At 72.0% G+C, this 221,942-nt stretch carries 206 protein-coding genes, 1 tRNA gene and 1 pseudogene (2 of these 208 cut by a window edge); 105 read left to right on the top strand and 103 right to left on the bottom strand.

The features are described from left to right. On the bottom strand, positions 1 to 630 hold the 5' portion of the coding sequence (locus tag ACX9MN_RS29440) for an HdeD family acid-resistance protein (protein ID WP_100251413.1). It extends 33 nt beyond the left edge of the window; 630 of the gene's 663 nt are visible here — the first part of the coding sequence; the start codon lies at positions 628 to 630; its stop codon lies off the left edge, out of view. A 194-nt stretch (positions 631 to 824) separates the two neighbouring features. Here ACX9MN_RS29440 and ACX9MN_RS29435 point away from each other — a divergent pair, with 194 nt between their 5' ends. Together ACX9MN_RS29435 and ACX9MN_RS29430 are read left to right on the top strand one after the other, a co-directional pair. Then, positions 825 to 2,102, top strand: coding sequence for an HlyD family secretion protein (locus ACX9MN_RS29435; protein ID WP_489726152.1), 1,278 nt, complete (start codon positions 825 to 827; stop codon positions 2,100 to 2,102). Positions 2,103 to 2,152: 50 nt separating this feature from the next. After that, complete coding sequence (locus tag ACX9MN_RS29430) at positions 2,153 to 3,778, top strand: DHA2 family efflux MFS transporter permease subunit (RefSeq protein ID WP_489726151.1); 1,626 nt, start codon at positions 2,153 to 2,155, stop codon at positions 3,776 to 3,778. Between the two features lie 68 nt (positions 3,779 to 3,846). On the opposite strand, the gene rimM is transcribed toward ACX9MN_RS29430, so the two are convergent. Genes rimM through ACX9MN_RS29405 form a run of 5 tightly spaced genes read right to left on the bottom strand, consistent with a single transcriptional unit; the run spans position 3,847 to position 7,065 of the window. Next, on the bottom strand, positions 3,847 to 4,542 hold the full coding sequence (gene rimM, locus ACX9MN_RS29425; RefSeq protein ID WP_056525985.1) for a ribosome maturation factor RimM: 696 nt from the start codon (positions 4,540 to 4,542) through the stop codon (positions 3,847 to 3,849). A 12-nt stretch (positions 4,543 to 4,554) separates the two neighbouring features. Next, on the bottom strand, positions 4,555 to 4,917 hold the full coding sequence (gene rpsP / locus ACX9MN_RS29420) for a 30S ribosomal protein S16 (protein ID WP_020092607.1): 363 nt from the start codon (positions 4,915 to 4,917) through the stop codon (positions 4,555 to 4,557). Positions 4,918 to 4,924: 7 nt separating this feature from the next. Continuing rightward, positions 4,925 to 5,257 carry a chorismate mutase gene (locus ACX9MN_RS29415; RefSeq protein WP_012320554.1) on the bottom strand — a complete coding sequence of 111 codons (333 nt, stop codon included), beginning with the start codon at positions 5,255 to 5,257 and terminating at the stop codon, positions 4,925 to 4,927. Further along, on the bottom strand, positions 5,254 to 6,828 hold the full coding sequence (ffh, locus tag ACX9MN_RS29410; protein ID WP_132367187.1) for a signal recognition particle protein: 1,575 nt from the start codon (positions 6,826 to 6,828) through the stop codon (positions 5,254 to 5,256). Before ffh ends, ACX9MN_RS29415 begins: the two co-directional genes overlap by 4 nt. Before the next feature lie 18 nt (positions 6,829 to 6,846). Next, positions 6,847 to 7,065: an eL24 family ribosomal protein gene (locus ACX9MN_RS29405; RefSeq protein WP_026604841.1), complete on the bottom strand. Its 219-nt coding sequence runs from the start codon at positions 7,063 to 7,065 to the stop codon at positions 6,847 to 6,849. A gap of 300 nt (positions 7,066 to 7,365) precedes the next feature. Here ACX9MN_RS29405 and ACX9MN_RS29400 point away from each other — a divergent pair, with 300 nt between their 5' ends. Together ACX9MN_RS29400 and ACX9MN_RS29395 are read left to right on the top strand one after the other, a co-directional pair. After that, positions 7,366 to 7,995, top strand: coding sequence for a hypothetical protein (locus ACX9MN_RS29400; RefSeq protein WP_056525979.1), 630 nt, complete (start codon positions 7,366 to 7,368; stop codon positions 7,993 to 7,995). Between the two features lie 426 nt (positions 7,996 to 8,421). Then, a complete protein-coding gene (locus ACX9MN_RS29395; protein WP_489726366.1) occupies positions 8,422 to 9,459 on the top strand; it encodes an aromatic ring-hydroxylating oxygenase subunit alpha in 1,038 nt (345 codons plus the stop codon). A 7-nt stretch (positions 9,460 to 9,466) separates the two neighbouring features. On the opposite strand, the gene ACX9MN_RS29390 is transcribed toward ACX9MN_RS29395, so the two are convergent. Then, on the bottom strand, positions 9,467 to 10,201 hold the full coding sequence (locus ACX9MN_RS29390; RefSeq protein WP_489726150.1) for a class I SAM-dependent methyltransferase: 735 nt from the start codon (positions 10,199 to 10,201) through the stop codon (positions 9,467 to 9,469). Between the two features lie 75 nt (positions 10,202 to 10,276). On the opposite strand from ACX9MN_RS29390, the gene trmD reads away from it, so the two are divergent. Continuing rightward, entirely contained in the window at positions 10,277 to 11,041 is a 765-nt protein-coding gene (gene trmD / locus ACX9MN_RS29385; RefSeq protein ID WP_020092613.1) for a tRNA (guanosine(37)-N1)-methyltransferase TrmD, read from the top strand. A 352-nt stretch (positions 11,042 to 11,393) separates the two neighbouring features. Continuing rightward, the gene (locus tag ACX9MN_RS29380; RefSeq protein WP_447694705.1) at positions 11,394 to 12,563 is read left to right on the top strand and encodes a phosphoserine transaminase; all 1,170 of its coding nucleotides are present in this window, start codon (positions 11,394 to 11,396) and stop codon (positions 12,561 to 12,563) included. A gap of 215 nt (positions 12,564 to 12,778) precedes the next feature. Here the strand turns inward: ACX9MN_RS29380 and ACX9MN_RS29375 are convergent, their stop codons facing one another. The 3 genes from ACX9MN_RS29375 to tesB form a co-directional block, all read right to left on the bottom strand. After that, the gene (locus tag ACX9MN_RS29375) at positions 12,779 to 14,278 is read right to left on the bottom strand and encodes an ammonium transporter (protein ID WP_091679542.1); all 1,500 of its coding nucleotides are present in this window, start codon (positions 14,276 to 14,278) and stop codon (positions 12,779 to 12,781) included. 81 nt (positions 14,279 to 14,359) lie between these two features. Continuing rightward, on the bottom strand, positions 14,360 to 14,698 hold the full coding sequence (locus tag ACX9MN_RS29370; protein ID WP_010683623.1) for a P-II family nitrogen regulator: 339 nt from the start codon (positions 14,696 to 14,698) through the stop codon (positions 14,360 to 14,362). A gap of 300 nt (positions 14,699 to 14,998) precedes the next feature. Then, a complete protein-coding gene (gene tesB, locus ACX9MN_RS29365; RefSeq protein WP_091976800.1) occupies positions 14,999 to 15,898 on the bottom strand; it encodes an acyl-CoA thioesterase II in 900 nt (299 codons plus the stop codon). A gap of 98 nt (positions 15,899 to 15,996) precedes the next feature. Between tesB and ACX9MN_RS29360 the strand changes: the two genes are divergently transcribed. Then, positions 15,997 to 17,262: an FAD-dependent monooxygenase gene (locus ACX9MN_RS29360; RefSeq protein WP_489726149.1), complete on the top strand. Its 1,266-nt coding sequence runs from the start codon at positions 15,997 to 15,999 to the stop codon at positions 17,260 to 17,262. A 31-nt stretch (positions 17,263 to 17,293) separates the two neighbouring features. On the opposite strand, the gene ACX9MN_RS29355 is transcribed toward ACX9MN_RS29360, so the two are convergent. From ACX9MN_RS29355 to ACX9MN_RS29335, 5 genes are all read right to left on the bottom strand, one after another. Next, entirely contained in the window at positions 17,294 to 18,247 is a 954-nt protein-coding gene (locus ACX9MN_RS29355) for a phosphatase PAP2 family protein (RefSeq protein ID WP_489726148.1), read from the bottom strand. A 74-nt stretch (positions 18,248 to 18,321) separates the two neighbouring features. Further along, entirely contained in the window at positions 18,322 to 19,368 is a 1,047-nt protein-coding gene (locus ACX9MN_RS29350; protein WP_489726147.1) for an acyltransferase family protein, read from the bottom strand. Between the two features lie 133 nt (positions 19,369 to 19,501). Continuing rightward, complete coding sequence (locus ACX9MN_RS29345) at positions 19,502 to 20,002, bottom strand: cupin domain-containing protein (protein WP_489726146.1); 501 nt, start codon at positions 20,000 to 20,002, stop codon at positions 19,502 to 19,504. A 140-nt stretch (positions 20,003 to 20,142) separates the two neighbouring features. Next, positions 20,143 to 21,675 (bottom strand): glycosyltransferase family 2 protein, encoded by a 1,533-nt coding sequence (locus tag ACX9MN_RS29340; protein ID WP_100251399.1) that lies wholly within the window; start codon positions 21,673 to 21,675, stop codon positions 20,143 to 20,145. Positions 21,676 to 21,694: 19 nt separating this feature from the next. After that, positions 21,695 to 24,841, bottom strand: a complete 3,147-nt coding sequence (locus tag ACX9MN_RS29335; protein ID WP_489726145.1) for a rhamnan synthesis F family protein — start codon at positions 24,839 to 24,841, stop codon at positions 21,695 to 21,697. A 336-nt stretch (positions 24,842 to 25,177) separates the two neighbouring features. Here ACX9MN_RS29335 and ACX9MN_RS29330 point away from each other — a divergent pair, with 336 nt between their 5' ends. From ACX9MN_RS29330 to ACX9MN_RS29300, 7 genes are all read left to right on the top strand, one after another. Beyond that, positions 25,178 to 26,182 carry an AAA family ATPase gene (locus ACX9MN_RS29330; protein WP_489726144.1) on the top strand — a complete coding sequence of 335 codons (1,005 nt, stop codon included), beginning with the start codon at positions 25,178 to 25,180 and terminating at the stop codon, positions 26,180 to 26,182. 2 nt (positions 26,183 to 26,184) lie between these two features. Next, positions 26,185 to 27,096, top strand: a complete 912-nt coding sequence (locus tag ACX9MN_RS29325; RefSeq protein ID WP_331304529.1) for a DUF58 domain-containing protein — start codon at positions 26,185 to 26,187, stop codon at positions 27,094 to 27,096. A 7-nt stretch (positions 27,097 to 27,103) separates the two neighbouring features. Then, complete coding sequence (locus ACX9MN_RS29320) at positions 27,104 to 29,923, top strand: DUF4159 domain-containing protein (RefSeq protein ID WP_489726143.1); 2,820 nt, start codon at positions 27,104 to 27,106, stop codon at positions 29,921 to 29,923. 334 nt (positions 29,924 to 30,257) lie between these two features. Further along, on the top strand, positions 30,258 to 32,339 hold the full coding sequence (locus tag ACX9MN_RS29315; protein WP_056525936.1) for a hypothetical protein: 2,082 nt from the start codon (positions 30,258 to 30,260) through the stop codon (positions 32,337 to 32,339). 151 nt (positions 32,340 to 32,490) lie between these two features. Then, positions 32,491 to 34,416 carry an extracellular solute-binding protein gene (locus tag ACX9MN_RS29310; RefSeq protein WP_489726142.1) on the top strand — a complete coding sequence of 642 codons (1,926 nt, stop codon included), beginning with the start codon at positions 32,491 to 32,493 and terminating at the stop codon, positions 34,414 to 34,416. A 14-nt stretch (positions 34,417 to 34,430) separates the two neighbouring features. Continuing rightward, complete coding sequence (locus ACX9MN_RS29305; RefSeq protein WP_489726141.1) at positions 34,431 to 36,278, top strand: extracellular solute-binding protein; 1,848 nt, start codon at positions 34,431 to 34,433, stop codon at positions 36,276 to 36,278. Between the two features lie 4 nt (positions 36,279 to 36,282). Beyond that, on the top strand, positions 36,283 to 37,389 hold the full coding sequence (locus ACX9MN_RS29300; protein ID WP_132367173.1) for a microcin C ABC transporter permease YejB: 1,107 nt from the start codon (positions 36,283 to 36,285) through the stop codon (positions 37,387 to 37,389). Between the two features lie 19 nt (positions 37,390 to 37,408). Here ACX9MN_RS29300 and ACX9MN_RS29295 read toward each other — a convergent pair whose 3' ends face one another. Continuing rightward, a complete protein-coding gene (locus tag ACX9MN_RS29295; protein WP_056525927.1) occupies positions 37,409 to 37,900 on the bottom strand; it encodes an Rrf2 family transcriptional regulator in 492 nt (163 codons plus the stop codon). Positions 37,901 to 38,092: 192 nt separating this feature from the next. Between ACX9MN_RS29295 and hmpA the strand changes: the two genes are divergently transcribed. Then, positions 38,093 to 39,334 carry an NO-inducible flavohemoprotein gene (gene hmpA / locus ACX9MN_RS29290; RefSeq protein ID WP_020092632.1) on the top strand — a complete coding sequence of 414 codons (1,242 nt, stop codon included), beginning with the start codon at positions 38,093 to 38,095 and terminating at the stop codon, positions 39,332 to 39,334. A gap of 7 nt (positions 39,335 to 39,341) precedes the next feature. On the opposite strand, the gene ACX9MN_RS29285 is transcribed toward hmpA, so the two are convergent. Further along, positions 39,342 to 40,157: an AraC family transcriptional regulator gene (locus ACX9MN_RS29285; protein ID WP_489726140.1), complete on the bottom strand. Its 816-nt coding sequence runs from the start codon at positions 40,155 to 40,157 to the stop codon at positions 39,342 to 39,344. A gap of 62 nt (positions 40,158 to 40,219) precedes the next feature. Here ACX9MN_RS29285 and ACX9MN_RS29280 point away from each other — a divergent pair, with 62 nt between their 5' ends. Both ACX9MN_RS29280 and ACX9MN_RS29275 read left to right on the top strand, forming a co-directional pair. Further along, positions 40,220 to 41,416, top strand: a complete 1,197-nt coding sequence (locus ACX9MN_RS29280) for an MFS transporter (protein WP_489726139.1) — start codon at positions 40,220 to 40,222, stop codon at positions 41,414 to 41,416. A 64-nt stretch (positions 41,417 to 41,480) separates the two neighbouring features. Further along, a complete protein-coding gene (locus tag ACX9MN_RS29275; protein WP_100251390.1) occupies positions 41,481 to 41,984 on the top strand; it encodes a GNAT family N-acetyltransferase in 504 nt (167 codons plus the stop codon). Between the two features lie 268 nt (positions 41,985 to 42,252). Here the strand turns inward: ACX9MN_RS29275 and ACX9MN_RS29270 are convergent, their stop codons facing one another. Beyond that, positions 42,253 to 43,413 carry a multidrug effflux MFS transporter gene (locus tag ACX9MN_RS29270; RefSeq protein ID WP_020092636.1) on the bottom strand — a complete coding sequence of 387 codons (1,161 nt, stop codon included), beginning with the start codon at positions 43,411 to 43,413 and terminating at the stop codon, positions 42,253 to 42,255. A 165-nt stretch (positions 43,414 to 43,578) separates the two neighbouring features. Further along, a complete protein-coding gene (locus tag ACX9MN_RS29265) occupies positions 43,579 to 44,550 on the bottom strand; it encodes a c-type cytochrome (protein WP_020092637.1) in 972 nt (323 codons plus the stop codon). A 323-nt stretch (positions 44,551 to 44,873) separates the two neighbouring features. Here ACX9MN_RS29265 and ACX9MN_RS29260 point away from each other — a divergent pair, with 323 nt between their 5' ends. Further along, on the top strand, positions 44,874 to 45,617 hold the full coding sequence (locus tag ACX9MN_RS29260) for a 3-deoxy-manno-octulosonate cytidylyltransferase (RefSeq protein WP_020092638.1): 744 nt from the start codon (positions 44,874 to 44,876) through the stop codon (positions 45,615 to 45,617). A 23-nt stretch (positions 45,618 to 45,640) separates the two neighbouring features. Continuing rightward, on the top strand, positions 45,641 to 46,498 hold the full coding sequence (locus tag ACX9MN_RS29255) for a prephenate dehydratase (protein WP_056525912.1): 858 nt from the start codon (positions 45,641 to 45,643) through the stop codon (positions 46,496 to 46,498). Positions 46,499 to 46,501: 3 nt separating this feature from the next. Here ACX9MN_RS29255 and ACX9MN_RS29250 read toward each other — a convergent pair whose 3' ends face one another. Further along, entirely contained in the window at positions 46,502 to 47,227 is a 726-nt protein-coding gene (locus tag ACX9MN_RS29250) for a tyrosine-protein phosphatase (protein ID WP_489726138.1), read from the bottom strand. A gap of 217 nt (positions 47,228 to 47,444) precedes the next feature. On the opposite strand from ACX9MN_RS29250, the gene ACX9MN_RS29245 reads away from it, so the two are divergent. Both ACX9MN_RS29245 and ppa read left to right on the top strand, forming a co-directional pair. Beyond that, positions 47,445 to 47,951, top strand: a complete 507-nt coding sequence (locus ACX9MN_RS29245; RefSeq protein WP_056525909.1) for a GNAT family N-acetyltransferase — start codon at positions 47,445 to 47,447, stop codon at positions 47,949 to 47,951. Positions 47,952 to 48,062: 111 nt separating this feature from the next. Continuing rightward, a complete protein-coding gene (gene ppa / locus ACX9MN_RS29240; protein WP_020092642.1) occupies positions 48,063 to 48,596 on the top strand; it encodes an inorganic diphosphatase in 534 nt (177 codons plus the stop codon). 40 nt (positions 48,597 to 48,636) lie between these two features. Here ppa and ACX9MN_RS29235 read toward each other — a convergent pair whose 3' ends face one another. Beyond that, positions 48,637 to 49,170: a gamma carbonic anhydrase family protein gene (locus ACX9MN_RS29235; RefSeq protein WP_132367167.1), complete on the bottom strand. Its 534-nt coding sequence runs from the start codon at positions 49,168 to 49,170 to the stop codon at positions 48,637 to 48,639. Between the two features lie 158 nt (positions 49,171 to 49,328). Here ACX9MN_RS29235 and ACX9MN_RS29230 point away from each other — a divergent pair, with 158 nt between their 5' ends. Together ACX9MN_RS29230 and ACX9MN_RS29225 are read left to right on the top strand one after the other, a co-directional pair. Beyond that, positions 49,329 to 49,607: a hypothetical protein gene (locus ACX9MN_RS29230; protein ID WP_020092644.1), complete on the top strand. Its 279-nt coding sequence runs from the start codon at positions 49,329 to 49,331 to the stop codon at positions 49,605 to 49,607. A 108-nt stretch (positions 49,608 to 49,715) separates the two neighbouring features. Next, positions 49,716 to 49,931: a hypothetical protein gene (locus tag ACX9MN_RS29225; RefSeq protein ID WP_020092645.1), complete on the top strand. Its 216-nt coding sequence runs from the start codon at positions 49,716 to 49,718 to the stop codon at positions 49,929 to 49,931. A 29-nt stretch (positions 49,932 to 49,960) separates the two neighbouring features. Here the strand turns inward: ACX9MN_RS29225 and ACX9MN_RS29220 are convergent, their stop codons facing one another. Together ACX9MN_RS29220 and ACX9MN_RS29215 are read right to left on the bottom strand one after the other, a co-directional pair. Continuing rightward, positions 49,961 to 50,125 (bottom strand): hypothetical protein, encoded by a 165-nt coding sequence (locus tag ACX9MN_RS29220; protein ID WP_020092646.1) that lies wholly within the window; start codon positions 50,123 to 50,125, stop codon positions 49,961 to 49,963. Positions 50,126 to 50,219: 94 nt separating this feature from the next. After that, positions 50,220 to 50,735 carry an META domain-containing protein gene (locus ACX9MN_RS29215; protein WP_266285160.1) on the bottom strand — a complete coding sequence of 172 codons (516 nt, stop codon included), beginning with the start codon at positions 50,733 to 50,735 and terminating at the stop codon, positions 50,220 to 50,222. A 222-nt stretch (positions 50,736 to 50,957) separates the two neighbouring features. On the opposite strand from ACX9MN_RS29215, the gene ACX9MN_RS29210 reads away from it, so the two are divergent. From ACX9MN_RS29210 to ACX9MN_RS29195, 4 genes are all read left to right on the top strand, one after another. Continuing rightward, complete coding sequence (locus ACX9MN_RS29210) at positions 50,958 to 51,281, top strand: helix-turn-helix domain-containing protein (RefSeq protein ID WP_020092648.1); 324 nt, start codon at positions 50,958 to 50,960, stop codon at positions 51,279 to 51,281. Positions 51,282 to 51,473: 192 nt separating this feature from the next. Then, on the top strand, positions 51,474 to 52,211 hold the full coding sequence (locus tag ACX9MN_RS29205) for a PIG-L deacetylase family protein (protein ID WP_091926155.1): 738 nt from the start codon (positions 51,474 to 51,476) through the stop codon (positions 52,209 to 52,211). Then, on the top strand, positions 52,208 to 52,801 hold the full coding sequence (locus ACX9MN_RS29200) for an SAM-dependent methyltransferase (protein ID WP_489726137.1): 594 nt from the start codon (positions 52,208 to 52,210) through the stop codon (positions 52,799 to 52,801). Before ACX9MN_RS29205 ends, ACX9MN_RS29200 begins: the two co-directional genes overlap by 4 nt. Beyond that, positions 52,798 to 53,649 carry a glycosyltransferase family 2 protein gene (locus tag ACX9MN_RS29195; protein ID WP_020092651.1) on the top strand — a complete coding sequence of 284 codons (852 nt, stop codon included), beginning with the start codon at positions 52,798 to 52,800 and terminating at the stop codon, positions 53,647 to 53,649. Before ACX9MN_RS29200 ends, ACX9MN_RS29195 begins: the two co-directional genes overlap by 4 nt. A 187-nt stretch (positions 53,650 to 53,836) precedes the next feature. Here ACX9MN_RS29195 and ACX9MN_RS29190 read toward each other — a convergent pair whose 3' ends face one another. From ACX9MN_RS29190 to ACX9MN_RS29155, 8 genes are all read right to left on the bottom strand, one after another. After that, a complete protein-coding gene (locus ACX9MN_RS29190) occupies positions 53,837 to 54,808 on the bottom strand; it encodes an HpcH/HpaI aldolase/citrate lyase family protein (protein ID WP_012320599.1) in 972 nt (323 codons plus the stop codon). Between the two features lie 187 nt (positions 54,809 to 54,995). After that, positions 54,996 to 57,746: a phosphoenolpyruvate carboxylase gene (locus ACX9MN_RS29185; protein WP_489726136.1), complete on the bottom strand. Its 2,751-nt coding sequence runs from the start codon at positions 57,744 to 57,746 to the stop codon at positions 54,996 to 54,998. Positions 57,747 to 57,913: 167 nt separating this feature from the next. Then, positions 57,914 to 58,804 carry a succinate--CoA ligase subunit alpha gene (sucD, locus tag ACX9MN_RS29180; protein ID WP_010687110.1) on the bottom strand — a complete coding sequence of 297 codons (891 nt, stop codon included), beginning with the start codon at positions 58,802 to 58,804 and terminating at the stop codon, positions 57,914 to 57,916. A 16-nt stretch (positions 58,805 to 58,820) separates the two neighbouring features. Next, positions 58,821 to 59,999 carry a malate--CoA ligase subunit beta gene (locus tag ACX9MN_RS29175; protein ID WP_020092653.1) on the bottom strand — a complete coding sequence of 393 codons (1,179 nt, stop codon included), beginning with the start codon at positions 59,997 to 59,999 and terminating at the stop codon, positions 58,821 to 58,823. A gap of 400 nt (positions 60,000 to 60,399) precedes the next feature. After that, positions 60,400 to 61,041 carry a methenyltetrahydrofolate cyclohydrolase gene (gene fchA, locus ACX9MN_RS29170; protein ID WP_489726135.1) on the bottom strand — a complete coding sequence of 214 codons (642 nt, stop codon included), beginning with the start codon at positions 61,039 to 61,041 and terminating at the stop codon, positions 60,400 to 60,402. 10 nt (positions 61,042 to 61,051) lie between these two features. Further along, a complete protein-coding gene (locus ACX9MN_RS29165) occupies positions 61,052 to 61,915 on the bottom strand; it encodes an NADP-dependent methylenetetrahydromethanopterin/methylenetetrahydrofolate dehydrogenase (protein ID WP_042673897.1) in 864 nt (287 codons plus the stop codon). A 207-nt stretch (positions 61,916 to 62,122) separates the two neighbouring features. Next, the gene (locus tag ACX9MN_RS29160) at positions 62,123 to 63,067 is read right to left on the bottom strand and encodes a D-2-hydroxyacid dehydrogenase (protein ID WP_489726134.1); all 945 of its coding nucleotides are present in this window, start codon (positions 63,065 to 63,067) and stop codon (positions 62,123 to 62,125) included. A 103-nt stretch (positions 63,068 to 63,170) separates the two neighbouring features. Then, complete coding sequence (locus tag ACX9MN_RS29155; RefSeq protein WP_091926147.1) at positions 63,171 to 64,379, bottom strand: aminotransferase class V-fold PLP-dependent enzyme; 1,209 nt, start codon at positions 64,377 to 64,379, stop codon at positions 63,171 to 63,173. A gap of 537 nt (positions 64,380 to 64,916) precedes the next feature. On the opposite strand from ACX9MN_RS29155, the gene ACX9MN_RS29150 reads away from it, so the two are divergent. From ACX9MN_RS29150 to rnhB, 3 genes are read left to right on the top strand one after another with little or no spacing between them, the layout of a single operon-like run. Beyond that, on the top strand, positions 64,917 to 65,714 hold the full coding sequence (locus ACX9MN_RS29150) for a UDP-2,3-diacylglucosamine diphosphatase (protein WP_376738913.1): 798 nt from the start codon (positions 64,917 to 64,919) through the stop codon (positions 65,712 to 65,714). A 10-nt stretch (positions 65,715 to 65,724) separates the two neighbouring features. Beyond that, a complete protein-coding gene (locus ACX9MN_RS29145; protein ID WP_020092659.1) occupies positions 65,725 to 66,771 on the top strand; it encodes a glycosyltransferase family 4 protein in 1,047 nt (348 codons plus the stop codon). 38 nt (positions 66,772 to 66,809) lie between these two features. Continuing rightward, positions 66,810 to 67,496 (top strand): ribonuclease HII, encoded by a 687-nt coding sequence (gene rnhB, locus ACX9MN_RS29140; RefSeq protein WP_489726133.1) that lies wholly within the window; start codon positions 66,810 to 66,812, stop codon positions 67,494 to 67,496. A gap of 13 nt (positions 67,497 to 67,509) precedes the next feature. Here rnhB and ACX9MN_RS29135 read toward each other — a convergent pair whose 3' ends face one another. Then, positions 67,510 to 69,612, bottom strand: a complete 2,103-nt coding sequence (locus ACX9MN_RS29135; protein WP_489726132.1) for a methyl-accepting chemotaxis protein — start codon at positions 69,610 to 69,612, stop codon at positions 67,510 to 67,512. 719 nt (positions 69,613 to 70,331) lie between these two features. Next, the gene (locus tag ACX9MN_RS29130; protein ID WP_489726131.1) at positions 70,332 to 71,447 is read right to left on the bottom strand and encodes a PA0069 family radical SAM protein; all 1,116 of its coding nucleotides are present in this window, start codon (positions 71,445 to 71,447) and stop codon (positions 70,332 to 70,334) included. Between the two features lie 158 nt (positions 71,448 to 71,605). Here ACX9MN_RS29130 and ACX9MN_RS29125 point away from each other — a divergent pair, with 158 nt between their 5' ends. Both ACX9MN_RS29125 and ACX9MN_RS29120 read left to right on the top strand, forming a co-directional pair. Next, positions 71,606 to 72,136, top strand: a complete 531-nt coding sequence (locus ACX9MN_RS29125) for a hypothetical protein (protein ID WP_020092663.1) — start codon at positions 71,606 to 71,608, stop codon at positions 72,134 to 72,136. Positions 72,137 to 72,300: 164 nt separating this feature from the next. Further along, complete coding sequence (locus ACX9MN_RS29120; protein ID WP_489726130.1) at positions 72,301 to 73,749, top strand: amino acid permease; 1,449 nt, start codon at positions 72,301 to 72,303, stop codon at positions 73,747 to 73,749. Between the two features lie 7 nt (positions 73,750 to 73,756). On the opposite strand, the gene moaB is transcribed toward ACX9MN_RS29120, so the two are convergent. Beyond that, on the bottom strand, positions 73,757 to 74,314 hold the full coding sequence (gene moaB, locus ACX9MN_RS29115) for a molybdenum cofactor biosynthesis protein B (protein WP_100251375.1): 558 nt from the start codon (positions 74,312 to 74,314) through the stop codon (positions 73,757 to 73,759). A gap of 142 nt (positions 74,315 to 74,456) precedes the next feature. Between moaB and maiA the strand changes: the two genes are divergently transcribed. The 4 genes from maiA (at position 74,457) to ACX9MN_RS29095 (ending at position 77,267) form a co-directional block, all read left to right on the top strand. Continuing rightward, positions 74,457 to 75,104 (top strand): maleylacetoacetate isomerase, encoded by a 648-nt coding sequence (gene maiA, locus ACX9MN_RS29110; protein ID WP_091679640.1) that lies wholly within the window; start codon positions 74,457 to 74,459, stop codon positions 75,102 to 75,104. Between the two features lie 140 nt (positions 75,105 to 75,244). Next, the gene (locus ACX9MN_RS29105; RefSeq protein ID WP_020092667.1) at positions 75,245 to 76,576 is read left to right on the top strand and encodes an NAD(P)/FAD-dependent oxidoreductase; all 1,332 of its coding nucleotides are present in this window, start codon (positions 75,245 to 75,247) and stop codon (positions 76,574 to 76,576) included. A gap of 65 nt (positions 76,577 to 76,641) precedes the next feature. Then, positions 76,642 to 76,953: an EthD family reductase gene (locus ACX9MN_RS29100; protein ID WP_020092668.1), complete on the top strand. Its 312-nt coding sequence runs from the start codon at positions 76,642 to 76,644 to the stop codon at positions 76,951 to 76,953. Continuing rightward, positions 76,950 to 77,267 carry a hypothetical protein gene (locus tag ACX9MN_RS29095; RefSeq protein WP_020092669.1) on the top strand — a complete coding sequence of 106 codons (318 nt, stop codon included), beginning with the start codon at positions 76,950 to 76,952 and terminating at the stop codon, positions 77,265 to 77,267. Before ACX9MN_RS29100 ends, ACX9MN_RS29095 begins: the two co-directional genes overlap by 4 nt. 135 nt (positions 77,268 to 77,402) lie before the next feature. Here ACX9MN_RS29095 and ACX9MN_RS29090 read toward each other — a convergent pair whose 3' ends face one another. The 3 genes from ACX9MN_RS29090 to ACX9MN_RS29080 all read right to left on the bottom strand — a co-directional run bounded on the left by ACX9MN_RS29090 (position 77,403) and on the right by ACX9MN_RS29080 (position 83,176). Continuing rightward, complete coding sequence (locus ACX9MN_RS29090; RefSeq protein WP_489726129.1) at positions 77,403 to 80,738, bottom strand: ATP-binding protein; 3,336 nt, start codon at positions 80,736 to 80,738, stop codon at positions 77,403 to 77,405. A gap of 46 nt (positions 80,739 to 80,784) precedes the next feature. Further along, complete coding sequence (locus ACX9MN_RS29085) at positions 80,785 to 82,059, bottom strand: O-antigen ligase family protein (protein WP_091926133.1); 1,275 nt, start codon at positions 82,057 to 82,059, stop codon at positions 80,785 to 80,787. 109 nt (positions 82,060 to 82,168) lie between these two features. Then, entirely contained in the window at positions 82,169 to 83,176 is a 1,008-nt protein-coding gene (locus ACX9MN_RS29080) for a CobW family GTP-binding protein (RefSeq protein ID WP_489726128.1), read from the bottom strand. Between the two features lie 293 nt (positions 83,177 to 83,469). On the opposite strand from ACX9MN_RS29080, the gene ACX9MN_RS29075 reads away from it, so the two are divergent. From ACX9MN_RS29075 to ACX9MN_RS29065, 3 genes are all read left to right on the top strand, one after another. Further along, entirely contained in the window at positions 83,470 to 84,792 is a 1,323-nt protein-coding gene (locus ACX9MN_RS29075; protein ID WP_091679652.1) for an efflux RND transporter periplasmic adaptor subunit, read from the top strand. 11 nt (positions 84,793 to 84,803) lie between these two features. Continuing rightward, positions 84,804 to 87,953, top strand: a complete 3,150-nt coding sequence (locus tag ACX9MN_RS29070) for an efflux RND transporter permease subunit (protein WP_091679655.1) — start codon at positions 84,804 to 84,806, stop codon at positions 87,951 to 87,953. A gap of 143 nt (positions 87,954 to 88,096) precedes the next feature. Next, complete coding sequence (locus tag ACX9MN_RS29065; protein WP_100251369.1) at positions 88,097 to 89,632, top strand: efflux transporter outer membrane subunit; 1,536 nt, start codon at positions 88,097 to 88,099, stop codon at positions 89,630 to 89,632. A 10-nt stretch (positions 89,633 to 89,642) separates the two neighbouring features. Here ACX9MN_RS29065 and ACX9MN_RS29060 read toward each other — a convergent pair whose 3' ends face one another. From ACX9MN_RS29060 to ACX9MN_RS29045, 4 genes are all read right to left on the bottom strand, one after another. After that, on the bottom strand, positions 89,643 to 90,434 hold the full coding sequence (locus ACX9MN_RS29060) for a flagellar hook basal-body protein (RefSeq protein WP_489726127.1): 792 nt from the start codon (positions 90,432 to 90,434) through the stop codon (positions 89,643 to 89,645). Between the two features lie 138 nt (positions 90,435 to 90,572). Continuing rightward, complete coding sequence (locus tag ACX9MN_RS29055; protein ID WP_489726126.1) at positions 90,573 to 91,055, bottom strand: secondary thiamine-phosphate synthase enzyme YjbQ; 483 nt, start codon at positions 91,053 to 91,055, stop codon at positions 90,573 to 90,575. Continuing rightward, complete coding sequence (locus ACX9MN_RS29050; protein WP_489726125.1) at positions 91,052 to 92,770, bottom strand: cisplatin damage response ATP-dependent DNA ligase; 1,719 nt, start codon at positions 92,768 to 92,770, stop codon at positions 91,052 to 91,054. The genes ACX9MN_RS29055 and ACX9MN_RS29050 overlap by 4 nt, the downstream gene beginning before the upstream one ends. Beyond that, positions 92,767 to 93,822, bottom strand: a complete 1,056-nt coding sequence (locus ACX9MN_RS29045; protein WP_091926125.1) for a ligase-associated DNA damage response exonuclease — start codon at positions 93,820 to 93,822, stop codon at positions 92,767 to 92,769. Before ACX9MN_RS29045 ends, ACX9MN_RS29050 begins: the two co-directional genes overlap by 4 nt. A gap of 68 nt (positions 93,823 to 93,890) precedes the next feature. On the opposite strand from ACX9MN_RS29045, the gene ACX9MN_RS29040 reads away from it, so the two are divergent. Together ACX9MN_RS29040 and ACX9MN_RS29035 are read left to right on the top strand one after the other, a co-directional pair. Beyond that, positions 93,891 to 94,838 carry a class I SAM-dependent DNA methyltransferase gene (locus ACX9MN_RS29040; protein WP_489726124.1) on the top strand — a complete coding sequence of 316 codons (948 nt, stop codon included), beginning with the start codon at positions 93,891 to 93,893 and terminating at the stop codon, positions 94,836 to 94,838. A gap of 69 nt (positions 94,839 to 94,907) precedes the next feature. Continuing rightward, positions 94,908 to 95,702, top strand: coding sequence for a YoaK family protein (locus tag ACX9MN_RS29035; protein ID WP_100251364.1), 795 nt, complete (start codon positions 94,908 to 94,910; stop codon positions 95,700 to 95,702). A 27-nt stretch (positions 95,703 to 95,729) separates the two neighbouring features. Here ACX9MN_RS29035 and arfB read toward each other — a convergent pair whose 3' ends face one another. Next, complete coding sequence (gene arfB / locus ACX9MN_RS29030) at positions 95,730 to 96,161, bottom strand: alternative ribosome rescue aminoacyl-tRNA hydrolase ArfB (RefSeq protein ID WP_091926121.1); 432 nt, start codon at positions 96,159 to 96,161, stop codon at positions 95,730 to 95,732. A gap of 175 nt (positions 96,162 to 96,336) precedes the next feature. Further along, on the bottom strand, positions 96,337 to 96,633 hold the full coding sequence (locus ACX9MN_RS29025; RefSeq protein ID WP_020092683.1) for a BolA family protein: 297 nt from the start codon (positions 96,631 to 96,633) through the stop codon (positions 96,337 to 96,339). Positions 96,634 to 96,741: 108 nt separating this feature from the next. Here ACX9MN_RS29025 and ACX9MN_RS29020 point away from each other — a divergent pair, with 108 nt between their 5' ends. From ACX9MN_RS29020 to cobT, 4 genes are all read left to right on the top strand, one after another. Continuing rightward, positions 96,742 to 97,368 carry a J domain-containing protein gene (locus tag ACX9MN_RS29020; RefSeq protein ID WP_020092684.1) on the top strand — a complete coding sequence of 209 codons (627 nt, stop codon included), beginning with the start codon at positions 96,742 to 96,744 and terminating at the stop codon, positions 97,366 to 97,368. 208 nt (positions 97,369 to 97,576) lie between these two features. Beyond that, positions 97,577 to 98,560, top strand: coding sequence for a cobaltochelatase subunit CobS (gene cobS / locus ACX9MN_RS29015; RefSeq protein ID WP_012320633.1), 984 nt, complete (start codon positions 97,577 to 97,579; stop codon positions 98,558 to 98,560). A gap of 5 nt (positions 98,561 to 98,565) precedes the next feature. Then, a complete protein-coding gene (locus tag ACX9MN_RS29010) occupies positions 98,566 to 99,072 on the top strand; it encodes a DUF29 domain-containing protein (protein ID WP_082557830.1) in 507 nt (168 codons plus the stop codon). Between the two features lie 5 nt (positions 99,073 to 99,077). Beyond that, positions 99,078 to 100,982 (top strand): cobaltochelatase subunit CobT, encoded by a 1,905-nt coding sequence (gene cobT / locus ACX9MN_RS29005; protein ID WP_020092686.1) that lies wholly within the window; start codon positions 99,078 to 99,080, stop codon positions 100,980 to 100,982. Positions 100,983 to 101,336: 354 nt separating this feature from the next. On the opposite strand, the gene rpmB is transcribed toward cobT, so the two are convergent. After that, the gene (gene rpmB, locus ACX9MN_RS29000; protein ID WP_012320636.1) at positions 101,337 to 101,639 is read right to left on the bottom strand and encodes a 50S ribosomal protein L28; all 303 of its coding nucleotides are present in this window, start codon (positions 101,637 to 101,639) and stop codon (positions 101,337 to 101,339) included. Positions 101,640 to 102,017: 378 nt separating this feature from the next. Between rpmB and ACX9MN_RS28995 the strand changes: the two genes are divergently transcribed. The 8 genes from ACX9MN_RS28995 (at position 102,018) to ACX9MN_RS28960 (ending at position 110,436) form a co-directional block, all read left to right on the top strand. Continuing rightward, complete coding sequence (locus tag ACX9MN_RS28995; RefSeq protein ID WP_489726365.1) at positions 102,018 to 102,935, top strand: DUF3108 domain-containing protein; 918 nt, start codon at positions 102,018 to 102,020, stop codon at positions 102,933 to 102,935. 94 nt (positions 102,936 to 103,029) lie between these two features. Further along, a complete protein-coding gene (locus ACX9MN_RS28990) occupies positions 103,030 to 103,320 on the top strand; it encodes a DUF1330 domain-containing protein (protein WP_020092689.1) in 291 nt (96 codons plus the stop codon). A gap of 200 nt (positions 103,321 to 103,520) precedes the next feature. Then, positions 103,521 to 103,829, top strand: coding sequence for a hypothetical protein (locus tag ACX9MN_RS28985; protein WP_331297813.1), 309 nt, complete (start codon positions 103,521 to 103,523; stop codon positions 103,827 to 103,829). A gap of 101 nt (positions 103,830 to 103,930) precedes the next feature. After that, positions 103,931 to 107,260, top strand: a complete 3,330-nt coding sequence (locus ACX9MN_RS28980) for a helicase-related protein (protein WP_489726364.1) — start codon at positions 103,931 to 103,933, stop codon at positions 107,258 to 107,260. A gap of 10 nt (positions 107,261 to 107,270) precedes the next feature. Then, complete coding sequence (locus tag ACX9MN_RS28975; protein ID WP_020092692.1) at positions 107,271 to 107,579, top strand: RNA-binding S4 domain-containing protein; 309 nt, start codon at positions 107,271 to 107,273, stop codon at positions 107,577 to 107,579. A gap of 217 nt (positions 107,580 to 107,796) precedes the next feature. Continuing rightward, the gene (gene fdxA / locus ACX9MN_RS28970; RefSeq protein ID WP_020092693.1) at positions 107,797 to 108,135 is read left to right on the top strand and encodes a ferredoxin FdxA; all 339 of its coding nucleotides are present in this window, start codon (positions 107,797 to 107,799) and stop codon (positions 108,133 to 108,135) included. A 503-nt stretch (positions 108,136 to 108,638) separates the two neighbouring features. After that, a complete protein-coding gene (locus ACX9MN_RS28965; RefSeq protein WP_020092694.1) occupies positions 108,639 to 109,244 on the top strand; it encodes a CarD family transcriptional regulator in 606 nt (201 codons plus the stop codon). Between the two features lie 316 nt (positions 109,245 to 109,560). After that, complete coding sequence (locus tag ACX9MN_RS28960; RefSeq protein ID WP_012320644.1) at positions 109,561 to 110,436, top strand: RNA polymerase factor sigma-32; 876 nt, start codon at positions 109,561 to 109,563, stop codon at positions 110,434 to 110,436. 151 nt (positions 110,437 to 110,587) lie between these two features. Here ACX9MN_RS28960 and ACX9MN_RS28955 read toward each other — a convergent pair whose 3' ends face one another. The 3 genes from ACX9MN_RS28955 to ACX9MN_RS28945 all read right to left on the bottom strand — a co-directional run bounded on the left by ACX9MN_RS28955 (position 110,588) and on the right by ACX9MN_RS28945 (position 112,914). Further along, a complete protein-coding gene (locus tag ACX9MN_RS28955) occupies positions 110,588 to 111,820 on the bottom strand; it encodes an MFS transporter (protein WP_331297812.1) in 1,233 nt (410 codons plus the stop codon). Positions 111,821 to 111,934: 114 nt separating this feature from the next. Continuing rightward, a complete protein-coding gene (locus ACX9MN_RS28950; protein ID WP_489726123.1) occupies positions 111,935 to 112,327 on the bottom strand; it encodes a tautomerase family protein in 393 nt (130 codons plus the stop codon). Between the two features lie 26 nt (positions 112,328 to 112,353). Beyond that, positions 112,354 to 112,914: a DUF4865 family protein gene (locus ACX9MN_RS28945; protein ID WP_489726122.1), complete on the bottom strand. Its 561-nt coding sequence runs from the start codon at positions 112,912 to 112,914 to the stop codon at positions 112,354 to 112,356. 87 nt (positions 112,915 to 113,001) lie between these two features. Between ACX9MN_RS28945 and ACX9MN_RS28940 the strand changes: the two genes are divergently transcribed. Further along, complete coding sequence (locus ACX9MN_RS28940; RefSeq protein ID WP_489726121.1) at positions 113,002 to 113,880, top strand: LysR family transcriptional regulator; 879 nt, start codon at positions 113,002 to 113,004, stop codon at positions 113,878 to 113,880. A 22-nt stretch (positions 113,881 to 113,902) separates the two neighbouring features. On the opposite strand, the gene secB is transcribed toward ACX9MN_RS28940, so the two are convergent. Then, positions 113,903 to 114,403: a protein-export chaperone SecB gene (gene secB, locus ACX9MN_RS28935; protein WP_026604852.1), complete on the bottom strand. Its 501-nt coding sequence runs from the start codon at positions 114,401 to 114,403 to the stop codon at positions 113,903 to 113,905. A 346-nt stretch (positions 114,404 to 114,749) separates the two neighbouring features. On the opposite strand from secB, the gene ACX9MN_RS28930 reads away from it, so the two are divergent. The 5 genes from ACX9MN_RS28930 (at position 114,750) to mltG (ending at position 119,889) form a co-directional block, all read left to right on the top strand. After that, positions 114,750 to 115,463 (top strand): Tim44/TimA family putative adaptor protein, encoded by a 714-nt coding sequence (locus ACX9MN_RS28930; protein ID WP_020092701.1) that lies wholly within the window; start codon positions 114,750 to 114,752, stop codon positions 115,461 to 115,463. A 38-nt stretch (positions 115,464 to 115,501) separates the two neighbouring features. After that, positions 115,502 to 116,680 (top strand): murein transglycosylase A, encoded by a 1,179-nt coding sequence (gene mltA, locus ACX9MN_RS28925; RefSeq protein WP_170862929.1) that lies wholly within the window; start codon positions 115,502 to 115,504, stop codon positions 116,678 to 116,680. Further along, on the top strand, positions 116,677 to 117,309 hold the full coding sequence (locus ACX9MN_RS28920) for a Smr/MutS family protein (RefSeq protein ID WP_100251357.1): 633 nt from the start codon (positions 116,677 to 116,679) through the stop codon (positions 117,307 to 117,309). Before mltA ends, ACX9MN_RS28920 begins: the two co-directional genes overlap by 4 nt. A gap of 124 nt (positions 117,310 to 117,433) precedes the next feature. Beyond that, on the top strand, positions 117,434 to 118,324 hold the full coding sequence (mutM, locus tag ACX9MN_RS28915; protein WP_489726120.1) for a bifunctional DNA-formamidopyrimidine glycosylase/DNA-(apurinic or apyrimidinic site) lyase: 891 nt from the start codon (positions 117,434 to 117,436) through the stop codon (positions 118,322 to 118,324). Between the two features lie 149 nt (positions 118,325 to 118,473). After that, on the top strand, positions 118,474 to 119,889 hold the full coding sequence (gene mltG, locus ACX9MN_RS28910; RefSeq protein ID WP_489726119.1) for an endolytic transglycosylase MltG: 1,416 nt from the start codon (positions 118,474 to 118,476) through the stop codon (positions 119,887 to 119,889). Positions 119,890 to 119,938: 49 nt separating this feature from the next. Here mltG and ACX9MN_RS28905 read toward each other — a convergent pair whose 3' ends face one another. Beyond that, positions 119,939 to 120,574 (bottom strand): PAS domain-containing protein, encoded by a 636-nt coding sequence (locus ACX9MN_RS28905; protein ID WP_043712453.1) that lies wholly within the window; start codon positions 120,572 to 120,574, stop codon positions 119,939 to 119,941. A gap of 353 nt (positions 120,575 to 120,927) precedes the next feature. Here ACX9MN_RS28905 and ACX9MN_RS28900 point away from each other — a divergent pair, with 353 nt between their 5' ends. Together ACX9MN_RS28900 and gmk are read left to right on the top strand one after the other, a co-directional pair. After that, entirely contained in the window at positions 120,928 to 121,785 is an 858-nt protein-coding gene (locus ACX9MN_RS28900; RefSeq protein WP_056526155.1) for a YicC/YloC family endoribonuclease, read from the top strand. A 76-nt stretch (positions 121,786 to 121,861) separates the two neighbouring features. After that, positions 121,862 to 122,524, top strand: coding sequence for a guanylate kinase (gmk, locus tag ACX9MN_RS28895; RefSeq protein WP_056525786.1), 663 nt, complete (start codon positions 121,862 to 121,864; stop codon positions 122,522 to 122,524). A gap of 109 nt (positions 122,525 to 122,633) precedes the next feature. On the opposite strand, the gene ACX9MN_RS28890 is transcribed toward gmk, so the two are convergent. Next, the gene (locus ACX9MN_RS28890; protein ID WP_132367137.1) at positions 122,634 to 123,080 is read right to left on the bottom strand and encodes a DMT family transporter; all 447 of its coding nucleotides are present in this window, start codon (positions 123,078 to 123,080) and stop codon (positions 122,634 to 122,636) included. A 100-nt stretch (positions 123,081 to 123,180) separates the two neighbouring features. On the opposite strand from ACX9MN_RS28890, the gene ACX9MN_RS28885 reads away from it, so the two are divergent. Then, positions 123,181 to 124,074, top strand: coding sequence for a LysR family transcriptional regulator (locus ACX9MN_RS28885; protein ID WP_489726118.1), 894 nt, complete (start codon positions 123,181 to 123,183; stop codon positions 124,072 to 124,074). Between the two features lie 5 nt (positions 124,075 to 124,079). On the opposite strand, the gene ACX9MN_RS28880 is transcribed toward ACX9MN_RS28885, so the two are convergent. The 10 genes from ACX9MN_RS28880 to ACX9MN_RS28835 all read right to left on the bottom strand — a co-directional run bounded on the left by ACX9MN_RS28880 (position 124,080) and on the right by ACX9MN_RS28835 (position 138,009). After that, a complete protein-coding gene (locus ACX9MN_RS28880; protein WP_489726117.1) occupies positions 124,080 to 124,673 on the bottom strand; it encodes a biliverdin-producing heme oxygenase in 594 nt (197 codons plus the stop codon). Beyond that, on the bottom strand, positions 124,670 to 127,282 hold the full coding sequence (locus tag ACX9MN_RS28875; protein ID WP_489726116.1) for a histidine kinase dimerization/phosphoacceptor domain -containing protein: 2,613 nt from the start codon (positions 127,280 to 127,282) through the stop codon (positions 124,670 to 124,672). Before ACX9MN_RS28875 ends, ACX9MN_RS28880 begins: the two co-directional genes overlap by 4 nt. An 84-nt stretch (positions 127,283 to 127,366) precedes the next feature. Beyond that, on the bottom strand, positions 127,367 to 128,752 hold the full coding sequence (locus ACX9MN_RS28870; RefSeq protein ID WP_489726115.1) for a dihydrolipoyl dehydrogenase: 1,386 nt from the start codon (positions 128,750 to 128,752) through the stop codon (positions 127,367 to 127,369). 128 nt (positions 128,753 to 128,880) lie between these two features. Next, entirely contained in the window at positions 128,881 to 129,897 is a 1,017-nt protein-coding gene (truB, locus tag ACX9MN_RS28865) for a tRNA pseudouridine(55) synthase TruB (RefSeq protein ID WP_056525771.1), read from the bottom strand. 66 nt (positions 129,898 to 129,963) lie between these two features. Beyond that, entirely contained in the window at positions 129,964 to 130,392 is a 429-nt protein-coding gene (gene rbfA, locus ACX9MN_RS28860) for a 30S ribosome-binding factor RbfA (RefSeq protein ID WP_020092715.1), read from the bottom strand. Between the two features lie 104 nt (positions 130,393 to 130,496). Continuing rightward, positions 130,497 to 133,424: a translation initiation factor IF-2 gene (gene infB, locus ACX9MN_RS28855; RefSeq protein WP_489726114.1), complete on the bottom strand. Its 2,928-nt coding sequence runs from the start codon at positions 133,422 to 133,424 to the stop codon at positions 130,497 to 130,499. A 76-nt stretch (positions 133,425 to 133,500) separates the two neighbouring features. Then, positions 133,501 to 134,223, bottom strand: coding sequence for an RNA-binding protein (locus tag ACX9MN_RS28850; protein ID WP_020092717.1), 723 nt, complete (start codon positions 134,221 to 134,223; stop codon positions 133,501 to 133,503). 25 nt (positions 134,224 to 134,248) lie between these two features. Continuing rightward, entirely contained in the window at positions 134,249 to 135,874 is a 1,626-nt protein-coding gene (gene nusA, locus ACX9MN_RS28845) for a transcription termination factor NusA (protein ID WP_091679718.1), read from the bottom strand. Positions 135,875 to 135,938: 64 nt separating this feature from the next. Further along, on the bottom strand, positions 135,939 to 136,700 hold the full coding sequence (gene rimP, locus ACX9MN_RS28840; RefSeq protein ID WP_489726113.1) for a ribosome maturation factor RimP: 762 nt from the start codon (positions 136,698 to 136,700) through the stop codon (positions 135,939 to 135,941). 298 nt (positions 136,701 to 136,998) lie between these two features. Next, the gene (locus ACX9MN_RS28835; RefSeq protein WP_020092720.1) at positions 136,999 to 138,009 is read right to left on the bottom strand and encodes an aldo/keto reductase; all 1,011 of its coding nucleotides are present in this window, start codon (positions 138,007 to 138,009) and stop codon (positions 136,999 to 137,001) included. 207 nt (positions 138,010 to 138,216) lie between these two features. On the opposite strand from ACX9MN_RS28835, the gene msrQ reads away from it, so the two are divergent. From msrQ to ACX9MN_RS28820, 3 genes are all read left to right on the top strand, one after another. Next, positions 138,217 to 139,158, top strand: coding sequence for a protein-methionine-sulfoxide reductase heme-binding subunit MsrQ (msrQ, locus tag ACX9MN_RS28830; protein WP_489726112.1), 942 nt, complete (start codon positions 138,217 to 138,219; stop codon positions 139,156 to 139,158). Between the two features lie 68 nt (positions 139,159 to 139,226). Beyond that, positions 139,227 to 139,628, top strand: coding sequence for a hypothetical protein (locus tag ACX9MN_RS28825; protein ID WP_056525759.1), 402 nt, complete (start codon positions 139,227 to 139,229; stop codon positions 139,626 to 139,628). A gap of 110 nt (positions 139,629 to 139,738) precedes the next feature. Next, positions 139,739 to 140,131, top strand: coding sequence for a hypothetical protein (locus ACX9MN_RS28820; RefSeq protein ID WP_489726111.1), 393 nt, complete (start codon positions 139,739 to 139,741; stop codon positions 140,129 to 140,131). Between the two features lie 14 nt (positions 140,132 to 140,145). On the opposite strand, the gene ACX9MN_RS28815 is transcribed toward ACX9MN_RS28820, so the two are convergent. After that, a complete protein-coding gene (locus ACX9MN_RS28815) occupies positions 140,146 to 140,322 on the bottom strand; it encodes a hypothetical protein (RefSeq protein WP_012320668.1) in 177 nt (58 codons plus the stop codon). A 137-nt stretch (positions 140,323 to 140,459) separates the two neighbouring features. Further along, on the bottom strand, positions 140,460 to 140,858 hold the full coding sequence (locus ACX9MN_RS28810; RefSeq protein ID WP_489726110.1) for a DUF4174 domain-containing protein: 399 nt from the start codon (positions 140,856 to 140,858) through the stop codon (positions 140,460 to 140,462). Positions 140,859 to 140,981: 123 nt separating this feature from the next. Here ACX9MN_RS28810 and ACX9MN_RS28805 point away from each other — a divergent pair, with 123 nt between their 5' ends. Both ACX9MN_RS28805 and ssb read left to right on the top strand, forming a co-directional pair. After that, entirely contained in the window at positions 140,982 to 142,001 is a 1,020-nt protein-coding gene (locus ACX9MN_RS28805) for an NADP-dependent oxidoreductase (RefSeq protein WP_489726109.1), read from the top strand. 168 nt (positions 142,002 to 142,169) lie between these two features. Next, on the top strand, positions 142,170 to 142,733 hold the full coding sequence (ssb, locus tag ACX9MN_RS28800) for a single-stranded DNA-binding protein (protein WP_127992566.1): 564 nt from the start codon (positions 142,170 to 142,172) through the stop codon (positions 142,731 to 142,733). Positions 142,734 to 142,926: 193 nt separating this feature from the next. Here the strand turns inward: ssb and ACX9MN_RS28795 are convergent, their stop codons facing one another. The 7 genes from ACX9MN_RS28795 to xth all read right to left on the bottom strand — a co-directional run bounded on the left by ACX9MN_RS28795 (position 142,927) and on the right by xth (position 147,886). Then, entirely contained in the window at positions 142,927 to 143,394 is a 468-nt protein-coding gene (locus tag ACX9MN_RS28795) for a hypothetical protein (RefSeq protein ID WP_091679723.1), read from the bottom strand. A 202-nt stretch (positions 143,395 to 143,596) separates the two neighbouring features. Further along, the gene (locus tag ACX9MN_RS28790) at positions 143,597 to 143,908 is read right to left on the bottom strand and encodes a GCG_CRPN prefix-to-repeats domain-containing protein (protein ID WP_091679725.1); all 312 of its coding nucleotides are present in this window, start codon (positions 143,906 to 143,908) and stop codon (positions 143,597 to 143,599) included. A 135-nt stretch (positions 143,909 to 144,043) separates the two neighbouring features. Continuing rightward, positions 144,044 to 144,358: a hypothetical protein gene (locus ACX9MN_RS28785; protein WP_100251345.1), complete on the bottom strand. Its 315-nt coding sequence runs from the start codon at positions 144,356 to 144,358 to the stop codon at positions 144,044 to 144,046. A gap of 101 nt (positions 144,359 to 144,459) precedes the next feature. Then, positions 144,460 to 144,744 (bottom strand): hypothetical protein, encoded by a 285-nt coding sequence (locus ACX9MN_RS28780; RefSeq protein WP_244539825.1) that lies wholly within the window; start codon positions 144,742 to 144,744, stop codon positions 144,460 to 144,462. An 87-nt stretch (positions 144,745 to 144,831) separates the two neighbouring features. Further along, positions 144,832 to 145,614 (bottom strand): SDR family NAD(P)-dependent oxidoreductase, encoded by a 783-nt coding sequence (locus ACX9MN_RS28775; RefSeq protein WP_489726108.1) that lies wholly within the window; start codon positions 145,612 to 145,614, stop codon positions 144,832 to 144,834. Positions 145,615 to 145,929: 315 nt separating this feature from the next. Further along, the gene (locus ACX9MN_RS28770; RefSeq protein ID WP_489726107.1) at positions 145,930 to 146,808 is read right to left on the bottom strand and encodes an SDR family oxidoreductase; all 879 of its coding nucleotides are present in this window, start codon (positions 146,806 to 146,808) and stop codon (positions 145,930 to 145,932) included. A gap of 268 nt (positions 146,809 to 147,076) precedes the next feature. Beyond that, a complete protein-coding gene (gene xth / locus ACX9MN_RS28765; RefSeq protein WP_489726106.1) occupies positions 147,077 to 147,886 on the bottom strand; it encodes an exodeoxyribonuclease III in 810 nt (269 codons plus the stop codon). Positions 147,887 to 148,045: 159 nt separating this feature from the next. Here xth and ACX9MN_RS28760 point away from each other — a divergent pair, with 159 nt between their 5' ends. After that, the gene (locus tag ACX9MN_RS28760; protein WP_331297799.1) at positions 148,046 to 148,780 is read left to right on the top strand and encodes a lysophospholipid acyltransferase family protein; all 735 of its coding nucleotides are present in this window, start codon (positions 148,046 to 148,048) and stop codon (positions 148,778 to 148,780) included. 12 nt (positions 148,781 to 148,792) lie between these two features. Here ACX9MN_RS28760 and ACX9MN_RS28755 read toward each other — a convergent pair whose 3' ends face one another. Together ACX9MN_RS28755 and ACX9MN_RS28750 are read right to left on the bottom strand one after the other, a co-directional pair. Then, positions 148,793 to 149,701: a LolA family protein gene (locus ACX9MN_RS28755; protein ID WP_489726105.1), complete on the bottom strand. Its 909-nt coding sequence runs from the start codon at positions 149,699 to 149,701 to the stop codon at positions 148,793 to 148,795. Between the two features lie 267 nt (positions 149,702 to 149,968). Continuing rightward, complete coding sequence (locus ACX9MN_RS28750) at positions 149,969 to 153,400, bottom strand: DNA translocase FtsK (protein WP_489726104.1); 3,432 nt, start codon at positions 153,398 to 153,400, stop codon at positions 149,969 to 149,971. Positions 153,401 to 153,780: 380 nt separating this feature from the next. Here ACX9MN_RS28750 and ACX9MN_RS28745 point away from each other — a divergent pair. From ACX9MN_RS28745 to ACX9MN_RS28735, 3 genes and pseudogenes are all read left to right on the top strand, one after another. Next, positions 153,781 to 155,845: pseudogene (locus tag ACX9MN_RS28745) on the top strand (NAD(+) synthase). Between the two features lie 115 nt (positions 155,846 to 155,960). Continuing rightward, positions 155,961 to 156,191 (top strand): hypothetical protein, encoded by a 231-nt coding sequence (locus ACX9MN_RS28740; RefSeq protein WP_020092738.1) that lies wholly within the window; start codon positions 155,961 to 155,963, stop codon positions 156,189 to 156,191. 272 nt (positions 156,192 to 156,463) lie between these two features. Next, positions 156,464 to 156,874 (top strand): PilZ domain-containing protein, encoded by a 411-nt coding sequence (locus ACX9MN_RS28735; RefSeq protein ID WP_020092739.1) that lies wholly within the window; start codon positions 156,464 to 156,466, stop codon positions 156,872 to 156,874. A 16-nt stretch (positions 156,875 to 156,890) separates the two neighbouring features. Here ACX9MN_RS28735 and ACX9MN_RS28730 read toward each other — a convergent pair whose 3' ends face one another. Continuing rightward, the gene (locus ACX9MN_RS28730; RefSeq protein ID WP_091679740.1) at positions 156,891 to 157,328 is read right to left on the bottom strand and encodes an HIT family protein; all 438 of its coding nucleotides are present in this window, start codon (positions 157,326 to 157,328) and stop codon (positions 156,891 to 156,893) included. 161 nt (positions 157,329 to 157,489) lie between these two features. Here ACX9MN_RS28730 and ACX9MN_RS28725 point away from each other — a divergent pair, with 161 nt between their 5' ends. Further along, positions 157,490 to 158,449 carry a cation diffusion facilitator family transporter gene (locus ACX9MN_RS28725; RefSeq protein WP_020092741.1) on the top strand — a complete coding sequence of 320 codons (960 nt, stop codon included), beginning with the start codon at positions 157,490 to 157,492 and terminating at the stop codon, positions 158,447 to 158,449. 34 nt (positions 158,450 to 158,483) lie between these two features. Here the strand turns inward: ACX9MN_RS28725 and ACX9MN_RS28720 are convergent, their stop codons facing one another. Next, positions 158,484 to 159,443 (bottom strand): LysR family transcriptional regulator, encoded by a 960-nt coding sequence (locus ACX9MN_RS28720; RefSeq protein ID WP_132367122.1) that lies wholly within the window; start codon positions 159,441 to 159,443, stop codon positions 158,484 to 158,486. A 107-nt stretch (positions 159,444 to 159,550) separates the two neighbouring features. On the opposite strand from ACX9MN_RS28720, the gene ACX9MN_RS28715 reads away from it, so the two are divergent. Both ACX9MN_RS28715 and ACX9MN_RS28710 read left to right on the top strand, forming a co-directional pair. Next, a complete protein-coding gene (locus ACX9MN_RS28715) occupies positions 159,551 to 160,273 on the top strand; it encodes an SDR family oxidoreductase (RefSeq protein WP_489726103.1) in 723 nt (240 codons plus the stop codon). A 55-nt stretch (positions 160,274 to 160,328) separates the two neighbouring features. Further along, complete coding sequence (locus tag ACX9MN_RS28710; protein WP_489726102.1) at positions 160,329 to 160,727, top strand: nuclear transport factor 2 family protein; 399 nt, start codon at positions 160,329 to 160,331, stop codon at positions 160,725 to 160,727. Positions 160,728 to 160,754: 27 nt separating this feature from the next. Here ACX9MN_RS28710 and ACX9MN_RS28705 read toward each other — a convergent pair whose 3' ends face one another. The 7 genes from ACX9MN_RS28705 to ACX9MN_RS28675 all read right to left on the bottom strand — a co-directional run bounded on the left by ACX9MN_RS28705 (position 160,755) and on the right by ACX9MN_RS28675 (position 168,673). After that, the gene (locus ACX9MN_RS28705; protein WP_489726101.1) at positions 160,755 to 161,609 is read right to left on the bottom strand and encodes an SDR family oxidoreductase; all 855 of its coding nucleotides are present in this window, start codon (positions 161,607 to 161,609) and stop codon (positions 160,755 to 160,757) included. Between the two features lie 10 nt (positions 161,610 to 161,619). Next, positions 161,620 to 161,799, bottom strand: coding sequence for a DUF1328 domain-containing protein (locus ACX9MN_RS28700; RefSeq protein WP_010685332.1), 180 nt, complete (start codon positions 161,797 to 161,799; stop codon positions 161,620 to 161,622). A gap of 136 nt (positions 161,800 to 161,935) precedes the next feature. Then, the gene (locus ACX9MN_RS28695; protein WP_020092746.1) at positions 161,936 to 163,315 is read right to left on the bottom strand and encodes a chloride channel protein; all 1,380 of its coding nucleotides are present in this window, start codon (positions 163,313 to 163,315) and stop codon (positions 161,936 to 161,938) included. A 118-nt stretch (positions 163,316 to 163,433) separates the two neighbouring features. After that, on the bottom strand, positions 163,434 to 163,739 hold the full coding sequence (locus ACX9MN_RS28690; protein ID WP_082557827.1) for a GCG_CRPN prefix-to-repeats domain-containing protein: 306 nt from the start codon (positions 163,737 to 163,739) through the stop codon (positions 163,434 to 163,436). Positions 163,740 to 164,007: 268 nt separating this feature from the next. After that, positions 164,008 to 165,396: a deoxyribodipyrimidine photo-lyase gene (locus ACX9MN_RS28685; protein ID WP_489726100.1), complete on the bottom strand. Its 1,389-nt coding sequence runs from the start codon at positions 165,394 to 165,396 to the stop codon at positions 164,008 to 164,010. Between the two features lie 595 nt (positions 165,397 to 165,991). Further along, positions 165,992 to 167,404 (bottom strand): phosphatase PAP2 family protein, encoded by a 1,413-nt coding sequence (locus ACX9MN_RS28680; RefSeq protein WP_091679756.1) that lies wholly within the window; start codon positions 167,402 to 167,404, stop codon positions 165,992 to 165,994. A 135-nt stretch (positions 167,405 to 167,539) separates the two neighbouring features. Beyond that, positions 167,540 to 168,673 (bottom strand): TRAP transporter substrate-binding protein, encoded by a 1,134-nt coding sequence (locus tag ACX9MN_RS28675; RefSeq protein ID WP_489726099.1) that lies wholly within the window; start codon positions 168,671 to 168,673, stop codon positions 167,540 to 167,542. 147 nt (positions 168,674 to 168,820) lie between these two features. Here ACX9MN_RS28675 and ACX9MN_RS28670 point away from each other — a divergent pair, with 147 nt between their 5' ends. Further along, positions 168,821 to 169,390: a tyrosine phosphatase family protein gene (locus tag ACX9MN_RS28670; RefSeq protein WP_020092750.1), complete on the top strand. Its 570-nt coding sequence runs from the start codon at positions 168,821 to 168,823 to the stop codon at positions 169,388 to 169,390. A gap of 24 nt (positions 169,391 to 169,414) precedes the next feature. On the opposite strand, the gene ACX9MN_RS28665 is transcribed toward ACX9MN_RS28670, so the two are convergent. The 4 genes from ACX9MN_RS28665 to ACX9MN_RS28650 form a co-directional block, all read right to left on the bottom strand. Next, positions 169,415 to 170,551, bottom strand: coding sequence for a branched-chain amino acid ABC transporter substrate-binding protein (locus ACX9MN_RS28665; protein WP_026604861.1), 1,137 nt, complete (start codon positions 170,549 to 170,551; stop codon positions 169,415 to 169,417). A 150-nt stretch (positions 170,552 to 170,701) separates the two neighbouring features. Further along, positions 170,702 to 171,871 carry a polysaccharide biosynthesis/export family protein gene (locus tag ACX9MN_RS28660; protein ID WP_132367117.1) on the bottom strand — a complete coding sequence of 390 codons (1,170 nt, stop codon included), beginning with the start codon at positions 171,869 to 171,871 and terminating at the stop codon, positions 170,702 to 170,704. A gap of 261 nt (positions 171,872 to 172,132) precedes the next feature. Next, on the bottom strand, positions 172,133 to 172,381 hold the full coding sequence (locus ACX9MN_RS28655; RefSeq protein WP_489726098.1) for a Flp family type IVb pilin: 249 nt from the start codon (positions 172,379 to 172,381) through the stop codon (positions 172,133 to 172,135). 181 nt (positions 172,382 to 172,562) lie between these two features. Then, positions 172,563 to 172,859: a DUF3072 domain-containing protein gene (locus tag ACX9MN_RS28650; RefSeq protein ID WP_489726097.1), complete on the bottom strand. Its 297-nt coding sequence runs from the start codon at positions 172,857 to 172,859 to the stop codon at positions 172,563 to 172,565. Positions 172,860 to 173,033: 174 nt separating this feature from the next. On the opposite strand from ACX9MN_RS28650, the gene ACX9MN_RS28645 reads away from it, so the two are divergent. The 7 genes from ACX9MN_RS28645 to ACX9MN_RS28615 all read left to right on the top strand — a co-directional run bounded on the left by ACX9MN_RS28645 (position 173,034) and on the right by ACX9MN_RS28615 (position 178,653). Further along, positions 173,034 to 173,624, top strand: coding sequence for a gluconokinase (locus tag ACX9MN_RS28645; protein WP_489726096.1), 591 nt, complete (start codon positions 173,034 to 173,036; stop codon positions 173,622 to 173,624). Beyond that, positions 173,621 to 174,442: a Cof-type HAD-IIB family hydrolase gene (locus ACX9MN_RS28640; protein WP_427510490.1), complete on the top strand. Its 822-nt coding sequence runs from the start codon at positions 173,621 to 173,623 to the stop codon at positions 174,440 to 174,442. Before ACX9MN_RS28645 ends, ACX9MN_RS28640 begins: the two co-directional genes overlap by 4 nt. A 168-nt stretch (positions 174,443 to 174,610) precedes the next feature. Beyond that, positions 174,611 to 175,567 carry a lytic transglycosylase domain-containing protein gene (locus tag ACX9MN_RS28635; protein WP_489726095.1) on the top strand — a complete coding sequence of 319 codons (957 nt, stop codon included), beginning with the start codon at positions 174,611 to 174,613 and terminating at the stop codon, positions 175,565 to 175,567. A gap of 343 nt (positions 175,568 to 175,910) precedes the next feature. Beyond that, complete coding sequence (locus ACX9MN_RS28630) at positions 175,911 to 176,792, top strand: helix-turn-helix transcriptional regulator (RefSeq protein ID WP_489726094.1); 882 nt, start codon at positions 175,911 to 175,913, stop codon at positions 176,790 to 176,792. Between the two features lie 226 nt (positions 176,793 to 177,018). Further along, positions 177,019 to 177,870, top strand: a complete 852-nt coding sequence (gene cysE, locus ACX9MN_RS28625; protein WP_091684043.1) for a serine O-acetyltransferase — start codon at positions 177,019 to 177,021, stop codon at positions 177,868 to 177,870. A gap of 91 nt (positions 177,871 to 177,961) precedes the next feature. Next, entirely contained in the window at positions 177,962 to 178,177 is a 216-nt protein-coding gene (locus tag ACX9MN_RS28620) for a DUF3126 family protein (protein WP_244018155.1), read from the top strand. 146 nt (positions 178,178 to 178,323) lie between these two features. Then, entirely contained in the window at positions 178,324 to 178,653 is a 330-nt protein-coding gene (locus tag ACX9MN_RS28615) for a DUF6949 family protein (RefSeq protein WP_489726093.1), read from the top strand. Between the two features lie 6 nt (positions 178,654 to 178,659). Here the strand turns inward: ACX9MN_RS28615 and ACX9MN_RS28610 are convergent, their stop codons facing one another. Further along, positions 178,660 to 179,367 carry a transglutaminase-like cysteine peptidase gene (locus ACX9MN_RS28610; RefSeq protein WP_026605326.1) on the bottom strand — a complete coding sequence of 236 codons (708 nt, stop codon included), beginning with the start codon at positions 179,365 to 179,367 and terminating at the stop codon, positions 178,660 to 178,662. Positions 179,368 to 179,686: 319 nt separating this feature from the next. Here ACX9MN_RS28610 and ACX9MN_RS28605 point away from each other — a divergent pair, with 319 nt between their 5' ends. Continuing rightward, positions 179,687 to 179,944, top strand: a complete 258-nt coding sequence (locus tag ACX9MN_RS28605) for a hypothetical protein (RefSeq protein ID WP_012320711.1) — start codon at positions 179,687 to 179,689, stop codon at positions 179,942 to 179,944. Positions 179,945 to 179,951: 7 nt separating this feature from the next. Here ACX9MN_RS28605 and ACX9MN_RS28600 read toward each other — a convergent pair whose 3' ends face one another. From ACX9MN_RS28600 to ACX9MN_RS28565, 8 genes are all read right to left on the bottom strand, one after another. Further along, the gene (locus ACX9MN_RS28600; RefSeq protein ID WP_020095660.1) at positions 179,952 to 180,551 is read right to left on the bottom strand and encodes a transglutaminase-like cysteine peptidase; all 600 of its coding nucleotides are present in this window, start codon (positions 180,549 to 180,551) and stop codon (positions 179,952 to 179,954) included. Between the two features lie 356 nt (positions 180,552 to 180,907). Next, positions 180,908 to 182,641, bottom strand: a complete 1,734-nt coding sequence (locus ACX9MN_RS28595) for an AMP-binding protein (RefSeq protein WP_020095659.1) — start codon at positions 182,639 to 182,641, stop codon at positions 180,908 to 180,910. A gap of 45 nt (positions 182,642 to 182,686) precedes the next feature. Beyond that, positions 182,687 to 183,121, bottom strand: coding sequence for a hypothetical protein (locus tag ACX9MN_RS28590; protein ID WP_447700607.1), 435 nt, complete (start codon positions 183,119 to 183,121; stop codon positions 182,687 to 182,689). A gap of 14 nt (positions 183,122 to 183,135) precedes the next feature. Next, on the bottom strand, positions 183,136 to 183,915 hold the full coding sequence (locus ACX9MN_RS28585) for an enoyl-CoA hydratase (RefSeq protein WP_020095657.1): 780 nt from the start codon (positions 183,913 to 183,915) through the stop codon (positions 183,136 to 183,138). After that, a complete protein-coding gene (mmsB, locus tag ACX9MN_RS28580) occupies positions 183,912 to 184,805 on the bottom strand; it encodes a 3-hydroxyisobutyrate dehydrogenase (protein ID WP_331297789.1) in 894 nt (297 codons plus the stop codon). The genes ACX9MN_RS28585 and mmsB overlap by 4 nt, the downstream gene beginning before the upstream one ends. A 185-nt stretch (positions 184,806 to 184,990) precedes the next feature. Continuing rightward, entirely contained in the window at positions 184,991 to 186,052 is a 1,062-nt protein-coding gene (locus tag ACX9MN_RS28575; protein ID WP_331297788.1) for an enoyl-CoA hydratase/isomerase family protein, read from the bottom strand. After that, complete coding sequence (locus ACX9MN_RS28570) at positions 186,049 to 187,194, bottom strand: isobutyryl-CoA dehydrogenase (protein WP_020095654.1); 1,146 nt, start codon at positions 187,192 to 187,194, stop codon at positions 186,049 to 186,051. The genes ACX9MN_RS28575 and ACX9MN_RS28570 overlap by 4 nt, the downstream gene beginning before the upstream one ends. A 121-nt stretch (positions 187,195 to 187,315) precedes the next feature. Beyond that, entirely contained in the window at positions 187,316 to 188,812 is a 1,497-nt protein-coding gene (locus ACX9MN_RS28565) for a CoA-acylating methylmalonate-semialdehyde dehydrogenase (RefSeq protein ID WP_091980827.1), read from the bottom strand. A gap of 116 nt (positions 188,813 to 188,928) precedes the next feature. On the opposite strand from ACX9MN_RS28565, the gene ACX9MN_RS28560 reads away from it, so the two are divergent. Continuing rightward, on the top strand, positions 188,929 to 189,837 hold the full coding sequence (locus tag ACX9MN_RS28560) for a LysR family transcriptional regulator (protein WP_244491912.1): 909 nt from the start codon (positions 188,929 to 188,931) through the stop codon (positions 189,835 to 189,837). Between the two features lie 87 nt (positions 189,838 to 189,924). Then, the gene (locus tag ACX9MN_RS28555; protein WP_091682990.1) at positions 189,925 to 191,088 is read left to right on the top strand and encodes an iron-containing alcohol dehydrogenase; all 1,164 of its coding nucleotides are present in this window, start codon (positions 189,925 to 189,927) and stop codon (positions 191,086 to 191,088) included. A 131-nt stretch (positions 191,089 to 191,219) separates the two neighbouring features. Here ACX9MN_RS28555 and ACX9MN_RS28550 read toward each other — a convergent pair whose 3' ends face one another. After that, positions 191,220 to 192,449, bottom strand: a complete 1,230-nt coding sequence (locus ACX9MN_RS28550) for an ABC transporter substrate-binding protein (RefSeq protein WP_020095650.1) — start codon at positions 192,447 to 192,449, stop codon at positions 191,220 to 191,222. Between the two features lie 257 nt (positions 192,450 to 192,706). On the opposite strand from ACX9MN_RS28550, the gene cpaB reads away from it, so the two are divergent. The 7 genes from cpaB (at position 192,707) to ACX9MN_RS28515 (ending at position 200,774) form a co-directional block, all read left to right on the top strand. Continuing rightward, the gene (gene cpaB, locus ACX9MN_RS28545; RefSeq protein ID WP_020095649.1) at positions 192,707 to 193,522 is read left to right on the top strand and encodes a Flp pilus assembly protein CpaB; all 816 of its coding nucleotides are present in this window, start codon (positions 192,707 to 192,709) and stop codon (positions 193,520 to 193,522) included. A gap of 5 nt (positions 193,523 to 193,527) precedes the next feature. Further along, positions 193,528 to 195,156, top strand: a complete 1,629-nt coding sequence (locus tag ACX9MN_RS28540) for a type II and III secretion system protein family protein (RefSeq protein WP_020095648.1) — start codon at positions 193,528 to 193,530, stop codon at positions 195,154 to 195,156. A gap of 30 nt (positions 195,157 to 195,186) precedes the next feature. Beyond that, the gene (locus ACX9MN_RS28535) at positions 195,187 to 195,954 is read left to right on the top strand and encodes a CpaD family pilus assembly protein (protein ID WP_175556351.1); all 768 of its coding nucleotides are present in this window, start codon (positions 195,187 to 195,189) and stop codon (positions 195,952 to 195,954) included. Between the two features lie 78 nt (positions 195,955 to 196,032). After that, a complete protein-coding gene (locus tag ACX9MN_RS28530; RefSeq protein WP_056526226.1) occupies positions 196,033 to 197,277 on the top strand; it encodes a CpaE/TadZ family protein in 1,245 nt (414 codons plus the stop codon). A 57-nt stretch (positions 197,278 to 197,334) separates the two neighbouring features. After that, a complete protein-coding gene (locus ACX9MN_RS28525; protein WP_489726092.1) occupies positions 197,335 to 198,783 on the top strand; it encodes a TadA family conjugal transfer-associated ATPase in 1,449 nt (482 codons plus the stop codon). 4 nt (positions 198,784 to 198,787) lie between these two features. Next, positions 198,788 to 199,765 carry a type II secretion system F family protein gene (locus ACX9MN_RS28520; protein WP_020095644.1) on the top strand — a complete coding sequence of 326 codons (978 nt, stop codon included), beginning with the start codon at positions 198,788 to 198,790 and terminating at the stop codon, positions 199,763 to 199,765. Between the two features lie 31 nt (positions 199,766 to 199,796). Continuing rightward, positions 199,797 to 200,774 (top strand): type II secretion system F family protein, encoded by a 978-nt coding sequence (locus ACX9MN_RS28515; RefSeq protein WP_020095643.1) that lies wholly within the window; start codon positions 199,797 to 199,799, stop codon positions 200,772 to 200,774. A gap of 25 nt (positions 200,775 to 200,799) precedes the next feature. Here the strand turns inward: ACX9MN_RS28515 and ACX9MN_RS28510 are convergent, their stop codons facing one another. Continuing rightward, on the bottom strand, positions 200,800 to 201,033 hold the full coding sequence (locus ACX9MN_RS28510; protein ID WP_337251946.1) for a GcrA family cell cycle regulator: 234 nt from the start codon (positions 201,031 to 201,033) through the stop codon (positions 200,800 to 200,802). A 402-nt stretch (positions 201,034 to 201,435) separates the two neighbouring features. Here ACX9MN_RS28510 and sseA point away from each other — a divergent pair, with 402 nt between their 5' ends. Further along, positions 201,436 to 202,284 carry a 3-mercaptopyruvate sulfurtransferase gene (sseA, locus tag ACX9MN_RS28505; RefSeq protein ID WP_489726091.1) on the top strand — a complete coding sequence of 283 codons (849 nt, stop codon included), beginning with the start codon at positions 201,436 to 201,438 and terminating at the stop codon, positions 202,282 to 202,284. 66 nt (positions 202,285 to 202,350) lie between these two features. Here sseA and ACX9MN_RS28500 read toward each other — a convergent pair whose 3' ends face one another. From ACX9MN_RS28500 to ACX9MN_RS28485, 4 genes are read right to left on the bottom strand one after another with little or no spacing between them, the layout of a single operon-like run. Then, positions 202,351 to 203,175: an FTR1 family iron permease gene (locus ACX9MN_RS28500; protein ID WP_042672594.1), complete on the bottom strand. Its 825-nt coding sequence runs from the start codon at positions 203,173 to 203,175 to the stop codon at positions 202,351 to 202,353. A 53-nt stretch (positions 203,176 to 203,228) separates the two neighbouring features. Then, positions 203,229 to 204,662 carry a 4Fe-4S binding protein gene (locus ACX9MN_RS28495; protein ID WP_091980836.1) on the bottom strand — a complete coding sequence of 478 codons (1,434 nt, stop codon included), beginning with the start codon at positions 204,660 to 204,662 and terminating at the stop codon, positions 203,229 to 203,231. Further along, positions 204,659 to 205,009, bottom strand: a complete 351-nt coding sequence (locus ACX9MN_RS28490) for a cupredoxin domain-containing protein (RefSeq protein WP_489726090.1) — start codon at positions 205,007 to 205,009, stop codon at positions 204,659 to 204,661. Before ACX9MN_RS28490 ends, ACX9MN_RS28495 begins: the two co-directional genes overlap by 4 nt. A gap of 17 nt (positions 205,010 to 205,026) precedes the next feature. Further along, a complete protein-coding gene (locus ACX9MN_RS28485; protein ID WP_020095636.1) occupies positions 205,027 to 205,590 on the bottom strand; it encodes an iron transporter in 564 nt (187 codons plus the stop codon). Positions 205,591 to 205,943: 353 nt separating this feature from the next. Between ACX9MN_RS28485 and ACX9MN_RS28480 the strand changes: the two genes are divergently transcribed. Continuing rightward, positions 205,944 to 208,067: a carbohydrate porin gene (locus tag ACX9MN_RS28480; RefSeq protein ID WP_489726089.1), complete on the top strand. Its 2,124-nt coding sequence runs from the start codon at positions 205,944 to 205,946 to the stop codon at positions 208,065 to 208,067. Positions 208,068 to 208,215: 148 nt separating this feature from the next. Here ACX9MN_RS28480 and lipB read toward each other — a convergent pair whose 3' ends face one another. Then, complete coding sequence (gene lipB, locus ACX9MN_RS28475; RefSeq protein WP_091682998.1) at positions 208,216 to 208,947, bottom strand: lipoyl(octanoyl) transferase LipB; 732 nt, start codon at positions 208,945 to 208,947, stop codon at positions 208,216 to 208,218. Positions 208,948 to 209,035: 88 nt separating this feature from the next. Between lipB and ACX9MN_RS28470 the strand changes: the two genes are divergently transcribed. After that, a complete protein-coding gene (locus tag ACX9MN_RS28470) occupies positions 209,036 to 209,341 on the top strand; it encodes a FliM/FliN family flagellar motor switch protein (RefSeq protein ID WP_020095633.1) in 306 nt (101 codons plus the stop codon). A gap of 118 nt (positions 209,342 to 209,459) precedes the next feature. Beyond that, positions 209,460 to 209,544: transfer RNA gene (locus ACX9MN_RS28465), tRNA-Leu, on the top strand. 230 nt (positions 209,545 to 209,774) lie between these two features. Here the strand turns inward: ACX9MN_RS28465 and ACX9MN_RS28460 are convergent. Next, a complete protein-coding gene (locus ACX9MN_RS28460) occupies positions 209,775 to 210,752 on the bottom strand; it encodes a helix-turn-helix domain-containing protein (RefSeq protein WP_020095632.1) in 978 nt (325 codons plus the stop codon). A gap of 576 nt (positions 210,753 to 211,328) precedes the next feature. Between ACX9MN_RS28460 and ACX9MN_RS28455 the strand changes: the two genes are divergently transcribed. Next, the gene (locus ACX9MN_RS28455) at positions 211,329 to 212,879 is read left to right on the top strand and encodes a DEAD/DEAH box helicase (protein ID WP_489726088.1); all 1,551 of its coding nucleotides are present in this window, start codon (positions 211,329 to 211,331) and stop codon (positions 212,877 to 212,879) included. A gap of 170 nt (positions 212,880 to 213,049) precedes the next feature. Here the strand turns inward: ACX9MN_RS28455 and ACX9MN_RS28450 are convergent, their stop codons facing one another. Continuing rightward, positions 213,050 to 215,188, bottom strand: a complete 2,139-nt coding sequence (locus ACX9MN_RS28450; protein WP_447715869.1) for a molybdopterin-containing oxidoreductase family protein — start codon at positions 215,186 to 215,188, stop codon at positions 213,050 to 213,052. Positions 215,189 to 215,416: 228 nt separating this feature from the next. Between ACX9MN_RS28450 and ACX9MN_RS28445 the strand changes: the two genes are divergently transcribed. The 4 genes from ACX9MN_RS28445 to ACX9MN_RS28430 all read left to right on the top strand — a co-directional run bounded on the left by ACX9MN_RS28445 (position 215,417) and on the right by ACX9MN_RS28430 (position 216,800). Beyond that, complete coding sequence (locus ACX9MN_RS28445; RefSeq protein WP_026605317.1) at positions 215,417 to 215,602, top strand: YegP family protein; 186 nt, start codon at positions 215,417 to 215,419, stop codon at positions 215,600 to 215,602. 162 nt (positions 215,603 to 215,764) lie between these two features. Next, on the top strand, positions 215,765 to 216,034 hold the full coding sequence (locus tag ACX9MN_RS28440; RefSeq protein ID WP_020095628.1) for a hypothetical protein: 270 nt from the start codon (positions 215,765 to 215,767) through the stop codon (positions 216,032 to 216,034). A gap of 149 nt (positions 216,035 to 216,183) precedes the next feature. Further along, a complete protein-coding gene (locus ACX9MN_RS28435) occupies positions 216,184 to 216,321 on the top strand; it encodes a hypothetical protein (RefSeq protein ID WP_489726087.1) in 138 nt (45 codons plus the stop codon). A gap of 26 nt (positions 216,322 to 216,347) precedes the next feature. Next, positions 216,348 to 216,800 carry an acyl-CoA thioesterase gene (locus tag ACX9MN_RS28430; protein WP_489726086.1) on the top strand — a complete coding sequence of 151 codons (453 nt, stop codon included), beginning with the start codon at positions 216,348 to 216,350 and terminating at the stop codon, positions 216,798 to 216,800. Here the strand turns inward: ACX9MN_RS28430 and ACX9MN_RS28425 are convergent. After that, entirely contained in the window at positions 216,793 to 217,332 is a 540-nt protein-coding gene (locus tag ACX9MN_RS28425; RefSeq protein WP_056526253.1) for a superoxide dismutase family protein, read from the bottom strand. The genes ACX9MN_RS28430 and ACX9MN_RS28425 overlap by 8 nt on opposite strands. Positions 217,333 to 217,441: 109 nt before the next feature. Here ACX9MN_RS28425 and ACX9MN_RS28420 point away from each other — a divergent pair, with 109 nt between their 5' ends. From ACX9MN_RS28420 to ACX9MN_RS28405, 4 genes are all read left to right on the top strand, one after another. After that, positions 217,442 to 218,233, top strand: coding sequence for a TlyA family RNA methyltransferase (locus tag ACX9MN_RS28420; RefSeq protein ID WP_489726085.1), 792 nt, complete (start codon positions 217,442 to 217,444; stop codon positions 218,231 to 218,233). Beyond that, entirely contained in the window at positions 218,230 to 219,495 is a 1,266-nt protein-coding gene (locus ACX9MN_RS28415) for a class I SAM-dependent RNA methyltransferase (protein WP_489726084.1), read from the top strand. The genes ACX9MN_RS28420 and ACX9MN_RS28415 overlap by 4 nt, the downstream gene beginning before the upstream one ends. Positions 219,496 to 219,548: 53 nt before the next feature. Further along, complete coding sequence (locus tag ACX9MN_RS28410; RefSeq protein ID WP_091683006.1) at positions 219,549 to 219,821, top strand: hypothetical protein; 273 nt, start codon at positions 219,549 to 219,551, stop codon at positions 219,819 to 219,821. 491 nt (positions 219,822 to 220,312) lie between these two features. Further along, positions 220,313 to 221,942 carry the 5' portion of a methyl-accepting chemotaxis protein gene (locus ACX9MN_RS28405; RefSeq protein ID WP_331297781.1) on the top strand. Its footprint extends 299 nt past the window's final position, so 1,630 of the gene's 1,929 nt are visible here — the first part of the coding sequence; it begins with the start codon at positions 220,313 to 220,315; the stop codon falls past the right edge of the window.

Raw genomic sequence — 221,942 nt, 5'->3', positions numbered from 1 at the left:
GCCGTGCTGGGCGCGCAGCTTGAAGGCCAGGATCAGCAGGAGGATGCCGAAGGCGAAGGTGTAGGAGCCGATCCACCACGTCAGCACCAGGGCCGACATGCCCGGGTTGATGAGCAGCGCGAGGCCGAACAGGATCGACACGACGCCACCGAGGCCCAGCCACCAGCGCCCGTAATGGAGGTGCAGGCGGAAGGCGGCGGCGATCATCAGGCCGCCGGTGACCAGCGCCCACGCGGCGAGCAGCAGCACGAAGGCCCAGACGGCCGCGGCCGGCACCAGCACCGCGGCGACGCCCACCACGATGTCGACGAGGCCCTCGACCAGCATGAAGCCCCAGCGCTCGTGGCGCTGCGCGGCCCGGACCGCGCCGACGACGGCGACGACGCCGTCGACGAGCATGTAGGCGGCGAAGAACAGGACCAGGGACAGCACGAAGGCGCCCGGCGCGATGAACGCGATCGCCCCGAACAGGACCGCGATGACGCCGCGCAGGGCGACGAGCCACCAGTTCCGCGCCAGGGCCGCACTCATGGCGTCGAGGCGCGCCGCGCCGACGAGCGGGATGCCGGAGGGGGCGGTCGCGGGGCCGGAACCGGGGCGGTTCGGCGTCGGGGATGGGCTGCTGGTCATGGCGAACTCCTGGGCCTTGAGGCCGGGAACGGCAAAGGTTCCGGGCGCAGAACGCCGCAGTGCGGCATGCGTTCCTAGGCGGGCTGATCCGCGCGTGGAACCTTGGGCCTGCGGCCGGCTTTTGCTGCCTGAGACGGGCGATGCGACAAGCCCGGTCACCCCCGGGTGGCCGGCCCATCGGGCGACGACTTTCCATGTTCGACGATCAGCGGCACCTCTCCGAGGACGAGGCGCGCCCGCGGCCGGCCGACGGCCGGGCCGTCGCGCGCGAGCGCGACGTGCTCGATCTCAACCGCGCCGCGCCGGCCGCGGACCGCGAGTCCGACCGGGACACCGCGCGCAAGCCCGGCGCGGACGAGGCCGACGGCGCGCCCGAGGCGCGGGACAGGCAGGCCGATGACGACGCGGCGGATTCCGACGACGACGGGGACGAGGCGCGGCGCCCCAACGTCCTGCGGCGCCACCCGCTCGCATTCCTGCTCGGCGGGCTTGCGGTCGTCGCGCTCTGCGTCGGCGTGTTCTTCTACTGGCTGCTCTACATGCACCCCTACGAGAGCACCGACGACGCCTTCGTCGACGCGCGCAGCATCTCGATCCAGCCGAAGGTCGGCGGCTACCTCGTGGACGTGCCGGTCACCGACAACCAGCACGTCGAGGCCGGCCAGATCCTCTTCCAGGTCTTCCAGCGCGACTACGACATCGCCCTCGACCAGGCGAAGGCGCAGGTCGCCGCCGACGAGGCCGGCATCAAGAACATCGACGCGCAGATCCAGGCGCAGTACGCCAACATCGAGGTGTCCAAGGCGCAGGTCGCCACCGCCGAGGCGGCGCTGAAGTTCGCCCAGGAGGACGCGGCCCGCTACAAGGACCTCGCCGAGCGCGGCTCCGGCTCGGTCCAGCAGTCGCAGTCGGCGACCTCGACGCTGCAGCAGCGGCAGGCGGCGGTCCAGAGCGCCAATGCCAGCGTGGTCGCCGCGCAGAAGCAGGTCGGCTCGCTCCAGGCCCAGAAGGCCTCGACCCAGGCGCAGCTCGGCCGCGACCGGGCGCAGGTCGAGCAGGCCGAGCTGAACCTCGGCTACACGACGGTCCGCGCCGTGCAGGCCGGCCGCGTCGTGCGGCTCACCGGCGGCGTCGGCCAGCTCGCCCAGGCCGGCCAGACCCTGGCGATGTTCGTGCCCGACGACATCTGGGTGACGGCGAACTTCAAGGAGACGCAGATCACCGACATGCGGCCGGGCCAGCCGGTCGACATCGAGATCGACGCGTATCCCGGCCGCAAGATCCAGGGCACGGTGGCCTCGGTGCAGCCGGGCTCGGGCACGGCCTTCAGCCTGCTGCCGGCGCAGAACGCCACCGGCAACTACGTGAAGGTGACTCAGCGCATCCCGGTCAAGATCGTGGTCAAGACCTGGCCGACGGACGTGTCGATCGGCCCGGGCATGTCGATCGTCCCGACCGTCACGGTGCGGTGAGCGCCGTGGCCGGCCGGGGGAGCGCGGCCGCGCCGGGGCGCAGGCCGGGTGTGGGCAAGGCGGCAGGCGGCAAGGCGGCGGGCGGCAGGTCCGCGTCCGGGAAGGCGCCGGGCGGCCACAATCCGTGGCTGATCGCCGGCGTGGTCGCGCTGGCGACCTTCATGGAGGTGCTCGACACCACCATCGCCAACGTGGCCCTGCGCTACATCTCGGGCGGCCTCGCGGTCGGTCCGGACGAGGCGGCCTGGGTGGTGACGAGCTACCTCGTCGCCAACGCGATCACGCTCACGGCGTCGAGCTTCCTGGCCAAGCGCTACGGCCGCAAGGCGTTCTTCATGTGGTCGGTGGCGCTGTTCACCGTCTCGTCGATCCTGTGCGGCTTCGCCTGGAGCCTGGAATCGCTGCTGCTGTTCCGGGTGATGCAGGGGCTCGGCGGCGGCGGCATGGCGCCGCTCGCGCAGTCGATCCTGGCCGATTCCTTCCCGCCGGCGAAGCGCGGCCAGGCCTTCGCGCTCTACGGGGTCGCCATCGTGGTGGCGCCGGTGATCGGCCCGACGCTCGGCGGCTGGCTCTCCGACAACGCCTCCTGGCACTGGTGCTTCCTGATCAACGGGCCGGTGGGCGTGATCGCCCTCGGGCTGATGTACTGGCTGATCGAGGACAGCGACGCGGCCAAGAAGGAGCGCCGCGCCCTGGTGCGCAAGGGCATCCGCTTCGACATCGTCGGCTTCGTGCTGGTCGCCCTGTTCCTCGGCTCGCTGGAGGTGATCCTCGACGAGGGCCAGCGGAAGGACTGGTTCGGCACCTCGACGCTGATGAACGTGTCCGGCGTGCTGATGGTCGTCTCGTTCATCGCCATGATCCCGTGGCTGCTGACCCGCGAGAACCCGGCCGTCGACCTCCGCCTCATCGGCAACCGACAGTTCGGCTCGTGCTTCCTGGTGATGATGTTCACCGGGGCGATCCTGATCGCCACCACGCAGTTCATCCCGCAGATCACGCAGGAATATTACGGCTACACCGCCACCCTGTCGGGCCTCGTCCTCGGCCCGGGCGGCATCGTCACGGTGGTGATGATGTTCCTCACCGGCCGGATCTCGTCCTACGTCCAGCCGAAATGGCTGATCGCCACCGGCATGACCATCGTGGCGCTGGGCATGTACGACCTGACGCGGATCGACGGCAGCACGACCTTCGCGTTCTTCGCGTGGTCGCGGGTCTATATCGGCATCGGCCTGCCGATGGTGTTCCTGTCGATCACCTCGGCCTCGTACGAGGGGATCCGCAAGGACCAGACCGACCAGGCCTCGGCGCTGATCAACGTCGCCCGCAACGTCGGCGGCTCGATGGGTGTCTCGCTCGCCCAGAACATCCTGGCCTACCGGAGCCAGTTCCATCAGAGCCGCCTCGTGGAGAGCGTCAACCCGGCCTCGCCGGCCTACCAGGAGACCATGCGGCAGGCGACGCAGTACTTCTCCGAGCACGGCTACGCCGGGATCGAGGCCCAGAACCAGGCGACGGCGTGGATCGGGAGCGTGCTCAGCACGCAGGTGGCCTACTGGGCCTATATCGACGTGTTCTGGGTGCTCGGCCTCGTCGCGGCCTGCGCGGTCCCGCTGGCCCTGAGCCTGAAGAGCGTCAAGCTCGGCGGCGGGGCGCCGGCCGGGGGGCACTGAGGGCGGTCGCGGCCAGGGCGCCGCCCGGACTCCGGACGCGCCGCCGGCGCGCGGACCGACCGCCGTCCCTAGCCCGGATCGTCCGCGGGCTTCTCACCCGGCGCCGCGAACAGGTCCTCCGGCGCGACGACGGTGACGCGGCGCTGCGCCACGTCGAGGACCGGCACGAAGGCCTTCGTGAAGGGCAGGAGCGCGGTGGCGCCGCCGTTCGGCGAGCGCAGTTCCAGGAGGTCGCCGCCGCCGTAATTCGGCACGGCCACGATCGTCCCGACGAGGGTCCCGGCCTCGTCCACCGCCGCGGCGCCGATCAGGTCGGCGGCGTAGACCTCGTCGTCGTCCTCGGGCGCGGCCAGACGGTCGCGGGGAACGTACAGGGCGACGCGGTTGAGCGCCTCCGCGGCGCTGCGGCCCGAGACGCCCTTGACCCGGGCGATCAGCATGTCGGGCGACGGGCCGGGGGCGGGACGCACGTCGGCGAGCGTCAGCGTCCGGCCGTCGGCCGTCTGGAGCGTTCCGTAGCCGGCGATCGCCTGCGGATCGCCGGTGTAGGATTTGAGCCGGACCTCGCCGGTGAGGCCGTGCGCCCGCCCGAACTCGCCCAGCAGGACGAGGTTCGGATCGGGCGGCGCGGGCCGGGGCGCCGGCTTGGGGGCCGGCGCCTTGGGCGAGGTCGCCGCGTCGGGCGCGATCTTGCCGATCGCCGAGCTCGTGCGGCCTCGGCGGCCGCCGTCGCGGGAGGTGGGACCTGCGGGGCGGCGCGCCATGACCGGTGCGCCTTACGCGGCGGCGTCCTCGGCGGGAGCGGCGGCCTTCTCGGCGCGCTTGGCGGCGCGCTCCTTGGCCTTCTCGCCCGGCTCGGCCTTCTGCGGGTTGTTGCGGGTCGGGCGCTTGGCGAGGCCGGCCTGGTCGAGGAAGCGCAGGACGCGGTCGGTCGGCTGCGCGCCCTTGGCGAGCCAGCTCTGGATCTTCTCGTTGTCGAGCACGATGCGGGCCGGATCGTCCTTGGCCTTCATCGGGTCGTAGGCGCCGACCTTGTCGATGAAGCGGCCGTCGCGCGGGGCGCGGGCGTCGGCGACGACGATGCGGTAGTAGGGGCGCTTCTTGGCGCCGCCGCGGGTGAGACGGATCTTGAGGGCCATGGTCTGACTACTTTCGCTGTTGCTCGATCTGGGACTCGTGGTCCGCCTTGATCGATTGGTGGTGCCGAATGACTTCCTTGACCACGAAGGCCAGAAACTTCTCGGCGAAGTCGGGGTCGAGCTTGGCCTCGACCGCGAGCTTGCGGAGCCGGGCGACCTGACGGGCCTCCCGGTCCGGATCGGAAGGGGGGATCCCCTTTCGGGCCTTGAGCTCGCCGACCCGCTGCGTGCAGCGGAAACGCTCGGCGAGGAGGTGGATCAGCGCCGCATCGAAATTGTCGATGCTGTCCCGCAGGCGCGCGAGTTCGGGATCGACGGCCTGGGCCGCGAGCACGCTCATTTCTTCTTCCCCGGCATGAACCCACCGAGACCCGGCAGCTTCGGGCCGCCGAGGCCCGGAAGTCCGGGAAGCTTGGGCATCCCGCCCCCGCCCAGTCCCGGCGGCATCGGCGGCAGCTTGCCGCCGAACTGCTTCTCGAGCTGCGCGATCTGCTCCGGCGTCGGCTCCGGCATGCCGGGCGGGAGGCCGGGCATTCCACCGCCCATGCCACCGCCCACCCCGCCGCCGCCCAGGCCGAACATCGAGCCGAGCGCCTGCCCGATCCCGCGCTTGCCCTGGCCCATCGCCTTCATCATGTCGGCCATGGTCCGGTGCATCTTCAGGAGCTTGTTGATCTCCGAGACGTCGACCCCCGAGCCCGCCGCGATGCGCTTCTTGCGGCTGTTCTTGAGGAGGTCGGGATTCTTCCGCTCCTGCGGGGTCATCGACGAGATGATCGCCCGCTGGCGCTTGAACATCTTCTCGTCGAGGTTGGCGCCCTCGACCTGCTTCTTGATCTGGCCCATCCCGGGCAGCATGCCCATCAGGCCGCCGATGCCGCCCATCTTCTCCATCTGGGCGAGCTGCATGGAGAGGTCCTCCAGGTCAAACTTGCCCTTGCGCATCTTCTCCGCGGTGCGGAGCGCCTGCTCGTGGTCGATGGTCTCGGCGGCCTTCTCGACGAGCGAGACGATGTCGCCCATGCCGAGGATGCGGTTGGCCACGCGGGCCGGGTGGAACTCCTCCAGCGCGTCGACCTTCTCGCCGACGCCGACGAGCTTGATCGGCTTGCCGGTGACGGCGCGCATCGACAGCGCCGCGCCGCCGCGGGAATCGCCGTCCATGCGGGTCAGCACGATGCCGGTGACGCCGAGCCGCTGGTCGAAGGCGCGGGCGGTATTGACCGCGTCCTGGCCGGTGAGCGCGTCGGCGACGAGCAGCACCTCGTGGGGCCTCGTCGCGGCCTTCACCTCGGCGGCCTCGGCCATCAGGCCCTCGTCCACCGTGGTGCGGCCGGCGGTGTCGAGCATCACCACGTCGAAGCCGCCGAGGCGGGCCGCGTCCATGGCGCGCTTGGCGATCTGCACCGCCGACTGGCCGGCGATGATCGGCAGGCTCTCCACGCCGACCTGCTTGGCCAGCACCGCGAGCTGCTCCATGGCGGCCGGGCGGCGGGTGTCGAGCGAGGCGAGCAGGACCTTGCGCTTCTCGCGGTCGGAGAGGCGCCGGGCGATCTTGGCGGTGGTCGTGGTCTTGCCCGAGCCCTGCAGGCCGACCATCAGGATCGGCACCGGGGCGGGGGCGTTGAGATCGACGGTCTCGGCGTCGGTGCCGAGCATCGCCACGAGCTCGTCGTTGACGATCTTCACGACCATCTGGCCGGGCGTCACCGACTTGAGCACAACGGCGCCGACGGCCTTCTCCTTCACCCGGTCGGTGAAGCCGCGGACCACCTCGAGGGCGACGTCGGCCTCCAGCAGGGCGCGGCGCACCTCGCGCATGGCGGCGGTGACGTCGGCCTCGGTCAGGGCGCCGCGACGGGTGAGCCCCGAGAGGATGCCGGAGAGGCGGTCGGACAGGCCTTCGAACATGTTCCTGACGCCCCGCCGTTACTGCTCGAGCCCGGCGCGCTCGACGCGGCGCGCCTGGAGGGCGGCCTCGAAGCCGCGCACGGCCTTGGCGAACTTGTCCCGGCAGTCCGGGTTGCAGAAGCCCACCACGGCGCCGTTGTAGAGGGTCAGCGAGTCCGCCGAGATCGGCTTGCCCGACCACGGGCAGGTCTCGTTGATCGCGTCCTCGATCTTCAACGCTTCTTGATCTCGCGTCATGCGGGTGCCTCGGCCGGCGGATCCCGTCCTCGCATATCGGCCAACGCCCATCGCGCCCGAGGGCGCGGACGCGCTGTCGGGCGTTGACCTCCGGCCTCGCGGGACCGGTCGGCTTGGCATCGGTCGATCTGCTACGGATCGGGAGGCCGGGGCGTAGCGGCAGCCGGCCGGAAAGTCAATTTTTCGGCCGGCCCGGCGCCGCGACGGTGCCGAAACGAGCCGCCGATCGGTGTTAACTTTTACCGATCGTTAAGCATCTTGGGATTGTCTTCGGGCCATATTCGATCAGGACGCCCGCCGATGTCGGAACCCGCCCGCTCTCACTCGCCGACCGAGTCCGGCAGCTTTCCCGCGACCGGTCCGCTCCGCGACTGGCTGACGGCGATGAAGGCCCAGGCGCCGGCCGAGGCCCGCGGCGATGCCCGGCCCGAGGAGACCCTGCCCGAGGCGAAGCGGCCGCGCGGCGGGGAGACGGCGTGGTCGCCCCGCGTCGTCCCGGCCCCCGAGGCGCCGCGGGCCGCCGCCGAGGATCCCGACATCGCCGAGCTGATGGCCGAGAACCTGATGCTGAAGGCCAGGCTCCGCGTCGAGGCCGAGCGCCAGGACGAGCTACAGGCCATCCTGGCCGACGAGATCCGGACGCTCCGCGAGCATATCCGCGACGAGATCGGCTCCCTTGAGGATCTCCGGGCCGAGCAGGAGGACGTCCGCGTCGAGCGCGAGGAGTTCCGCGGCGAGCGGGAGCGCTTCCGGGCCGAGCGCGAGGAGCTGCGCGCCGAGCGCGACCGGGCGATCGCCGAGCGGGACGCCCTGCGGGCCGAGCGGCTGACCCTGGCCGGCGAGCGCGACGCCCTGCGCGAGGAGCGCGACCTGTGGCGCGCCCGGACCGAGGCGCTGGCCCAGCCGCTGTTCCAGTCCCAGCGGCGCTGAGCGGCGCTGAGCGGCGCCGACCGCATGTCCGGACCCTGAAACGCCGAAGGGCCACCCGAGAGGGTGGCCCTTCCATTGCCGAACCGTGTTGTCCGGCGGAACTGTCCCGAGATCGGGTCTCTGACGCGTCTTAGAGCGACGCGCCGGAGGCGACGGTCCAGGTCCGATGAGCCGAGACACACGGCTGATGACAATGAGACACTGGATCACCTCCTTTCGTTGGTTGCGGGTGAAGCGAAGGTAGGTGGCCGCGCCCGGCTTGTGAAGCCCCGCGCCTGCGCCCGTTTGTCCTCCCCGGCCCGGCGCTTCCCCGTCCCGGCGGCCGGGCGTATGACGGGCGCCCCGAGGTCTGCCCGAACCGCCTTGAACGCGCCCTTCGCCAACCCGCCGCGCCCTGCCGACGAGGCCGCGCTCGATCCCGACGCGATGCGCCAGCCGCTCGGCAACGCGTGGTACTGCGTCGGGCAGTCCCGGAGCCTCGGCAGGGCGGGCGGCCGGTCGGCCCTGCGGGCCGTGGCGCTGAACGGCGAGCAGATCGTCCTGGGCCGCGCCCCCGACGGCGCGCCCTTCGCGCTGCGCGACCGTTGCCCCCACCGCGGCATGGCCCTGTCGAAGGGCCGCTTCGACGGCGACACCCTGATGTGCCCGTTCCACGGCTGGCGCTTTGGCACCGACGGGCGCTGCCGCGACGTCCCGACCCTGTCGGAGCACGACGCCGCCGACTTCTCTCGCATCCAGGTGCAGCGCTTCCCCGTCCGGGAGAGCGCCGGCTTCCTCTGGGTCAACCCGCATCTCGGCCCCGCCGCCGGCGCGGTGCCGGAGGTGCCGGCGCTGGATTTCGAGCCGGCCGGCTCCCTCGTGGTCGAGCTGGAGGTCGAGGCCTCCTTCGACCTGACGACGCTGAGCCTCGTCGATCCCGGGCACGTCGCCTTCGTCCACGATTCGTGGTGGTTCCGGCCCTCGAAGCAGCTCCGCGAGAAGGTGAAGACCTTCCAGCCGGTGCCCCACGGCTTCGTGATGACGAGCCACGCCACCACGACAAGTTCACCGGTCTACCGCCTGCTCGGCGGCATCCCCGAGGTCGAGATCGAGTTCCGCCTGCCCGGCGTGCGCCTGGAGCGCATCCGCGCGGGGGCGAAGCGGGTGGCGAACTACACCTTCGCGACGCCGCTGACGCCGGACCGGACGCTGCTCACCAACGCCCTCTACTGGAGCATGCCGACCCTGAACCTGCTCAAGCCGGTCGCGCGCCCGCTGATGCGACAGTTCCTGACCCAGGACCAGCAGGTGCTCCAGCACGCGCAGGACGGGCTCGACCGCAAGCCCACCATGGTGCTGTTCGGCCAGGGCGACCTGCCCTCGCAATGGTATTTCCGGCTGAAGCGCGAGGCCCTGGAATCGGCCCGCGACGGGCGCCCGTTCGTCAACCCGCTGGAGCGCCGCGAGCTGCGCTGGCGCTCCTGAGGCGCCGCTACCGCGCCGTCGCGTCGTCGCGGCAGGGCCGGACCGTCTCCGGCCGCGGGCGCGCCTCCGCCGCCGGGGCCGCGAACACCGCGAGGTAGGCCCCATCCGCGAGCGGCCGGAAGCCGGTCTCGCGGTAGCCCGCGGCGGCGAGCTCGCAGCGCAGAAGCGCCGGCGGGGTGCCGTGCCGGGAGGGAACGGCGTCGGCATCCACGATCCCGACCCGCCCACCCGGCCGCATTGCGGCGGCGAGGTTGTGGAGCAGGCCGAAGGGCTGGGTGATCTCGTGGTACATGTGGACGAGGATCGCCGCGTCCACCGAGGCCGGGTGCAGGCGCGGGTCGTGCGGCTCGCCGCGCACGACCGTGACGTTCCCGAGCGCCTTCACCCGCTTCTCTAAGGCCGCCAGGTAGGACGGCGTCACGTCCTCGGCGAGCACGCGGCCCCGCGGCCCGACCCGGGGGCTCAACCGCACCGCGTAGTAGCCGCTGCCGGCGCCGATATCCGCCACCGTCTCGCCGGGCGCGATGCCCATCCCCTCGGCCACCTGCTCGAACTCGCCCGCCCTGTCGCGCTCGGCCTCCGAGGACCAGCGCGGCGCGACGATCTCGGCCACGGGCCGGTCGGGCCTGGGGAAGGCGGCGGCGGGCGCGCCCGGGGGCGCCAGCGGCTCGGCGGCGCGGGCCGGGCCGGCCAGGGCAGCGGTGGCGGCAGCGGCCGCGAGGAGGGCGAGGGCGCGGTTCATGGCCGACAACCCGCGGGGCGCGCCCGCGGTGCCGGACCCGTTGACCGTGCCGCACCCCGCGCGCCATCAAGCGCCATGACGCGCGCGGACACGCCCTGGCGGGCCACGATCCTCACCCTCTACCCGGAGATGTTCCCGGGCCCGCTGGGCGTGTCCCTGTCGGGCGACGCTTTGGCGCGGGGCGACTGGACCCTGGAGGCCCGCAACATCCGCGCGCACGGCCTCGGCCGCCACCGCTCGGTGGACGACACGCCGGCCGGCGGCGGGGCCGGGATGGTCCTGCGCTGCGACGTGCTCGGCGCCGCCATCGACGCCGCGACTTACGACGCCGCGACCGGGGCCGACGACCCGCGCCCGCGCCTGCTGATGTCGCCCCGCGGCCGGCCGCTCACCCAGGCCCGCGTGCGCGACCTCGCGGCGGGACCGGGCGCGCTGATCGTCTGCGGCCGCTTCGAGGGCGTCGACGAGCGCGTGATCGCCGGGCGCGGCCTGGAGGAGGTCTCGATCGGCGACTACGTGCTGTCCGGCGGCGAGATCGCCGCCCTGGTGGTGCTGGACGCCTGCGTGCGCCTCCTGCCCGGCGTGATGGGCAAGGTGGAATCCGGCGTCGAGGAGAGCTTCGAGGGCGGGCTCCTCGAGTACCCGCACTACACGCGCCCCCGCGACTGGGAGGGCCGCGCGATCCCGGACGTCCTCTCCGGCGGCAACCACGCCGCCATCGCCCGCTGGCGGCGGGCGGAGGCCGAGCGGATCACCGCCGAGCGGCGCCCGGACCTGCGCCCCGGGGGCAGCCCCGGTCAGGCCGGCTCGAGGTCGATCACCGGGCCGTCGCGGTCGTAATCCGGCGGGTCGAGCCGCAGCGGCTGCGGCACCAGCCGCGGTGTCCGGCCCGCCTGCAGGAGGCGGGGAATTAAGGCCCCAATAACCAAGAGTAGAACGGACCAGACCGCCAATATCGCGGCGCTGTGGAAAGTCATCGGCGCACCTCAAACGCTACGCGGCACCTCATTAAGGCTAACGAGCCGGGATTAATCGACTGTTCCCCGCCGCCCGGGGCCGTGTCCCGACCGGGGGCAGCGCCGCGAAGACTGCCGCCGGGACGGGCGCTTGCAAGCCGGCCGGTTTCGGCGCATGCGCGAGCCGGGACGTGCCTCCCCCGGGGAGCGCGGCCCTCTGCAAGGATGGATCCGCCATGACCAGCCGCCCCACGCAGCGCCCGCGCGTGCCCCACTTCTCCTCCGGCCCCTGCGCCAAGCGCCCCGGCTGGACCCCGGCCGCGCTGGCCGACGCCGCCCTCGGCCGGTCGCACCGCTCCCCCCTCGGCAAGGCCAAGCTGGGCCGGGCGATCGACCTGACCCGCACGGTCCTGCAGGTGCCCGCCGACTACCGGATCGGCATCGTGCCGGCCTCCGACACCGGCGCCGTCGAGATGGCGATGTGGACGATGCTCGGGCCGAAGCCCGTCGAGGTCGCCGCCTGGGAGGCGTTCGGCAAGGAGTGGGTCACGGACGCGCTGAAGCAGCTCAAGATCGCGCCGCGCATTCACCAGACGCCCTATGGGATCCTGCCGGACCTCGCGGCGATCGACACGAAGAACAGCGACGTGGTCTTCACCTGGAATGGCACCGCGGCCGGCGTGAAGGTGCCGGACGGCGACTGGATCGCGGCCGACCGCGAGGGCCTGACGATCTGCGACGCGACCTCGGCGGCCTTCGCCCAACCCCTGCCCTGGGACAAGCTCGATGTCGTGACCTTCTCCTGGCAGAAGGTGATGGGCGGCGAGGCGGCGCACGGCATGCTGATCCTCTCGCCCCGCGCCGTGGCGCGGCTGGAGAGCCACACGCCGTCCTGGCCCCTGCCGAAGATCTTCCGCCTCACCAAGGACGGCAAGCTGATCGAGGGCATCTTCAAGGGCGACACGATCAACACGCCCTCGATGCTGGCCGTCGAGGACTACCTCGACACCCTGGACTGGGCCGAGCGGATCGGCGGCCTGAAGGCGCTGCACGCGCGGGCCGACGCCAACGCGAAGGTCGTCTACGACTGGGTCGCGCGCACGCCCTGGATCGCGCCGCTGGCCGCCGATCCCGCGACCTACTCGAACACGGGCGTCTGCCTCGTGATCGCCGATCCGGACGTGCTCGCCCGCGGCGACGCGGCGGTCTCGGCCTTCGCGGCGGGGATCGTCGAGCGCCTCGACCGCGAGGGTGTCGCCCTCGACATCGGCGCCTACCGCGACGCCCCGGCGGGCCTGCGGATCTGGTGCGGAGCCACCGTGGAGACCTCGGATCTGGAAGCGCTGACGCCCTGGCTCGACTGGGCCTTCGCGGAGGAGAAGGCGGCGCTGACGCGGGCGGCGTGAATGCTTCGGGGTCGATGCCCGATCGCCGCCCCACATCGTCTTTGCGAGCGGAGCGAAGCAATCCAGGGCTTCGCTCCGATTCCGACCGCAGCGCTGCCCTAGGTCGCTTCGCTGCGCTCGCGATGACGGCCTGACGCAACGGAAAACCCCGGTCCTCGCGGAGCCGGGGTTTTCTCGTTCGGGAGACGCGGCCCCGCGGGGCCGCGCCCTCCATCTCAGTAGTTGTAGGCGCGCTCGCCGTGATCGGCGATGTCGAGACCCTCGCGCTCCTCCTCCTGCGTGACGCGCAGGCCGATCGTCACGTCGACGAGCTTGTAGAGGATCGCCGAGCCGATGCCCGACCACAGGAGCGTCAGGCCGACCGCCTCCGCCTGGACGATGAGCTGGCTCATCATGTCGTAGGCACCGACGGCCAGCTCGCCCGGCTTCGAGGTGTAGTCGGGGATGCCGACGCCGCCGAGGTTCGGGTCGACCAGGATGCCGGTCGCCAGCGCGCCCAGGATGCCGCCGATGCAGTGGACGCCGAAGACGTCCAGCGAGTCGTCGTAGCCCAGCGCGTTCTTCACGGTCGAGCACATCACGAAGCAGACCACGCCGGCGACGAGGCCGAGCACGATCGAGCCCATCGGGCCGGCGAAGCCGGAGGCCGGGGTGACCGCGACGAGGCCGGCGACGGCGCCCGACAGCATGCCGAGCAGGGACGGCTTGCCCTTGAGGGCCCACTCGGCGAACAGCCACGCCACCGCGGCGCCGCAGGTCGCCACGAAGGTGTTGAGCATGGCGAGGGCGGCGGTGCCGTTGGACTCGAGGTTCGAGCCGGCGTTGAAGCCGAACCAGCCGACCCACAGCAGCGAGGCGCCGATCATCGTCATGGTCAGGGAGTGCGGGGCGAGCAGGTCGCGGCCGTAGCCGATGCGCTTGCCCATGATCAGGCAGCCGACGAAGCCGGCGATGCCCGCGTTGATGTGCACGACCGTGCCGCCCGCGAAGTCGAGGGCGCCCTTCTGGAAGAGGAAGCCGGCATCCTTGTTGACCGCGTCGAGGGCCGCCTGGGCGGTCGCCTTCGAGGCGTCGTCGGTGGCGGCGGCCAGCGCCTTCGCGGCGTTGCCGACGGCGTCCGGGCCGGCCCAGTACCAGACCATGTGGGCCATCGGGAAGTAGATGATCGTGACCCAGAGGATCGTGAACACCACCAGCGCGGAGAACTTCATCCGCTCGGCGAAGGCGCCGACGATCAGCGCGGGCGTGATCATGGCGAACGTCATCTGGAAGCACAGATAGGCGTATTCCGGGATCACGACGCCGTTCGAGAAGGTCGCGACCGTCGAGTTCGCGTCGACGCCCTTCAGGAAGGCCTTCGAGAGGCCGCCGACGAAGTCGTTGAGGCCGCCGCCGCTGGTGAAGGCGAGGCTGTAGCCGTAGAACACCCAGAGCAGGCCGACGATCGACACGATCGCGAACACCTGGGTCAGCACCGACAGCATGTTCTTGGTGCGGACGAGGCCGCCGTAGAACAGCGCGAGGCCCGGGATGCTCATCATCAGCACCAGGGCCGACGAGATCAGCATCCAGGCCGTGTCGCCCTTGTTGGGGATCGGCGAGGGCGGCGGCGAGGCGGCTTCCGGTGTCGGGGTCTGCGCGAGGGACGGCTCGATCAGGAGGGCGGCGATCGCCGCCCCTCCCAAGCCGAGCATGAGGGCATGACGAAGTTTCATGGGCACGTGGCTCCCGGTCTCAAGTCCGTAGTGTTTCAGGAGGTCTGGGGATCGGCGGGCCCGGGCGCACCGGGCCGCGGATCAGAGGGCGTCGGCGTCGGTCTCGCCGGTCCGGATGCGCACCGCCTTCTCCAGCGGCATCACGAAGATCTTGCCGTCGCCGATCTGGCCGGTCCGCGCGGCCCCCGCGATGGCGTCGATCACGCTGGACGTCAGGTCCGAGGCGACGGCGACCTCGATCTTCAGCTTCGGCAGGAAGCTGACGGCGTATTCCGCGCCGCGGTAGATCTCGGTGTGGCCCTTCTGGCGGCCATAACCCTTCACCTCCGTCACCGTCAGGCCGTGCACGCCGATTCCGGTGAGCGCGTCGCGCACCTCCTCGAGCTTGAACGGCTTGATGATGGCCATCACGATTTTCATGGGCGACGCCCCCTTCGAAGTCCTCGGGAACCGTTGCCGTCACCCGACCTGCGGGACGACCCGACCCGGACCGTCCGCAGGCTCGGGATGACCCGCGGTCGAAGGCCGCTATTCAAGGACTATGCCAGACAAGCTTGGCCGGGAACATTTTGGCCGGTCGCCATTTTGCCCATCGATTAGCCCGACGCGGCCAGATCGCGGGCAGGTCCGGTCGCGCTGCCGCACAAAGACTAGGCAATATGCCCAATTCCGTGCATCTCGCCCCGTTGCGTGCCGGCAACACACGCACGGCAACGCGTTTTAATCCCGCGTCGGGCGGATCAGACCCTCCTGGGCCACCGACGCCACGAGGTTGCCGGCCCGGTCGAAGATCTGGCCCCGGGCGAAGCCGCGGGCGCCACCCGCGACGGGGCTGTCCTGGGCGTAGAGCAGCCAGTCGTCGATCTTCACGGGCCGGTGGAACCAGAGCGCGTGGTCGAGGCTCGCGGCCTGGATCGTCGGGTCGAACACCGAGCGCGCGTGCGGGATCAGCGAGACGTCGAGCAGGGTCATGTCGGACGCGTAGGCCAGCACGGCCCGGTGCAGCGCCGGATCGTCCGGCAGCGCCGAGGCCGCGCGCAGCCAGACATTGAAGATCGGGTCCGGCGCCCGGCCGCCCGCGCCGGCGGGCAGATAGCGGTTCAGGTCGACCGGCCGCAAGGCGATCGGCCGCTCGCGGCCGAAATAGGCGGCGATCGCCTCCGGCATCCCGGTGCCGCCGGCCGCCGCCAGGGCCTTGCCGTCGAGGAGTCCCTCGGGCCCGGCCACCGCCGGCATCGCCGGCTGGTGCGTGAGCCCCTCCTCGACGACCTGATAGGAGACCGTCGTGGCGAAGATCGCGCGCCCGTGCTGGATCGCCTTGACCCGGCGGGTCGTGAAGCTCCGCCCGTCCCGGATCCGCTCGACCTCGTAGACGATGGGCGTGCGCGGGTCGCCGGGCAGCATGAAGTAGGCGTGGAGGGAGTGGGCGGGACGGTCGTCGGGCACCGTCCGGGTCGCGGCGACCAGGGCCTGCGCCACCACCTGCCCGCCGAAGACGCGCCGCCAGCCTGTCTTAGGGTTCTGGCCGCGGAACAGGTCGACCTCCAGGCGCTCCAGGTCGAGGATGGCGATCAGCTCGGCGACGGCGTCCGTCATCGCGTCGGTGTTGGCGTCGGTCATGACCCGCGGGGTTTCCGTTCGTTGCCCGCGTGCGACATAGGCTTTTCGGACGAACCAATCCACGCGTCCCGCGCGGGACCCCTAGGAGATCCGCCCCGATGACGGCCGAGACGCCTCGCCCCGGCAGCCGCAGCCTCCTGATCGCCGGCGGCGGCCTGCCCAGCCTCGCCCTGGCCCTCGCCCTGAAGCAGGCCCACGGGCCGGCGCTGGCCGTGACGGTGATCGACCCGGGCGCCGCCGACCCCGCCCGGCATCGCGGCCGCGCCTACGCCCTCGCGGCGGGCGGGCGGCGCATGCTGGAGCGCCTCGGCCTGTGGGCCCGGGTCGCCGACGCGGCCGAGCCGATCGGCGAGATGGTGATCAGCGACAGCCGCCTCGCCGACCCGGTGCGGCCGGTCTTCCTGACCTTCGGCCGCGAGGCGGACGCGGAGCGCGACGACGGCGAGCCCTTCGCCCACATGATCGAGGCCGAGCCGCTCGCCGCGGCCCTCGCGGAGGCCTGCCGGGCGGCGGGGGTCGCGATCGTCGCCGCCGGGGTCGTGCGCGCGGTGCCGGAGGGGGCCGCGATCCGCGCGGCGCTCACCACCGGCGAGACCCTGCGGGGCGACCTGCTGGTGGCCGCCGACGGCGCGCGCTCGCGGCTGCGCGAGGCGGCACGGATCGGCTGGGTCGGCTGGTCCTACCCGCAGGTCGGGATCGTGGCGACGATCGGCCACGCCCGGCCGCACGAAGGCCGCGCCTTCGAGCACTTCCTGCCCGCGGGCCCGTTCGCGATCCTGCCGCTGCGGGACGGCGGCCCCCTGGGGCACCGCTCCTCCATCGTCTGGACAGAGCGGTCGGACGACGCCCAGGCCCTGCTCTCCGGCGGCCCCGACGAGGTGCTCGCCGAGATCGAGCGCCGGTTCACCCTGGATCTCGGCGCGCTCGCGCTGGAGCACGGCCCCAGCCGTCACCCCCTCGCCTTCGGCATCGCCCGCGCCTTCCGCGCCGAGCGCCTCGCCCTGCTGGGCGACGCGGCGCACGTGATCCACCCGATCGCCGGCCAGGGCCTCAATCTCGGGCTCGCGGACGCAGCGGCGCTGGCCGAATCCGTGACCGGCGCGCTGCGCCTCGGCCTCGACCCCGGCAGCCCCGACGTGCTGCGCGCCTACGAGCGCGCCCGGCGCTTCGACAGCTTCGCCATGGCGGCGGCCACCGACGGGCTGAACCGGCTGTTCTCGAACGACGCCCTGCCGCTGCGGCTCGCCCGCGACCTCGGCCTCGGGATCGTGGACCGGCTGCCGGGGCTCAAGCGCTTCTTCATCGGCGAGGCCGCGGCCGCGCGCGACTCGCGGCCCCGGCTGATGCGGGGCGAGGGGCTCTGAGGCGCTCTGAGACGCCCGCGGGCCGCGCGCGTCAGGCCCGCCCGGGCGCGGGTCCGCCCTCGCGCGCTCCGGGGCGGAGCGCGTCCGCGGCCCGCCGCCGCCCGAGCGCCCGCGCGGCGCAGATCGCCAGGACGGCGATGACCAGCCCGGCGATCACGTCGACGAAGTAGTGGCCGCCGTCGATCGGCGTCGCGGCGATGAGGAGGACGTTGACGAGGAGGGCCGGGATCCGGGCCGCGCGCAGGTGCCAGAAGGCCCAGATGTAGAGGGCCCCCAGCGCCGCGTGGAAGCTCGGGAACGTGATGATGCCCTCGACGTGGTCGAGGGAGATCGTCCGGAGCGTGCCGTCGCGCAGGCCGGTCAGGTCCGCGACGTGGACGTACGATGCGGCCGGGTGCAGGTTGGGGAAGTCCGCCGGGGACAGGCCCAGGAACACGAAGTTCGCCAAGGCCGGCGTCAGCGCGGAGACCAGGACCGTCACCGTGCCGGCGAGGGCGAAGGCCAGGACGAAGTCCCGCAGGGCCCGAAGTCGGCCGCTGAAGCCCAGCAGGATGACCGCCAGCATGGTCTGCAGGATCAGGCTCCGGTAGGCCAGCGAGAGCGCGAGCCCGAGCCGCGGATGGCCGTCCACGAAGGCCAGGTAGGCGCGCCAGTCCAGTCCGAGCCGCCGGTCCCAGGCGTCGAAGGTCGAATCCCAGAGCGGGCCGCCGGTGCTCGCGACGGTGTACGACAGCGTGGCCGCGCAGGCGCTGAAGGCGATGACCTGCGCCAGCGCGCTCAGCGTCGCGGCGATGCGCGGCTCGGGGCGTCGCGTGCGGTAGACCCGCGCCAGGGCCTCGAGCCCGCCGCAGGCCGCGAGGGTGACGAGGGCGCTGTCCCAGGCGAAGTGCAGCCCGGCGACCGCCATCCAGACGATCGTGGCGACCAGCGTGGCGGCGATGAGGGGCCACGCGCCGACGCCGCCGCGCGGGCGCTCAGCGAACATCGGGGCCCCTGGCGTGTGGCGCTGTCATCGAAGGTCTTGCGGCCGGAATGCCGGCGGATCGTCCCGCACAAGTCTTAAGGATCCGCCCCGGACAAGCCCGGCCGCGCGCGACGCCGGCGACCGGCGAGCCCGTCGACCAAGCCGTCGACCGCGCTGTCGACAACACTGTCGGCGGCCGCGCGGACGGCCCGGATCGGCCCGCGCAGCCCGCGGGCCGCGATCAGGTGCAGGGGCAGGCCGATTGCGGCGAGCAGCATCAGGCCGTCCCACCGGTCCCAGGCGGGCCCGTGCGGCGCCAGGAGGAGGAAGACGCCGCTGACGATGTAGAGTTCGAAGCTCGCCCGCCCCAGCAGGCCGGCCGCGGCGCGCGGCGGCCCGCGCAGCCGGCCGGCGACCGCCAGCGCGAACACCGAGCCCGCCGCGGCCGTCGCGGCGAACAGCACCGGGTCGCCGTACTGCCCGGTCGCGACGTGGACGAAGTTCCGCGGCGCGCAGAGCAGGAGCACGGCGAGGCCGCAGGCGCCGAGCAGCGCCGACACGTCGAACGCCCGTGGCCCGAGCCGCAGGCCCGCAACGTAGAACGGCAGGGCGCCCACGAGCGCGTGGACCTGCCAGTACGGGAACGCCCGCGCGCTGCAGGTCCACGACAGGGCCAGGGCGCCGCCCAGGACGATCCAGTAGCCGCCCGGGAAGGTCGCCGCGCGCGCCGCGGCGTCGATCACCCGTACAAGCCCCAGGGCGACCAGGAACCAGAGCACGCCCAGACCGAAGTCGCGGCCGCACAGCACGTCGCCCAGCGCGTCCCCGGGCGACAGAGTGCCGGCGAGGGCCTGGGGCACCAGCGCGAGGGTGCCGAACGCCAGCGTCACCGCCACGAGCCGCAGCGCGGAGCGGCAGGCTTCGCCGAGTTTCGCCTCGCCCTTGATCCGGTCGACCATCCCGCAGAGCAGGAAGAAGAACGGCATGTGGAAGGCGTAGATGACCCGCCAGACCGCGAGGGCCGGCCCCGGCTCGGGCCCCGACGGGCCGTAGAAGACGGGCTGCAGCAGGTGGCCGGAGAGGACCAGCAGCACGGCGAGACCGCGCGCGGCGTCGAGCTGCAGGTCGCGGGGTGGGGGCATCGGGTCGGTTCGCGGCGTCGGAGCGCCGATGATGCCGCGCCGAGCCTTAGCAAGCCGTGTCACCGGATCGCGGGATTCAACCTAGATTACGCCTCGTCGGCGCGGCGCGGCGGACGCCGCCGGCGCCCGCGCCTCAGCCGGCGACGAGCGCCCGCGCCCGGCGCAGCCACCGCAGGGACGCCTCGACCAGGGTCGGGCTGCGGTGCTTGAGGATCGCCGATTTCAGGAGCGTCCTCGGCACCTCCCAGAGCTGGACGGACCCGACCGGGAAATGCGCCACGTCGCCCGGCGTCAGGTGGTGGCGGCTGCCGTCGGCGTCGGTGACGAAGACCTCGCCGTCGAGGATGGTGATGATCTCGTCGGCGTGGTGGGTCCAGCGGAACGTGCTGGCCGTGGTGCGCCACAGGTAGACCTGCGCGCTGCCGTCATGGGTCCGCGAGACCTCCGCGACCTCGGTGACGGGGTCGCCGGAGACGACCCAGTCCGCCGGGATCGGCGCCGGGGCGAAGGCGGCGCCGCCCGATCGGACCGCCGTGCTGGCGACGGGACGACCCCGCTCGTGCAGCCGGATCTCCGCCGCGAGGCCGACCAGGGCGAGGCCGACGAGGAGGGCGGCGGTGAGCGGCTTCTTCACGTTGGGCTCCCCACCCCGGCGCGGACGGTTCCGTCCGCGCATCCGCCAAGATGGGTAGAGGCTCGGACTGCCCCGTTCCAGGCCGCCGCGCCGAACTTCGCGCGTTTAGCTTAACCCGGGCGCGCCGGATCCGGGGCCGCTCAGGCGGCGTCCGCCCGGCGCTCCGAGATCCAGCGCGTCGCGTCGGCCCGTGGGGCGACCACGTCGGTGTCGATGCGCAGCTGCGGGCTGTAGGCCGGATCCTCCGCGATGACGTCGCCCCAGCGGCGCAGGAAGCGGGCGATCTGCGAGCCCGGCGCGAAGCTGGTCTGCCGCGAGGCGCTCTCGTGGTGCGCCATCTCGGCGAAGGGCGTGTAGACGATGCGGTAGCCGAGCTGCCGCATTTTCAGGCAGAGGTCGACGTCGTTGAAGTCGAGGGCGAAGCCCTCGTCGAAGCCGTTGACCGCCTCCAGCACCGCCTTGCGGGTGGCGAAGAGCGCCCCTGTCACCGCCGAGCAGTCGCGCTGCGTCAGGGCCCAGTCGCCGTAGGTCGGCTCCGCCGCGTCCCGGTTGTACCAGGGGTGGGCGAACACGTCGAAAATGCCGCCGGTCATGCCGGCATGCTGGATCTTGCCGGTGGGGAACAGCAGCCGGCCGCCGGCGCCGCCGACGCCGCGGTCCAGCGCGAAGGTCAGGAGCGCCTCGATCCAGCCGGGGCGGCGCACGACGAGGTCGTCGTTCATCAGGATGACGAGGTCGGTCTCGGCCGCGCGCCAGAGGGTGTTCATCTTGGCCGCGTAGTTGAACCGCTCGCCCGGCGCCCGGGTCGTCAGCAGGCGGGTCACGGTGAAGCGGTCGGAGCGGCCGCGGTAGATCGCGTCGTCGGCCACGTCGTCGCCGATCAGCACGCGGATCCGGTCGGCCGGGTAGGTGCTGCGGCCGAGACTGTCGAGCAGGTTGATCACGTGGGGCTTGGCGCCCTCGACGGCGCGGCCCTGATCGTCCTTCGGGCGGCTCTGGTTGGTCGGCACGACCAGGGTCACGGCCGGCCGCGCGTCGAAGCTCCGGCGGATCTCCAGCGTGTCCGGGGTCAGCCCCGGGGCGGTGCGCAGCGGCATGCCGGAGGCCTCGAACCAGCGGTCGAGGGCGTGGGCGCGCGCCGTGCGCGTCGCCTTCGGGCGCTCCAGCGGCGAGGCGATCAGGGTCTGGGGGATCCGGTCGATGCCGATCCCCGCGGAGATCGCGCCGAGCAGGAATCGGAACCACGCGGCGCTGCCGTGGCGCAGGCCGAAATCGGGGCTCAGGCCGGCCAGGGCCGAGACGCGGATCAGCAGCGGGAAGCCGATATAGTCGTCGGCCATCAGGAGGGCCGGGTTGAAGGCCGGCTTGCAGTGGACGCTGCGGACCTGGCCGGCGCCGTCCACCACGGCGTCGTCGCCGTAGAAGATGCCGATATCGGGCCGCTCCGCCAGCGCGCGCGTCAGGTGCGCCGCGAGGTCGGGGCGCAGCTCGGAGGCCGCGGGCGCGACGAAGATCGCCCGGCAGGCGGGGAACTGGCCGGAAGCGACCTGGGCGAGCCGGCGCTCGTCGAGGGGACGGAGCTGCCCGTCGAGGGGCAGCGGCAGGATCGCGTCCGGCCACGGGAGCGTGCCCCACGAGGCCGACGGGGCCGGGACCGGCTTCTTCTTCAACACGGGTCGCGTCTCCGGGGATTCAGGACCGTTCGGCGGCCAGGAGGCGGGTCAGGCTCGCCTCCATGGCCCGCGCCACCGCGCCGATGGACAGCCGCTCGCGGATGCGGGTCCGGGCGGCGGCGCCGATCCGGGCCGCGTCGCCGCCGGTCACCGCCCGGGCCGCGTCGTTGAGGGCCCGGGTGAGGTCCGCCTCGTCCACCTGGCCCCACTCGGCGCCGCGCAGGTACGGGCCGTAGGTCTGGTCGAGGGCCGTGACCTCGGCCTTCACGGGGAAGCCGCAGGTGGCGTCGAGGAAGTCGCGGCAGCCGCCGTAATCGGTGGCGACCACGACCTTGCCCATCTCCATCGCCTCGGCGATCGTCAGGCCGAAGCCCTCCGAGGAGTGCGACGAGGCGTAGACCGCGCAGAGGTCGAACAGCGCGCCGAGCTCGTTCTGGGAGAGCGGCTGGTCGATCACCACGACGTCGCCGGACGTGCCCACGAGGTCGAGGAGCTTCTTGCCCTCCTCGGGCAGGTCGAACACGTGCTTGGTCTTGAGCACGAGCTGCCAGCCGGCCTGCCCGAGACCCGCCGCCCGGAAGGCCCGGATCAGCGCGTGCGGATTCTTGCGGGCGAGGTAGCTGGAGCCGTCGAAGGCGTAGAGGATCACCCGCTTGGACGGGTCGATCGCGAAGGCCTTGCGCAGGTTCGCCTTGGCGGCGGCGCTCACCGGCTCGCCGGCCTCGTTCTCGACCACGTAGGGCACAACGTCGACCGGGATGTCGGTGATCTGCCGGAAGATCGCCGCGCAGAACTCCGTGGGCGCCCAGATCGCGTCGAGGCCGTCGACGGTCGGCAGCCAGCCCCCGGGCACGTGCGAGGTCTCCCAGACGAACAGCCCGATCTTCAGCCGCGCCTCGGCGGCGATCGCCCGCTGCCGGTCGCTCATCAGCGAGTGCCAGCTGTCGCCGTTGAAATGGACCAGCGCGACGTCGGCGGGGCCCGAGAAGGTCCGGGCCTGCCACGCCGGCGCCACCCGGGCGTGGACGTGGAACGGCCGCTCCATCGGGTGGACGTTCAGCGCGAAGGGGGTCCGATGCAGGGCGCGGGCGTAGCTGCGGGCCGCGACGCCGAGGCCGTTGGCGTAGTTCATCGGCGAGACGTAGGCGACGCGCAGCGGCCGCTCCGGCGCCCGGGGCCGGCGCAGGTCGGCCCAGATCCTGGCCCCCGGATACGTGTAGGTCACGTCGAGCCGGTCGAGGTCGAAGCCGCGCTCGGCGATCGCCTCCCGCACCGCCGCCCCGCCGATCGCGGCGTGCTCGCCCAGCAGCGAGCGCTTCACGAACGGGAAGCCCTGGCTGAGCATGTTCTCCCAGTCGAACAGGGTGCGGTTGTTGCGCGGGTCGTTGACCAGCGACATGTGCTTGTTCTGGGCCGAGAACAGGCTGCGCATCCCGAGCCCGGCCGCGCGCATCCGCTGCGAGAAGGTCAGCTCGTACTCGGTGATGACCGCGTTCTTGTCCGGCCAGTTCGCCACCGACAGGAGGAAGTGGTTGAACGCGTACGAGGACAGGCAGCGCCGCTTCAGGGCCAGGAAGAAGCTCTGGAGGTGGTGGCTGTAGTAGAAATTGTCGGCGAGGCCGATCACCGCCTCCGGGAAGGCGTCGATCTTGGCGAGCAGGCCGGCGAAGTCGTCGCGGTCGAGGGGCCCGACGAGGCTGTCGTTGGCGAGGTAGAGCGTCTCGGAATCGAGGAGGTCGGTGTCCTCCAGGAGGACATGCGCCCAGGCGGCGAAGTCGAAGCCACTGTTCTCGCGCAGGTAGACCGAGGCGCAGAGATCCAGGATCGCCTGCGGCACGGCGTTCTTGTGCTGGTCGGCGGCGATGATCAGGACGAGGTCGGTCCCGTTCTCCGCGAAGGCCTTGAGGTAGGGCTCGACGTGGCCGCGGATCCGCCCCTCGGGGCAGTGGGTGATGAACAGGGCCGTGCGGCCGTGCCGCCGGGGCTCGCGCTTCAGGCAGGAGAGGCGCGCGTCGGAGGCTTCCGGCACCGCGGCCCCGGGGACGCGGCGGGTCAGGCGGCCCGCCTCCAGGCCGGTGGTGACGTAGTCGATCAGCGGGTTGAGGCCCAGCGCCGCGACCTTCGGGTAGCGGGCGCGGTACCAGGGCGCGTCGAAGCGCGGCGACGGGCTCGTCGTGCGCCCGTCATCGGCGAGGAAATGCGCCAGCGGGTTCTGCCCCGCTGCGCCGTCGGCCGCGTCGTCTTCAAGGTAGGTCTCGGTGTACCAGCGCGTGGCGAACCAGGGCCCCGGGTCGAGGCCCTCGGCGGCGCCGTGCTCCAGGTAATGGACCAGCGGGTTGAGGCTGTCGGCCCGCACCGCGGCGGACTGGGCCGCGTACCAGTCGGGATCGAACAGCGGGTGGGGCGCGTAGCGGCGGTAGCCGCCGGCCATCACGTAGTGCTCCAGGGGCTCGAGCCCGCTGGTCTCGGCCTCGGGGCAGCGCTCGCGGTAGAACGCGGCGTCGAAGAGCCCCGACCGCCGGATCAGGTCGACGTGCCGCGACAGGCCGGCGAACTCCTCCGGGTTGCGCAGGTAGCCCTGCTTCCGGCCGGTCTCGAAGAAGTGGCTCAGCGCGTTGCCGCCGGCCGCGCGGGCATCCGGGTAGCGGGACAGGTACCAGGCGGTGTCGAACTGAGGCGACGGGTCGGTGTCGCTGCGCGACAGGAAGTCGGAGAACGCCCGGGCGCGGTGCTCCGCGCCGCCGAGGTAGCGCGTCGCGTACCAGTCCGGATCGAACAGCGGGTTGGGGCGGATGCCCGCCGCGGCGCCGCGGTCGAGGTAGTGGAGCAGCGGGTTGGTGCCCTCGGCCCGGAGGCCCGGGACGGATTCGAGGTAGAGGTCGCCGTGGAAGAGCGGGTGCGGCCAGCGCCCCTCGCGCCCGCCGTGGACCGCGTAGTGCACCGCCGGATCGATCCCCTCGCCGACCACGTCGGGGTAGCGCCTCGCGTACCAGGCCGGGTCGAACAGGCCGGATTCTTTGACCGCGCGGACGAGGTCCGCCTGGCGGGGTTCGGTGCGGCGGCGGCCCTTGAGGCGCCGGGTCAGCGGGCGCGCGAGGGACTGCGCCGCGCCGGCGAGGCCGGCCTTCTCCGACGATCCGACGACGAACACATCTCGAAGGCGCATGGTCAGGTCCGGATACGCGGGAAGCCCGCAAAGCTGCCCACGCCGCGATCCGCGAGAGACATCAGAGGGTTCGGCCGGTCCGGCGGTCGCGGGTGAGGATCGCCCCGGCTTGGGCGCCTTCCTAAAGGTCCGGGTCGCCCACGCCAAGAGCGGGGCGGGATCGGCGTCCGACCCATCGCGGGCGGCTCCGGCCTCGGCGAGGGCGCCGGACGTTGCCAACGCGGCCGCGAACGGGCGTGCGGCGATCCCGACCTTGCCAGCCCGGCACCTGAAGCCCCACACTTGCGGGATTGGCCGGCGGGTCCCGCGGGGCCCGGGCAGGAGATGGATATCGGCATGACGCAGGGGATCAACCCGGCCACCACCCTGGACGACGGCATCGTGGCGACGGCGGAGAGCTGCCTCGCCGATGTCGGCGCGGCGCGGGAGGCGATCCACGGGGTGATCTTCGGCCAGGAGAAAGTGGTCGATCTCGCACTCGTGACCATCCTGGCCGGCGGCCACGGCCTGCTGGTCGGCCTGCCGGGCCTCGCCAAGACCAAGCTGGTCGAGACGCTGGGCACGGTGCTGGGCCTCGACGCGCGGCGCGTGCAGTTCACGCCCGACCTGATGCCCTCCGACATCCTCGGCACCGAGATCCTGGAGGAGGACGCCGAGCGCCGCCGGGCCTTCCGGTTCGTGCAGGGGCCGGTCTTCACCCAGCTCCTGATGGCCGACGAGATCAACCGCGCGAGCCCGCGCACGCAGTCGGCGCTGCTGCAGGCCATGCAGGAGGGCCACGTCTCGGTGGCGGGCGCCCGCCACGACCTGCCGCGGCCGTTCCACGTGCTCGCCACCCAGAATCCGATCGAGCAGGAGGGCACCTATCCCCTGCCCGAGGCGCAGCTCGACCGCTTCCTCCTGGAGATCGACGTCGGCTACCCCGACCGCGCCGCCGAGCGGCGGATCCTGATCGAGACCACCGGCGTGGACGAGGCGCGCCCGCGGGCCGTGATGTCCACCGAGCAGCTGCTCACCGCCCAGCGCCTCGTGCGCCGGCTGCCGGTGGGCGAGGCCGTGGTCGAGGCGATCCTCGACCTCGTCCGCGCCGCCCGGCCGGACAGCGGCGACGCCATCGTGAAGCACAAGCTCCTCTGGGGGCCCGGCCCCCGCGCCAGCCAGGCGCTGACGCTCGCAGCCCGCGCCCGGGCGCTGATCGAGGGCCGGGTCGCGCCGTCGGTGGCCGACGTGAAGGCGCTCGCCGAGCCGGTGCTCAAGCACCGGATGGCGCTGAGCTACACCGCCCGCGCCGACGGCGAGACCATCGAGGGCCTGATCGCCAAGCTCGCGGAGAAGCTCTGACTTTGGTCGCGACGAACGCCCTCGACGCCGGCAGGCGCACCCCCGGCCGGCGCGAGAGCGAGGGCGCGACCGCCCTCTCCGACAAGATGCCCCGCCTCGTCCTGGAGGCGCGCCGCGTGTCGAGCCTGCTGGCCCACGGCCTCCACGGCCGCCGCCGCGCCGGGCCGGGCGAGAGCTTCTGGCAGTTCCGCCCCTTCGTCACCGGCGAGGCCGCGGCCCGCGTCGACTGGCGCCGCTCGGCCCGGGACGACCGGCTCTACGTCCGCGAGCGCGAATGGGAGGCGGCCCACAACATCTGGCTGTGGATCGACCGCTCGGCCTCGATGGGCTTCGTGTCGGACCTCGCCTCGGCCCCGAAGATCGAGCGCGCGCTGATCCTGGGCCTCGCCCTGGCCGACGCCTTCGTGGAGGGCGGCGAGCGAGTTGGCCTCCTCGGGCTGACCCGGGCCAGCGCGTCGCGGGGGATCGTCGAGCGCCTGGCCCAGGCGCTCGTGGCCGACACGGCCGGCCTCACCCAGGACCTGCCGCCCCGGGCCAGCCCCGCCCGCTTCGACGAGGTGGTGCTGATCGGCGACTTCCTGACCGAGCCGGACCGGATCGCGGCCTCCGTTCAGAGCCTCGCCGGCCGCGGCAGCCGCGGCCATCTCCTCATGGTGGCGGACCCGATCGAGGAGACCTTCCCGTTCACCGGCCAGGCCGTCCTGCACGATCTCGAGGGCGGCCTCAGCCTCGATATCGGCGACGCCGACGCCTGGGGCGCGCGCTACCGGGCCCGGATCGCCGAGCACCGGGCGGCGCTCGCCGCCATCGCCCGCGGACAGGGCTGGACGCTGACGATCCACCGCACGGACCGGCCGGCCAGCGAGGCGGCCCTGCGGCTCGCCACGCTGATCGCCGCCCGCGGCACGGAGTGAGGCCGCCATGCTGGGTCTGACCTTCGCGGCGCCGCTGGCGCTCGCCGCCCTGATCGGCCTGCCGGCCCTGTGGTTCCTGCTGCGGGTGACCCCGCCGCGCCCGCGCCGGATCAACTTCCCGCCGCTCAAGCTCGTCGCCGACCTGATCCCGCAGCGGCAGACCCCGGCCCGGACGCCGCCCTGGCTGCTGATCCTGCGGCTCCTGATCGCCGCCGCGCTGATCCTCGCGGTCGCGGGTCCGGTCTGGAACGCCGGGGGCGTCGGGGCCGGGGGCGGCCGCAGCGCGCTCCTCGTGCTCCTCGACAACGGCTTCCCGGCCGCCCACGACTGGCGCGACCGCCTGCGCGTCGCCACCGACGCGGTCGAGGGCGCCGCCCGGGACGGCCGGCCCGTCGCGGTGATCGGCCTCGCCGACGCCCCCGCGGCCTTCGAGGCGAAGACGCCGGCCGCCGCCCTGGAGCGCCTGCGCGCCCTCGCGCCGCGCCCGATCCTCCCCACCCGCGACGCGCATCTCGCGACGATCGAGACCTTCCTCGACAAGAACCGGGGCGCCGGCCTCGTCTGGATCAGCGACGGCGTCGCCGGCGCGGGCGACACGCGCTTCGCCAAGGGGCTGGCCGACCTCGCGGGCGACAGGGGCGCGGCCCTCACGGTGCTGCGGGCCGACAGGCCGTCGGCCCTCGCCCTCACCGCCACCGAGAACGCCGGCAAGCTCGTGACCCACGTCCTGCGGGCGGCGCCGAACGGGCGCGACGCGGGCGTGATCCGGGCGCTCGACCAGAAGGGCCTGCCGCTCGCCGAGCGCGACTTCGCCTTCGGGGCCGACGCCACCGAGGCGGACGCGACCTTCGAGATGCCGGTGGAGCTGCGCAACAGCATCAGCCGGCTGGAGATCGCGGGCGAGCGCTCGGCCGGCGCCGTGGTGCTGCAGGACGAGCGCGGCAAGCGCCGCCGGGTCGGGCTCGTGTTCGGCGGCACCCTCGACCAGGCGCAGCCGCTCCTGGCGCCGACCTACTACCTGTCGCGGGCGCTCCAGCCCTTCGCGGACGTGCAGGAGCCCCGGGGCGCCAAGGGCACGGCGGACTCGATCAACCAGCTCCTCGACAATCAGGTCTCGGTCCTCGTGCTGGCCGATGTCGGCGCGCTCGACGAGAAGACCACCGCGCGGATCGAGAGCTTCGTGAAGGACGGTGGGATGCTGCTGCGCTTCGCCGGCCCGCGGCTCGCCGCCGGCAACGATCCGCTCGTGCCCGTGCGGCTGCGGCGGGGCGGCCGGACGCTCGGCGGCACGCTCTCCTGGGACAGCCCCAAGACCCTGGCCCCGTTCCCGCCCGAGAGCCCCTTCGCGGGCCTGACGCCGCCGGCCGATATCGGCGTGCGCCGCCAGATCCTGGCCGAGCCGGACGGCGACCTGCCGAACCGGACCTGGGCGTCGCTCCAGGACGGCACGCCGATCGTCACCGCGCAGAAGCGCGGCCAGGGCACGATCGTGCTGTTCCACGTGACCGCCGACACGACGTGGTCGAACCTGCCGCTCTCCGGCCTGTTCATCGACATGCTCCGGCGCGTCGTGGCGCTGGCCGGCGCCGCGGCGCCGGTACAGGGGGACGCGACGCGGGCCGCAGCCCCGGTGCTCGCGCCGCGGGTGACGCTGGACGGGTTCGGCGCGCTGGGCTCGCCGCCGGCCTCGGCCACCGCGGTGTCGGCCGACTACGCCGACCGGGCGAACCTCGAACATCCGCCGGGCTTCTACGGCCCGCCGGACGGAGGCATCAGCGTGAACGCCCTGAAACCGGATGACCGGCTGAAGCCCCTCGACACCGCCGCGCTCGAGGGCGCCCGGTTCGGATCCCTCGCCGGCGCCGAGACCCTGGACCTGCGGCCCAGCCTGTTCACCCTGGCGCTGCTGCTGCTGGCGCTCGACACCCTGGCGGGGCTGTGGCTCGGCGGCTTCCTGCGCCGCGGCGGTCTGGCGGCCCGCCTGCGCGGCCGGCCGGCCGTGCTGGCCCTCGCCGGCCTCGTCCTGCTCGCCGCCCTGCCGGCGCGCCCGGTCCGCGCGGAGGAGCCGCCGGCCAACCGACCGAACGGCATCGAGTCGGCGCTGGTCACGCGCCTCGCCTACGTGATCACGGGCGACGCCGCCGTCGACGAGGCGAGCCGCACCGGCCTCACCGGCCTGACCCAGATGCTGGCCGCGCGCACCGCGCTGGAGCCGGGCGAGCCGGCCGGGATCGATCCGGCGAAGGACGAGCTGGCCTTCTACCCGCTGATCTACTGGCCGATCGCCCCGAACCGGCCGCAGCCCTCGGACGTCGCGATCCGCAAGATCGACGCGTTCATGCGCAACGGTGGCACGGTCCTGTTCGACACCCGCGACGCGCTCACCGCGCGGCCGGGCGGGCCGCCCACCCCGGAAGGAGCCTATCTCCGGAAAATGCTGGCGACGCTCGAGGTGCCGGAACTGGAGCCGGTGCCCCTCGACCACGTGCTGACCAAGGCCTTCTACCTCGTGGACAGCTTCCCGGGCCGCTACGCCACGGGCCAGACCTGGGTGGAGGCGCTGCCGCCCGCCGCCGAGGGCGCCGAGCGCCGCCCGGCCCGCGCCGGCGACGGTGTGAGCCCGATCATCATCACCGGTAACGACCTCGCCGCCGCCTGGGCGGTGGGACGCCGGGGCGAGCCGCTCTACCCGGTCGTGGGCGGCGACCAGCGCCAGCGCGAGATGGCGTTCCGGGGCGGCGTGAACATCGTGATGTACACGCTCACCGGGAACTACAAGGCGGACCAGGTCCACGTGCCCGCGCTGCTGGAGCGGCTGGGGCAGTGATGGGTTCGAACACACGGCGCGCGGCCGCCTCTCCTCACTCCTCTGCATGCCTGCAAATTCGAAGCGCGCGCGCGGCGCCGCGTCGGCAGGACGGGGCGCGGGTCCCCGCTCCCGTGCGGGAGAGGGACACGGTGAGGGGCCAGATCTCTCCGGACGCGGCGCTCCCTGCCGGCACATCGACGGCGTGCTCGAGCCTGTACCTTCCCAACCCTCACCCCAGCCCTCTCCCGCGCGGGAGAAGGAGCCCGTCGCGCCTGCCCGCGCCGCCGCGTGAGCGTGGCGGTTCATGGAATGAGGCGCGGCGCCGCCTCACGGATCCGGAGCGCTCCGCCCCATGCTGAGCCTCAGCTTCACCCCGCTCCTGCCCTGGCCGGCCATCGCCGTTCTCGGAGCGATCGTCGCCGTCCTGGCGGTCTTCGCCGTGCTGGCGCGCGGCCGGACCGCGCTGCTGCGCGTCCTCGTCCTCGCCCTGGTGCTCGCGGCGCTCACCAACCCGGCGCTGGTGCGCGAGGACCGCGAGCCCGTGAAGGATGTCGCCGCCATCGTGGTCGACCGGTCCGGGTCCCAGCAGCTCGGCGACCGGCCGCAGATGACCGACGCGGTCCGCGCCGAGTTGCAGCGCCGGTTCGGTGCGCTCACCGATATCGAGCCCCGCTTCATCGACGTGCCCGATTCCAAGGACGGCGACGACGGCACCAAGCTGTTCACGGCCCTGAGCCAGGCGCTGGCCGACGTCCCGCCGGAGCGCCTCGCCGGGATCGTGATGCTCACCGACGGCGTGGTGCACGACATCCCGTCCTCGCTGGCGCAGCTCGGCATCAAGGCGCCGCTCCACGTCCTCGTCACGGGACACCCGGACGAGCGCGACCGGCAGATCAAGCTCCTGGAGGCGCCCCGCTTCGGCATCGTCGGCAAGGACCTGACGATCCGCGCCGAGGTCATGGAGCGCGGCGGGACCGGCCACGCGGTCGTCACCGTGCGCCGCGACGGCGAGGAGATCGGCCGGCGGGACGTCGCCACCGACAAGCCGTTCTCCCTGAACCTGCGCATCGAGCACGGCGGCCCGAACGTGGTGGAGATCGAGGTCGAGCCGCTGCCGGGCGAGCTCACCACGGTCAACAACCGGGCGGTCCTGCCGATCGAGGGGATCCGCGAGAAGCTCCGGGTGCTGCTCGTCTCCGGCGAGCCGCACCAGGGCGAGCGCACGTGGCGCAACCTCCTGAAGTCGGACGCCAACGTCGACCTCGTCCACTTCACCATCCTGCGGCCGCCGGAGAAGCAGGACGGCACGCCGATCTCGGAACTCTCCCTGATCGCCTTCCCGACGCGCGAGCTGTTCGTCCAGAAGATCAAGGACTTCGACCTGATCATCTTCGACCGCTACGCCAACCAGAGCGTGCTGCCGCAGGCCTATTTCGACAACATCGTCCGCTACGTCCGCGAGGGCGGCGCCCTGCTGATCGCCGCCGGCCCCGAATTCGCCGGACCGGCGAGCCTCGCCCGCACCCGGCTCGCCGGCATCCTGCCCGGCGACCCCGACGGCCGGGTCGTCGAGAAGCCCTACAAGGCGACGCCGACGCAGGTCGGCCAGCGCCACCCGGTGACCCGCGCCCTGCCGGGCTCGGACGCGAACCCGCCCGCCTGGGGCGACTGGCTGCGCATCGTCGAGGCCCGGACCCGGCCGGGAATCCAGCCGATCCTGTCGGGGGCCGAGGGCCTGCCGCTGCTCGCCCTCTCGCGCGAGGACAAGGGCCGCGTCGCCCTGCTCCTGTCCGACCACGCTTGGCTCTGGGCGCGGGGCTATCAGGAGGGCGGCCCCTATCTCGACCTGCTGCGCCGCCTCGGCCACTGGCTGATGAAGGAGCCGGCCCTGGAGGAGGAGGCGCTGCGCGCCCAGACCACCGGGCGCGGCCGCGAGGTGCGGGTCGAGCGCCAGACGATGGCGGACCAGGCCGAGCCGGTCACCGTCACGGGCCCCACCGGCAAGGTGACGACGCTGACGCTGAAGCCCCAGGAGCCCGGCCTGTTCACCGCGACCTTCGACGCGGAGACCCTGGGCCTGCACACCCTGCGGTCGGGCAACCTCGTGGCCTTCGTCAGCGTCGGGCCGGCCAATCCGCGCGAGCTCGCCGACGTGTTCAGCGACACCGAGCGCCTGAAGGCCGCGGCCGACGGGTCGGGCGGCTCGGTCCGCCGGGTCGCCGAGTCGGGCGGCATCCAGGTGCCGCGCCTCGCGCTGGTGCGCGGCGGCCGCCTCGCCGGCAGCGACTGGATCGGCTTCCGGCCGAGCGACAGCGCCAACATCCGCGGCGTCGAGGTCTACCCGCTGGCGCTCGGCCTCGCGGCGCTGGCCGCGCTGGCGGCCGCCCTGCTCGCCATGTGGCTGGTCGAGGGCCGGCGGGGGCGGGCGGCGTGACGCGGACTTGCGGCTGGGCGCGCCTTCGGACCCGTGCGGCCCTGTGCGCTCCCGCATGGTCGACGGGCGGCGGTCCGCGTCCTATGACCCCCTGACATGTCGAGAGAGTCCGCGTCCGGCGCGGGCTCGAACCAACGGAGACAGCCTGCCCGTGACAGCGCAGACCGTGACTGGACGCCTCCTCGCCGCGACACTCCTCGTCGCCTGCCTCCAGCTCGCCCCGGCCCGTGCGCAGGAACCGGCCGCGATGCCGTCGACGCCGCCTGCCGTGCCGGCCACCCTGCCGGCCGCCAACGGCCAGTGGACCCACGCGATCACGCTGATGGGCCAGCCGAAATACGGCCCGGACTTCAAGCATTTCGACTACGCCGACCCGGCAGCCCCCAAGGGCGGCATGGTCCGGTTCGGGGCCCAGGGCGGGTTCGACAATTTCAACATCGTCGTCGCCGGCCTGAAGGGCGACCTCGAGAACGGCATCCAGCAGATCTACGATCCGCTGATGACCGAGTCGTCGGACGAGCCGTTCACCTCCTACGGCCTGCTCGCCGAGGCGGTGCGGATCGCCCCCGATCTCGGCTCGGTCTCGTACCGGCTGCGCGAGAACGCCCGCTGGCACGACGGCAAGCCGATCACGCCCGAGGATGTGGTCTGGTCCTTCGACGTGCTGAAGGCCAACAGCCCGTTCTACGCCGCCTACTACCAGACCGTGGCCAAGGCCGAGGTGACCGGGCCGCACGAGGTGACCTTCACCTTCACCGAGACCGGCAACCGCGAGCTGCCGCAGGTGATCGGGCAGCTCCGCGTCCTGCCCAAGCACTGGTGGACCGCCAAGGATTCCAACGGCAAGGCGCGCAGCGTCACCGAGACGACCCTGGAGCCGCCGCTGGGCTCGGGCCCCTATCGGCTCGCGAAGTTCGAGCCGGGCCGCACCACCACCTACACCCGCGTGCCCGATTACTGGGGCAAGGACCTGCCGGTGAATGCCGGGCGCTACAACTTCGACACCGAGCGCTACGAGTATTTCCGCGACGGCACCGTGCTGGTCGAGGCGCTGAAGGGCGATCTCTACGATTTCCGGATCGAGAACATCGCCCGGAACTGGGCGACCGCCTACGAGGATTTCCCCGCCGTGAAGGAGGGCCGCCTGATCAAGGAGGCGTTCCCCGAGCGCGGCATGGGCATCATGCAGGCCTTCGCGTTCAACACGCGCCGGGACAAGTTCAGGGATCCGCGCGTCCGCCGGGCCTTCAACCTGGCGATGAACTACGAGGAGATGAACAAGGCGCTGTTCTACGGCCTCTACAAGCGCATCAACTCCTACTTCTTCGGCTCGGAGCTGGCCTCCTCGGGCCTGCCGGAGGGCGAGGAGAAGGCGATCCTCGAGAGCGTCAGGGACAAGGTCCCGGCCTCGGTCTTCACCACCCCCTACGCCAACCCGGTCAACGACGGCCCCGAGGCGGTTCGCAGGAACCTGCGCGAGGCCGTCGGCCTGCTGCGCGAGGCCGGCTACGAGCTGCGCGGCGGCAAGATGGTCAGCAAGGCCACCGGCGAGCCGCTGACCGTCGAGTTCCTGGAGTTCCAGAACACCTTCGAGCGGGTCATCCTGCCGTTCTCGGCGCAGCTGAAGCTGATCGGCATCGACGCCACCCTGCGGGTCATCGACCAGGCGCAGTATCAGAACCGCATCCGCAACTTCGACTTCGACGTCACCACGGCGTCGTGGGGCGAGTCGCTCTCGCCGGGCAACGAGCAGCGCGAGTACTGGGGCTCGGCGGCGGCCGACAAGCCGGGCTCGCGCAACCTGATCGGGATCAAGGACCCCGGCATCGACGCCCTGATCGAGAAGGTCATCTTCGCCAAGGACCGCCACACCGTGGTCGCGGCGACGCGCGCCCTCGACCGGGTGCTCCTCGCCCACGACTACGTCGTCCCGCAATGGTCCTCCGACCAGCAGCGGACGCTGCGCTGGAACCGGTTCGGCCACCCGGCGATCCTGCCGCTCTACGCCAGCTCCGGCTTCCCGACGACGTGGTGGTACGACGAGACGCTCGCCGCCAAGACCGGGGCGCCCCGTTGACGGGCGGTCCCGGGATGCCGACCCGGCGCGGGCTGGTCCTCGGGGCCGGCGCGCTCGCGGCGATGCCGCCGTGGCGCCCCGCCCGGGCGGTTGACGCGCAGGAGCGCCACGGCCTGTCCAGCTTCGGCGAGCTCAAATACGGCCCGGACTTCGCGCATTTCGACTACGTGAACCCGATGGCGCCCCGCGGCGGGCGCTTCTCGGCGCAGCTCGCCGCGACGACCGGCAACCAGTCGCTCAACACCTTCAACACGCTCAACGTCTACGTGCTGCGCGGCGACGGGGCCGCCGGCATGCCCCTGACCTTCGACAGCCTGATGGTCCGCGCCCTCGACGAGCCGGACGCCCTCTACGGGCTGGTGGCGCGCGCCGTCACGGTCAGCCCGGACGGCCTGACCTACACCTTCGCGCTGCGCCCGCAGGCGCGGTTCCACGACGGCTCGCCGCTGACCGCGCGGGACGCGGCCTTCAGCCTCAAGCTCCTGCGCGACAAGGGCCACCCCGAGATCGCCGAGGTGATCCGTCCCATGACCGACGCCCGGGCCGAGGGCGACGGGCGGCTCGTGGTGACCTTCGAGCCGGGCCGCGCCCGGGACCTGCCGCTGTTCGTCGCGCAGCTGCCGCTCTTCTCCGCCGCCTACTACGCCGGCCGGGACTTCGAGGCCTCGACCCTGGAGGCGCCGCTCGGCTCCGGTCCCTACCGGGTCGGCACCGTCGATCCGGGCCGGTCCATCGGCCTGGAGCGCGTCCCGGATTACTGGGCCGCCGAGCTGCCGGTGAATGTCGGCCAGAACAACTTCGAGGCGATCCGCTACGAGTATTTCCGCGACCGCACCGTGGCCTTCGAGGCGTTCAAGAGCGGTGCCTTCACGTTCCGCGAGGAGTTCACCGCCCGGGTCTGGGCGACCGGCTACGACTTCCCGGCGATGACCGAGGGCCGCGTCGTCCGCGAGACGGTGCCGGACGCGCGGCCGAGCGGCACGCAGGGCTGGTGGATCAACACCCGCCGCGCGGCGTTCCGCGACCCGCGGGTGCGCGAGGCGATCGGCCTGTGCTTCGATTTCGAATGGTCGAACCGCAACCTGATGTACGGCGCCTACGCGCGCACGGCCTCGTTCTTCGAGAATTCCGACCTCAAGGCGACCGGCAAGCCCTCGGCCGAGGAGCTCGCCCTGCTGGAGCCGTTCAAGGACCTGCCGCCCGAGGTGTTCGGCGAGGCCTGGGCGCCGCCGGTCTCCGACGGGTCCGGCCAGGACCGGGCGCTGCTGAAGCGCGCCGACGCGCTCCTGCGGGAGGCCGGCTGCACCCGCCAGGGCGGCAACCTGCTGCTGCCCGGCGGCCAGCCCCTGACCCTCGAGTTCCTCGACGAGGATCCGGTCTTCCAGGCGGTCACGCAGCCCTTCATCCGCAACCTGGGGCTGCTCGGCATCAAGGCGAGCCTGCGCACGGTCGACCCGTCTCAGTACCAGGCGCGGCTGAAGGATTTCGACTTCGACGTCACGCCGCGCCGCTACAGCAGCGGGCTCACCCCCGGCGCGGAGCTGCGCGAGACCTACGGGTCCCGCTCCGCCGGGACCGCGGGCTCCAACAACCTGTCGGGGATCGCGAGCCCGGCGATCGACGCGCTGCTCACCGCCGTCGCCGACGCGACGTCGCGGGCGGACCTGACCACCGCCTGCCGGGCCCTGGACCGGGTCCTGCGGGCCGGGCGCTACTGGGTGCCGATGTGGTACGCCTCGACCCATCGCCTCGCCCTCTGGGACGTGTACGGCCGCCCGGCGACGCCGCCGAAATACGATCTCGGCGCCCCCGGGACGTGGTGGTTCGACGCCGACAAGGCCAAGCGGATCGGGCGGGACTGACGCCATGCTCGCCTACATCCTGCGCCGCATCGGCCTGATGATCCCGACCCTGTTCGGGATCATGCTGATCACCTTCACCATCGTGCAGTTCGCCCCCGGCGGACCGGTGGAGCGGGTGCTGTCGCAGCTCCAGGGCCAGCGCGACGGGGCCATGTCCCGCGTCACCGGCGGCTCGGGCGACCTCGGCGGCGCCAGCCGGCCGTCGGGCGGCGGCGGCGACGCCAGTTCCCGCTACCGCGGCGCCCAGGGGTTGAGCCCGGAATTCATCGCCAAGCTCGAGAAGCAGTTCGGCTTCGACAAGCCGGCGCCCGAGCGCTTCGCCAAGATGCTCTGGGACTACGTCCGGTTCGATTTCGGCCGCAGCTACTTCCGCGACGTCACGGTCATCCAGCTGATCAAGGAGCGGCTGCCGGTCTCGATCTCGCTGGGCCTGTGGATGACGCTGCTGTCCTACGCGATCTCGATCCCGCTCGGCATCCGCAAGGCCGTGGCGGACGGCACGCGCTTCGACCGCGCGACCTCCTTCGTGGTGATCATCGGCTACGCGATCCCGGGCTTCATGTTCGGGCTGATGCTCATCATCCTGTTCGCCGGCGGCTCGTTCTACCAGTGGTTCCCGCTGCGCGGCCTGACCAGCGAGGGCTGGGAGAGCTTCTCGCCCTGGCACAAGGTGACCGACTACGCGTGGCACATGGTGCTGCCGCTGACCGCCCTGGTGATCGGCGCCTTCGCCACCTCGACCCTGCTGACCAAGAACTCGTTCCTCGACGAGATCCGCAAGCAGTACGTGCTGACCGCGCGGATGAAGGGGCTGTCCGAGCGGCGCGTGCTCTACGGGCACGTGTTCCGCAACGCCATGCTGATCGTGATCGCGGGCTTTCCGGGCGCCTTCATCTCGGCCTTCTTCACCGGCTCGCTGCTCATCGAGACGATCTTCTCCCTCGACGGCCTGGGCGAGCTGTCGTTCCGGGCGATCGTCGGGCGCGACTATCCGGTGGTGTTCGCAACGCTCTACATCTTCTCGCTGCTCGGGCTCGCGGTGAACCTGCTGTCCGACCTGATCTACGTCTGGATCGACCCGCGGATCGATTTCTCGGCGCGGGCGACCTGACCGCGCGGCGCGCGGATCCTCAGGTCTCCGGGAGGCTCGCGGCGCCGGCCGGCACCGGCGGCTCGTCGCGCGGGGGGCCGGCCAGGCCCAGCAGCGCCGCGATGGCGTCGCCGTCCGGCGCGCCGAGGAGGTCCGCCAGGGTGTAGCGGTCGAGGACGGCGAGGAACGCCGCCAGGGCCTCGCCCAGCACCCGCCGAAGCCGGCACGGGGCCGTGATGGCGCAGGCGCCGCCGCCGAAGCACTCGACCAGCGCCAGGTCGTCCTCGGTCTGGCGCACCACCGCACCGACGACGATCTCCTCCGGCGGCTTCGCCAGCCGAAGGCCGCCGCCACGGCCGCGGATCGTCCGGATCAGGCCGAGCCGACCCAGCTGGTGGACCACCTTGGTCAGGTGGTTCTCCGAGATGCCGTAGGCGCGCGCGATCCCGGCGATCGAACTCTGCTCGGGCTCGTGGAGCCCGACGTAGATCAGCGTGCGCAACGCGTAATCCGTGTAGCGGGTCAGGCGCATCTCAACTCCAGAAGACGATCCCTGCCGTGGCGCGATGCGATGTCCGCCGCGGTCCGAGTCCGTACGCGCAGCCGCGGACCGGCACCACCGCTGGCAGGCGAACAGGCATCGTCCCTATAAGATGTATTTCACTTGCATCGTTTCGAGGGGGCGCTAAAAGAAGCATGTCGTATGCACCTTTTGAGCTGTGCCATGCCCGCGCCCCTCTCCCCCGCCACCGTCGCTCTCATCAAGGCCACCGTGCCGGCCCTGGAGGCCCACGGCCTCACCATCACGAAGCGCATGTACGAGCGCCTCTTCGAGAACGCCGAGATCCGCGACCTCTTCAACCAGTCCCATCACGGCGAGACCGGCTCTCAGCCGAAGGCCCTGGCCCAGGCCGTGCTCGCCTACGCCCGCAACATCGACAATCTCGGCGTCCTGGCGGGCGCGGTCGAGCGCATCGCGCAGAAGCACGTCGCCCTGAACATCCTGCCGGAGCACTACCCGCACGTGGCCGACGCCCTCCTCGGCGCGATCGGGGATGTCCTCGGCGAGGCCGCCACGCCGGAGATCGCCACGGCCTGGGGGGAGGCCTACTGGTTCCTGGCGGAACTGCTGATCGGCCGGGAGGCCGCGATCTACCGCGACCATGCCTCCAAGCCGGGCGGCTGGAACGGCTGGCGCGACTTCGTGGTCGACAGCGTGACCCAGGAGAGCGAGACGATCCGCTCCTTCGTTCTCGTGCCGGCCGACGGTGGCCCGGTGCTGCGGCATCGGCCGGGCCAGTATCTCGGCTTCCTCCTGGACCTGCCGGGCCGCGGTGTGCTGAAGCGGAACTACTCGGTGTCCTGCGCGCCGAGCGACCGGGCCTACCGCATCACCGTCAAGCGCGAGGCGGCGCCGGGCCGTCCGGCCGGGATCGCCTCGAACTGGCTGCACGACCACGCGCGGCCCGGCACCGTGCTGAAGGTCGCCGCACCGGCGGGCGACTTCAGCCTCGACACCGAGAGTGACGCGCCCGTGGTGCTGGTCAGCGGCGGCGTCGGGCTGACCCCGATGATCAGCATGCTCGAGACCATCGCGGCGGACAGCCCGGACCGGCCGACCTGGTACGTGCACGGCGCCCTGTTCGGCCGCGTCCACGCCCTGCGCGACCACGCCCGGGCGCTCGCGGCGCGGGCCCGCGCCGCGACGCTCGTGACGTTCTACGCGGAGCCCGAAGCCGCGGACCGGCCGGGTGAGCACTACGACGTCCAGGGCCTGATCACGGCGGACTGGCTCGCGGAGCACACGCCGCACGACCGCGCGACCTACTACCTGTGCGGTCCCAAGCCGTTCCTGCGGGATCTCGCCACCGGCCTGCTGCGCCGCGGCGTCCCGGCCGAGCGGGTGAAGTTCGAGTTCTTCGGCCCGGCCGACGAGCTCTTCGAGGAGCCCCGGCAGGCAGCCTAGGCGGCGCTCAGGGCGTTCCGCCGCGGAGCGGCCGCGTGGCGCCGAGCACCCGCGCCACGGTCGTCCGCAGCGCCTGCGCGCTCCGGTAGCCCACGGCCGCCGCGACCGCCTGCGGCGGCCGCCCCTCGGCCGCGAGCGCCAGCGCCCGGATCACGCGGGCCCGCGCCCGCCAGTCGCCGAAGCTGAGGCCCGTCTCCGCGCGGAACCCGCGCGTGAGCGTGCGCCGACTCGCGCCGGCACGGTCGGCCCAGGCGTCGAGATCGGCCTCCGAGGCCGGATCCTCGATCAGCGCGAGGCAGACGCGGCGCAGGCGCGGGTCGCGGGGGAGCGGCAGCGCGAGCGGCGTCGCGGGGGCCCGGCCGATCTCGTCGAGCACCAGGGCGGCGAGGTGGCCGCCGCGACCCGCCTCCGCGTAGAGCACCGGCTCCTCCGCCAGCGCGGTGAGCGCGGCGGCGAGGAGCCGCGACACCGCGATCACCCGGCAGCTCGCCGGGAAGGACCGGACCGCGGCCGGATCGAGATAGGCGGAGCACATCGCGACCGCGCCGTGGGTCGCGACCGCGTGCGGCAGAAGCGGCGGGATCCAGAGGGCGTGCCCCTCGGGAACCACCCAGGTGCCGTCCTCCGCGAACGCCATCATCAGCCCGGACGTGGCGTAGAGCAGCTGCGCCCGGGGATGGAAGTGCCGGGCGAGGTGCATCCCGGCCGCGTAGGTCTTGGGCATCACCGCGACCGGGCGAGGCACGTCCTGATAGTCGGCCGCCTCGGTCGACCGCCCCGCGGCGCCGCGCGCCTCCGTCGAGATTGGCCCGTTCGCGTACATATCCGGCCCAACACCGCCATCGGGTCAGGCTATCAGGGTGCCGTCCCGGAGGATACGCCGCGATGGATTCCGACACGCTGTCCCGCCGCACCCTGCGCTTCGTCAACGTCGCGCACGCCCTCGACCACTTCGTGCTGCTGATCTACCCGACCGCGGTGATCGCCATCGCGGCCCAGACCGGGCTCGGCTACGGCGAGCTGATCGGGCTCGCCACCGGCGCCTTCGTGGCCTTCGGCCTGTGCTCGCTGCCGATGGGCTCGCTGGCCGACCGCTTCGGGCGGCGCAACATGCTGGCGGTTTTCTTCTTCGGCTACGGCCTGTCCTGCCTGGGCGTGGCGAGCGCCTCGACGCCGCTGGGCTTCGCCCTCTGGCTCTGCGTCCTCGGGCTCGCCTCGGCGATCTACCACCCGGTCGGCTCGGCCATGCTGGTCACCCATGCGCGCCGGCTCGGGCACGATCTCGGCATCAACGGCGTCTGGGGCAATCTCGGCGCGGCCTCGGCCTCCGGCCTGACCGCGCTGCTCGCCGCCACGGTCGGCTGGCGCGCGGCCTTCGTCGTCCCGGGCCTCGTCTGCCTCGCCTGCGGGGCCGCCTTCGTGGCTCTGGTCCCGGGCGACGGCGACGCCGCGGGCCGGAAGGCCGGCGGCGCCGCGGTGATCCCGGTGACCCGGCCCTGGGCGCTCATGGCGATGTTCGCCCTGTCGATCTTCGCGGGCGGCCTGACCTTCAACCTGACGACGATCAGCCTGCCCAAGGTGATCGACGAGGGGGTCGGGCAGGCGCTGCCGCTGGCCCTGACCGGCTCGATCGCCACCGGCGTCTTCCTGTTCGGCGCCCTGATGCAGCTCGCCATGGGCCGGCTGATCGACCGCTACAGCCTGCCGTCCCTGTTCGTGGCGCTCTCGGTGCTGCAGCCGCTGGGGCTCGGGATCGCGGCCGCCTCCACCGGCCTGCCGCTGCTCGCCGGGCTCGTCCTCGCCATGACGGCGATCTACGGGCAGGTGGTGATCAACGATGCGATGATCGCCCGCTACGTGCCGCCCGCCTACCGGGCCCGCGCCTACAGCGTGCGCTACTTCGTGGGCTTCACGGCGAGCGGCTTCGTGGTGCCGGCGATCGCCCTCCTGCATGACCGCGGCGGCTTCGCGCTGGTCCTTGGCGTCGCCGCCGCCTGCGGCGCGGTGATCTGGCTCGCGGCCCTGGGCTTCCTGAGGCTGACGCAGGGCGGCGCGCGGCCCGCCCTGGCCGCCGCCGAGTAGCGCGGCGGTTTGCGGGGCGAGCCCCGCGCTGCTACGCGGCGCCCGTCCGACCCGCGAGTACCCCGTGACCGACCTGTCCCTCGTCATCCGGCCGGAGCGGCCGGAGGATGCCCCCGCCATCGAGCGCCTCCATGCCCGGGCCTTCGGTCCCGGCCGCTTCGCCCGCACCGCCTACCGCCTCCGCGAGGGTGCGGCCGAGCGGATCGACCTCGGCATCACCGCCTCGGTCGGCAGCTTCCTCGTCGGCTCGGTCCGGATGGGGCCGGTGCGGACCGGGGCGACGCCCTTCGTGATGCTCGGCCCCCTGGCGGTCGATCCGAGCTTCGAGGGTCGCGGCATCGGCGGCACCCTGACCCGCGCGGCGATCGAGGGGGCGCGGCGGGCGGGCGAGGGCCTGGTGATCCTCGTCGGCGACGCGCCCTACTACGCCCGCTTCGGGTTCACGCCGGTTCCGCCCGGGCGCCTGACCCTGCCGGGACCGGTCGACCCGGCGCGCCTGCTGTGGCTGGAACTGGCCGAGGAGTTCCGTGCGGGCGTGTCGGGCCCGATCGAGGCGGTCAGGACCTGAAACGGGGCCCGACGGGCGTGCCTCAGCTCTCTGACGGTGATGTCGATCCGCACCGGGCTGGTCTTCTGCATGCGCGTGAATGGCTCAGCGCAACCCACACGCAGCCGCCGTCATTGCGAGCGAAGCGAAGCAATCCAGTCGCGCCACACTTGCGGAGGGCGCGCTGACCCTGGGTCGCTTCGCTCCGCTCGCGATGACGGAGGGGGCCGACGGGTCCGCCGAGCAGCGAGCGCCGCCAGGGCCGGCGCTCGACCGTTCGAAACCCCGTTCAGGCCCGCCGGAGCGCCAGCGCGGCGATCAGCCCGGCCGCGAGCAGCGCCAGCGCCACCGGCGTCGCCGAGGTCGCCGGCCACGCCGAGGCGGCGGCCGTGAACAGCGCCCCGAACGTCATCTGGGTGAAGCCGTAGAGGCTGGAGGCCGACCCGGCGGCGTGCGGGTCGACGTTCATCAGCCCCGCCACCGCGTTGGGGCTGAGCAGACCGACGCCCACCGCGTAGGCGAAGAGCGGCACGATCAGGCTGACCACGCCGAGCATGCCGGTGCGGTCCACGACCAGCAGCGACAGCGCCGCCCCGATACAGAGGAGGTTGCCGCTCCGCGCCGCCTTGCGGATCGGCACCCGGGCGGCGAGCCGGCTCGCCAGGACGGCGCCGCCGACCATGCCGAACACGACGATCAGGCAGTCGAAGCCCACCTCCTGCGAGGAGCGCCCGAGCCGGTCCACGAGGAGGAACGGCGCCACCGCCAGGAACGCGTAGAGACTGGTGCCGCCGCAGGCGCCCGCCACCAGGTAGGCCCGGAACACCGGGACCCGCACCAGCCGCAGGTAGCCGGACAGGACGGCGACGAAGCCCGGCAGCGCCACCTTGTGGCGGTTGGTCTCGGGCAGGGTGAAGACCACGAGCGCGCCCAGCACGGCGACGAGGCCGGCCAGCACCACGAACACCGCGCGCCAGCCGAAGGCCTCGTTCACCACGCCGCCGATCGCCGGGGCCAGCGCGGGCGTGAGCGTCATCGCGGTGGTGAGGATCGCGAGCTTCCGGGCGGCGTCCTCGCGGGTCGAGACGTCGCGGACCATCGCCCGGCCGATCACCAGCGAGCCGCAGGCGCCGAGGGACTGCAGGACGCGGGCGACGAGCAGGACGCCGATGTTGGGCGCGGGGATCGCGAGCAGCAGGCCGGCGAGGTAGAGGCCGAGTCCCCCGATCAGGATCGGGCGCCGCCCGTACCGGTCCGAGAGCGGCCCGTAGAGGAGCTGACCGCCCGCGAGCCCGATCAGGTAGACGGTGATCGTCAGCTGCGCGCCGGCGGCGTTGGTGCCGAGGTCGACGGCCGCCGCCGCCAGCGCCGGCACGAAGATGTGCAGCGCCACCGTTCCGGTCATGGTCACGGCGACGAGGAGCGGCAGGGGGGCCCGGCGCTCCGGCACGGCGGGACGTCGATCAGTCAAGGGGCCCTACGCGGTTCTCGATCCGGCCGGATGCCGGGGCGCAGCCGCCTTAGGCAAGGGCCACGCCCGGAGCCATGCCGGCGGAACGCGCCAGGCACGCGAGGGGCGGGACCGTGCCCGGCCCCGCACCCGGCCCCGTGCGGCCTACTCCTTCGGCAGCGGCTGCGGGGTCGGCAGCGGCGCGTTCAGATCCTTGGTCGGGCCGCCGACCTCCAGATCCTTCGCCCGCTCGACGGCCTCGGGATTGGCCTTCGCGGCCGGCTCCTTGGCGGCCGGCGCCGTCGGCGCGGTCGGCTCGGCGGGGATCAGGCTCGAGGGCTGCCCCTGCTGGTCGCTGTCGTGGGCGCTGGCCGGGGGAGCCGGCGCGTTGCGGTCGCTCGACTCGCCGGTCGTCCGCGGGCTGCCGGGCGACTTCGCCTCGACCGGCTTGGCGGTGCCGGTATCGGCGGGCTTGGCCGGGCTGTCCTTACCCTCGGACGCCTTGTTGGCGGCGGGCTTGTCGGCGGACGGCTTGTCGGCGGCGGGCTTGTCCTCGGGCTTGGCCGCGGCGGGCGCGGCCGCCGGCGCGGCGTCGGTCTTCTCGACGGCCGGCAGCGGCTTCGGCGATTCGGCGAGCGTCCGCAGGTAGGCGATGACGTTGGCCCGCTCCTGCGGCGCCGCGATGCCCGCGTAGGCCATCTTGGTGCCCTTCACGTAGGCCTTCGGGTTCGTCAGGAACTCGTCGAGGTCAGCGTAGGTCCAGGTGCCGCCCTTCTCCTTCATGGCCGCCGAGTAGTCGAAGCCCGCATGCGCGCCCTTCGGCCGCTCGACGATGCCGTACAGGTCGGGGCCGACCTTGTTCGGGCCGCCCTTCTCGAAGCTGTGGCAGGCGTGACAGGCCTTGGTGCCGGCCTCGCCCTTCTCGGCATTGGCGCTCGCGAGGCGGACGGCGATCGGCTCGACCTTGGCCTCGGGCGCCGCGGAGGCGGCCTCGGGCTGCGGCTCGGGCAGGTCATAGCCGGCATTGCCCGCCGGCTTCGGGTGGTAGATCAATTCGGCGACGAAACCCGATCCGGCCGCGAACAGAAGGGCGCCGAGGACCGCACCCAGGACCTTGTTCACCTCGAACGAGTTCATGCTCTTCTCGCAACTCGGCCGTGCCGAACGCGCGCCTGACACGGGCGAGCGGGCTCGGACACCGGACATTGGAAGATTTCGAGGTTGCCTTAGCGGTTCCGGGCCGCTCCTGACAATGCCGCAGGGGCGTTCCGCGTCGCTCCGGCGCAGGATTGTTCCACCGAATTGTCCAGCTTGTCACCGTGTGGCACCTTTTCTCCACCGCGGCCCGGCCCGTTTCCGCAGGCGCGTTCCCGGGGGACGACAACCGGGGGCCGGCCTGTTAAGCAGCCGGCCGCCTCCCGTCGCGGCCGCTCGATCCGCGCATCCGGATCCGAATCTCGATGTCCGATCCCCTGGTCCTGATCCCGGCGCGCCTCGCCGCGACCCGCCTGCCGAACAAGCCGCTGGCCGACATCGCCGGCGAGGCCATGATCGTCCATGTCTGGCGCCGGGCCGTCGAGGCCGGGATCGGCCCGGTGGTGGTCGCCACCGACACGGCGGAGATCGCCCGCACGGTCGAGGCCGCGGGCGGCCTCGCGGTGATGACCCGGGCCGACCACCCGTCGGGCTCCGATCGCCTCGCCGAGGCCCTGGAGATCGTCGATCCGGAGGGCCGCCACGACGTGGTCGTCAACGTGCAGGGCGACCTGCCGACCATCGACCCGGCGATCATCGGCGCCTCCGTCGCGCCGCTCGCCGACCGCACCGTCGACATCGTCACCCTCTGCGCGCCGATCACCGATCCGCACGAGGCCGACAACCCCAACGTGGTCAAGCTCGTCGGCCACGCGGTCGGTCCCGGGCGTCTGCGCGCCCTCTACTTCACCCGCGCCCGCGCGCCCTGGGGCGACGGGCCCCTCTGGCACCATATCGGCCTGTACGCCTACCGGCGCACGGCGCTCAGCCGGTTCGTGGCCCTGCCGCCCGGCGAGCTGGAGGTGCGGGAGAAGCTCGAGCAGTTGCGGGCCCTCGAGGCCGGCATGCGCATCGATGCCGCCATCGTCGACGACCTGCCGCTCGGCGTCGACACCCCCGCCGACCTGGAACGGGCCCGCGCCCTGCTGCAGGGCCGGCGCCTGAACTGACCGACGAACGAATCCGCGCCGCCATGACCGACCGCACCATCGCCTACCAGGGTGAGCCCGGGGCCAACTCGCACATCATCTGCGCGGAGGCCTATCCGGACTGGACGCCGCTGCCCTGCCCGACCTTCGAGGACGCCTTCGCGGCGGTGACGGAGGGGCGCGCGCAGCGGGCGATGATCCCGATCGAGAACTCGATCGCGGGCCGCGTCGCCGACATCCACCACCTGATCCCGATCTCGCCGCTGCACATCGTGGCCGAGCACTTCCTGCCGATCCACTTCCAGCTGATGGTCCTGCCGGGCACGAAGCTCGAGGCGCTGAGGAGCGTCCACAGCCACGTCCACGCGCTGGGCCAGTGCCGCCGCATCATCCGCCGGCTGGGCCTGAAGGCCGTGGTCGCCGGCGACACCGCCGGGGCGGCCCGCGAGATCGCCGAGATCGGCGACCCGAGCCGGGCGGCCCTGGCGCCCGCCCTCGCCGCCGAGGTCTACGGCCTGGACATCCTCGAGCGCGACGTCGAGGACGAGGCGCACAACACCACCCGGTTCGTGGTGTTCTCCCCCGAGCCCGAGCCGGTCGCCCAGGGCGCCGAGCCCTGCGTGACGAGCTTCGTGTTCCGCGTCCGCAACATCCCGGCCGCCCTCTACAAGGCGCTCGGCGGCTTCGCGACCAACGGCGTCAACATGTCGAAGCTCGAGAGCTACATGGTCGACGGCGAGTTCACCGCCACGCAGTTCTACGCCGAGGTCGACGGCCATCCGGAGGATCCGGGCCTCCGCCGCGCGCTGGACGAGCTCGGCTTCTTCTCGCGCGAGCTGCGGGTGATCGGGACCTACCCGGCCCACCCGTTCCGCGAGGCGGCGCGGCCGCCCGCGGAGTGATCCTCACTCCCGCCGCAGGATGCGGTCGGCGGCCAGATCCGACCAGAAGCCCGGCCGGAAATCCCGCTTGAGCGCCTCGGGATCGTAGACGGTCTCGACCCAGGTCAGGAAGTCGAGGCCCTTCGCCTCGCCCTCGGCGCGGTAGCGGGCGAAGAACGCGTCGAGGATCCCGGTCTTGGCGAAGCGGAGATGGCCGTAGCGGGCGGAGAGCTGCCGGGCGGCCTCGGCCACCGGGCGGCCCTCGTGCAGGATCAGGTACAGGGCCGAGGCGAGGCCGGCCCGGTCGGCGCCGGACTTGCAGTGCATCACGGCCGGGTACTCGATGCCGGCGAAGAACGCCTTGGCGCCGAGGATGGTGGCGCGGTCCGGCGCCTCCCGCGAGCGGAGCACGAACTCGACGAGCTTGAGGCCGTGGCGCTCGCAGGCCTCGCGCTGCAGCGGCCAGGACCCGTGCTCGCGCCCGCCGCGCAGGGAGATGATCGTCCGCACGCCCTCGGCCCGGAAGCGGGCGAGCTGGTGGGGACCGGGCTGGGCCGAGCGCCAGACGGCGCCGGTGCCGACCCGGTGCCGGTTGAGGTAGGCGAGGCGGAACACGCCGTGGTCCACCAGCAGCATGCTGGCCCAGGCCATCAGCCGGTCGCCGGGGCCGGCGATCGGTCGCTCGAAGCGGGCGATCCGGGCCATGCGGCGCGCGTAGCGCGTCTCGGGCTTGAGGAAGCGGTTGAACAAGGCCGGGCTGCCGAGGGAACGAGCCCGGGCTCTACCAGCCACCCGGCGGCCCGGCAATTCGCGGGCCCGCGGCGGCCCGGCACCAGACCGGCACGCGGTCGACCACACACCGACGGGATCCGGCGCCGTTCTTGCCTTCACTCCGCCCGGATCGGCATCGAACCTGCGCGGACCGCGCGAGTTATCCGCCGGTCGGACGATGGGAGGCCCGAGGCCCATGAGCACGCGCACCACGAGCATCCGCCGGGCCCGCGAGGCCGACCTCGGCGGCTTGTCCAAGGTGTTCGACGCGTCGTGGCGCGAGGCCTATCGCGGCATCATCCCGGGCGTCGCCCTGGAGCGGCTGATCTCGACCCGGGACCGGGCGTGGTGGCGGGGCGCCCTGCGCCGCGGCCGGCCGATCGCGGTGGTCGAGACGGGCGAACTCGTCGTCGGCTACGCGGCCTACGGGCGGACGCGCAGCCGGTCCCTCGGCACCGAGGCGGAGATCGACGAACTCTACCTGCTGCCGGAGTACCAGGGCGTCGGCCTGGGCCGCCGCCTGTTCCGGGCGGTGCGCAACGACCTCGCGGATCACGGCCTCGCGCGGCTCGGCGTGTGGAGCCTGGAGGACAACGCCCGCGCGAGCGCCTTCTACGAGGGGCTCGGCGGCGTCGCCGGCCCGCGGGTGCTGGACCGCGTGGCGGGCCTCCCGCTCCCGAAGGTCGGGTTTCTCTTCGGCTAACGTTTTCCAGCGCTCGTTGCCGGGCCGTACCATCGACTGATTTGCTTTGCCAGGCGGCGCCTCTAAGAGATCCGGGAAGCGGACGAGACCGCATTCCGGAAGCGACAGGCCATGAAGATCGACGCCATCCCGCTCGGCAAGAAGCCGCCGCACGACGTCAACGTCATTGTCGAGGTGCCGCTCGGCGGCGAGCCGATCAAGTACGAGATGGACAAGGAATCCGGCGCGCTGGTCGTCGACCGGTTCCTGTACACGCCGATGTTCTACCCGGGCAATTACGGCTTCATCCCCCACACCCTGTCGGGCGACGGCGATCCCTGCGACGTGCTGGTGGCCAACACCCGCGCGGTGCTGCCGGGCGCGATCATCAGCGCGCGTCCCGTGGGCGTCATGGTGATGCAGGACGAGGGCGGCGAGGACGAGAAGATCATCGCGGTGCCCTCGCGCCACCTGACCAAGCGCTACGACCGGGTCGAGAACTACACCGACCTGCCCGACATCACGATCCAGCAGATCCAGCACTTCTTCGAGCACTACAAGGATCTGGAGCCCGGCAAGTGGGTCAAGTTCGTCCGCTGGGGCGACAAGGAGGAGGCCCACCGGCTGATCGAGGAAGCGATCGAGCGCGGCAAGGCCAAGAAGTAAGGGTGTTCCGGCCGCTCCTCCGGGGAGCGGCCCGTACCCGTCAGCCGTCGATGCGGCGCAGCCCGGCCCGGTAGCGCCGGGCATTCTCCACGTAGCGCAGGGCGGCCTGCCGCAGACCCTCGATCGCGGTCTCGTCAAGGGTGCGCACGGCCTTGGCCGGCGCCCCGACGATCAGGCTGTGATCCGGGAACTCCTTGCCCTCGGTGACCAGCGCGTTGGCGCCGACGAGGCAGCCGCGGCCGATCCGGGCCCCATTCAGAACCGTCGCCCCCATGCCGACGAGGCTGCCGTCCCCGATGGTGCAGCCGTGCACGATCGCGCCGTGCCCGATCGTGACGTCGGTCCCGATCACGAGGGGGAAGCCGGGATCGACGTGCATGATCACGCCTTCCTGGACGTTGGTGCGGTCACCGATGCGGATCGGCTCGTTGTCGCCGCGCAGGGCCGCGCCGAACCAGATGCCGACATCGAGGCCGAGATGCACCCGGCCGATCACCTGCGCGTCGGGCGCGATCCAGACCCGGGCCGGGTCGGCGAGGTCGGGGACGTGCTCGTCGAGGGCGTAGAGCGGCATGGCGGCCTTTCACGGAAGAGCGGTGGTATCGGCCGCGCGGCGCGGCCGGGATCGCGACAGATGACGCGCGGCACGTGTCGCGGGAATGGTACGGCGCGTCCAGGCTGCCAATGCTAGGCTGGCTCCGCAAGCGGTCGTGACCCGGATCGGAGACAGAGATGGCACGCCTCCCGGCCCTGATCGGTCTGACGCTTCTCCTGCTGACGCAGGGGGCCGGGGCCGCGGACCTGCGGGGGCCGGCGGCGCTGGGCCGGTTCCGGGCGACGTGCGAGGATCTCGGGACCTTCTGCTTCGCCGACGCCTGCGGCGGCGATCAGATCGCGGCGGCCGAGGGCTGCCGGGCGCGCTGTCCGAGCGCGTCGATCGTCGAGGTCGTCCCGGCCGCCTGCCCGCTGCCGGACGGTCGGTCCGTGCCGATCCTCCGGCGCCGCGGCTGAGAATCGGCCGCGATCGAGGGCCGGGAGAAATATCGGACGTCCGCGGCAACGAAACGCGGAACGCGGCATTGACCGTTTCGAACACGCTAACAACGGAGACGCGGACAGATGCTCGCGAACGCGCGCGATGCCCGCCGGCGCACGAAGCTGACCAGCGATCTCCGTCCGCCCGAAGCGGGAGCGAACGCCGATCCCGTCCTGTACGGCGTGGCCGCGGGTCTGGCGGCCCTGTTCCCGCCCGTGATGCTGCGCTCGGAGGCCTCGCCCGAGACGCACCGCGCCTCCGAGACCTCGCGGGCGCCGGACGCGACCGGCACCCGCTGAGGCTAGGACCGGTCGGCGCAGGCTCCCCCTCAGGCCGCGAGCCGGACGAGGAGGAGGAGGGTCGCCAGGAGCGGCGACGCCGCGGCGAGCCAGAGGGCGCCCGGATGGAAGCCCTCGGGTCCCGAGAAGCGCGCGGTCCGCGTCACCGCGGGACGCAGGGGATCCCCGCGTCCGATCCCGATCCCGACTGGCATCCGCGCACTCCTCGATACCGGAGGAGTGAGCGCCGACGTCCCTCAAGAGCGTCTGAATCGGCGGCCGTCGTCGTTCGGCGTGGTGAACCGGCCCTTAAAGGGCCCGGTCGAACTTCAGCTCGCCGTTCGGGCTCTTCAGAACGAGCTGCGAGCCGACCATGTCCCACACCGCCGAGGTGCGCAGGGCGATGAAGAACGCCTGCTCGGCGGCCGCGAGGCCCTTGTCGCAGCTCTTCTTGGTGAGCGCGAGCGGGCCGACGGCGATGTGCTGCTCCTTGAGCGGGAAGGCGGTCGCCGCGAAGGTGTTGCAGCCGCCGTAGCCGCGGGCGCGGTACTGCTTGTCGATGATGAAGCTCGGCCGGTCGCCGCCCGTGAACGGCTTGCCGTTCAGGCTCACGGCGGTCCAGGTCGAGTCCAGCGGGAACATCTTCTCGCTGGCCTTGGTCCCCGGCACGTACTGGGGCTTCTTCTCCTCCTCGCCGCCCGGCCGGCGGTTGCCCCGGCCGAAGCCCGTGGGCGAGCCGCCCATCTGCGCCTGCGCCTGCGTCGCCGCGCTCAGGTCCATGGCCAGCACGGCACAGGCCAAGCTCGCGATCAGCACCCCTCTCATCGTCCAGTCCCCATGTCGCGCGCGCCGCGCGCAGGTCATCCCGGTCCGGAAGCGCCGCGCGGGCCGCGCGGTCCGGCCCCTCGCGTGGGCCGCTCCGAATCCTTGCGCCTTGCCGGATGCGACAGGATTTCAGCACAATTATGGTCGCGCTCGGCCGAAGACCGCCCGGAAACGATCCGGGACCGCGATCGTTGTTGATCAGTGCGAAGCAGGAGGATCACCTTGGCAGGATCGGACGAGGGCGCGCAGAGCGGGACCCGGGCGCTCGCCATGACCCCGGCGCAGTCGCGGGCGGCTCGCGGGCTGCTCGGCTGGTCGGAGGCCGATCTCGCCGGCAAGGTCGGCCTGGACGAGCGATTCGTGCGGGATTTCGAGGGCGGCTACAGCGACGCGCCCAGTGGCCAGGTCGAGGCCCTGCGCAGCGCCCTCAGCGCCGCCGGTGCGGTCTTCCGCGATGCGCCGACGCCCGGCGTCCACCTCGCGGCGGGCCGGGGCGTCGACGAGGGCACCCGCGCCGACGCGCTCACCACCGAGAACGATCGCTGACACCCGCCGGCCGACCCGAACGCGCCGCTCATGGCGCGTTCATGCGCCGCGCCTGACAACCCGGGACGCCACAACCCGCGCACCGTCCGTGGAGCGTCCCGTGATCGATCCCGTCAGCAGCCCGTCGCGGTGCGACCGGCGCTTCCTCTTGGCCTCCGACCTCTCGGCCTCTGACCGGATCGGAGGCCGCTGATGCGCGCCGACGCCTTCCTCGCCGCCGCCGACGCGCTTCCCGTGGCGAGCCTCGACGCCCTCCTGGGGAGCCGAGGGCTCGTGGTGGTCGCGCCCCATCCCGACGACGAGAGCCTCGGATGCGGCGGGCTGATCGCCGCCGCCCGGGCGTCGGGACGGCCCGTGCATCTCGTCGTGGTCAGCGACGGCTGCGGGTCGCACACGCATTCCCGTCTCTACCCGCCCGAGAAACTGCGCGCCCTGCGAGAGGCGGAGACCCGGCGGGCCGTGGCGGTTCTCGGCCTCGGGCCTGAGGCCGTCACCTTCCTGCGCCTCCCGGACGCGCACGTCCCGAGCGACGGCCCCGAGGCCGAGGCCTCCGCGTCCGCGGTCGCCCGCGCGGCCGCGGCGATCGGGGCCGGCGCGGTCTTCGTCACGTGGCGCCACGATCCCCACTGCGACCACAAGGCGGCCGCGGCGATCGTCGCCCTCGCGCGGCCGCAGATGCCAGGGGTCCGCGTCTACGAGTACCCCGTCTGGGGCTGGACCCTGCCGCCCGAGACCGAGGTCGGGCCGAGCCCCGCCGGCCTGCGCCTCGACGTCTCCGCCTATCGCGAGACCAAGGCGCGCGCCGTCGCCGCCCACGAATCGCAGACCACCGACCTGATCGCGGACGATCCCCAGGGCTTCCGGCTCGAGCCCGCCATGATCGACCGGCTCTGCGGCCCCTACGAGCGCTTCGTCGCGGTCCCCGCATGAGCCGCCGGACGCAGACCCTGCCGGAAGACTACTTCCTCGGCATGTACGCCAGCGACCCGGATCCCTGGCGCTTCACCTCGTCGTCCTACGAGCGCGACAAGTACGCGGCGACGCTGGCGGCCCTGCCGCAGGCGCGCTACCGGGCCGCGTTCGAGCCGGCCTGTTCCATCGGCGTCTTCACCCACGCCCTGTCCGAGCGCTGCGAGCGTCTGCTCGCCACGGATCTGGTTCCGGCCGCCCTGGAGGACGCCCGGGCGCGCTGCGCGGATCGCCCCCACGTCGAGATCCGGCAGGGCACGATGCCGGCGGACTGGCCCGAGGAGCGGTTCGACCTGATCGTCCTCTCCGAGTTCCTGTACTTCCTGGCCCCGGAGGATTTCGCCACGCTCGTGCGCCGGGCCGGCGCGACGATCGTGCCCGGCGGCGACATCGTGCTGGTGCATTGGCTGGGCGAGACCGACTACCCGCTCTCGGGTGACGGCGCCGCCGAGGGCTTCATCCGGCTGTCGGCACCCTTCGCACAGGTCCTGAGTCAGGCGCGGACGGACAAGTACCGCATCGACGTCCTGCGCGCCGGAACCGCCCCGTGAGCGTCGCGGTCATCACCCTCAACAAGGGCCGGCGCGCGCACCTGACCCGTCTGCTCGAAGGCCTCGGCCGCGGCGACCCGCCCGACCGCTGCGTCGTCGTCGAGATCGGCGACGACGCGGCGCCCTACCCGGCCCTGCCCTTCCCGGTGGAGCGCGTGCCGTTCCCGCGTGCCGGCCTGCCGCTCGCCGCGGCGCGCAATGCCGGGCGCCGGGCCGCCGGTGCCGACACGCTGATCTTCCTCGACGTGGACTGCATCCCCTCGGCGGGGCTCGTCGCGGGCCTGTCGCGGGCGGTGGCCGAGCGGGACGGCCTGATCTGCTGCGAGATCGGCTACCTGCCGGCCGGCGCGGTCGCGGACGGGTGGCGCGAGACGGATCTGGCGCGTCTCGGCGCGCCGCACCCGGTGCGGGCCTTCCCGCCCGCCGGCACGGTGGCGCCGGCGCCGCAGCCCGGCCTGTTCTGGTCCCTCGCCTTCGCGGTGCGGGCCGCGACCTATGACCGCCTCGGCGGCTTCGACGAGACCTTCTCAGGCTACGGCGCGGAGGACACCGACCTCGCCTTCCGGGCCGAGCGGGCCGGCGTGCCGATCCTGTTCCTCGGCGGCCCCCGGGCCTACCACCAGCATCATCCGGGCTACGACCCGCCGCTGCAGCATTTCCGCGACATCGTCGCCAACGCGGCGCGCTTCCACGACCGGCACGGGATCTGGCCGATGGACGGCTGGCTCGACGGGTTCGCCCGGCTCGGGCTGATCGCGGCGGACCGCTCCACCGGGATCGTGGTTCACCGGGACCCGACGCCGGACGAGATGGAAGCGGCGCGGCTACCGGACGATCAGCCGTTCTGACGGGACTTCGGGCCACGCGGCGCCGCCGTCCTCGCGAGCGCAGCGAGGCAACCCGGCAGCGACACGCATGTCGCCGTAGCCGCGACCCTGGATTGCTTCGCTGCGCTCGCAATGACGAGACGTTCCTCGCCGTGCGGAGGGCGGATCCCGGCCAGGGGGCTGGGATCCGCCCGCGTCGGAGCCGTCTTCAGCCCTTCATGGCGTTCGCCTTCTCGATCAGCGCCTCGGCCATGCGGATCGAGGCGATGTCGATGAGGCGGCCGTCCAGGGACACGGCGCCGCGGCCGGCCTTGGCGGCCTCTTCCATGGCCTCGAGGATGCGCCGAGCCTTGGTGACCTCGGCCTCGGAGGGGGTGAACACCTCGTTGGCGAGCTCGATCTGGCTCGGGTGGATCGCCCACTTGCCCTCGAAGCCGAGGGCCGCGCAGCGGCGGGCCGCCGAGCGGTAGCCGTCCGGATCCGAGAAGTCGCCGAACGGTCCGTCGATCGGGCGCAGTCCGTAGGCGCGGCAGGCGACCAGCATGCGGTTCTGGGCGAACAGCCACGGATCCTGCCAGTGGGTCTGGCGGCTGCCGGACTCGTCCTTGTCGGTCAGCACCGAGAAGTCGGGGTTCACGCCGCCGATGACGGTGGATCGGGCGCGGGTCGAGGCGGCGTAGTCGGCGACGCCGAAGGACATCGCCTCCAGCCGCTTCGACGACTGGGCGATCGCCTCGACGTTGGCCATGCCGAGGGCCGTCTCGATCAGCACCTCGAAGCCGATCTGCTTCTCGCGCTTCTTGGCCTGCTCGATCTGGGTGACCAGCACGTCGATGGCGTAGACGTCGGCCGGCACGCCGACCTTGGGGATCAGCACCATGTCGAGCCGCGGGCAGGCTTCGACGATGTCGACCACGTCGCGGTACATGTAGTGGGTGTCGAGACCGTTGATGCGGATCATCATGGTCTTGTTGCCCCAATCCAGGTCGTTCAGCGCCTGGATGATGTTGGTGCGGGCCTTCTCCTTGTCGTCCGGGGCGACCGCGTCCTCGAGATCGAGGAAGATCACGTCCGCCGCCGAGGAGGCCGACTTCTCCATGAAGGTCGGGTTGGAGCCGGGCACGGCGAGTTCGGAGCGGTGCAGGCGCGGCTTGGCCTGCTGGATCAGGGTGAAGCTCATCTTGGGTTCTCTCTCCTGGTGACGGTTCTGGTGCCGTTGCGGGATGCGGTCCCGTTCATCGGCGGCAAATGGCGCGCGCGTGGATCGCTGACAGGGCGCGGCTGCACGAATGGACCGGGTCCCCGGTACGGGATCGAGGCACGGGTCCCGTCTCCCGCGCGGGAGAGGGAGCCCGCTGGACCCTCCCCTATCCGGTCGCCCCGAAGCCGACCGCGATGCAGTTGATGGACAGGAGCAGGGCCGACTTCACCGCCTCGCGCCGGTCCTCGTCGGTCTCGGCGCGATAGCGGGCGAGCAGCTCGACCTGCTCGCGGCTGACCTGGTTGATCGTCGGGAGCCGGCCCTTCAGGCGGTCCCGGAACAGGGGGAAGCGCTCGGCCAGCTCCGTGCCGCCACTCACCCGCAGCACCATCTCGCGGGTGAGCGCGTACTCGGCCTCGATCATCGAGAAGATCCGGTCCCGCACGCCCGCGTTCTGGACGAGGCCCGCGTAGGCGCGGGCGATGTCGAGATCGACCATCATCAGCGTCTTCTCGACCTCGTCGAGGACGAGGCGGAGGATGCGGGACTCGTTGAACAGCCGCTTGAGGGTCGCCTCGCCGTCGCGGCCGCGCACGTCGATGAAGCTCGCCAGCCCCGAGCCGACGCCGTACCAGCCGGTGATCACGTGCCGGTTCTGCGACCACGCGAACACCCAGGGGATCGCGCGGAGGTCCGAGAGCGAGCGCGCGCCGAAGCGGCGGGCCGGACGCGAGCCGATGTTGAGAAGGGAGATCTCGTCCAGCGGGCTCGCCGCCTGGAAGTAATCGACCAAGCCGTCGGTCTGGAGCAGCTGGACGTAGGCCGCCCGCGAGGCCCCGGCGAGCGCCTCGAGGGCGTCGTCGTGGCCGGGGCCCGCCCGCTCGCCGTCGCCGGCGAGCGCGTGCTCGAACACCGAGGCCGCCAGCAGCTCCATCTGGTAGGCGGCCGTGCCGCGGTTGGCGTACTTGAACGAGACGACCTCGCCCTGCTCGGTGGTCCGGAACCGGCCGCGGATGGAGCCCGGCGGCTGGGCCATGATGCCCTTCTGGGTCGGCACGCCGCCGCGGCTCACCGAGCCGCCGCGCCCGTGGAAGAAGGCGATGCCGACGCCGAGCTCCTCGCCGAGCCGGGTCAGCTTGCTCTGCGCCTTGTAGAGCTCCCAGTTGGCGGCGACGAAGCCGCCGTCCTTGTTTGAGTCGGAGTAGCCGATCATCACCTCCTGAACGCCGCCCTGCCAGCGGGTGGAGCGGCGGACAACCGGCACGTTGAGCAGCGCCCGCATGATCGCCGGGGCGGCGCGCAGGTCGTCGATGGTCTCGAACAGGGGCACGATCGGCAGCGGGCAGATCTCCGTCCCGGCGGCGTCGAGGAACACCCCCGCTTCCTTGGCCAGCAGGTACGCGCCGAGCACGTCCTCCACCGAGCGGGTCATCGACAGCACGAAGGCACCGAACGCCTCGCGGTCGAGGGCCTCGCGCATCTCGGCGACGAGGGCGAAGGTGGCCAGCGTCTCGCGGGCGGCGTCGGGCAGGTCCTCGAAGGACCGCTCGGGATCGCGCGGCCGGGCGAGCTCCGTGTCGAGCCACTGGCGCCACGCGGCCGAGCCGAGGGCCGGCGGCTCGCCGTCGCCGTTGCGCTGGCGCCAGAGGGCGTGGAGCGTGTCGGTGGTCCGGGTCGTGTTCTCGCGCAGGTCGAGGCGGACCGTCGAGAAGCGGAAGATCTCGACCATGCGCCGGACCGGACGCACGAGATCCCGCGCCAGTGCCCCGCACTTGGCCTCGGTCAGGCCGCGCTCCAGGGTGCGCAGGTCCTCGATCAGCCCGTCCGCGCTCGCGTAGTCGGGGCCGGACGGGTGCTCGCCCTCGTTGCGGGCGATCGTCGCCTCGATCTTGCGCAGGACGCAGGAGAGGTACTGGCGATAGGGCTCGCCCGGATTGCGCCGGGTGATGGCGCGGGCCTGGCCGCTCTCGGCGAGATTCCGGTCGAGCTCCGCGCGGAAGCTCTCGGGCAGCGGCAGCGAGCGCTCGGTGAGCGAGAGGGTCCGCCCCAGCTCGCGGACGCCGTCGCGGTAGCGCGTGAGCGAGGCGAGCGCGTTGCGGTGCAGGGTCTGACGGGTGACGGCCGCCGTGACGTAGGGATTGCCGTCCCGGTCGCCGCCGATCCAGGAGCCGAACTGGAAGAACGGCGGCACCCGGAACTCCGTGCCCGGATAGGTCTCGGCCAGCGCCTCGTGGAGGGTCTCCAGGGTCTCGGGCAGCATCTCGAACAGGGTCTCGTCGAAGAAGTGCAGCCCCCAGGCCACCTCCCGCTCGACGGTCGCCTTCTCCAGATGCAGCTCGCCCGTCATCCAGACCAGCTCGATCTGGTCGCGCAGCTCGTTCATGAGCCCGTTGCGCTCACGGTCGGTCCAGCGCGGCATCTCCAGCTCGCGCAGGACGAGGTAGATCCGGCGGAACTTCTCCAGCACCGTCACCCGCTTGCCCTCGGTCGGGTGGGCGGTGAGCGTCGGGCGGATGCGCAGGTCGCTCAGCAGCGCCTGGATTTTTTCAGGGGGCACCCCCTGCTTGCGCGCGTCGGAGAAGACCTTGGCGAAGGAGCCGCCGAGCGCGGCCCGACCCTCGGTGCGCTCCACGTGCCGGCGTCGGCGCATCGCGGCGTTCTGCTCGGCGATGGAGATCAGCTGGAACCAGATGCCCTGCACCTGCAGCGCGCGCGCCAGCATCTGCGGCGAGAAGCGCGAGATGTCGGCCGTCCCGTGCAGGACCGCCTCGAGGTCGGGGTCGTGCCGGCGGGCGACGTCGAGCAGCGCCTGGAACAGGATGTCCAGCGCCTGTTCCGACGACGTGCCGACGATCACCGGCGGCGCGAAGGCCGTGGCATCGACGAGACCGGGGGTTGCGTGAAGGGTGCGGGTCATGGAGCCACCTCGTGGCGCACGGTCTTTCTCGAGGATGTTCAGCGCGATGCGCCGTCACCTCCGGGAGGGAGGCGCGCATCGGCCGGTGCCCAGCGCGACGCGCGCCCTCTCCCGCTCGGGAGAGAGGACCCGCGCCGCGTTCCGGGACGTAAGGCGGGCCGGCCGCGCTACGCGGCCCGGGCCAGCACGTCGGCCACCGTCTGCCCGAAGGATCCCGGATCCGGCGCCACCGTCAGCCCGTAGGAGCGCATGATCTCGGCCTTCTCGGCGGCGCTGTCGCCGGCCGCCGAGATGATCGCGCCCGCATGGCCCATGCGGCGCCCCTTCGGGGCGGTCAGCCCGGCCACGAAGCCGATCACCGGCTTCGACATGTTCTCGCGGATCCAGGCCGAGGCCTCGGCCTCCTGCGGGCCGCCGATCTCGCCGATCATCAGGACCGCGTCGGTGTCCGGGTCGGTCTCGAACAGGGCGAGGTGGTCGAGGAAGGACGAGCCGTTGATCGGGTCGCCGCCGATGCCCACCGAGGTCGAGATCCCGAGCCCGAGCTCCTTGAGCTGGGAGGCGGCCTCGTAGCCGAGCGTCCCGGAGCGGGAGATCACCCCGACATTGCCCGGAAGATAGATGTGGCCGGGCATGATGCCGAGCATCGCCTTGCCGGGCGAGATGATGCCGGCGCAGTTCGGGCCGACCACCATGGTCCGCTTCTCTTTCGGGTAGCGGTACAGGTAGCGCTTCACCCGCATCATGTCCTGGGCCGGGATTCCGTCGGTGATCGAGCAGACCAGCCGCAGGCCGGCATCGGCCGCCTCCATGATGGCGTCCGCCGCGAAGGGGGGCGCCACGAAGGTGATCGACGTGGTGGCGCCGGTCGCCGCCACCGCCTCCTTGACGGTGTTGAACACCGGCAGGCCGAGATGGGTGCGCCCGCCCTTGCCCGGGGTGACGCCGCCGACGACGTTCGTGCCGTAATCCAGCATCTCCTTGGCGTGGAAGGTGCCCTTGTCGCCCGTGATGCCCTGGACGATGATCGGGGTGGTCTCGTCGATGAGGATGCTCATGGCGCGGTCTCCCCTCTCAGTGCTGCGTCTTGGCGGCGGAGCAGGCGTCGACCGCCTTCTTGGCCGCCTCAGCCAGCGTGTCGGCGGTGATGAGATCGAGGCCGCTCTCGGCCAGGATCTTCTTGCCGGCCTCGACGTTCGTGCCGGCGAGCCGGACCACCAGCGGCACGTCGATCTTCACCTCGCGGGCGGCCTGGACGACGCCCTCGGCGACCCAGTCGCAGCGGTTGATGCCGGCGAAGATGTTGACCAGGATCGCCTTCACGTTGCGGTCCGAGAGCACGAGCCGGAAGGCCGTGGCGACCCGCTCAGGAGACGCGCCGCCGCCGACGTCCAGAAAGTTCGCCGGCTCGCCGCCCGCGTGCTTGATCATGTCCATGGTGGCCATGGCGAGGCCCGCGCCATTGACGATGCAGCCGATCTCGCCCTCGAGGCCGATGTAGCTGAGGTTGTGCTCGGCGGCCTGCGCCTCGCGGGGATCGCCCTGGGACGGGTCGTGCATGTCGGCGATGCCCGGCCGGCGGAACATCGCGTTGTCGTCGAAGCTCATCTTGGCGTCGAGCGCCAGCACCCGGTCGTCCTTGGTGACGACGAGCGGGTTGATCTCCAGCATGGTGCCGTCGCAGTCGCGGAACGCCCGGTAGGCGTTCATGATCGTCTTCACCGCGGCCGAGACCTGCTTGATGTTGAGCCCGAGCTGGAAGGCGATCTCCCGCGCCTGGAACTGCTGCAGGCCGACCGCCGGCTCGACCACCACCTGGATGAGCGAGTCGGGCTCCTTGGCGGCGATCTCCTCGATGTCCATGCCGCCGCGCTGGCTGGCGATGACCCGCACGCGCTCGGCCTTCCGGTCCAGCACGTAGCCGAGGTAGAGCTCGCGCTCGAACGGGTCGGCGGTCTCGACGTAGACCCGCTGCACCGGCTTGCCCTCGGGGCCGGTCTGGTGGGTGACGAGGCGCTTGCCGAGGAGGTCCTTGGCGGCGTCGCGGACCTCGTTGTAGGTCCGGCACAGCTTGATGCCGCCGGCCTTGCCGCGGGCGCCGGCGTGGATCTGCGCCTTCACGGCCCAGAACGAGCCGCCGAGCTCGGTGGCCGCGTAGACCGCCTGGTCCGGGCTGAAGGCGATCGCGCCTTTCGGGACGGCCACGCCGAAGCTCGCGAGCAGCTCCTTGGCCTGATACTCGTGGACGTCCATTCGGCGCCTCCTCCGCGGTTCGTTGCCGCCGTTGACGCCCTCTACTTTAGTTGAGTCGAAAGATTACGCCCGTCAAATTTTTTAAGCTCCTGATTGACCGCGACTTTTTCGCGGTCGCAACACAGATCGTATTTCATATTGCGATGCAGCATACAGGAAAAAGGCGAGGCCGGGAGCACGATGCACCCGGCCTCGACTGTTGAATCGCTACAAAGTACGCCGGAACGCCTCGTTCAGGACGCTCTGTCCGTCATCGCGAGCGCAGCGACGTGACCCAGGGCAGCGCGACCTCTGAGATCGTGGCGCCAACTGGATTGCTTCGCTGCGCTCGCAGAGACGGCGGCGTCGACGGGGCCGACCGGGCACGCTGTGACGCGCGGTGCTGACCCAAGTCGCCGGTTCAGTTCACCTTGTCCTTGACGACCGCGTAGACCTTCTCGGTGAGTGCGCCGGCCTCGCCGAGCAGATCCTCCAGCTCCTTCAGCCGCTCCTCGGCGAACGCGCGGTCCTCGAGACCCTTGGCGTTCACGTAGACGTTCAGCGCCGCGCTGCGCAGGCCGGCATAGGCGGAGAGCACCGCCACGCCCGCATCCGACACGACGTTGAGGTTGCCCTTGTCGGCGGTGATGGCCGCGAGGTCGATCACCGCGCGGCAGGCCCGGCAGCAGGCGAGCGGCACGTCGCAGGCGGTCTTGAGCGCCGCCTGGATCTTCTCGGCGCGGGCCGCCTTCTCGTCGTCGGTGGCCTTGGGCAGGCCGTAGGCGCCCATGACGGCGTCGAAGGCCTGGACGTCCTCGCCGATCATGCCGGTGAGCACGACCCGCAGGCCCTCGGACTTGGCTAGCACGTCCTTCAGCTCGGCCTCGACCTCGATGTACTTCTTCTTGCCGATGGTGAGGTTGCAGACCATCGACACCAGGGCCGCGCCCATGGCGCCGGAGATCGCCGCCGCGCCGCCGCCCCCGGGGGTGGGGGCAGCGCTCGCCAACTCCGTCAGGAATTTCTCGATGCTGTCGGTCTCGGGGCGATGCGTCTCGGTCACCGGCGCCTCCTCAGGCCATCGTCTTGGCGAGGGCGTAGATCTCCTCGGCGTCGAGCACCTTGTCGGTGCTCTCGAAGAGCTGGCCGACGCAGGCCCGGTGCAGCTTGAGCTTCAGGCCGCCGATGCCCAGCGCCCCGAAGGCCTGCTTGCCGTTGCGCTCCTTGCCCTTGTCCATCACGTCGATGCCGCCGATGCCCGTCGGGGGCTGGGCGTTGTAGTCGGCGACGAACTCGATCGACGATTCCTGCGCCCAGGCGGCTTCCGGCAGCAGCTCGACGCCGATGGCGCCGGCCGTGAACACGAGGTTCGTGCCCTTGACCAGGGCGACGCGGGAGGCCTCGTCGGGGGTCGCGGCGGCCTTCACGTTGACCTTGAAGCGCGTGTTGATCTGGTCCGCGGCGGCCTGGGTCTTGTCGAGGGCGCGGCCCGCGATGGTGACCTCGGCGCCCTCGCCGGCGAGCAGAGCGGCCGAGCGCATGCCGACCGGGCCGGTGCCCGCCAGCACGACGGCCTTCTTGCCCTGGAGCGAGCCGGCGGCCTTGGCCACCAGCGCGACGCCCGCGGCGGCCGTGGTGTTGGAGCCGTTGGAATCGAGCATCACCGAGACCCGGAACGGGCCGAAGAACCGCTTCTTGACGGCGGTGAACAGCGCCTCGCCCGCCGCCATGCTGCCGCCGCCGACGAAGATCGCCGTCGACTTCTTCTCGGAGCCGCCGCGGGTGTAGATCGTGCCGTCGACCAGGGCGCCGACATTGTCGGGATTCACGCCGCCGTAGCCGGTGATGTGGTCGGCGCCGCCGTCGTAGCCGACGACCGTGTCGAACACGTTCGGCACGGCATCGGTGTCGAACAGGAACAGCAGCTTCTTCGTCATTTTCCTGGGACCTTTCCGTCGCGCCCGTGGGGCGCCGGCGCTGATGTTGGTTGGGTCGGTGCGTGGACGCAGCCCCTCTCGTCCCCTTGCGGGAAGAGCCGGAGGTGGGGGTGGTGCAGAATTGAGCGGAGCGGTGCCTCCTGCACCACCCCCACCCCTAGCCCCTCCCCGCAAGGGGGAGGGGAACGCCCGTTGCTGATTTTGAGCTTAGGCTTCCACCACGTTCTGCGGCTTGCCCGCCACGAAGGCCTCGACGTTGTCGACGAGCTGGTCGGCCAGGATCTGCATCGCCTCCTTGCTCGCCCAGGCGACGTGCGGCGTGACGATCAGGTTCGGCAGGTCGGCGTCGCACAGGATGTTGCCGTCCTTGGGCGGCTCCTGCGCCACCACGTCGAACCCGGCGCCCGCGATGGTGCCGTCCTTGAGCGCCTCGAGAAGGGCCGCCTCGTCCACGAGGCCGCCGCGGGCCGTGTTGATGAGGATGGCACTCTTCTTCATCTTCTTGAGCTCGGCGGCGCCGATCATCCCCTTGGTGTCGGGGGTCAGCGGCACGTGCAGCGTGATCACGTCGGACTGCGTCAGGATCGTCTCGAAATCGACCAGCCCGTCCTGCGGGAACACGTCGTAGGCGATGACCTTCATGCCCAGCGCCTCGGCGCGCTTGGCGATCGACTTGCCCAGCGCCCCGTAGCCGACGATGCCGAGCGTCGAGCCGGCGATGTCGTAGATCGGATAGTCGAAGTAGCAGAACTGCTTGGACTTCGCCCAGTCGCCGCGCCGCACCGAGTTGGCGTAGGGCACGATCGCCCGGCGCAGGGCGAACATCAGCCCGACCACGTGCTCCGGCACGGTGTTGAACGCGTAGTTGCGGATGTTGACGACCGCGACCCCCTGGGCCTTGGCCTGGGCCTTGTCGACCACGTCGGTGCCGGTGGCGGCGACCGCGATCAGCTTCAGGTCGGGGAGCTGCTTCAGCGTCTCGGCCCGCATCGGGACCTTGTTGATCAGCGCGATCTCCGCGCCCTGGAGGCGGGAGACGATCTCCTCCGGCGTCCAAGTCGACTCGTGCTCGACGTATTCGTGGGGGAAATTGAACGGTCGGACCCTGGCATCGAGGGATTCACGATCCAGGAACACGATCTTCTTGGTCATAGGACCCCTCTCGTACGACGGGCGGTTTCCTCGATAGTCTTGTTCTTACTTGCGCGTCGGGGCGGGCCCGGCAACCCGGTCCCGCCCCGATCGCGGGCGCAGATCACGCCTTATGCAGCGGATTCTCGCGCAGGTAGCTGGAGGCGGCTGCGACGCCCGAGCCCGGCGTGACCTTGATGCCGCAATCGAGCATGGCCATCTCGGCGCCCGCGATGGCGCCCAGCAGCGACAGCTCGTTCAGGTCGCCCAGGTGGCCGATGCGGAACACCTTGCCGGCGACTTTCGACAGGCCGGCGCCCAGCGAGAGGTTGTAGCGCTCGTAGGCGTGGGTGATCACCTTGGCGGCGTCGGCGCCCTCCGGCACCACGATCGCTGTGACCGTGTCGGAGTTCCACTTGGGCTCCTTGGCGCAGGGCTTGAGGCCCCAGGCCGCGACCGCCTGGCGGGTCGCCTCGGCGAGGACGTGGTGGCGGTGGTAGACGTTCTCCAGCCCCTCTTCCTTCACGACCGCCAGGGCCTCGCGCAGGCCGTAGAGCAGCGGCAGGACGGGGGTGTAGGGGAAGTAGCCGGTGGCGTTGGCGGCCAGCTGATCCTTCCAGGCGAAGTAGGCGTGGCCGAGCCGGTCGTTGCGGCCGGTGCCGCTCTCGGCGATCTTGAGCGCCTTCGGGCTGATGCAGATCAGGCCGAGGCCGGCCGGCAGCATGAAGCCCTTCTGCGAGCCCGCGATGGCGCAGTCGACCTTCCACGCGTCCATCTCGAACGGCAGAGAGCCGATCGACGAGATGCCGTCCACGAACAGCAGGGCCGGGTGCCCGGCGGCGTCGATCGCCTTCCGCACCGCGCCGATGTCGCTGGTGACGCCGGTGGCGGTCTCGTTGTGGACGACCATGACGGCCTTGATCTTATGGTCTTTGTCGGCGCGCAGGGCCTCCTCGATCTTCTGCGGATCGGCGCCGGTGCCCCACTCCTCCTCCTGGACGACCACGTCGAGGCCGAGGCGCTGGGCCATGTCGACCCAGAGGTGGCTGAACTGGCCGTAGCGCGAGGTCAGCACCGTGTCGCCGCGGCAGAGGGTGTTGGACAGGGCCGATTCCCAGATGCCGGTGCCCGAGGACGGGAACAGGATGACCGTCCCGGCGGTCGAGCCGAACACCATCTTGGAGTCCTGCAGGAGCGGCTTCACCAGCTCGGGGAAGCTCGGCGAGCGGTGATCCTCCGACGGCACGTGCATGGCGCGCAGGACGCGCTCCGGGATGTTGGTGGGGCCCGGGATGAAGAGGTGGTTGCGACCGGGGCGCCGGGTTGCGGCCATGATGTTTCCTCCGAAAAGTCCATTGCGCGCGGGCGTGAACCCGCGCCGGGTTGTCCAAGCGTCCTCAGGGAGTCGGTCCGGCGCCGTCGAGAGCGGCTCGCGCCGCACCCCCTCGAACGCCATCCTCTGCCGTGATCGGGGGGTCTCCGCGGAGCGGCAGGCGGCCTCACGCCGCTCGCGTCGCGGCGCGCCCCCGCGCGCCGGTCGCCTCCGAATTGCCGTCCCGTCCAACGGCTCCAGGGCCGTCCTCGCCGCCTTCCTGTCAAGGTCCGGCCGTGCTCGTGCCGAGCGGCCGGTTCTTGGTATTATGAGGCGGTGAAGCTCGAAAGGAAAACCGGAAAAACTTCCGGAACTTGCCAAAAAAATTTTTTGTGCGGCGCAACGAAGTCGTGCTCCGGTTGAGAGGCTTCGCGGCACCGCACACCGAAGTCTTTCCGCCCCGTCGGAACCCGCGTCATCAAACTGAGATCGGATCGCGCTCTGGATCCCGGCACCGTTCAGCCGCCGGGAGAGGATGCCGTGGCCGAGGTTGAGGAGATGCCGGTCCGCGTGCGGACGCTGTTCCTGTCCGACCTGCATCTCGGCACGCGCGGCTGCCAGGCCGGCCTGCTGCTGTCGTTCCTGAAGGACTACGACGCCGACACGATCTACCTCGTCGGCGACATCGTGGACGGCTGGCAGCTGCGCTCGGGCTGGTACTGGCCGCAGGAGCACAACGACGTGGTGCAGAAGCTCCTGCGCAAGGTCCGCAAGGGCGCGCGGATCGTCTACCTGCCCGGCAACCACGACGAGTTCCTGCGCGACTACGTGGGCACGAGCTTCGGCGGCATCGAGCTCGCCGAGACCGCGATCCACGAGGCGGCGGACGGCAAGCGCTACCTCGTCATCCACGGCGACCAGTTCGACATGGTGGTGCGCCACTCGCCGTGGCTCGCCCATCTGGGCGACGGCGCCTACACGCTGGCGCTCTCCCTCAACACGCTGATCAACAAGGTGCGGCGGCGGCTCGGCCTGTCCTACTGGTCGCTGTCGGCCTGGGCGAAGCTGCGCGTGAAGAACGCGGTGAGCTTCATCGGCCGCTTCGAGACGATCCTGGCCGAGGAGGCCCGCCGCCAGGGCGCCGACGGGGTGATCTGCGGCCACATCCACCACGCCGCGGACCGGCCGATCGGCGACCTGCGCTACCTCAACACCGGCGACTGGGTGGAATCCTGCACCGGGCTCGTGGAGCACTACGACGGCCGCATCGAGGTGCTGCACTACCCGAGCCTCCTGCGGGCGCGGGAGGCCGAGGTCGTGCCGCAGCCCCTGCCGGGCCGGCGCGCGGTGGCGTGAGGGCGCCGCCGTGAAGCTCCTGATCGCCAGCGACGCGTGGCACCCCCAGGTGAACGGCGTCGTGCGCTCCCTCGAGCAGATGGTCCGGCGCGCGCCGGAGCACGGCTTCGCCACGACGCTGCTGTCCGTGGCGGATTTCCGCTCGCTGCCGCTGCCGGGCTACCCGGAGATCCGCCTCGCCTATGCCGGGCGCGAGCGGGTGGCGGCGCGCTGGCGGGCCGAGCGGCCGAGCCACGTGCACATCGCCACGGAGGGGCCGGTCGGCCTCGCGGCGCGCCGGCACTGCCTCGCGCACGACCTGCCCTTCACGACGAGCTACCACACGCGCTTCCCGGAATACCTCGCCGCCCGCGCCCCGGTGCCGGAGGCGTGGTCCTACGCGTACCTGCGCCGGTTCCACGGCGCCGCCCGCGGGACGATGGTCAGCACCGCCTCGCTCCAGGGCGAGCTCGCGGCGCGGGGTTTCGGCCGGCTGATGCGCTGGACCCGGGGCGTGGACACGGAGCGGTTCCGGCCGGCCGAGCCCGGGACGCCCGTGCCGGCGGAACTCGCCGGCCTGCCGGGGCCGCTGTTCCTCTACGTCGGGCGGCTGGCGGTGGAGAAGAACGTCGCGGCCTTCCTCGCCCTCGACCTGCCCGGCACCAAGGTGGTGGTCGGCGACGGCCCGGACCGCGCGCGGCTGCAGGCGCTCGCGCCGGCGGCGCACTTCCTCGGCACCCGCACCGGTGCGGACCTCTCGGCGGTCTACGCGGCCTGCGACGTCTTCGTCTTCCCGAGCCTCACCGACACGTTCGGCATCGTGCTCCTGGAGGCGCTGGCCAGCGGGCTCCCGGTGGCGGCCTTCCCGGTGCCGGGTCCGAACGACGTCGTCGGCGGCACGCGGGTCGGCGTGCTCGACCCGGATCTGCGGGTCGCCGCGCTGGCGGCCCTGCGCCTGTCGCGCGCCGAGTGCCGGGCCGAGGCCTTGCGCCGCGGCTGGGACGTGAGCGCGCGGCAGTTCTTCGGCAACATCGTCGAGGCGCATGGCGGCGCCCGGAGCACCCGCGACGCCGCCTGACGCGTGACGGCGTCCGCGCGGAATGGCAGGAGGGCGCGATGCCACCCGCCAAGCCACCCGCCAAGCCGCCAGCCGGACCGCCAGCCGGATCGCCCGCCGGACCGGCCGGGTCCGCCAGAGCCCGGCCCCCGGTCGCCGGGCCGTTCGATCCCGCCCGGGCCGCCGCCTATCCGGCGGCGATCGGCTGCGACGAGGTCGGGCGCGGCGCGCTCTGCGGGCCCGTGGTGGTGGCCGCGGTCTGGTTCGATCCGGCGGCGATCCCGGCCGACCTGCTCGCGGCCCTCGACGACAGCAAGCGCGTCCCCGAGCCCGTGCGCGACCGGTTGGCCCCCCTGATCCGCGCCCACGCGCGGGTCGCGGTGGCGGCGGGGTCGCGCGCCCTGATCGACCGGATCAACATCCGCGGCGCGACCCTCGACGCCATGGCGCGGGCGGTGGCGCGGCTCGGCCTCGCCGCGCCCGTGCTGGTCGACGGGCGCGACGCCCTGCCGGGCTTGCCCGGCCGCGCCGTCGTCGGCGGCGACCACTTGGTGCCCCAGATCGCCGCCGCGTCGATCGTCGCCAAGGTGCTCCGGGACCAGCTGATGCGGCGGCTCGCCCGGCGCCATCCCGGCTACGGCTGGGAGCGCAACGTCGGCTACGGGACGGCCGTCCACCGCGCCGGCCTGACGCAGCTCGGGCGCAGCCCCCACCACCGGCTCAGCTTCACCCGCGGCTTCGACTGAGCCGGGCGACGGGTCACGCGGCCCGGACGCCGGTGAGGAAGCGCTCGACCTCCCCGGCGAGTTCCTCCGACTGACGCGTGAGCGCGGTGGCGGCCGTCAGCACGTGGTCGGCCGCGTGGCCGGTCCGGTCGGCCGCCTGCGCCACGCCGGCGATGTTGCCGGTGACCTCCTGCGTGCCGGCATTGGCCTGGGCGACGTTGCGGACGATCTCCTGCGTCGCCGCCCCCTGCTGCTCCACCGCGGCCGCGATGGCGGCGGCCACGGCGTCGATCTCCCCGATCCGGCCGGTGATCGTCCCGATCGCCCGCACCGCCTGACCGGTCACGGTCCGGATCTCGCCCATCTGCCGGCCGACCTCGTCGGTGGCCCGACCGGTCTGGGCGGCCAGTTCCTTGACCTCGGTTGCGACGACCGCGAAGCCGCGCCCGGCCTCGCCGGCCCGCGCCGCCTCGATCGTGGCGTTGAGCGCCAGCAGGTTCGTCTGCGCGGCGATGCGAGCGATCAGCTCGACGACGGCGTCGACCCGGGCGACGGACGCGTTCAGCGCCGCCACCAGGGCGGCCGTCTGGTCGGCCTCGCCGACCGCGCTCCGGGCCAGCTCGGACGAGCCCTGGACCTGCCGCCCGATCTCCTGGACGGAGGTGCCGAGTTCCTCCACCGCGGCGGCCACCGTCCTGACGCCGGCGGACGCCTCCTCGGCGGCCGCGGCCACGGTATCGGACTGGCTGGCCGTCTCCTGGGCTGTGGTGGTCATCTCCCAGGCCGTGGTCTGCAGTTCGGCCGCGGCGGCGGAGACCTGCCCGACGATGCCGGCCACCGCCGCCTCGAAGGTCTGCGCCATCGTGTGCGTCATGGTCCGGCGCTGCGCCTCCGCGGCGCGCGCCGCCTCGTCCGCCTCTGCCTCCAGGGCGCGGGTGCGGACGAGGTTGTCCCGGAAGACCTCCACGGCCGCCGCCATCGCGCCGATCTCGTCCCGCCGCCCGCGGGCCGGGATCTCCACGGCGACGTCGCCGGAGGCGAGCGCCCGCATCGCCTGGATCATGGCCCGGAGCGGCCCGAGCACGCGGCGGACGACGACGACGGCGCCGGCACCGGCGAGCAGCACCGATGCGGCCAGGAACACGCCGGTGTGCAGCAGCGTCGCCCCCGCCTCAGCGAAGAGTGCCTGCGCGCGGGCGACCATCGCGTTCAGCGCCGCCTCGGCGAGGTCGGCGATGGTGTTGACCTCCCGCGTGTTGCGGTCGCGCAGGTCCTGGATCGCGACGCCCGGCGGCTGGCCCCGGCTCAGGGCCGCCCGCAAGGCCTGCCGCCGCGCCGCGACCTCGCCCTCGAAGTTGCTGCTGCCCGCCCTCACGAAGGCGTCCTGGACCGCCCGCGGCAGCGTGTCGTCCATGTGATCGACGAGATTCGCCCAGCTCGCCGCGACGCGGCCGCGCTCCTCGGCCTCCGCGAGGCGCTCCTCCTCGGACCAGCCCGCGCCCCGCGTCACGGCCGTCTCGGCCCGCGCCACGTTGCCGCCGATCGCGACCCGCGTGATCCAGGCGGCGCGCTTGATGTCCAGGGCGCGGGCCAGTGCCGCGTCCCGGCGCGGGATCGTGACGTCGACGGCCCCGCTGGTCGCCGTGAGCGCGTCGAGCAGATCCCGGAAGGCGGTCGCGGCGACCCCCTCGGTCGCGGCGTCGCGCTCCGCGACCGGGACCGCGAGGGCCGCGTCGATCCGTGACGTCAGGCCGGTGACGGCCTCGTGCGCCCGTCGGAGCGGATCGACCGTCTTCGCCACCGCGGCGGTGTCGACCGCGCGCACCAGCCTCAGGAGCGCTTCCAGACGATCGATTCGGATCGCGCGCTGTCGAGCGATCAGGGCCGCGTCGGCGGGCGGGATCCTGCCCGCGGCGATCAGCGCCTGCAGGGTCCGCCCCCGCTCGAGGCGCACGGCGAGCAGGATCTCGAGGAGGATCCGGCTGCCTTCCGTGAGCGCGACGACGCGGCGGCTCTCCCGCTCCTGCGCCCCGGCCTCCAGCGCCGTCCGGGCGCCCGCGGCCAGCAGCATGGCGCTGAGTGAGAACAGGATCGCGCACAGGATCGTGCCGATGGACGGACGCGGAAGACGCAGCATGAGGAACGGGATCTCTCTTCGCGGTGCGTCGAGGCGTGCGGCCCGCTGCCGGGCTGCCCGGTTCGAGCAGGGCGGCCGGTCGGCCTCGGTCGACGGAAAGGCTGAGCGACGCGACAGGCACCCCGACGCGGCGCCGGCCCGGTTCGCTCGAAGGGCGCGGCGAGGGCGCGGCGAGGGCGCGGCGAGTCCGGGGGCCCACCGGCGCTCCCGGTCCGGTCATCGGACCGGGAGTTCGCCCGGTCGGCATCGGAGGTCGAAACCCCGACACGCTACCGTCTCAAGGAAGGACGACAGTCGCGACCGGCAGAACCGAGCAGGGCCGCGGGGCGCGGCTCGCCCGCGACCGGATCACGGCGCACAGCGTCCATTGGCGGGATCTGCGGACACGGACGCCGGACAAAATCGCGCTCTTACGCACAGAACGACCCTCAATATAGAACTTAAATTCGATAACTCAATCAAACTTGGTCAAAATCTCGCAGTAACCCTCGCGATCTCAGGCATTTGAACCACAATGACACAGATGTCAATCTTACGTTCTGCGATTTTCCCCACACGTTAGAAATCTAAAAACCCACTTTGGAAGCAACATTTGAGTCGTTTTCTATCTTTGGAAATGTATTTTTACGCCGCTTCCGGCCAAAATGACTGGAATTTTCGCTGAACCGTACTGTGGGACAGGTCCGCCGCCTCGCGCGCGCCGCCGCGTCGGTCGCGTGTCAGAACAGCGCCAGCTGCGCGCCGGGCTTCCGGAAGGCGTCGCGATTCAGCGCGATGCGCCCGAAGGCGAAACCGAGACGCGTGCCGGCGAGCCGGACCCGCTGGCCGATCATCGCCGCGTAGGCGCCTTCCCCGCGGAAGCGGTGGCCGAAGCGCGGGTCGTTCTCGCGCCCGCCCCGGGCTTCCCGCAGGAGTGCGAAGGCCCGCGCCCTGCGTTCGGGATAATGCTCGGTGAACCAGTCCGCCACGAGGTCCGCGACTTCGCCCGGGAGGCGCAGCAGCGCGTGGCCGATCCGGCTCGCTCCGTGCGCGCGCGCCTCGGCCAGGATCGATTCGATCTCGTGATCCGTCAGGCCGGGGATGATCGGCGAGACGTTGACCATGACGGGCACGCCCGCCGCGCTCAGGCCCCGCATCGCCGCGAGCCGCTTGCCCGGCCGCGGCGCCCGCGGGTCGAGGCGGCGGGCGAGGTCCGGATCCAGCGTCGGCAGCGAGATCGCCGCCAGCACGAGGTTCTCCGCCGCCATCTCGGCCAGGAGGTCGAGGTCGCGCAGCACGAGGTCCGACTTGGTGGTGATGCTGACGGGGTGGCGGGCCTCCCGCAGCACCTCCAGAACTGCGCGGGTGAGCCGGTGCTCCCGCTCGACCGGCTGGTAGGGATCCGTGGCGGTGCCGAGGGCGATCGTGTCGGGCCTGTAGCCCGGCGCGGCGATCTCGCGGGCGAGGAGCCGGGCGGCGTCCGGCTTGGTGAAGATCCGCGACTCGAAGTCGAGCCCCGGCGACAGGCCGAGCCAGGCATGGGTCGGGCGCGCGTAGCAGTAGATGCAGCCGTGCTCGCAGCCCCGGTACGGGTTGATCGACCGGTCGAACGGGATGTCGGGCGAGCTGTTGCGCGCGATGATCCGGGCGGACCGCTCCGGCGTGACCTCCGTGCGCAGGGGTGCCGGAGCGTCCGCCGTCCAGGTCTCGTCGTGGAACGCCTCGCGCCGGGCGGATTCGTACCGGCCCATCGGGTTGGCCGTCGCGCCGCGCCCCCGCCGGGCGGCCGGTTCCGCGACGCTCGGCCCGAGTCGCGGCGCGGCCCCGGATGCGGTCCCGTCGCGCGTGTCCCCCATGACGACTCGCCTCCCTCACGCATCCATGTAAGAACATAGAGCGAACACGATGGCGAAGGGCGCCTTTTTTTCAGGCAAATGCGGCTCTGCAGCCCGTCCGGGCGACGGCGCGCCGCCGCGCGGGCCGCGGGGCAGTTTACGGCGCCGCAGAATCGTCTATGCGCGCGCTCATGCTCTCCGCCGTGACCTATCTGGCCGAACCGGCCGATCCGGACGCGATCGATCGCCTGGCCGACACGCTCAGCGTGCTCGTCTCCGGCGTGGCCGGCGGCCTCGTCGGCGACGCGGTGATCGTCGCGGGCCGCGAGAGCGAGGCCGTGGCGGCCGTCGCGGAGGCCACGGGCGCGACCCTCGTGCTGCACCGGGGCGGCAATCCCTACGCGGCGGGCGCCGCCGCGGCCCGGCGGGACTGGATCCTGTGCCTGGAGGCCGGCGACGTCCCGGCCGAGGGCTGGATCCGCACCCTCGACCGCTTCGTCGGAACGGCGCGGCCGGAGACGGCGCTCGGCCGCCTGCACCGCCCGGCCGGGCGCTGGCTCGGCCGGCTCGTCAGACGGGCGGAGACCGTCGTCGGCGCCCGCCAGGCACGGGCCGGCGACGTCGTCCGGCGCGAGGCCCTGCGTGCCGAGGGCGCGTTCACGGGTCGCCTCAAGGTCAGGCCGCTGATCGCTCGGATCGAGCGCGCCTGACCGGAAAGATCTTGCTCGGGAGAATCTTGCTCGGAAGAATCTTGCGCCCGCTCACGTTGTTGTCGGTCGATCCGCCTCTACAACTCTGAAAGCGCGGCAGGATCGTCGCCGTCTCCGGACATGATGACGCGCGCTGAGCCACCCCGATCTGGAAGGATGGTGCAATGGATTCGTCGGGCCTGATGGGGCGCAAGTCGGTCGAGGACATCGTCGAGAGCGGCGAGGGCGAGCAGCAGCTCTCGAAGTCGCTGGGCGCCCTCTCGATCACCGCGATGGGCATCGGGGCGATCATCGGCGCCGGCATCTTCGTCCTGACCGGCACGGCCGCGGCCCAGTATGCCGGGCCGGGGATCATACTGTCCTTCGTGCTCGGCGGCATCGCCTGCGCCTTCGTCGGCCTCTGCTACTCGGAGATGGCCGCCCTGATCCCGGTCGCCGGATCGAGCTACACCTACACCTACGCGACGCTCGGCGAGTTCTTCGCGTGGCTGATCGGCTGGGACCTGATCCTCGAATACGCCATGGGCGCCGCCACCGTGGCGGTCGGCTGGTCGGGCTACGTGACCAGCATCCTGAAGAGCGTCGGCATCGTGATCCCGGCGCAGTTCGCCAACGCGCCGGGCACGCCGATCGAGGGCGGCGGGACCGCGCTGCTGAACCTGCCGGCGGTCCTGATCGTGGCGCTGATCACGATCCTGCTGATGCGGGGCACGAAGGAATCGGCGCTCTTCAACAACATCATGGTCGCGGTGAAGCTCACCGTCGTGGTCGCCTTCATCGCTCTGGGCTGGGGCCATGTGAACACCGCGAACTGGAGCCCGCTCATCCCGGACAACGACGGGACCTTCGGCCATTTCGGCTACAGCGGCGTCCTGCGCGGCGCGGGCGTGGTGTTCTTCGCCTTCATCGGCTTCGACGCGGTCTCCACCGCCGCCCAGGAGGCGCGCAAACCCCAGAAGGACATGCCCATCGGCATCCTGGGCTCGCTCGCGGTCTGCACGATCCTGTACGTGCTGGTCGCCGCCGTGCTGACTGGGCTCGTGCCCTACAAGGACCTGAACGTCCCGGACCCGATCGCCAAGGGCGTCGACGTGATCGGCATCGGCTGGTTCGCGTTCCTGATCAAGCTCGGAGCGCTGACCGGGCTGACGACGGTGATCCTCGTCCTGCTCTACGGCCAGAGCCGGATCTTCTTCACCATGGCGCAGGACGGCCTGCTGCCGAAGATGTTCTCCCACGTCCACCCGACCTACCAGACGCCGTATCGCAGCCAGGCGATGATCGGGGCCGCGGTCGCCGTGGTGGCGGCGCTGGTGCCGATCCACATCCTCGGCGAGATGGTGAGCATCGGCACGCTGGCCGCCTTCATTCTCGTCTGCGGCTCGGTGCTCTACCTCCGGCGGGCCGAGCGCACCATGAAGCGGCCGTTCCGGGCGCCCGCCGTGCCGGTCGTGCCGATCCTCGGCATCCTGTCCTGCCTGCTCCTGATGATCGGCCTGCCCCTCGACACGTGGCTGCGGCTGGTGATCTGGATGGCGCTCGGCCTCGTCGTGTACTTCTTCTACGGCCGCAAGCACTCGGTCCTGCGCCGCAAGGAGGGGAATCTGGCCTAGCGCCGCCTCACACCGTGAGGCTCGCGCCGCGCCGCAGGTGCTCGTCGAGGCGCGGCATGATCTCCACGAAGTTGCAGGGCCGGTGCCGGTAGTCGAGCTGCTGGGCCAGGATCCCGTCCCAGGCGTCGCGGCAGGCGCCGGGCGAGCCCGGCAGCACGAACACGTAGGTCGCCCGCGCGACCCCCGCGGTGGCGCGGGACTGCAGGGTCGAGGTGCCGATCTTGTCGTACGAGATCCGGTGGAACACGGCCGAGAAGCCGTCCATGCGCTTCTCGAACAGCGGCTCCAGCGCCTCGGGGGTGACGTCGCGGCCGGTGAAGCCGGTCCCGCCGGTGGTGATCACCACGTCGACACCGGGGTCGCGCAGCCACGCCTCCACCCGCGCGCGGATCGCCGGGACCTCGTCCGGGACGATCGCGCGGGCCGCCAGGATGTGCCCCGCCTCGGTGAGGCGCTGGGTCAGGGTGTCGCCCGACCGGTCGTCCTCCGGGCGGCGGGTGTCGGAGACGGTCAGGACCGCGATGTTCAGGGGGATGAAGCGGCGGGCGTCGGTCTGATCGGCCATCGTGCGGGCTCTCCGGGACGGGAGACCGATATGGGCCCGGCGGGACCGCTTGTCGCCCCCGGGGCCGCCGCGCCCGCGCGCCTCTTGCGGCCCGCCGCGAAGTCGGCTGTGCTCGCGCGCGACCGTCGGAGACCGCTGACCCATGCACATGTACGGCAACTGGCGCTCGGCCGCGGCCTTCCGGGTGCGGATCGCCCTGAAGCTGAAGGGCATCGCCTACGAGGAGACCTTCATCGACCTCGACGCCGGCGACCAGCACGAGCCGGCGTTCCGGAAGATCAACCCGCAGGGCGCGGTGCCGGCGCTGTTCGACGGCGACGGGCCGCCGCTCACCCAGTCGCTGGCGATCCTCGACTACCTGGAGGAGACGCGCGGCGGCGTCCGCCTCCTGCCCGAGGAGCCCCGGGCCCGGGCCCGGGCCCGCTCGCTGGCGCAGGTGGTCGCGTGCGACACCCACCCGCTCTACGTGCCCCGGGTGCGCACCTTCCTGATGGAGCATTACGGCCTGCCCCGGGAGCGCATGCTGGATTTCCTGCGCAACGCCTTCGAGACCGGCCTCCGGACCCTGGAGACGCGCCTCGCCACCGAGCCGGGGACGGGCCGGTTCTGCCAGGGCGATTCGGTGAGCCATGCCGACCTCTGCCTCGTCAGCCTCTGGGTCGGGACGGGCATCTTCGGCATCGACACGGCGGCCTACCCGACGGTCGCGCGAATCGCCGAGGCCTGCCTCGCCCTGCCGGCGGTCGCGGAGGCGCATCCGCTGCGCCAGCCGGGCGCCCCGCCGGCGTGACCGGGCTCCGCGCGCTGCCCGTCTGGTGCGCGACGTCGCACTCGTGACCGGGGGTCGCGGCCGGCGATGTGGTATTCGGCAACCCAGGCCGTGTAAGGAGGCCGGCGACTGATCCCGGTTCGGGGGGAGAAAGAGTGTCGATGGCATCCGTCGAGAACGAGTCGGGCCTTCATCGCGTCGTGGTGGTCGGCGGCGGTGCAGCCGGACTGCAGCTGGTCACGAAGCTCGGCGACAAGCTCGGGCGCGGCAAGCGCGCGCACGTCACCCTCGTGGACCGCGCCCGGACGCATATCTGGAAGCCGCTGCTCCACGAGGTGGCGGCCGGCAGCCTCGACGTCGGCCACCACGCGGTGGATTACCTGCACCACGCCCACATGCACGGCTTCCGCTACCGGATCGGGCGGATGACCGGGCTCGACCGGGAGGCGCGCACGATCCAGCTCGCCGCGAGCCACGACGCGGAAGGGCGCGAGATCACGCCCGAGCGCGCCGTCCCCTACGACACGCTGGTGATGGCGGTGGGCTCCACCACCAACGATTTCGGCACGCCGGGCGTCGCCGAGCACGCCATCGCCCTCGACACCCAGGACCAGGCGGTGCGCTTCCACCAGCGCCTCGTGAACGCCTCGCTGCGCGCGCACACGCAGGCCGGCCCGGTCCGGCCCGGCCAGCTCCACGTCACGGTGATCGGCGCGGGCGCGACCGGGACGGAACTCGCCGCCGAGCTCCACCGGACCCTGCGCCACGTCGTCTCGACCGGGCTCGACAAGATCGACCCGGGCAAGGACATCCGCATCACCCTGGTCGAGGCCGCCGACCGGATCCTGCCGGCGGTGCCGCAGCGCCTCTCGGCCGAGGTGATGCAACTCCTCAGCAAGATCGGCGTCGACGTACGCGTGAAGGCGCGGGTCACCGAGGTGCGCGCCGACGGCGTGCAGCTCGCCGACGGCACCTTCATCCCGTCCGAGCTGGTCGTCTGGGCGGCGGGCGTGAAGGCGCCGCCCTTCCTGCAGGGCATCGGCGGCCTGGAGACGACGCGGACCAACCAGCTGGTGGTGACGCCGACGCTGCAGACCACCCGCGACCCCGACATCTTCGCCATCGGCGACTGCGCCTACCTGGTCGAGGCCGGCTCCGACACGCCGGTGCCGCCGCGCGCGCAGGCGGCCCACCAGCAGGCGAGCCACCTGATCGCCCAGATCCCGGCCAAGATCGACGGCAAGCCGCTGAAGCCGTTCCGGTACAAGGATTTCGGCTCGCTGGTCTCGCTGGGCGAGTACTCGACCGTGGGCAGCCTGATGGGGTTCGTGCGCGGCAAGAACATGCTCATCGCCGGTCTGTTCGCCCGGATGATGTACCGCTCGCTCTACAAGATGCACGAGCGGGCGCTGCACGGCACGGCCAAGACCGCCCTCGACACCCTGGCCCGCGCGCTGACCCGGCGCACCGAGCCGCGGGTGAAGCTGCACTGACCGTCGCCGTACGACCCGAGGACGGGCGCCCGGATCGACCGGGCGCGACACAGGAAGGAAACGCCATGATCCTGGTAAGCGTGATGTACCCGGCCGGCCCGAGCTTCGACATGGGCTACTACCTCGGCCACCACATGCCGCTGGTGCGCGAGCGCTGGTCGTCCCTCGGCCTCCACGACGCGAAGGTCGTCAAGGGCGCCGGCACGCCGGACGGCGGCGCCGCCCCGTTCCAGGTGATGGCCCTCCTGACCTTCGAGTCGGTCGACGCCTTCAAGAAGGCCGTCGCCGCCCACGGCGAGGAGATCTTCGCCGACATCCCGAACTTCACCGCGGCGCAGGCCCAGGTGCAGATCAACGACTTCGCGGAAAACCCGTGATCGACATCGTCAAGGCGGTGCAGGAGGCCGATCCGAGCCTCGGCACCTACGTGGTCGTGCTGCGGACCGACGCCCGGGCCCTGGACGGTCCGGAGCGGTTCACGCCGGAGGCGCAGGCCTGGATCGCCGAGAAGGCGCCGAGCGGCCGGCTCGCCCGGGTGCGCGTCCTGCTCGCCCCCTATCCGGGGGCGGAGCCGGCCGCGCGCGAGGTCACCGTGGCGGCCTTCGCCGACGCGCGGGAGCTCGCCGCCTTCGCGACGACCTGGACCGGCGACCCGCTGCCGGAGGAGCCGGGGGACTCTCTTCCCGACTGACGGCTCCGGAGCCGCCGTCTCTGCGAGCGGAGTAGGCGATCCAGGGCAGCGCGGCGCTCACCGGCGGCCCGCCGACCCTGGGTCACTTCGCTCCGCCCGCGACGACGGAAAGGGTCCTCGATACCGCGCGCGGACTCACGCCGCGCGCAGCTGCCGGATGGCGCGGAGCGCGGTCGCCCGCTGGATCTCCAGGCGCCGGATCAGCGGCATCAGGTCGGCGCCCGCGTGGGCGGCGGCCTCGACCTCCCGGCACAGGCTCGACAGGCCGACGAAGCCCAGCAGCCCGGCCGCCGCCACCAGGGCGTGCGCGTCGTGGGCGATCTGCAGGCGGTCGGTCTCGCTCGGCCGGAACCGCTCGGACAGCTCGTTCGCCAGGAGATCGAGCAGCGCCCCGACGCGATCGGTGCCGAAGCTCGCCTCCATCTCGGTCAGGACTGCCGCGTCGAGCACGGCCGAATCGACTTGTGGCAGGCGGCGCGGCACCTCGGCCCGCGCCGGCCGCCGCGCGCCCGGCGCCGTCCAGCGGCTGATCGTGGCGAAGAGGTCGGCCCGCCGGAACGGCTTGCCCACATGGTCGTCCATCCCGGCCTCGCGCAGCTCCTCGATCTGCGACGGCAGGACGTTGGCGGTCATGGCGACGATCGGGATGTCGCAGGCGGGCGGCGCGAGGGCGCGGATGCGGCGCGTGGCCGTGAGCCCGTCGACGCGGGGCATCTGGACGTCCATCAGCACGAGATCGTAGGCCCGGCCGGCCGCGACGGACGACCCGACCGCCGTGATCGCCTCGGCGCCGTCCCCGGCCACGTCCACCGCGTAGCCCTGGGATTCGAGCACCGCGCAGGCGAGTTCCTGGTTGAGCGGCACGTCCTCGACGAGGAGCAGCCGCAGCGGCGCGCCCGGGACCTCGCCGGCCGCCGGAGCCGCGGCCGGGAGCGGCCGCGACGGCCCACCCGCGTCGGCCGCGGCGCCCGGGGCCGCGGTGTCCCGCTCGCCGCGGGGCAGCACCAGCCGGAACCAGAAGGTCGAGCCCGCCCCCTCGCGGCTCTCGACCCCGATCTCGCCGCCCATCAGCGACACGAGGTGCCGGGAGATCGCGAGGCCGAGGCCGGTGCCGCCGAAGCGCCGGCTGATCGAGCCGTCGACCTGGCTGAACCGCTTGAACAGCCGGTCCTGCTGCGCCGGCGCGATGCCGATGCCGGTATCGACCACGGAGAACCGGACCGCGTCGCCGGGGCGCCCGTCGGGGGCGACGCCGTCGCCCTCCCGCTCCGCGGTCACCGTGACCGAGCCCTCGGGCGTGAACTTCACGGCGTTGTTCAGCAGGTTGAGCAGCACCTGTCGCAGGCGCCCGGCATCGCCGACCACGAAGGTCGGCAGGGCTGGGTCGATCCGGGCCTCGATGGCGAGTCCGCTGCGGAGCGCGCTGCCCCGCACGATCGAGACCGTGCTGTCGACGGTCGAGGCCAGCGGGAAGGTGACCGGATCGAGGGTCAGCTCGCCGGCCTCGATCTTCGAGAAGTCGAGGATGTCGTTGACGACCGTGAGCAGGGCCGCGCCGGAACTCTGGATCAGCTCGAGGCGCCGCCGGTCCTCGTTCTGGATCGCGTCGCCGTCGAGGAGCAGCTCGGCGTAGCCCAGGATGCCGTTCAGCGGGGTGCGGATCTCGTGGCTCATGGCGGCCAGGAACTCGCTCTTGGCCGCGCTCGCCCGCTCCGCCTCGGTGCGGGCCGCCTCGGCGTCGCGCGTGGCGGTGCGCAGGGCCGCCTCGACCGCCTTGCGCTCGGTGATGTCGAGGTGGAGGCCGACCATCCGCTGGGGCTGCCCGTCGGTGCCGCCGAGCGTTCGGCCCCGCGCGTAGAGCCAGCGCGCGCCGACCCGGAACTCGGCCGCGTAGGGGGTGCCGGACTCGACCGCCCGCCGGATCTCGTTCCAGACGTCGGAGACGTCGTCCGGATCGATCAGCGCCGTCCACGCGGAGGCCGAGATCGTGTGGGCGCCGCCGGTCTCCGGCAGGCCGTGCATCCGCGCGCTCTCCGGGCTGAGGACGGCGAGCCCCGTGCGCATGTCCCAGTCCCAGGTGCCGGCCTCCGCGGCGTCGAGGGCGATGTCGAGCAGGCCGCTCGCCTCCTCGACGGCGAGCCGCGCCGTGACGATGTCGTCGACGTCGAGGGCGGTCCCGAGCCACTCCGCCACCGCGCCGTCCGCCGGGTCGAGGCGGATCGGGATCAGGGAGAGCTTGTGCCACCGGTAGACGCCGTCCTGGCGCCGGATCCGCCACTGGCCGCTGTAGCCCGTGCCGGTCTCGACCGCCCGGATCCAGGCCGCCTCCATGGCGGCGGCATCCTCGGGGTGGTTCCGGACGAGGCGCTCCGCGCGCTCGGGCCCGATCGGCCCGTAATAGGACTGGAACTGCGCGTTGGCGTAGGTCGCCTGACCGTCCCCGACCCGCATGGTCCAGACCAGGAGCGGCAGCGCCTCGGCGAGGCCCCGGTAGCGCAGCTCGCTGCGGCGAACCTCGTCCTCGGCGCGCCGGCGCTCGGTGACGTCGATCAGGACGCCGAACAGGCCGGCGCCCGCCCCCTCCCCCCGGGCCATGCCGCGCACGACCACGTCGCGCAGCGCGCCGTCCGGCCGCAGCAGCCGGGCCTCGAAATCGAACCGGACCCCGCGGGCGATCGCGTCGGCGACGATCGCCTCGAGCCGGGCGCGGTCGTCGGGATGGTAGATCTGCGAGAAGGCGTCGAGATGCGGCGGCGGGGTCGCCGGGTCGCGGCCCGCGATGGCGTAGAGGCTCGCCGACCAGACCGGCTGCCCGTCCGCGAGATCCACGCGCCAGTTCCCGACGCTGGCGAGTTGCTCGGCCATGGTGAGCTGGTGGTTCGCCGCCTCTTGGGCGCGGGCCCGAGCGTTGATCTCCCGGTGCTGCTCGCGGATCAGCGCCTCGCGGATCGCCGCCTGCGCGATCTCCCGGTCGCGCCGCGCGTTGGCCTCCGTGAGGCGCAGATGCGCCACGACGATTTCGGCGAGGTCGCGGAAGGCGGCCGCATCCTCGGGCGAGAAGTCGGAGCGGGGCTCGGGATCGGCGAGGCAGAGGGTTCCGACCGGCAGGCCCGGCTGGAGGCTCAGGGCGATGCCCGCGTAGAACCGGATCCCGTCCGGCGCGGCGGCCACGGGCAGGTCGCGGAAGCGCGTGTCGAGCCGCGCGTCGGGGACGACCACGAGGGCGTCGCTGCGGATCGTGTGCTGGCAGAAGCTCTCGTCCCGCCGCATCGTGGTCGGCACCCCGGCACAGGGCGTCTTCAGCCACTGGTGCGTGTCGCCCAGGAAGGCCACGAACGCGCTGCGCACGCCGAACAGGCGCCGGGCGGTCCGGCAGACGGCCTCGAAATGCGGTTCCGGCGGTGTCCCGAGGATCGCGAGGGCCTCGAGGGCCGCGAGCCGGTCGCGCTCGTTGTCCGGCTGTGTGCTCACGTACCGTCTCCGGGTGCCGATCGGCCGCGACCGAGCGATGCCGCGCCTAGCGCCGCGTTTCAAGCGCGCCCGCCTGCGGCCGCGTGCCCATGCGCAACCGCGCGGCCTCCAGCGCCCAGACCATGCCCAGCATCATGTAGACGTGGCGCCACTTCTCGATGTCGATCTGGACGGCCTGCAGGAAGAACATCAGCAGCGCCGGCCAGACGATCTGGGCGTGCGCCCGGACCGGCGACGGCCGCGCCAGGAGCCGGAAACCGACGAGGCCGGTCGCCACCACGAGGCCGATGAACACGGCCCCGCCGAGCCAGCCGCCGTTGGCGAAGGAGCCGATGTAGGAATTGTGCGGTTCGAGCCCGAAGATCAGCCGCCAGTGCATCGGCCCCATCCCGAACGGCCGCTCCAGCAGCATGGCGAAGCCGCGGATCTGGTTGCCGAAGCGGCCGGTCTCGCCCTGGTCGTAGTCCTGGGTCAGGGCCGCCCGGGTCTCGAACATCTTGTGGACGTGGTCGACCGAGAGCAGCCCGATCACCGCGACGGTGCCGAGAACGATGGTCGCCAGGGTCAGGAGCACGATGCGGCGGCGCAGGCGCGGGGAGTCGCTGCCGGCGTAGACCGATCCCACCATCAGCAGCACCGCGACGGCGCTCCCGCCCCAGGACCCGCGCGAGAACGACAGGAAGATGCCGGCCACGATGATCAGCAGGCCGGCGAGGGACACGAGCGGCCGGCGCGTGGAGCCGGTGAGCAGGCCGTGCATCAGGTAGAGCGCGCCGAGCGTCAGGAACGAGCCGAAGACGTTCGGGTCCTGGAACGTGCCCGAGGCCCGGTCGTACTTGTAGAACAGGTCCTCGATCCCGAGCCATTGCAGGTAGCCGACGATGCCCAGCGCCGCCGAGAACACGCAGCTCGCCGTGTAGGCCTTGAGCGCCAGCTCCATCCGGGCGTGCGTGTCGTCCGCGAAGAACATCGCGAAGAAGATGCAGGTGATCGAGAGATAGACCAGCTGCACCGTCCAGGTGACCGGGAACTCCTCGTTCAGGTAGGGCAGCAGCGCGGTGACGATGCCCGCGAGGTAGAGGAGCAGGAGCGCCACCAGGGGCACCGCCCCGCGGTGCAGCCGGACGCCGAGGCAGAGCCAGAGCAGGATCGTGGGGATCGCGACCGCGTCGTAGGGCGAGGTCTCCGAGAAGGCGAAGCAGGCGAAGAAGACGAACGCCGCGAACAGCGCCTTGCCCAGCCCCTCGACGGCCGCGATGAGCGGGATTCCGCCCGCCGACCCGGACGGGACCGGGCCTGCGGGCGCTGCGGTGTGGGCCATGGATACGCGGGCTCCGCGGGCCGGTTACGCGGGCCCGCGCCGTCCGTGATGCCACGGAAACGTTGAGAATCGCCTTCCCGGCGCGGGGCGCCGGGGAGGCGGCGCCCGTTCAGGCGCGGCAGGCCTCGAAGCCCTCCTTGATCGCCGCCGGATCGAGGTTGCGGCCGATGAACACCACCCGCGAGACCCGCTCCTCGTCCTGGCCCCAGTCGCCCTGCACGTCGCCGTCGAGGATCATGTGCACGCCCTGGAAGACGAAGCGCTTCGGCTCGTCGGGGAAGGCCACGATCCCCTTGCACCGCAGGATGTCCGGACCCTGCGACTGGGTGAGGTTCGAGATCCACGGCATGAACTTGTCCGGGTCGACCGCGCCCTCGATCTTGGCCGAGATCGAGCGGATGTCGGAATCGTGATGGTGGTGGTGCCCTGCCTCGAGGAAGTCGGGCTCGACGTCGAGGATGCGGTCGAGGTCGAAGGCGTTGCGCTCGAGGACCGCGTCGAGGGGCACGGCGCAGTTCTGCGTGCGGTGGAGCTTGGCCAGCGGGTTGATCGTGCGGATCTCGGCCTCGACGCGGTCGAGGTCGGCCGGGGAGACGAGGTCGCTCTTGTTGAGCAAGATCACGTCCGCGAAGGCGATCTGGTTCCTCGCCTCGGGCGCGTCCTTCAGGCGGTCGGACAGCCACTTGGCGTCGGCCACCGTCACCACGGCGTCGAGGCGGGCGGCCTCGCCGACATCCTGGTCGACGAAGAAGGTCTGCGCCACGGGCGCCGGGTCGGCGAGGCCGGTCGTCTCGACGATGATCGCGTCGAACTTGCCCCGGCGCTTCACCAGCCCGTCCATGATCCGGATCAGGTCGCCGCGCACCGTGCAGCAGACGCAGCCGTTGTTCATCTCGAACACCTCCTCGTCGGCGCCGACGACGAGGTCGTTGTCGATGCCGATCTCGCCGAACTCGTTGACGATCACGGCGTAGCGCTTGCCGTGGTTCTCGGTGAGGATCCGGTTGAGGAGCGTGGTCTTGCCCGCGCCGAGGTAGCCGGTGAGCACGGTGACCGGGATCTTGCCGGCGGCGGAACCGGGAGCGGCCGGGGCGGAAGCGTTGCTCGTATCGGACATGACGGCTTCTTCGGTGACGGGTGCGGGATCGCGCGGGCCTGAACCCGCGAGCGTTGTCATATTGTAACAAATCCCGTCAAAGGAAGACGGGGCCACACGGTTTCGCGACCGAGGCGCCGGATCGATTGCCTGTCGGACAAGCTTTGCTCTAGGCACGCCGTACCGCCCGAATCTTCCCGCGGCGCGCCATAGAAAAGCACCAGCGACCGCATTGATGTAGGCGTCGTCCGGGCACGTATCGTACTCTCGTCACCCAGCCCGGACTCTCGGTCCGGACCTAGAAGATCATCCGCATGGACGCCCGAAATCCGCTGGACCAGGACGAGGCCGTCGCCGTCCCCGCGCGCGGGCGCCGGTGGCCCGGCCTGCTGATCGCCGCCGTCCTGCTCGCGGCCGCCCTGGGCGCCGCCATCGCGTTTCCCGACCGGACCCGCGAGGCCGCCGCGCACCTCGTCGCGGCCGTGACCGGGCTGTTCGCCCCGGGCAACCCCGACCCGGGCATCGACGTGGAGAAGGCCGGCCCGGTGGAGCGGGTGTTCCGGCCCTCCAAGGAGCAGCGCGCCGCCTTCGAGATCCTGCCGGTCGCCAACCTCGTGTTCCGGCCCGAGGGCTCGGCCGAGGGACGGATCGCCCTCAACGAGGACGACAACGTCCCGGTGGTCTCGCCCTATGCCGGCCGGGTGACGAAGGTCCTGGTCCGCGCCGGCGACGACGTGAAGGCCGGCGACGTGCTGCTGACGCTCGAGGCCACCGACATGGTCCAGGCGCAGAACGACTATCAGGCGGCCGTGAACAACCTCCAGAAGCAGCAGGCGCTCCTGAAGCTCGACCAGACCATCGCGCAGCGCCAGCAGGAGCTGTTCCAGGCCCGCGCGACGGCACTGAAGGACTACCAGTCGGCCCAGAACGACGTCATCGCCGCCCAGAGCGACCTGAAGACCGCCGAGGGCGCCCTCGACGCGGTGCGGAGCCGCCTGCGCCTGCTGGGCAAGACCGACGCCGAGATCGCCGCCTTCGAGAAGAACGGCACGATGAGCGCCGAGACGCAGATCCGGGCGCCGATCGCCGGCACGATCGTCCAGCGCAAGGTCGGCATCGGGCAGTACCTCTCGGCCTCCAGCGACCCGGTCTTCGTGATCGGCGACCTGTCGACGGTCTGGCTCGTGGCCAACGTCCGCGAGAGCGAGATCCCCAAGATCCGCATCGGCCAGGAGGTCGAGGCGAAGGTGGCGGGCTTCGGCGCGCGGGTGTTCAAGGCCCGGGTGAACTACATGGCCTCCAGCCTCGACCCGGCGACGCGGCGCCTCGCGGTGCGCAGCGAGGTCGACAACCCGGACCGGGTGCTGCGCCCGGAGATGTTCGCCACCTACACGATCATCACCGGCAAGGGTGAGCCGAGCCCGAGCGTGCCGGTGGCCGCCATCGTGTACGAGGGCGACCGCACCCACGTCTGGGTGGCGCGGCCCGACGGCGCCGTGGAGGCGCGCGACATCAAGCTCGGCCTGATCAACGGCGACAACGCCCAGGTCGTCCAAGGCCTGAGCGCGGGCGAGCAGGTCGTCACCCGCGGGGCCCTGTTCATCGACCGGGCGGCCACCGGCGACAAGGCGTCCTGAGCGGGGATCCGATGAACGCCCTGATCGCCTTCTCGCTGCGCCAGCGCGTGCTGGTGGTGCTGCTGTTCGTCGTGATGCTCGGCGTCGGCTACGGCGCCTACACGCAGCTCAACATCGAGGCCTACCCGGATCCGGTCCCGCCGCTCGTCGACGTGATCACCCAGAATCCAGGCCAGTCGGCCGACGAGATCGAGCGCTACATCACCATCCCCCTGGAGGTGGCGCTCGCCGGCATCCCGAACGCCCAGGTGGTGCGGACGATCTCGCTGTTCGGCCTCTCGGACGTGAAGGTCCAGTTCAACTACGAGTACACGTACGAGCAGGCGCTGCAGCGGGTCCTCAACCGCCTTTCGCAGGCCCCGACCCTGCCCAACGGCGCCACGCCGCAGATCTCGCCGACGAGCCCGGTGGGCGAGATCATGCGCTACAAGCTCGTCGGCCCGGCGGGCTACTCGCCCATGGACATGAAGACCCTGCAGGACTGGGTGCTGCAGCGCCGGTTCAAGGCGATCCCCGGCGTCGTCGACGTCACGGCCTTCGGCGGCAAGGCCAAGGAGTACGAGGTCGCGGTCGACCTGAACCGCCTCCAGGCCCAGGGCCTGACCCTGGTGCAGCTGACCAACGCGCTGAACAACGCCTCGATCAACGTCGGCGGCCAGACGCTGAACGTCGGGCAGCAATCGGCGGTGGTGCGCGGCATCGGCCTGATCCGCGACATGGACGACATTCGCGACACGATGATCAGCCTCGTCAACGGCACCCCGGTGCTGGTGCGGGACGTGGCGGAGGTGCGCGTGTCGAACGCCCCGCGCCTCGGCATCGTCGGGCACGACAACCAGCCCGACATCGTCGAGGGCATCGTGCTCATGACCCGCGGCGGCAAGAGCCTGCCGACGCTGGAGCGGGTCGAGGCCGAGATCGACAAGATCAACAGCTCCACGATCCTGCCGCCCGACGTGAAGATCGAGCGGATCTACGACCGCTCGGGCCTGATCCACACCACCACCCACACGGTGATGCACAACCTCGTTTTCGGCGTGGTGCTGGTCTTCGTGGTGCAGTGGCTGTTCCTCGGCTCGCTCACGAGCGCGATCATCGTGGCAGCCACGATCCCGTTCGCGCTCGGCTTCGCGATCCTGATCCTGGTGGTGCGCGGCGACTCGGCCAACCTGCTGTCGCTCGGCGCGATCGATTTCGGCCTGATCGTCGACGCGACCGTGATCATGGTGGAGAACGTCTTCCGCCACATCGCCGAGCCCGATCACGTGAAGGGCGAGGATCCGCCCGACGGCCTCACCGGGCGGCTCGGCACCATCGCGATCGCTGGCCGTGAGGTGAACCGGGCGATCTTCTTCTCGGCGACGATCATCATCGTCGGCTTCCTGCCGCTGTTCACGATGACCGGCGTCGAGGGCCACATCTTCGGCCCGATGGCCAAGACCTACGCGTACGCGCTGCTCGGCGGCCTGCTGGCGACCTTCACCGTCTCGCCCGCGCTCTCGGCCCTGATGCTGCCGAAGAAGCTCGAGGAGCGCGACACCCTGATCGTGCGGGTGCTGCGCGTCGGCCACGAGGCGGCTCTGCGCTTCGGCCTGCGCAACCGGGTCCTGGCGATCGCCGTGATGCTGGCGGTGCTGCTGGTCTCGGGCCTCACGGCCCGCAATCTCGGCCTCGAGTTCCTGCCGCGTCTCGAGGAGGGCAACCTCTACGTGCGCGGGACGATGCCGTCCTCGATCTCGCTGGAGGCCGGCAACGGCTACGTCCAGCGCATGCGCAAGATCTTCCAGGAGGTTCCGGAGGTCACCACCGTCCTGTCCCACCAGGGCCGCCCGAACGACGGCACCGACGCCACCGGCTTCTTCAACGTCGAGATCCTGGCGCCGCTCAAGCCGATCGATCAGTGGCGCAAGGGCCTCGACAAGGAGACCCTGATCCAGGACCTCAGCAAGAAACTGGAGGCCGAATTCCCCGGTATCGAGTTCAACTTCTCGCAGTATATCGAGGACAACGTCCAGGAGGCGGCCTCGGGCGTGAAGGGCGAGAACTCGGTCAAGATCTACGGCAACGACCTCGCGCAGCTCACCAAGACCGCCAACGCCGTCAAGGCCGCGCTCGCCACCGTCCCGGGCGTCACCGACCTGTCGGTGTTCGAATCCCTCGGCCAGCCGACGGTGCGGATCGACGTCGACCGCCACAAGGCCGCCCGCTACGGCCTCTCGATCGGCGACGTGAACACCACGATCCAGGCGGCGATCGGCGGCCAGACCGCGGGCGACCTCTACGAGTACGGCTCCGACCGCCACTTCCCGATGCGGGTGCGGCTCGCCAAGGAGTACCGCTCCTCGCTCGCCGGCATCCGCAACATCGCGGTCGGCGCCCAGAACCCCAACGGCGGCGTGATCCAGGTGCCGCTCTCCGAGATCGCCGACGTCGACCTCGTCTCCGGCGCCTCGTTCATCTACCGCGAGGACCAGCAGCGCTACATCCCGGTGAAGTTCTCGGTGCGCGGCCGCGACCTCGGCAGCGCCGTGCTCGAGGCCCAGCGAAAGGTCGCCGACGCGGTCGACCTCCCGCCAGGCTACCGGCTGGAATGGGTCGGCCAGTTCACCAACCTGAAGGAGGCGGCCGCCCGCCTCAGCCTCGTGGTGCCGATCACGCTGCTGCTGATTGCGCTGCTCCTCTACATCAACTTCTCATCGGTGGCCGACATGCTGCTGACCCTGTCGGTCATCCCGATGGCGATGATCGGCGGCATTTTCGCCCTGGCGCTGACCGGCACGCCGTTCTCGATCTCGGCGGCGATCGGCTTCATCGCGCTGTTCGGGATCTCGACCATGGAGGGGGTGATCCTGCTCGCCTACTACAACCAGCTGCTCGACGAGGGCTGGAAGCGGCAGGAGGCGGTCTGGCACGCCGCCGTGGTCCGCATGCGCCCGGTGATGATGACCTGCGTGGCGGCCTGCGTCGGCCTGCTGCCGGCCGCGGTCTCCACCGGCATCGGCTCGCAGGTGCAGAAGCCGCTGGCGCTCGTGGTGGTGGGCGGCATCATCCTGGCGCCGAACCTGATCCTCGTGATCGTCCCGGTGCTGATCTCACTGTTCTCCCGCCGCCGCCCGAACCCGGACGCCCGGGCGCGGCCCGCGCACCGGGCCGCCGCGTGAGCCGGCTCACGACCCCGCGGGCCGGCGCGCGGCCCGTTGCAGGGGGGCCACAACGGCCACACCGCGCGCGCCGCCCGGGGATGGTCGGATTGACTTGGCAGCGGGTCGCGCCGCTCTACCGAGGTGAGGTTTTCGGGGGCGGGATGGTGAGCTTTGCGCCGAGACGGTGCGGACGGGCGACCGCGTGGCTGGCGGCCTCCCTGGGCCTGTCGGCCTGCGCGGTCGGCCCGAACTTCGTGGCGCCCGAGGCTCCGCCGGTCGGCCGCTACACCAGGGAACCGCTGCAGAATCCCTCCGCGGCCGACAACATCCGGACCCGGCAGGGCGGCTCGGCCGACCAGAGCTTCGTGTCCGGCGCCGACATCCCGGGCGAGTGGTGGAGGCTGTTCCACTCGAAGGCCCTGAACCGCGTCGTCGAGCAGGCGCTCGCCAACAACCCGACGCTGGAGGCCGCGCAGGCCTCCCTGCGGGTGGCGCAGCAGAACGTGCTGGCCCAGAAGGGCACCCTCTACCCGAGCCTGACCGCGACGCCACAGGTCCAGGGGGCGCTAGCGCCCGGCCTCGACCTGCAATCGCCCCTCAACAATCAGAGCCGGTACCTCTACAGCCTGTCCACGCCGCAGGCGGTGGTCTCGTACAATCCCGACGTGTTCGGCGGGAATCGCCGGCAGATCGAGTCGCTGGAGGCCACCACCGAGAACCAGCGCTTCCAGCTGGAGGCGGCCTACCTGAGCCTGACCGCCAACGTCGTCGCCGCCGCGATCCAGGAAGCGTCCCTGCGGGCGCAGATCGACGCGACCCGCAAGGTGATCCAGGCGCAGACCGAGGTCCTGCAGCTCTACAACAAGCAGCTCTCGCTGGGTCAGATCGCCGGGGCCGACGTGGTGCAGCAGCAGGCCGCGCTGGCGCTGTCGCAGCAGCTCCTGCCGCCGCTGGAGAAGGCGCTCGCGCAGCAGCGCAACCTGCTGACCGCGCTGGCAGGACGCCTGCCTTCCGACGAGGTCTCCGAGACCTTCGACCTCGCCGCCCTGCGCCTGCCGACCCGGCTCCCGGTGAGCCTGCCCTCGCGGCTCGTGCAGCAGCGCCCCGACGTGAAGGCGGCGGAGGCCCTGGTGCAGCAGGCGAGCGCCAATGTCGGCGTCGCGGTGGCGAACCGCCTGCCGCAGTTCAGCCTGACCGCCACGGGCGGCTCCAGCGCCACGCGGATCGCCCAGATCGCCAACCCGGGGGCGGCGTTCTTCACGATCATCGGGCAGGCGACGGCGCCGATCTTCGATGCCGGCACCCTGTTCCGGCGCCAGCGGGCCGCCGAGGAATCGCTGACGGAGGCGCAGGCGCAGTACAAGGCGACGGTGATCACCGCCTTCCAGAACGTCGCGGACGCGCTGCGCGCGCTCCAGGCCGACGCGAAGGCCGTGGCCGCCGCCGACGCCGCGGTGAGCGCCACGAACCAGAGCCTCGCGCTGATCCGCAAGCAGTACACGGCCGGGGCGATCACCTCCTCGCAGGTGCTGATCGCCCAGCAGGGCTACCTCTCGGCGCTGGTGACCTCGGCGGCGGCGCGCGCCACCCAGTACGCCGACACCGCCGCGCTGTTCGTGGCCCTCGGCGGCGGCTGGTGGAACCGCGCCGACGTGGCGCCGCCCCCGCCCGAGAAGGACCCGCTGAAGTTCCTCTGACGGGGCCGCCTCAGGTGTACATCGCGATGGCGTCCTGCAGCATCTGGTCGGTGGTGCTCATGACCTTGGTGTTGGCCGTGTAGGCCTGCTGGGTCTCGATCATCTTCGAGAACTGATCTGAGATCCCGGCATTCGACTGCTCCACCGAGCCGGCCGTGATGGTCGCGCCGTTGAGGCCGTAGCTCGGCGTACCGGACTGGCCGCTGGCCACGTAGGTGCCGCCATCGAGCGAGGCGAGGTTGTCCTGCATGCCGAACTGCGCCAGCTGCAGCGTGCCGAGGGCCAGGGTGCTGCCGTCCGCGGCCGTGCCCGTGAGGGTGCCGGCGGGCGAGACCGCGAGGCTCGCCAGGGTGCTCGCCCCGGTCGGAACCTGGACGGGGGTCGTCGCCGAGGGGCCGGCGAACAGGTAGTAGCCCGCGCCGTTGGAGAGGTAGCCGCTGGCGTCCGGCGCGAAGTCGCCGCGCCGCGTGTAGCCGGTGTCGCCGGCGAAGGCCGGGCTGTCCGGCGTCCCGGTGTTCTTCTTGACGACGAAGTAGCCGTTGCCCGAGATCGCGAGGTTGGTCGCCACACCGGTCGACTGCATCGTGCCCTGGATGTTGAGGCTGTTGCGCGTGCTCGGCAGCACGCCGCCGGTCAGCTGCGTGCCGTCCCGGGTCTCGGCCAGCATGTCGGCGAACCGCGTCTCGGTGGACTTGAAGCCCACCGTCTGGGTGTTGGCGATGTTCCCCGAGATGTTGTTCAGGGCCAGCGACTGCGCCGAGGCGCCGGAAATCGAGTTCGAGAGCGCGGTGTAAAGGCCCATCGGGGTCTCCGTTCGCCGGAGCGGCACGGTCCCCGATCCGACGGAAGCCGATAAGGACCCACTATGGTTAACCGACGGTGTGTGACCGCGTGTTGCTGAGCCGGCCCGCGCCGCGCGCGCGCCATGCCGGCGGACGCGTCACGCCCCGAGGACGCTCAGCACGATCTCCCGCCGGTGCGGCCGGTCGCGGTGCTCGATCAGGTAGATCCCCTGCCAGGTGCCGAGCGCCAGCGCCCCGCCGACCAGCGGGATGGTCAGGGCCGAATCGGTGACCAGGGTGCGGATATGGGCCGGCATGTCGTCCGGCCCCTCGGCGCCGTGGACGTAGCCGGCGTGGCGCGGCGCGAAGCCGTCGAGCGCGGCCATCAGGTCGGTCTGGACGTCGGGATCGGCGTTCTCCTGGATGGTTAGCGAGGCCGAGGTGTGCCGGCAGAACACCGTGACGAGCCCGTCCCGGACGCCGCTGTCGCGCACGAACGCGGCCACCGCGGCGGTGAAGTCCGTGAAGCCCGGTCCCGGGGTCGCGACGGTGAGGCGCGCGCTGGCGTGGCGCTCCACCGGACCGGAGGCCAGCGCCTCGACCGGCCCGATCCTGCCGTCCCGCCCGTGTCCCTGCCTCATGTGGTCGTCTCCGATAAGGTCGTGCCCGGCGCGATCTCGCGCTCGCCGCGGGCGAGGATCCGTTCCAGCACGTCGATCCGGTCGGCCTCCGCGGGCGGCTTGTCCCAGCGGATGCGGCTGACCCGGGGAAAGCGCATCGCCACCCCCGACTTGTGCCGGGTCGAGCGCTGCACGCCCTCGAAGGCGATCTCGAGGACGAGCCCGGCCTCGCGGCCGTGGGCGACCTCGCGCACCGGACCGAACCGCTTGGTGGTGTTGTTGCGGACGTAGCGGTCGAGCTTGGCGAGCTCGGCGTCGGTGAAGCCGTGATAGGCCTTGCCCACTGGCACCAGCTCGTCGCCGCCCTCGGGCGCCTCCCGCCAGACCCCGAACGTGTAGTCCGAGTAGAAGGACGAGCGCTTCCCGTGCCCGCGCTGGGCATACATCATCACGGCGTCGACGATGTGCGGCTCGCGCTTCCACTTCCACCAGGGTCCCTTGGGGCGTCCCGGCAGGTAGGGGCTGTTGAGGCGCTTGAGCATCACGCCCTCGATGGCGTCGGCATCCGCGCCGGCGCCCACCGAGGCCGGGTCCGCCCGGGCGGCCGCCAGGGCCTCCCAGTCCGCGAAGGGCACGAGCGGCGAGATGTCGATCCGCGCGTGGTCGAGGCGCGTGACCAGCGCCTCCAGCTTCCGCCGCCGCTCCGCGAAGGGTTCTGCCCGAAGGTCGTCGCCCTCCAGGGTGAGGAGGTCGTAGGCCCGCACGTGGGCCGGGAACTCCTCCAGGAGCTTGCCCGTCACGGCCTTCCGGTTCAGGCGCTGCTGCAGCACGTTGAAGCTCTGCACCCGCCGCTCGCGGAGGATCAGCAGCTCGCCGTCGAGGGCGCCCGCGAAGGTGATGGCTTCGGCGAGGTCCGGGAACGCCCCGGTGATGTCCTCGCCGGTGCGCGAATAGACCTTCCCGACCTGCTGGCCGGCCCGGTCGAGACCACCGACGAGCTGGACGCGGATGCCGTCCCACTTCCACTCGGCCGAGAACGCCCCGGCCTCCAGCTTCTCGAGGTCGGCCTCCTCCTCGATCGGATGCGACAGCATCGGCGGCCGGAACGGCGCGGGGTTCAGGGTCTCGGGCCGCTCGGCCCGGCCCTCGACCCAGGCGAACAAGGTCTCGAAGGGTGGAGTCAGCCCGTGCCAGACCTCCTCGACGGCGTCGGCGTCGTGGCCGCCCAGCGCACCGACCGCCGTCTTGGCGAGCCGCGCCGAGACGCCGACCCGCAGGTTGCCGGTGACCAGCTTCAGGAGCGCCCAGCGCCCGGTCTCGTCGAGGGCGTCGAGCCAGTCGGCGAGATGGCGGGGCAGATCGCGCTTGGGGATGGTCGCGAGGGTTTCCACGACCTCGGCCAGGGTCGGGACATGCGGCGGCGGGTTGTTGTGGCCGGGGCCCGGTTCCCGCGGCGCCTCCGCCGGTCCCGGCCAGATCAGCGCCGTCGTCTCCGCGAGGTCGCCCACGTAATTGTGCGACAGCCGGAACAGCACCGGGTCGATCCGCTCCTCGACCAGTCCCCGGATCAGGGCCGGCTTGGCCTCGCGGAAGCTCAGCGTGCCGGTCATGGCACCGAGTGCGTAGCCGCGCTCGGGATCGAGCGTGCGCGCGAAGTAGTCCTGGAGCATGCGCAGCTTGGCGTTGCGGCGCGGCTCGTAGGCGAGGCGGTCGAGCAGGTGGGCGAAGTCGTTCACGCCGCCGCCTCCGCCCCGGAGCCCGCCTCCGAGGTCCCCTCGACCTCGCCGTCATCGCCGTAGCCGAGCAGGTGGAGCGGCTTCGCCCGGATCCCCTGGGTCCCGCACCAGTGGACCAGCGCGTCCTCTTGGCCGTGCGTCACCCAGACCTCCCCGGCGCCGGTGTCGCGGATGGTGCGGCACAGGTCCGGCCAGTCGGAATGGTCGGAGATCACCAGCGGCAGCTCGACGCCCTTCTGGCGGGCGCGGGCGCGCACCCGCATCCAGCCCGAGGCGAAGCAGGTCACCGGGTCGGGGAACTTGCGGGACCACAGGTCCTGGATCGACGAGGGCGGGCAGAGCACGATCGCCCCGTGCAGGTCCTTCCGCTCGGCGGCCACGACCTTGGGCGTGTCGCCGAGCGGCACGCCCTCCTCCTTGTAGAGCGTCGTCAGCTTCTCCATGGCGCCGTGCAGGTGGATCGGGCGGTCCCAGCCCTCCTCGCGCAGGAGCGCCATCACTCGCTGCGCCTTGCCGAGCGCGTAGGCGCCCACGATGTGGGCGCGCTCCGGGAACAGCTTCACCGATTCGAGGAGCTTGCGGACCTCGCCCCGCGTATCGGGATGAGTGAAGACCGGCAGTCCGAAGGTCGCCTCGGTGATGAACACGTCGCAGGGCACGACCTCGAAGGGCAGGCACGTCGGGTCCGGCGCGCGCTTGTAGTCGCCCGACACCACGACGCGGACGCCGTCCCGCTCGATGGCGATCTGTGCCGACCCGAGGACGTGGCCGGCCGGGGCGAAGCGCACGGTCACGTCGCCGACGCGGAGCGCCGCGCCGAGCTGCGCCTCCTGCCGCTGGCGGCAGAAATCCGCGCCGTAGCGCACCGCCATGATCCGCAGGGTCTCGGGCGTCGCCAGCACCCGGCCGTGGCCCGCGCGGGCGTGATCGGCGTGCCCGTGCGTGATCAGCGCGCGCTCCACGGGCCAGGTCGGATCGACGTGGAAGCGCCCGAGGGGGCAGTAGAGACCCTCGCGGGTCAGGGTGAGGAGATCGCTGGCGCGTATCGGCATCGGGTCCGTGCTGCCGGTGGAGTCCGCCGGTGGCCCCGGTATATAGGCGCCCCCGACCCGGCAGACGCATGGCCTCGCAGCTCAGTTCCGGCGACCTTCTCGCCGATCGCCGCTACCGCTACGCCGAGGCCTGCCTCGCCGAGGGCGACCACGCGGGCGCCGCCGACCTCGCCGAGCAGGTCTTGGAACGCGCCCCGCGCTACGCGCCGGCCTGGCTCCTGCTGGGCCGGGCGCGCGCGGGTCTGGCCGCCGCCGGCACCGATCCGGCCCTGCGCGACGCGGCGGCGCGGGCCTATGCCCGCGCCCTCGCCATCGATCCCGAGGACAGGCTGGGCGTGCGCACGCACCTCGCCCGCCTGGGCGGCGGCGACACCCTCCCGGTCCTGTCGCCGGCCTATGTCCGCGCCCTGTTCGACGGCTACGCGCCGCGCTTCGAGCGCCACCTCGTGGACGGCCTCGGCTATGTCGGCCCGCAACTCGTCCGCGACGCCCTGCCGCGCGTTCCGGAGCGCTTCGCGGTCGGTCTCGATCTCGGCTGCGGCACGGGGCTGATGGGCGAGGTCGTGCGCGACCGGGTCGATCATCTGACCGGGATCGACCTCTCCCCCGGGATGCTGGCGCTGGCGCGGGCCAAGACGGCGCGGGGTCGGCCGCTCTACGAGCGCCTCGTCGAGGGCGACATCGGCGCCGCCCTGACCGACCTGCCGGAGGCGTCGGCCGACCTCTGCCTCGCCGCGGATGTCCTGATCTACGTCGCGGATCTCGCGACGTTCCTGGCGCGGGTGGGGCGGGTCCTGCGGACGGGCGGGCTCGGTGCCGTCACGGTGCAATCCCACGACGGCCCCGGCTCCGTCCTGGGCGCGGACGGCCGCTACGCCCACGCGGAGGCCCACATCGCGGCGACGGCAGCCGCGTCCAGATTGGAGCTGCTGACGACGAGACCGGCGGAAGTCCGTCGCGAGGGCGGACGGCCGGTGCCGGGGCGCGTCGTTGTGTTGCGGCGCACATCGGCATGAAACCGCTCCGCTATTCGTCCATTGTCAGTCGACCGCGACTAGGCGCGGCGGCTCGATCGGGGGATCAGCATGGCGGAATACGGAAGTCGGACAGGTGGTGCAGCACCGGAGCGGAAATCTGAGCCACCGGCCGACAAGTCGTTTCCCGCCGATCCGCGAACCCGCATCCCTTTCGCGATCGCCCTCGCGGCGCTCGCGGGCTGCGCCGATTCCATCGGCTTCCTGGAATTCTCGCAGCTCTTCATGTCGTTCATGTCAGGCAACACCACCCGCTTCGGCGTGGCGGTGGCCAACGCCGACTGGGAGAACGTCAGCCGCGTCGCCAGCACCATCTGCATGTTCTGCTTCGGCGCCTTCCTGGGGACGCTGATCGCCGCCTGGGTCGGGCGCTGGCGTCTCGCCGTCCTGCTGACGCTCCAGGCCCTGCTGCTCGCCGGCGGCCTGCTGATGCCCTGGGGCACCTTCGCCTACCCGCTCCACGCCTACCCGATCGTCCTGGCGCTGGGCCTCCAGAACGCGACGCTGCAGGACGAGGGCGGCCGCTCCCTGGCGCTCACCTACGTCACGGGCGCCGTGGTGCGTTTCGGCACGGGCTGCGCCAACCTGCTGCTCGGCACGGTGGCGCCGTCCTTCTGGATCCAGGCGCCGCTCTGGGCCGGGCTCAGCACCGGCGCCGTCGTCGGCGGCCTGCTCGACATGCGCTACGGCGAATCGGCCTTCCTCTTCCCGGCGGCGCTGGCCGCCATCCTGGCGATGATCGCGATCGTCCTGACCATCGCCAAGCCGGGCAGCACCCTGGTGGCGGGCTCCTCCCCGGCGCCCGACGCCAGCCCGAAGGCCGAGGTCATCGACGCGATCCACTGAGACCCGGCCGCGGCGGCGGGATCGGGGTCAGCCGTCCGAATCCCGGACGCTGCCCCGGCCCTGCTTGATCGCGGCGCGGCTCTTCTTCGCGCCGATGCGCCGCTCCTGCGAGCCCCGGGTCGGCTTCGTGGGCCGGCGGATCGGCGGCGGCGGCTTGGCCGCCTCCGCCACCAGATCGACGAGCCGCTGCAGCACGTCGGCCCGGTTGCGCTCCTGCGTCCGGTGCCGCTGCCCGGCGAGGACGAGAACGCCGTCCTTGGTCATCCGCCGTCCGGCGAGCCGCACCAGATTGGCCCGCACCCGCTCGTCGAGGGCGGGCGAGGCCAGCGCCGCCCAGCGCAGCTGGACCGCGGTCTCGACCTTGTTGACGTTCTGTCCGCCGGCGCCCGAGGCGCGCATGAAGGACAGCTCGATCTCGTCTTCGTCGATGGCGATGCGCGGCGTTACCCGCAGGGCCATGGCGCCCTCCCCGGCTGCGCGACGACGGCGCGCCGCGCCCCCGCGTCGGGTGCGCAGTCCGCGAGCGGGCGGATGCGGATCGGCGGCCCCGTCACCATATCTGTCTCGTGCCTCCCGTCCCGTACACCGCGCCCCGTCGGAGCGATCCCGCCCTCGTCCCGCGCGGAGCCCTGATTCAGGCCGCCTCGGCCGGCGTGCGGGCGCGGAGCGCGAGGGCGTGCAAACCCCGCTTGAACGCGTCGTCGAGCAGCGCGTTCACCAAGCGGTGCCGCTCGACGCGGCTCTTGCCCTCGAACGCCGACGCGACGATGTCGAGCCGGTAATGGGTCTCGCCCCCCGGCCGCGCTCCGGCGTGGCCGGCATGCAGATGCGACTCGTCGATCACGTCGAGCCGCGCCGGCGCGAGTTGCTCCCGCAGCCGCGCCTCCATCCAGTCCCGCAGGGTGCCGCCCGCGCCCGCACCGTCCGTCATCGTGCCCTCGCGTCGTGTCCGTGGGCGCCGTCAAGCCCGATCCCGCGCATGCGTCATCAGGCCCGGTGCCCTTGTGTCTCAGGTCCGCCCCCTCATAATCGGCCCGTCATGGATCTCAACTCGCGCCTGTTCGACAGCATCCGGATCAAGCCGACCTGCGACGAGCCGAAGCCCGCCGCGGAAGCCGGCTGCGAGAGCCCCGGCTGCACCCATCCGGGCCTGTACCGGGCGCCGAAGGGGCGGAAGGCGGAGGGCCAGTACTGGCGCTTCTGCATCGACCATGTCCGCGCCTACAACGCCACCTACAATTACTTCGATGGCATGAACGACGCCGCCGTTCAGGCCTACCAGAAGGACGCGATCATCGGTCATCGCCCGACCTGGGCGATGGGCGTGAACCGGACCGGCGAGGCCAAGCCGGCGGACGAGCCGGTTCGGGACTGGGCCTACGTCGATCCCCTCGGCATCCTGCGCGGCGAGGGCGTCGGCGACGCGCGCCGGCGTGCCCGCCAGCCCGAGGAGCCGCGCAAGCCCAAGCACTCGGCGACGGTGCGCCGCGCCCTCGACGTGATGGGCCTCGAGGAGGGCGCGGACGCGGCCGCCATCAAGGCGCAGTACAAGGTGCTGGTGAAGCGCTTCCACCCGGACGCCAACGGCGGCGACCGCTCCTTCGAGGAGCGCCTGCGCGACATCATCCGGGCCCACGACGTGCTCCGCGCGGCCGGTCTCTGCTGAGCGGCACGAACGATGCACGCCGGTTCGCACCCAGGATAGGGCAAACCGCGCGGGGCGGCCCTATATGGGATCCATGCCGGTCGGTGGCGCGCGAGCGCGCCGCCGTCTAAGGATGGCTCCGCCCCGCCGCGGAGGCCCGGCTCGACGTCCTTCCGCGCGGATGCTTCACTGTTTGGGAGTGGAGCGCCCGCGCCTCACGAGGTTCCGAATGCTCTCTGACGCTACGCCCGCCGCGCTGCCCGACCGCACCGTCTCCGTCCGCGATGTCTTCGGCATCGACCTCGACCTCAAGGTGCCGGCCTTCGCCGAGCCCGAGGAGCACGTGCCGGATGTCGACCCGGACTACATCTTCGACCGGGAGACGACGCTCGCGATCCTGGCCGGCTTCGCCCGCAACCGCCGCGTGATGGTCACCGGCTATCACGGCACCGGCAAGTCGACCCATATCGAGCAGGTCGCCGCCCGGCTGAACTGGCCGTGCATCCGGATCAACCTCGACAGCCACGTCTCGCGCATCGACCTCGTCGGCAAGGACGCCATCGTCCTGCAGGACGGCAAGCAGGTCACCGCCTTCCAGGACGGGATCCTGCCCTGGGCGCTGCAGAACAACGTCGCGCTCGTGTTCGACGAGTACGACGCCGGCCGCCCGGACGTGATGTTCGTGATCCAGCGCGTGCTGGAGCTCTCGGGCCGGCTGACGCTCCTCGACCAGAAGCGCGTGATCCGCCCGCACCCGGCCTTCCGGCTGTTCGCCACCGCCAACACGGTGGGCCTCGGCGACACGTCGGGCCTCTATCACGGCACGCAGCAGATCAACCAGGGTCAGATGGACCGCTGGTCGATCGTCACCACGCTGAACTACCTGCCGCACGACCGCGAGGTCGACATCGTGCTCTCGAAGGCGACGCATTACCGGGGCGACCAGGGCCGCGACATCGTCAACCGGATGGTGCGCGTGGCGGATCTCACCCGCAACGCCTTCATGAACGGCGACCTCTCCACCGTCATGAGCCCGCGCACGGTGATCACCTGGGCCGAGAACGCCGACATCTTCAAGGATATCGGCTTCGCCTTCCGGGTGACGTTCCTCAACAAGTGCGACGAGCTGGAGCGGACGCTGGTGGCCGAGTTCTACCAGCGCGCCTTCGGCAAGGAGCTGCCCGAGAGCGCGGTGAACGTCGCGCTGAGCTGACCCGCATGGAGGACGCGATGGCGCATCCGGCCCCGACGCGCGAGGACGCCCCGGCGACTGCGCACGCGCGGGGACGGACCCGCCACGCGGACGATCTCTACACCTGGGTTCAGGAGCAGGTGGCGCTGCTCCGCGCCGGCCGGGTGGACGCGCTCGACCTCGACAACATCGCCGAGGAGCTGAGCGACGTGGGTTCGGAGCAGTACGATAAGCTCGAGAGCGCGATCGAGGTGCTTCTCGCCCACGCCCTCAAATGGGATCACCAGCCCGAGCGGCGCAGCCGAAGCTGGTCGCTGACGATTGCGGAACAGCGCGTGCGGATCGACAGGCAGGTGCGCAAAAATCCAGGTCTCAAGCCGCGAATCGCCGAAGCCGCCAGCGAAGGCTACCGGGTCGGTCGGATCCGAGCCGCTCGCGAGATGAAGCGATCGCCCGAAACCCTGCCCGCGGACTGTCCCTACAGCTGGGACGAGATCCTGAACCGCCCCTTCGCGTTCGAGGACGACCGGTAGCGCTGATGTCCATCTCCAACCGCAAGCCCGGCGAGCGCCGCGAACCCGTGGCCGAGCCCCTGAAGCGCTCGGTGGCCGGGTGCCTGCGCGCCATCGCCCGGCGCTCCGAGGTCGAGGTCACCTACGCGACCGACCGGCCGGCGCTCACCGGCGACAAGGCCCGCCTCCCCGAACCCCCGCGCAAGCTCTCGGCGCAGGACGTCGCGGTGCTGCGCGGCAACGCCGACGCCATGGCGCTGCGGCTGGGCTGCCACGACGTGGCCGTCCACCGCCGTCTCGCCCCCGAGAACGCACCCGCGCGCGCCGTGTACGACGCGGTCGAGCAGGCCCGGGTCGAGGCGATCGGGTCGCGCCGGATGGCGGGCGTGGCCAGCAACATCTCGGCGATGCTGGAGGACCGCTACCATCGCGGCGGCAAGTACGAGTCCATCACCGACCGGGCCGACGCTCCGATGGAGGATGCCGTCGCCCTGATGGTGCGCGAGCGCCTGACCGGCCAGAAGCCGCCCGAGGCCGCCACCAAGATCGTCGAGCTGTGGCGCGAGCATATCGAGGCCAAGGCCGGCCCGAACCTCGACGGGCTGCTCGGCTCGATCGAGGATCAGCGCAAGTTCGCCCGCTCGGTGCGCGACCTCCTCACCTCCCTCGACATGTCGGACGAGACGCCGTTCGACGCGGAGGACGACGAGAACGACGACGAGAACGACGCCCAGGACGACGAGCAGAACCCCAGCGAGGGCGATTCGGAGGAGAAGAGCCAGGGCGAGCGCGCCGAGATCGAGACCTCCGAGGAGGCCTCCGACGAGATCGAGGAGGGCGCCCAGGAATCCGCCGACGCACCGTCCGGTGAGTTGCCCGAGGAGGCCGAGGACGCGGAGTCGGAGGAGGCCTCGGAGGCCTCTCGCCCGCCGCAGCGGCAGGGCAACGAGGCGCGCGGGCCCGAGTACAAGGTGTTCAATCCGCGGTTCGACGAGGTCATCCACGCCGAGGAGCTGTGCGACGCCGATGAGCTGTCGCGCCTGCGCTCCTACCTCGACAAGCAGCTCTCGCACCTGCAGGGCGTGGTCGGCCGCCTCGCCAACCGGCTCCAGCGTCGCCTCCTCGCCCAGCAGAACCGCGCCTGGGAGTTCGATCTGGAGGAGGGTCAGCTCGACCCGGCGCGGCTCGTGCGCGTGGTCATCGACCCGTACCAGCCGCTCTCCTTCAAGCAGGAGAAGGACACCAATTTCCGCGACACGGTGGTCACGCTGCTCCTCGACAATTCGGGCTCGATGCGCGGCCGGCCGATCACCGTGGCGGCGACCTGCGCCGACATCCTCGCGCGGACGCTGGAGCGCTGCGGCGTGAAGGTGGAGATCCTGGGCTTCACCACCCGGGCCTGGAAGGGCGGCCAGAGCCGCGAGGCGTGGCTCGCCGCCGGCAAGCCGCCGAATCCCGGTCGCCTGAACGACCTGCGCCACATCGTCTACAAGTCGGCCGACGCGCCCTGGCGGCGCGCGCGGAAGAACCTCGGGCTGATGATGCGCGAGGGGCTGCTCAAGGAGAACATCGACGGCGAGGCCCTGGACTGGGCGCACAAGCGCCTGCTCGGGCGGCCGGAGCAGCGCAAGATCCTGATGGTGATCTCCGACGGCGCGCCGGTGGACGATTCGACCCTGTCGGTGAATGCCGGCAACTACCTGGAGCGGCACCTGCGCTGGATGATCGAGGAGATCGAGACGCGCTCGCCGGTGGAACTGCTGGCCATCGGCATCGGCCACGACGTGACCCGGTACTATCGCCGCGCCGTGACGATCATCGACGCCGAGGAGCTCGGCGGGGCGATGACCGAGAAGCTCGCCGAGCTGTTCGAGGAGGACGGCGCGGCGCCGACGGGTCGGATGCTGCGCGCAGCGGGCGGGCGGCGGTAGTCACGCCGCGCGCTGCCGCGCGCAACAGACGATCCGCGTCGAGGAAGCTGGCAGATCCGGACCGAACCTCGACACGGTTCATGTTCGCAACTTGGACGGCGAAGCCCCCTTCGTCATCACGAGCGCAGCGAAGTGACCTAGGGCGGCGCGGGGCTTGTCCACGTGGCGCCGCCTGGATTGCTTCGCTCCGCTCGCAAAGACGGCGCAGGGGCATCGGCCGGACATTGACGGCAGCCTGCGGCCGAGCTCTGGATTGCTTGGAGTGGCATGCCAGCCGCAAACAAGCGGAAACCGCCGCGGCCTCAACGGCCACGGCGGTTCAAACCGTCCGATAGGGGCGTGAAGCTCGACGACTCAGGCCGCGGCGGCCGGGGTCTCGGCGAGCTTCTTATGGATCTCGCGCTTCAAGAGGCGGGCAGTCTGCGACAGGTCACCCTCGCCAGCCTTGATCAGGAAGGCGTCGAGGCCGCCGCGGTGCTCCACCGAGCGCAGGGCGTGCGCCGTGACCCGCAGGCGGACGCGCTTGCCCAGCGCGTCGGACTGGAGGGTGACGTTGCACAGGTTCGGCAGGAACCGGCACTTGGTCTTGCGGTTCGAGTGGCTCACGAGGTGGCCGACCTGAACGGCCTTGCCGGTGAGTTCGCAGCGGCGCGCCATGATAAAAAACGATCCCGTCTCGTTCCGCCCGGTGAAGACCCGATCGCGGCCGGCGCGATCATCGTCGCAGCGGGCGGCGCCCATTGCGTGTTCCAGGTCCGGCGGAGTCCTGTTGAAGGCGCGAGCCTATAGGCGACGAAGGCGCGGTGCGTCAAGGTGCCGGCGGGGTTCAGCATCGCGCCGGACGACCAACGGTCTGTTAACCACGATGCCGGGATATAGCCTTCTTCCACCTGCAGGAAGGCGCCTCTCCCCGCTCCGTGCGTCGCAGAGGACGTCGGCGAGCGGGTGTGTTCGAGAGGGTGCGTTCGAGCGAGTGTCTTGGCCCGCCCGCCCTGGGATGCGATCCGGATCATGAGCGCCACGCCAATCCGTCGAATGATCAAGCCGTCGAAGAAGCACGCTGCCGGGCGCCTCGCGGGCAGCCTCCTCGCGGTCGCGGCCTTCGCGGCCCCGACCGATGCCGGCGCGCGGACGTCGCGGGCCAAGCGGGCCGCGCCCGCCGCCGCGACCGTGGCGGTCGATTACGGCATCAACCTCGCCGGTCTCCCGATCGGCACGGCCCGCCTGGCCGGCTCCTTCGACCGCGACCGCTACATGATGGACGTGTCGGCCGTGCTCACCGGCCTCGTCGGCGCGATCACCGGCGGCAAGGGCTCCGCCCGGGCCTCGGGAAGCTTCTCGGCCGCGCCGCAGCCCGGCGCCTTCGCCATCGCCACCCAGACGGCGAGTTCCGGCATCGCGGTGCGCATGGCCCTGGCGCGCGGCAACGTCGTCCAGGCCGAGATCACGCCGCCGCTCGTCGACATGCAGGACCGCGTGCCGGTCACCCCGGCCAACAAGCGCGGCATCATCGACCCGGTGAGCGCGCTGCTGATGCCGACCCAGGGGCGCGGCGAGCCGCTCGACCCGGAGAACTGCAACCGGACCCTGCCGGTCTTCGACGGCGCCACCCGCTTCAACGTGGTGCTGAGCTACGCCGAGACCCGCCCGGTGCAGAAGCCCGGCTATGCGGGGCAAGTCCTCGTATGCAACGCCCGCTACCAGGCGGTCGCCGGCCACCGGCCGGACCGGCCGGGCGTCAAGTTCATGGAGGAGAACCGCGAGATGTCGGTCTGGCTCGCCCCCGTCGAGGGGACGCGCGTCCTGATTCCGCTGCGCATCTCGGTGCTCACCACGATCGGCACCAACATCATCGAGGCCACCCGCTGGAGCCAGAGCGGCACGCCGACGACCACCGGCACGGCCGGCGCCGCCGGCAACAGTGTCGCGCAGGCGAGCCTGCCCGGGCAGTAGCGGCTGCGCGGGCAGCTGCCGCAGGGAGCGTTTGACCGGCGGCCGGTTTCCCGGCACCTCGGCGCGGCGCGGCAGCCGCGCGGGGAGGTCAGCAGTGCCCAAGGGCTACATCATCGTCCGGATGACGGTCACCGACCCAGACACCTACAAGGACTACGCCGCCATGGCCTCCGAGGCGATGCGCAAGTACGGCTGCAAGCCGCTGGTGCGCGGCGGCCGCTGCGAGGCGCTGGAGGGCGAGGGCCGTCCGCGCAACGTCGTGCTGGAATTCGAGTCCTACGAGGCGGCGCGCACCTACTACTTCTCGCCCGAGTACCAGGCTGCCGTAGCCAAGCGCCGGCCCGCGGGCATCGGCGAGGTGGTGCTCGTCGAGGGTGTCGACTGATCGCCGGCCCGGTCACAACCGGACCTGACGCGGCCCGCGCCTTCCGCGCCCAAGCCGCGAAATGACCCGGCAAGGGCGCGGGGACGGACAGAGTCGCGCGCCCGCGGTGCCCCGCATTCCGTGCCGGCGGACGCGATCGCGGCGTGGTCCGCGGTTGCGCGGGTGGAGGGAATCTTCACGTTCCCGGCGATAATGCCCGGATGTGCTCGCCTGCCCTCCGAATCGCCCTCGCCCTGGCCGCGCTCGCGGGGCCGGCCGCGGCGCAGTCCCTCAGTGCCGGGTCCGCCGATCCGGGGTGCGGCGGTGACGCCTTCTCGTCGGCCGAGGTCGTCGAGAACAGGCCGCCCCGCCGCGGCCCCCTTGTCGCGACACCCGACACGCTCTGCGCCGACCTGGCGCCGCAGCCGGGCGCGACGACGACGCAGATCGACGTCTACCCGATGATCACGCCGCAGATTGGACCTGGCGGCGGCGGCATCCCATATGGGGGAGGACCGTACCGGCCCTAGCGTTCCTGACGCGGTCGGCCGGTCGAACCCGCCTCCCCGCCCGCGCCGCGACGGCGCCGCGACGGCCTTCCCGCTCGAAGGAACCGCCGACCATCGACGCGCTGCTCCGCCCCACGCCCAGCCGCTCGCTGTCCCGCGAGGCCCGCGCCCGCGGCGTCACCGCGGTCCTCGGGCCGACCAACACCGGCAAGACGCATCTCGCCATCGAGCGGATGCTCGCCCACCCGACCGGCATGATCGGGCTGCCCCTGCGGCTGCTCGCCCGCGAGGTCTACCTGCGCGTCGTCGCGAAGGTGGGCCCCGAGAAGGTCGCGCTGGTGACCGGCGAGGAGAAGATCAAGCCGGACCGGCCGCGCTACTGGATCTGCACCATCGAGGCGATGCCGCGTGACCTCGACGTGGCGTACGTCGCCATCGACGAGATCCAGCTCGCCGCCGACATGGATCGCGGCCACGTCTTCACCGACCGCCTGCTCTACGTCCGCGGCCGGGAGGAGACCCTGCTGATCGGCTCCTCGACCATGCTGCCGCTGGTCCAGGACCTGATTCCGAACGTTCACACCACGACCCGGCCGCGGCTCTCGCAGCTCACCTTCGCGGGGGAGAAGCGGCTGTCGCGCCTGCCCCGGCGCACCGCCATCGTGGCGTTCTCGGCCGAGGAGGTCTACGCGATCGCCGAGCTGATCCGCCGCCAGCGCGGGGGCGCCGCCGTGGTACTCGGCGCCCTGTCGCCGCGGACCCGCAACGCCCAGGTCGAGATGTACCAAGCGGGGGACGTCGACTACCTCGTGGCCACCGACGCGGTCGGGATGGGCCTCAACCTCGACGTGGATCACGTCGCGTTCGCGGCCAACTGGAAGTACGACGGCACCCGCTTCCGCAAGCTCACCCCCGCCGAGATGGGCCAGATCGCGGGGCGCGCCGGCCGCCACCTCGCGGACGGTACCTTCGGCTCGACCGGACGCTGCCCGCCCTTCGAGGCCGAGCTGGTGGAGCGGCTGGAGAGCCACGACTTCGATCCCCTGCGCATCCTGCAGTGGCGCAATCCGGATCTCAGCTTTGGCAGCCTGGAGGGCCTGCAGGCGAGCCTCGACGAGCACCCGCGCGAATCGGGCCTGACGCGCGCGCCCATGGGGGAGGACCAGCAGGCCCTCGAGATCCTCATGAAGGAGGACGACATCCGCGACATGGCGCGGAGCGCCGCCACGGTGCGCCGCCTGTGGGACGTCTGCGGCGTGCCGGATTACCGCAAGGTCCACCCGCAGGTGCACGCCGATCTCGTGGCACAGCTCTACCGGTTCCTCATGAAGGGCATGGCGGGCCGCATCCCCGACACGTGGTTCGCCGAGCAGGTCGCGATGATCGACCGGACCGACGGCGACATCGACACGCTGTCCCGCCGGATTGCCCAGGGACGCACCTGGACCTTCGTGGCGAACCGTCCCGACTGGCTACGCGACCCAGAACATTGGCAGGGCGAGACGCGTCGGGTAGAGGACAGGCTGTCCGACGCCCTGCACGAACGCCTCGCGAGCCGCTTCGTCGACCGGCGCACAAGCGTCCTGATGCGGCGCCTGAGAGAGAACACGATGCTCGAAGCCCAGATCACCGCCGACGGTGACGTCACCGTCGAGGGTCAGCATGTCGGCCACCTTCACGGATTCCTGTTCGTTCCCGATGCCAGCGCCGAGGGGCACGAGGCCAAGACCCTGAGGAGCGCCGCCGAGAAGGCGCTCGGGGGTGAGATCGAGTCGCGGGCAGAACGATTCGCCGCGACCGCCGATTCGACCCTCGTGCTCTCGCACGACGGCACGATTCGCTGGACCGGCGCGCCCGTCGCCAAGCTCACCCCCGGCGAGAAGCTGTTCGCCCCGCAGATCCGTCTGCTGGCGGACGACAGCCTGACCGGCGCGCATCGCGAGAAGGTCGAGGCGCGCCTCGACGCGTGGTTGAAGGCCTACATCGTGCGGCTGCTCGGGCCGCTGATGGAGATCGAGACCGCGGCAGACCTGACTGGCCTCGCCAAGGGAATCGGCTACCAAGTCGTCGAGGCGCTCGGCGTGCTGGAGCGCTCGAAGGTGGCGCACGAGATGCGCAGCCTCGACCAGGAGGGCCGCGGCGCCCTGCGCCGCCACGGCGTCCGGTTCGGCGCCTACCACATCTTCCTGCCGGCGCTGCTGAAGCCGGCGCCCCGCACGCTCGCGGCCCAGCTCTGGGCCCTGCGCAACGGCGGCCTCGACCAGCGCGGCCTCGACGAGATCGCGCATCTCGCCGGCTCCGGCCGCACCTCGATCAAGGTCGACCGCGAGATCGCCAAGGGACTCTACCGCGCGGCCGGCTTCCGGGTCAGCGGCGAGCGGGCGGTGCGCGTTGACATCCTGGAGCGGCTCGCCGACCTGATCCGCCCGGCGATCGCCTACCGACCCGGCACCACCCCGGGCGCCCCGCCGGACGGCACCGCCGACGGCGACGGCTTCGTGGCCACCGTCGGCATGACCTCGCTGGTCGGCTGCTCGGGCGAGGATTTCGCCTCTATCCTGAAGTCGCTCGGCTACAATTCCGAGGCGCGCCCCGGCCCGGCCATCACGGTGCCGCTCGTCCCCGCTGCCGCCACCGCGCCGGCGGCGCCGACCGCCGCCGAGGCTTCCTCCGAGGAGGCTGTCGCCGCGCAGGCTGATGCCGCCGAGCCGGTGGGCGACGAGGCCCCGGCCGCCGAGGGTGTCGAGACCACCGCCGATCACGCTGAGGCGGCCGAGGAAGCCCCGGCCGCCCCCGAGGCGGAGCCCGCCGAGGGCGAGACTGCGGACGAGTCGGCCGGCACGCCGGTCGACGCGGCCACCGAGGCGCTAGCGACCGAGACATCTGCGACCGAGTCGCCCCACGCCGAGGCGGAGCAGCCGGCCGAGGCGGACGCCGCGCCGGCGGCCGAAGCCATCGCCGAGGAGACCGCGCCCGACGCGGCCGCCGAGGCGGAGCCCGACGCGGCCGAGACGGCCGAGGCCGTTGGTGCCGATGGCGAGGGCGCAGCCGAGATCCCACAGATCGAGGTCTGGCGCCTGCAGCGCCACCAGCGCCCGGCCCACCAGCGCCCGCAGAACCGTCCCCGCGGGGCTGGTCGGGGGCGCGACGGCGGCCAGCAGGGCCAGCACCCGGGACAGGGGCGTCCCGACGGTGGTCGGCCGGAGCAGCGCCGGGCCGAGGGCGACGGTGGCCCGCGCCCCGGCCGGGACCGCGGCCCGCGCCGCGACCGCTTCGAGGGCGGCCGTCCGGAACGCCGCGACGACCAGCGCGGCGCCGAGCAGCGCCATTCCGGCCCGCGGCCCGACCAGCGGCCGCCGCGGCGCGAGCGGGCGCCCGATCCGGACTCGCCCTTCGCCAAGCTCGCGGCCCTGAAGGCGCAGCTCGAGGCCGGCGACGGCGGGAAGCGCTGATCCGCGGCGGATGCGCGAGGACCGGCAGCGCCTCGACAAGTGGCTGTGGTTCGCGCGCTTCGCGCGGACCCGGTCGCTCGCGGCGCGGCTGGCTTCCGACGGCTTCGTGCGGGTGAACGGCAGCCGGGCCGAGAACCCCGCGAAGGCCATCGGCATCGGTGACGTGGTCACGGTGGCGGCGCCCCACGCGACCCTGGCCGTGCGGGTCCTCGGTCTCGGCCTGCGCCGCGGCCCGGCGTCGGAGGCGCGGCTCCTCTACGACGACCTGTCGGGCGGCACCCTGTCGGTCGAGGACGGTCCGGACGGGCCGTCCGAGTGATGAGGTCGCGCCACAGCGGCCGCGCGAGCGACCCGACGCGAACCCTTGCGGCGCCCGCACGCTTGTCAGTCCGGGAGGCAGCGTCTAGAGCCGTGGGCCTCCGAGATCCGTCCCAGTGTCGGGTCTCACCGGCGTTCCCCTCGCAGCACCCTCCGGGCGCGCGGGCCGTCCCCAGGCTCCGCCCGGGCCAAGTCGAGTTTTAGGACGAAGACATCCGATGACCTACGTCGTCACCGACAATTGCATCAAGTGCAAGTACACGGACTGCGTCGAGGTCTGTCCGGTGGACTGCTTCTACGAAGGCGAGAACATGCTCGTCATCCATCCGGACGAGTGCATCGATTGCGGCGTCTGCGAGCCGGAATGCCCCGCCGAGGCGATCAAGCCCGACACCGAGTCGAATCTCGACACGTGGCTGAAGCTGAACGCCGACTACGCCAAGTCCTGGCCCAACATCACGCAGAAGAAGGAAGCCCCGGCCGACGCCAAGGATTGGGACGGCAAGAGCGGGAAGCTCGAGGCGCATTTCTCGCCCAACCCCGGCTCGGGCGACTGACCCCGCGCCGGCCCCGCAGGTTCTGACGCCGGCCCGCGGCCCGCTTCCCAGATTGCGGGAAGATCTGTCGGGCCCGTGCCGCCGCTGAACCCCGCGGCGGGGCTGCGTCATACGAGGGCCTGATACGCGGCCAGGTCATTCCTGTCCCGCCGCACCAGTGTAAAACTCTTTGGCGCCGCGCTTGGTCCGCGCGTGCGTCTTCAGGGATGCTTTGATCTGCGCGCCGGATTGTGGTAGACAATCCGCCTGCCGTCGCTCGCGCCTGACGTGCTCCCTCCGGCTGAAACGCCTTCGCTTTTCGTGGGTTAGGAGTAGTACGCGCTCGACCGCTGAAGGCGACTTCGGCGGGCGGGCCAGGCGTTCGCACGGCCGCGCCGGGGAACGCCCGGATTCGTGCGCTCGGCGCCGGGTCCGGGAGCGGCGAGGCAGACCGGGTGTCCCGCCCGGAAGAACACGGTTTCGCGCGGCGCCGAACGCTGCGCGCCAGTGGAGGCCCTTCTCGCATGACCACAGCCAAGAAGACGACGACCGCAGGCCGGCAGGGCTTCAAGACCGGCGAGGCTGTCGTGTATCCGGCCCACGGCGTCGGTCGCATCACCGCGATCGAGGAGCAGGAGATCGCCGGCTACAAGCTTGAGCTGTTCGTCGTATCGTTCGAGAAGGACAAGATGGTCCTGCGCGTCCCCACCGCGAAGGCCAACAGCGTGGGCATGCGCAAGCTCGCCGAGCCGGAACTGGTCAAGAAGGCGCTCGACCTGCTGACCGGCCGCGCCCGGATCAAGCGCACCATGTGGTCGCGCCGCGCGCAGGAATACGAGGCCAAGATCAACTCGGGCGACCTGCTCGCCGTCACCGAGGTCGTGCGCGACCTCTTCCGGTCCGAGGCTCAGCCGGAGCAGTCCTACTCCGAGCGCCAGCTCTATGAGGCCGCCCTGGACCGGATCGTGCGCGAGATCTCGTCGGTGAACCGCATCACCGAGACCGAGGCCCTGAAGCTGATCGAGCAGAGCCTCGCCAAGTCGCCCCGCCGGGCGAAGAACGAGGCGGAGCCCGAGGCCGAGGCCGACGGTGACAGCGAGGGCGACGACATTCAGGAGGAGGCCGCCTGAGGCGCGCTTCCCCCCCCGCGGACGACATCGAACCCGGCCCCTGTGGCCGGGTTTTTTGTGCCCGGACCGGTCCGAACCGGCGCGCCGGCCCGGTCGTTTCGGGACATCCGGGCTGGACGGCGCGCGGCCGGATCCCATCTGATCGGAACAGAACACGATTTCGTGGCCGCCCGGTTGTCGCATTGTGGGGCATCGGGACGGAACTTTCGCGTTTTGCCTTCCGTTGTCGGTTGCCTGGCGTCGCCTCCCGGTGGCGCCTGCGCGTCGGGCTATCGGCTCGACGCCGCAACAGCACTCGACAACAAGAGGCAGGCGGATGGCTGAGATCGCGGGAATTCGACGGCAGTTCATACGGACTGCCATGGAGGCACCCTTCCTGGCCCGGGAAGAAGAGCGCGGCCTCGCCGTCCGCTGGAAGGACGAGCGCGACGAGCGGGCCCTCCACCGTCTGATCTCCGCCCATATGCGCCTCGTCATCGCCCTGGCGGGGCGTTTTCGTCACTACGGCCTGCCCATGGCGGACCTCGTCCAGGAAGGGCATGTCGGCCTGATGGAGGCCGCGGCCCGGTTCGAGCCCGAGCGGGACGTCCGCTTCTCAACCTACGCGACGTGGTGGATCCGCGCGTCGATCCAGGATTACATCCTGCGCAACTGGTCGATCGTGCGCGGCGGCACCTCCTCCGCGCAGAAGGCCCTGTTCTTCAACCTGCGGCGGCTGCGCGCCCGGCTGATGCAATCCACCGAGGAGCATGTCGGCGACGAGATCCACCGCCGCATCGCCAGCGCCATCGGCGTGTCGCGGGATGACGTCGCCCTGATGGACGCGCGCCTGTCCGGTCCCGACATGTCGCTCAACGCCCCGGTGGGCGAGGACAGCGACGCCTCCTCGGAGCGGATGGACTTCCTCGTCGACGGCGCCGACCTGCCGGACGAGACCGTGAGCGCCACGGTCGACGGCGAGCGTCGGTTGAGCTGGCTCCAGCAGGCCCTGACCGTGCTGTCGGAGCGCGAGCTGCGCATCCTGCGCGAGCGCCGCCTCGCCGAGGATCAGGCGACCCTGGAAGCCCTGGGCCAGAGGCTCGGCATCTCCAAGGAGCGCGTCCGCCAGATCGAGAACCGGGCCCTGGAGAAGCTGCGCCGCGCCCTGGCCGACCGCTTCCCCGCCGCCACCGGCAGCCCGCATATCGGCTGAGCCCACAGCCGCGACACCGACGCGAAGCCCGGCCCTGAGGCCGGGTTTTCGCGTTTCAGAGGGCCCCGCGTCCGGCGGCACCGCAACGCGCGGCGGCGGCCCCGATCGGGTCCTATAGCGGGTCGACACGGGCTTCGGTCGCGCGGTCGGTTCAGGCTCCCTGTGCGGCGGGGCTGCGCCGCTCCCGCCGGCGCGTACGCCGGCCGGGCTCGGGCGTCGCGTCGAGCCAGATCACCAGCGCGAGGGCGACGAGCGCCGGCAGGCCGAGAGCCAGGAAGGCGCCGGTCCAGCCGAACATCCCGTAGGACAGGCCGCCGTACCAGCCCGACAGCGCGCCGCCGACGCCCTGCACCGCGTTGACGCTGCCGATGGCCGTCTGGGTCCGGCCGGAGCCCCAGGTCAGGTCGGCGACGATGACCGGCACCGCCACCCCGACGATGCCGGAGGCGACGCCGTCCAGCACCTCGGCGGCGATCAGCCAGACCGGATCGTCGATCAGGCCGGACAGGAGTGCCCGCACCGGCAGGACCGCGAAGGCGACCATCAGCAGCTGGCGGCGCCCGCGCTTGTCGGCGAGCGATCCGGCGAACAGCGCCACCGGGACCATCACCAGCTGGGCCACCATGACGTAGCGGGCCGTCCAGGTCGTGGCGTCGGCCGCGGTCGCGACCAGCTTCTGGCCGAGCAGCGAGAGCATGCCGCCGTTCCCAAGATTGAACAGGGTCAGCGCCACGGTCAGCACCAGCAGGCGACGGTTCCCCAGGACCTGGCGGAGGCCGCTGCGCTCCGGCTCGTCCGAGTCGTCCTCCTTCCAGCCGACGGCGCGGCGGCGGCTCCACGCCTTGGCCGGCATCGTCGCCGTCGCGGCGATCGCCGCCAGCGCCATGCCGCCGAGCACCCAGAAGGCGATCGCCGGGCCGAAATAGCCGGTGCCAAGGCTGATGGCGCCCGCCGCGATCAGGATGCCGACGTGATTGAAGGCCTGGTTGCGCCCCTGCTGCGCGGGGAACCGGTCCTTGCCGACGATACCCAGAGTCAGCGCCGCGACGGCCGGCAGCAGCAGGGTGCCGCCGGCCGCCGCGAACAGCTGCGCGCACAGCACCGCCGGGAAGCTGCGGGCCGGCAGGAGCAGCAGCGTTCCCACCAGGATCGCCCCGCAGGCCAGCGCGATCAGCAGGCGCGGGCGCGGGAACCGATCGACCAGGGCACCGAACGGTCCGCTCAGGAACAGCGTGCCGATGCCGACCAGCGTGATGACGAACCCGACCCGCGCGGGGCTCCACGAGGCCGATTCTGCCAGCCAGGTCCCGAGAAAGGGTCCGAGGCCGCCCTGGATGTCCCCGATGAACAGGTTGATCAGGGCGAGGTTTGCGGTGGGGGCCATGCGATCCTGGAGCCGTTTCGGGCCCCGGACCTGTACTCCCCCCCCGGAACGGTCAAGCCCGGATCGCCGCCATCATCGCCGCACCGCTCCCGCGGCGGACTCGCTGCACCGGCCTCACGGCTCCCGCGGGCCGTACTGCATCAGCCCCTCCCCGAATGACCAGTTCTCCGGGTTGACCTCGACGAGGTTGATGAAGACGTCCCCCGGCGCCACGCCGGGATCGCGGGCGAGGTTGCGGGTCACGGCGGCGTAGAGGGCGCGCTTCTGCGCGGTGCCGCGCGTCGCGTTGGCGGTGATCTGGACGATCACGAGGCGGTCGCTGCGCCGGATCCCGAGATAGTCGGGACCGTAGACGAAGTCCGACGCGTCGTGCTGGTGCACCAGGGCGAACAGGTCGCCCTCCGGCACCGCGAAGGTCTCGCGCATGGCGTCGTAGACACCCGCGACGAGGGCGGCCCTGTAGGATTCGGTCGTCCCGGCACGCAGGGAGATGCGGGTCAGAGGCATGGTCTCACTCCTCGATCGGTCCGAGATCAGCGGCCGCGCGCCGCGGCGAGGCCGGGCGCGGCGAGGTGGACAATCGCGGTTCCGGACAGCCCGGCGGCCGGCTCGGCGCGGAGGGTGAAGCGGGTGAGGCGCCATCCGTCGGGATCGAGCCCGGCCACGGTGGCGAGGACGTCGCGCCCGGCCGCGATGTCGCGCCCGCGCCCCCGCTCGTCGTCGCGCAGGGCGGAGAGATCCTCCGCGGGCCCGACGAGACGCGTCTCCTCCGAGAGGGCGCCCGCCGCGTCCCCCGGCCCGAACGCGGCTGCGACCGCCAGCCACGTCTCGATGCGCGGCCGGCCGAAGCTCGCGATCACGGCGCCGAACCCGGCCCCGGCCAGGAACGCGGCGGCGGCGCCGGCATCCTGCCAGAGATAGAGAGAGCTGTAGGCGTTGGCGGCGGCCCCGCGCGCCCGGTCCTCGACCGTGAAGGCCTTGAAGACGAGGCCGGGCACCGCGTCCCAGGCCGGTGCGCGGGCGGCGACGCGCGCGCGGATCCTGTCCATGGCGTAGTCGGCCGGCAGACGATGCCGGTAGCGGGTGATCAGCATGGGGCACTCCCGAAGAGGTCCACAGGCTTGCACGCCGCCTCGATAACAGCGACATATCGGCACCGATATCTACGATAAGAGTGCGTTATGGTCGCCGACCGTCCTCTCGACCTCGAAGGCGTCCTGGCCTTCGTGCACGTGGTCGATCTCGGCAGCTTCACCCGGGCCGCCGAGGCGCTCGCCACGTCGCAGGCGGCGATCAGCCTGCGGCTGAAGCGGCTCGAGGACCGGCTCGGCACGCGCCTCCTGGACCGGACCCCGCGGCACGTGGACCTGACGCGCCAGGGCGCCCTGTTCCTGCCGGCCGCTCGGCGCCTCCTGGACGCCCATGACAGCGCCGTGGCCGACGCGGCGACGGCGCACCCCGCCCGGCTCAGCCTCGGGATCAGCGACCACGTCGCCGGCCCCGACCTGCCGGTGCTGCTGCGGCGCCTTGGCCTGGATCGGGCCGGGCTGATCACGGAGGTGCGGATCGTCCCGTCGCGCGACCTCGCGGCTGCGTTCGGATCCTCCGGCGAGGACGGCTACGACGCGGTGATCTTCCGGACGGAGGACGAGGCCGGCCACGGCGGCGCGGTCCTGGCGGAGGAGCGGCTGGGCTGGTTCGCCGCACCGGATTTCCCGGCGCCCCGGCCGGGCGAGACGCTGCGGCTGGCGGGACTCGCGGGCCCCTGCACGGTCCGGGGCGCGGCGACGCGGGTTCTCGACGCGGCCGGGCTCCCCTGGACCGAGGTCTTCGTCGGCGGCGGCGTGCTGGCGGTGGGGGCGGCCGTGATGGCGGGGCTGGCGGTGGCGGCCCTGGCGCCGAGCACGGCACCGGCCGGCGCCGTGGAGGTCGGCGGCCGGTTCGGGCTACCCGAACTGCCGCGCACCTTCGTGGTCCTGCGCGCCCGCCGCCTGGCCGGGCGCCCCGCCGAGGCGCTGCGCGCCCTGGCGGCGACGTATCGCGATCCCGGCGGCCGCTGAGCGGCCGCCGGCTCGTCCTGCCTCAGGAGGCGAGCGGGCCCTGGGCGCCCTGCTGCTCCATCACCTTCTGCCGGTAGAGGCCGACGAAATCGATCGGGTCGATGTACAGGGGCGGGAAGCCGCCGTTGCGCACCGCCTCGGCCACGATCTGGCGGGCGAAGGGGAAGAGCAGGCGCGGGCACTCGATCATCACCGCCGGATGGATCTGGTCGGCCGGGATGTTGAGGAGCCGGAACACGCCGGCATAGGTCACCTCGAAGGCGAACAGCACCTCGTTCTGGATCTTGGCGTCGCCCTCGAGCTTCAGCTCGACCTCGAAATCGGTCTCCGAGAGCTGCTGCGCGTTGACGTTCACCTGGATGTTGATCTGCGGCCCCTGGCCCTCCTTGGGCTGGAGCGAGCGCGGTGCGTTCGGATTCTCGAAGGACAGGTCCTTCGTGTACTGCGCCAGGGCGTTGATGGTCGGCGCATCGCCCTGCGGCATGCCGCCGCCGTTGCCGTTCGCTGCCGGGGAATCGGCCATGCGGATCATCCTTCTCGATCGACCGGCAGGGCCGGCGCGGGTTGTTGTCGCGGCGGGAGCGGCTGGATCACGCCGCGGAACTGCCCAAACGGCAGGGCCGCTAACACGCGGGCCGGGCCTGGACAAGCGAGCGGGCGCGGCGCTGGCGCCGGCGGCCCCCACGACCCATATCGACCGGATCGCAATTGACGCGTGGGTTCGATCGTCCGGCCGACACAACCGGCTCGCTCCCGACGCGTTGGTCGGATATGAGTCGGCCAGACCTCTGCGCGCTTAGCCGGCGCCGCACCGCGCGCGACCTGAGCAAGGGGCACAGGGTCTCGCCGCGGCCACCATCGGATCGGTGATGCAGGACAGTTTCGACGTTACGACGATCATCTTCCTCGCGCTGGCCGTCTTCGTGATCTGGCGTCTGCGCTCGGTGCTCGGTCAGAAGACGGGGGCCGAGCGCTCGCCGTTCAAGCCGGTCGACCGCAGCCGGACTGAGCCCCAGGCGCGCTCCGACGGCGACAACGTCGTGCGCTTGCCCGGCGCCGACCGGGTCCAGGCCGCGCCGCAGCCCGCCGCCGCCCCGCGGGACTGGCGCGGGATCGCCGAGCCGGGATCCGAGGTCGCGCGCGGCTTGGAGGCCTGCATCCAGGCGGAGCCAAGCTTCGACCCCCGCGCTTTCATCGAGGGCGCCAAGTCGGCCTACGAAGCCATCATGATCGCCTTCGCCAAGGGTGACCGGAAGACCCTGCGCGGCCTCCTCTCGAAAGAGGTCGGCGAGGCGTTCGAGCGGGCGATCGCCGAGCGCGAGCGCAACCGGCAGACGCTCGAGACCACCTTCGTGTCGATCGACAAGGCCGAGATCGTCGCCGTCGAGGTGCGCAACCGCGTGGCGCACGTCACCGTCCGCTTCCTGTCGAACCTGATCACCGCCACCCGCGACGCCGACGGCAAGGTGGTGGACGGCAGCGCCGAGACGGTGGTCGAGGTGCCGGATGTCTGGACCTTCGCCCGCACGCTCGGCTCGCGGGACCCGAACTGGCAGCTCGTGGCCACCGAGGCCGGCGCCTGAGTCCGTGACCGGCGTTCCGTGACGATCTTGCCGTGCCGATGTCCCGCGCCCGGTCCGGAGCAGTCCCGGCCGCCCTCCTCGCGTCCCTCCTGAGTCAGGCCGTGTCCGCCGCGCCGACGGCGGTCGGCGGTGCGGTGCTGACCCCCGTGGCCGCGGCCGACCTGCCGGGCTTCCCCGGCGCGGGGACGGAGGCGGCGCTCGACGCCTTCCGCCGCGTCTGCACGGCCCCGCCGCCCGCCCTGCCCCAGCCCGACGGCGTCGTGGGAGATCCGGCCGCCCTCGCCGAGGCCTGCGCGGCCGCCGCCGGCCCCGTGCCCGACGCCGCCGCCTTCTTCCGCGAGCGGTTCGAGGCGTTCCGCGTCGTGCGGCCCGGTGCGGACCGGCCCGGCTTCCTGACCGGCTATTTCGAGCCGGAACTCACCGGCTCCCTGGAGCCCGGCCCGGATTTCCCGACGCCGGTCCTGGCCCGCCCCGATGACCTGATCTCCCTCGGCCCCGGCGAGACCCGCCCGGGGCTCGACCCGGGCCTGCGCGCCGCCCGCGCCACCGCGGACGGCTTCGCCCCCTACCCCGACCGCGCCGCGATCGACGACGGCGCCCTCGGCGCGCGGGCGAAGCCGATCCTGTGGCTGCGCGACGCGGTCGACCTGCTGGTCCTGCAGGTCCAGGGTTCCGGGCGCGTCCGGCTGCCGGACGGGCGCGCGGTGCGGGTGCTCTACGACGGCCGCAACGGCCGCCCCTACACGGCGGTGGCCAAGCTGATCGTCCAGGAGGGCCACCTGCCCCTGGAGGGCCTGACGCTCGCCCGCTGGACCGGCTGGCTGCGCGCCCATCCCGAGACCGCCAAGCGCCTGATCCGCGCCAACGCCTCCTACATCTTCTTCCGCCTCGCTCCGGTCGCGGATCCGGCCCTCGGGCCGCCGGGCGCCGCGAACGCCCCGCTCAGCCCGGGCCGCAGCCTGGCGGTGGATTCGACCCTCTGGCGCTACGGCCTGCCGTTCTGGCTCGCCGGCCCCCTCCCCGGCGCGACTCCCGGTGAGGCCGGGCGCCTCGTCATCGCCGCCGATACCGGCTCGGCGATCGTCGGCCCTGCCCGCGGCGACCTCTTCGTCGGTACCGGTGCGGAGGCCGGCGTAGCCGCCGGCAACCTCCGCGACGCGATCGGCTTCGTGGTCCTGCTGCCGCGCCGCGCGGCGGTGCCCGGAGCCGCGCCGTGAGGGCCCCGCGCCGCGGGCGCCGCCTCACCGCGGGAGAGACCCGCCTCTGGGACGCGATCGCCAAGCTGGTCACGCCGCTGCCGGGCCGCGCCGCCCCGGTGCCCGAGACACCTCCGCCGCCGGGCCCGACCGCCACCATGCCGGCTCTCTCGGCGCCGATCCTGAAGCCCAGCGCGCCGCCGGTCGCCAAGAGGCCGCGGGCGAAGCACCCGCCGAAGCCGGCCTCGGAGCCGGCGCGCCCGGCCACCGCCGCTCCCTACCAGGCGCCGCCCCAGCGGCACGCGCCGAGTGCCGGGCTGGAGCGGAACGCCAAGCTCGGCCTGCGCCGGGGGCGGCTCGCGATCGAGGCGCGGATCGACCTGCACGGGATGGTGCAGGCCGAGGCGCATGCCGCGCTGACGGGCTTCCTGCTCCGCGCCCGGGCCGCCGGGCATTCCTACGTGCTGGTCGTCACCGGCAAGGGCGGCCCGGGCCACGCGGACGCCTTCTCCGAGCGGGGCGTCCTCCGCCGCAGCGTGCCGCACTGGCTGCGGGGGCCGGATCTGCGCGGCATCGTCCTCGGCTTCGAGGAGGCCGCCCGCCACCATGGCGGCGGCGGCGCCCTCTACGTCCGCCTGCGCCGCCGCTAGGGCGGGCCTCGGCGCGGGACGCGCGGCAAACCGCGCCGGTTCCCCGCGGTTGCGGCCCGGACCGATCCCGCCGATATCCGGATCCGGCGCACGGAGCGCCGCGCACGGAGATGCTGCGAGAGCGATGCCGGAGCTTCCCGAGGTCGAGACCGTGCGGCGGGGATTGGCGCCCGCCCTGGTCGGCGCGCGGTTCAGCCGCGTCACCCTGCGCCGGGCCAACCTGCGCTTCCCGTTCCCCGAGCGCTTCGCCGCCCGCCTCGAGGGGCGGACCGTCACGGACCTCGCGCGCCGGGCGAAGTACCTCACCGCCGCCCTCGACTCGGGCGAGACGCTGGTCATGCATCTCGGCATGAGCGGGCGGTTCGACGTGGCTCTGCCCGACGGCAGCAACCTGTCCCCGGGAGACTTCTACCTCGAGGGCGCCCAGGGCACGCCCCGGCACGACCACGTGGTCATGGCGATGAGCACCGGCGCCACGGTGACCTACAACGACGCCCGCCGCTTCGGCTTCATGGATCTGGTCCCGAGCGCGGAGCTCGCGGCCTGCCGCCACTTCGCCCGGATGGGCGTGGAGCCCCTCGACGGGCTGACCGGGGCTGTGATCGCGCAGCTCTTCCGCCACAAGATCGCGCCGCTGAAGGCCGCCCTGCTCGATCAGCGCCTGATCGCGGGCCTCGGCAACATCTACGTGTGCGAGGCGCTGCACCGGGCGCGCCTGCATCCGGAGGCGCCGGCCGGGAGCCTCGCCCGGCCGGACGGGCGCCCGACGCCCAAGGCCAACGCCCTGGCCAAGGCGATCGTGCAGGTCCTCGAGGAGGCCGTGAAGGCCGGCGGCTCGACCCTGCGCGACTACGTCCACACGGACGGCAGCGCGGGCGCGTTCCAGCACGCCTTCCGGGTCTACGACCGGGTCGGCCTGCCCTGCAGCCGGCCCGGATGCGCCGGCGCGATCACCCGCATCGTGCAGGCGAACCGCTCGACCTTCTACTGCGCCACCTGCCAGCCCCCGGGCTGAGCGCGCCGATCGGCGCTATCGCGTCGCGGAACGGCAATTTCGCCACAAACCCGACTAGGGTTACGCCCCTCGACGTGCGCACCCGGTTGCGGGCAGCCGATCCCGGCCCGCGACGCGTGACGGGTCGCGCGGGCCCAGACAGGATCCCGATGTTCTTCCGCCGCTCAAAGACGCCCGCGCCCGAGACAGCCGCGCAGGATCCGACGGACGAGCCCGCCCTGCCGCAGCGGCTGTCGCCGCGCTCGCCCGGCGAGGCGATCAAGCCGACCGTCGCGCCCCCGCCGCCGGAGAAACCCGAGCGCGAGCGGAGCGGCCTCGTGGGCCTGATCAGCGGCGCCCTGACCTTCGCGGTCGTCATCGCCATCGCGGCGATGATCGGGATCACGCTGTTCCAGCGGCAGGTGCGCGAGCCGGGCCCGCTCGCGGCCGACAAGGTCGTGGTCATACCGACCCACAGCGGGACGGCCGAGATCGCCGAGACCCTGAAGCGCGAGGGCGTGATCGACCATACCGGCCTGTTCGAGTTCGCCGCCCGCTTCGGCGGCCGGCCGGCGCTGCGGGCCGGCGAGTACGTCTTCAAGGCGCACGCGAGCATCTCCGACGCGCTCGACACGATCGCCACGGGCCGGCAGGTCCAGCACGCCATCACCTTCCCGGAGGGCCTGACCTCCGAGCAGATCGTCAACCGCCTCAACGACAACGACGTGCTCGCCGGCGAGATCAACGAGATCCCCCCGGAAGGCTCGCTCCTGCCGGACACCTACAAGTTCGAGCGCGGCGCCACCCGGCAGCAGATCGTCAACCTGATGAAGGCCAAGCAGCGCGAGGTCCTGAACCAGATCTGGCTGCGGCGCAGCGCCGACGTGCCGGTGCGGACCCCGGCCGAGATGGTGACCCTCGCCTCCATCGTCGAGAAGGAGACCGGCCGCGCCGACGAGCGGCCCCGGGTGGCCGGCGTCTTCATCAACCGCCTCAACAAGCGGATGAAGCTGCAATCCGACCCCACGATCGTCTACGGCCTCGTGGGCGGGCGCGGCACCCTCGGCCGCGGGATCCTGCGCTCCGAGATCGACCGGCCGACCCCCTACAACACCTACGTGATCGAGGGCCTGCCGCCGGGGCCGATCGCCAATCCCGGCCGCGCCGCCCTGGAGGCGGTGGCCAACCCCTCCCGGACCAAGGACCTGTACTTCGTCGCGGACGGCACCGGCGGCCACGCCTTCGCCGATTCCCTCGAGGCGCACCAGCGCAACGTCGCCCGCTGGCGGGCGGTCGAGAAGAGCCGGCAGGCGCCGCCGGACGCCGTCGACAAGGTCGAGCCGAGCCCGGACTCGACCACGCCGGGCCGCGCCTCGGCCTACGCGCCGGGCGGCGCCCCCGCGGGCAACGGGATCAACACCAACGCGGCCTTCGCCCTGGATACCGGCACGCCGGGCACGCGCGCCTTCGACGCCTCCGAGGGCACCCGCCTCGATCCCCTCAAGAACCGCAGCTACGATCTGGGCTCGCCCAAGACGGTCCCGACCCTGAGCGAGCCGGCACCGGCGCCGCGGGGCCGCCGCTAGGCAGCGGCGCCGGTCCGCGCCGCCGGCTTCGGCGCCGTCGGGGCCGCCCTCAATGCGCCCGCGGGTTCCGCGGGCGCCGCGGCGCCTCTGGCGGCTCGCCCGACAGCGAGGCCGCGATCTGCCGTCCCAGCTCGTAGAGCAGCGCCTCGAGCAGCGGCTGCACCCGCGTCGCCTCCCCGGGCCCGAGATCGCCGACCAGCTCCCACAGGCGCATCGCGTAATCGGCCATCCGCTCGACGGCGGTCCCCGGCTCGGTCGGAGCCCCGAGAAAACCGACCGGCGGCTCGTACGGGCCGTCGACCCGGCTGTCGGTGATGTCGATCACGATGCCCCGACCGTAGATGTGCCCGTCCGCGCGGCGCTCGAACCGGCCCCGCGCCAGGACCCAGCGCACGACGCCCGGCGCGGGCACGATGCGGTGCTCCCAGGCGAAGAGACCGCCCTCCTCGCGGACGCGACGGCGCTCGCTCTGGTCCCGGGCGAGGTCCTCCGGGTGGAAGAGCGCGGAGAGCTGCTCCCAGGTGATGCCGTCCGCCGCCTCGGTCTCGGTCAGGCCGAAGATCCGCGCCATCGTCGCGTCCCCGCGCACGCATCCCGTGTGCGGCGCATCCTCCCAGATGCCGACGCCCAGCGCGGACATCCCGAACGGCGTGAGCGCGGTCCTCCCCAATACTGATCGCGGCATGCGCCATCCGAGTTCATGTGCAGACGAGCGGGATTTCGAGCACACCTTCACTGCGGAATGCAACGTCGGCCGCGCGACACGAAAGTGAAAACGTGACCACCGCGACCGCGCGGGCGACGGCGGACGGGGCCCGCGTCGCGGGCGGGCGGCCCTACCGGTCCCAACAGCGTGCCGGGTGCCGCTCGACTGCACGGCGCCGCCCGAGATGGCCGGGCGCGCGGCGCGTCCGACGCGCGCCCGACGCGCCTCGCGACGCGGCGACGGCGGCGACCGGCCTCTTCCCACCGGAGTGATCCGTGCTACAGGCCCCGATCTTCACGGGGACGGGGGTCGGCGTGGCCCAGATCGCGAGCATGACCGGTTTCGCCCGGACGGCGGGCAGTGCCGGACCGGTGCACTGGGCCTGGGAGGTCCGCAGCGTCAACGGGCGCGGCCTCGACGTGCGCACCCGCGTGCCGGCCGGCTATGACGGGCTCGGCGAGACCGCGCGCACCGCGCTCCAGAAGACACTCACCCGCGGGCAGTGCCAGCTGACGCTGACCCTCACCAAGCCGGAGACGACCGCGCGGGTGCGGATCAACGAGACCCTCCTGGCGAGCCTCGCCCAGGCGGTGGCCCGGGTGCCGGTCCCCGAGGGCGTGGCCCCCGCCACGATGGACGGGCTGCTCGGCGTGCGCGGCGTGATCGAGGTCGAGGACGAGGCGGCCGACACCGACACCCTCGCCCGGGACCTGGCCGCGGGCGTGGTCCAGCTGGTCGCGGATCTCGTCGAGGCGCGCCGCGCCGAGGGGCGCCAGCTCGAGCAGGTCGTCACCGCTCAGGTCGACCGGATCGCCGCGCTGACCCAGGCCGCCGAGGAGAACCCGGCCCGCCAGCCCGAGGCCGTGCGGGCACGGCTGGAGGCGGCCGTCGCGGCCCTCGGCGGCAGCGGCCTCGACCCGGACCGCCTGCACCAGGAGGCGATGCTGCTCGCCGGCAAGGCGGATGTCCGCGAGGAGCTGGACCGGCTCCGCGCCCACGTGGCGAGCGCCCGGGACCTGCTGGCGGCCGGTGGCGCGATCGGCCGGCGGCTGGACTTCCTGGCCCAGGAATTCGGCCGCGAGGCCAACACCCTGTGCGCCAAGGCCAACGATATCAGCCTGTCGCGGATCGGACTCGACCTGAAGGCCGTGGTCGAGCAGTTCCGCGAGCAGGTGCAGAACATCGAATGATGCCGGGCACGATGCTGGGCACGATGCCGGATCGGGACGTGAGGATACGGATGCGAAACGTCGGGGAGCCACGCGCATGACCGAGCCGGCCGGGAGCGTCTCCGACTCGATCGCGCGGCGCGGGTTGATCCTGATCCTCTCCTCGCCTTCGGGCGCGGGAAAGACCACCCTGACGCGGGCGATCGCGCAGGATCCGAGCTGGGCGCTCGACCTGTCGATCTCGGTGACCACGCGGGGGCGGCGCCCCTCGGAGATCGACGGGCGGCACTACCATTTCATCGATCGCGAGGCGTTCGACGACCTGCGCGAGCGCGACGATCTGCTCGAATGGGCCGAGGTGCACGGCAACTTCTACGGCACGCCCCGTCGGCCGGTGGAGAAGGTGCTGGGCTCCGGCCGGGACATGATCTTCGACATCGACTACCAGGGCACGCGGCAGGTGCGCTCCAAGCTCGCCCAGGACGTGGTGACGGTCTTCATCCTGCCGCCCAGCATGGCCGAGCTGCGCCAGCGCCTGGAGCGCCGGGCGGAGGATTCCGCCGAGACGATCGAGAAGCGTCTCGCCAACGCCCGGACCGAGATCCAGCGCTGGGTCGAGTACGACTACGTCATCGTCAACGACGATCTGCAGAACGCCTTCCGGGCCCTCCAGGGGATCCTGGCGGCCGAGCGCCTCCGGCGGGCGCGCCGCACCGGCCTCGCCCCCTTCGTCGAGGGCCTGCTGGCCGAGACGCCGTGATCCGGCCCTGGAGCGCTCTCCGCCGAAGTGGATACCGGTCGGGCGCAAGAGAGCGTGTCAAGACAAAGGCTTGGAGCCGTGCTCGGTTGCAGCGCGATCGCGCACGGCTCTAGCGGCGGATCAGCACGACGCCGCCGATCAGGAGCGCGATCCCCAGGAGGCGCGGCAGGTCGACGGGCCGCTGCGCGAGGCCGAGCAGGCCGGCGTGGTCGAACAGCACCGAGGCGACCATCTGGCCCGTGACGAGGAGCGCGAAGAAGGACGCGGCGCCGAGCTTCGGGACCAGCAGGATCGCGAGGCCGATGAACACCGCGCCGAACAGGCCGCCGCTCCAGGTCCACCACGGGATGCGCTCCGCCACGCCGGCCGTCGGCACCGGGTCGCGCAGGGCGGCGGCGAGGAGCGCCATGCAGGCGAGCCCGACCGCGTAGCTGGAGACGCCGGCCCAGGACGCGGAGTCGAGGCCCGCGCGGAGATTCGCGTTCAGGATCTGCTGCAGGACGAGGCCGGCGCCCGCCAGCACGGCGAGCAGGGCGGAGAGCGCGAAGGCGAGCATTGCGGGACGGGCCTCGGGGTCGGGACGGCGGGCGGCATTGACAACCGTCCCGGCCGATGCCGTCAAATGCCGCGCTGACCCGCGTCCATGCAGTTTCGGCATGATGAACCCCGCACATCTCGACCTCTTCCGCGCCGTGATGCGCCACGGCGGCATGACGCGGGCCGCAGAGGTCCTGGGCATCGGGCAGCCCCATATCAGCCGCGCCATCGCGCAGCTGGAGGCGGCCCTCGGCTTCGCGCTGTTCGTGCGCGGGCACGGCAACGCGTTCCCGACCCCGGAGGGCGAGGCCTTCGCCCAGGAGGTCGCGCAGACCTACGCGGGCCTCGATCACCTGCAGCAGGCCGCGCGCCGGATCCGCGAGCGCGGCACCGGCGGATTGCGCGTCGCCTGCCAACCCTCCCTGGCCGCCGGATTGCTGCCGCGCGCCATTCGCCGCCTCGACGCGGAATGCCCGGATCTGCGCATCTCGGTCCACGTCCCCAGCACAGACACGATCTGGTCGTGGACCGCCTCGGGCCAGTGTGACCTCGGCCTGGCCCGGCCGCGCTCCGGCCATGCCGGGGTGAGCGCCGAGCCGTTCCTGCGGGTCGCGGCCGTGTGCGCGCTGCCCCGCGGGCACGCCCTGGCCCGCCGGCGCGTCGTCACGGCGGCGGATCTCGCCGGGGTGCCGCTGATCGCGGCCGGGTCGAGCCCCGTGCAGGCGGCCACCGAGGCGGCCTTCGCGAGCGCCGGCGCGACGCCGCGCTTCGCCCTGATGGCCGAGTACACGGCGGCCCGCTGCGGCCTCGTCGCCGAGGGACTCGGCGCCGCCATCGTCGATCCGGTCCCGGCACGGGCGCTCGGCGGGCTGCCCATCGTGCTGCGGCCGTTCCGGCCCGAGATTCTCATCGAGACGCTGCTGCTCCGGCCGGCGGGCCGGCCACGGGGGCGGCTCGTCGAGCGGCTGATGCTCCATCTGGCGGCGGAGCGCGACGCCCTCGGCGCCGCCTGAGCGGCTCAGGCGGCGGCCGGCAGCTCCGGGACCGGGCAGAGCCACGCGCGCATCGCCGCGAAGGTCGACACGGCCGCGCCGGTGAGCGCGGCCTCCGCGGCCGGGTCGTCGCCGAACGCGTCCAGGCGCGTGCGGAAGGCGGCCCACATCGCCCCCGCGGCGGGCCCGTGCGCCCGGTAATAGGCGAGCCCCGCGTCGGAGAAGCCGTGCAAGCCGGCGATGTGGCGGCCGATCAGCTGCCCGCCGAGGGTCGATCCCTCCAGCACGTAGAGCGCGCCCGTGGCGGCGGCCGGCCCGCGGAGAACCGGAGCGGCCGGTCTCGGGAGCGCCGCGACCGCGCCGGGCTGGAGGCCGAGATGGACGAGGTCGGCCGCGAGGAGCGCGAGTCGGCGGCGCGGCGCCAGGAACGGCTCGTCGGCGAGCCCGGACCCGATGGCCGATTCCCAGACCGCGTGGAAGCCGTAGAGGCGTCCCAGCAGCTCCCGGTAGCCGCCGAGCGTCGCCACCCGCGCCTGCCAGTCGAGGGACGCCTCCAGCGCCTGGTGGGCCGGATCGGTCGCGGCGCGCAGCCGCGCGTGCAGGCCTTCGCGGGATCTCACGCGGTGATCGTGAAGCAGGCGCCGGGAGTGTTGGCGACGGTGAGCTTGGCGTTGATCTGGTCGAGCATCGCCCGGATCAGCTTCATGCCCAGGCCGGAGCCCTTGCTCCGCGCCTTGGCGTCCGCCCAGTCGTCGGGCAGGCCGGCCCCGTCGTCGCAGACGCGCAGCTGGATCTCGCCGGGGCCGGAGGCCGAGACTCTGACCTCGACGCGGCCGATGCCCGCCGGGTTGGCCGCGTATTTGAAGGCGTTGGTGACGAGTTCCGTGGCGATCAGCGAGAGCGCCACGGCCTTGCGGTAGGGCACCATCAGGCCGGGCTCCGCCGACAGGTCGACCGCGTGCCCGTCGCCGGCCAGCCCCGCGAGGTCGTTGCACAGGCTCTCGATGGTCTGGCCGAGATCGACCTCGTCGAACCGATCCGCCTGGTACAGGCTGTCGTGCACCCGCGCGACGCTCATCACCCGCGCGGAGGTGTCGGCGAAGGCCTGCCGGGCCTCGCCGTCGGCGATCTGGCGCCGCTGCATCTGCAGGAAGGCCGAGACGATCTGCAGGGAGTTCTTGACCCGGTGGTCGATCTCCCGCGTGAGCAGGTCCTTCTGCTCGAGCAGACGCTCCTTCTCGGCGAGCAGGCCGGTGAGCTCGTCGATCTTGCGCCGCTGGCGCAGCACCACGCCCTCGACCGCCTCGGCCAGGGAGCCGGCGAGCTGGACCTGCCATTCCGCGAACGGCGCGGCGAAGCCGGTGCGCTCCTCGACCCAGCGCTCGAACGAGCGGCGGGGCAGCACCGCCACGGGACCGCTTCCGGCGAGCACGGGCTTGCGCGGGTCGCCACCCCACGTGACCGTGCTGGGCACCTCGGGCCGGAACCAAACCAGCAAGTTCTCGCGCGAATCGTCCACGAAGGCCGCGAGCATGCCGCTGGCGATCTCGCGATGCGGCCCGGCCTCCGGAAAGTCGGCGCCGAAGCTGTCGCTGCTGTAGACGACCTCGCCCTCCGGCACGCGCGCCCGCAGCCAGCTGGCGATCGCCGCCACCATCTCGGCCGGCGGGGTCCGGCCGATCAGCGTGACCCGCTCGCCCGAGACGATGCCGGCGCCGGTGGCGCTGAACAGGTCGAGCAGCGTCGTCGTCCCGGCCGTCAGGGCGGCCACGAAGTCGTCGGATCGCGTCAGGCCGCGCACGAGGCGCCCCTCGACGTCGAGATGCGCCTGCCGCTCGGCCCAGAGGCGGCGCGACTCGATCTCCTGCACCCGCATGGCGAAGGCGTCGGTGAGCACCGTGGCGGCCGCGCGCGTCTCCGGCGTGACGTAGTGCGGGCGGCGGTGGTGGCCGATCATCAGGCCCCAGAGCCGTCCCTCGACCATGATCGAGATCGACATGGACCCGTTCACGCCGAGGTTGCGCTGGTACTCCAGGTGGATCGGCGAGAGCGTGCGATGCTGGGCGAAGGTCAGGTCGATCGGGCCGTTGCCGGCGCCGGGGGCCGAGACCAGCCCGACCGGGACGCTGTCACGGTCGATGACGAAGCGGCTCTTGGCCTTGGTGTAGAGGGCCCGGGCCTGGGCGGGAATGTCGGAGGCGGGGAAACGCAGGCCCAGCAGGCTGCGCGACCAGCCCGGCACCTTGTCCTCGGCCACGGCCTCGCCGTTCCAGTCCGGGTCGAAGCGGTAGACCAGCACCGCCTCGAAGCCGGTCAGGGCCCGGATCTCGAGAGCCGCGATCCGGGCGGCCTCGGCCAGGGTCCCGGCCTCGCGCAGGCGACCGACGGCCAGCTCGGTATCGACCTGGCTCGCCGTGGCGAAATCGTCGGCCGAGTCCGGCTCGAGCTCCATCTCGACGATGACGCGGCCGGCATGGGCGTGGACGACGGCGTGATAGGCGCCGCGATCCGGGAAGGTCAGGGTCCGGCGGATGGAGGCGCCGTCCTCGAGGGTCCCGCTCGCGAGCCGCGCGCGGATCGCCGCGACGACCTCCGCCGGAAGCACGTCCGCCAGGGGCCGGCCCGCCAGCGGCGGCTCGATCGGGTCGATGATCTCGCCGACATTGGCCGAGTAGGCCGCGACCAGGAGGGTGCCGGCATCGGCCGCGAGCATCACGGCGTTGGGCTGGATCGAGCCCGGGATGTGGATCGGCTCGCGCTCGCAGAGGCTGGCATCCACCGGCTCGGCGCGCACCCGCCGGCCGATCGCCGCCATCACGGCCTCGCGCGACAGATCGGCGCCGAGGCTCTCGACGGGATCGATGGTCAGCCACGTCACCGGGCGCGTGCCGCCGATCTGGCCGTGTCGCATGTGGATCCGGGCCCGGAGCGGCTGCGGTAGCCGGCCGAAGACGTAGTCGAAGGTCTCGTCCAGGGCGCCGCGGCGCGCCCCCGCCAGGAACCGGCCGCGGAAGCTCGGCACGTTGGTGCCCGGCATCACGTCGCGGAAATAGTCGCGCCCGAGGACGGCCTCGCGCGACAGCCCGGAGATCGCGCTCGCGCCCTCGCTGAAGGCCACGACGGTGCCGGCCGCATCGAGCCCGATCACGCCCTGGTCCAGGCGGTCGAGCGCGTCCGGCGCGATGACGTCGAGATCGACGTCCGTATCGGGGGCCTGGCTGGGCGGCATCAGGAGCGAAACCGGCTCATTCAGACGGGTATGGCGACCGAAATGGCCGAGCGCAATGCTAGTGATGTCAGCAAGATCAACGCCTCAGCTTCTCTGTATGATCTTAGACATAATACTGATAAGCCCTTCTTCAACCGTAGGATGGTACACCGGGCGATCATGCACGGCCTGGGCCGTCTGCTTGTCGGCGACGGCGTACGTGAGCAGGTGCGCGAGGTGTTCCACGGCCGGCCCGAGCATCTCGCCCCCGAGCAGTCGCCCGGACCGATCGGCCCAGATCCGCATGCCGCCGCGGTTCAGTCCCTCCACGCGGGCGCGCCCCTGGTCGGAGAAATCCAGGGCGCCGACGATCCGTCGATCGTCCTCCGGGTCGTAGGGTGCGCCTATCACCGCCGCCTGGGGATGGGTGAAGACCATCGCGAGGCTCGTCCACGGCTCCGGCGTCGCGACCGGGCGGCCCGCCACGAGGGCGGCCGCGTTGGCGCCCGCGATCGTGCCCTGGCGGCTCGCCTCGTGCAGCACCGGTCGCCAGCCGTCGACGTCGCCGGCGATCAGGATCGGCGCCCCGGCGCAGACGAGGCTGCGCCGGTCGAAGTGCGGCACGCCCGTCTCGCCGATTCGAAGGCCGGTCGCCCCCAGCCCGAGGGGCTCCAGGTTCGGAGAACGGCCGGTGGCGGCCAGCACCCGCGCCGCCCGCGTGACCTGGTCGCGACCGTGGCGGTCGACCCAGCCGAGACGCACGCCGTCGCTGTCCGCAACGGCGTCCCGAACCTCGGCGCCGAGGTGAAGATCCATCTCCGAACCGAAGATCGCGGCGGCCTGCCGGGCGAGGTCGGGCTCGGTCAGGCCGGCGACGGTGTCGCCCGCGTCGATGACCGTGACGGCGACGCCGAGCCGGGCCATGGCCTGGGCGATCTCGATCCCGACGGCACCGGCCCCGAGAACGGCCAGCGAGGCCGGGAGATCGGGGATCTCGAAGAGCGTGTCGGTGGTGAGGACGTCCGCGCCGAGGCCCCACAGGGGCTCCGGGACGATTGGGCTCGAGCCCGTGGCGATGACCGCGGCCCGGAAGCGGATCCGGATCGCGTCGTCGATCAGCAGGGTGCGGTCGCTCTCGAACCGCGCCGTGCCGCCGAGGCGCTCGTCTTCGGGGAGATCGTCGAGACCTTCGAGGACGCTGCCGACGAACCGGTCGCGCTCTTCGCGGAGGCGCCGCAGCACGGCGGGCCCGTCCACCGCGACGTCCGGAACCCGGATGCCGAACAGGTCGGCGGTGCGGGCGAGGTGGGCGGCGGTGCCCGCGGCAATCAGGAGTTTCGAGGGCATGCAGCCGACCCGCGCGCAGGTCGTGCCGCCGGGGCCGCGCTCGATCAGGACCGACCGCGCCCCCGCCGCCGTCGCGGCGCGATGGGCCGCGATTCCGGCGGTCCCGGCACCGATCACCGCCACGTCGTAGTCGAGTTCACGCATCAGCATTCCGGACCGTCCGCCGGGGCCAAAGCGTCACGGCTCAGGTTCGTTCCGCCTGCGCGCTCTCGTCTCAGCCCGGCCTGGACCGGCCGGGGCTCCGCGCGCTCCGGCGGCGCGGAGCCGGCGTGTCAGGCGCTGCGGCCAGGGGCCGTGCCGCCGAGGTGGAACACCCGGTGCGGGACCAGCTCGCCGCGCTCCACGTCGCCCACGGCGACCAGGATCCCGGCGCAGGTCGCGAAGGCCTTGCCCTCCACCGGGGCGTCGCGGCCCCGCAGGATGACCGACTGCCCCCGCATCAGGCGCAGGCCCAGATCGCGCGACACCGCGACCTCCGGGATGGCGTCGAGGGCCGTCTCCACCGGTCGCAGGTAGGCGAGGGCCGCCTCGGGGCTGCCGTCGGTCAGGGCCGAGACCGGGCAGGCCTCGGCTTCCGAGAAGGGTCCGACGCGGGTCCGGCGCAGGGCGGCCACGTGGCCGTAGCAGCCGAGCATCCGGCCGAGATCGCGGGCCAGGGCCCGCACGTAGGTGCCCTTGCCGCACTCGGCCTCGATCACGGTGCGCTCGCCGTCGTGCTCGACGATGGCGAGCCGGTCGATCTGCACCGGCCGGGCGACCAGCTCCACGGTCTCGCCCTCGCGGGCGAGGTCGTAGGCGCGCTCGCCCTGGATCTTGATGGCCGAGTAGCGCGGCGGCACCTGCTCGATCGCGCCCACGAAGGCCGGCAGCGCCGCCTCGACCGCCGCCCGGTCCGGGCGGGCGTCGCTCGTCGCGACGGGACGCCCCTCGGCGTCGTCGGTGTCGGTCTCGATGCCCCACTGGACGGTGAACCGGTAGGCCTTGCGGCCGTCCATCACGAACGGGACGGTCTTGGTCGCCTCGCCGAGGGCGATCGGCAGGATGCCGGAGGCCAGCGGGTCGAGGGTGCCGGCGTGGCCGGCCTTTTTGGCGTTGAAGGCGCGCTTCACCACCGCGACCGCGTGGGTCGAGGTCATGCCGACATGCTTGTCGAGGATCACCCAGCCCGAGACGTCCCGGCGCTTCGGCCGGTCCGGACGCGGCCCGCGCTGCGGACGGCGCCCCTCCGGCCCGCGGCGCTCAGCGCTCGGCGGGGGAGCCTGGCGCTCGGCCGGCGGAAAATCTTCCATGGAAACCGTCATGTCCGCGTGTCCCCCGGGGTCGATGCCCCGTCCCTTTCTGCTTGGTATCGGGACTCAATGCCCCGTCCCGGTCTCCGGTTCGTCGTCCTCGGGCCCGGACTCGAGGTCCCGCTGGACCCGCTCGTCCCGCAGCAGCCGGTCGATGCGCGCGGCCTCGTCGAAGGTCTCGTCCCGCCGGAACCGCAGTTCCGGCGCGAATTTCAGGTTCACCCGCCGGGCCACCTCCTGGCGCAGCACCTTCCGGTGGCGCTCCAGGGCGGCAATCACCGGCGCCTCGTCGAGGCCGCCGAGCGGCATCACGTAGGCCGTGGCGAGCTTCAGGTCCGGCGACATCCGCACCTCCGGCACGGTCACGACATGCGTGCCGAGCACCGGATCCTGGATATCGCCGCGCTGGAGCACCTCGGCCAGCGCGTGGCGCACGAGTTCGGCCACGCGCTGCTGGCGCTGCGAGGGGCCGGTGGAGGTCGGTTTCTGGGCCATTCTGTCTCGGGCCGGCCCGCCGGAGCGGACGGCGCACGTCCTGAAAAAAGAAAAGACGGCCGCGGCAGGTGCCGCGGCCGCCCTGTCCGGATGAGTCCGGAGCGTCAGAGGGTGCGGCGGATCTCCTCGACCCGGTAGCACTCGATCACGTCGCCCGCGCGCATGTTCTCGAAGTTCTCGAAGGCCATGCCGCACTCCTGACCGGAGGTGACTTCCTTCGCGTCGTCCTTGAAGCGCTTGAGCGTCTTGAGCTTGCCCTCGTGGATCACGACGCTGTCGCGGATGAGGCGGACATGCGCGCCGCGCTCCACGATGCCGTCGGTGACGCGGCAACCCGCGACCTTGCCGACCTTGGAGACCTCGAAGACCTCCTGGATCGTCGCCTCGCCCAGGCGCTCCTCGCGGAGCGTCGGCGGCAGCATCCCCGACAGCGTGGCTTTGATGTCGTCCACGAGGTCGTAGATGATGTTGTAGTAGCGGATCTCGATGCCCGCCCGCTCGGCGGCCTCACGGGCCTCCTTGTGGGCGCGCACGTTGAAGCCGATGACGACGGCCTTCGACGCCTGCGCCAGGGTGATGTCCGACTCGGTGATGCCGCCGACGCCGGCCAAGAGGATGCGGGCCGCGACCTCGTCGTTGCCGAGCTTCTCCAGGGCGCCCGAGATCGCCTCGACCGAGCCCTGCACGTCGCCCTTGATGACGACCGGCAGCTCCTTGCGGCCGGCGCCTTCCTTGAGGTCGCGCATCATGTCGACCAGCGAGCGGTTGGCACCGCCGGTCCGCGCGTTCTGGCGCTCCCGCTTCTGACGGGCGCGGTACTCGGTGACCTCGCGCGCGCGGGCCTCGTTCGGCACCACGATCACGCGGTCGCCGGCATCCGGCGTGCCGTTGAAGCCCAGCACCTCCACCGGCACCGACGGCCCGGCGTACTGCACGTTCTCGCCGAGATCGTCGATCAGGGCGCGCACGCGGCCCCACTCGGCGCCCGCCACGACGATGTCGCCGGTGAACAGGGTGCCGCGCTGGACCAGGACCGTGGCCACGGGGCCGCGGCCGCGGTCGAGCTGGGCCTCGATGACCGTTCCCTCGCCGTCGCGCTTCTCGTTCGCGCGCAGGTTCATGATCTCGGCCTGGATCTGGATGCCCTCCAGGAGCTGCGGCAGGCCGGCGCCGGTCTTGGCCGAGACCTCGAACTCGAGGGTCTCACCGCCCATCGACTCGACCTGGATGTCGTGCTGCAGCAGTTCCGTGCGGACCCGCTCCGGCTTGGCATCCGGCTTGTCGATCTTGTTGACCGCGATGATCATCGGGACACCGGCCGCCTTGGCGTGCTGGATGGCCTCGATGGTCTGGGGCATCACGCCGTCGTCGGCCGCCACCACGATCACCACGATGTCGGTGACCTTGGCGCCGCGGGCGCGCATCGACGTGAACGCCGCGTGGCCCGGGGTGTCGATGAAGGTGATCATGTCGCCGGAGGGCGACGCGACCTGGTAGGCGCCGATGTGCTGGGTGATGCCGCCGGCCTCGCCCTCGACCACGTTCTCCTTGCGGATCGCGTCGAGCAGCGACGTCTTGCCGTGGTCGACGTGGCCCATGATGGTGACCACCGGCGGACGGGGATCGAGATCCTCCTCCAGATCCGGCTCGTCGGAGGAGAGGCCCTCCTCGACGTCGGACTCGGCGACGCGGCGCACCGTGTGGCCGAGTTCCTCGGCGATGAGCTGGGCGGTGTCCGAGTCGATCACGTCGGTGATCTTGTGGATCTGGCCCTGCTTCATCAGCAGACGGATCACGTCCACGGCCCGCTCCGACATGCGGTTGGCGAGTTCCTGGATGGTGATCGTCTCGGGGATCGTCACCTCGCGTGACAGCTTCTCCTTCTGCTCCACGTGGCCGCGGCCGCTCATGCGCTGCTGGCGGCGGCGGAACGAGGCGACGGAGCGCGTGCGCTCGTCCTCGCCCGAGGTCGCGTTGGCGATGGTCAGGCGGCCGCGGTTGCGGTCGCCGCCCGGGGATTTCGGGGTCTTCGGCGGCGCGATGATCTTGAGCGGCATGCCGGGACGGCGGATCACCCGCTTGGTCTCGGACTCGTCCTCGTTGGTCTGGGCACCGCGACCGGCGGGGCGCGCCGCGGCCCCCGCGCCGGCGGGACGCGCGGCGGTCGCCGGCGTCGCGCTCTTCTCGGGCTCGGGCGCCGGAGCCGGACGGGCCATGAAGTTGAGGTCGCGCGGCTTGCGCGAGTCGGCCGTGATGGTCTTGCGCGGCTCGCCCGTGGAGGGACGCGGCGTCAGCGGCGGGCGCGGAGCGGCCGGAGCCGCGGCGGAGGCCGTCGGGCGCGCGGCGGCCGGACGGGCCGCCTCGGGCTGACGGGCCGGCGCTGCCGCGGGGCGCGCCGGCGCCGCGGCGGCGGGACGGGCAGCGGCCGGCTGGGTCGACTGGGCCGGCGCTTCGGCCGGACGGGCCGGTGTCGCGGCGGGGGCGTCGGCCGCGGGTGCGGGGGCGGCGGCCTGAGCCTCGGCGGCCTTGGCAGCGTCAGCCGCCGCCGCTGCGGCGGCCGCAGCCGCGGCCTTGCGCTCCTCGTCCTCGCGACGGCGGGCCTCGGCGGCCTCGCGCTCGCGGCGGGCCTGCTCCTCGGCCTCGCGACGGCGCGCCTCGGCCTCGGCCTCCACCTTGCGGCGGGCCTCGGCCTCGCGGCGCTGCGCGTCGGCGAGGGCGGCGGCGCGGGCCGCACTCTCCTGCTCGCTCAGGGTGCGCAGGACGACCCCCGAAGCGGCGCGCTGCGCCGGACGCGGGGCCGGCGCCGTCGGCGCGGGGGCCGCCGGGCGTGGGGCGGGCGCGGGTTCACGGGCAGGGGCGGCCGGCGCCGCACCGATGACGCGGCGCTTCACCGTCTCGACCACGACCTGCTTGGAGCGGCCATGGGAGAAGCTCTGACGCACGGTGCCCGCCTCGATCGGCCGCTTGAGGCCGAGCGGCTTCGGGGAAGTCCGGTTCAGAGTCTTGTCGCCCGGGTTGTTCGTATCGCTCATTCAGCCTGAACCCTGAGGGTTTCCATCGTCCCGTGAACCGACACCCGGTGGCGCCGGTCAAAATAGTCCTGCGTCGTCAACGTGAGGCTTCGTCGATCCCGCCGATTCGGGCTGGATCGGGCTCCCCGGTCGCCGCGGCGGCGCCCTCGAAGGAGCGTAGCCGACGCCAACGCGACAGGCAGCCGGCGGCTCCGGCTCCTGCGACGAGCGCAGCGTGTATCACATGATCCCGACCTAAGGCCATGTCCAATTCGTCCTCGGACAGGTCATCGATGATCGGGATCCTTGACATGGCCCCGCCGTGGCGCCTGTGCAAGGCCGACGCGATCTTCCGCCGGCCGTCCGGGCTCGCCTCGGCGGCATGAATCACCGCAATGGCACCCGGCTGCCCGCCGATCGCGGCCTCGACCTTCGAGAAGCCCGCGACCACGCAGCCCGCCTTGTTGGCCATGGCGATGGCCTGCCGCAGGTCGTCCCGCAGCCCGGCGGCGATCCGGTCCGGCAGGTCGGGGGCGGCCGGGGTCGGCCCCTTGAACGCCCGCGAGAACAGGTTCTTCCGCACCGCGGTCGCGACAGCCTCGCGCCGGGCGCTGATCCAGGCGCCGCGGCCCGGAAGCTTGGCGCGCAGGTCGGGCACGACGCTGCCGTCCGGCCCGCGCACGAACCGGATCATCGCGTCCGGCGCCTGGACGACGCGCGTGACGATGCAGGTCCGCTCGGGCGAGCGGCGGCCGGGGCCGGCATCGAGCCCCCCGGCATCCAGCCCGTCCTCGGGCAGGGTCGTGTCGACCGCGACCATCGCGCCTCCGCCGCCGGCGCCCGCCTCAGGCCTCGGCCTGCGCGGGGGCGGCCTCGTCGCCCTCGGCCGCCTCGGCACCCTCCTCGGCCTCCGGCTCCGGCAGGGCCTCGATCCAGCCGGCCTTCAGGCGGGCGGCCATGATCAGCGCCTCGGCCTCGGCGCGGGACAGGTCGAACCCGTCGAGGTAGCCGGCGTGGCGCACGGCCTCGGGACCGCGGCCCTCCGTGTAGCCGACGAGGTCGTCGGTGGCGCAGCCCGCCAGATCCTCGACGGTCTTCACGTCGTTCTCGCCGAGGGCGACCATCATGGGCGTGGTGATGCCCTCGATCTCCCGCAGCTCGTCGGCGACGCCGAGCTCGGTGCGGCGGGCGTCGTGCGCCTGCTCGATCCGGGCGAGGTGGTCCTGGGCCCGGGCCTGGATCTCCGTGCCGGTCTCCTCGTCGAGCCCCTGGATGCCGGAGAGCTCCTGGATGTCGACGTAGGCGATCTCCTCGACGTTGCGGAAGCCTTCCGCGGCGAGCAGCTGGCCGACGGTCTCGTCGACGTCGAGCGCCTCCATGAACACCTGGGTCCGCTCGGCGAACTCCTTCTGGCGGCGCTCCGATTCCTCGGCCTCGGTCAGGATGTCGATGTCCCAGCCGGTGAGCTGCGAGGCGAGGCGCACGTTCTGGCCGCGGCGGCCGATCGCCAGCGACAGCTGGTCGTCCGGCACCACCACCTCGATGCGGTCGGCCTCCTCGTCGAGCACCACCTTCACCACCTCGGCGGGCTGGAGGGCGTTGACGATGAAGGTCGCCTCGTCCTCGGACCACGGGATGATGTCGATCTTCTCACCCTGCAGCTCGCCGACGACGGCCTGCACGCGAGATCCCCGCATACCCACGCAGGCGCCCACGGGATCGATGCTGCCGTCGCGCGAGATCACCGCGATCTTGGCGCGCGAGCCCGGATCGCGGGCCACCGCCTTCACCTCGACGATGCCGTCGTAGATCTCCGGCACTTCCTGGCCGAACAGCTTGGCCATGAACTGCGGGTGCGAGCGCGACAGGAAGATCTGCGGGCCGCGCACTTCCGAGCGCACGTCGAACAGGTAGGAGCGGATGCGGTCGCCCGGCCGGAAGGTCTCGCGCGGGATCATCTCGTCCCGGCGCACGATGCCCTCGCCGCGGCCGAGGTCGACGATGACGTTGCCGTACTCGACCCGCTTCACGATGCCGTTGAGGATCTCGCCGATGCGGTCCTTGTACTCGTCGAACTGGCGGGCGCGCTCGGCGTCGCGCACCTTCTGGACGATGACCTGCTTGGCCGACTGCGCGGCCACGCGGCCGAAATCGAAGGGCGGCAGGGTGTCGGAGATGACGTCGCCGACCAGCGCGCCCGGGTTGTAGCGGCGGGCCTGGTCGAGGGTGATCTCGCGGGCGTCGTTCTCCACCTGATCGACGACCAGGAGGTGGCGCGAGAGGCGCAGCGCCCCGGTCTTCGGGTCGATCTCGGCGTGAACGTCGGTCTCGGCGCCGTAGCGCGAGCGGGCGGCCTTGGCGATCGCCTCCTCCATCGCGTCGATCACGATGGAGCGGTCGATCACCTTCTCGCGGGCGACCGCGTCGGCGATCTGGAGGAGTTCGAGCCTGTTGGCGCTGACGACGGCCATCGGTGTCGGTCCTTCTCTTCCGTCAAATCTTCGGGCCGGCCGCCGGGCGGCCGGCGCGGGGGTCTCAGTGCAGGGAGTCGCGGTCCTTGAGCCGGGACGCCTTGGTCACGACCGGCTTTTTCGGGCCGGTCCGGGCCTGTTTCTGGGGCTTGGCCGCGGGGCTGGCCTTGCGGGGGCCCTTCGGCTGGAACGGCGCGCGCGCCGGCGACGCGCTCTCCGCGGCGTCCTCCTCGTCCTCGGCCTCGTCGGCCTCGTCCGTGGCGGGCGGCCCGCCGCGGCGCAGCGACTCGCGGATCAGCTCGTCGGTGAGGACGAGATGGGCCTCGGCGAGGTCCTTCAGCGGCAGGTCGATGCGGCTCGGCAGCCCTTCCTTCACGTCGGGCAGGTCGATCGGGACGGTCGCGCCCGTCGGGTCCGGCGCGCCGAGGATGCCGCGGAAGCGCTTGCGCCCGTCGAGCGGCGGGCTCAGCTCGACCTTGGCCTCGTAGCCGGCCCAGCGGGCGAAGTCCGAGACCCGCACCAGCGGCCGGTCGATCCCCGGCGAGGACACTTCGAGGTTGTAGGCGCCGCCCACCGGGTCGTCGACGTCGAGGATCGGCGAGATCGCGCGGCTCACCGCCTCGCAATCGTCGATCGTGAAGGTGCCGTCCGGCCGCTCCGCCATGATCTGCACGGTGCAGCCGTTGACGTTGGACATCCGCACCCGGACCAGCCGGAAGCCGAGGCCCGCGAGCGGCCCCTCGATCGCCTGCGCGACGCGCGCGGCGACTCCGGCCTCGCGGACGAGGCGCTTCTCGGACAGATCCGCTTCAATCTCGGACGACATGGGTGTTCAGCGCGCAACCTTCGCGGCGTTCTGCCTGGCCGCCCGCGGCGTGGGGCCTCGTGCGGCGAGAGGATGTGCGGCGAAAAAAAAGAGCGGACCCGGTGGGGCCCACTCCCGAACCGCAGCCTCTCGACTGCCATCAGAACTGTTGAGAGCTAGATAGCGGCCCTCGGCCCGGAGCGCAAGGTGGATCCGCCGCGCCGCGCGAGCCCGCTCGTCCCCAGCTCCGCCTCATCCTTCGATGTCGCGCTTCGCGGCCACCTCAGGATGAGGGGATCGGTCGAAGATCGGCCGCGTCTCAGCCGCTGCGCGGCACCCGCCCCTCCAGCGGATAGGCCGGATCGTTGTAGCCCGGCGTGGTCGGGTGGCCTGCGGCGACGAACCCGTCGACCAGCGCCTCGTCCTCCGGGGTGAAGGCGTAGTCGAGGGCGCCGAGATATTCCTGCCACTGCGCCTCCGTCCGCGGCCCGGCGATCACGCCCGTGACGAGGCGGTTGTTCAGCACCCAGGCGGTGGCGAACTGGCCGGCCGTGATGCCGCGGGCCTCGGCGTGCTCCCTCAGGGTCCGGGCGATGCGCAGGGATTCCGGGCGCCACTCGGTCTGCATCATCCGGGCGTCCTGGCGGCCGGCGCGCGACTCGGCCGGCGGCGGCGCGTCGGGGTCGTACTTGCCGGTGAGCACGCCGCGCGCGAGCGGCGAGTACGGCACCACGCCGAGCCCGAAATGCGCGCAGGCGGGCAGGTGCTCGGTCTCCGGCATCCGGTTGAAGGCGTTGTAGTAGGGCTGGCTCACCACCGGCCGGTCGATCCCGGCCTCGTCGCAGAGCCGACAGATCTCGGCGACCCGCCAGGAGCGGTGATTCGAGACGCCGAAATGGCGGATCTTGCCCGCCCGCACGAGGTCGGCGATCGCCCGGACCGTCTCGGCCAGCGGCGTGTCGTGGTCCTCCTTGTGGAGGTAGTAGATGTCGATGAAATCCGTGCCGAGGCGGCGCAGGCTGTCCTCGGCGGCCTTCATCACGTGAACGCGCGAGAGGCCGCGGTCGTTGACGCCCGGCCCGGTCGGGTTGGCAACCTTGGTGGCCAGGACCCAGGCGTCGCGCTCTGCCCTGATCGCCCGGCCGGTGATCTCCTCCGAGCGGCCCTCCGTGTAGACGTTGGCCGTGTCGATGAAGTTGATCCCGGCCTCCCGGGCGCTGGCGACGACACGGCCCGCCGTGGCCTCGTCGGTGGGGCCGCCGAACATCATCGTGCCGAGGCAGATCGGCGAGACCTTGAGGCCCGAGCGGCCGAGCGTGCGATACTGCATGGGATCCCTCCAACGTCCGTCGTCCCGCTATCTCGCCGCGGGAACGGCGCGGTCAACCACAACACAGGTCAACGCCGCCCTGTAACCCGCGAACGCCCGCGGCGAACCGACCCGTGACGGCACCGATGGCCCGGGCAGCCGTTCCCGCCGGTGGCCCGGGCCATCGGTGCGGCGCCGTCGTCCACCGCGAAGCTTCCGTTCGGACCCATGATCGATCGCTCGGCCGCCGCCCTCGGCATCCCCCTCCCCTGGCTCGACCGGGCCGGCCGCCTCTCCTGGCTGAAGCTCGCGGTGTTCGCGTGCTGCGTCGCGCCCGCGCTCTACCTCGCGGCCGCCTACCGGCTCGACGCCCTCGGGGCGAAGCCGATCACCGCGCTGATCCACGCCACCGGCGAGTGGGCGGTGCGCTTCCTGCTCTTCTCGCTGGCGATCTCGCCGCTGCGCCGCCTCGCCGACTGGCCGAAGGTCCTCGTCGTGCGGCGCATGCTCGGCGTCACCGTGATGGCCTACGCGGTGGCCCATCTGACCCTCTACGCCGTCGACCAGAACCTGATCCTCACCAAGGTGATCTCCGAGATCGCGCTCCGGCTCTACCTGACGATCGGCTTCGTGGCCCTGATCGGCCTGATCGCCTTAGGGTTGACCTCCACGGACGCGGCGATCCGCAACCTCGGCCCGAACTGGAACCGCCTGCACCGCCTCACCTACACGATCGCCGTGGCGGCCCTGGTCCACTACTTCCTGCAGTCGAAGATCGACGTCACCGACCCGGTCTTCTCGGCGGGCCTGTTCCTGCTGCTGATGGGCTGGCGGGTGATGCGGCGCTTCCAGTGGCCGGAGCGGCCCTGGTCGCTCCTCTTCCTGGCGATCGTCGCCGGGCTCGCGACCGCCGGCCTGGAGGCCGCGTGGTACGGCCTCGCCAGCGGTGTGCCGGCCAACCTCGTCCTCGCCGCCAACCTGGACTTCTCCGGGCCGATCCGGCCGGCCTGGTGGGTGCTGGCCGTCGGCCTGTCGCTCCCGCTCGTGGCGCTCGTGCGCGGCCCGAAGGCCCCGGCACCCGGCAGGCGACCGGCCCAGGCGGCCCGCCGGGAGCCTATCCGGGAACCCGTCCGGGAGCCCTTCCGGGAGCCCTTGTCGCCGTCGGCCTGATGCCGCAGAACCCGCTCCCGGTCCTCCGCCGCCGGCGGCCCCGGGCCCAGCGGAGCTTTCGAGACGCCATGCGCGGCACGCCTCTCCTGATCGCGGGCTTGCTCGCGCCGACCCTCGCCTTCGCGACGCCCCCCGCGACCCAGGCCGCGAAGCCGGCCGCCAAGGCGGCGCCCGCCGCGCCGCCGCCGGCCGCCGCCGCGCCGGCAGCCGCGGCCTGCACGCCGCCCGCGCCGCCGCCGGCCTCCGCGCGCCCGGCCAAGCCGGAGCTGCCGCCGAAGCCCGCCTGCCTCGACGCCAAGGAGGGCTGCCCGGGCTGGGAGGCCTACAGCTACAACGACGCGATCAAGGCCTATAACCTGCAGGCGCAGGCCTTCCGGCCGATCGCCGAGGCCTACCTGCAGAAGCTCAATGCCTACGTGAAGGCGAGCGCGGACTACGCCCAGTGCGAAGTGAACGCGATGCAGAAGTAGCCGGCTGAACGGCGGCCGACACCGCGGCTCGGAGGCGGTTCAGGCACCCGGTCGCATCCTGCGGCGATGATGGCCGCGATCCCCGCGCGCCCGCTCACGCCGAGGCCACCGTGCCCGCTCGTCGTCTCCTCTTACGAACCGGCTTCTGCGCCCTGATCCTCGCCGCCGGCCCGGCCCTGGCCGCCGATTTCGACGGACCCTACCCGCCGCACGTCGACGGCGGGCCCGCCCAGGACGACGAGCCGGAGCGCCGGCCGCCCCCGCCCCCTCCGGGACCGCGGCCCGAATCCGAAGTCCGCGGTCCCCGCTTCACAGCGGCGCCCCCAGAAGCGTCCCCGGAGGCGTGCCGGGAATTCGTGCGGCGGCGCTTCGGTCCGGACGGGGAGCCGGTGCTGCGACGAGTGCGGGTCTGCGACGAGCCGGTCGTCGACCGCGGGCCGCCGCCGCCTCCCCCGCCGCCGGAGGACATCCCACCCCGTCGCTGGGGCGGGCCGCGCTGGTAGAGTGGGAATCCGGCTCAGATGCGGGCCGGCGCCTTCCTGAGGGCGGCCGCGAAGGCCTTGAGCTGGCGGTTCAGGTCCGCCAGCTCGTTCAGCGCGATGGTCTTGTGGCCGTCGCGGACCGCGCGCTCGATATCCTCGACCTGCAGGTCGACGAGGCGGCGGATGGCGGTGGCGACTTGTTGTCGGGTCATCGATTCGAGCGTCTCGTCCGAGCGTCCTGGCGGGCCTCAACGGACGGCCGGTGCGCGGCCGTCGACACGTTTCGGTGATAGGCCGGTAGGCTTAACCGATGGTGTCCGCGGCCCCGCCGTTCACAGGGGATCGGGCCCTAGCGGCGCTCGCGCATCTCGCTGCGGCGCATCGGCATCGCGTCGATCGTGGCGAACAGCCTCTGCGGCGCGATCGGCGCCGCTTCGGTGATCTTGGCACCCCCGTCCTTGCCGACCAGGACCGCGCGGAAGCTGTCCGCGGGCAGGCCGAGGCGCTCGCGCAGGGCCCGCGCCTCGGCCCCCGCGCCGACCGCTTCGAGCACCACGAGGTCGCGCTCGGCGACGCCGGTGCGGACCGAGGCCAGCGCCGCCCGCTGCGCCTGGAGCTGCGCGTCCCCGGCCTCGGGCGCCGACAGCACCAGCACCCGCGCCCGGTCGCGATAGCCGTCGAGGGGACCGGCCAGGGCGGCCCCCGCCGCCATAGCTGCCAGCCCGAGTCCCAGTGCCGTCTCCCGCATGCAACCGCTCCGCGCTCTCGAGTCGGGACAACGCGCGACTCGGCCGCGCGATCGCGGCGGCGCGTTTGCCTCGCGGGCCCGGCGCCCCAGATCGGGGCGGAAGCCCGTGTCCCGGAGTCCGGAATGACCACCGCCATGAACCGCCGCATCGTCCTGGCCTCGCGCCCGCACGGCGAGCCGCGGCCCGAGAATTTCCGCCTGGAGGAGGTGCCGGTGCCGCAGCCCGGACCCGGCCAGGTCCTCCTGCGCACCCGCTGGCTGTCGCTGGACCCGTACATGCGCGGCCGGATGAGCGACGCGAAATCCTACGCGGCGCCCGTCGAGATCGGCGCGCCGATCACCGCCGAGACGGTGGGCGAGGTGGTCGCCTCCAACCACCCCGATCACGCCGTGGGCGAGCTGCTGACAGCCTTCGCGGGCTGGCAGGAGTACGTCGTCACCGACGCCAAGGGCTCGCGCAAGGTCGACCCCGATGCCGCCCCGCCCTCCACGGCGCTGGGCGTGCTCGGGATGCCGGGCATGACCGCCTATACCGGCCTCCTCAACATCGGCCGGCCGAAATTCGGCGAGACCGTCGTGGTGGCCGCCGCCGCCGGCCCCGTGGGCTCCCTGGTCGGCCAGATCGCCAAGATCCACGGCGCCCGCGCCGTCGGGATCGCGGGCGGCCCCGAGAAGTGCCGCTACCTCACCGAGGAGCTCGGCTTCGACGCCGCGATCGACCATCGCGGGTCCGACCTGCCGGGCGCGCTGGCGGCCGCCTGCCCGAAGGGCATCGACGTGTACTTCGAGAATGTCGGCGGCGCGGTCTTCGCCGCCGTGCTGCCGCTGCTCAACCCGTTCGCGCGGATCCCGGTCTGCGGCCTCGTCTCCGCCTACAACGCCACCGAGGTGCCCCCCGGCCCGGACCGCCTGCCCGGCCTGATGCGCGCGGTCCTGACCAACCGGCTGCACATCCAGGGCTTCATCGTCTGGGACTTCGCCGAGCAGGCGGACACGTTCCGCAAGGAGGTCGCCGGCTGGATCCAGGACGGGCGCGTCCGCTACCGCGAGGACGTGGTCGAGGGGCTGGAGAACGCCCCCGAGGCGTTCATCGGCCTGTTGAAAGGTCGGAATTTCGGCAAGCTCGTCGTCCGCTTCGCCTGAGAGCGGCTTGCTGCCGAAACGGAACGGATATAGAACAAATCGATCCGTCGGCGCTGCGGAAAGCGGGCACAAGCCCGCCCCGCCGGTTGCCGCTCCGGAGGCCCGGGCGCATGGTTCGCGCGCCGCCGGGCAGATGCCCTGTGAGATCCGTACGACTAGGAGAGAGCGATGGCGGGCAGCGTCAACAAGGTGATTCTGGTGGGCAATCTCGGGCGCGATCCCGAGATGCGCCGCCTCGGTTCGGGCGACCCGGTCTGCAACCTGCGGCTCGCGACGTCGGAGTCGTGGAAGGACAAGGCGACCGGCGAGCGCAAGGAGAAGACCGAGTGGCACTCGGTCGTGATCTACAACGACAACCTCGCCCGGGTGGCCGAGCAGTACCTGCGCAAGGGCTCGAAGGTCTACATCGAGGGCCAGCTCCAGACCCGGAAGTGGACCGACAATTCCGGCGTCGAGAAGTACACGACCGAGGTGGTGCTCCAGCGCTTCCGCGGCGAGATGACGATCCTCGACGGGCGCGGCGGCGGGGGCGGCGACTTCGCCGGCGAGGACGAGGGCGGCGGCCAGATCAGCCGCGGCGGCGACTTCGGCGGTGGCCGGGGTGGTGATCGCGGCGGTGATTTCGGCGGCGGTCGCGCCCAGGGCGGCGAGCGGCGTCCGGCCCCGGCCTCCTCGGGTGGCGGCGGTGGCAGCCGCGGCGGCTACGACCTCGACGACGACATCCCCTTCTAGGACCGCCTGCGATCCGGAGGCCCTGTACCGTCACCCGGGTCGGCCTGCCCGACCCGGGTGACGCGGACATCTGGGCTGCGTCAGCGCAGCCGTTTCAAGGCAGCATCCCGGGACCGCGCGGCGGTGCCCGGGATCCAGATCCGCCTGCCTACGTCTCGGGCCGCGCGCCTTCGGCGCCCCGGAGCGCCGCCGCTCAGCCCTTGAGCTGCCGGTTGCAGGCCGAGTAGTAGCCGCCGCCCTTCTCGATCCACTTCATGCCGCCCAGCGTGCCGGCAGCCTTCGCGGCGTTGTAGCTGTCGAGGCAGGTGTGCATCCGGGCCTTGCCGGCCGATTCCTTGGCGTATTTCGGATCGACGGCGCGGGGGAACGTGGCCGACGCCGCGGCGGCGGACGTCGTCCCGGCGCGCGGGGCGGCCGGCGGCGCGGCCGGAGCTGTCGTCGCGGTCGGCGAGACAGGGTTCGGCGCGGTCGTCGGGGCGTTGTCGGCCGCCGCACCGCACTCGGCCTTGCGGAAGTCGTTCCACTTCTGGCCGTTGAGCGTGCCGGCCTGCTTGGCGGCCTGATACTTGACCGAGCAATCCTTCGCGGAGAGCGCGGCGGCCGGCGCGGCGCCGGCCACGAGGCCGGCGATCATCAGGGATGCAAATACATAGCGACTCATGACGAAGAATCTCCGGGACACTATGTTGCGTCCCGAAAGACATTAATACGGCTCTATGCCGTCGTGAATATGGGTTTGTCCGTTCCAGGGGGACAACACGGTGGCCGAGCACTGACCCGGCACCGGCCGGTCGCGGATCCGGATCGCGCGCGGCGGGCCGAGCTCTGGACGCGGCGACCCGAACTCGGGTCGCCGACGCGGATCACCAGCCGCCGTAGGACCGGCGCGGGCCCTCGTAGCCGCCGTAGCCGCCGTAGCCGCGGTCGTAGCCGCCGTAGCCGGGCCGGCCGCCGTAGGGCCCCCGCGGTCCGCCCCAGCCCCAGCCGCGATCGTTCGGCCGGCAATGGCCCCAGGGATTGGGATGGAAGCCCGGACCGCAGCCTCCGGCCACGCGCTCGATCACCGATCCGGCGTCGGGCGGCCCGTAGCCGAACGGCGCCGCGTTGGCCGTCGTGGCGGTCGCGAGAGCCGCGGCGGCCACCGCGACGAGGCCGATCACCTTGGCGCGCATCATGACACGATCTCCTGAACCTGCGGCCCGGACGCGCCGGGCCGATGACAGGAGGATGCGCCGGCCGCTGTGAACCCGGACAGGCTCGGGCATTCATCGAGCCGACACTCTCGGCCGGGCCTCCGCGCGGCGGGTCGGTCAGGCGGCCTGGAGCTGGATCGGCGCCGGTGCGGGCGCCCGCGAGCGCGCGAAGAGGTCGGCGCCGACCGTCTCGCCCGCAGCCCTGACCAGCGTGGCCTCGTCGCAGGAGCGCGCGACCTTCAGGCCGAGCGCCTCGAGCCGCGCGTGCTCGGCGCAGTAGGCGGCGATCCGTGCGCGGCCGTAGGCCGGCATCGGCGCGAGCAGCCGGTCGCGCTCCGCGTCGTCGGCGCGGAACAGGGCCGAGATCAGCTCGATCGGAACCGGATACCGCGCCAGGGCGCTCGGGTGGGGTCGGTTGCCGTCGCGCGCCATGGGTGCCTCTCCGCTTCGCTGTGCGGTGGAAGGTTCGGCAACCATAGTTAACGATCAGTTGTGATCGCGGCGGGAGCCCCGGTGAGCCGCCCCGCAGCGCCTCAGCGGCGGGGCGGACTCACCCAGGTTCCGCCGGCGGCGCGATCCGATTCCGGCGCCGCGAACGGGGGTCGCGCGTCCGCCCAGCGGGCGACCGGGCCCGCGGCCGGCGCGATCGAGCCCGTCGTCTCGGGGTCGGTCCAGACGGGGGCGCCCGCGGCGACCAGCGCGGGTGACGCGGACGGATCCGGCAGGTTCCGCTCGTAGCCGGCGACGACCGCCGCGAGGGCGATCGCCACGAGGACGAACGCTAGACCGTCGACGATCATGGAGCCGAGTCTCGGCATGGTGCCCGCGCCTGTTGACCAAGCCTCCGGGCTACGGCGGCAGGGTTAACGAACCCTGTCCGAACCCGGCGGATCGGGCCGACGCATTCAGATGTTGCGCGCGCCGCGCAGCGTCTTCAGGCCGATTCCCATCGACTCGAAGCCGCCGTCGACGGCGAGCTGCTGACCGGTGATGTAGGAGGCGCGCTCCGAGCAGAGGAACACGATCGCCTCCGCGAGCTCCGTCTCCAGCCCGTAACGGCCGAGCGGGACGGCATCGTGGTAATCCGCCCGGATCTCGGGGCTGTGCACCGCCTTGGCCATCGCGGTGTCCACCGGGCCGGGCGCGACGGCGTTCACGCGGATCCCGTACTGCGCCAGCTCGGCGGCCTGCTGCTTGGTGAGCTGCGCGAGGCCCGCCTTGCTGGTGCCGTAGGCGGTGCGGAGCGTCGAGGCGCGCAGGCCCGAGATCGAGGTGATGTTCACGATGGCGCCGCCGCGCTCGGACAGGAGCGGGACGGCCGCCTGCGTGCACAGGAACGGGCCGGACAGGTTGACGGCGAGCACCCGCGACCAGTCGGCGAAGGTGGTCTCGGTCAGCGGCTTGAAGATCGCGATGCCGGCATTGTTGACCAGGGCGTCGAGGCGGCCGAACCGGTCGGCGACCTGCTGGATCGCCGCCGCAACCGCCTCGGGGTCGGAGACGTCGGCCGTCACCGCGAGCGTGGCTTCCGGACGGCCGAGCCGCTCGGCCGCCGCCGCCGCGCCCGGGCCGTCGATGTCGAGAAGGGCGACGTTCCAGCCGTCGGCGAGGAAGCGGGTCGCGGTGGCGAGGCCGATGCCGCGGGCGGCCCCCGTCACCAGCGCGGTCCGGGCCTGGGCGTCGCTCATGGTCGTCTCCGTCGGGATCGGCGGCGCCCGGATGGCGCGGGTCAGCGTTCGGGTCCGCGGCGGTGCCATCACCGCGCGCCGGACCCGGGCGGCCTGCAGGGCCGTCCCGCCGTTGTGAACCGATCCGCCCTCAACGTCTGATGGATCGCGCGCGCGCCGTCGAGGGTCTGCCCGAACATCCGCCCGGCGATGACCCGCGTCAGCGAAGCGGCCCGGGAGCGCCACGCCCGGCGGATGTCCCGCGGGTCCGGGTCGCGTCGCAGCGCTCGGGACGACGGCGTGGTGCCGCCGCAAAGAGCGGCGACGGATGCGGGATCAGAGCATCGGCATGCCGCCGGTGACCGGCACCAGTGCCCCGGACATGTAGCTGCCCTCGCGGGAGGCGAGCAGCACGTAGGCCGGCGCGAGTTCCGCGGGCTGGCCGGCGCGGCCGAGCGGCGTCTGCGCACCGAGCTGCTCGATCTGATCGGGGTTCTTCACGATCGGCTGGATCGGCGTCCAGACCGGCCCGGGGGCGACGCAGTTCACCCGGATGCCCTGCGGCGCCAGCAGGTTAGACAGGCCGATGGTCAGGCTCGCGATCGCGCCCTTGGTGGCGGCGTAGATCAGCATGTTCGGCCCGGCGACCTTGGCCTGCACGCTGGTGCTGTTCACGATCGCGCCGCCCGGCTTCATGTGCGGCACCGCCGCCTGGGCGAGGTAGTACATGGCGAAGACGTTGGCGCGGAACGAGCCCTCGATGTCGGACGCCGCCAGATCGTCGAGGCCCTCGTTCACCACCTGGGCGGCGGCGTTGTTCACGAGGATGTCGAGGCGCCCGAAGGCCGCGACGGTGCGCCCCACGAGATCCCGGCACCGGGCCTCGTCGCGGATGTCGCCGGGGAGCAGCAGGCAGCGGCGGCCGGCCTTCTCGACCCAGGCCTTCGTGTCCTCGGCATCCTCCTGCTCGACCTCGAGATAGGAGATCGCCACGTCGGCGCCCTCGCGGGCGTAGGCGATGGCCACCGCCCGGCCGATGCCGGAATCGCCGCCGGTGATCAGCGCCGCCTGACCCGTGAGCAGGCCTTTGCCGACGTAGCTCTCCTCGCCGTGGTCGGGGCGCGGCGTCATCTTCGTGGTGAGGCCCGGGCGGGTCTGCTGCTGGTCACCGGGGAAGGGCGGCCGGGGGCCGGCCTCGCGCGGGTCCTGGGTCATCGGGTGCGGCTCCTCGGCTTGGGACCCGCAGGATCTAGGGCCGTCGCCGCGGCCACCGCCTGCGCCCGGGGGTCACAGGCGGTGGCCGCGACCGGGCCGTCTCAGAAGGCCCGGTTGCGGTTGGCGTGCGGGCCGCCGTAGCGGCGACGGAGGTAGGACACGACCTTGGGAAGGAGGAAAGCGATCAGGATCTTGCGCATCGGGGCTCGCTCACGTCACGGGTTCGTGAGCGGGCAATGCTCGGACCGCGCCGCAGTTCCGCGCCCGGTCACAGCTCCAGCGTGAGGGTCACCGGGGCGTGGTCGGAGGGGCGCTCCCAGGCGCGGGCCTCGCGCAGCACCTCGACCTTGCGGACGGTCCCGGCGAGGTCGGGCGACACCCAGGCGTGGTCCAGGCGCCGCCCCTTGTTGGCGGCCGACCAGTCGGGGGAGCGGTAGCTCCACCACGTGTAGATCTTCTCCGGCTCCGGGGTGAGGTGGCGCGCCGCGTCGATCCAGCCCGCCTCCCCGCGCAGCACCTCCAGCGCCTCGGTCTCCACCGGCGTGTGGCTGACCACGTCGAGGAGCTGCTTGTGCGACCAGACGTCGTGCTCCAGGGGCGCGACGTTGAGGTCGCCCACGAGGATCGCCGGCCCGGAGACGCGCCTGCCGCCCCAGGCGCGCAGTTCGGACAGGAAGTCGAGCTTGTGGGCGAATTTCGGGTTCAGGTCGCGGTCCGGCACGTCGCCGCCGGCCGGGACGTAGAAATTGTGCAGCACGATGCCCGAGGCCGCCCCGGCCTCCGGCCCCAGCACCGCCGAGATGTGGCGGGCGTCCTGACGCTCGCAGAAGCCCATCACGGCGCGGGTGTGCAGGGGGAAGCGGGAGAGGATCGCGACGCCGTTGTAGCCCTTCTGGCCGGCGAACATCACGTGCTCGTAGCCCGAACCGCGCAGGGCCTTCAGCGGGAAGGCGTCGTCCGGGCACTTGGTCTCCTGGAGGCAGAGCACGTCCGGCCTGTGCTCGGCGAGGAAGCGCAGCACGAGGTCGATGCGCAGGCGCACCGAGTTGATGTTCCAGGTGGTGACGGTGAATTGCACGGGCGGCGCGGGGGTTCTGACGGCGTTGCGCTCCGATAGCCGATTTCGCGGCCCGCGACAGTCCGCTCACCGCCCGCCCGGCGAAAGGCCGTGCGCGCCCGGCCGGCAGGCGCTATGTCCGGGCCCTGCCCTGTCCCGGGCCCCTCGTCGAGGCCCGCCATGGCGCACGCCCGCTCGCTCCTGTTCGCCGTCTACTGGGCCGCCTGGACAACCCTGTTCCTCGCGCCGCTGGCGATCTTCCTCCTGTCCGGATCGCCCCAGCGGCCGATCCGCAGGGCGACGCGGCTCTGGGCGCGCGGGATCCTGGGCGGGCTCAGGCGCATCGTGGGGCTGCGCTACGTCGAGGAGGGCCGCCAGCACCTGCCGGACGAGCCCTGCCTGATCGTCGCCAACCACCAGTCGACCTGGGAGACGCTGGCCTTCCTGGTCCTGGTGCCGGACGTGGCGATCGTCGCGAAGCGGGAGCTGCTGGCGATCCCGGTGGTCGGCTGGTTCCTCCGACGCTCGCCGATGATCGTCATCGACCGGGCCAAGGGCACCCAGGCCCTGCGCACCATGATCGACGGCGGTCGGGAGGCGGTCGCGGCGGGGCGGTCGGTCCTGATCTTCCCCGAGGGTACCCGCGGCGCGATCGGCGAGCCGCTCCGCTTCAAGCGCGGCGTCGAGCTGCTCTACGGCCGTCTCGGCCTGCCGGTGGTGCCGGTGGCGCTCAATTCCGGCCTGTTCTGGCCCGGGGGCGCGGCGACCCGGTCCGGCACGGTGGTGGTGAGCTACCTCGCGGCCCTGGCCCCCGGCCTGTCGACCGCGGAGTTCCTGCACGGGACGGAGGGCGCGATCGATCAGGAGTTGAACCGGTGGCGGCCCGGCGCCGCGGCCGGGCTCGGCGCCCCCTGAGGGGCGACCCCGTCACTTCTGCGATTGCTGGATCTGCTGCTGCATCGCCTTGTCCTCGGACCGTCCGTAATTGATGAAGAACAGGCTGCCGTCGACGCTCTTGCCCTTCTGCAGGTTCGAGAGCGTCACCGTGGTGACGTAGCCCTGCGGGTCGGTGATCCGCCACTGCGACAGGGTCTTCATCTCGGCGTCGAAGAACAGCTGGATCTTCGAGGTGCCGCCGAGGGTGGCGCGGTCCTCCAGGCTGATGCGGACGCTGCCTGGATCGCTCGCCACGTCGGTGACGGTGAGGTCGCGGGCGAGGTCGATCTTCTCGCGCAGGAGGAATTTCAGCGGCGTCTGGGCGATGAAGTAGAGGTCCTGGGTGTTCAGCTTGCGGTCGCGCACCGCCACCGAGGTCCCGTCGGCGACCACCTCCAGCGGCGAGGGCTGGTCGTAGTCGAAGCGCAGGCGGCCGGGCTTGACGAGCGTCAGCTTGCCGCCGATCCGGCGGCCGTCGGCGCCGATCTGCACGAAATTGCCCGTCAGGGTGTTGATGCCGTTGAAGTAGGCGTTGGCCTGCGCCAGCAGCGCGGCGGGATCGGCCGACTCGGCGGTGACGATCGCCGTCGGCGCGCCCACCGCCGCGACCTTCGGCTCGGGCGCCTTGTGGTCCGCCTTGTCGGCGGCCTTGTCGCCGCCCTTGCCGGACTTGGCCGTGCCGGGCTTCGTCTCCTTGCTCGCCTCCTTGGCCTTGGGCGCGGCCTTCTTGGCCGGCGCGGGGGCCGCCGGGGCGGCCTCCGGCTGCGGGGCGGGCTCCTCCTTGTGGCCGAACAGGCTGTCGATGAAGGCGCCGACCTGCGCGTGGGCCGGGTTGGCTGTCGCGAGCCACAGCCCGGCGGCGATCACGGAGCCGGCTGTGCGGGTGCGGCGGCCGATCATCGGCAGAGTCTCCTGAGGAGCCGCGGGCAAGCTCCGGCGGCGAAACAGAGGTGGGCGGGCCGCTGCGGACGCCTTGCCGTCCCCTCGTCTTCGCGAGCGGAGCGAGGCAATCCAGGTGCGCCACGATACCGGAGGTCGCGCTACTCTGGGTTGCTTCGCTCCGCTCGCAGAGACGGGGCGGGTTTCGCAGCCCCCTTTTAGAACCTCGCCCTGTGGCGAAGATGCGACGTCCGGGCCGCCCCGTGGCGAGGCGGCCCGGACAGCGTCTCACTCGTCGTCGTACATCCCGGCCGAGCTGTGCGTCGCCCCGGCGACCAGGATCTCGCGCTTGCCGGCGTGGTTGGCCGGGCCGACGATGCCCTCGATCTCCATCCGCTCCATGATGGAGGCGGCGCGGTTGTAGCCGATCTGCAGCCGGCGCTGGATGTAGCTCGTCGACGCCTTCTGGTCGCGCAGCACCACCTCGATCGCCTGCTTGTAGAGGTCGTCGGAGTCGCCGCCGCTCGCCGCCGCGAAGGCGCCGATGTCGAAGACGGGGGCCTCCTCCTCGGGCTCGTCGGACCGCTCGGCCTTGTCGGCCGCGGCCGCCTTGCCCCGGCCGGACCGGCCACCCTCCTTGGCGGGCTCCTCGGGCGAATCGTCGGCGGTGACGGCGTCGAGGTAGCTGGGGCGGCCCTGGCGCTTGAGGTGGGCGACCACGCTCTCGACCTCGCTGTCCGAGCAGAACGGCCCGTGCACCCGCGTCGTGCGCCCGCCCCCGGCCATGAACAGCATGTCGCCCTGGCCCAGAAGCTGCTCGGCGCCCATCTCGCCCAGGATCGTGCGGCTGTCGATCTTGCTCGTCACCTGGAAGCTGATCCGGGTCGGGAAGTTCGCCTTGATCGTCCCGGTGATCACGTCCACCGACGGGCGCTGGGTCGCCATGATCAGGTGGATGCCGGCCGCGCGCGCCATCTGCGCCAGACGCTGGATCGCGCCCTCGATGTCCTTGCCAGCCACCATCATCAGGTCAGCCATCTCGTCGACCACGATCACGATGTACGGCAGCGGCGCCAGATCCATCGCCTCGTCCTCGTACACCGCCTCGCCGGTGTGGCGGTCAAAGCCGGTCTGGATTGTGCGCGTGATGGTCTCGCCCCGGTCGCGGGCCTCCTTCATGCGGGCGTTGTAGCCGTCGATGTTCCGGACGGCGATCTTGGCCATCTTCTTGTAGCGCTCTTCCATCTCGCGCACGGCCCACTTGAGGGCGATGACCGCCTTCTTGGGGTCGATGACGACCGGGGAGAGCAGGTGCGGGATGCCGTCGTAGACCGACAGCTCCAGCATCTTCGGATCGACCATGATCAGGCGGCACTCCTCGGGCTTGAGCCGGTAGAGCAGCGACAGGATCATGGTGTTGATCGCCACCGACTTGCCCGAGCCGGTGGTGCCGGCGACCAGGAGGTGCGGCATGCGCGCGAGGTCGGCGATGATCGGCTCGCCGCCGATGTTCTTGCCCAGGCACAGCGCCAGCTTGTGCTTGCTCTCGGCGAAGTCGGCCGACGAGAGCAGCTCGCGCAGGTACACGGTCTCGCGGGTCTCGTTCGGCAGCTCGATGCCGATGACGTTCCGGCCGGGGACGACCGCGACGCGGGCCGAGACCGCCGACATCGACCGGGCGATGTCGTCCGACAGGCCGATCACGCGGCTGGACTTGGTGCCCGGCGCGGGCTCGAGCTCGTAGAGGGTGACGACCGGGCCCGGCCGCACCGCCAGGATGTCGCCGCGCACGCCGAAATCCTGGACCGTCTGCTGCAGGTTGAGGGCGTTCTGCTCCAGCACGTCGGCGTCGACCTCCTCGCTGCCGCCCGGCGCCGGCAGGGCGAGCAGTTCGAGGGACGGCAGCTCGTAATCGGCGTTCTCGATCGGCGCGATCTCGAGGTGGCGGCCGGCCGGGATCAGGTGTGCCCGCGGCGCCACCAGGGTGACCGACGCCGGCGCGGGGGCCGGCAGGGCCGCGACCTCGATCGCCTCGACGGCAGCGGCGACCGGCTCGGCCTCGACCCCGATCTCCGCCTCGATCTCCGTCTCGACCGGCTCCGGCTGCGGCGCCAGCTTGCCGCGGAGCAGGACCGGGCGCGGCGTCATCGGGATCACAACGCGATCCGCCTCGGCACGCGCGGCGACCGGCGCGGCAACGACTGGGGCGGGACCGGCTTCGGGCACGGCCGGGGGTGCTGGCGGGACGGCGGTCGGCTGGCCGGCCGCGCGGATCGCCGCCCGCGCTGCCATGGCGCTGAGAGCCGGCGCGCGGCGGGGCGCCTCGGACGCGGGGGCGGCCGGAGGCTCGGCCGCGGCGCTGCCGGGGCCGAAGACCAGCGACAGGCCGGACGCGGCCGGCTGCGCGACGGGCGGCAGGAAGGCGCTCCGGATCGAGGCGGCCTCGTCCATCCGCTGGCCGGTCTCCGTCCCGTTATCCTGCCCATCGGCGGGACGCGGCGGCTGGTCGAACCGGACGAGCCGGTCGAGCACGTAGACCGGCCGCGGCGGCAGCGACCGCAGGTGCGAGATGTCGAGGGGCATGGAGACGAAGCGCTCGTCGGACGCCGCCGGCGCCAATACGGCGGCCGGGGTCGGCGCGACTTCGGCGGGCTGCGCCTCCAGGGCCGACCAGGCATCGACGGACGACCAGTCGCCGCCGTCGAACCAGGGCTGGACCTCGGACCAGTCCGGCAGGTCCGACCAGTCGCGGGCCGGGGCCTCGGCGACCGTCTCGACCGGCGCGGCGGCGACCAACGCGGCCGCGACCGGGGCGATCGCCGCCGTGGAGGCGGCCAGCTCGACCGCGGGCCGGACCGGGCGGCGGTCCGGCGTGCGGAAGAAGCGGACGCCCGGCGGCGCGACGAAGGGCTGGCGCCACAGCGGCACCGGCTCCGCGTCCGGCGCGGCGGCTTCCGGCAGGGCCGGCACGGCTGCGGCGCGCTCGGCCGCCTCGGCCGCGATCCGCGCGCGCTCGACCCGCTCCTGCTCGGCCTCTTCGCGGGCGGCCCGCTCGGTCTCCAGGGCGAGGGCAGCGGCCTGCGCCTCGGCACGGGCGCGCTCCAGGGCGACGCGCTCGGCCTCGAGGGCGCGCTGGCGGCGCTCCTGCAGGACCGAATCGGGGGTGCGGGTGTAGCGGACCGCCGAGGGCGCGGCCGGCGCCGGCGCGGCGGCCGGCGTCGCGACGTGGTCGGTCACTTGGTGGGCCACATGGCCGGCCGCATGGCCCGCGAGCGGAGCCGCGGCCGGCGCGTAGTCGGGGGCGATGGCGGCGGGGCGGCGCGGCTGGCGCACCAGCACGCCCGGCGAGGAGGCGCTGCGGTCGATCCGGCTCTCGAAGATCGGGGCGTCGAGGGCGTCGAGGCTCGCCCGGTCGTCGAAGACCTGGGCCGGCCAGTGCGGCTCGGGCGCCGCGGCGCGCGGGGCGCGCTCGGAGCCCTCGCGGCCGACCATCGCGCCCGGCGGGGTGAGCCAGCTCGGCTCGGCCCGCCGCCCGGGCGCGCCGTAGGACGGGCGGGCGGGCAGGCCCGCGGGAGAGCCGGAGAAGCGGCGGGTGAGGCTCGCGCGGAGCGCCATCAGCCGGTGCGCCAGGGCTCCCAGGGAGAGGCCCGAGCGGTCGCCGCCGCGGACAGGGCGGGCGGGGTCACGGTGGGAGTACGGAGGCCGTCCCGATGCGCGCATGGGTTCTCAGACGATACTCGAAACAGGGATCCGCCGACGCGCGGCGGCTGTTCCTGAGTTAGGCCATTCGTCGTTAATGGAGGCTTGCCGTCGGCCGCGGTGCGGAAACCATGCGGGACGTTCGGCCCGGCGCTCCGGCAGGGCCCCGCATCGCCGCGGCCGGGCCGTCACGGCCACCGGCGACCGATTCGAACGCGGAATCTCGAGGTAACGACGCCCTATGGATTGGAAATCGCGATCTGGGCCCCGTCCCGGTCCGCCGCAGCGCAGTCTCTCGCGATGACGTCGGGAACCGGCCAGGGCGCGAACAGACTCCGCGCTGCCCCCCGCCCGCGTCCGCTATAGTAACCCGCAGCCACCCCTCACCCGGACAGGTGCCCGTGTCTCCAGCCACCTCCGAATCGCCGGCGCGCTTCCGCTCCCTCTACCGCCACGGCTTCGCCCGGGTCGCGGCCTGCACCGGCCGGAGCCATCCGGCCGAGCCCGAGCGCAACGCCGACGTCGTCCTCGACCTCGCCCGGACCTGCCACGATTCGGGCGCGGTGCTGGCGGTCTTCACCGAGCTCGGCCTCTCGGCCTACGCGATCGAGGATCTGCTGCTCCAGCAGACCCTGCTCGACGCGGTCGAGGCCGCGGCCGCCCGCGTGATCGCCGACTCGGCCCGTCTCCGGCCGCTGCTGATCGTCGGCGCGCCCCTGCGCTGGCGGCACCGCGTCTACAATTGCGCGCTCGCCATCCAGGGCGGCCGCCTGCTCGGCGTCGTCCCGAAGACCTTCCTGCCGAACTACCGGGAGTTCTACGAGAAGCGCCACTTCGCCTCCGGCGCCGGGATCGTCGGCGAGACCGTCCGGGTCGCCGGTCAGGACGCGCCGTTCGGCACCGACCTGCTGTTCCCGGCCGAGGACCTGCCGGGCCTCGTGGTCGGGGTGGAGATCTGCGAGGACCTGTGGGTGCCCGAGCCCCCCGGCATGCGCGCCGCGCTCGCCGGCGCCACCGTGCTGGCGAACCTCTCGGGCAGCCCGATCACGGTGGGCCGCGCCGAGTCGCGGGCGCTCCTGTCCCGGGCGGCCTCGATGCGGGGCGCCTGCGCGTATGTCTACGCGGCGGCCGGCCAGGGCGAATCGACCACCGACCTGTCCTGGGACGGCCAGACCAGCGTCGACGAGCTCGGCGTGCGCCTCGCCGAGGGCGAGCGCTTCCCCGAGAAGCCGGTGACGACGCTGGCCGACATCGACCTCGACCTGATCGCCCAGGAGCGCCTGCAGGCGGGCAGCTTCGACGACGACGCGCGCGGCCGCGCCCTGCCCTATCGCCGGGTGCCGTTCCGGCTCAACCCGCCCGAGGCCGATCTCGGCCTGATCCGGCGGATCGAGCGGTTCCCATTCGTGCCGGCCGACCCGTCGCGCCTCGCGCAGGATTGCTACGAGGCCTACAACATCCAGGTCGCCGGCCTCGCCAAGCGCCTGGAGGCCACCGGCACCCGGAAGGCCGTCATCGGCGTCTCGGGCGGCCTCGATTCGACCCACGCGCTGATCGTGATCGCCAAGGCGTTCGACCGCCTGGGATACCCGCGCTCGGACATCCTGGCCTACACGCTGCCGGGGTTCGCCACCTCGAACGCCACCAAGACCAACGCCCACGCGCTCATGAAGGCGCTGGGCTGCACGGCCGCCGAGATCGACATCCGCCCGGCCGCCAAGCAGATGCTCGCCGACATGGACCACCCCTTCGCCAAGGGCGAGGCGGTCTACGACGTGACCTTCGAGAACGTGCAGGCGGGCCTGCGCACCGACTACCTGTTCCGGCTGGCGAACCACGCCGGCGGCATCGTGGTCGGCACCGGCGACCTGTCGGAGCTCGCGCTCGGCTGGTGCACCTACGGCGTCGGCGACCAGATGAGCCACTACGCGGTCAACGCCGGCGTGCCCAAGACGCTGATCCAGCACCTGATCCGCTGGGTGATCGGCAACGGCGAGGTCGGCCCGGACGAGGCCCGTACCCTCCAGGCGGTCCTCGACACCGAGATCTCCCCCGAGCTGGTGCCGGTGGACCAGGACGACAGCCCGCAGAGCACCGAGGGGACGATCGGCCCCTACGCGCTGCAGGATTTCAACCTATTCTACACGCTCCGGTACGGGTTCCGGCCCTCGAAGATCGCCTTCCTGGCGCTGCACGCCTGGGGCGACAGGGAGCGCGGCACCTGGGCGCCCGACTTCCCGGAGACCAAGCGGGTCGCCTACGACCTCCCGGAGATCCGCCGCTGGCTCGGGGTGTTCCTGAGCCGCTACTTCGGCTTCAGCCAGTTCAAGCGCTCGGCGCTCCCGAACGGGCCGAAAGGTCTCGGCGGGGGGCTCCCTGTCGCCCCGGGGCGACTGGCGCGCGCCCTCCGACGGGTCGGCGCGGATCTGGATCGACGAGTTGAACCGAAACGTCCCTGAAACTTGACCGTCACAAACTCGACCGATTGTGCCATTATGAGCACGGTCAAGCCGATTCTTCGCAATGCGAAATCTTGTATTGGGAAAATTGGCTTCGAGGGCGGCCAGGCGGAGGACTTCGGATGCGAAGCTACAACCTGTTCCAGCTCAAGGGCGAGGAGGGCCTCTGCTGCGCGGTGCCGGAGGCCAGCACGGTCCCGCCCTTCATCGGCGCGGGTCGCTGGACCTTCGGCGGCAAGCTGGGCGACGGCGGCCGGCAGCCCCTCGACTTCGACGGGCGGGCCGCCGACACCGCGGTGCGCTTCAACGGCTTCTACCTGTTCCAGACCGTGGACCGGCGCTTCATCGCCTGAGCGGGCCCCGTCCGTCACGGCGAGCAGGACGGCGTCGGGACGATCGGCGCGGCGCTGCCGGGTCGCCGCTCCGGCCACGGAACGACGAACCGAAGTCGTCGCGCGTAAATCGGACCGGCCCGGGGCGCGGACTCGCTCTTCCGGAGCCTTGGCGGCAGCACGTTACCGGTATCGAGCCCTATAGCGGGCCTCGACTCGGCGATCGCGACCAAGATTCCTTAAGGGCTCGCGTGCAGGTTTCGCGGAACCGTCAGCTGTCCGGAGCCGCCCGCATGTCGGAGCATCGCAGAGAGGCGCGCCAGAGGGTCTTCCTCAAGGGCCGCATCGTCTTCAACAACGGGTCGTCGAGCCTCGACTGCCTGGTGCGCGACATGTCCCCCACGGGCGCGCGCCTCGTGATGAGCGAGGCCACCACGCTTCCGGACGCGTTCGATCTCTACATCCCGCAGAAGGACCGGACCTACCGGGCCACCCTGCGCTGGCGCCGGGAGGACGGCATCGGCGTGACCTTCGAGGCGCCGGCCCGGGCCGGCACCGCGCCCGCTTCGCCCGATCCGGCCGCGACGGACGCCTCCGTGACCCTGCTGCTGAAGCGCATCAGCGAGCTCGAGACCGAGAACGCCGCCCTGCGCCGGCTGCTCGCCAGCATGGCCCAGTCGGGCGACTCGGCGAGCGCGGCCTGATCGTAAGGCCTGGGCGTCAGGCCTGTGCCTCGAGCGCCGCGCGGATGCGGGCGGCGTGCTCGGCGAGGACCCCGTTATCGGCCATCCCGCCCTCGTGGCGCTTCAGCGGCACGCCCTCGCGCCGCGGGATGACGTGGACGTGCAGGTGGAAGACGGTCTGGCCGCCGGCCGGCTCGTTGAACTGGAACACGGTCAGACCCTCGGCCCGGAACGCCGCCTTCACGGCGCGGGCGACCTTCTGGACGCTCGCCATCAGGGCGCCGAGCGAGTCCGGGTCGGCGTCGAGCAGGCCCCGGGCCGGCGCCTTCGGGATCACCAGCGTGTGGCCCTCGCCCTGGGGCATCACGTCCATGAAGGCCAGGGTGTGGGCGTCCTCGTAGACGCGGTGGCAGGGGATCTCGCCCCGCAGGATCTTGGCGAAGATGTTGTCGGGATCGTAGCGGGCATCGGCCATGCTGCCTCCGGGACTCGTTGAGCGGCCGCAGGTTGCACGGGGCACCGGCCCGCGTCCACACGGGAACAACCTGCGCGCCGCGACGCTTGCATCGCCGCGGCGGCGACGCCGTGCCGGGGTCCAAGAGCCCGGTGTCCCCCAGACCGCGCAGGGAGTTCCGGATGGCGCACGAAAGCACGGGAGCGATCTACGCGGCGGCGGGCGCCAACCTCGCCATCGCGGCGGCGAAGTTCGTGGGCGGGGCGCTGACCGGCTCGACCGCCATGCTCGCCGAGGGCGTACACTCGGTGGTCGACACGGCGAACCAGGTGCTGCTCCTCGTCGGCATGAAGCGGGCCGAGCGCCCGGCCGACGCCCGCCACCCGTTCGGCTACGGGCGCGAGATCTACTTCTACGCCTTCGTGGTCGCGCTGATGATCTTCCTCGGCGGCGGACTGTTCGCCGTCTACGAGGGGATCGAGCGGGTCCGCCATCCCGAGCCGGACGTCGATGCCGAGTTGTTCGGCTACCGCCTGCCCGGCCTCTGGGTGAACGTCGCGATCCTGGGCTTCGCCATCGCGGCGGAGGGCACGTCGTTCTTCGTTGCGATGCGCCAGTTCTGGGCCGAGAAGGGCAAGCACTCGGCCGTGCGGGCGATCCGGCGCAGCAAGGACCCGACCCTGTTCACGGTGCTCGCGGAGGACACCGCCGCCCTGATCGGCCTGCTGATCGCGCTCGCCGGCGTGGCCCTGTCCCACCTCCTGGAGATGCCGAGCCTCGACGGCTGGGCGTCGGTCGGCATCGGCCTCGTGCTGATCGGCATGGCGGCGTTCCTGATGGTCGAGACGCACGGTCTGCTGATCGGCGAGGCGGCCGATCCCGAGGTCGTAGCGGCGATCGCGGAGCTGGTCCGCGGCGAGCCGGGCGTGGTCCACGTCAACGAGGTGCTGACCCAGCACCTCGGCCCGTCCGACATCCTGGTCAATCTCAGCATCGACATGACCGACGATCTCAGCGCCGGCGAGGTCGAGAGCCTCGTCACGCGCCTCGACCGGGCGCTGAAGGCGCGCAGCCCCGACGTGACCCGGGTCTTCATCGAGATCCAGCAGCAGGGCGACCACAAGGTCCGGGCGGCGGCCTGAGGGGTGCCGCCTCGCCGGCGCGCACGGACCTCCGTCAGGCGGCCGCACCGGGCGTCGGGGCCGGCGCGAGCACGGCGTCCCAGGGGACAGGCGACGGGAAGACCTCGTCGAGGAAAGCGAGGAACGCCCGCACGTTCGGGCTGCCGCGCCGGCTCTCCGGCCAGAGCGCCGTGAAGACCGAGCGCTCGACCGCGAAGTCCTGCAGGATCGGGATGAGCGCGCCCCGCCCGACATGCGGTGCGGCGATGTAGGTCGGCGAGATGCCGATACCGCCACCGGCCACCAGCACCGCCGTCACCGCGTCGCTGAAATCCGCGACGATGCCGGTATCCGGCGTGATCTCGACCCTGCGGCCGCCCACGTGGAACGGCCAGCGCAGGGCCTGCCCCGTGCTCTGGAAGCGGAAGTTCACGCAGTCGTGGTGGACCAGATCGTCCGGATGCCGCGGCGTGCCGCGCCGCGCCAGATAGGCCGGGGCCGCGAAGGCGCAGACCCGGTGCGGCGCGAGGCGGCGCGAGACCAGCCGGGAATCCGCGAGGTCGCCGACCCGGATCGCGACGTCGACGCCCTCCTCGATCAGGTCCACGAAGCGGTCGCTCAGGCGCAGGTCGACCGACAGCTTCGGATGGCGCGCGCGGAAGCGCGGCAGGGCCGGCGCGAGCAGGTGGACGCCGACCGGGATCGACGCCGCTACCTTCAGGGTGCCGGCGGGCTCGGAGCGTGCCGCGACCGCCGCCTGCTCGATCGCCTCGGCCTCGCGGAGGAGCCGCAGCGCGCGCTCCTGCAGGTCGCGCCCCTCCGGCGTCAGGGTCAGCGAGCGGGTCGTCCGGGTGAAGAGGCTCACGCCGAGCCGCGCCTCCAGCCGCTGCACGCTCTTGCTCACCGCCGAGGGCGAGATGCCGAGGGAGCGGGCGGCCGCCGAGTAGCTGCCGAGGGAGGCGGAGCGGGCGAAGGCGACGATGCCCGTGAGACGGTCGAGGCCGATCTGTTCCATGACGGCACGACTGAAGCGAAGAGCGGACCGATTATCAAGGAGGGGTCGCTGGCCCAATCTCCCGTCCATCGGCGCCGCGCTGGCGACGACCGGCCAGGTTTCCCGCCATGAGCAGCACCCTTCAGGATCGCACCGTCGTGGTCGTCGGCGGCACCTCGGGCATAGGCCTCGCGGCCGCCCGCCAGGCCGGGGCGGCGGGCGCGGAGGTCGTCGTCGTCGGCCGCCACGCGGCGGGCGCCGAGCGCGCCGCGGCGGAGAACGGCTTCGCCGGCTGGCGCGCCGCCGACGTGACGCGGCCCGAGACGATCGCGACCGCTCTGGCCGACATCCCCCGCGTCGACCACCTCGCGCTGCTGGCCGGGACCTTCGTGGCCGGCAGGGTCCTCGAGGCCGAGGTCGAGCACCTCGCGCGGGCCTTCGACGAGCGAATCTGGGCTGCCATTCATGCCCTGCGCGCCCTCGGCGGCCGACTCGCCGGGGACGGCTCGGTCACCCTCGTCTCCGGCGCCCTGGCAGACCGCCCGAGCGCCCAGGGGACCGCCGTGCTGGCGGCGGCGTCGGCCGCGATGGAGGCCTTCGCCCGCGGCCTCGCGCTCGAACTGGCACCGGTGCGGGTGAACGCGCTCTCGCCCGGCACCACCGACACCCCGCTCCTGGCCCGCACGCTCGGCGCCCACCGTGACGCCTACGTGGCCGGGCTGACCGAGAGGCTGCCGCAGAGACGCCTCGGCACCGCCGCGGAGGCCGGTGCCGCCGTCGTCTTCTTGATGAGCAACGGCTTCATGAACGGCGAGACCCTGCACATCGACGGCGGCGACCGCCTGATCTGAGTCGCCTTCCGCCGCGGGCGGCACGCCCGACGCCCCCCTTCGAAGGAGACGCGCGATGTCCGATGGCACGGAGGCCGCACCGGCGACGGAGCTGGACTACGACCGGCTGCTGCGCGCCAATCTCGCGCGGATCTTCAACGCGCGGGACGCCGGCGCGCGGGCGGCCGCCCTGGCCGAGCTCTACGTGGCCGAGCCGACCCTGTTCGAGCCGGACAACGTCGTGCGCGGGCGGGCCGCGATCGCCGCGGTCGCCGGGGCGCTCCTGGACCGGTTCGGGCCGACCTTCCGCTTCGTGCCCGTCGGCACGGCCGCCGGACACCACGGCGTGGGATCGCTGCGCTGGGAAGCCGGTCCGGAGGGCGGCCCGGTCGCGGTCACCGGGACGGACGTTGCCGAGATCGTGGACGGCAGGATCGCGCGACTCTGGGTGCTGCTCGACCCGCCGCCCCCCTGAGACCGCCGCCACCGAACGCTCCGATCTTCAGTCGCTCCGGCCCACCTGCCGGAGGCTCAGCTCCCAGAGCCGCTCCTGGACGGCCTCGTCGCGGCTCTCGGCCGAGGAGACCTTCGGCCGACCGTGGGAGAAGTATCGGCCCGTGACCCCGTCCAGGGCCGGGTCGCTAGCCACGCGGAGGGATGTCCGCGCGCCCTTCTCGGGCGTGATCAGGAACGGCCGGATCAGCGCCCAGGCCGCGCCGAGCAGGCCGCCGGTGTTCTTGGCGAAGCCGGTATTGACCACCCCCGGATGGACGGCGTTCGCCGCGATGCCGCCGTCGCGCAGCCGTCGAGCCAGCGCGTAGGTGAACAGCACGTTGGCGAGCTTGGCCTGGGCATACGCGCCCATCGCCCGGTAGCGCCGGGCGCCCTCGACGTCGTCGAAGTCGATGTGCCCCCGGTAATGGGCCGCCGATGCGACGTTGACGATCCGCGGCTTCCCGCCCGCCGCCGCCGCGTCCTTCAGCGTGTCGAGGAGTTCGAGGGTCAGGAGCACGTAGCCCAGATGGTCGAGCGCCCAGGTCCGCTCGATCCCGTCGACGGTCAGCGTGCGCCGGTCGAAGATTGCGCCGGCATTGTTCACCAGCACGTCGAGGCGCGGATAGGCCGCACGCAGGGTCCCGGCGAGCCGGCGGATCTCGGCCTGCGCGGACAGGTCCGCGCGGTGCGGCTCCACGGCGGCGCCGGGCACCGCGGCGCGGATCCTGTCGGCGCAGGCCTGCAGCTTCCCGCTGTCCCGGCCGACCATGGCGACCCGCGCGCCGAGGCGCGCGAGACCGAGGGCCGTCTCGTAGCCGATGCCGCCGGTCGCCCCGGTGACGAGGCAGACCGCGCCGCGCACCGCCCCGGCCTCAGAACACCGCCTGGCCGACCGCGAAAGCGATGACCACGATCACGATGGCGATGAGCAGGAACAGGCCGAACAGGATGCGGGCCAGCGAGCCGGCGCCGGAGGCGATGCCGGTGAAGCCGAGACCGCCGGCGATCAGCGAGATCACGAAGCAGATGAGGGCCCATTTCAGAAGGGTCATGGCGTCACTCCGGCTGCGCCCCGGCGCGGGGCCTGATGCTGCTGCCTCAACCGACGCCAAGCGAGACCGTTCCGCGGATTCCGGACCGGTCCGCTTTTATTCTTACCCGCGTCCGGCCGCTCGGTCGGGGACGCGGTCAGCCGGTCTTCGCCACGGGCTGCGCCGGCACGTCGGCCCGTTCCAGCATGATCTCCGCCAGAGTGTGGTAGAGGCCGCCGCGGCAGATCGCCTTCGAGGCCGCGTCGGCCAGGAGCGCCGCGACCATCAGGGGGATCACCATCGCGTGGTTCTGGGTCATCTCGGTCACGATGACGAAGCTGGTGATCGGCGCCTGCAGCACGCCCGTCAGGTAGGCCACCATCCCGATCAGCACGACGGCGCCGACGGGCATGCCCGGCAGGAATCCGTGGACCGTGCCGCCGAGGCCGGCCCCGACCGCCAGGGACGGCGCGAACAGGCCGCCCGGGATACCGCTGATCGAGCTGAGCACGGTGGCGGCGAATTTCAGGGGCGCGTAGGTCCAGCCGGCCGTCGCGTCGCCGTGGAGGATGGCCTTGGCCTCCTCGTAGCCGGTCCCGTAGGCGGCGCCCCCGGAGGCGAGGCCGCACAGGGCGACGCACAGCCCGCAGGCCGCCGCGAAGATCACGGGCCGCTTCCGGATCATCCGTCCGGCCGCGCCCGGCAGGCCGCGGGCGAACAGGATGACGAGGCGGCTGAACAGGCCGCCCGCGAGGCCGCCGACCACGGCGATCAGCGGCACGATCCAGCTGGCCGCCAGCGGCAGGGCGGCGTCGGTCGTCCCGAAATAGGTATAGTTGCCGAGGAGCCCGAGCGAGGTCAGGCCCGCGGCCACGATCCCGGCCACGATCAGGCCGGAGGAGCGCGCCTCGTAGGCGCGTCCCAGCTCCTCGATGCCGAACACGATGCCGGCGAGGGGCGTGTTGAAGGCCGCAGCGACCCCGGCCGCGCCGCCCGCGAGGAGCAGCCCGGGCAGGCGCTCCGGGGTCAGGCGGCCGAAGGCGGCCATGATCGCGGCGCCGACCTGCACGGTCGGCCCCTCGCGGCCCGCGGAGGCGCCGCAGAACAGGCCCAGGAACAGGACCAGCACCTTGCCGAAGGCCACGCGCGGCGAGATCAGGGAGTAGCGGAAGCCGGTATCCCGGGCGTGGCGGGCGGCGATCACCTGCGGGATGCCCGAGCCCTGCGAGTTCGGGAAGACCGTGAGGGCGAGCAGCGCCGCGAGGGCGAAGCCCGCGGGCGTCAGCACCAGGGCGATCAGTGGCGACGGCGCGGTGAGCCGCCGGAACCCGTCCTGCGCGAGGTCGGCGCCCTTGGCCATCAGCACGGCGGCGAGGCCCACGCCGATGCCGCCCACGAGGAAGAGCAGCCGCCCGCGCCAGAGCGGATAGGCCTCCATCGAGGCCGACCGCAGGCGCATGATCGAGCGGCGGTAGCGCGACCGTTGCGGGGGCGGAGCATCCGTCGTGTCCCGCACCTCGTCCCGCTTCTCGACCATGAAAGAGCACCTCGTCCGCGCAGTGAGAGCGGACGCTATAGCGCAATGGTCAAGGAAAGGCCCCTCCGCGGGCTAGACGGGGGCCGGCACCGGCGTGCCGGCCCCGCCGCTCAACCGATCACCACCTGTGGTGCCAGGCGGCCCGATGCCAGCCGCCGTGATGGTGCCAGCCCCAGGGGCGATGCCAGCCCGCGTGGCGCCAGCCCCACCGATGGTGCCAGCCCCAGGGACGGCCCCAGCCGTAGGCCACCGGCCGGGCGTAGTAGACCGGGCGGTACGCGTAGGGGCGCCAGTTCGGCTTGCACCAGCCTGACCAGCCCCGGTGGAAGCCCGGGCCGCAGCCCTGGGCAGCCTCCGCCGTGCCGGCCGTGGCGGCCAAGGTTCCGAGCGCGAGGAGTGCTGCGCCTGCCAGCTTCATCCGCATCGTCGTCCTCCGTTCAGTTTCGAGCAGCGCGATGATCCGACCCCGGTCCGACCGAGTTGTCGCCGGATCATGTCCGGCCGTCCGCGACGGGCCGGAAGTGGGCTCGAAACATCCGAGGCCGGGAAAGCGTTTCTTCACGAACCTGTGCGCGCGAGACGACTGAGCCTCCGCGGAGACTAGCGTCGCAATACGCTGCCGCCCGGTCCGGTCATCGTGCGACGATTGCGAGGATACCGAAGCGCCCCAGCGGCCGCGCGGCCGTCCCGCCTCAGCCCTCGGCGGCGCAGAGCTTCTCCACCGCCCGCACATAAGCCTTGGCGTCGAACTTCTTGAGCGAGTTCTCGCTCTGATAGCGGACCGTGCCGAAGATCTCGCGCTTCTGCCAGGGCCGGTCGTGCAGGCCGTACACCCAGGCGACGTTGGTGAAGGAGTTCGGATCGCGCCCGTCGAGGAAGTAGCGGTTGTTCAGGCGGAGCGTCCGCGCGAAGCCCTCCTCGGGCGACGGGGACCATTCGAGGATCTTCTTGCCCCAGTACATCCGCAGCTGGTTGTGCATGTAGCCGGTCTCGCGCATCTCGCGCATCGCGGCGTTCCAGTAGCGGTCGTGGGTCTCGCCGGCGGCGAGCTGCGCCTCCGAGTAGGCGTAGGGGCGCTCGTCCTTCGCGTGCTCGGCCAGGGTCTTGCGCGCCCAGTCCGGCACGGCCCTGCCGTAGGCGTCGTAGCCCTCCGTGTAGAAGACGTGGTTCATGGCGAGCTCGCGCCGGACGATCAGCTCCTCCAGGTAGGCGCCGCGGTCGTCGGCATCGCCGACCTTGGCCTCCCGCACCGCCAGGGCGATCTCCACCGGCGAGATCTGCCCGAAATGCAGGTAGGGGCTCATGTGCGAGGCGGCGGCCGCCTCCGGCATGTTGCGCCCCGCGCCGTAGCCCGAGAACCCGTCCTGCAGGAACGCCTTCAGGCGCTTGCGGGCCTGCGTCTCGCCGCCCGTGAAGCGCTTCACCGGGCCGACCTCCCGGTCGAGGGTCATGCCGGCCAGCACGGCCTCCGGATCGGAGACGTCGATCGCGCTCTTCAGCGTCAGGCGATCGGCCGCGCGCTTCACCCGGCGGGGTTTCAGCGCCGCGAGGAACGGGTCCCACAGCCGGTTCAGCTTCGGCCTCAGCGTCCGGGCGGCGTACTCGTGCTTCGGCGAGGCCGTCTCGACCGGCACGACGACGTCGCCCTCGACCTGGACGATCCGCGTCTTCACCGACTTGGCGATCTGCCGGTACCAGCCCTTCTGGATCGCGAGGTAGCCGCGGTCGAGCACGAGGAGCGCGGCGTCCTCGGCGAGGGCGATGGCGATCTCGGCGGGCGAGCACTTGCGCATGACGAAGCCGATCCCGCGCTTCTCCAGGCCTGCCTTCGCGTCCGCGAGACCCTGGAGCAGGAAGGCGTAGTGCCGGGCATTGGCCTCTGGAAAGCCGCTCGCGCCGTCCAGCAGGCCGAAGCAGGCGATGACCGGCAGATCGAGGCGGTTTCCCTCCTCGATGGCGAGTTCGAGAGCCGGATTAAACGTCGCCCGGTTGGCCTGCTGCAGGAGATACAGGACGTAGGCGCCGTCTTCGCGCGGCTCGACATCGTTGAGGATCCGGATCCGTTCGCCCTGGATCGCCATGCTCACCTGCTCCTTGCTTGGCGCGCCGCGCCGGAACCTTGGCCGGAGAAGGTAGAGCGGGCGGGATTTTCGTCCGTCCGGACCGGACGGATGAAAAGCCGCAGTCGAGGCGACGGGCCGAACTCCGGCTCCAGCCGCCAAACCCCCGCCTCATCAGGGACTTGCACGGCGATCGATCGGTCCCGCCCGCGACAATGCAGGTTTCGATCGCGCTCGACGGCCTGCGACATTTTCAACACAGGCGGGAAGCGACGCGTGCGCGAGCGCACGAAAGGACAGCCCTGCTGTCCTGATGCTCTTGAATTTTCCGTCGAGGAGCGCAGATTGTGCAGCGCGGGAAGGCGATGGCGTCGCCCTTCCGCAGCCCTTCTTGGGCGTTTCCTCCCTAGACTTCGGGCCGCTCCTTCGGGAGTGGCCTTTTTTCTGTCCGGAGCAGGCGCGGGCCCCGGTCCGGCCCTTCCGCGGGCGCGTTGAGGGGCAGCGCGCTTCCCGCGCAGGCGGGGCGCCCGGGGCGCGACGGACCCCTCTCCGGCGGCCCTGCCTCTCTGGGAGATCCGCGCCGCCGGCGATCCGACAGGCCCTCGGCCACGGCGTGTCAGCGCGTCGCGCTGGACCCCGCCCGGCTCGCCGCCAGCGCCGCGGCCTTGCCGGCCGCCGTGTAGAGGTCGAGGCGCGCGTAGACGCCGAATTCCGAGCCGTCGTCGAGGAAACCGCCGCCCGGCCCCTGCGTCTCGGTGAGGATCGCGTTGGCCTCGTCGAGCGTCAGCGCCGGGAAGGCCGCGGTCAGCAGGTGGCCGGCCTCCGGCGCGATCTTGCCCACGTCCTCCCGCCGGCCGGCGGTGTCCGGATGCACCACGGGCAGGCCGTAGGTCTGGGTCGCCGCGTAGAAGGCGGCGTTGGCGGCCGCGTCCTTGAACCGGCCGGTATCCTTCGCCGCGCAGGCCGACACCGCGTCGCCGCAGCCGGCCTTCAGCGCCTCGGTCATCGCCGCGCGGGCCTCCGTTAGGAGCGCCCGGTAATCCGTCACGCCGACCGTCCTGTCGGCCTCGGCGGACGCCTTGTCGAGGACGGCCGGGTTCTTCCGGATCTGGCCGACATAGGCCGGATCGTTGGCGAGCAGGTGCGCGAGGGCGTGCAGCGAGGTCGCCCGGCCGCCCAGCACGTCCATGGCGTAGTGCGCCCCGACGATGATCCGGTCGTTGCCGTACTCGGCGGCGCGGGCGACCATCTGCTGGTAGCGCTCGGGCACGAGGAGCGCGAGCACCATGGACTCGGTGTAGCCGTAGGTGGTGTGCCCGCTCGGGTAGGACGGGCTGTTCACGAGGTCCTGCGAGGGGCCGCGCAGCCAGTCGAGGCTGTCGGACGCGTCACCGAAATAGTCCTTGCCGCGATACGAGAGGAGGCGTGGCAGGGTCTGGAACGGCCGAGAATTGCCGTAGCGGTCGGCGCCGGGGCTCCCGGCCGGCCGGTCGTAGGCCTTGCCGAAGACATCGGTGACGGCGCCGTTCGACAGGATCGCGGCGGCCTCGTCCGAGACCGGATGCTTGCCGTTGGTCGTGGCGTTGGCGAAGAAGTACTTGCCGGAATTCGAATCCGACTTGGTCACGTTGTTGGTGTAGCCGATCAGGTTGGCGACCGCCGGCGCGATGCTGGTGAAGGTCTTGTAGTCGCTGTAGGTCGCCTTGGCGTGGTAGGCGCGGGCGAGCGTGGTGCCGAGGCCGTCGGCGAGGTTGGCGGCGTTGCCGTCGGTGATGAAGCAGTCCTGCAGGGCGAGCTGCTGCTGCTCGGGGAACGGCAGGAGCGTCGGCTGCTTCAGCGCGCCGCTCTGGATGTCGCCGGTGACCCGCAGGTTCGCGTCGAGCGCCGCTTTGCCGTCGGGCGTCGTCTGCAGCCGGGCCACCGGGACCAGCCCGCGCAGGGCCGACAGGTTGGCGGCCGACTGTGCGAGGGCCTGGAGGGGCAGCGCCGCCCCGAGCAGAGCCAATCCGACCCGCAGCGTCCCGAACATGCAGCCCTCCCCTCGCCGATGCCGTGCCGGACGCTAGAGCCGTTCCCGATCGCGTGGCAATCGGGCGCGGCCCCGACGTCCCCATCTTTGAAGCGCCCCGGGGCGCCGCGCCGGCCTCCCGCGGCGGCGCACGCCTCAGCCCCGCGCCCGGGCGCGGATCATGAAGTTGTCGTAGGTGTACTCTGCCACCTGGAACCAGAGGTACTCCTCGTTGCGGAAGGTCCGCATCGCCTCGTAGACGCGGCGGAAATCGGCGTTCTTGGCGGCGATCTCGGCGTAGACGTCGTTGGCGTTCTTGAGGGCGGCCTCCATGACGTCCTGGGGGAACGGCCGCAGTTGCGCGCCCCCGGCCACCAGCCGGCGCAGGGCCTGCGGGTTGCGGGCGTCGTACTTGGCCTGGACGTCAGCGCCGACCTCGGCCGCCGCGGCCCGGAGGATCCCCTGGTAGGATTTCGGCAGCGCCTTCCACTTCTCGGCGTTGAACCAGAAGTGCAGCAGGGCGCCGCCCTCCCAGAAGCCGGGATAATGGTAGATCGGCGCGACCTTCTGCAGGCCGAGCCGCTCGTCGTCGTAGGGCCCGATCCACTCGGCGGCGTCGAGCTTCTTGCTCTCCACGGCCGCGTAGATCTCCGGGCCCGGCACCGCCTGCGGCTGGACGCCGAACTTGGCGAGCACCTGGCCGCCCATGCCGCCGATCCGGAACTTCAGGCCCTGCAGGTCCGCGAGGGTCTTGATCTCGCGACGGAACCAGCCGCCCATCTGGGCGCCGGTGTTGCCGCCCGGCAGGCAGACCAGCCCGGCCTTGGCGAAGACCTCGGCGAAGAGTTCGGCGGCGCCGCCCGCCTGCCACCACGCGGCGGCGCCCCGGGCGTTGAGGCCGAAGGGCACCGCGGTGGCCAGCGCGAAGGTCGGATCCTTGGCCATGCCGAGGGTCGCCGGACCGTGTCCCATCTCGACGGTGCCGGCGGCCACGGCGTCGAGCAGGCCCTCGGCCGGGACCGGCTCGCCGGGGCCCTGGACCTGGATCTGGAAGCGCCCGTCGGTGGCCTCCGCGACGATCCGGCTGAGCGCCTCGGGGGCGCCGTACAGGATGTCGAGGGTCTTCGGGTAGGCGGAGGACAGGCGCCAGCGCAGCTCCGGGGCGGACTCGGCCCGGGCCGGCGCGGCGAGCGGCCCGGTCAGGGCCGCGGCGGCGCCGAGGCCGGCGGTCAGCACGCTGCGGCGCCGCGTCCCGGCCGCGGGGGATCGCGCGAGGTGAGGTTCGTCCAACGGCATCTCGTCCGAGCAGGTCCGACCCGTCCGGGCCGGATCGGGGGTCGCAGGTAGCACGTGCGTGTCGGTTCTCGAAAGCCGCGGGCGGCCCGGGCAGTTCCGTGGCGCCTCGAAACCGGACCGTGCCCGTGCTAGGCGCCCGGGATGCGAACCGAGCCCGCCGTCACCCTGCACACCGTCTGCGGCCTGGAGGAACTGGCCGGCCACGGCGCGCGCGGCGTGAGCCACGTCCTGTCGCTGCTCGATCCCGGCACGCCGGAGCCCGCGGCCTTCACCGCCTACGGCGCCCACGCCCGCACGACCCTCCGGTTCCATGACTGCCTCGGCCCGGGCGACGGTCTCGTCCCGCCCGAGCCGGAGCACGTCGCGGCGATCCTGGATTTCGGGCGGGCGCTCGACGGGGCCGGCCATCTCCTGGTCCACTGCCATTACGGCCTGTCGCGCTCCACGGCGGCGCTGCTGACCCTGTTCGCGCAGGCCGAGCCGGACGCGTCCGCCGCCGCCCTGGTGGAGCGGCTCCACGCCCTGCGCGAGCCGGCTTGGCCGAACGCGCGCATGATCGGCTACGCCGACGCGATGCTCGGGCGGGACGGGGAACTCAGCGCGGCGGTGCGGCGGCTGCACGCCCTGCAATTGCGGGTCCGCCCGCATCTGGCAGAGCTGCTGCGCGGCCTCGGGCGCGGCGCGGAGGTCGAGGCCGCAGAGACCTTGTGAGGTTGCCTGTGCGGGGTCCGCCCCTCACTTGCCGGCCGGCGTGAAGCTCCCGTCCTTCCACACGTAGAGCACGTAGCCCTGGGCGGTGACGTCGCCCTTAGCGTCGAAGCCGACGGTGCCGAGCACGAGATCGAAGCGCTCGGTGTGCAGGGCCTGCGCGATCGGCCTCGGCTCGGTGGAGTGGGCGAAGTTGCCGGCCGCCACCAGCGCCTGCATGGCCGCGTACCCGTAGATCGTCGAGCCCGTGGGATCGACGCCCTCGGCCTTGAAGGCCTTCACGACGGCCGCGGCGGCGGGCTGCCGGCTCGGGTCGAGGTAGAAGGTCATCAGCACGCCGTTGCTGGCCGATCCGGCGATCTTTGCGAAGTCCGGCGTGGCGATGGCCGAGGTACCGAACCATTGCGGCCGGAAGCCCCGGTCCGCCGCGATCTTCACGAGGCGGCCCATCTCGGCGGCGTCGCCGCCGTAGTAGACGACCTCGATCCCCGCGCCCTTGAGGCGGTCGACCAGGGCGGCGTCGTCGGCGTCGCTCGGCGAGAAGGACAGGAACAGCGCCTCGTTCACGCCAATGCGGTTGAGGTTGTCCTTGGTGGCGGCGGCGAGGCTGCGCGCCGCCGGCGTCTGGTCCTGGATCAGCGCGATCTTCCGGTCGCGGAACCGCTCGGCCAGCACGGCGGCGGACAGGCGCGCCTGGTCGTCGTCGCGGCCGCAGACCCGGAAGATGTTCGGCAGCCCCCGGTCGGTGAGCCGGGCCGCCACCGAGGCCGCGGTGATCATCACCACCCCGTTCTGGGCGTAGATGTCGGAGGCCGCGATGGAGGCGTTGGAGCAGACATGGCCGACGACGAGACGGACGTTCGACCGGACGAAGTGGTTGGCCACCGCCATGGCGGTGTTCGAGTCGCAGGCATCGTCCTGCACGTCGAGGGTCACGGGCTGGCCGTCGAGGCCACCCATGGCGTTGGCGTCCCGGGCCGCGGCCTCAACGCCGCGCAAAACCTGCTCGCCGACCGCCACGTAGGGACCAGACCGCGGAACCGCGACGCCGACCACCACGTCGGCCACCGCTTGGGTGGCGGGCAGGAGCGCGAGACACAGGCTCAGGGCGATCAGCGCGGGCCGGAGCGGCCCGTGGGCGGGGACGAAACGTCCGATCTTCATCGGGCTCTTCTGGGCATCCTTGCGCGACACGTCGGCGCGACGGCGGATGCGGCTCCATAGCCTCGATCCCGCCCCGCACCCAGTGCCCATACGCGAGGACGCGGCGAAACGCGATTTTTTTCCGCGGCGGCCCTGTCGACGACCCGGTCCCTACTTGGCGTAGGCGTAGGCCGTCGCGGCGGAGGCGACCGGTCCGGTGACGCCGTTGAAGGCAGTGAGGACCTTCTGGACCTCGGTGAAGGGCGCGTTCGACACGTAGATCAGGTCGCGGTTGCGCATCCGGAACGCCTGGGACACGAACAGGCTGTTGGGGTCGCGCATGTCGATCCGGTAGACCACCGGCACCAGAGGCGTGCCCAGAAGCTTCGAGCCGGGGCTGAGCCGGCGCACGACGCTGGCCGGCTCGAACCGGAAGATGAACGTCCCGGCCGGGTCGGCGGCGAAGTCCGACAGGCCGCGCGCCTTGGCCAGCGCCTGTGCCAGCGTGATGCCGTCGGCCTGGAACGGCAGCTCGGTGCTGTTGCCCAGTGCGCCCACCGCGATGAAGGTCTGCGGGTCGCGCACGAGCGTCAGCACGTCGTTGGGCCGCAGGTAGATGTTCTCACGCGGGTTCGACACCACCGTGGTCAGCGGCACGGTCGCGGTCACCGGCCCGCGCGAGAGCCGCACGAAGGTTTCGTTGACCGGCGCGCGGTTGCCGCCGGCGGCGGCGATGACGTCGAGGATGCGGTCGCCGTGGCCCGAGAGCGGCAGGCGGGCGCCGGCGGCGCCCTCGCCGGTGACGGTGACGGCCTGGGAGATCGGGCGGGTGACCGAGACCAGCACCTGGGGCTGGATGGCCTTGCCGGCGAGTTCGTTCTCGATGAGCGCCTGGACGTCCTGGGTGCGGCGGCCGGCGACCTTGATGCGGCCGGCATAGGGCACCGAGATGGCGCCGTCGCGCCCGACGGGCTGCTCGGGGATGAGGGCGGACTTGGATCCGGCGGAGAAGCGGTCGGCGACGAGGGGTCCGGAGAACAGGCCGCCGGATCCGGCCTCCCAGACGGAGACCGAGACCATGTCGCCGATGCCGATCACCGGCTCGGAGGAGGGGCGATGGTCGCCGAAGGAGGCGAGCAGGCTGTCGAGGGGGCGGCCGCGCAGGGCCTCGACCACGGAGGGGGTGACGTCGATGATCTCGTAGCGGGCAAGGATCCCGCCGTCGGCCGTGGCGACCTCGGCCCCGGCCTGGATCGCGCTCGCCGTCGGACCCGCCGCAGGCAGGTACGTGCAGCCCGACATCGCCGTGACGGCGAGCAGGACGAGGGGAAGTTTGCGCATCCAGATGTTGCCCATCGGTATTGCCGAGCCCGTGCCTAGCCCATAGCGGCCCAGGTGTCCGTAGCGGGTGAGCCACACTCCGCCCGCCACGACCGAGACTGCTAAGTCATCCTCGTTAAGCACAGCTTTTTCGGGGCACAGGGACGACGAATGCCGGGCGCAGCGCGCGCTGCTGAAATATCGGGGCACAAATCCGAGCGCTGTCGACGGTAACGGGCCGGCCCATCGACTCCAGGGCCGCACGGCCCCGGCGCGATCCGCTCACTGCCCCTGGGTCACCGCCGCGGTGATGTCGCCGTAGACGGCGCTGACGCGGGACACGTAGTAGCGGATGCTGCCGACCGCGACGAGGAAGATCAGGCCCCCGAGCAGGGCGTACTCGGTCGCGGTGGATCCGCGGAGGTCGCGGGCGAAGCGCGCGGCCGCGACAGGGATCCGATCCGTCAGGGTGGCCGCCGCCCGGGATCGCACCGCGCGCCGCCCCGCCCCGTCGCCGCCCGGCTCATCCATGGTCGAACGCGCCTTCCCGTCCCGCCGTCCGCGTGGCCCCACGCGCTCGGAAGGCTGTTACCGGCCCGCGCTTGCCGCCGGCTTAACGAAGTGTCCGAAACACGGCATCGGGCCGATTCCGGGCGGGATATGCACCGCCCCGCGCGGCGGGCGCGCCCGGCGAGGGCGCGCCCGCGACGGCTCAGGCGTGGCCGGCCTTGTGGCGCAGGTCGTCGATCCGCTTGGAGGCCTCGGCCTTGTCGAGGTCGGGATCGAACGCCTTCGGCTCCTTCGCCTCTTCGGAGAGCGTCTTCAGGTAGGAGGCCTGCGCGCCGGTCATCGGCTCGCCGCCGGTGGTCCACTGGTCCGGATCCTTGATCTGGTTCGACACGTCCTTCGGGTCGGCCTTGGGGTTCTCCGGCGCGTTCTGGTGCGCATCCTGGCGCGCTCCGGAATCCCGATCGGCCTTCGACGTCGCCTTCGCGGTGGTGGTAGCCATGCGACTCATGTTCCCTAAATGTTCGCGTTCTGGGTCGTCAACGCGGCCCGCGCCGCGACGGTTCCTGCCGACACGGCGGCAACGTCGGGCGCGGCGATCTTCCCTTCCGCGCGCGCGCTCCGCATGATCGTGACGCGCGGCGCCCCGGCGCGCCTCGGAGCCACGGTGGTCCGGATGACGTCCCAATCAGACCCGCCATTCGATGCCGGGACGGCCGCTCAGGTGCTCGTGGTCATGGGCGTCTCGGGGTCCGGGAAGAGCACCGTGGCGGCGCTGATCGCCGAGAAGCTCGGCTGGATCTTCGTGGACGGCGACAGCTTCCACGCGCCGGAGCACGTGGCGAAGATGCACGCTGGCCACGCCCTCGACGACGCGGACCGCGCGCCGTGGCTCGCCCGGATCGCGACCTGGATCCAGCAGCGCCTCGACGCCGGCGAGTCCGGGGTGGTGGTCTGCTCGGCGCTCCGGCGCGCGTACCGGGACGTCCTCACCCGGGGCAGCCGGCGGGTCCGCATCGTCTACCTCGACGGCGACAAGGCCCTGATCGCGCGGCGTCTCGCGGAGCGCCAGGGTCATTTCATGTCGCCGCATCTCCTGGACAGCCAGTTCGCCACCCTTGAGGTCCCGGGCCCCGCCGAGCATCCGATCACCGTCGGGATCCTCGAGCCGCCCGAGGCGATTGCCGACCGGGTCGTGGCGGAACTCGCCACCGCGGCGCGTCGCGATCCGGGTGGGGCGGGATCCGGGTGGGGAGTGACGCGATGACAGCAGGTACCGGCAAGGCCGCGGGGATCGCCCTGGTGATCTCGGACGTCGACGGCACCCTGGTCACCGGGGACAAGCGCCTGACGGCGGCGACGGTGGCGGCCGTGCGCCGCCTGCGCGCGGCCGGGATCGGCTTCAGCATCGCCTCGGCGCGGCCGCCGATCGGACTGCGGAGCCTCGTGGCGGAGCTCGGCCTCGACCTGCCGATGGGGGCCTTCAACGGCGCGAGCGTCGTCCGGCCGGACCTGTCGATCATCGAGGAGCGGACCATCCCGGAGCCGGCGGCCCGGGCGGCCCTCGACCGGCTCCTGGCCGAGGGGCTGGACGTCTGGGTCTTCGCCGACGGCGCGTGGTGCCTGCGCGACCCGGACGGTCCCTACACCGACCTGGAGCGCCGCACGATCGACGCGGAGCCCCGGGTCGTGCCGGATCTCGGAACGCTCATGGGTACGGCCGCCAAGATCGTCGGCGTCAGCCGCGACCACGCCCATCTCGCGGCCTGCGAGACGCGAATCGCGGCGGCGCTGGCCGGCCGGGCCACCGTCCACCGCTCGCAGAAGTACTATCTCGACGTGACCCCGCCCGATCTCGACAAGGGTCGCTTCGTCGCCTGGATGAGCGCGCATCTCGCTATCCCGCGCGAGCGGATCGCCACGTTCGGCGATGCCGGGAACGATCGCCCGATGTTCGCACAGAGCGGCTACTCCGTGGCGATGGGCAATGCCGAGGCGAGCGTCCAGGCGGCCGCCAGCGCGGTCACGGACAGCAACGACGCCGACGGGTTCGCCCGCGCGGTCGAGCGCTTCATCCTTCCCTGACCGGCTCCCCAGACCGGCCGACCGCGTCCGCGCGCCGCCCTGTGGCGCGCGGATCACAAGCACGCCCGTCGCCCCGGCCGCCCACAGGCTGCCGAACGGGGGCCGCTTTCCGGCCTCATTTCCCCGTGACCTAGCTTGACTACAGAACAAGCAGCACCGGGTCTCGGAATGCATCGCCTCATCCTGGCCGCCGTCCTCGCGGTCGCGCCCGCAGCCGCCTTCGGGCAGGGCGCGCGCGACAATATCGACGCGTTGATCGAGCAGCAGGCGAAGGCGAACGGCGTTCCGGCGAGCTTCGTGCACGCCGTGGTCAAGCGCGAGAGCAACTACAATCCGCGGGCGAAGGGCGGCAGCGCCCTGGGTCTCATGCAGATCAAGCATGCGACCGCGCGCGGCATGGGCTACACCGGCGACGCCGCCGGCCTGTACGATCCGGAGACCAACCTGCGCTACGGCGTGGCCTATCTGGCGGGCGCCTACCGCACGGCCAAGGGCAACGTCGCCCAGGCCTACCAGTACTACAACCGCGGCTACTACTACGCCGCCAAGCGCCAGGGCATCTCCACCGAGGTCGCCTCGGTGGTCGCCCCCGTGGCGGCGTCGGCCAGCGCCCTCGCGAGCCTGTTCGGCGGCGGCGTCGCCGACTCCAAACCCAACCCCGCGGCCGCCCTGGCCTACGCGCCGACGGCCGCCGCCGTGGCGGAGGTTCCGACCGAGACCGTCGAGGTGCCGCTGCCGCCGCGTCGGCCCGCCGCCCTGGCCGCCGCCGCGGTCGAACTCGCCAGCCTCTCCATCGACGCGGGCGCGACCCCGGCCGCCCCGCAGGCCGCCTCGGTTCCCTCCGTGGAGGTGCCGCTGCCGCCGCGCCGACCCACCGCCCTCGGGAGCGCGGAGGCCTCGCCGGCGCAGATGGCGGAACTCCGGCTCTCGCCGCAGCCCGCGGCGGCCGCCACCCCGATGACCCCCGCAGCCGCTTCGGCACCGGCCACCGAGGCGGCGGTCGAGGCGGTCGAGGTGCCGCTGCCGCCGCGCCGTCCGTCGCTCCAGATGCTCGCCGCCGCGACGCCGCGGCGCGCTCCGGCCGCCGCGCCGGTGCGCGAGGCCACGGCCCTGCCGGTCGAGTAGCGCGCCCTCTCCGGCGCGGGTGCAGACCGCCGATCGCCCGCCCGGCCGGGCCTTCTGCCCACACAAGGATCATGCCCAAGGCTTGACCATCGGGTCGATCCGCAACACATAGGCGCCACGCCAGCAACGTGGTTGGATCGTTACGGTACGGACCGGCGCCGCGAGACAGCGGCCGTACGCGGGTGGCGCACGACGGATCTCAGGGCAGGAAACGCCGGTCTACACGCGCACGTTCTCAGGCAGCTTCCTGTCTGGCGGAACGCCAAAGCGCGATGGATCTCGAAGCGGCAGGCATGCAGGGCACGGACTCTGCTTTCGAGCTGGCAGGAAAGCGGACGGCGCCATGACCGGCGTGGAACAGGAATCTCTCTTTCTCACGGACCTCGGGCGACGCGTCAGGCACGCGCGCACCGTGCGCGGGCTGTCGCGCAAGGTTCTGTCGCAGACCTCGGGCCTTTCCGAGCGCTACATCGCGCAGCTAGAGGGCGGCCAGGGCAACGTCTCGATCATCCTGCTGCGGCGGGTGGCGAACGCCATGGGTGTGCGGCTGGACGACCTGATCACCGGCAACGACGCGCTGCCCGACTGGCCCGTGGTGCGCGACCTCCTCGCCCAGGCGAGCCCGGCCCAGATCGTCGCCGCCAAGGAGGCCCTGTCCGGCGGCAGCCGGCCCGAATCGAGCAACCGGCCGCGCGTGGCGCTGACCGGACTGCGCGGCGCCGGCAAGTCGACCCTCGGCAAGCTCGCGGCCGAGCGCCTCGGCTGGACCTTCGTGGAGCTCAACGCCGAGATCGAGCGGGAGAACGCCCTCTCGGTCCAGGAGATCTTTGCGATCTACGGCCAGGAAGGCTACCGCCGGCTCGAGCAGGCGGCCTTGCGGCGCCTGACCGAGCATCCCGGGCCGCTGATCCTCGCGACGAGCGGCGGCATCGTCGCGGAACCGCTGACCTACGATTTGCTCCTCCAGGCGTTCTACACCATCTGGCTGCGCGCCCGGCCGGAGGAGCATATGAGCCGCGTCCGCGAGCAGGGACACCTCGCCACGACGGGCGACCACGCCTCCGCGATGCAGGAGCTGCGCGCCGTGCTGGCGAGCCGCGAGCCGCTCTACGCCCGGGCCCCGGCGACGGTGGACACCTCCAACATCCCTGTCCAGACGATGCTGGACCGCCTGACGGCGGTGATCGAGGCGCGGTTCGGGCAGGGCGTGCCGCTGGCGGACTGACCCGCCCGCGTTCGCTGACAGCCATGCGACCGATGCGACCCCCGGGCCGCGCCGGCCCTTGATCGCCGCGGTGCAGCGCACCACGCTAGGGCAGTACCCGCGGTCCGTCGCCGCCGCTGCCGTCTCTCCGGGCGGGACAACCACCCCGCTCGAGCGGGCGCTGGACCGGCCCCGCCCCACGCGCGACCGGCAGACCCTGCGAAGTCCCGGACATGAGCATCCGACTATGAGCGCCAGTCCTGCCTTCACTCACCCATCGCATGACCTCGCGGTCGTCGACCCGGTCTGGTCGCGGTTGCGGGACGAGGCGGAGGATGTCCTGCGGACCGAGCCGCAGCTCGCCTCCTTCATCGTCGCCACCATCCTGAACCACACCACGCTGGAAGGCGCGGTCTCCCACCGGGTCGCGGCGCGGCTCGGGCACCCGTCGCTCCCGGCCGAACTCGTCGCCCACGCCTTCCACGAGGCGATCACGGTCGATCCCGAAATCGGCCAGGCGTTCCGCGCCGATATCGGCGCGGTGATCGACCGGGATCCGGCGACGCTCCGGGCCCTCGAACCGGTCCTGTACTTCAAGGGCTTCCACGCCCTGCAGGCCTACCGCCTCGCCCACCATGTCTGGAACCGCGGTCGACGCGACCTCGCCCTCTACCTCCAGAGCCGGGTCTCGGAGGTGTTCCAGTGCGACATCCATCCGGCGGCGCGGATCGGTCGGGGCGTCTTCCTCGACCACGCCACCGGCCTCGTGGTCGGGTCGACCGCGGTGATCGAGGACGACGTGTCGATCCTCCACGCCGTGACCCTGGGCGGCACCGGCAAGCAGCGCGGCGACCGCCACCCCAAGATCCGCCGCGGCGTGATGATCGGCGCCGGCGCCAAGATCCTGGGCAACATCGAGGTCGGGGCCTGCGCCCGAGTGGCGGCGGGCTCGGTGGTGCTGCGGCCGGTACCGCCGAACACGACGGTCGTCGGCGTGCCGGCGCGCGTGGTCGGCACCGCCGGCTGCGACGATCCGGCCCGGGCTATGGACCAACTCGTCGCCCTCGATCAGTTCATCCACCTGGGCGACGGGATCTGACCCGGGGCCGTCGCGCTTGCCGCTCCGCCCGCGGCGTGGCAAGCCCTCGGCCCATCCGCGGCGCCAGCGCCGCCAGGGGAGATCGACCAGCGTGACCAAAGCCGAGACCGCGAAGCTTCAGGACTATCTGCGCCGCAAGTTCGCGAACAACAGTATCCGCCTCACCGCGATGAAGACCGGCGACTCCGCCGAGGTGTTCATCGGCGAGGAGTCGATCGGCGTGATCGCCGACGACAAGGAGGACGGCGACGATTCCTTCGTCTTCCGGATGGCGATCCTCGACATCGATCTCGAGGAAGAGGCCTGAGGCCCCGCGCCCCGGCCGGACCCGCGTCTCGGATCGGGTCCCGCCGGCCGCACCTGTGCACGGATTAACGCTAACAAAGACTCGTGCTTAACAACCGGTAAACGGCGTGAGTACAGTGCGCGCAACCTGTATCAGGAGCGCGAATAATGGTCTTCACGCCCGTCGCCCTCGAGTCGATCCGGACCCTCTGCATCGGACTGGCGCTGTCCGGCCTGATCGCCAGCGCCTTCGAGCTGTTCGCGGCGCGGCGGGCGAGCTTCAGCCTGCTGGAGCGCGGTGGTCTGCCGGCGGTCGCCGCCCTGCCGATGCTGGCCTTCTCGGCGCCGTTCATCATCCTGCGCAACACGGTGCGCGGCCGGCGGATCGAGGGGCGCCCGATCCCGTTCGTGATGCTGGCGACGGTCATCGCGTGCGGCTGGAGCCTGCTCTCCGGCCGCGTCGCCCTCGACCTCGCCGCGATGCTGGTCGGCGCCTGACCGGGTTCAGGGCTCGGCGGTGGCCACCTGCGCGGTCCCGTCCTTGCCCTCCAGGGACACCCACGCCGCGCCGTCCTGGCCGGCCCGCTTGATGAAGTTGTAGCCGGTGCGGCGCCAGGACCGGATCGCGTCGGTCTTGTTGTCGAGGATGAAGTCGCCGCGGTCGGTCCGGACCGTCAGCACCGCGTGGCCCTCGTTGGTCTCGTCGATCACCACGGTCATCAGCAGGGCGCGCCGCGGCAGGCCGCGCTCCACCAGCATCCGCCGCTTCAGCAGCTGGTAATCCTCGCAATCGCCGAACCCGTCATCGGGGAAGTCCCAGCGGTCGACGACGCCCCAATGCGCCTGATCGGTGATCGGCCGGATGCGCGCGTTCACGCGGCGGTTGACGCTCTGCAGGGTCCGCCACACCGCCACGGTCAGGGAAATCTCGGCCGGCTCGGCCGTGTCGACCGTGCATTCCTGAGGCGTGCGGGCGCAGAAATCCGTCCAGCCCGCGATCGCCCGCACCGGCCCGGTCGGTTCGGCGGCGGTCACCTGATCCGGCAGGACCAGCCGCGCGTGGGCGTGGGTCGTGGCGCCGCCCATCGCGAGGATCGTGCCGAGCAGGGCAAAACTGGCCGCCTGCCGCGCGCGGCACGCCGCGTGCGTCCACCCGCGCCAACGGAGCGGGCCGAAGACCTGACACGAGATACCGCCATCCGCGTGCCGCATGGTTCAAGCCCCCGCCGCCCGATGATGACGGAAGGGTGACACGGCCACGTGCGACGCACAATGGGTCAGGACGAGGCAGCTAACGCGCGGGGAGCCGTATCGGTTCCGATTTAAGAGAGTGTTGCATCCGCGGGGCTGACCGAAATCGTATGCACTGAGTGAATAGCCGCTCTGCGCCTTCTCGGAAGGCCTTGATTCACGTCAGCTTTGCCGGCTTCTCAGCACGGCTCGCACGGGGGATTCGCGGCGGGCTCGATCGAGACGCGTGAAGCCGGCCAGCCCGTCGCCGACGGGGCCGCACCCCAGGAAAGGACCCGCCATGCAGCCCGCCATCCAGCAGGTGATCAGAGCGCTCGCCGAGGATGGTCGGGCCGGCGCGATCAATATCGCGGAGCACGCGGTCGATTCCTACCTCGCCGACGCGCCGAGCGAGGGCGACAGGGCGCTGTCGCGGGACATCCTGGTCCGGGATCTCGCCAGTCTCCGGGGCGTCGCCCCGCATCTCGCGGCCTTCATCGGCCGGGTGGAGTCCTACGTGGCGAGCCTCGCCCAGCCGTCGCTGAGCCGGGCGGCCTGAGGCCGCGTCACCGGTTTGCAGTGGTGACCGGGGAGGTGACGCCGCCGAGGGAGACCCAGGCGACGGCGTCCTGGCTCTCGCGCTTGATGAACACGTAGCCGGTCTTGTGCCAGGGCAGGATCGCGCTGGTCTTGTTGTCGAGCACCAGGTCGCCGCGGTCGGTGATCAGGGTCAGCACGGCGTGGCCCTCGCCCTTCTCGTCGATCACCACGGTCATGCGCATCGCCCGCCGCGGCAGGCCGGCCTCGGCCAGCATGTGGCGCTTGAGCAGCTGGAAGTCCTCGCAGTCGCCGATGCCGTCCTCGGCCAGGTCCCAGCGGTCGGCCACGTGCAGGTGGTCCTGGTCGGTCATCGGCTCGATCGCCTTGTTGACCCGCCGGTTCACCGACACGATCGTCGCCCAGGTGGCGGGCGTCAGGCTGATCCGGGCCGGCTCGCCCCGGTCCAGCGCGCACTCCGCCGCGTAATTCTGACAGAACGTCACCCACGCCGCGATCGGCTTGGCGTCGCCCAGGATCTTGGCGCCCACGTCCGCGGGCAGGCTCGCCAGCGTCTGCGCCTGAACCGGAGCGGCGAGGCCGAGCAGCGTCGCCGCTCCGACCAGCATCCCCCGAACCGTCCTGAGAAGCGCCGCGCCCATCGAACCCGTCCCCGTTGTTGAGGACAGGATTGCGCCGCAGAGCCTCCGCGGCGCTGAAGCGGATGCGCGCAATTTTACCGATCTGCCGGCGCGGGCCCGCTCACGCGCGACAGCGTCGACGGGAGACTTGAGAACCCTTGTAAATCGGCGGCTTCGGCTTCGGAAACCGGAAACCTTGAGGGTTCGTCACCCGGGGACCTGAGTCCTCAGGCGCGCAGCCGCCATCGCGAGCGCAGAGAGGCACACCAGGACTGCGCCAAGCCGACCGATGGCGCGCTGCCCTGGGTCGCCTCGCTGCGCCCGCGATCACGGGGTGGAAACGCTCAGCCCGCCGTCTGGTCGAGCTTGCGCTCGGCCTCGCCCTTCAGCTCCGGGAAGTCCGCCTGCGTGTAGGCGCGGCCCCGGTGCGGGTCCTCGGTGATGCCCTCGTGCTCCAGGCGGCGCAGCTGCACCCGCCGGATCTTGCCCGAGATCGTCTTGGGCAGATCGGTGACGAACTCGAGCCCGCGCAGGCGCTTGAAGGTCGCGAGCCGGGCGTTGGTGAAGCGGAAGATGTCGAGCGCCGTCTCGGGTCCGGGGCTCGCTCCGGCCACCAGGGACACGTAGGCCTTCGGGATGGTGTGACGCATCGGATCGGGCACCGGCACCACCGCCGCCTCGGCCACGGCCGGATGCTCGATCAGCACGCTCTCCAGCTCGAAGGGGCTGATCCGGTAGCCCGACGACTTGAACACGTCGTCGGCGCGGCCGACGAAGGTGTAGCAGCCCTGCTCGTCCACGAAGGCGACGTCGCCGGTGTGGTAGAGGTCGCCGGCCGCGCCCGACAGGTTGCCCTGGCCGTCGTCGTAGCCCTGCATCAGGCCGGCGGGCCGGTGGGCCCCGAGTTCGAGGCAGACCTCGCCCTCGGTGGCCGGCTGACCGTCCAGGTCGAGGACGCGCACCCGGTAGCCCGGGAGAGGCCGGCCCAGGGCGCCTGGCACCACCGGCTGTCCCGGCGTGTTGGCCATGAGCGCGGTGGTCTCGGTCTGGCCGTAGCCGTCGCGGATCGTGAGGCCCCAGGCGCTCTTCACGCGCTCGATCACCTCGGGATTCAGGGGCTCGCCCGCCGCGCAGACCTCGCGCAGGGCGAGCCGCTTCCCGGACAGGTCCTCCTGGATGATCATCCGCCAGACGGTCGGCGGCGCGCAGAGCGTCGTGGCGCCGGTGCGCTCCAGCTGCGCCAGCAGCGCGGCCGCGTTGAACGGCGCCTGGTTGATCACCAGGATCGTCGCGCCGGCATTCCAGGGCGCGAAGAACGAGGACCACGCGTGCTTCGCCCAGCCCGGCGAGGAGACGTTGCAGTGCACGTCCCCCGGCTGCAGCCCGAGCCAGTACATGGTCGAGAGCGCGCCCACCGGGTAGGAGCGGTGGCTGTGGCGCACCAGCTTCGGCTTCGCCGTGGTGCCGGAGGTGAAGTAGAGGAGCAGCGGGTCGTCGGCGGCGGTCGGGGCGTCCGGCGCGAAGCTGTCCGAGGCCGTGAAGGCGTCGTCGTAGGCCGCCCAGCCCTCCGTCGGAGCCCCGGTGACGAGGCGGACGGCGCCGCCCGTGTCGAGGCCGGCGAACCGTGCGATCTGCTCCGGCCCGGCCACGATCGCCCGCGGGCGGCCGCGGGCGAGGCGGTCGGCGAGCTCGTCGGCGGTGAGCAGCGTGGTCGCCGGGATGACCACGGCGCCGAGCTTCATCGCGGCCAGCATGGTCTCCCACAGGGCCGGCACGTTGCCGAGCAGCAGGAGCAGGTGGTCACCGCGCTTCAGGCCGAGCTGACGCAGGTGGTTGGCCACCTGATTGGACCGTGCCGCGAGCTCACCGAAGCTGAGGCTCTGCTCGGCCCCGCTGCCAGCCTCGACGATCCGCAGGGCGGCGCGGTCGCGGCTCTCGGGGCCGGCGAGGACGGCGTCGAACCAGTCGAGCGCCCAGTTGAACGGCACCGGGTCCGGCCACGCGAAGGCCGCGACGGCGGCGGCGTAGTCGGTGCGATGGGCCAGCAGAAGGTCGCGGGCCTCCCGGAAGCTCGGCATGGTCGTTCCCCCTCGTCCTCGTTGACCGATCCCGATCCGGCGTCTTCAGGCCGGGATCAGATCCTCACCGGCCTCGCCCTGCGCGAGACGCTGAACCATGGCGGCGTGGAAGTCGCGGATCTGCCCGGCAATCGCCCCAACACTGCGGTCGTTGCGGGCGAAATCGTCGGCGTTCAGCGCGATCAGGCCGGCCGTGTAGCCGGCCTCGTTGTGTTCGAACGGATCCGCGTAGAGCCATGCCCACCAATCGCGGGGCGGGATCAGGCTGGCGCCGGGCTTGACCCGCAGCGCCGCCAGGAAACGGAAATGGCGCGTCAGCTCTTTCCGCCAGACCGACCGCGTCCGTTGGGGCACGTCGAAGGCGAGCAGCTTCACGAGGTGCTCGTTGATGGTCTCCTCGCGCCCGCGCGCCTTCTGGGCGACGATTGCGCGCGGGAAGGCCATCTCGAACCGGACTTCGTCGTGGTCCAGCACATCCATCGCCTGGTCCCCGCTCAGGTGTTCTCGAACCGGGGCGGCCGCTTCTCTACGAAGGCGGCCATACCCTCCTTCTGGTCCTTGGTGGCGAACATGGCGTGGAACACCCGCCGCTCGAACCGGATGCCCTCGGTCAGCGTGGTCTCGTAGGACCGGTTGACCGCCTCCTTGGTCATCATCGCGATCGGCAGCGACATCGACGCGATGGTCTCGGCCGCCTTCAGTGCCTCGTCGAGGAGCTGGTCGGCCGCGATCACGCGCGAGACGAGGCCGGCACGCTCGGCCTCGGCGGCGTCCATCATCCGCCCGGTCAGGCACATCTCCATGGCCTTGGCCTTGCCGACGAAGCGGGTCAGCCGCTGGCTGCCGCCGATCCCCGGCATCACGCCGAGCTTGATCTCGGGCTGGCCGAACTGCGCCGTGTCGGCTGCCAGGATGATGTCGCACATCATGGCGAGTTCGCAGCCACCGCCGAGCGCGTAGCCCGCCACCGCGGCGATGATCGGCTTGCGCACGGCGACGAACCGGTCCCAGTCGGCGAACCGGTCGCCGGAATACATCTCCGCGTAGGTGGCGTGCTGCATCTCCTTGATGTCGGCGCCGGCCGCGAAGGCCTTCGCCGAGCCGGTGAGGACGATGCAGCCGATCCCCGGATCCGCATCCGCCTCGGTCGCCGCCCGGATCACCTCGCGGGTGAGCTGCGCGTTGAGGGCGTTCAGGGCCTTCGGCCGGTTGAGGGTGATCAGCAGGACGCGCCCGCGCGTCTCCGTCAGGATCGTCTCGTACGTGTCGCTCACGACTCGCCTCCCTGCCCGCGGAGCATACGGATGATCGCGGAAAAGTCCTCTCCCCCGTGGCCCGCGCCCTCGAACAGGCCGTAGATCTGCGCGGCCTCCGCGCCCAGCGGCGTCGCCGCCCCCGCGGCGATGGCGGCGGCCTGGGCGAGCCGGAGGTCCTTGAGCATCAGCGCGGCGGCGAAGCCCGGCTTGTAGCCGTTGTTGGCCGGCGAGGTCGGCACCGGGCCCGGCACCGGGCAGTAGGTGGTCAGCGACCAGCACTGGCCCGAGGAGACCGAAGCCACGTCGTAGAGCGCCTGGTGCGACAGGCCGAGCTTCTCGCCGAGCGCGAAGGCCTCGCTGACGCCGATCATCGAGATGCCGAGGATCATGTTGTTGCAGATCTTGGCCGCCTGCCCGGCACCGGCATCGCCGCAATGGAACACGTTCTTGCCCATCGCCTTCAGCAGCGGCTCGGCTCTGGCGAAGGCGGCGTCGGCGCCGCCGGCCATGAAGGTCAGCGTCCCGGCCTTGGCGCCGCCGGTGCCGCCCGAGACCGGCGCGTCCACCGACAGGCAGCCCCGCGCCTCCGCGAGGGCGTGGGCCTTGCGGGCGCTCTCGACGTCGACCGTGGAGGAATCGATCAGGAGCGTGCCGGCGGGCAGGGCCTCGGCGAGCTGCGTCCAAACCTCGACCACGTGCCGCCCGGCGGGCAGCATGGTGATGACGACGTCCGCCCCTTGGGCCGCCTCCAGGGCCGAGCCGGTGACAGCGACGCCTCCGGCGCGCGCCGCCTCCAGCGAGGCCGGCACCAGGTCGAAGCCGCGCACGGTGTGGCCCGCCTTCACGAGGTTGGCCGCCATGGGCCCGCCCATGTTGCCGAGACCGATGAACCCGATGGTCTGCGCCATCCTGCTTCTCCCTTGATTGCTGTCGTTCGCGTCTTCCACCCGCGTCCTCATCCTGAAGTGACCGCGACGCGGGCCTCGAAGGAGGGCTCCAGGAATCACTGCGGCTTCTGGAGCCCTCCTTCGAGGCGTACGCTACGCTTCGGCACCTCAGGATGAGGGTGTGGGTGGGAACGAGCGACGCGTCATCACACCGGCCCCGTGCGCGATTCCGAAAAAACCGGCTCCGCCCGCTTCTCCAGCCAGCGGGCGATCCGCGCCGGATCGACCGCGTCGAGGGTCGGCGGGTTCCAGCGCGGGCTCTTGTCCTTGTCGATCACCGCGGCGCGGATGCCTTCGCGGAAATCGCCCTCCGCCAGCAGCGCCAGCGAGGCGTGGAACTCGCGCTCCAGGCAGGCTTCCAGGTTCGGCGCGCCGCGGCCGAGCCGCAGGAGGCACAGCGTCAGGACGAGGCTCGACGGCGCCTTGGTCAGGAGCGTCGCCCGGGTCGCGGCGGCGAAGTCCGAGCCGTCCGCCGCCAGGGCCGACAGGATCTCGTCCACCATGTCGAAGGCGAAGCAGCGGTCGATCACCGCCCGGTGCGCGGCGAGCGGCGCCGGCTCCGGATCACGGGCGAGCCGTGCGATCGCGTCCCGCACGCCCGCCTGCCCGGCATCCGGGTCGAGCGCCACGAGGGCGTCGATCAGGTCAGGCAGACCCGCGGAGGGCACCAGGGCGTCGGCCAGCCGGCAGAAGATCGCGTCGGCGGCGCCGACCGGCTCGCCGGTCAGGCCGAGATAGGTGCCGAGTTCCCCGGGCGCGCGCGGCAGCAGCCACGTTCCGCCGACATCCGGCAGGTAGCCGATGCCGGTCTCCGGCATGGCGACGCGGGAGCGCTCGGTGACGATCCGGTGCGTGGCGTGGCCCGCGAGCCCGACACCCCCGCCCATGGTGATGCCGTCCATGACCGCCACGAAGGGCTTCTCGTAGGCGGCGATGCGTGCATCGAGCCTGTACTCGTCCCGCCAGAAGGTCTCGGCGAAGGCGGTGTCGGAGCTGTCGTAGAGGGAGCGCAGGTCGCCGCCGGCGCACAGGCCGCGCTCGCCCTCCCCGGTGAGCAGCACCGCGGCGATGCCCGGATCGGCCGAGAACCGGTCGAGCGCCCGGTCGATCTCGCCGACCATGCCGTGGGTCAGGGCATTGAGGGCCTTCGGCCGGTTGAGCCGCAGCCGGCCCAGCGCGCCGACACGCTCGACGATCACGTCGCTCATCGGCGGCCCCCGGTCAGCCCGCGGGCGATGATCAGCCGCATGATCTCGTTGGTCCCCTCGAGGATCTGGTGCACGCGCAGGTCGCGGACGATCTTCTCCACGCCGTACTCGGCGAGGTAGCCGTAGCCGCCGTGAAGCTGGAGCGCCTGGTTGGCGACCTCGAAGGCCGCGTCGGTGACGTGGCGCTTGGCCATCGCGCAGAGCTGGGTCGCGGCCGGGTCCTTGGCGTCGAGCGCGGCGGCCGCGTGCCGCAGGAAGGTGCGCGACACCTCCAGGCTCGTCGCCATGTCGGCGAGGCGGAACTGCAGCGCCTGGAAGTCGGTGAGCCTCGCCCCGAAGGCGCGGCGGTCGCCCATGTAGGCGAGCGCCTTGTCGAGGGCCGCCTGCGCGCCGCCGAGCGAGCAGGCCGCGATGTTGAGCCGCCCCCCGTCGAGGCCGCTCATGGCGATCTTGAAGCCCTGGCCCTCGGCGCCGAGGCGGTTGCCCACCGGCACGCGGCAGCCGTCGAAGCGCACCGCGCGGGTCGGCTGGGCGTTCCAGCCCATCTTGCGCTCGTCGGCCCCGAAGGAGAGGCCGGGCGTGCCCTTCTCCACCACGATCGCGGAAATCCCCGCCGGACCGGCCTCGCCGGTGCGGACCATGCAGACGTAGAGGTCGCTGGCGCCGGCGCCCGAGATGAACTGCTTCTCGCCGGAGAGCACGTAATGGTCGCCGTCCCGCTCGGCGCGGGTGCGGAGCGCCGCGGCGTCGGAGCCGGAGCCCGGCTCGGTCAGGCAGTAGCTGGCGATCCGCTCCATGCCCATGAGCGACGGCAGCCAGCGACGGCGCTGATCGTCGTCGCCGTAGGCGTCGATCATCCAGGCGCACATGTTGTGGATCGACAGGAACGCCGCGACGGTCGGGCAGCCGGTGCTGAGCGCCTCGAAGATCAGCGTCGCGTCGAGGCGCGACAGGCCGGAACCGCCGACATCCTCGCGGACGTAAATGCCCGCCATGCCGAGGGCGGCCGCTTCCCGCAGGGTCTCGACCGGGAAGGTCTTGTCGCGGTCCCAGTCGAGGGCGTGCGGCGCGATGTGCTCGGCCGCGAAGCCGAGGGCCATCTCGCGGATCGCGGTCCGGTCCTCGTCGAGCCCGAAACTCATGGGCACTCCCTCATGTTCGTCAGCCACCGCGCGAGGTACGCACATCGGCCGCCCCAAGGCGGGCCGTACCCCCTCCCCGCGCGGGAGAGGGGGACCCGGGCCCCCCTCGAGCCGTCGCGCTCTACCGCATCGTCGGGATGGAGAACTCCGCCCCGCTCTTGATGCCGCTCGGCCAGCGCTGCGTCACGGTCTTGGTCTTGGTGTAGAAGCGGATCGAGTCCGGCCCGTGCTGGTTGAGATCGCCGAAGCCCGAACGCTTCCAGCCGCCGAAGGTGTGGTAGGCGATCGGGACCGGGATCGGCACGTTCACGCCGACCATGCCGACGTTGACCCGCGCGGTGAAGTCGCGGGCCGCGTCGCCGTCCTGGGTGAAGATCGCGACGCCGTTGCCGTACTGGTGGGTCGAGGGCAGCGCCAGCGCCTCCTCGTAATCCCTGGCTCGAACCACCGAGAGCACGGGGCCGAAGATCTCTTCCTTGTAGATCGTCATGTCGGGCGTCACGCGGTCGAACAGCGAGCCGCCCATGTAGAAGCCGTTCTCGTAGCCCTGGAGCTTGAAGCCGCGGCCGTCGACGGCGAGCTGCGCGCCCTCGGCCACGCCCTTGTCGATGTAGCTCGCGACCTTCTGCACGGCCTCCCGGGTGACGAGCGGGCCGTAATCGGCCGAGCCGTCGTGCGAGGGACCGATCTTGAGCGACTCGACCCGCGGGACCAGCTTCTCCATCAGGCGGTCGGCGGTCTGCTCGCCCACCGGCACCGCCACCGAGATGGCCATGCAGCGCTCGCCGGCCGAGCCGTAGCCGGCGCCGATCAGCGCGTCGACCGCCTGGCCCATATCGGCGTCCGGCATGATGATCATGTGGTTCTTGGCGCCGCCGAAGCACTGGGCGCGCTTCCCCGTCTCGGCGGCGCGCACGTAGATGTACTCGGCGATGTGCGAGGAGCCGACGAAGCCCACCGCCTTGATGTCCTCGTCGTCGAGGATCGCGTCGACGGCTTCCTTGTCGCCGTTGACGACGTTGAGGATGCCCGGCGGCAGCCCGGCCTCCAGGAAGATCTCGGCGATGCGGATCGGCACGCTCGGGTCGCGCTCGGACGGCTTCAGGATGAAGGCGTTGCCGCACGCGATGGCCGGGGCGCATTTCCACAGCGGGATCATGGCCGGGAAGTTGAACGGCGTGATGCCGGCGACGACGCCGAGCGGCTGGCGCAGGGAGTAGACGTCGATCCCCGGCCCGGCCCCTTCGGTGTACTCGCCCTTGAGCAGGTGCGGAATGCCGCAGGCGAATTCCACGACCTCGACGCCGCGCTGGATGTCGCCCTTGGCGTCCGGCACGGTCTTGCCGTGCTCGGAGGCCAGCAGCTCGGCCAGCGAATCGTTCTCGCCGCGGATGAGCTCGAGGAAGCGCATCATCACGCGGGCGCGCTTCTGCGGATTGGTCGCCGCCCAGGCCGGCTGGGCCGCTGCGGCGTTCTCGACCGCGGCGCGCATCTCGGCCTTGCTGGCGAGCGCGACCTTGGCCTGCACCTCGCCGGTCGAGGGGTGGAACACGTCGGCGAACCGCCCGCTCTCGCCGCCGACGTTCCGGCCGCCGATGTAATGCCCGATCGTGCGCATGCGCGCCTCCCTGTGATGTGGCGTTCGATTTTGGCGCACCCTATCAGGATCGCTTGAGCGATAAAGCCGGATGCGCTTACAGCCGTCGTGCATCGATGCACAGCGAGGGTGCGATCATGGCCAGGACGGGGCCCAACTGGGACGACCTCCGCTTCTTCCTCGCCGTAGCGCGGACCGGAACGCTGAGCGCCGCCGGGACCCGTACCGGCACCGAGCACACCACGGTCGGGCGCCGGATCCGCGCCCTGGAGGAAGGGCTCGGCGCCCGACTGTTCCACCGCAGCAACCTCGGCTACGCCCTCACCGAGGACGGCGCGAACCTGCTCGGCGTCGCCGAGGCCATGGAGAGCGCGTTCCTGTCGGCGAGCGCTGCCACGGAGGCCGCCCAGGCGGTCTCCGGCACGGTGCGGATCGGCGCGCCGGACGGGTTCGGCAGCGTATTCCTGGCCCCCCGGATGCACCGGCTCACCGCGCGCCATCCAGGGCTGGAGGTCGAGATCATGGCGACCGCCCGGATCTTCAGCCTGTCGAAGCGCGAGGCCGACATCGTCATCAGCCTGTCCGGCCCGCAGCAGGCGCGGGTGGTGGCGCGCCGGCTGACCGATTACCGGCTGCTCGTCTACGCGGCCGAATCCTACCTCGCCGGGACCGGGCCGATCGCGGAGGTCGGAGATCTCTCGGGGCATCCCTTCGTCGGCTACATCGAGGACATGCTGTTCACGCGCGAGCTGAACTATCTCGGCGCCCTGGGCCCGCCGGTCTCGGCGCGTCTGCGCTCCACGAACCTCCTGGCCCAGGTCCACGCGACGCTCGGCGGCGCCGGCCTCTGCGTGCTGCCGGCCTTCATCGCGGCGGCCCATCCGGGGCTCGTGCCGGTGCTGCCCGGGGCGGTGTCGCTGACCCGCTCGTTCCACATGCACATCCACGAGGATCACCGGAAGGCCGCCCATATCCGCGCCGTGGCGGGCTTCATCGCGGGCGAGGTGGAGGCCGCCGCCGCGCTCTTCGCCGGGCCGGCAGTGTAAGCACCGGCAGTTTCGCCCGGCGGGCGCAGGTCCTAAGATCGTCGTTCCGGCGCACCAGCAGAGGCGCCGGGTGGGAGAAGCAAGAGTATGGTCGCCTCGATCGCCCTGCCCCGGCTGATGCGCGTCGGCGCCGGCGCCTCGCGGCTCCTGCCGGAGGTGCTCGGCCAGCTCGGCCTGTCGCGGCCCTTCGTAGTCACCGATCCCTATCTCGCCGGCAGCGGCCGCACCGACACGCTGCTCGAGCGCCTCACCAAGGCGGGCGCGAAGGCCACGATCTTCTCCGAGACCGTGCCGGACCCGACCGTGGCGTCCGTGGAGGCGGCGCTGGCGGCCCTCCAAGCGGGCGATTTCGACTGCGTGGTCGGCTTCGGCGGCGGCAGCCCGATGGACACCGCCAAGGCAGTGGCGGTGCTCGCCCGCCACGGCGGCCACATGCGCGACTACAAGGCGCCGCGCCAGCAGGACGAGCCCGGCCTGCCGATCGTGGCGATCCCGACCACCGCCGGCACCGGCTCGGAGGCGACCCGCTTCACCATCGTGACCGACGAGGCCTCGGACGAGAAGATGCTCTGCATCGGCCTCGCCTACCTGCCGGTGGCGGCCCTGGTCGATTACGAGCTGACGCTCACCAAGCCGAAGCGGCTCACCGCCGATACCGGCATCGACGCACTGACCCACGCGATCGAGGCCTACGTCTCGCGCAAGTCGAACCTGTTCTCGGACGGGCTGGCGCTTCAGGCGATGCGGTTGATCGCCCCGAACCTGCGCCGGGTCTGGACCGATCCGGGCGACCGGGCGGCCCGCGAGGCGATGATGCTCGGCGCGACCCAGGCCGGCATCGCCTTCTCGAACGCCTCCGTGGCGCTCGTCCACGGCATGAGCCGGCCGATCGGCGCCCATTTCCACGTGGCGCACGGGCTCTCGAACGCGATGCTGCTGCCGGCGGTCACGGCCTTCTCGGCCCCGGCCGCGATCGACCGCTACGCCGCCTGCGCCCGCGCCATGAAGATCGCCGGCCCGGACACCGACGACCGCTCCGCGGTGTCGGCCCTGGTGGCCGAGCTCGAGGCGCTGAACGACGACCTCGACGTGCCGGGACCGCGGGAATACGGGATCGACCCGGCCCGCTGGGAGGCGCTGCTGCCCACCATGGCGGCCCAGGCGCTGGCCTCCGGCTCCCCCGCCAACAACCCGGTGGAGCCCAGCGCCGACGAGATCGTGGCCCTGTACCGGCGCGTCTGGGCGGGGTGATACCCTCTCGGAGTAGAGCACATCCTGAAACGGGACATTCGCCCCGCCGCCGTCTGTGCGAGCGGAGCGAAGCAATCCAGGGACGCGCCGCCCCGGGTCGCTGCGCTGCGCTCGCGATGACGGGGTGAGACCTACTTCGCCGCCGTCAGCGGGCAGCCGCTCTCGGCCGGAGAGGCGAAGGCCTCCTTGCCGGGGATCGTCGAGATCAGCTTGTAGAGGTCCCACGGACCCTTCGACTCGGCCGGCTTCTTGACCTCGAACAGGTACATGTCGTGGACCATGCGGCCGTTCGGCTGCACGATCCCGCCATGGGCGAAGACGTCGTCCACCGGCAGCTCCTTGAGCTTGGCGTTGACCGCGTCGGTCTCGTCGGTGCCGGCCGCCTTGACGGCCTTCAGGTAGGACAGGACCGCCGAGTAGGTGCCGGCCTGGATCATGTTGGGCATCCGGCCGGTGCGCTTCATGTAGCGCTGGCCGAAGGCGCGGGTCTCGTCGTTGGCGTCCCAGTACCAGCCCTCGGTGAGCGTCAGGCCCTGGGCGACCTTGAGGCCGAGCCCGTGCACCTCCGAGAGGGTGAAGAGCAGCGCCGCGAGCTTCTGGCCGCCCTCGACGATGCCGTACTCGGCCGCCTGCTTGATCGCGTTCGAGGTGTCGAGGCCGGCATTGGCGAGCCCGATCACCTTGGCCTTCGAGCCCTGCGCCTGGAGCAGGAACGACGAGAAGTCCTGGTTCGAGAGCGGGTGCCGGACGCTGCCCAGCACCTTGCCGCCGTTGGCGAGCACGACCTTGCTGGTGTCGGCCTCCAGCGCCGAGCCGAAGGCGTAGTCGGCGGTGAGGAAGAACCACGTGTTGCCGCCCGCCCGGGTCAGCGCGCCGCCGGTGCCCACCGCCAGCGCCCGCGTGTCGAACGCCCAATGGTAGCCGTAGGGCGAGCACGCCTTACCGGTGAGGTCGCTGGTCGCGGCCCCGGTGGTGATGGTGATCTTCTTCTTCTCCTTGGACAGGCCCTGGACCGCCAGCGCCACCGAGGAGGTGGTCAGCTCCATGATCGCGTCCACATTGTCGCGGTCGTACCATTGCCGGGCGATCGCCGAGGCGATGTCGGGCTTGTTCTGGTGGTCGGCCGTGAGGATCTCGATCGGCACGCTGCCGATCTTGCCGCCCATGTCCTCCACCGCCATCCGGGCGGCCTCGACCGAGCCCTGGCCGCCGTACTCGGCGTAGAGGCCGGACTGGTCGTTGAGGACGCCGATCCGTATGGCGTTGTCCGAGAAGCTTCCCTGCGCGGCCGCCGGAGCGGAGCCGAGCGCGGTCCCTGCGAGAGCGGCCGCCATCACCGCGCCGCCGATTGTCCTGATCATGTCTCCCCCCGGTTCGCCCGAGTGCCCGCTTCTGAGGCGGTTCCGGCGGCACGATAGGGGACGACCCGGCGCCGCGCCACGGCCGGGGTCGGGCGGGAGCTGAAGGATTCCGCGGATTGTGACGCGGTTCCGATCGACCCGTTTCCGGACCGGCGACAACGGCAGAGGTTATAATACCTTAACCATAATTACACGAATCCCCGCGCAGGTTCCCGTCATGGACGGCAATCCGGCCGTCTCCGGCGCGTGGCGATGCGATGAACCCAGCCCGTTTCGCCGTCCTCGGAATCGCCCTCGCGGCGGGCACCGGGGCGGCCTTCCTGATGAGCGGCGGCGATCCGCCACCGCCGCCACCGCCGCCGACGGCCGAGGCGCCGCCGCAGCCGACGACCGACGTGCTCGTGGCCGCCATCGACATGCCCATGGGCCAGGTGCTCCGGGCCGCGGACCTGCGCTGGCAGCCCTGGCCGGACGGCGCCGTGGCCAACGGCTACATGACCCGCAAGATCAACCCTAAGGCCCTCGAGGAGACCGTCGGTGCGTCCGTGCGCTCGGGCTTCCTGACGGGCGAGCCGATCCGCGCGCAGAAGCTGGTGCGCCCGGAGAGCGGGTTCATGGCGGCGATCCTGCCGCCCGGCATGCGCGCGGTCGCCATCGTCACCGACAGCCGCGGAACCAACTCGGCCGGCGGCTTCATCCTGCCGAACGACCGTGTCGACGTGATCCGCACCTTCCGCGACGAGTCCAATTCGCGGGCCAACAACAGCGACGTGCAGCTCTCCCAGACGATCCTCACCGACATCCGCGTCCTGGCGATCGGTCAGCTGGTCCAGGAGAAGAACGGCACCAACGTCGTCACCGGCGAGACCGCGACGCTGGCCGTGACGCCCGCACAGGCCGAGACCCTGGCGCTCGCCCAGAAGGTCGGCGCCCTGACGCTCTCCCTGCGCAGCCTCGCCGATGCCGGGCTGCCGCCGGAAGCCGTACCGCTGGCCGACGCGTCCGCCGCGCAGATGCCCGAACCCGCCCTGACCGTGGTGCGCTTCGGCGTCGCGCGGCAGCAGACGCCGTGACCGCCATGACCGCTTCGCTGTCCCTCACGCGCCCGACGCGGCGCCCCGACCGCGGCCCGCGCCGTTGCTCGGCCGGCGCCCTCGCGCTGCTCGTCGCCCTGACCGGGCCGGCCTCTTCCCAGGACCGCCAGACCTTCGGCCCGGCGCCGATCCTCACGGTCGGAGCCGCGGAAGCGAGCTCGACCCGGCGGGTCGAGCTGACCGCGGGCCGGTCCGTCATCGTCGACCTGCCGCGGGACGCCAAGGAGGTGTTCGTGGCCAACCCCGCGGTGGCCAACGCCGTGGTCCGCTCGACCCGCAAGGTCTTCGTGATCGGCATGGCGGACGGCGCGACCTCGATCTTCATCATGGATGCCGAGGGCCGCCAGATCGCCGCCCTCGACGTGACGGTGGCGCGGGACCTGAACCTCGGGACCCTGCGCGAGCTGCTCAACCAGAGCATCCCGGGCGGACGCTTCGACGTGCGCTCCTCGGGCGCCTCGGTGCTCCTGTCGGGAGCGGTCAACTCCTCGGCGGACGCGCAGCAGGCGATCGACATCGCCAACGCCTTCGTGGGCCTTGGCGGCGCCGGGGCCGCGGGAGCGGCGGGCGCGGCCAGCGGCGGCGTCGCCGCCGGCTCGCGGGGCGCGGTGATCAACAACCTCACGATCCGCAACAAGGACCAGGTGATGCTCCGCGTCACCGTGGTGGAGGTGTCCCGCAACGTCCTGAAGCAGTTCGGGATCAACATGGCCGGCAACTGGTCGGCTCTGAACCCGGTCGGAAACCTGGGGCAGACGCTCGTGAACGGCGGCACCGCGGCGGCCACGCAGGTCCCGGCGTACATCCCGAATGTTATCACCAACAACCTGCCCTTCCCGATCAACACGAACACGCCGACCGGGAATCTGGTCCAGGCCTCCGTGCAGGGGGGCGGCTTCTCGCTCCAGGCGACCCTGAAGGCGTTCGAGCAGGCCGGCGTCTCGCGCATCCTGGCGGAGCCAACGCTGACCGCCATCTCGGGCGAGGCCGCCAAGTTCCTGGCCGGCGGCGAGTTCGCGGTGCCGGCCTCGGCAACCTGCGCCGTCGGCGGCGTCTGCTCGCCCGGCATCACATACAAGCCCTACGGCGTCGCCCTGTCGTTCACACCGACGGTGCTGGCCGACAACCGGATCTCGATCCGCGTCGCCACGGACGTGACCGAGATCGATACGCAGCAGAGCTTCAACTATGTGATCGGCAACACCTCGGTCGCAGTGCCGGGCACCCGGGTGCGCCGCTCCGAGACCACCGTCGAGCTGCCCTCCGGCGGTGTGATGATGACCGCCGGCCTGATCCAGCAGTTCAACAAGCAGGCGATCGCCGGCCTGCCCGGCCTGATCAACCTCCCGATCCTCGGCGCGCTGTTCCGCTCCCGCGACTACCAGCGCCAGGAGACCGAGCTGATGATCATGTGCACGCCCTACATCGCCCGGCCGATGGAGGCGAAGCAGGTCAGCCGGCCCGACGACAACTTCGTCGACTCCAGCGACGGCCAAGCCGTGCTGCTCGGCCAGATCAACCGCATCTACGGCAAGGTCGCCCCGCCGGGCGCGGCCGCCGCGGCGCCGCTCGGCCGCACCTACCGCGGCCGCGTCGGCTTCATCGTCGAGTAGCGCCCCGCCGCGCCTCCCAGGATCGGACCCATGACCGGACCCATGACCGGACCCACGACCGGACGTCACCCGCCCGCACTGCCGCGCCGCGCCGCGAGCGTGCTCGCCGCCTGCGCGCTCTCCGCCCTCGCGGCGGCCTGCAAGACCGATCCCGTCACGACCGGCGGCATCGACGTCACGGATTACCGCGCGCGCCACCCGATCGTGCTGACCGACGGGCCTCGCAGCCTCGACGTGTTCCCGACCGGCACGGGCCATCTGGACCCGCGCCAGGCGACCGATGTCGACGCCTTCATGCTGGAGTACCGGCGCTACGGCCGCGGAACCCTTCTGATGCAGGTACCCCAGGGCGTCCCGCCCGACCAGGTCGCCGCCGTGCAGCGGACGGCCTCGGTTCTCGGCCGGCTCGGCACGCAGAACGGCGTCAACGCCCGCGAGATCGCCGTCAGCGGCTACGCGGTGGCGGCGCCGACCCTCGCCGCGCCGATCCGGCTGAGCTTCCAGCGCATGCAGGCCAAGGTGGCCGACGCCTGCGGCCTCTGGCCTCAGGACCTCGGGGCCGGCAATTTCGCGACCGACTACAACAACCGGCCGAGCTGGAACCTGGGCTGCGCCATGCAGTCCAACGTCGCCGCCCAGGTCGCCGACCCGGTCGACCTCGTGCGCGGCCGGCCCGAGGGCCGCATCGACACGGTCAAGCGGGTCCGGGACATTGGCCAGTTGCGGGACGGCAAGGATCCGTCAACCACATGGCGGCAAGATGGTCAGACCGCCGTGAAGGCCCAGGTCACGAACTGAGACAGCCGGCGCCGGGGATGGGCAGCCCCGCCGCCGATCGCAACGCCGCACCCCGCACGCGAACCCGAAAGCGCCGTCATGGCAGAGCTGTCCGAGACAACCGAGCGCACGATCGCCCCGGTGCCCCGGATCACCATCCAGGCCTTCTGCGAGACCGGCGAGACCGCGGCGATGATCGAGGGCGCGGCCCTCGACCGGCGCATGCAGAAGGCGCAGGTCAAGGTCCGGATGGGCGGCGGGGCCGCGGCGATCGAGGCGTACCGGCACGCGCCGACGCCCAACGTCATCGTCCTCGAGATCCAGGGCGCGCGCTCGCGGCCGATCGAGTGCCTCGACGCCCTGGCCGAGGTCTGCGACGAGGGGACCCGCGTCCTGGTGATCGGTCACGTCAACGACGTGATGCTTTACCGCCAGCTGATCCAGCGCGGGGTGTCCGATTACCTGATGGCGCCGGTCGAGCCCCTGACGCTCATCGCGGCGATCTCCGACCTGTTCACGGCCCCGGGCGTCAAGCCGGTGGGCCGGACCGTGGCGGTCTACGGCGTCAAGGGCGGCATCGGCGCCTCGACCGTGGCGCATAATTTCGCGTGGTCGGTGGCCCGGGGCCAGGGCGTCCAGACGGTGATCGCCGATCTCGACATCGCCTTCGGCACCGCCTCGCTCAACTTCAACCAGGACCCGCCCCAGGGCATCGCCGAGGCGGTGTTCGCCCCCGAGCGGCTGGACTCCGCCCTGGTCGAGCGGCTGCTGTCCAAGTGCAGCGACAACCTGAGCCTGCTCTCGGCCCCGGCGAGCCTCGACCGGACCATCGACCTGTCCGAGCCGGCCTTCGATACCCTGATCGAGCACATGCGGGCGAGCGTCCCGTGCGTGGTCCTCGACATCCCCCACCAGTGGAACGCGTGGACGAAGCGCGTCCTGACGGCGGCCGACGAGATCCTGATCGTGACCGGGCCCGACCTCGCCTGCCTGCGCAACGCCAAGAACCTCCTCGGCGCGCTGAAGCACGGTCGCCCGAACGACCAGCCGCCCCGCATCGTGCTGAACGGCGTCGGCGTGCCCAAGCGCCCCGAGATCGGCACCGCCGAGTTCGCCAAGGCCCTGGAGGCGCCGGTGGCCCTGACGATCCCGTTCGAGCCGACCCTGTTCGGCACGGCCGCCAACAACGGCCAGATGATCGCCGAGATCCAGGCGGGCTCGAAGGTGGCGGAGCTGTTCAACGACCTGGCGGCCATGACCCTCGGACGTCCCGAGAGCCGGCGGGGCCGTCCAAGCCTGCTGGAGCCGCTGCTCGCCAAGCTTTCCGGCCGCAAGGCATCCTGATGCGGACGCGATCCCTCACCCGGCCGGTGCCGCGGGTCAGCGTCGGGGCTCTGACCCATGTTCGGTAGGCGACAGTTCGGCGGCGCGTCGGCGCCGCCCCCGCCGATGCCGCAGATGCGGACCCCGGCCCCGGCCACGCCGGTGCTGCGCGACGCGCCGGCGCCCGCGCCGGCCCAGCGCCCGGCGCCGGCGGCCCCGGTCGTCGTCGAGACCGCGCGCTCGGAGGATTACTACCGCACCAAGAGCCTGATCTTCGGCGCCCTGATCGAGGCGATCGACCTGACGCAGCTCTCGCGCCTCGACGCCGAGACCGCGCGCGAGGAGATCCGCGACATCGTCACGGAGATCATCGGGCTCAAGAACATCGTCCTGTCGATCTCCGAGCAGGAGGAACTGCTCGACGACATCTGCAACGACGTGCTGGGCTACGGCCCGCTGGAGCCGCTGCTCGCCCGCGACGACATCGCCGACATCATGGTCAACGGCGCCCACCGGACCTTCATCGAGGTCAACGGCAAGATCCAGCTGACCAGCGTGCGGTTCCGCGACAACCAGCAGCTGATGAACATCTGCCAGCGCATCGTCAGCCAGGTCGGCCGGCGCGTCGACGACGCCTCGCCGATCTGCGACGCGCGCCTGCCGGACGGGTCCCGCGTCAACGTCATCGCGCCGCCGCTCGCCATCGACGGCCCGGCGCTCACGATCCGCAAGTTCAAGAAGGACAAGCTCACCCTGGAGCAGCTCGTGCGCTTCGGGGCGATCTCGCCCGAGGGCGCCGAGGTCCTCAAGATCATCGGCCAGTCGCGCTGCAACGTGGTCATCTCGGGCGGCACGGGCTCGGGCAAGACCACGCTGCTCAACTGCCTCACCGCCTTCATCGAGCACGACGAGCGGGTCATCACCTGCGAGGACGCGGCCGAGCTGCAGCTCCAGCAGCCGCACGTCGTGCGCCTGGAGACACGGCCGCCCAACATGGAGGGCCAGGGCCAGGTCACCATGCGCGACCTCGTGAAGAACTGCCTGCGCATGCGCCCGGAGCGGATCATCGTCGGCGAGGTGCGCGGACCGGAGGCCTTCGATCTGCTCCAGGCGATGAACACCGGCCACGACGGCTCGATGGGCACGCTCCACGCCAACAGCCCGCGCGAGTGCCTGTCGCGTATCGAATCGATGATCTCGATGGGCGGCTTCACCCTGCCGTCGCGGACCCTGCGCGAGATGATCTGCGGCTCGATCGACGTCGTGATCCAGGCGATGCGTCTGCGCGACGGCTCCCGGCGCATCACCCACATCACCGAGGTGCTCGGCATGGAGGGCGACGTCATCACCACCCAAGACGTGTTCCTCTACGACATCGTCGGCGAGGACGCGAACGGCAAGCTGATCGGGCGTCACCGCTCCACCGGCGTCGGCCGGCCGAAATTCTGGGAGCGCGCCCGCTACTACGGCCTCGAACAGCGGCTCGGCGAGGCGCTCGACGCCGCCGAGGTCGTCGACCGGAACTGAGCCGATGGCGGACGCCTCCAACCTGCCGATCGCCGCCGGCCTCGCCGGCATCGCGGTGGCCGCCATCGCCTACGTGGCGGTCCTGCCCCTGCTCGGCGGCGAGCGCCGGGCCACCAAGCGCCTGAAGACGATCAGCGTCTCCGCCTCGGGGGCGGCGACCCGGGGCGTCGCCGTCAACCGGCGCGAGCAGGTCGCCAAGACGCTGAGCGAGATCGAGGCGAAGGCCAAGGGCGCCTCGAAGGCCAGCGTGGAATTGAAGCTCGCCCGCGCCGGCCTCGGCTGGACGAAGCAGACCTTCTACGGGGTCTCGGCCCTGAGCGGAGTCGTCTTCGGGCTCCTGCTCTTCGTCATCACCGACAACGCCCTGGCGGCGCTCGGCGCCGCCTTCGCGGGCGGCTTCGGCCTGCCGGCCTACCTGCTGCGCCACCTGCGGCTCAAGCGCATCGCTAAGTTCAACAAGGAGCTGCCCAACGCCGTCGACGTGGTGGTCCGCGGCATCCGCACCGGCATCCCGGTGGGCGACTGCTTCCGCATGGTCTCGCGCGAGGCCGAGGAGCCGGTGCGCAGCGAGTTCCGGACCGTGGTGGAGACGCAGGCGATGGGCCTGTCCCTCGGCGAGGCCTGCACGCGGCTGTTCGAGCGCGTGCCCACCGCCGAGGTGAACTTCTTCGCCATCGTGATCAACATCCAGCAGCAGTCGGGCGGTAACCTCTCCGAGGCGCTGAACAACCTCTCCACGGTGCTGCGCGACCGCGCCAAGATGCGCGGCAAGGTCCAGGCGATGAGCATGGAGGCCAAGGCCTCGGCCTCGATCATCGCCTGCCTGCCCTTCGCTGTGGCGGGCATCACCGCGCTCACCAGCCCCGACTACATCTCGCTGCTCTGGACCACCGACACGGGCAAGATCGCCCTGGTCGGCGCGGCGATCTGGATGTCCATCGGCATCTTCACCATCAAGAAGATGATCGCCTTCGAGTTCTAGGCGCGGTGCGCCGTCTGCCGGATCCCGCCCGATGATCGACGCCATCGCCGAGAAGCTGTTCGATCCCCGCTTCATGGGCACGCTGCTGACCGCCGTCGCGGCGGCCGCGACCGCCTACGCGGTGGCGCAGCCCTTCCTGGAGACCGACCGCCTCGGCAAGCGGATGAAGCTCGTCAGCGACGAGCGCGAGCAGATCCGGCGGCGCGAGCGGCTGAGCGCGGAGCGGACCGGAAGCCGGGCGACGCTGCGCACGGAGCCGAAGGCCTACATGAAGTCGGTCGTCGAGAAGTACCAGCTGCGCCGCTGGCTCGGCACGGACACGGCCAAGCGCAAGCTGATGCAGGCAGGGTACCGCGGCCAGGGGGCGGAGACCGCTTTCCTGTTCTTCCGCCTCGTCGTGCCGGTCGCGGCGGTGATCGCGGCCCTGTTCTACCTGTTCGTGCTGGAGGTGCTCGACGCCTCGTACCTCATGCGGTTCGGGCTGGTGATCGGCGCGGCCTACATGGGCATCAAGGCGCCCGAGCTGTTCCTGGTGAACACCGCCAAGAAGCGCCAGACCGAGATCCGCAAGGCGTGGCCGGACGCCCTCGACCTCACGCTGATCTGCGTCGAATCCGGCATGGCGATCGAGAACGCGTTCCGGAAGGTGAGCACCGAGATCGCCACGTCCTCGGTCGTGCTGGCCGAGGAACTCGCGCTGATGACCGCCGAGATGTCGTTCCTACCCGACCGGCGCCAGGCCTACGAGAACCTCGTGATGCGCACCGGCCTCGAGCCGGTGAAGTCCGTGGCGACGGCGCTGATCCAGGCCGAGCGCTACGGCACGCCGGTCGGTCAGGCGCTGCGGGTGCTGAGCCAGGAAAGCCGCGACATGCGCATGAACGAGGCCGAGAAGAAGGCGGCCGGGCTGCCGCCGAAGCTCACCGTGCCGATGATCCTGTTCTTCCTGCCCGTGCTGTTCGTCGTCATCATCACCCCGGCGGTCATCCAGATCATGCGGACGCAGTGACGGCCGGGATGGCGCAGGGAGAGGCTCAGCGGATGCGGCCGGGGCGAGTCGGCTCGAACACGATGCGGCGGTGGTAGGCGCACCAGCTCTTGCCGTCGGACACGGGGGCGCCGCAGCAGACGGCGCGGTCGTTCGGCTCGCCGATGATGTACTTGCACACGAAGGCGCCGGACTGCGCGAAGGGCACGCGCAGGTCGGCCGACGGCTCCTCGACGGACTCGGCGTCGCCGATCTGGGACATGCGGACGAGTTGATTCATGGTGTCGATCGGCTCAATAAGCATCCTGCACGGTGGGTCGGGCGCCCGGGCAGACAGGGAAGGTTTGAACGCATCTCGTTCAGGCGACGTCCCCGTATCGCGTCCGCGAGCGGAACGTCCGGGGCGGCCAACACGATGCCGGCCGGACGGCCGACGCGATTGGCGTCATCATGGTGTCGTAACTGGGGTTACGGCTCTTTAAAACAAGACCAGCCTGCGCTGGATGCATCGGACCACGGTGCGGGATGCGTAGCTCCCCCGATCCGGCGCGCGCTCGATTGGCATTGGCGCGGCTGACGAATCCGCCCGAACGCCGCCGTCCCGCGATGGCCCGGGCGTGCAACGCGGTGCGACCTATGGTTCTGTGAGCCCGCAACGCGAACAGAGCCGGATCCGCCGACCATGGCCCAAGCGCCCCTCGTGTCACCCGAATGGCTGCACGACCGCCTCGCGGCCCCCGACATCGTCGTGCTCGACGCCTCGTGGTACCTGCCCGCGGCGGGCCGCGATCCCGAGGCCGAGTTCCGCACCGCCCACATACCCGGAGCTCGCCGCTTCGATCTCGACGCCATGAGCGACACCGAGTCGAGCCTGCCGCACATGCTGCCGCGGCCCGAGGTGTTCGCGGCGCGGATGCGCGCGCTCGGCGTCGGCGACGGCATGCAGATCGTCGTCTACGACGGGCAGGGCCTGTTCTCCGCCCCGCGGGTCTGGTGGATGCTCAAGGCCTTCGGCGTGCGCGACGCGCTGGTGCTGGACGGCGGCCTGCCGGCCTGGGTGGCGGCGGGCTACCCGACCGAGGAGGGCGACCCGCGCCAGCCCGAGCGGCGGCACTTCACCGCCCGCTTCGACCACGGCGCCGTGGCGGACGCGGACGACGTCGCCCGCGCCCTGGACAGCGGCTCGGCGCAGGTCGTCGACGCCCGCTCGGGGACGCGGTTCCGCGGCGAGGAGCCGGAGCCCCGCCCCGGCGTCCGGCCGGGGCACATGCCCGGCGCGCGCAACCTGCACTACGCGGCCCTCCAGCGCGACGGCCGGATGAAGAGCCCCGAGGAGTTGAAGGCGGTCTTCGCCGAGAACGGCGTCGATCCGGACCGGCCGATCGTGACCACCTGCGGCTCCGGCGTGACCGCGGCGATCATCGCGCTGGCGCTGGAGACCATGGGCCGCCCGGCGCGGGGGCTCTACGACGGCTCCTGGTCGGAATGGGGCGCCGACCCGGCCCGGGCGGTGGCGACGGGCGCGCCGTAGCGCGCGGCGATCGGACGCCGCGGAGGCGGGCGAGGTCGATGCCCGCCGCCCGCAGGCCCGTCGCAACTAGGCCGGCCGCACCGCGCGGCGCTTGTCGGCGGCGCTCCACTGCATCAGGCCGACCATCACCGCGATGGTGGCGACGTAGACCAGCCCCTGGAGGGCGGTCGGCCGGTCGGTGTAGCCGACCAGGGCGTGCAGGACGCGGCCCGGCCAGGAATTCTCGGCGATCACGCCGGAGCTGTTCCAGAGGGTGTATCCGAGAACCTCGACCACCCCGGCATTCGCCAGGAACTGCGCCGCCTGCGCGGCGAGGCCGGCCGCGAGGAAGATGATCAGGACGCTGGTCACCGAGAAGACGTAGCGGCTCGGAATCGAGGCGAGCCCGAGATAGGTCACCGCCGAGAGGAGCGCGCCGGCGCCGATGCCGGCGACCGCACCGAACTGGATGTCGGCGCCCGAGGTGCCCGAGGCCACGAGGCCGTAGAGGAACAGGACCAACTCGGCCCCCTCGCGCAGGATCGCGGCGCCGATCACGATCGACAGGGCCGCCGCCTCCCGCTCGCCCGAGCGCACCGCCGCGCCGGCGGCGCGCAGTTCGCCCGCCAGCTCCTTGCCGTGCTTGCTCATCCAGGTGTTGTGCCAGATCAGCAGCAGCACCGCGACGATCAGGACCGCGGCGTTCAGGATGTCCTGCCCGCTGCCCTCGAACGCGTCCGAGATCTTCTCGGCGAACAGCGCCACCAGGGCGGCGCCCGCGAGGCCGCCGGCGATGCCGAGGAGGACCCAGCGCATCCGGCCCGGGATGCCGCGGGTGGCGGCCAGCACGATGGAGATGATGAGGCCCGCCTCGATGACTTCGCGGAAGGCGATGACGAAGGCGCCGATCATGGCGGTCTCCAGGGTTTGTGAGGTCGTGTGACGCGGCGCGCGCGGACCGCGCGCTACCAGATCCAGAACAGGAGCACCCAGTTGGCCACCGAGAGGGCGGCCGCGCCGGCGATGCAGGCCGAGGCCGCCACCCGGCGGAGGCCGCCAGCGGCGAGACCCGCCACCCGCCAGGCCAGCCAGACGCTCCACAGGCTGGCGCCGGCGAGCAGGCCCGCGCGGATCTCCGCCACGTAGGGGATCACGATGCCGTCGCCGCGCAGGAACGTCACGGTGAGCGCCGACAGGCCCAGGAACACGCCGCAGCCCGCGACCGGGATCAGGGTCTGGGTCAGGTGGTGGAAGCGCCGGAGCGACCAGCCGCCGAGGCTCAGGGTCGCGAGCGCCACGATCCCCGACAGGGCGAGCCCGAGGACGAGCGTCGCGGCGCCGATGTAGGCCAGCAGCAGCCCACCGTCGAGGAGCGTCATGACGTCGTTGCGGTCGGGGTAGTTCGTGAGCACGAACCAGGGCGCCGAGTGCTCCAGGGGCCACGTCGTCCCGCGCTCGATGAGCCACGTGGCCGCCCATTGCTTGGCATCGACGAACCAGGGGCTCGAGGACCACTGGAAGGCGCCCACCGCCAACGCCAGCATGCCGAACAGGATCAGCATGGTCTGGTCGAGGCTGGGCTCCGCGCCGGCCACGTGGACGATCTCGTGGTTGGGCGAGCGCAGGGCGAGGCGCACGGCGCCACGGTGGCCGCTGCAGCGACCGCACATGTGGCAGGCGCCCGCGCCGCGCATGGTCTTGACCGGCACGAGGGGCGCGCAGTTGAAGGACTCGGTGCCGCCGACGGGTTTGGGCGAGTCCGCCCAGGCGGCGCGGTCGACCTGGAAGCTCACCGGCGCGAGCTTCGACAGCACCGCGAAGACGCCGTTGACCGGGCAGAGGTAGCGGCACCAGACGCGCTTGTTGCGCCCGTACAGCAGCCCGACCACGATCGCCGCCAGGGTCGAGCCGCCGAGCACCGCAAGGACCGGCTTCGGGTAGCCGTACACGCTGGTCATCTGCCCGTAGACGGTGGTTCCGGCGAAGGCCACGAACGGCCAGCCCTGCCAGGTGATCCAGCGCGGCACGGCGTAGCCGCGGCTCCACCGGCTCGCGAACTCGCTGAGGGCCCCCTCCGGGCAGAGCACGCCGCACCAGGCCCGGCCGACCAGCACCATGCTGACCAGCACGAATGGCCACCAGATCCCCCAGAAGGCGAACTGCGCGGCGAGCGTCAGGTTGGTCCAGATGTGGGCGGCGTTGTCGGGCAGCGGCAGCAGGGCCGGCACGATCACCAGCACCGCGTAGACGGCGACGATCAGCCACTGCACGGACCGGATGATCCAACCGTACCGGCGCAGCGCGTCGCCGAACCGGGCGAGCCGCGCGTCGACCGCTGACCGGCGCGGCGTGACGTCGGCGAGGGCCAGGGAGCCGGGCGCTGTCGTGGACGCGCTCATTTGGCCACCAGGGTCGCCTTCGCTTCCGGGTGGAAATCGTCGAACACCTGGTAGGTGCCGGCATCGAGGGTGCGGAACACGATCGCCGAGGTCGAGCCAGCGGCCAGCGCTTTCTCGCGGCGCAGCTCCGTGCTCTCGAACTCCACCGGCGTCTGGCCGGTGTTCGAGATCTCGAGCTTGAACCGGGTGTTGGCTGGAACCTCGATCACCGTCGGGATGATCACGCCGTCGCGCATCTCCACCTTGATGACCGGCATGTCGTCGGCGCGCGCGGGCGCGGAGGCCGACGCGGCGGCGACCAGCAGCAGCGGGATGGCTCGGACGAGGGGGCGCGGCAGGCGGGACACGGTCAGCTCCGGCACTCTCAGTAGGCGCCCTTCTTGCCGACGCCGGCGAAGGTGAAGTCCTGGGTGATCTCGAAGGGCTCGAACCACGGGCCGACGCCCGTCTCCTTGTCGACGTGGCGGCCGAAATGGCTGTCCTTGCCGGGCGGCGCGACGGTGACCTTCAGACGGTAGCGACCCGGGCCGAACAGCTTGACGTTGTCGCCGTAATGCGGCCCGTCGTTGGCGACCATCGGCATCAGCATGCCCGACACCGTCTGGTCGGTGGGCTTGTCGCCGTCGAGCTTCACCGCCTCGAAGCGGACGTCGAGCGCCGGCACCCAGTCCCCTTCCGCGAAGCCGTTGCGGTTGTCCTTGGCGGCGCGGATATCGGTCTCGAGGTGGATGTCCGACTTGGCGGCTTCGCGCATCATGCCGGGCGGATCCATCTCGATCGGCTGCAGATAGACGGCCGCGACCTCTAGGCCGTTGCGCGTCACGTGCGGACCGATCGGCACCTCCTTGGCGGCCGCGGCACCGGCGAACGCCAGGAGCGAGGCCGCGGCGAGGCCGCGGAGAACCGGGAGGATGTGCGAGGCGTGCATGCGACCGCACATAATCCAGGCCGCGGGAAGTTCAAACCGGAATCGCACGACAGTCAAATAATAACAATTCTAATCTGCCGGTGAGCCGCATCGACATTACGGTATTCGAATGTCGTTGCATCGAAAAAGGTCGATTACGACGCACTTTCACGAAGCTATTCGCGGTGCGATGCCCTCTGGATCTTGACGAATCCAACGCGGGCTGGATCGTCACGCCAGTGCCATGCGACGAACCGAGGATGCGAGGCGGCAAGGCCATGGATCGCACGATGGCCCGCGATCACGAGCGCGCGACCCGGCTTGCGCGGCCCCGTGACGCGTTTTAGCAAATGCTATACTTTTCTGTGAGTCGGATGAGATCCCGTTCCGTGTTCCTGGTCCGCACTGCGGCGCTCGTCCTGGCCGTCCCTCTCCTGGCGCCCGCCGCCGCGCGGGCGGCCGACATCTCCCCGCCGCGCCCAGTCGAGGCGCCGTCCTACACCGACTGGTCGGGGGGCTATGTCGGCCTCGAGGGCAGTGCCGGCGGGTCCTACGGCGCCTACAATTTCGGTCCGACGATGATCGGCGCCCGGCCGGTCCCGGCCTTCAAGAGCGGCGATTCCACCGGCCGCAGCGACCAGGGCAAGAACGCCACGACGGCGGTCGGCGGCCTGTTCGGCGGCTGGAACTGGCAGGCCGGGCCGTGGGTCTACGGCGTCGAGGCGAGTCTCGACGCGGCGAATCTGAAGCGGCCCGTCCCCTCGACGATCGCGGGCTTCGGCTACGCGGACGTGGACCCGGCCTTCAACATCGTGCGCGCCAAGACGGATCTCTACGGCACCCTGCGCGCCCGGCTCGGCTACAGCTTCGACCGCTACCTGATCTACGGCACCTTCGGCCTCGCAGGGGCGAACGCGCGCATCCTGGCGAATTACCCGGACCTCGACACGGGTGTCCAGACCACCGCGCGGCGGGACCTCGGCTACGTCGGCTTCACCCTCGGCGCGGGCGTGCAGTACGCCATCACCGACAGCCTCGCGCTGGGCATCGACTACCGCTACATCGATCTCGGGGGCAGCCGGCGCTTCCCGCTGGGCACGGTGCCCGGCGACGCGGGCGGGCCGGTCACGACCCGGGCGCGCTTCACGTCCAACGAGCTGTTCGCGCGGCTGATGTGGTTTCCGGACGGGCTGAAGGTTCCCCCGGACCGGGACGAGACCGCCCCGCACGATCCCGACAACGGCGATACCGGCCGCTTCTCGCTCCACGGCCAGACGACGCTGATCGCGCAGGGCGTTCCCGGCTTCCGCTCTCCCTACGAGGGTGCGCAGAGCCTGATCCCCCATCAGGCCCGGCAGACCACGACGGCCACGATCTTCCTCGGCCTCAAGCTCACCGATAGCACCGAGATCTACTACAATCCCGAGTTCAGCCAGGGCTTCGGCCTGTCGCGGACGCTCGGCGTCGCCGGCTTCGTCAACGGCGAGGCGCAGAAGGCCGGCGCCCCGTTCCCGAAGCTGCGCTCGAACCGCTACTACGTGAAGCAGACCTTCGGGCTCGGCGGCGAGACCGTGGAGGTGCCGGACGGACCGAACCAAGTGGCCACCCGCTACGACGCCGAGCGGATCACGCTGATCGCCGGCAAGTTCGCGTTGGGCGACTTCTTCGACGGAAACATCTACGCGCACGATCCGCGCGTGGACTTCTTCAACTGGTCGCTCTGGGGTTCCTCGGCCTGGGACTTCCCGGCCAATCTCCCGGGCTTCACGCAGGGCGTCTACGCCGAGTACAACCGCCCCGAATTCGCGATCCGCGCTGCCTACACGCAGGTGCCCAAGGAGCCGTCGAGCGACGTGCTCGACCCGCGGGTGTTCCGGCGCGCGGGGCTGAACGTCGAGTTCGAGGAGCGGCACGTGCTCCCGTGGCTGGAGCAGCCCGGCAAGATCCGCATCGGGCTGTTCTCGAATGTCGGCGTCTCGGCCAACAACCGCGACGTCGTCACCCTGACCCAGTTCGGCCTGTTCGACGACATCAACGACGCCGTCGCGGCGACCCGGCGTCCCCGCCGCAAGACCGGCGGCTACATCAACCTGGAGCAGGCGCTGACGCCCGAACTCGGGCTGTTCGCCCGGGCGAGCCTGAACGACGGGCGCACCGAGAACATCTCGTTCACCGACATCGACCGGAGCTTCTCCGGCGGCCTGTCGCTGAAGGGCAAGGCCTGGGACCGCCCCGACGACACGATCGGCATCGGCGCTGCCGTGAACGGGCTCTCGCCCTCGCACCGGGCCGCCTTCGCGGCCGGCTATCTCGGGCTGCTGATCGGCGACGGGCGTCTCAACTACGGCACCGAGCGCGCGCTGGAGACCTACTACGCCCTGAACCTCACGAAGTTCGTCACCCTGACCTTCGACTACCAGTTCATCGACAATCCCGGATACAATCGCGACCGCGGGCCGGCGCACTTCTTCGCCTCGCGGCTGCACGCCGATTTCTGATCGGCGCCGGTGAGACGGCCTCCGGCCGGAGCGTTCGGACGCTATGCGTATTCGCGAGCGAAGCGATCCGGTCCGGGCTCCGGACGACACGCCCCCTGGGTCGCTGCGCTCGCGACGACGGCGGCATCGCCCGATGGCGCGGCCCTGCTCACTCCGCCGCCTCGGTCGCGGTCGCCCCGAAGATCGCCTCGAAGGCGGCGCGGAGCTGCATGTCGACCTCGGCCATGCTCACCGGCAGGCCGAGATCCACGAGGCTTGTCACGCCGTGCTCCCGGACGCCGCACGGCACGATCCCGTCGAAATGCGCGAGGTCGGGCTCCACGTTCAGGCTGATGCCGTGGAAGCTGACCCAGCGGCGGACCCGGATGCCGATCGCCGCGATCTTGTCTTCGACGCCGGGCCCCTTCTCGGGCCGGCGCACCCAGACGCCGACCCGGTCCTCGCGGCGCTCGGCGCGGACGTTGAAGGCGGCCAGCGTCTCGATCAGCCACGCCTCCAGGCTCGCCACGTAGGCGCGCAGGTCGCGGCTGCGCCGGTCGAGGTCGAGCATCACGTAGGCCACCCGCTGGCCGGGGCCGTGATAGGTATACTGCCCGCCCCGCCCCGTCGCGTGGACCGGGAACCGGTCCGGCGCGACGAGATCCTCCGGCCGGGCCGACGTGCCCGCCGTGTAGAGCGGCGGGTGCTCCAGCAGCCAGACGCATTCGGGCGCCGCGCCGCGGGCGATCGCCTCCGCGCGCGCCTCCATCCAGGCGAGGGCGGCGGCGTAATCCACTGCCGCGTCGCTCACGCGCCAGCCCACCGGGCCGGCGACCGGATCGGTGCCGGGCCGCTTCGGGAAGGCGGGCGGGCTGACCGTGAGGCGGGGCGCGTTTACCAAGAGTTCACCATCCTGCGTCGATGGTCGAAGCCTCAACATCCGCGGCCGGCGGTTGCAAGGTTCCGGCTGCGAGACGGGATGGCGGACGGTGGCGGTCTTCGAGACCCTGAAGGTCGATCTGACGGTGGTGCTGGGCCGGGCCCGCATGCCGCTGCACATGCTCCTCCGGATGGGCCGCGGCGCCGTGATCGAGCTCGAAGCCAGCGACAGCGACATGGTCGAGATCCTGGCCAACGACCACCCGATCGCGCGCGGGCAGATCGTGGTGACGGGCGACCGCATCTCCGTGGAGGTGACCGAGCTGATCCGCAAGGCGGCCTCGATCGTCGAGCCGGGCGTCAGCATCGGCGACGGCGCGGCGCCTTTCCTGGAGGGCGGCTACGATTCCCCGTGACTGCGCTTGTCGGCGGCCGGACGATCTGTTATCCGCTGCGCCGCGCGACACGAAAGCGGCCCCGGGTTCTCCCGCGGCGCGCGACGGTCGGGCGAACGGACCGGTCTTCGCGTCCGATGCGGCCATGGCGGAATTGGTAGACGCGCTAGCTTGAGGTGCTAGTCCCGAGAGGGGTGGAGGTTCGAGTCCTCTTGGCCGCACCACATTGTTTCGGTTGCCCGGACCTGCGGCAACCCGGATGTGGTGCATGACAGGGCGGTGCGCCGCCGATCACGATACACCATTATCTGAGCCGACGCGCCGGGTCGCGACGCGCGTGCCGTTCGCACGCCGGGCGCAGGCGCCTGCGCCCGGCCAGGGGTTGCGCGAGGACCGCGCGCATCATTCCGCGCCGGGACGTCGCGGGATCGGCGGAGGCCGGCCACCGTCCCGATCAGGGAGCCGACGGAGCACCGGAAGCCCGCAGCAGGGCGGCCTCCCTGTACTCGCGCGGGGTCAGGCCGTGGCGGTCCTTGAACCGGCGGGAGAAGTGCGCCTGGCTGGTGAACCCGCAGCCGTAGGCGAGCATCCCGATCGACAGGTGCAGGCAGGCTGGGTCGGACAGCCGCTTGGCCGCCGCCGCCAGTCGGCGCTCCCAGATCCAGTCGGAAATGTGCTGGCCGCGCTCGTGGAACAGCTCCTGGAGCCGGCGCAGCGAGACCCCCGTGGCGGCCGCGAGCTGGGGCGGGTCCAGTCCCGGATCGTCCAGATGGGCCTCGACATGCGCCTTCGCGCGCTGAACGACGACGCTGCCGTGGACGGGGCGAGGCACATCCTGCGCGAGCCGCTCGGCGAGGCTCGCCACGATCAGGTCGACCGCGATCGCCGACATGCGCTCGGCGGCGTCGGGCGTGAGCTGGTGCCGCACCCGGATCAGGTCGTGGATGAAGCCGGTCGCCAGCGTGGCCGACGCGAGGTCCGCCCCGACCGACAGGCCGGTGTAGAGCCGTGTCGAGCCGAGCACGCCTTCCAGGCGCTCCCGCGGCAGCTCCAGGAACAGGGCCTGGCTGTCCCTGTGGGTCGTCAGCACGGAGGGGCGATGGTCGAGCACGACCATGTCGCCCGGCCGCTGCACGGCCTCCCGGCCGTCCTGAACGCTCGTCGACAGGCCCGCGAGCTTGAACAGCACCACGACCATCCCGGCCCTGTCGTGGCGCCGGGCCGCGCTGGGCGTCGTCTCGCATCGCAGGGCGCTCTGCGTCAGGCGCGAGAGGTACAGCGCGCCGATCTCCGCGACGTCGAGCCTGCCCCGGAACGGCCCGTCGTCGAGGCGCTCGACCTCGATCGGCACGAGCCGCTCCCCGAGAAGGTCTCGCCAGAGCTTGAAGCCGCTCCGGGGGTGGAGACCCTCCGTCGAAAACACTGTCTGCATAGGCAATATCTGAAGTCGCGGCCGCGCAGCGATCCTGAATACCGATCGCTGCGTATCTTTAGATACACTTTCACGCTCGGACTATCCAACGATACCGTCAATTCTGAAACAATTATATCTCAACGGACAGATCAGAGGCGATCCTCGGTCACAACGACGATAAACGCCCGCCCCGACCACATCGGGAAGACGTGATCGACACGTATCGGCAGCCGAGCCGCGTCTTCGGGCGATCCCGAGTGCACGGGGCACGGCACCGTCGGACGAGCGCCTGCTGTTCACCGGCGCGACGGCGGCGCTCAGCCTGAGCGGACCGCAACCCGGCCCTGCATTGACTTCGCAGCCGCACACACGCATATCGGCGATGCAGCGTCAGCGGCCGCCACGGCCCGCTTGAGGGGGCTGCGTGACGGATCGGGCGCCACCCGGCGTGATCCGGCCCCCCTCTTCATAACGTGCATGCACCCGGGCCGCCCCATCACGCGGGCTGCCCCCTGCCAACGGACCGGCTCATACACGGCACAGCTCGCGATCGACGCGAGGCGCCCGGTCGGCCCTGCTGCATCGGATACATCCTTGACCCAATTCACCGATTTCGGCCTCGCCCAGCCCGTGCTGCGGGCGCTCAGCGAGGCCGGCTACGTCGCGCCGACCCCGATCCAGGCCCAGGCGATCCCGCCGGCCATGGCGGGCCGCGACCTCTGCGGCATCGCCCAGACTGGCACCGGCAAGACCGCGGCCTTCGCGCTGCCGATCCTGCACCGCCTCTCGCTCTCGGATCGCCGCGCGCCGCGCCGCGGCTGTCGGGTTCTGGTGCTCTCGCCGACCCGCGAGCTCGCCAACCAGATCGCCGAGTCGTTCACCGATTACGGCCGGCACCTATCCTACACCACGACGGTGGTGTTCGGCGGCGTCACCATCAGCCGCCAGGAGCGGGCGCTGGCGCCGGGCGTCGACGTCCTCGTCGCCACCCCCGGCCGGCTGATCGACCTCGTCGACCGCCGCTCGCTGACCCTGGAGGGCGTCGAGATCCTCGTCCTCGACGAGGCCGACCAGATGCTCGACCTCGGCTTCATCCACGCCCTCAAGCGCATCGTGAAGATGCTGCCGCAGAAGCGCCAGAGCCTGTTCTTCTCGGCCACCATGCCCAAGAACATCGCGGGCCTGGCGTCCCAGTACCTCACCGATCCGGTCCAGGTCGCGGTGACGCCGGTCGCCACCACGGCCGAGCGGGTCGAGCAGGAGGTGATCTTCGTCCATACCGGCGCCAAGCAGGCGCTGCTGGGGCACATCCTGCGCGATCCGGCGATCGAGCGCGTGCTCGTCTTCACCCGGACGAAGCACGGGGCGGACCGGGTCGTGCGCGGCCTCGACAAGGTCGGCATCGCGGCTGCCGCGATCCACGGCAACAAGAGCCAGCCCCAGCGCGAGCGGGCGCTGGCCGCCTTCAAGGACGGCTCCTGCCGGGTCCTGGTCGCCACCGACATCGCGGCCCGCGGCATCGACGTCGAGGGCGTGAGCCACGTGGTCAACTTCGACCTGCCGAACGTGCCGGAGAGCTACGTCCACCGGATCGGCCGCACGGCCCGCGCCGGCGCCGACGGCCTCGCCATCTCGTTCTGCAACGACGAGGAGAAGGCCTACCTGCGCGACATCGAGCGCGTGACCCGGCAGAAGGTCCCGGTGGCGGGCTTCCCCGAGGGCTTCACCCCGCCGTCCCGCCAGGAGGCCGCCGAGATCGCCCGCGAGGAGGAGCGCCGGCCCGAGCGTCCGCAGCAGCGCCCCGGCGGCAGCCGCCAGGGCCAGCGGCCCCGGCAGCAGCAGGGCCGTCCCCAGCAGGGCCGGCCCGAGGGCGGCCGCGGCTTCGGCGGTCCTGGCCAGGGCGCGCCCCGGCAGGGCCGCCCCCAGGACGGCCGCGGCGACAACCGCGGTGACAATCGCGGCCACGCCCCGCAGGGCCGCGACGCCCGCGCGGACCGGCCCGCCCGCCCGCAGGGCGAGCGCCCGAATCAGGGTCGCCCGAGCCGCGACGCCCGGCCCCAGCGCGCCGATGCCCGTCCGCGCAGCGGCGGTGGCGGCGGCGAGGGTCGCAGCATCGGCTGGCTGGAGCGGGCGCCCCGTTCCTGAGCGAAGATGGCCTGAGTGACGATCGAGCCGCCCGGGACGGATCCGTCCCGGGCGGCTTCGTTTCCGGTGACCGCGCCGGACGAGCGGCGAAACCGCAACCGGATGACGGCTCGACCCTCCGTGTGAACCCGGCGCGGCGATCGGGAGCGGATCGCCGCGCGCGGAGCCGTTCAGTTCGCCCGTGAGACCTCGACGAGGTTGTCGGAGAACGAGGGCGCGTGGCCCATATCGGTGAAGGCGCCGGACGAGATGCTGTTCACCGTGCCCTCGTTGAGCTGGCGCCAGTAGCCCAGCGTCGCCACCACGATCCCGGCCTTCACGTCGTCGGTGATGCGGGCCACGCCTTTGAAGGCGCCGCGGTCGTTGGCGACTTGGACCCGGTCGCCGTCCCGGATGCCGCGCGCGTCGGCGTCGGCTTGGCTGATCATCACGAACTGCTCGCCCTGGCCCTTCTGCTTGTCCTCCATGTTGGCGTAGCAGGAGTTCAGGAAGTAGTGGCTCTTGGGCGAGACGATGTTGAGCGGGTAGCGCTTGGCGAGCTCCGGATCGTTCGTGTGCGACTCGCGCGGGCCGAGGTAGTCCGGCAGCGGGTCGAGCGCCTCGCCCGGCTGGAAGCCCTCGTACATCTGCCGGAACGGCGGGGCGACGAAGTTCGTGGCGCCCTCCACCTTGAGCATGCACTTGCCGGTCGGTGTCGGGAAGTTCCCCTCCCGGTGCGGCGCCCGGTCGTCGGGCGTGCCGACCTTGAGCCGGGCGAAGCCGTGCTCGCGCATGTACTGGAGGTCGATGCCCTCGCAGGCCGGCGACGACCAGTCGACGTAGTGCTCAAGGCACTCGCTGTCGCTCCACTTGAAGTTCTCCTCCTCGAAGCCGAGCCGGGCGGCCAGCCGGCGGAAGATCTCGTTGTTGGGGATCGCCTCGCCCGGCGCCTCGGCGCACTTGGTGTTGTAGGTCAGGTAGAGGTGCCCCCAGGAGAGGATCATGTCCTCCATCTCGGCGCCCATCGTGGCCGGCAGCAGGATGTCGGCGTAGGAGGCCGTGTCCGAGATGAAGTGCTCGGCCGAGACCATGAACAGGTCCTCGCGCATCAGCCCCTCGACGATCTTGTCGGTCTCGGGCGCCTGCGTCACGGGGTTCGAGTTCCAGCACATCATCGACATGATCGGTGGGTCGAGCTGCATCTCGCCGGTGAGCGCCCGGCCGATCTGAAGGTTCGAGACGACCCGGGTGCCCTCCGGGATCAGGTCCGGGCGGCAGATGACGTCGAACTTGTACGGATGCTCCCAGACGCCGAACTGCGTGATGCCGCCGCCGACATGGCGCCACGCGCCGGTCAGCGCCGGGATGCAGGTCACCGCCCGGATGGTCTGGCCGCCGCCGTAGTGCCGCTCCAGCGCCACGCCGATGCGGATGCCCACCGGCTGCTCGGTTGCCATCTCGCGGGCGAGCTTCCGGATGTCGTCGGCGGAGACGCCGGTGATCGCCGCGGCCCATTCGGGCGTGCGCGTGCTGGCCCGCTCCTTCAGCTCCGCGAAGCCGACCGTGTGGTTGTCGACGTAGTCCTGGTCGACGAGGCCCTGTTCGATGATCGAGTTGATCAGCGCCATGGCGAGCGCGCCGTCGGTGCCGGGCTTCGGCGCGATGTGCCAGTCGGCGGCCTTGGCGGTGCGGGACGCGTAGGCGTCGATCACGACGACCTTGGCGCCCTGCTTCTGGGCGTCCTTCACGATCGCCCAGTGGTGCAGGTTGGTGCTGACCGAGTTGCAGGCCCAGATCACGATGTACTTGGAGTGGATGTAGCTGTCCGGGTCGAGGCCCGCGGTCGGGCCGACGGTGAGGAGCCAGGCCGTGCACGAGCCCTCGCCGCAGAAGGTGCGCTCGGTGACGGTGGCGCCCATGCGGTTGAAGAACGCGTCGCCACCGTTCAGCCCGTGCACGAGGCCCTGGTTGCCGAGGTAGCTGTAGGGCGCGATGGCCTGCGGCCCGTACTGGTCGATGATCGCCTTCCAGCGGGTGACGATGGTGTCCAGCGCCTCGTCCCAGGTGATCCGCTCGAACTGCTTCGAGCCCTTCGGGCCGACCCGCTTCATCGGGTAGAGCAGCCGGTCCGGGTGGTAGTGGCGCTTCTCGTAGTCCTTCAGCTTCACGCAGAGACCGCCGCGGGTCATCGGGTGGTCCGGGTTGCCGCGCACGCTCAGGAGCTCGCCGCCCTTCACCTCGAACAGCATCGAGCACGTGTCGGGGCAATCGTGCGGGCAGCCTCCGTAGAAGACCTCCGAGTAGGCCTCGGGCTGGACGATCTCGTTCATACTCTCTTCCTCACCGGCCGCGGGCGTCCCGTTATTGTTCAGGCGTCCCGGATCCCGATCGGCGAAGCGTACAATGAGAGGAAGAAAAATTCTAACTCGAATCCCGGCGGCCGATCGCGCACGCGCGCCGCTCGGTGTCCCGTCCGCCCCGCGGCGCCCTCACCGCCCCGCCTTCCCTTGCGCGGGCGCGCCCCCATCTGAGGGATGGACGAAGCGGGGGCCTGCGACATGCGGTTCGAACTCTACCGGGACGCCAAGGGCGAGTGGCGCTGGCGCCTGCGGGCGCGCAACGGCGAGGTGATCGCCGATTCGGGCGAAGGCTATGTCCGCCGCGAGGATTGCGAGCACGGCATCGCGTTGGTCCGCCAGAGCGCCGAGGCGCGCATCGAGGACATGACGACGAAGATCGCCTGACCCCGCGCGTCTCAACCCGCGGTCAACCCTGTCCGAAACGTCGCAGCGGTTAAGCTGCAACGCTTCCGCTCGCCCACGCGTTGCAGCGGTTCGGACCGAGCGGAGCCCGTCGCCCTGCGCGGTTCGTCGACCAGGACGAATGACACAAAGGGAGTCGAGACCGTGCTGAGGAAATTCCTGCTCGCGGCCCTGCTGGCGCTGGGCTTCGCGGCCGCGGCGCCAGAGGGCGCGTCCGCCGCGCCCATCGGCCCGGGGCTGGCTCTGCCCGCCGAAGCCGCGCCGGCGGTGGCCGAGAAGGCCCAGTACTACTACCGTCGCCGGTTCTACGGCCCGCGGCCCTACTGGCGCCGCCCGTACTACGGCCGCCGGTTCTACTACGGCCCGCGGCCCTACTACCGTCGTCCCTACTGGCGCCGTCGGTTCTACTACTGATCGGCTCTCCGACCTGACCGGCCCGGCGGTTCCAGCGAGCCGCCGGGCTTTTTCACGCCCCGATTCGGGGTGCGCGACCGCGAGCCTTGCTTTATCGTGCCGGGAACGGGACGGCCGACGGCAGATCGGCGCGCCCGAGAGGAAGCCCGATGAACGATGTTGCGCAACGCGCCGAGCCCGCGGCGGCGGCGCCGGACCTCTGGCAATCCATCCCGCTCGAATGCATCCTGAGCGCGGTCGCCGTTCTGCTGGCGGCGGGGCTCAAGCTCGCCGGCGTGATGTCCTGACGGCGTGCGGGGGGCGGATGGACGGCATGCAGCACGTCGCACTCTCACCGGCCGGAGGCACGCCGCCCGCTGAGGTCGATCTGCCCAAGGGCGATCTCACGGTGCGCACCATCGCCATGCCGGCCGACACCAACGCCAACGGCGACATCTTCGGCGGCTGGGTGCTGTCGCAGATGGACCAGGCCGGCGGCATCGCGGGCGTCGACCGGGCGCAGGGCCGGGTGGTCACCGTGGCGCTGGAATCGATGACCTTCATCCGGCCGGTCCGGGTCGGCGACGTGCTGTGCGTCTACACCCGGGTGTCGCATGTCGGCCGGACCTCGATGAAGATCGAGGTCGAGGCCTGGGCACGGCGGTTCTGCACCCAGGTCCGCGAGCGGGTCACGCAGGCCACCTTCACCTTCGTGGCCATCGACGAGGACGGCCGGCCGCGGCAGATCCCGCCGGCCGTGCCGTCCCCGTCCGCGACGGCTACTTGATCACCCCGCAGGCGACGCGGTCGCCGGCACCGCCGATCGGCTGGGTGTTGTGGTCGTCCTCGTTGGCGTGAATGATCAGCGCCGCGCCGTCCCCGTCCTTCAGGCCGCCCTCGCCGTTCAGCGGCGTCTCGCTCGAGACCTCGGCATTGGCCGAGCCGTCCTGCGCCGCGTAGAGGTTCGGCAGGTCGCCCTCGTCGGGGCCCTCCGCGTTGAGCAGCCCGTGCTTGCTCTGGTCGTGGTTCACGTGCGCCTTGGAGTTCATGAACTTCGGGTCCGAGCAGTCGCCCACGGCGTGGAAATGCATCCCGTGCCAGCCGGGCGGCAGGCCGCCGGGCTGGATCGTCACGCGCAGGACCAGGGCATTCGCCCCGTCGCGGATCGCCAGCGTGCCGATCGGGTCGCCCTTCGCGTTCTTGATCGGCGCCGTGTAGGTCTCTGCCGGTTTGGCCGCCTCCTTGGGAGGCTCCTGTGCCAGGGCGCCGCCGGCGGCGGCGGTCCCGAGCAATACGAGCAGCGGCAGGGTGCGGGTCATGCGGTGGCTCTCCTTTCCGGCCCGGTCTAGTTAGGGAGCGCGCCGGCCTTCGACAGGGCGGCGGCCCGAAACCTCCGCCGCAGACCTGCCGGAACCGCACGAAGCCCCGATGACCCGAGACCGGACCAGCCCGGACCGCGCGGCCCCCGCGGACGATCCCGCGGAGAACCCTGCGCCGCGGCGCGCCGACCTGTACCTCGTGGTGCACGGCCATTTCGAGAGCCGCGCCCGGGCCCAGGCGGCGATCCGTGCCGGGCTCGTGCGGGTCGACGGGCGCCCGCTCGCGCGCGCCTCGGACCCGATCGCCCCGGGCGCGCGGGTCGAGGCGGAAGCCGAGCATCCCTACGCGTCCCGCGGCGGCCTCAAGCTCGCCGCCGCCCTGGACGCGTTCGGCGTCGATCCGACCGGCCGCGTCGCCCTCGACGTCGGCGCCTCGACGGGCGGCTTCACCGACGTGCTGCTCGCCCGCGGGGCGCGCCACGTCCACGCCCTCGACGTGGGCCGGGGGCAGCTCCATCCGCGCCTCGCCGGGGACCCGCGCGTGACCAACCGCGAGAGCACCGACATCCGCGACCTCGACCCGGACGCCCTCGTCCCGCCCCCCGACCTCGCGAGCGTGGACGTGAGCTTCATCGGCCTGCGCCTCGTGCTGCCGGTCCTCCCGGGCCTGTTGAGGCCGGGATCGGCGATCGTCGCGCTGATCAAACCGCAATTCGAGGCCGGCCGCGCCCGGGTCGGCCGCGGCGGGCTCGTGCGCGATCCGGCGGTCCACGCCGAGGTCTGCGCGGCCGTCCGCGGGACCCTGGAGGGGCTCGGCGCGGCGATCCTGGGCCTGATCGACTCGCCGGTGCCGGGCGGCGACGGCAACGCCGAGTTCCTGATCGGCGCGAGGTTGCGGTGAGCGAGACAACAGATAGCGAGACGGTCAAGATCCGGGGGCTCGGCGCCCGCGGCGACGGGATCGCCGAGGACGGCACCCCGGTGCCCTACACGCTGCCCGGGGAGCGCGCGGAGATCCGCCGCGAGGCGCGCCGCGCCGCGCTGCTCGGCGTCGCGCAGGCCTCGCCCGACCGGGTAGAGCCGTTCTGCCCCTACTACATGCGCTGCGGCGGCTGCCGCACCCAGCACCTCGCGCGGCCCGCGGAGCTCGCCTGGAAGCGCGACCTCGTCGCCCAGGCCCTGTCCCAGGCGCGCCTCGACGTGACGCCCGGGCCGGCCGTCGACGCCCACGGGGCGGGCCGCCGCCGCCTTACCCTGCACGTGCGCGAGATCGGCGGCCGGGCCGAGGCCGGGCTGATGGCGGCGCGCAGCCACGCGCTGGTGCCGATCGACCATTGCCCGATCACCGTGCCGGCGCTCCACCCGGCCCCGGAGGTCGCGCGCCGCCTCGCCGCCCCGCTGGGCCACGGGCGCAAGCCCCTCGACGTCGCTGTGACGGCCACCGACCAGGGCCTGGACGTCGACCTGCGCGGTCACGGACCGGTCAGCGCCGGCGTCGGCGCCGCGCTGGTGCGGATCGCCGGCGAACTCGGCCTCGCCCGGCTCTCCCTGCACGGCGAGCGCCTGATGGAGGCCGAGCCGGTCTCGGTCACGGCGGACGGCCCCGCCGCGGCGACGCGCCTCTACCCGGCCCCCGGCGGCTTCCTGCAGGCGACCGCGGCCGGTCAGGCGACGCTCTGCGACCTGACCCTGGCGGCCCTCGGCCCCCGCATCCGGCGCGTGGCCGACCTGTTCGCGGGCTGCGGGCCGCTGACGCTGGCGATCGCCCGGACGGCCGCGGTCCACGCCGTCGAATCCGATGCCGCAGCCCTCGCGGGCCTCGAGCGGGCCGCGCGCGCCGCCGCGGGCCTGCGCAAGATCAGCAGCGAGCGCCGCGACCTGTTCCGCCGGCCCCTGCTACCCCCCGAACTCGACGCCTTCGACGCGGTGGTGTTCGACCCGCCCCGGGCCGGCGCGGAGGCCCAGGCCCGCCAGCTTGCCGCCGCCCGCGTGCCCCTGGTGATCGGCATCGCCTGCGACGCCGGAACCTTCGCGCGGGACGCGGCGACGCTGGTCGCCGGCGGGTACCGGCTGGAGACCATCACGCCGGTCGACCAGTTCCGCCATTCGGGCCATGTCGAGATGGTCGGGGTGTTCCGGCGCGAGACCGCGCGGCGGCGCTAGGCCACGCAACCGGCGGCCACGTTTCCCGTTCTCCCGGCGACGGGAGACCTTCCATGATCCGCGGATTCCTCGGTACCGCGACGCTCGGTGCGCTGAGCCTCGCCCTCATCACCCCGCTCGCGGCGCAGACGCGAGCGCCCGACCAGACCGGCACGGGCGGCGGCCCGGTCTCGACCATCACGGCGCCGAACACCAACAGCCTCGGCGTCACCAAGCCGCCCGGCACGTCCCTCGGCCCCGGCGAGGTGCCGACCCCGGAGCAGCGGCGGCGCGAGCGCGCTCTGACCGACAAGATCGAAGGCAGCATCTGCGACGGCTGCAACTGAGATCGGGTCGGGGTCGCTCGGGCCGGGTTCCCGCTCAGGCTATCGCCTGTCCGGGTTGCGGTGTTCGACCGGGCGGTGCCCCGCAAACGGCTCTCCATTCGGCGCGACCTCGGGCGGCGCGGAACTTCAGATCGCGCTCGCTCCGGCCTGCGGGCCCCGCGGGTCCGCCGAGGGGCTTGGCCAAACCGCCGGCTCGATACAGCAGCGACCGGCGAACAGGATTGTTGCCAGCGCATATTTCCATATTGGTTGCAAATATATCCATCTTCATAATCCAATATCCTATCTTCAAGCTAGTCTTTTTGTAGATATACTCCAAATATTGATCTTCATATTCACGAATATGGCGGTCATTAGAGCGGATCATTGCTCAAAAATCGTGTTCTCGTTTATTGATTCGCAACTTGATGCTTCGTAAGACTTGCGCGTGGCGGGTCCTAGCCTGGGGGCGGCGACGTACAGCCGCGACTTCAAGTGAAGGAAACGCCGCCATGGCCCTCGTGAAGAAAGCCGCCCTGTCGGGATCGCACGCGCAGGTCCGGAAGGGCGAGCCGGCCAGTCTGAGCCAGCTCGGGCGCCTCAACGAGGAGAGCCGGCGCAAGGCCCGGACCTTCGCCAAGCAGCAGAAGGCGGCGGAGCGCATCGCGGCGGCGACAACCCAGCTCGCCAGCGGCGTCGCCGAGGCCTCGTCGGCGGCCGAGGAGCTGCGCAAGGCGATGGAGCAGATCGCCGCCGGCGCCGAGGAGGCGGCCGGGGCCTCCGAGCAGTCGCAGCGCGCCGTCACGACCGTGTCGGAGGTGATCGGCACCGCCCGCACCGAGGCCGAGACCTCGCGCCAGAAATCGGAGGCGCTCCAGGGACTCATCGCCGGCGTGAGCCAGCAGATCCGGCTCAGCGTCGGCTCGATCGCCACGGCGGCCGAGCGTCAGGCGGCCTCGGTCACGCTGATCGTCGAGCTGGAGCGGCAGGCGGCCAATATCGGCGACATCGTCCGCGCCGTCGCTCGCATCGCCGACCAGACCAATCTCCTGGCCCTGAACGCCGCCATCGAGGCGGCCCGGGCCGGCCAGCACGGCAAGGGCTTCGCGGTGGTCGCCGACGAGGTCCGCACCTTGGCGGAGACCTCCGAGCGCAGCGCCCAGGAGATCCAGGCGCTGATCGGCCGGATCCAGGAAGACGTGAAGGTCATCGCCGAGGGCATCAACCGCGCGGCCGAGGGCGCGCGCCAAGAGGTTGCGCGGGGCGAGACGATCACCGCCCAGCTCGAGGCGGTGCGGCAGGCCATGGTCGAGATCATGCGCGGCGCCGAGACCATCGCCCGGGTGGCCGTCGAGTCTGAGAGGGCCGCGGTCGAGGCGCAGAAGGGGTCCGAGCTGATCGCGGCGGCGGCCGAGGAGCAATCCTCCGCCTGCCAGCAATCGCTCAAGACCATCGAGCAGCAGACCACCGCCCTCGGGGAGAGCGAGCAGGCTGCCACCGAGCTCGCGACCCTGGCGGACGAGCTGAAGAACGCCACCGACGTCGGCAAGAGCGCCGAGGAGGTCGCCTCGGCGGCCGAGGAGCTGTCCTCGGCGGTGGAGGAGATCAACCGGGCCGCCGCGCAGATCACCACGGCGCTCGACCAGATCGACCGGGGCGCCCAGCAGCAGACGGCGGCCGCGCAGCAATCGGCGGCCGCGATCGCGCAGATCGAGAAGGGAGCGCTCCTCGCCCAGGACAGCGCACGCGACGCCCTGGAGAAGGGCGGCCTGATCACGAGCCAGCTTCAGGAGAACCGGGCCGCGGTGGACGGACTGGTCGCGGGCGTCGGCAATGCCCTCGCGGAGACCGACCGGAGCCGAGAGCAGATCAACGCCCTGGAGCAGGTGAGCCGGAAGATCGACAAGATCGTCGACGCGATCACCACGGTGGCGATCCAGACCAACATGCTGGCGGTGAACGGCTCGATCGAGGCGGCCCGGGCCGGCGAGTTCGGCAAGGGCTTCATGGTGGTCTCCACCGACATCCGCAACCTCGCCCGGGATTCCTCGGAGAACGCGGAGCGGATCAAGGACCTCGTGAAGGCGATCCAGGACCAGATCGTGGTGGTGCGCCGGGACCTGGAGGCGATCTCCGCGGCGG

Source organism: Methylobacterium sp. 1A (assembly GCF_058072805.1).
This window is presented reverse-complemented; position numbering and strand designations above follow the sequence as displayed.

Excerpts from the sequence above, each read along its gene's own strand:
- rimP (WP_489726113.1), bottom strand. The coding sequence starts at position 136,700 with ATGTCGTCCGAGATTGAAGCGGATCTGTCCGAGAAGCGCCTCGTCCGC.
- ACX9MN_RS29390 (WP_489726150.1), bottom strand. The coding sequence starts at position 10,201 with ATGAACCGCGCCCTCGCCCTCCTCGCGGCCGCTGCCGCCACCGCTGCC.
- ACX9MN_RS28460 (WP_020095632.1), bottom strand. The coding sequence starts at position 210,752 with ATGCAGACAGTGTTTTCGACGGAGGGTCTCCACCCCCGGAGCGGCTTC.
- ACX9MN_RS29080 (WP_489726128.1), bottom strand. The coding sequence starts at position 83,176 with ATGTCCGATACGAGCAACGCTTCCGCCCCGGCCGCTCCCGGTTCCGCC.
- ACX9MN_RS28630 (WP_489726094.1), top strand. The coding sequence starts at position 175,911 with ATGACCGGCGTGGAACAGGAATCTCTCTTTCTCACGGACCTCGGGCGA.
- ACX9MN_RS28500 (WP_042672594.1), bottom strand. The coding sequence starts at position 203,175 with ATGATCGGCGCCTTCGTCATCGCCTTCCGCGAAGTCATCGAGGCGGGC.
- ACX9MN_RS28890 (WP_132367137.1), bottom strand. The coding sequence starts at position 123,080 with ATGCTCGCCTTCGCGCTCTCCGCCCTGCTCGCCGTGCTGGCGGGCGCC.
- ACX9MN_RS28655 (WP_489726098.1), bottom strand. The coding sequence starts at position 172,381 with ATGGATGAGCCGGGCGGCGACGGGGCGGGGCGGCGCGCGGTGCGATCC.
- ACX9MN_RS28795 (WP_091679723.1), bottom strand. The coding sequence starts at position 143,394 with ATGAGTCGCTATGTATTTGCATCCCTGATGATCGCCGGCCTCGTGGCC.
- ACX9MN_RS28495 (WP_091980836.1), bottom strand. The coding sequence starts at position 204,662 with ATGAGCGCGTCCACGACAGCGCCCGGCTCCCTGGCCCTCGCCGACGTC.
- ACX9MN_RS28940 (WP_489726121.1), top strand. The coding sequence starts at position 113,002 with ATGGTCGCCGACCGTCCTCTCGACCTCGAAGGCGTCCTGGCCTTCGTG.
- ffh (WP_132367187.1), bottom strand. The coding sequence starts at position 6,828 with ATGTTCGAAGGCCTGTCCGACCGCCTCTCCGGCATCCTCTCGGGGCTC.
- ACX9MN_RS28450 (WP_447715869.1), bottom strand. The coding sequence starts at position 215,188 with ATGAACGAGATCGTCCAGCCCGAGGCCTACTCGGAGGTCTTCTACGGA.
- ACX9MN_RS29020 (WP_020092684.1), top strand. The coding sequence starts at position 96,742 with ATGGATCTCAACTCGCGCCTGTTCGACAGCATCCGGATCAAGCCGACC.
- ACX9MN_RS29045 (WP_091926125.1), bottom strand. The coding sequence starts at position 93,822 with ATGCCGATACGCGCCAGCGATCTCCTCACCCTGACCCGCGAGGGTCTC.
- ACX9MN_RS28730 (WP_091679740.1), bottom strand. The coding sequence starts at position 157,328 with ATGGCCGATGCCCGCTACGATCCCGACAACATCTTCGCCAAGATCCTG.
- ACX9MN_RS28635 (WP_489726095.1), top strand. The coding sequence starts at position 174,611 with ATGCATCGCCTCATCCTGGCCGCCGTCCTCGCGGTCGCGCCCGCAGCC.
- ACX9MN_RS28905 (WP_043712453.1), bottom strand. The coding sequence starts at position 120,574 with ATGCCGCGATCAGTATTGGGGAGGACCGCGCTCACGCCGTTCGGGATG.
- cobT (WP_020092686.1), top strand. The coding sequence starts at position 99,078 with ATGTCCATCTCCAACCGCAAGCCCGGCGAGCGCCGCGAACCCGTGGCC.
- ACX9MN_RS28955 (WP_331297812.1), bottom strand. The coding sequence starts at position 111,820 with ATGGCCCCCACCGCAAACCTCGCCCTGATCAACCTGTTCATCGGGGAC.
- fdxA (WP_020092693.1), top strand. The coding sequence starts at position 107,797 with ATGACCTACGTCGTCACCGACAATTGCATCAAGTGCAAGTACACGGAC.
- ACX9MN_RS29285 (WP_489726140.1), bottom strand. The coding sequence starts at position 40,157 with ATGTACGCGAACGGGCCAATCTCGACGGAGGCGCGCGGCGCCGCGGGG.
- sseA (WP_489726091.1), top strand. The coding sequence starts at position 201,436 with ATGGCCCAAGCGCCCCTCGTGTCACCCGAATGGCTGCACGACCGCCTC.
- ACX9MN_RS28420 (WP_489726085.1), top strand. The coding sequence starts at position 217,442 with ATGACCCGAGACCGGACCAGCCCGGACCGCGCGGCCCCCGCGGACGAT.
- ACX9MN_RS28750 (WP_489726104.1), bottom strand. The coding sequence starts at position 153,400 with ATGCGCGCATCGGGACGGCCTCCGTACTCCCACCGTGACCCCGCCCGC.
- ACX9MN_RS28615 (WP_489726093.1), top strand. The coding sequence starts at position 178,324 with ATGGTCTTCACGCCCGTCGCCCTCGAGTCGATCCGGACCCTCTGCATC.
- ACX9MN_RS28555 (WP_091682990.1), top strand. The coding sequence starts at position 189,925 with ATGGTCGCCTCGATCGCCCTGCCCCGGCTGATGCGCGTCGGCGCCGGC.
- ACX9MN_RS29415 (WP_012320554.1), bottom strand. The coding sequence starts at position 5,257 with ATGAGCGTGCTCGCGGCCCAGGCCGTCGATCCCGAACTCGCGCGCCTG.
- ACX9MN_RS28685 (WP_489726100.1), bottom strand. The coding sequence starts at position 165,396 with ATGGCGATCCAGGGCGAACGGATCCGGATCCTCAACGATGTCGAGCCG.
- ACX9MN_RS29205 (WP_091926155.1), top strand. The coding sequence starts at position 51,474 with ATGCGCGCCGACGCCTTCCTCGCCGCCGCCGACGCGCTTCCCGTGGCG.
- ACX9MN_RS28815 (WP_012320668.1), bottom strand. The coding sequence starts at position 140,322 with ATGACCCGACAACAAGTCGCCACCGCCATCCGCCGCCTCGTCGACCTG.
- ppa (WP_020092642.1), top strand. The coding sequence starts at position 48,063 with ATGAAGATCGACGCCATCCCGCTCGGCAAGAAGCCGCCGCACGACGTC.
- ACX9MN_RS29375 (WP_091679542.1), bottom strand. The coding sequence starts at position 14,278 with ATGAAACTTCGTCATGCCCTCATGCTCGGCTTGGGAGGGGCGGCGATC.
- ACX9MN_RS28595 (WP_020095659.1), bottom strand. The coding sequence starts at position 182,641 with ATGCCGAGCTTCCGGGAGGCCCGCGACCTTCTGCTGGCCCATCGCACC.
- ACX9MN_RS28760 (WP_331297799.1), top strand. The coding sequence starts at position 148,046 with ATGGCGCACGCCCGCTCGCTCCTGTTCGCCGTCTACTGGGCCGCCTGG.
- tesB (WP_091976800.1), bottom strand. The coding sequence starts at position 15,898 with ATGACCGACGCCAACACCGACGCGATGACGGACGCCGTCGCCGAGCTG.
- ACX9MN_RS29135 (WP_489726132.1), bottom strand. The coding sequence starts at position 69,612 with ATGCTGCGTCTTCCGCGTCCGTCCATCGGCACGATCCTGTGCGCGATC.
- ACX9MN_RS28945 (WP_489726122.1), bottom strand. The coding sequence starts at position 112,914 with ATGCTGATCACCCGCTACCGGCATCGTCTGCCGGCCGACTACGCCATG.
- rnhB (WP_489726133.1), top strand. The coding sequence starts at position 66,810 with ATGCCACCCGCCAAGCCACCCGCCAAGCCGCCAGCCGGACCGCCAGCC.
- trmD (WP_020092613.1), top strand. The coding sequence starts at position 10,277 with ATGACGCGCGCGGACACGCCCTGGCGGGCCACGATCCTCACCCTCTAC.
- ACX9MN_RS28560 (WP_244491912.1), top strand. The coding sequence starts at position 188,929 with ATGGCCAGGACGGGGCCCAACTGGGACGACCTCCGCTTCTTCCTCGCC.
- ACX9MN_RS28780 (WP_244539825.1), bottom strand. The coding sequence starts at position 144,744 with ATGCCGAGACTCGGCTCCATGATCGTCGACGGTCTAGCGTTCGTCCTC.
- ACX9MN_RS28870 (WP_489726115.1), bottom strand. The coding sequence starts at position 128,752 with ATGCGTGAACTCGACTACGACGTGGCGGTGATCGGTGCCGGGACCGCC.
- ACX9MN_RS28930 (WP_020092701.1), top strand. The coding sequence starts at position 114,750 with ATGCAGGACAGTTTCGACGTTACGACGATCATCTTCCTCGCGCTGGCC.
- ACX9MN_RS28650 (WP_489726097.1), bottom strand. The coding sequence starts at position 172,859 with ATGGCTACCACCACCGCGAAGGCGACGTCGAAGGCCGATCGGGATTCC.
- truB (WP_056525771.1), bottom strand. The coding sequence starts at position 129,897 with ATGGAAGATTTTCCGCCGGCCGAGCGCCAGGCTCCCCCGCCGAGCGCT.
- ACX9MN_RS28740 (WP_020092738.1), top strand. The coding sequence starts at position 155,961 with ATGCGAAGCTACAACCTGTTCCAGCTCAAGGGCGAGGAGGGCCTCTGC.
- cobS (WP_012320633.1), top strand. The coding sequence starts at position 97,577 with ATGCTCTCTGACGCTACGCCCGCCGCGCTGCCCGACCGCACCGTCTCC.
- ACX9MN_RS29125 (WP_020092663.1), top strand. The coding sequence starts at position 71,606 with ATGCGCGCGCTCATGCTCTCCGCCGTGACCTATCTGGCCGAACCGGCC.
- ACX9MN_RS28690 (WP_082557827.1), bottom strand. The coding sequence starts at position 163,739 with ATGCGGATGAAGCTGGCAGGCGCAGCACTCCTCGCGCTCGGAACCTTG.
- ACX9MN_RS29280 (WP_489726139.1), top strand. The coding sequence starts at position 40,220 with ATGGATTCCGACACGCTGTCCCGCCGCACCCTGCGCTTCGTCAACGTC.
- ACX9MN_RS29200 (WP_489726137.1), top strand. The coding sequence starts at position 52,208 with ATGAGCCGCCGGACGCAGACCCTGCCGGAAGACTACTTCCTCGGCATG.
- ACX9MN_RS29190 (WP_012320599.1), bottom strand. The coding sequence starts at position 54,808 with ATGAGCTTCACCCTGATCCAGCAGGCCAAGCCGCGCCTGCACCGCTCC.
- ACX9MN_RS28825 (WP_056525759.1), top strand. The coding sequence starts at position 139,227 with ATGCGCGGCACGCCTCTCCTGATCGCGGGCTTGCTCGCGCCGACCCTC.
- ACX9MN_RS29335 (WP_489726145.1), bottom strand. The coding sequence starts at position 24,841 with ATGCGCCTTCGAGATGTGTTCGTCGTCGGATCGTCGGAGAAGGCCGGC.
- ACX9MN_RS29055 (WP_489726126.1), bottom strand. The coding sequence starts at position 91,055 with ATGAGGCAGGGACACGGGCGGGACGGCAGGATCGGGCCGGTCGAGGCG.
- ACX9MN_RS29035 (WP_100251364.1), top strand. The coding sequence starts at position 94,908 with ATGGCGGAATACGGAAGTCGGACAGGTGGTGCAGCACCGGAGCGGAAA.
- ACX9MN_RS28790 (WP_091679725.1), bottom strand. The coding sequence starts at position 143,908 with ATGATGCGCGCCAAGGTGATCGGCCTCGTCGCGGTGGCCGCCGCGGCT.
- ACX9MN_RS28715 (WP_489726103.1), top strand. The coding sequence starts at position 159,551 with ATGAGCAGCACCCTTCAGGATCGCACCGTCGTGGTCGTCGGCGGCACC.
- ACX9MN_RS28960 (WP_012320644.1), top strand. The coding sequence starts at position 109,561 with ATGGCTGAGATCGCGGGAATTCGACGGCAGTTCATACGGACTGCCATG.
- ACX9MN_RS29215 (WP_266285160.1), bottom strand. The coding sequence starts at position 50,735 with ATGAGAGGGGTGCTGATCGCGAGCTTGGCCTGTGCCGTGCTGGCCATG.
- ACX9MN_RS28610 (WP_026605326.1), bottom strand. The coding sequence starts at position 179,367 with ATGCGGCACGCGGATGGCGGTATCTCGTGTCAGGTCTTCGGCCCGCTC.
- ACX9MN_RS29025 (WP_020092683.1), bottom strand. The coding sequence starts at position 96,633 with ATGACGGACGGTGCGGGCGCGGGCGGCACCCTGCGGGACTGGATGGAG.
- ACX9MN_RS28605 (WP_012320711.1), top strand. The coding sequence starts at position 179,687 with ATGCAGCCCGCCATCCAGCAGGTGATCAGAGCGCTCGCCGAGGATGGT.
- ACX9MN_RS28570 (WP_020095654.1), bottom strand. The coding sequence starts at position 187,194 with ATGAGTTTCGGGCTCGACGAGGACCGGACCGCGATCCGCGAGATGGCC.
- mltA (WP_170862929.1), top strand. The coding sequence starts at position 115,502 with ATGTCCCGCGCCCGGTCCGGAGCAGTCCCGGCCGCCCTCCTCGCGTCC.
- ACX9MN_RS28900 (WP_056526155.1), top strand. The coding sequence starts at position 120,928 with ATGACCGGTTTCGCCCGGACGGCGGGCAGTGCCGGACCGGTGCACTGG.
- ACX9MN_RS29380 (WP_447694705.1), top strand. The coding sequence starts at position 11,394 with ATGACCAGCCGCCCCACGCAGCGCCCGCGCGTGCCCCACTTCTCCTCC.
- ACX9MN_RS28590 (WP_447700607.1), bottom strand. The coding sequence starts at position 183,121 with ATGGATGTGCTGGACCACGACGAAGTCCGGTTCGAGATGGCCTTCCCG.
- ACX9MN_RS28985 (WP_331297813.1), top strand. The coding sequence starts at position 103,521 with ATGTGCTCGCCTGCCCTCCGAATCGCCCTCGCCCTGGCCGCGCTCGCG.
- ACX9MN_RS29405 (WP_026604841.1), bottom strand. The coding sequence starts at position 7,065 with ATGACGCGAGATCAAGAAGCGTTGAAGATCGAGGACGCGATCAACGAG.
- ACX9MN_RS28535 (WP_175556351.1), top strand. The coding sequence starts at position 195,187 with ATGACCGGACCCATGACCGGACCCACGACCGGACGTCACCCGCCCGCA.
- ACX9MN_RS29350 (WP_489726147.1), bottom strand. The coding sequence starts at position 19,368 with ATGCCCCCACCCCGCGACCTGCAGCTCGACGCCGCGCGCGGTCTCGCC.
- ACX9MN_RS29235 (WP_132367167.1), bottom strand. The coding sequence starts at position 49,170 with ATGCCGCTCTACGCCCTCGACGAGCACGTCCCCGACCTCGCCGACCCG.
- cpaB (WP_020095649.1), top strand. The coding sequence starts at position 192,707 with ATGAACCCAGCCCGTTTCGCCGTCCTCGGAATCGCCCTCGCGGCGGGC.
- ACX9MN_RS29320 (WP_489726143.1), top strand. The coding sequence starts at position 27,104 with ATGCTGGGTCTGACCTTCGCGGCGCCGCTGGCGCTCGCCGCCCTGATC.
- ACX9MN_RS29370 (WP_010683623.1), bottom strand. The coding sequence starts at position 14,698 with ATGAAAATCGTGATGGCCATCATCAAGCCGTTCAAGCTCGAGGAGGTG.
- rpsP (WP_020092607.1), bottom strand. The coding sequence starts at position 4,917 with ATGGCCCTCAAGATCCGTCTCACCCGCGGCGGCGCCAAGAAGCGCCCC.
- ACX9MN_RS28445 (WP_026605317.1), top strand. The coding sequence starts at position 215,417 with ATGCGGTTCGAACTCTACCGGGACGCCAAGGGCGAGTGGCGCTGGCGC.
- ACX9MN_RS28485 (WP_020095636.1), bottom strand. The coding sequence starts at position 205,590 with ATGCACGCCTCGCACATCCTCCCGGTTCTCCGCGGCCTCGCCGCGGCC.
- ACX9MN_RS29260 (WP_020092638.1), top strand. The coding sequence starts at position 44,874 with ATGTCCGATCCCCTGGTCCTGATCCCGGCGCGCCTCGCCGCGACCCGC.
- ACX9MN_RS28640 (WP_427510490.1), top strand. The coding sequence starts at position 173,621 with ATGACAGCAGGTACCGGCAAGGCCGCGGGGATCGCCCTGGTGATCTCG.
- ACX9MN_RS29075 (WP_091679652.1), top strand. The coding sequence starts at position 83,470 with ATGGACGCCCGAAATCCGCTGGACCAGGACGAGGCCGTCGCCGTCCCC.
- ACX9MN_RS28510 (WP_337251946.1), bottom strand. The coding sequence starts at position 201,033 with ATGAATCAACTCGTCCGCATGTCCCAGATCGGCGACGCCGAGTCCGTC.
- ACX9MN_RS29300 (WP_132367173.1), top strand. The coding sequence starts at position 36,283 with ATGCTCGCCTACATCCTGCGCCGCATCGGCCTGATGATCCCGACCCTG.
- ACX9MN_RS29120 (WP_489726130.1), top strand. The coding sequence starts at position 72,301 with ATGGATTCGTCGGGCCTGATGGGGCGCAAGTCGGTCGAGGACATCGTC.
- ACX9MN_RS29175 (WP_020092653.1), bottom strand. The coding sequence starts at position 59,999 with ATGGACGTCCACGAGTATCAGGCCAAGGAGCTGCTCGCGAGCTTCGGC.
- ACX9MN_RS28700 (WP_010685332.1), bottom strand. The coding sequence starts at position 161,799 with ATGACCCTTCTGAAATGGGCCCTCATCTGCTTCGTGATCTCGCTGATC.
- ACX9MN_RS29225 (WP_020092645.1), top strand. The coding sequence starts at position 49,716 with ATGCTCGCGAACGCGCGCGATGCCCGCCGGCGCACGAAGCTGACCAGC.
- ACX9MN_RS28710 (WP_489726102.1), top strand. The coding sequence starts at position 160,329 with ATGTCCGATGGCACGGAGGCCGCACCGGCGACGGAGCTGGACTACGAC.
- ACX9MN_RS29165 (WP_042673897.1), bottom strand. The coding sequence starts at position 61,915 with ATGACGAAGAAGCTGCTGTTCCTGTTCGACACCGATGCCGTGCCGAAC.
- ACX9MN_RS28550 (WP_020095650.1), bottom strand. The coding sequence starts at position 192,449 with ATGATCAGGACAATCGGCGGCGCGGTGATGGCGGCCGCTCTCGCAGGG.
- ACX9MN_RS29060 (WP_489726127.1), bottom strand. The coding sequence starts at position 90,434 with ATGGGCCTTTACACCGCGCTCTCGAACTCGATTTCCGGCGCCTCGGCG.
- ACX9MN_RS29065 (WP_100251369.1), top strand. The coding sequence starts at position 88,097 with ATGGTGAGCTTTGCGCCGAGACGGTGCGGACGGGCGACCGCGTGGCTG.
- ACX9MN_RS28540 (WP_020095648.1), top strand. The coding sequence starts at position 193,528 with ATGACCGCTTCGCTGTCCCTCACGCGCCCGACGCGGCGCCCCGACCGC.
- ACX9MN_RS28725 (WP_020092741.1), top strand. The coding sequence starts at position 157,490 with ATGGCGCACGAAAGCACGGGAGCGATCTACGCGGCGGCGGGCGCCAAC.
- ACX9MN_RS28680 (WP_091679756.1), bottom strand. The coding sequence starts at position 167,404 with ATGTTCGGGACGCTGCGGGTCGGATTGGCTCTGCTCGGGGCGGCGCTG.
- ACX9MN_RS29150 (WP_376738913.1), top strand. The coding sequence starts at position 64,917 with ATGCCGGTCCGCGTGCGGACGCTGTTCCTGTCCGACCTGCATCTCGGC.
- ACX9MN_RS28425 (WP_056526253.1), bottom strand. The coding sequence starts at position 217,332 with ATGACCCGCACCCTGCCGCTGCTCGTATTGCTCGGGACCGCCGCCGCC.
- ACX9MN_RS28515 (WP_020095643.1), top strand. The coding sequence starts at position 199,797 with ATGATCGACGCCATCGCCGAGAAGCTGTTCGATCCCCGCTTCATGGGC.
- ACX9MN_RS28565 (WP_091980827.1), bottom strand. The coding sequence starts at position 188,812 with ATGCGCACGATCGGGCATTACATCGGCGGCCGGAACGTCGGCGGCGAG.
- ACX9MN_RS29355 (WP_489726148.1), bottom strand. The coding sequence starts at position 18,247 with ATGTTCGCTGAGCGCCCGCGCGGCGGCGTCGGCGCGTGGCCCCTCATC.
- ACX9MN_RS29100 (WP_020092668.1), top strand. The coding sequence starts at position 76,642 with ATGATCCTGGTAAGCGTGATGTACCCGGCCGGCCCGAGCTTCGACATG.
- ACX9MN_RS28695 (WP_020092746.1), bottom strand. The coding sequence starts at position 163,315 with ATGGTCGAGAAGCGGGACGAGGTGCGGGACACGACGGATGCTCCGCCC.
- ACX9MN_RS28850 (WP_020092717.1), bottom strand. The coding sequence starts at position 134,223 with ATGGTCGCGGTCGACACGACCCTGCCCGAGGACGGGCTGGATGCCGGG.
- cysE (WP_091684043.1), top strand. The coding sequence starts at position 177,019 with ATGAGCGCCAGTCCTGCCTTCACTCACCCATCGCATGACCTCGCGGTC.
- sucD (WP_010687110.1), bottom strand. The coding sequence starts at position 58,804 with ATGAGCATCCTCATCGACGAGACCACCCCGATCATCGTCCAGGGCATC.
- ACX9MN_RS29010 (WP_082557830.1), top strand. The coding sequence starts at position 98,566 with ATGGAGGACGCGATGGCGCATCCGGCCCCGACGCGCGAGGACGCCCCG.
- arfB (WP_091926121.1), bottom strand. The coding sequence starts at position 96,161 with ATGGCCCTGCGGGTAACGCCGCGCATCGCCATCGACGAAGACGAGATC.
- mutM (WP_489726120.1), top strand. The coding sequence starts at position 117,434 with ATGCCGGAGCTTCCCGAGGTCGAGACCGTGCGGCGGGGATTGGCGCCC.
- ACX9MN_RS28775 (WP_489726108.1), bottom strand. The coding sequence starts at position 145,614 with ATGAGCGACGCCCAGGCCCGGACCGCGCTGGTGACGGGGGCCGCCCGC.
- ACX9MN_RS29220 (WP_020092646.1), bottom strand. The coding sequence starts at position 50,125 with ATGCCAGTCGGGATCGGGATCGGACGCGGGGATCCCCTGCGTCCCGCG.
- maiA (WP_091679640.1), top strand. The coding sequence starts at position 74,457 with ATGCACATGTACGGCAACTGGCGCTCGGCCGCGGCCTTCCGGGTGCGG.
- ACX9MN_RS28660 (WP_132367117.1), bottom strand. The coding sequence starts at position 171,871 with ATGCGCAAACTTCCCCTCGTCCTGCTCGCCGTCACGGCGATGTCGGGC.
- ACX9MN_RS29400 (WP_056525979.1), top strand. The coding sequence starts at position 7,366 with ATGTCGGAACCCGCCCGCTCTCACTCGCCGACCGAGTCCGGCAGCTTT.
- ACX9MN_RS28835 (WP_020092720.1), bottom strand. The coding sequence starts at position 138,009 with ATGCAGTATCGCACGCTCGGCCGCTCGGGCCTCAAGGTCTCGCCGATC.
- ACX9MN_RS29070 (WP_091679655.1), top strand. The coding sequence starts at position 84,804 with ATGAACGCCCTGATCGCCTTCTCGCTGCGCCAGCGCGTGCTGGTGGTG.
- ACX9MN_RS28410 (WP_091683006.1), top strand. The coding sequence starts at position 219,549 with ATGATCCGCGGATTCCTCGGTACCGCGACGCTCGGTGCGCTGAGCCTC.
- ACX9MN_RS29295 (WP_056525927.1), bottom strand. The coding sequence starts at position 37,900 with ATGCGCCTGACCCGCTACACGGATTACGCGTTGCGCACGCTGATCTAC.
- ACX9MN_RS29230 (WP_020092644.1), top strand. The coding sequence starts at position 49,329 with ATGGCACGCCTCCCGGCCCTGATCGGTCTGACGCTTCTCCTGCTGACG.
- ACX9MN_RS28735 (WP_020092739.1), top strand. The coding sequence starts at position 156,464 with ATGTCGGAGCATCGCAGAGAGGCGCGCCAGAGGGTCTTCCTCAAGGGC.
- ACX9MN_RS29185 (WP_489726136.1), bottom strand. The coding sequence starts at position 57,746 with ATGACCCGCACCCTTCACGCAACCCCCGGTCTCGTCGATGCCACGGCC.
- ACX9MN_RS29040 (WP_489726124.1), top strand. The coding sequence starts at position 93,891 with ATGGCCTCGCAGCTCAGTTCCGGCGACCTTCTCGCCGATCGCCGCTAC.
- ACX9MN_RS29435 (WP_489726152.1), top strand. The coding sequence starts at position 825 with ATGTTCGACGATCAGCGGCACCTCTCCGAGGACGAGGCGCGCCCGCGG.
- ACX9MN_RS28875 (WP_489726116.1), bottom strand. The coding sequence starts at position 127,282 with ATGCCGCCCAGCCAGGCCCCCGATACGGACGTCGATCTCGACGTCATC.
- ACX9MN_RS29085 (WP_091926133.1), bottom strand. The coding sequence starts at position 82,059 with ATGGCCCACACCGCAGCGCCCGCAGGCCCGGTCCCGTCCGGGTCGGCG.
- ACX9MN_RS28435 (WP_489726087.1), top strand. The coding sequence starts at position 216,184 with ATGAACGATGTTGCGCAACGCGCCGAGCCCGCGGCGGCGGCGCCGGAC.
- nusA (WP_091679718.1), bottom strand. The coding sequence starts at position 135,874 with ATGGCCGTCGTCAGCGCCAACAGGCTCGAACTCCTCCAGATCGCCGAC.
- rbfA (WP_020092715.1), bottom strand. The coding sequence starts at position 130,392 with ATGGCCCAGAAACCGACCTCCACCGGCCCCTCGCAGCGCCAGCAGCGC.
- ACX9MN_RS28755 (WP_489726105.1), bottom strand. The coding sequence starts at position 149,701 with ATGATCGGCCGCCGCACCCGCACAGCCGGCTCCGTGATCGCCGCCGGG.
- ACX9MN_RS29105 (WP_020092667.1), top strand. The coding sequence starts at position 75,245 with ATGGCATCCGTCGAGAACGAGTCGGGCCTTCATCGCGTCGTGGTGGTC.
- ACX9MN_RS29245 (WP_056525909.1), top strand. The coding sequence starts at position 47,445 with ATGAGCACGCGCACCACGAGCATCCGCCGGGCCCGCGAGGCCGACCTC.
- ACX9MN_RS28530 (WP_056526226.1), top strand. The coding sequence starts at position 196,033 with ATGGCAGAGCTGTCCGAGACAACCGAGCGCACGATCGCCCCGGTGCCC.
- ACX9MN_RS29360 (WP_489726149.1), top strand. The coding sequence starts at position 15,997 with ATGACGGCCGAGACGCCTCGCCCCGGCAGCCGCAGCCTCCTGATCGCC.
- ACX9MN_RS28480 (WP_489726089.1), top strand. The coding sequence starts at position 205,944 with ATGAGATCCCGTTCCGTGTTCCTGGTCCGCACTGCGGCGCTCGTCCTG.
- ACX9MN_RS28670 (WP_020092750.1), top strand. The coding sequence starts at position 168,821 with ATGCGAACCGAGCCCGCCGTCACCCTGCACACCGTCTGCGGCCTGGAG.
- rimM (WP_056525985.1), bottom strand. The coding sequence starts at position 4,542 with ATGGCGCGCCGCCCCGCAGGTCCCACCTCCCGCGACGGCGGCCGCCGA.
- hmpA (WP_020092632.1), top strand. The coding sequence starts at position 38,093 with ATGCCCGCGCCCCTCTCCCCCGCCACCGTCGCTCTCATCAAGGCCACC.
- ACX9MN_RS28950 (WP_489726123.1), bottom strand. The coding sequence starts at position 112,327 with ATGCCTCTGACCCGCATCTCCCTGCGTGCCGGGACGACCGAATCCTAC.
- ACX9MN_RS29395 (WP_489726366.1), top strand. The coding sequence starts at position 8,422 with ATGCGCCAGCCGCTCGGCAACGCGTGGTACTGCGTCGGGCAGTCCCGG.
- ACX9MN_RS28430 (WP_489726086.1), top strand. The coding sequence starts at position 216,348 with ATGCAGCACGTCGCACTCTCACCGGCCGGAGGCACGCCGCCCGCTGAG.
- ACX9MN_RS29130 (WP_489726131.1), bottom strand. The coding sequence starts at position 71,447 with ATGGGGGACACGCGCGACGGGACCGCATCCGGGGCCGCGCCGCGACTC.
- ACX9MN_RS28575 (WP_331297788.1), bottom strand. The coding sequence starts at position 186,052 with ATGAGCGACGTGATCGTCGAGCGTGTCGGCGCGCTGGGCCGGCTGCGG.
- ACX9MN_RS28600 (WP_020095660.1), bottom strand. The coding sequence starts at position 180,551 with ATGCTGGTCGGAGCGGCGACGCTGCTCGGCCTCGCCGCTCCGGTTCAG.
- ACX9MN_RS28810 (WP_489726110.1), bottom strand. The coding sequence starts at position 140,858 with ATGCGGGAGACGGCACTGGGACTCGGGCTGGCAGCTATGGCGGCGGGG.
- moaB (WP_100251375.1), bottom strand. The coding sequence starts at position 74,314 with ATGGCCGATCAGACCGACGCCCGCCGCTTCATCCCCCTGAACATCGCG.
- ACX9MN_RS28525 (WP_489726092.1), top strand. The coding sequence starts at position 197,335 with ATGTTCGGTAGGCGACAGTTCGGCGGCGCGTCGGCGCCGCCCCCGCCG.
- ACX9MN_RS28805 (WP_489726109.1), top strand. The coding sequence starts at position 140,982 with ATGACCACCGCCATGAACCGCCGCATCGTCCTGGCCTCGCGCCCGCAC.
- ACX9MN_RS28520 (WP_020095644.1), top strand. The coding sequence starts at position 198,788 with ATGGCGGACGCCTCCAACCTGCCGATCGCCGCCGGCCTCGCCGGCATC.
- mltG (WP_489726119.1), top strand. The coding sequence starts at position 118,474 with ATGTTCTTCCGCCGCTCAAAGACGCCCGCGCCCGAGACAGCCGCGCAG.
- ACX9MN_RS28665 (WP_026604861.1), bottom strand. The coding sequence starts at position 170,551 with ATGAAGATCGGACGTTTCGTCCCCGCCCACGGGCCGCTCCGGCCCGCG.
- ACX9MN_RS28720 (WP_132367122.1), bottom strand. The coding sequence starts at position 159,443 with ATGGAACAGATCGGCCTCGACCGTCTCACGGGCATCGTCGCCTTCGCC.
- infB (WP_489726114.1), bottom strand. The coding sequence starts at position 133,424 with ATGAGCGATACGAACAACCCGGGCGACAAGACTCTGAACCGGACTTCC.
- ACX9MN_RS29160 (WP_489726134.1), bottom strand. The coding sequence starts at position 63,067 with ATGACCAAGAAGATCGTGTTCCTGGATCGTGAATCCCTCGATGCCAGG.
- ACX9MN_RS28995 (WP_489726365.1), top strand. The coding sequence starts at position 102,018 with ATGATCAAGCCGTCGAAGAAGCACGCTGCCGGGCGCCTCGCGGGCAGC.
- ACX9MN_RS28645 (WP_489726096.1), top strand. The coding sequence starts at position 173,034 with ATGACGTCCCAATCAGACCCGCCATTCGATGCCGGGACGGCCGCTCAG.
- ACX9MN_RS28770 (WP_489726107.1), bottom strand. The coding sequence starts at position 146,808 with ATGACCCAGGACCCGCGCGAGGCCGGCCCCCGGCCGCCCTTCCCCGGT.
- gmk (WP_056525786.1), top strand. The coding sequence starts at position 121,862 with ATGACCGAGCCGGCCGGGAGCGTCTCCGACTCGATCGCGCGGCGCGGG.
- ACX9MN_RS28885 (WP_489726118.1), top strand. The coding sequence starts at position 123,181 with ATGATGAACCCCGCACATCTCGACCTCTTCCGCGCCGTGATGCGCCAC.
- ACX9MN_RS28965 (WP_020092694.1), top strand. The coding sequence starts at position 108,639 with ATGACCACAGCCAAGAAGACGACGACCGCAGGCCGGCAGGGCTTCAAG.
- ACX9MN_RS29155 (WP_091926147.1), bottom strand. The coding sequence starts at position 64,379 with ATGGCCGCAACCCGGCGCCCCGGTCGCAACCACCTCTTCATCCCGGGC.
- ACX9MN_RS28785 (WP_100251345.1), bottom strand. The coding sequence starts at position 144,358 with ATGGCGCGCGACGGCAACCGACCCCACCCGAGCGCCCTGGCGCGGTAT.
- ssb (WP_127992566.1), top strand. The coding sequence starts at position 142,170 with ATGGCGGGCAGCGTCAACAAGGTGATTCTGGTGGGCAATCTCGGGCGC.
- ACX9MN_RS28975 (WP_020092692.1), top strand. The coding sequence starts at position 107,271 with ATGCGCGAGGACCGGCAGCGCCTCGACAAGTGGCTGTGGTTCGCGCGC.
- ACX9MN_RS29315 (WP_056525936.1), top strand. The coding sequence starts at position 30,258 with ATGCTGAGCCTCAGCTTCACCCCGCTCCTGCCCTGGCCGGCCATCGCC.
- rpmB (WP_012320636.1), bottom strand. The coding sequence starts at position 101,639 with ATGGCGCGCCGCTGCGAACTCACCGGCAAGGCCGTTCAGGTCGGCCAC.
- msrQ (WP_489726112.1), top strand. The coding sequence starts at position 138,217 with ATGATCGATCGCTCGGCCGCCGCCCTCGGCATCCCCCTCCCCTGGCTC.
- mmsB (WP_331297789.1), bottom strand. The coding sequence starts at position 184,805 with ATGGCGCAGACCATCGGGTTCATCGGTCTCGGCAACATGGGCGGGCCC.
- ACX9MN_RS29330 (WP_489726144.1), top strand. The coding sequence starts at position 25,178 with ATGACGCAGGGGATCAACCCGGCCACCACCCTGGACGACGGCATCGTG.
- ACX9MN_RS29265 (WP_020092637.1), bottom strand. The coding sequence starts at position 44,550 with ATGAACTCGTTCGAGGTGAACAAGGTCCTGGGTGCGGTCCTCGGCGCC.
- ACX9MN_RS29305 (WP_489726141.1), top strand. The coding sequence starts at position 34,431 with ATGCCGACCCGGCGCGGGCTGGTCCTCGGGGCCGGCGCGCTCGCGGCG.
- secB (WP_026604852.1), bottom strand. The coding sequence starts at position 114,403 with ATGGCCGATTCCCCGGCAGCGAACGGCAACGGCGGCGGCATGCCGCAG.
- ACX9MN_RS29255 (WP_056525912.1), top strand. The coding sequence starts at position 45,641 with ATGACCGACCGCACCATCGCCTACCAGGGTGAGCCCGGGGCCAACTCG.